Annotated in this window: 163 protein-coding genes, 4 tRNA genes, 1 other RNA gene and 1 pseudogene (1 of these 169 cut by a window edge); 79 read left to right on the top strand and 90 right to left on the bottom strand. The window is 70.4% G+C overall.

Annotation, left to right across the window (positions count from 1 at the left end; genetic code table 11):
• Nucleotides 1–784, bottom strand: a 784-nt coding sequence (locus AC1DZA_RS12995; RefSeq protein WP_476773028.1) for a hypothetical protein, incomplete at its 3' end; no start/stop codon positions are given.
• A gap of 79 nt (nucleotides 785–863) precedes the next feature.
• On the opposite strand from AC1DZA_RS12995, the gene AC1DZA_RS12990 reads away from it, so the two are divergent.
• Together AC1DZA_RS12990 and AC1DZA_RS12985 are read left to right on the top strand one after the other, a co-directional pair.
• Entirely contained in the window at nucleotides 864–2,063 is a 1,200-nt protein-coding gene (locus tag AC1DZA_RS12990) for a glycoside hydrolase family 3 N-terminal domain-containing protein (protein WP_476773027.1), read from the top strand.
• A gap of 71 nt (nucleotides 2,064–2,134) precedes the next feature.
• On the top strand, nucleotides 2,135–2,698 hold the full coding sequence (locus tag AC1DZA_RS12985; RefSeq protein ID WP_309978653.1) for a YceI family protein: 564 nt from the start codon (nucleotides 2,135–2,137) through the stop codon (nucleotides 2,696–2,698).
• 94 nt (nucleotides 2,699–2,792) lie between these two features.
• On the opposite strand, the gene AC1DZA_RS12980 is transcribed toward AC1DZA_RS12985, so the two are convergent.
• The gene (locus AC1DZA_RS12980) at nucleotides 2,793–3,893 is read right to left on the bottom strand and encodes a winged helix DNA-binding domain-containing protein (RefSeq protein WP_476773026.1); all 1,101 of its coding nucleotides are present in this window, start codon (nucleotides 3,891–3,893) and stop codon (nucleotides 2,793–2,795) included.
• A gap of 122 nt (nucleotides 3,894–4,015) precedes the next feature.
• On the opposite strand from AC1DZA_RS12980, the gene AC1DZA_RS12975 reads away from it, so the two are divergent.
• Nucleotides 4,016–5,614, top strand: coding sequence for an ABC-F family ATP-binding cassette domain-containing protein (locus AC1DZA_RS12975; protein ID WP_476762612.1), 1,599 nt, complete (start codon nucleotides 4,016–4,018; stop codon nucleotides 5,612–5,614).
• A gap of 25 nt (nucleotides 5,615–5,639) precedes the next feature.
• On the opposite strand, the gene AC1DZA_RS12970 is transcribed toward AC1DZA_RS12975, so the two are convergent.
• The 3 genes from AC1DZA_RS12970 to AC1DZA_RS12960 are packed head-to-tail and all read right to left on the bottom strand — an operon-like array spanning nucleotide 5,640 to nucleotide 7,074.
• A complete protein-coding gene (locus AC1DZA_RS12970; protein WP_476773025.1) occupies nucleotides 5,640–6,473 on the bottom strand; it encodes an SURF1 family cytochrome oxidase biogenesis protein in 834 nt (277 codons plus the stop codon).
• Nucleotides 6,470–6,715 carry a hypothetical protein gene (locus AC1DZA_RS12965; RefSeq protein ID WP_476762614.1) on the bottom strand — a complete coding sequence of 82 codons (246 nt, stop codon included), beginning with the start codon at nucleotides 6,713–6,715 and terminating at the stop codon, nucleotides 6,470–6,472. The genes AC1DZA_RS12970 and AC1DZA_RS12965 overlap by 4 nt, the downstream gene beginning before the upstream one ends.
• Nucleotides 6,712–7,074, bottom strand: coding sequence for a DUF3099 domain-containing protein (locus tag AC1DZA_RS12960; protein WP_476773024.1), 363 nt, complete (start codon nucleotides 7,072–7,074; stop codon nucleotides 6,712–6,714). Before AC1DZA_RS12960 ends, AC1DZA_RS12965 begins: the two co-directional genes overlap by 4 nt.
• A 145-nt stretch (nucleotides 7,075–7,219) precedes the next feature.
• On the opposite strand from AC1DZA_RS12960, the gene AC1DZA_RS12955 reads away from it, so the two are divergent.
• Nucleotides 7,220–7,930, top strand: a complete 711-nt coding sequence (locus AC1DZA_RS12955; RefSeq protein WP_476762616.1) for a beta-ketoacyl-ACP reductase — start codon at nucleotides 7,220–7,222, stop codon at nucleotides 7,928–7,930.
• A 20-nt stretch (nucleotides 7,931–7,950) separates the two neighbouring features.
• On the opposite strand, the gene AC1DZA_RS12950 is transcribed toward AC1DZA_RS12955, so the two are convergent.
• The 3 genes from AC1DZA_RS12950 to AC1DZA_RS12940 all read right to left on the bottom strand — a co-directional run bounded on the left by AC1DZA_RS12950 (nucleotide 7,951) and on the right by AC1DZA_RS12940 (nucleotide 10,882).
• On the bottom strand, nucleotides 7,951–8,892 hold the full coding sequence (locus AC1DZA_RS12950) for an SMP-30/gluconolactonase/LRE family protein (protein ID WP_476773023.1): 942 nt from the start codon (nucleotides 8,890–8,892) through the stop codon (nucleotides 7,951–7,953).
• 83 nt (nucleotides 8,893–8,975) lie between these two features.
• Nucleotides 8,976–9,638 carry a phosphoserine phosphatase SerB gene (gene serB, locus AC1DZA_RS12945; RefSeq protein ID WP_476773022.1) on the bottom strand — a complete coding sequence of 221 codons (663 nt, stop codon included), beginning with the start codon at nucleotides 9,636–9,638 and terminating at the stop codon, nucleotides 8,976–8,978.
• Entirely contained in the window at nucleotides 9,635–10,882 is a 1,248-nt protein-coding gene (locus AC1DZA_RS12940; RefSeq protein ID WP_309978630.1) for a glucose-1-phosphate adenylyltransferase, read from the bottom strand. Before AC1DZA_RS12940 ends, serB begins: the two co-directional genes overlap by 4 nt.
• Before the next feature lie 80 nt (nucleotides 10,883–10,962).
• Between AC1DZA_RS12940 and glgA the strand changes: the two genes are divergently transcribed.
• The 3 genes from glgA to AC1DZA_RS12925 all read left to right on the top strand — a co-directional run bounded on the left by glgA (nucleotide 10,963) and on the right by AC1DZA_RS12925 (nucleotide 13,376).
• A complete protein-coding gene (gene glgA, locus AC1DZA_RS12935) occupies nucleotides 10,963–12,150 on the top strand; it encodes a glycogen synthase (RefSeq protein ID WP_476773021.1) in 1,188 nt (395 codons plus the stop codon).
• Between the two features lie 82 nt (nucleotides 12,151–12,232).
• On the top strand, nucleotides 12,233–13,018 hold the full coding sequence (locus AC1DZA_RS12930; protein ID WP_309978626.1) for an ABC transporter ATP-binding protein: 786 nt from the start codon (nucleotides 12,233–12,235) through the stop codon (nucleotides 13,016–13,018).
• Nucleotides 13,019–13,127: 109 nt separating this feature from the next.
• Nucleotides 13,128–13,376, top strand: coding sequence for a type B 50S ribosomal protein L31 (locus AC1DZA_RS12925; RefSeq protein WP_122936417.1), 249 nt, complete (start codon nucleotides 13,128–13,130; stop codon nucleotides 13,374–13,376).
• 80 nt (nucleotides 13,377–13,456) lie between these two features.
• Here AC1DZA_RS12925 and AC1DZA_RS12920 read toward each other — a convergent pair whose 3' ends face one another.
• Nucleotides 13,457–14,266 carry an exonuclease domain-containing protein gene (locus AC1DZA_RS12920; RefSeq protein ID WP_476763214.1) on the bottom strand — a complete coding sequence of 270 codons (810 nt, stop codon included), beginning with the start codon at nucleotides 14,264–14,266 and terminating at the stop codon, nucleotides 13,457–13,459.
• 113 nt (nucleotides 14,267–14,379) lie between these two features.
• Here AC1DZA_RS12920 and AC1DZA_RS12915 point away from each other — a divergent pair, with 113 nt between their 5' ends.
• Together AC1DZA_RS12915 and AC1DZA_RS12910 are read left to right on the top strand one after the other, a co-directional pair.
• Nucleotides 14,380–15,273 (top strand): alpha/beta fold hydrolase, encoded by an 894-nt coding sequence (locus AC1DZA_RS12915; RefSeq protein ID WP_476763213.1) that lies wholly within the window; start codon nucleotides 14,380–14,382, stop codon nucleotides 15,271–15,273.
• The gene (locus AC1DZA_RS12910) at nucleotides 15,270–16,373 is read left to right on the top strand and encodes a glycosyltransferase family 4 protein (protein WP_476773020.1); all 1,104 of its coding nucleotides are present in this window, start codon (nucleotides 15,270–15,272) and stop codon (nucleotides 16,371–16,373) included. Before AC1DZA_RS12915 ends, AC1DZA_RS12910 begins: the two co-directional genes overlap by 4 nt.
• 32 nt (nucleotides 16,374–16,405) lie before the next feature.
• On the opposite strand, the gene AC1DZA_RS12905 is transcribed toward AC1DZA_RS12910, so the two are convergent.
• A complete protein-coding gene (locus AC1DZA_RS12905; RefSeq protein ID WP_476773019.1) occupies nucleotides 16,406–17,050 on the bottom strand; it encodes a histidine phosphatase family protein in 645 nt (214 codons plus the stop codon).
• 31 nt (nucleotides 17,051–17,081) lie between these two features.
• Complete coding sequence (locus AC1DZA_RS12900) at nucleotides 17,082–17,903, bottom strand: NAD-dependent protein deacetylase (protein WP_476762670.1); 822 nt, start codon at nucleotides 17,901–17,903, stop codon at nucleotides 17,082–17,084.
• A gap of 110 nt (nucleotides 17,904–18,013) precedes the next feature.
• On the opposite strand from AC1DZA_RS12900, the gene AC1DZA_RS12895 reads away from it, so the two are divergent.
• Nucleotides 18,014–18,847, top strand: coding sequence for a TrmH family RNA methyltransferase (locus AC1DZA_RS12895; protein ID WP_476773018.1), 834 nt, complete (start codon nucleotides 18,014–18,016; stop codon nucleotides 18,845–18,847).
• Nucleotides 18,844–20,169 (top strand): D-alanyl-D-alanine carboxypeptidase family protein, encoded by a 1,326-nt coding sequence (locus AC1DZA_RS12890; RefSeq protein ID WP_476773017.1) that lies wholly within the window; start codon nucleotides 18,844–18,846, stop codon nucleotides 20,167–20,169. Before AC1DZA_RS12895 ends, AC1DZA_RS12890 begins: the two co-directional genes overlap by 4 nt.
• On the opposite strand, the gene AC1DZA_RS12885 is transcribed toward AC1DZA_RS12890, so the two are convergent.
• Nucleotides 20,151–20,936, bottom strand: coding sequence for an SGNH/GDSL hydrolase family protein (locus AC1DZA_RS12885; protein ID WP_476762667.1), 786 nt, complete (start codon nucleotides 20,934–20,936; stop codon nucleotides 20,151–20,153). The two genes, AC1DZA_RS12890 and AC1DZA_RS12885, sit on opposite strands and share 19 nt — an antisense overlap.
• Nucleotides 20,937–20,999: 63 nt before the next feature.
• Between AC1DZA_RS12885 and AC1DZA_RS12880 the strand changes: the two genes are divergently transcribed.
• Nucleotides 21,000–22,805, top strand: a complete 1,806-nt coding sequence (locus AC1DZA_RS12880) for a DEAD/DEAH box helicase (protein WP_476773016.1) — start codon at nucleotides 21,000–21,002, stop codon at nucleotides 22,803–22,805.
• 97 nt (nucleotides 22,806–22,902) lie between these two features.
• Nucleotides 22,903–24,330 (top strand): MFS transporter, encoded by a 1,428-nt coding sequence (locus AC1DZA_RS12875; RefSeq protein WP_476773015.1) that lies wholly within the window; start codon nucleotides 22,903–22,905, stop codon nucleotides 24,328–24,330.
• A 39-nt stretch (nucleotides 24,331–24,369) separates the two neighbouring features.
• Here AC1DZA_RS12875 and AC1DZA_RS12870 read toward each other — a convergent pair whose 3' ends face one another.
• Nucleotides 24,370–25,596: a trans-sulfuration enzyme family protein gene (locus AC1DZA_RS12870; RefSeq protein ID WP_476773014.1), complete on the bottom strand. Its 1,227-nt coding sequence runs from the start codon at nucleotides 25,594–25,596 to the stop codon at nucleotides 24,370–24,372.
• Nucleotides 25,597–25,707: 111 nt separating this feature from the next.
• On the opposite strand from AC1DZA_RS12870, the gene AC1DZA_RS12865 reads away from it, so the two are divergent.
• Entirely contained in the window at nucleotides 25,708–26,184 is a 477-nt protein-coding gene (locus AC1DZA_RS12865) for an Lrp/AsnC family transcriptional regulator (protein WP_159606183.1), read from the top strand.
• A gap of 22 nt (nucleotides 26,185–26,206) precedes the next feature.
• Here the strand turns inward: AC1DZA_RS12865 and AC1DZA_RS12860 are convergent, their stop codons facing one another.
• The 6 genes from AC1DZA_RS12860 to AC1DZA_RS12835 all read right to left on the bottom strand — a co-directional run bounded on the left by AC1DZA_RS12860 (nucleotide 26,207) and on the right by AC1DZA_RS12835 (nucleotide 34,360).
• Nucleotides 26,207–27,301, bottom strand: a complete 1,095-nt coding sequence (locus tag AC1DZA_RS12860) for a VIT1/CCC1 transporter family protein (protein ID WP_476773013.1) — start codon at nucleotides 27,299–27,301, stop codon at nucleotides 26,207–26,209.
• Nucleotides 27,302–27,484: 183 nt separating this feature from the next.
• Nucleotides 27,485–28,357, bottom strand: a complete 873-nt coding sequence (locus AC1DZA_RS12855) for a DUF3097 domain-containing protein (protein ID WP_476773012.1) — start codon at nucleotides 28,355–28,357, stop codon at nucleotides 27,485–27,487.
• Nucleotides 28,358–28,366: 9 nt separating this feature from the next.
• Nucleotides 28,367–31,846 carry an error-prone DNA polymerase gene (locus AC1DZA_RS12850; protein WP_476773011.1) on the bottom strand — a complete coding sequence of 1,160 codons (3,480 nt, stop codon included), beginning with the start codon at nucleotides 31,844–31,846 and terminating at the stop codon, nucleotides 28,367–28,369.
• Between the two features lie 16 nt (nucleotides 31,847–31,862).
• Entirely contained in the window at nucleotides 31,863–33,410 is a 1,548-nt protein-coding gene (locus AC1DZA_RS12845) for a DNA polymerase Y family protein (RefSeq protein WP_476773010.1), read from the bottom strand.
• A complete protein-coding gene (locus AC1DZA_RS12840) occupies nucleotides 33,407–34,132 on the bottom strand; it encodes a hypothetical protein (RefSeq protein ID WP_476773009.1) in 726 nt (241 codons plus the stop codon). The genes AC1DZA_RS12845 and AC1DZA_RS12840 overlap by 4 nt, the downstream gene beginning before the upstream one ends.
• A gap of 144 nt (nucleotides 34,133–34,276) precedes the next feature.
• A tRNA-Leu gene (locus AC1DZA_RS12835) sits at nucleotides 34,277–34,360 on the bottom strand.
• A gap of 112 nt (nucleotides 34,361–34,472) precedes the next feature.
• On the opposite strand from AC1DZA_RS12835, the gene AC1DZA_RS12830 reads away from it, so the two are divergent.
• Nucleotides 34,473–35,798 (top strand): M20/M25/M40 family metallo-hydrolase, encoded by a 1,326-nt coding sequence (locus AC1DZA_RS12830; RefSeq protein ID WP_476773008.1) that lies wholly within the window; start codon nucleotides 34,473–34,475, stop codon nucleotides 35,796–35,798.
• A 55-nt stretch (nucleotides 35,799–35,853) separates the two neighbouring features.
• Nucleotides 35,854–36,672, top strand: a complete 819-nt coding sequence (locus AC1DZA_RS12825) for an undecaprenyl-diphosphate phosphatase (RefSeq protein WP_309978590.1) — start codon at nucleotides 35,854–35,856, stop codon at nucleotides 36,670–36,672.
• A 43-nt stretch (nucleotides 36,673–36,715) separates the two neighbouring features.
• Here AC1DZA_RS12825 and AC1DZA_RS12820 read toward each other — a convergent pair whose 3' ends face one another.
• Entirely contained in the window at nucleotides 36,716–37,663 is a 948-nt protein-coding gene (locus tag AC1DZA_RS12820; RefSeq protein WP_476773007.1) for a PAC2 family protein, read from the bottom strand.
• A gap of 75 nt (nucleotides 37,664–37,738) precedes the next feature.
• On the opposite strand from AC1DZA_RS12820, the gene AC1DZA_RS12815 reads away from it, so the two are divergent.
• From AC1DZA_RS12815 to lnt, 9 genes are all read left to right on the top strand, one after another.
• On the top strand, nucleotides 37,739–38,413 hold the full coding sequence (locus AC1DZA_RS12815) for an HAD family hydrolase (RefSeq protein WP_476773006.1): 675 nt from the start codon (nucleotides 37,739–37,741) through the stop codon (nucleotides 38,411–38,413).
• On the top strand, nucleotides 38,410–39,420 hold the full coding sequence (locus AC1DZA_RS12810) for a tRNA (adenine-N1)-methyltransferase (RefSeq protein ID WP_476761560.1): 1,011 nt from the start codon (nucleotides 38,410–38,412) through the stop codon (nucleotides 39,418–39,420). The genes AC1DZA_RS12815 and AC1DZA_RS12810 overlap by 4 nt, the downstream gene beginning before the upstream one ends.
• Nucleotides 39,421–39,464: 44 nt before the next feature.
• Complete coding sequence (locus AC1DZA_RS12805; protein ID WP_476761561.1) at nucleotides 39,465–40,439, top strand: FKBP-type peptidyl-prolyl cis-trans isomerase; 975 nt, start codon at nucleotides 39,465–39,467, stop codon at nucleotides 40,437–40,439.
• A 49-nt stretch (nucleotides 40,440–40,488) separates the two neighbouring features.
• Nucleotides 40,489–41,508, top strand: coding sequence for a helix-turn-helix transcriptional regulator (locus AC1DZA_RS12800; protein ID WP_476761562.1), 1,020 nt, complete (start codon nucleotides 40,489–40,491; stop codon nucleotides 41,506–41,508).
• Nucleotides 41,508–42,542, top strand: coding sequence for a helix-turn-helix transcriptional regulator (locus AC1DZA_RS12795; protein WP_476773005.1), 1,035 nt, complete (start codon nucleotides 41,508–41,510; stop codon nucleotides 42,540–42,542). The genes AC1DZA_RS12800 and AC1DZA_RS12795 overlap by 1 nt, the downstream gene beginning before the upstream one ends.
• Before the next feature lie 72 nt (nucleotides 42,543–42,614).
• Nucleotides 42,615–42,893 carry a Sec-independent protein translocase subunit TatA gene (gene tatA / locus AC1DZA_RS12790; protein ID WP_309978576.1) on the top strand — a complete coding sequence of 93 codons (279 nt, stop codon included), beginning with the start codon at nucleotides 42,615–42,617 and terminating at the stop codon, nucleotides 42,891–42,893.
• A gap of 4 nt (nucleotides 42,894–42,897) precedes the next feature.
• On the top strand, nucleotides 42,898–43,716 hold the full coding sequence (tatC, locus tag AC1DZA_RS12785) for a twin-arginine translocase subunit TatC (protein WP_476761564.1): 819 nt from the start codon (nucleotides 42,898–42,900) through the stop codon (nucleotides 43,714–43,716).
• Between the two features lie 12 nt (nucleotides 43,717–43,728).
• Nucleotides 43,729–46,158 carry a DEAD/DEAH box helicase gene (locus AC1DZA_RS12780; protein ID WP_476761565.1) on the top strand — a complete coding sequence of 810 codons (2,430 nt, stop codon included), beginning with the start codon at nucleotides 43,729–43,731 and terminating at the stop codon, nucleotides 46,156–46,158.
• A 33-nt stretch (nucleotides 46,159–46,191) separates the two neighbouring features.
• A complete protein-coding gene (lnt, locus tag AC1DZA_RS12775; protein ID WP_476773004.1) occupies nucleotides 46,192–47,787 on the top strand; it encodes an apolipoprotein N-acyltransferase in 1,596 nt (531 codons plus the stop codon).
• 23 nt (nucleotides 47,788–47,810) lie between these two features.
• Here lnt and AC1DZA_RS12770 read toward each other — a convergent pair whose 3' ends face one another.
• The 4 genes from AC1DZA_RS12770 to AC1DZA_RS12755 form a co-directional block, all read right to left on the bottom strand.
• Nucleotides 47,811–48,176 carry an RNA polymerase-binding protein RbpA gene (locus AC1DZA_RS12770; RefSeq protein WP_159604868.1) on the bottom strand — a complete coding sequence of 122 codons (366 nt, stop codon included), beginning with the start codon at nucleotides 48,174–48,176 and terminating at the stop codon, nucleotides 47,811–47,813.
• Nucleotides 48,177–48,262: 86 nt separating this feature from the next.
• Complete coding sequence (locus AC1DZA_RS12765) at nucleotides 48,263–49,015, bottom strand: glycerophosphodiester phosphodiesterase family protein (RefSeq protein WP_476773003.1); 753 nt, start codon at nucleotides 49,013–49,015, stop codon at nucleotides 48,263–48,265.
• Nucleotides 49,016–49,018: 3 nt separating this feature from the next.
• Nucleotides 49,019–49,990: an SPFH domain-containing protein gene (locus AC1DZA_RS12760; protein ID WP_476762903.1), complete on the bottom strand. Its 972-nt coding sequence runs from the start codon at nucleotides 49,988–49,990 to the stop codon at nucleotides 49,019–49,021.
• The gene (locus AC1DZA_RS12755) at nucleotides 49,987–50,460 is read right to left on the bottom strand and encodes an NfeD family protein (RefSeq protein WP_159605505.1); all 474 of its coding nucleotides are present in this window, start codon (nucleotides 50,458–50,460) and stop codon (nucleotides 49,987–49,989) included. Before AC1DZA_RS12755 ends, AC1DZA_RS12760 begins: the two co-directional genes overlap by 4 nt.
• A gap of 129 nt (nucleotides 50,461–50,589) precedes the next feature.
• Between AC1DZA_RS12755 and AC1DZA_RS12750 the strand changes: the two genes are divergently transcribed.
• Entirely contained in the window at nucleotides 50,590–51,357 is a 768-nt protein-coding gene (locus AC1DZA_RS12750) for an SDR family oxidoreductase (RefSeq protein WP_476773002.1), read from the top strand.
• 82 nt (nucleotides 51,358–51,439) lie between these two features.
• Here the strand turns inward: AC1DZA_RS12750 and AC1DZA_RS12745 are convergent, their stop codons facing one another.
• Nucleotides 51,440–52,048 carry an HdeD family acid-resistance protein gene (locus AC1DZA_RS12745; RefSeq protein WP_159605501.1) on the bottom strand — a complete coding sequence of 203 codons (609 nt, stop codon included), beginning with the start codon at nucleotides 52,046–52,048 and terminating at the stop codon, nucleotides 51,440–51,442.
• A 175-nt stretch (nucleotides 52,049–52,223) separates the two neighbouring features.
• On the opposite strand from AC1DZA_RS12745, the gene AC1DZA_RS12740 reads away from it, so the two are divergent.
• Nucleotides 52,224–53,897, top strand: a complete 1,674-nt coding sequence (locus AC1DZA_RS12740; RefSeq protein WP_476773001.1) for a RecQ family ATP-dependent DNA helicase — start codon at nucleotides 52,224–52,226, stop codon at nucleotides 53,895–53,897.
• A 54-nt stretch (nucleotides 53,898–53,951) separates the two neighbouring features.
• Nucleotides 53,952–54,329, top strand: a complete 378-nt coding sequence (locus AC1DZA_RS12735; protein ID WP_476762899.1) for an META domain-containing protein — start codon at nucleotides 53,952–53,954, stop codon at nucleotides 54,327–54,329.
• Between the two features lie 9 nt (nucleotides 54,330–54,338).
• Here AC1DZA_RS12735 and AC1DZA_RS12730 read toward each other — a convergent pair whose 3' ends face one another.
• Both AC1DZA_RS12730 and AC1DZA_RS12725 read right to left on the bottom strand, forming a co-directional pair.
• Nucleotides 54,339–54,572 (bottom strand): helix-turn-helix domain-containing protein, encoded by a 234-nt coding sequence (locus AC1DZA_RS12730; protein ID WP_476762898.1) that lies wholly within the window; start codon nucleotides 54,570–54,572, stop codon nucleotides 54,339–54,341.
• A complete protein-coding gene (locus tag AC1DZA_RS12725) occupies nucleotides 54,572–55,069 on the bottom strand; it encodes a DUF2975 domain-containing protein (RefSeq protein ID WP_476773000.1) in 498 nt (165 codons plus the stop codon). The genes AC1DZA_RS12730 and AC1DZA_RS12725 overlap by 1 nt, the downstream gene beginning before the upstream one ends.
• A 118-nt stretch (nucleotides 55,070–55,187) precedes the next feature.
• On the opposite strand from AC1DZA_RS12725, the gene AC1DZA_RS12720 reads away from it, so the two are divergent.
• The 4 genes from AC1DZA_RS12720 to AC1DZA_RS12705 all read left to right on the top strand — a co-directional run bounded on the left by AC1DZA_RS12720 (nucleotide 55,188) and on the right by AC1DZA_RS12705 (nucleotide 59,248).
• Nucleotides 55,188–55,598: a VOC family protein gene (locus AC1DZA_RS12720; protein ID WP_476772999.1), complete on the top strand. Its 411-nt coding sequence runs from the start codon at nucleotides 55,188–55,190 to the stop codon at nucleotides 55,596–55,598.
• Nucleotides 55,599–55,694: 96 nt separating this feature from the next.
• Nucleotides 55,695–58,085, top strand: coding sequence for an ATP-binding cassette domain-containing protein (locus tag AC1DZA_RS12715; RefSeq protein ID WP_476772998.1), 2,391 nt, complete (start codon nucleotides 55,695–55,697; stop codon nucleotides 58,083–58,085).
• A gap of 96 nt (nucleotides 58,086–58,181) precedes the next feature.
• Nucleotides 58,182–58,583, top strand: a complete 402-nt coding sequence (locus AC1DZA_RS12710; protein ID WP_476772997.1) for an ArsR/SmtB family transcription factor — start codon at nucleotides 58,182–58,184, stop codon at nucleotides 58,581–58,583.
• Complete coding sequence (locus AC1DZA_RS12705) at nucleotides 58,583–59,248, top strand: SRPBCC domain-containing protein (protein ID WP_476772996.1); 666 nt, start codon at nucleotides 58,583–58,585, stop codon at nucleotides 59,246–59,248. The genes AC1DZA_RS12710 and AC1DZA_RS12705 overlap by 1 nt, the downstream gene beginning before the upstream one ends.
• A 158-nt stretch (nucleotides 59,249–59,406) precedes the next feature.
• Here the strand turns inward: AC1DZA_RS12705 and AC1DZA_RS12700 are convergent, their stop codons facing one another.
• Nucleotides 59,407–59,844, bottom strand: coding sequence for a VOC family protein (locus AC1DZA_RS12700; RefSeq protein WP_476762399.1), 438 nt, complete (start codon nucleotides 59,842–59,844; stop codon nucleotides 59,407–59,409).
• A 266-nt stretch (nucleotides 59,845–60,110) separates the two neighbouring features.
• Here AC1DZA_RS12700 and helR point away from each other — a divergent pair, with 266 nt between their 5' ends.
• Entirely contained in the window at nucleotides 60,111–62,264 is a 2,154-nt protein-coding gene (helR, locus tag AC1DZA_RS12695) for an RNA polymerase recycling motor ATPase HelR (protein WP_476772995.1), read from the top strand.
• Nucleotides 62,265–62,272: 8 nt separating this feature from the next.
• Here helR and AC1DZA_RS12690 read toward each other — a convergent pair whose 3' ends face one another.
• Nucleotides 62,273–62,638, bottom strand: coding sequence for a hypothetical protein (locus AC1DZA_RS12690; RefSeq protein ID WP_476762401.1), 366 nt, complete (start codon nucleotides 62,636–62,638; stop codon nucleotides 62,273–62,275).
• Nucleotides 62,639–62,706: 68 nt separating this feature from the next.
• On the opposite strand from AC1DZA_RS12690, the gene AC1DZA_RS12685 reads away from it, so the two are divergent.
• Nucleotides 62,707–63,471, top strand: a complete 765-nt coding sequence (locus tag AC1DZA_RS12685; protein WP_476772994.1) for an SDR family NAD(P)-dependent oxidoreductase — start codon at nucleotides 62,707–62,709, stop codon at nucleotides 63,469–63,471.
• A gap of 24 nt (nucleotides 63,472–63,495) precedes the next feature.
• Here AC1DZA_RS12685 and dhaM read toward each other — a convergent pair whose 3' ends face one another.
• The 3 genes from dhaM to dhaK are packed head-to-tail and all read right to left on the bottom strand — an operon-like array spanning nucleotide 63,496 to nucleotide 65,861.
• Entirely contained in the window at nucleotides 63,496–64,200 is a 705-nt protein-coding gene (gene dhaM, locus AC1DZA_RS12680) for a dihydroxyacetone kinase phosphoryl donor subunit DhaM (protein ID WP_476772993.1), read from the bottom strand.
• 1 nt (nucleotide 64,201) lies between these two features.
• Nucleotides 64,202–64,849, bottom strand: a complete 648-nt coding sequence (gene dhaL / locus AC1DZA_RS12675) for a dihydroxyacetone kinase subunit DhaL (protein ID WP_476762067.1) — start codon at nucleotides 64,847–64,849, stop codon at nucleotides 64,202–64,204.
• A gap of 10 nt (nucleotides 64,850–64,859) precedes the next feature.
• Nucleotides 64,860–65,861, bottom strand: coding sequence for a dihydroxyacetone kinase subunit DhaK (gene dhaK / locus AC1DZA_RS12670; RefSeq protein ID WP_476773036.1), 1,002 nt, complete (start codon nucleotides 65,859–65,861; stop codon nucleotides 64,860–64,862).
• 265 nt (nucleotides 65,862–66,126) lie between these two features.
• Between dhaK and AC1DZA_RS12665 the strand changes: the two genes are divergently transcribed.
• Nucleotides 66,127–66,852 carry an MIP/aquaporin family protein gene (locus tag AC1DZA_RS12665; RefSeq protein ID WP_476762073.1) on the top strand — a complete coding sequence of 242 codons (726 nt, stop codon included), beginning with the start codon at nucleotides 66,127–66,129 and terminating at the stop codon, nucleotides 66,850–66,852.
• 107 nt (nucleotides 66,853–66,959) lie between these two features.
• Nucleotides 66,960–68,474, top strand: coding sequence for a glycerol kinase GlpK (gene glpK / locus AC1DZA_RS12660; RefSeq protein ID WP_476762069.1), 1,515 nt, complete (start codon nucleotides 66,960–66,962; stop codon nucleotides 68,472–68,474).
• Between the two features lie 113 nt (nucleotides 68,475–68,587).
• Here glpK and trpD read toward each other — a convergent pair whose 3' ends face one another.
• Complete coding sequence (gene trpD, locus AC1DZA_RS12655; RefSeq protein ID WP_476772992.1) at nucleotides 68,588–69,640, bottom strand: anthranilate phosphoribosyltransferase; 1,053 nt, start codon at nucleotides 69,638–69,640, stop codon at nucleotides 68,588–68,590.
• A 130-nt stretch (nucleotides 69,641–69,770) separates the two neighbouring features.
• Between trpD and ctaE the strand changes: the two genes are divergently transcribed.
• From ctaE to AC1DZA_RS12625, 6 genes and pseudogenes are all read left to right on the top strand, one after another.
• Entirely contained in the window at nucleotides 69,771–70,409 is a 639-nt protein-coding gene (ctaE, locus tag AC1DZA_RS12650) for an aa3-type cytochrome oxidase subunit III (protein WP_309978523.1), read from the top strand.
• Between the two features lie 49 nt (nucleotides 70,410–70,458).
• The gene (qcrC, locus tag AC1DZA_RS12645) at nucleotides 70,459–71,250 is read left to right on the top strand and encodes a cytochrome bc1 complex diheme cytochrome c subunit (protein WP_476772991.1); all 792 of its coding nucleotides are present in this window, start codon (nucleotides 70,459–70,461) and stop codon (nucleotides 71,248–71,250) included.
• A 33-nt stretch (nucleotides 71,251–71,283) separates the two neighbouring features.
• Nucleotides 71,284–72,360, top strand: a complete 1,077-nt coding sequence (gene qcrA / locus AC1DZA_RS12640) for a cytochrome bc1 complex Rieske iron-sulfur subunit (RefSeq protein ID WP_476762071.1) — start codon at nucleotides 71,284–71,286, stop codon at nucleotides 72,358–72,360.
• Complete coding sequence (gene qcrB, locus AC1DZA_RS12635; RefSeq protein WP_476762072.1) at nucleotides 72,357–73,964, top strand: cytochrome bc1 complex cytochrome b subunit; 1,608 nt, start codon at nucleotides 72,357–72,359, stop codon at nucleotides 73,962–73,964. Before qcrA ends, qcrB begins: the two co-directional genes overlap by 4 nt.
• Before the next feature lie 34 nt (nucleotides 73,965–73,998).
• Nucleotides 73,999–74,121 (top strand): annotated as a pseudogene (locus tag AC1DZA_RS12630) (putative RNA methyltransferase); the annotation flags it as partial.
• Between the two features lie 48 nt (nucleotides 74,122–74,169).
• Nucleotides 74,170–74,859: a methyltransferase domain-containing protein gene (locus tag AC1DZA_RS12625; RefSeq protein WP_476773037.1), complete on the top strand. Its 690-nt coding sequence runs from the start codon at nucleotides 74,170–74,172 to the stop codon at nucleotides 74,857–74,859.
• Between the two features lie 57 nt (nucleotides 74,860–74,916).
• Here the strand turns inward: AC1DZA_RS12625 and AC1DZA_RS12620 are convergent, their stop codons facing one another.
• The 5 genes from AC1DZA_RS12620 to AC1DZA_RS12600 form a co-directional block, all read right to left on the bottom strand.
• Nucleotides 74,917–75,339 carry a cytochrome c oxidase subunit 4 gene (locus AC1DZA_RS12620; RefSeq protein WP_476762627.1) on the bottom strand — a complete coding sequence of 141 codons (423 nt, stop codon included), beginning with the start codon at nucleotides 75,337–75,339 and terminating at the stop codon, nucleotides 74,917–74,919.
• Nucleotides 75,340–77,076, bottom strand: a complete 1,737-nt coding sequence (gene ctaD / locus AC1DZA_RS12615; RefSeq protein ID WP_476762628.1) for an aa3-type cytochrome oxidase subunit I — start codon at nucleotides 77,074–77,076, stop codon at nucleotides 75,340–75,342. It abuts the gene before it with no gap.
• On the bottom strand, nucleotides 77,073–77,975 hold the full coding sequence (ctaC, locus tag AC1DZA_RS12610) for an aa3-type cytochrome oxidase subunit II (RefSeq protein ID WP_309978510.1): 903 nt from the start codon (nucleotides 77,973–77,975) through the stop codon (nucleotides 77,073–77,075). The genes ctaD and ctaC overlap by 4 nt, the downstream gene beginning before the upstream one ends.
• Nucleotides 77,976–78,174: 199 nt before the next feature.
• Nucleotides 78,175–78,525 (bottom strand): iron-sulfur cluster insertion protein ErpA, encoded by a 351-nt coding sequence (gene erpA, locus AC1DZA_RS12605; RefSeq protein WP_309978508.1) that lies wholly within the window; start codon nucleotides 78,523–78,525, stop codon nucleotides 78,175–78,177.
• A gap of 79 nt (nucleotides 78,526–78,604) precedes the next feature.
• A complete protein-coding gene (locus AC1DZA_RS12600) occupies nucleotides 78,605–80,032 on the bottom strand; it encodes a M20/M25/M40 family metallo-hydrolase (RefSeq protein ID WP_476772990.1) in 1,428 nt (475 codons plus the stop codon).
• Nucleotides 80,033–80,069: 37 nt separating this feature from the next.
• Here AC1DZA_RS12600 and AC1DZA_RS12595 point away from each other — a divergent pair, with 37 nt between their 5' ends.
• Nucleotides 80,070–80,654, top strand: coding sequence for a DUF3043 domain-containing protein (locus AC1DZA_RS12595; protein ID WP_309978504.1), 585 nt, complete (start codon nucleotides 80,070–80,072; stop codon nucleotides 80,652–80,654).
• Between the two features lie 36 nt (nucleotides 80,655–80,690).
• Here the strand turns inward: AC1DZA_RS12595 and AC1DZA_RS12590 are convergent, their stop codons facing one another.
• A complete protein-coding gene (locus AC1DZA_RS12590; protein WP_476772989.1) occupies nucleotides 80,691–81,842 on the bottom strand; it encodes an alkaline phosphatase family protein in 1,152 nt (383 codons plus the stop codon).
• A gap of 78 nt (nucleotides 81,843–81,920) precedes the next feature.
• On the opposite strand from AC1DZA_RS12590, the gene AC1DZA_RS12585 reads away from it, so the two are divergent.
• On the top strand, nucleotides 81,921–84,395 hold the full coding sequence (locus tag AC1DZA_RS12585; protein WP_476772988.1) for a DNA gyrase/topoisomerase IV subunit A: 2,475 nt from the start codon (nucleotides 81,921–81,923) through the stop codon (nucleotides 84,393–84,395).
• Between the two features lie 49 nt (nucleotides 84,396–84,444).
• On the opposite strand, the gene AC1DZA_RS12580 is transcribed toward AC1DZA_RS12585, so the two are convergent.
• The gene (locus tag AC1DZA_RS12580; protein ID WP_476763200.1) at nucleotides 84,445–86,523 is read right to left on the bottom strand and encodes a DNA gyrase/topoisomerase IV subunit B; all 2,079 of its coding nucleotides are present in this window, start codon (nucleotides 86,521–86,523) and stop codon (nucleotides 84,445–84,447) included.
• 146 nt (nucleotides 86,524–86,669) lie between these two features.
• Between AC1DZA_RS12580 and AC1DZA_RS12575 the strand changes: the two genes are divergently transcribed.
• Entirely contained in the window at nucleotides 86,670–86,906 is a 237-nt protein-coding gene (locus tag AC1DZA_RS12575) for a DUF7455 domain-containing protein (RefSeq protein WP_159600801.1), read from the top strand.
• 83 nt (nucleotides 86,907–86,989) lie between these two features.
• Here the strand turns inward: AC1DZA_RS12575 and AC1DZA_RS12570 are convergent, their stop codons facing one another.
• From AC1DZA_RS12570 to AC1DZA_RS12555, 4 genes are all read right to left on the bottom strand, one after another.
• Nucleotides 86,990–87,736 carry a type 1 glutamine amidotransferase gene (locus tag AC1DZA_RS12570; RefSeq protein WP_476772987.1) on the bottom strand — a complete coding sequence of 249 codons (747 nt, stop codon included), beginning with the start codon at nucleotides 87,734–87,736 and terminating at the stop codon, nucleotides 86,990–86,992.
• Entirely contained in the window at nucleotides 87,733–88,989 is a 1,257-nt protein-coding gene (locus AC1DZA_RS12565) for a Mur ligase family protein (RefSeq protein WP_476772986.1), read from the bottom strand. The genes AC1DZA_RS12570 and AC1DZA_RS12565 overlap by 4 nt, the downstream gene beginning before the upstream one ends.
• A gap of 7 nt (nucleotides 88,990–88,996) precedes the next feature.
• On the bottom strand, nucleotides 88,997–90,466 hold the full coding sequence (locus tag AC1DZA_RS12560) for an RNA polymerase sigma factor (protein ID WP_476772985.1): 1,470 nt from the start codon (nucleotides 90,464–90,466) through the stop codon (nucleotides 88,997–88,999).
• Between the two features lie 221 nt (nucleotides 90,467–90,687).
• A complete protein-coding gene (locus AC1DZA_RS12555; RefSeq protein WP_476760884.1) occupies nucleotides 90,688–91,614 on the bottom strand; it encodes a proteasome assembly chaperone family protein in 927 nt (308 codons plus the stop codon).
• An 88-nt stretch (nucleotides 91,615–91,702) separates the two neighbouring features.
• Between AC1DZA_RS12555 and AC1DZA_RS12550 the strand changes: the two genes are divergently transcribed.
• The 3 genes from AC1DZA_RS12550 (at nucleotide 91,703) to sucB (ending at nucleotide 96,288) form a co-directional block, all read left to right on the top strand.
• Nucleotides 91,703–93,175, top strand: coding sequence for a leucyl aminopeptidase (locus AC1DZA_RS12550; RefSeq protein WP_476772984.1), 1,473 nt, complete (start codon nucleotides 91,703–91,705; stop codon nucleotides 93,173–93,175).
• Between the two features lie 98 nt (nucleotides 93,176–93,273).
• Complete coding sequence (lpdA, locus tag AC1DZA_RS12545; protein ID WP_476760886.1) at nucleotides 93,274–94,647, top strand: dihydrolipoyl dehydrogenase; 1,374 nt, start codon at nucleotides 93,274–93,276, stop codon at nucleotides 94,645–94,647.
• Nucleotides 94,648–94,713: 66 nt separating this feature from the next.
• Nucleotides 94,714–96,288 carry a 2-oxoglutarate dehydrogenase, E2 component, dihydrolipoamide succinyltransferase gene (gene sucB / locus AC1DZA_RS12540; protein ID WP_476772983.1) on the top strand — a complete coding sequence of 525 codons (1,575 nt, stop codon included), beginning with the start codon at nucleotides 94,714–94,716 and terminating at the stop codon, nucleotides 96,286–96,288.
• On the opposite strand, the gene AC1DZA_RS12535 is transcribed toward sucB, so the two are convergent.
• Nucleotides 96,285–97,886, bottom strand: a complete 1,602-nt coding sequence (locus tag AC1DZA_RS12535) for a hypothetical protein (RefSeq protein WP_476772982.1) — start codon at nucleotides 97,884–97,886, stop codon at nucleotides 96,285–96,287. The genes sucB and AC1DZA_RS12535 overlap by 4 nt on opposite strands.
• Nucleotides 97,887–98,029: 143 nt before the next feature.
• Between AC1DZA_RS12535 and lipB the strand changes: the two genes are divergently transcribed.
• The 3 genes from lipB to AC1DZA_RS12520 all read left to right on the top strand — a co-directional run bounded on the left by lipB (nucleotide 98,030) and on the right by AC1DZA_RS12520 (nucleotide 100,457).
• Nucleotides 98,030–98,671: a lipoyl(octanoyl) transferase LipB gene (lipB, locus tag AC1DZA_RS12530; protein WP_476772981.1), complete on the top strand. Its 642-nt coding sequence runs from the start codon at nucleotides 98,030–98,032 to the stop codon at nucleotides 98,669–98,671.
• Entirely contained in the window at nucleotides 98,668–99,657 is a 990-nt protein-coding gene (gene lipA, locus AC1DZA_RS12525) for a lipoyl synthase (RefSeq protein ID WP_476772980.1), read from the top strand. The genes lipB and lipA overlap by 4 nt, the downstream gene beginning before the upstream one ends.
• Nucleotides 99,658–99,743: 86 nt before the next feature.
• A complete protein-coding gene (locus AC1DZA_RS12520) occupies nucleotides 99,744–100,457 on the top strand; it encodes a DUF4191 domain-containing protein (protein ID WP_309978477.1) in 714 nt (237 codons plus the stop codon).
• 107 nt (nucleotides 100,458–100,564) lie between these two features.
• Here the strand turns inward: AC1DZA_RS12520 and AC1DZA_RS12515 are convergent, their stop codons facing one another.
• Nucleotides 100,565–100,999, bottom strand: coding sequence for an RDD family protein (locus AC1DZA_RS12515; protein ID WP_309978475.1), 435 nt, complete (start codon nucleotides 100,997–100,999; stop codon nucleotides 100,565–100,567).
• A 141-nt stretch (nucleotides 101,000–101,140) separates the two neighbouring features.
• Between AC1DZA_RS12515 and glnA the strand changes: the two genes are divergently transcribed.
• The gene (gene glnA / locus AC1DZA_RS12510) at nucleotides 101,141–102,565 is read left to right on the top strand and encodes a type I glutamate--ammonia ligase (protein WP_476761840.1); all 1,425 of its coding nucleotides are present in this window, start codon (nucleotides 101,141–101,143) and stop codon (nucleotides 102,563–102,565) included.
• 124 nt (nucleotides 102,566–102,689) lie between these two features.
• On the opposite strand, the gene AC1DZA_RS12505 is transcribed toward glnA, so the two are convergent.
• Both AC1DZA_RS12505 and AC1DZA_RS12500 read right to left on the bottom strand, forming a co-directional pair.
• A complete protein-coding gene (locus tag AC1DZA_RS12505) occupies nucleotides 102,690–105,707 on the bottom strand; it encodes a bifunctional [glutamine synthetase] adenylyltransferase/[glutamine synthetase]-adenylyl-L-tyrosine phosphorylase (protein WP_476772979.1) in 3,018 nt (1,005 codons plus the stop codon).
• An 11-nt stretch (nucleotides 105,708–105,718) separates the two neighbouring features.
• The gene (locus AC1DZA_RS12500; protein WP_309978469.1) at nucleotides 105,719–107,056 is read right to left on the bottom strand and encodes a glutamine synthetase family protein; all 1,338 of its coding nucleotides are present in this window, start codon (nucleotides 107,054–107,056) and stop codon (nucleotides 105,719–105,721) included.
• A gap of 87 nt (nucleotides 107,057–107,143) precedes the next feature.
• On the opposite strand from AC1DZA_RS12500, the gene panB reads away from it, so the two are divergent.
• Entirely contained in the window at nucleotides 107,144–108,031 is an 888-nt protein-coding gene (gene panB, locus AC1DZA_RS12495) for a 3-methyl-2-oxobutanoate hydroxymethyltransferase (RefSeq protein WP_476772978.1), read from the top strand.
• Between the two features lie 48 nt (nucleotides 108,032–108,079).
• On the opposite strand, the gene AC1DZA_RS12490 is transcribed toward panB, so the two are convergent.
• A complete protein-coding gene (locus tag AC1DZA_RS12490) occupies nucleotides 108,080–108,265 on the bottom strand; it encodes an SPOR domain-containing protein (RefSeq protein ID WP_309978465.1) in 186 nt (61 codons plus the stop codon).
• 11 nt (nucleotides 108,266–108,276) lie between these two features.
• Here AC1DZA_RS12490 and map point away from each other — a divergent pair, with 11 nt between their 5' ends.
• Entirely contained in the window at nucleotides 108,277–109,140 is an 864-nt protein-coding gene (gene map / locus AC1DZA_RS12485; protein ID WP_476772977.1) for a type I methionyl aminopeptidase, read from the top strand.
• Between the two features lie 34 nt (nucleotides 109,141–109,174).
• Nucleotides 109,175–109,927, top strand: a complete 753-nt coding sequence (gene ppgK, locus AC1DZA_RS12480) for a polyphosphate--glucose phosphotransferase (protein WP_309978461.1) — start codon at nucleotides 109,175–109,177, stop codon at nucleotides 109,925–109,927.
• Between the two features lie 3 nt (nucleotides 109,928–109,930).
• On the opposite strand, the gene rnpB is transcribed toward ppgK, so the two are convergent.
• The 4 genes from rnpB to AC1DZA_RS12460 form a co-directional block, all read right to left on the bottom strand.
• Nucleotides 109,931–110,308: RNase P RNA component class A (rnpB, locus tag AC1DZA_RS12475), an RNA gene on the bottom strand.
• A 34-nt stretch (nucleotides 110,309–110,342) separates the two neighbouring features.
• Complete coding sequence (locus AC1DZA_RS12470; RefSeq protein ID WP_476772976.1) at nucleotides 110,343–111,080, bottom strand: zinc ribbon domain-containing protein; 738 nt, start codon at nucleotides 111,078–111,080, stop codon at nucleotides 110,343–110,345.
• A 37-nt stretch (nucleotides 111,081–111,117) separates the two neighbouring features.
• Nucleotides 111,118–111,936 (bottom strand): Nif3-like dinuclear metal center hexameric protein, encoded by an 819-nt coding sequence (locus tag AC1DZA_RS12465; RefSeq protein ID WP_476772975.1) that lies wholly within the window; start codon nucleotides 111,934–111,936, stop codon nucleotides 111,118–111,120.
• 44 nt (nucleotides 111,937–111,980) lie between these two features.
• Nucleotides 111,981–112,056: transfer RNA gene (locus AC1DZA_RS12460), tRNA-Val, on the bottom strand.
• 75 nt (nucleotides 112,057–112,131) lie between these two features.
• Here AC1DZA_RS12460 and AC1DZA_RS12455 point away from each other — a divergent pair.
• The gene (locus tag AC1DZA_RS12455; protein ID WP_476763215.1) at nucleotides 112,132–112,839 is read left to right on the top strand and encodes a hypothetical protein; all 708 of its coding nucleotides are present in this window, start codon (nucleotides 112,132–112,134) and stop codon (nucleotides 112,837–112,839) included.
• 48 nt (nucleotides 112,840–112,887) lie between these two features.
• On the opposite strand, the gene AC1DZA_RS12450 is transcribed toward AC1DZA_RS12455, so the two are convergent.
• Nucleotides 112,888–113,343 carry a peroxiredoxin gene (locus AC1DZA_RS12450; protein ID WP_476763216.1) on the bottom strand — a complete coding sequence of 152 codons (456 nt, stop codon included), beginning with the start codon at nucleotides 113,341–113,343 and terminating at the stop codon, nucleotides 112,888–112,890.
• Nucleotides 113,344–113,514: 171 nt separating this feature from the next.
• Between AC1DZA_RS12450 and aceE the strand changes: the two genes are divergently transcribed.
• The 6 genes from aceE to AC1DZA_RS12420 all read left to right on the top strand — a co-directional run bounded on the left by aceE (nucleotide 113,515) and on the right by AC1DZA_RS12420 (nucleotide 121,161).
• A complete protein-coding gene (gene aceE, locus AC1DZA_RS12445; RefSeq protein ID WP_476772974.1) occupies nucleotides 113,515–116,241 on the top strand; it encodes a pyruvate dehydrogenase (acetyl-transferring), homodimeric type in 2,727 nt (908 codons plus the stop codon).
• Between the two features lie 11 nt (nucleotides 116,242–116,252).
• Entirely contained in the window at nucleotides 116,253–117,464 is a 1,212-nt protein-coding gene (locus AC1DZA_RS12440; protein WP_476772973.1) for a PucR family transcriptional regulator, read from the top strand.
• 111 nt (nucleotides 117,465–117,575) lie between these two features.
• Nucleotides 117,576–118,496, top strand: coding sequence for an ACP S-malonyltransferase (locus tag AC1DZA_RS12435; protein WP_476772972.1), 921 nt, complete (start codon nucleotides 117,576–117,578; stop codon nucleotides 118,494–118,496).
• A gap of 25 nt (nucleotides 118,497–118,521) precedes the next feature.
• Nucleotides 118,522–119,526: a beta-ketoacyl-ACP synthase III gene (locus tag AC1DZA_RS12430; protein WP_476763523.1), complete on the top strand. Its 1,005-nt coding sequence runs from the start codon at nucleotides 118,522–118,524 to the stop codon at nucleotides 119,524–119,526.
• Nucleotides 119,527–119,592: 66 nt separating this feature from the next.
• On the top strand, nucleotides 119,593–119,841 hold the full coding sequence (locus AC1DZA_RS12425; RefSeq protein WP_056731598.1) for an acyl carrier protein: 249 nt from the start codon (nucleotides 119,593–119,595) through the stop codon (nucleotides 119,839–119,841).
• Nucleotides 119,842–119,925: 84 nt separating this feature from the next.
• Nucleotides 119,926–121,161: a beta-ketoacyl-[acyl-carrier-protein] synthase family protein gene (locus AC1DZA_RS12420; protein WP_476772971.1), complete on the top strand. Its 1,236-nt coding sequence runs from the start codon at nucleotides 119,926–119,928 to the stop codon at nucleotides 121,159–121,161.
• Nucleotides 121,162–121,310: 149 nt separating this feature from the next.
• Here AC1DZA_RS12420 and AC1DZA_RS12415 read toward each other — a convergent pair whose 3' ends face one another.
• On the bottom strand, nucleotides 121,311–121,832 hold the full coding sequence (locus AC1DZA_RS12415; protein ID WP_309978435.1) for a DUF3145 domain-containing protein: 522 nt from the start codon (nucleotides 121,830–121,832) through the stop codon (nucleotides 121,311–121,313).
• Between the two features lie 213 nt (nucleotides 121,833–122,045).
• Between AC1DZA_RS12415 and AC1DZA_RS12410 the strand changes: the two genes are divergently transcribed.
• On the top strand, nucleotides 122,046–122,714 hold the full coding sequence (locus AC1DZA_RS12410) for a PadR family transcriptional regulator (RefSeq protein ID WP_476772970.1): 669 nt from the start codon (nucleotides 122,046–122,048) through the stop codon (nucleotides 122,712–122,714).
• Here AC1DZA_RS12410 and AC1DZA_RS12405 read toward each other — a convergent pair.
• Nucleotides 122,696–124,507 (bottom strand): bifunctional 3'-5' exonuclease/DNA polymerase, encoded by a 1,812-nt coding sequence (locus AC1DZA_RS12405; RefSeq protein ID WP_476772969.1) that lies wholly within the window; start codon nucleotides 124,505–124,507, stop codon nucleotides 122,696–122,698. The genes AC1DZA_RS12410 and AC1DZA_RS12405 overlap by 19 nt on opposite strands.
• Before the next feature lie 102 nt (nucleotides 124,508–124,609).
• Between AC1DZA_RS12405 and AC1DZA_RS12400 the strand changes: the two genes are divergently transcribed.
• Nucleotides 124,610–125,374, top strand: a complete 765-nt coding sequence (locus AC1DZA_RS12400; protein WP_476772968.1) for a hypothetical protein — start codon at nucleotides 124,610–124,612, stop codon at nucleotides 125,372–125,374.
• Nucleotides 125,375–125,389: 15 nt separating this feature from the next.
• Here AC1DZA_RS12400 and AC1DZA_RS12395 read toward each other — a convergent pair whose 3' ends face one another.
• Complete coding sequence (locus AC1DZA_RS12395; RefSeq protein WP_476772967.1) at nucleotides 125,390–126,181, bottom strand: SDR family oxidoreductase; 792 nt, start codon at nucleotides 126,179–126,181, stop codon at nucleotides 125,390–125,392.
• A 77-nt stretch (nucleotides 126,182–126,258) separates the two neighbouring features.
• Between AC1DZA_RS12395 and AC1DZA_RS12390 the strand changes: the two genes are divergently transcribed.
• Genes AC1DZA_RS12390 through AC1DZA_RS12375 form a run of 4 tightly spaced genes read left to right on the top strand, consistent with a single transcriptional unit; the run spans nucleotide 126,259 to nucleotide 128,838 of the window.
• Nucleotides 126,259–127,128: a sigma-70 family RNA polymerase sigma factor gene (locus AC1DZA_RS12390; protein ID WP_476772966.1), complete on the top strand. Its 870-nt coding sequence runs from the start codon at nucleotides 126,259–126,261 to the stop codon at nucleotides 127,126–127,128.
• 32 nt (nucleotides 127,129–127,160) lie between these two features.
• Complete coding sequence (locus tag AC1DZA_RS12385) at nucleotides 127,161–127,478, top strand: ArsR/SmtB family transcription factor (protein WP_476772965.1); 318 nt, start codon at nucleotides 127,161–127,163, stop codon at nucleotides 127,476–127,478.
• Nucleotides 127,475–127,978, top strand: coding sequence for an SRPBCC family protein (locus tag AC1DZA_RS12380; protein ID WP_476772964.1), 504 nt, complete (start codon nucleotides 127,475–127,477; stop codon nucleotides 127,976–127,978). Before AC1DZA_RS12385 ends, AC1DZA_RS12380 begins: the two co-directional genes overlap by 4 nt.
• Nucleotides 127,975–128,838 carry an alpha/beta fold hydrolase gene (locus tag AC1DZA_RS12375; RefSeq protein WP_476772963.1) on the top strand — a complete coding sequence of 288 codons (864 nt, stop codon included), beginning with the start codon at nucleotides 127,975–127,977 and terminating at the stop codon, nucleotides 128,836–128,838. Before AC1DZA_RS12380 ends, AC1DZA_RS12375 begins: the two co-directional genes overlap by 4 nt.
• Nucleotides 128,839–128,855: 17 nt before the next feature.
• Here the strand turns inward: AC1DZA_RS12375 and AC1DZA_RS12370 are convergent, their stop codons facing one another.
• Complete coding sequence (locus AC1DZA_RS12370) at nucleotides 128,856–129,878, bottom strand: zinc-dependent alcohol dehydrogenase family protein (RefSeq protein WP_476772962.1); 1,023 nt, start codon at nucleotides 129,876–129,878, stop codon at nucleotides 128,856–128,858.
• Nucleotides 129,879–129,943: 65 nt separating this feature from the next.
• Entirely contained in the window at nucleotides 129,944–131,191 is a 1,248-nt protein-coding gene (locus AC1DZA_RS12365) for a multidrug effflux MFS transporter (protein ID WP_476772961.1), read from the bottom strand.
• A gap of 101 nt (nucleotides 131,192–131,292) precedes the next feature.
• Between AC1DZA_RS12365 and AC1DZA_RS12360 the strand changes: the two genes are divergently transcribed.
• Both AC1DZA_RS12360 and AC1DZA_RS12355 read left to right on the top strand, forming a co-directional pair.
• Nucleotides 131,293–132,174 (top strand): helix-turn-helix transcriptional regulator, encoded by an 882-nt coding sequence (locus AC1DZA_RS12360; protein ID WP_476772960.1) that lies wholly within the window; start codon nucleotides 131,293–131,295, stop codon nucleotides 132,172–132,174.
• 88 nt (nucleotides 132,175–132,262) lie between these two features.
• Entirely contained in the window at nucleotides 132,263–132,469 is a 207-nt protein-coding gene (locus AC1DZA_RS12355; protein ID WP_476772959.1) for a hypothetical protein, read from the top strand.
• Here AC1DZA_RS12355 and AC1DZA_RS12350 read toward each other — a convergent pair.
• The 3 genes from AC1DZA_RS12350 to AC1DZA_RS12340 all read right to left on the bottom strand — a co-directional run bounded on the left by AC1DZA_RS12350 (nucleotide 132,436) and on the right by AC1DZA_RS12340 (nucleotide 134,158).
• On the bottom strand, nucleotides 132,436–133,134 hold the full coding sequence (locus tag AC1DZA_RS12350) for a hypothetical protein (protein WP_476772958.1): 699 nt from the start codon (nucleotides 133,132–133,134) through the stop codon (nucleotides 132,436–132,438). The two genes, AC1DZA_RS12355 and AC1DZA_RS12350, sit on opposite strands and share 34 nt — an antisense overlap.
• Nucleotides 133,135–133,204: 70 nt before the next feature.
• On the bottom strand, nucleotides 133,205–133,498 hold the full coding sequence (locus tag AC1DZA_RS12345) for a DUF2277 domain-containing protein (RefSeq protein ID WP_476772957.1): 294 nt from the start codon (nucleotides 133,496–133,498) through the stop codon (nucleotides 133,205–133,207).
• A gap of 51 nt (nucleotides 133,499–133,549) precedes the next feature.
• A complete protein-coding gene (locus AC1DZA_RS12340; RefSeq protein WP_476772956.1) occupies nucleotides 133,550–134,158 on the bottom strand; it encodes a GNAT family N-acetyltransferase in 609 nt (202 codons plus the stop codon).
• Between the two features lie 162 nt (nucleotides 134,159–134,320).
• Between AC1DZA_RS12340 and AC1DZA_RS12335 the strand changes: the two genes are divergently transcribed.
• The 3 genes from AC1DZA_RS12335 to dinB all read left to right on the top strand — a co-directional run bounded on the left by AC1DZA_RS12335 (nucleotide 134,321) and on the right by dinB (nucleotide 138,313).
• Nucleotides 134,321–134,917, top strand: a complete 597-nt coding sequence (locus tag AC1DZA_RS12335; RefSeq protein WP_476772955.1) for a DnaJ family domain-containing protein — start codon at nucleotides 134,321–134,323, stop codon at nucleotides 134,915–134,917.
• A gap of 98 nt (nucleotides 134,918–135,015) precedes the next feature.
• Nucleotides 135,016–136,995, top strand: a complete 1,980-nt coding sequence (locus AC1DZA_RS12330; protein ID WP_476772954.1) for an APC family permease — start codon at nucleotides 135,016–135,018, stop codon at nucleotides 136,993–136,995.
• A 121-nt stretch (nucleotides 136,996–137,116) separates the two neighbouring features.
• Nucleotides 137,117–138,313 carry a DNA polymerase IV gene (gene dinB / locus AC1DZA_RS12325; RefSeq protein WP_476772953.1) on the top strand — a complete coding sequence of 399 codons (1,197 nt, stop codon included), beginning with the start codon at nucleotides 137,117–137,119 and terminating at the stop codon, nucleotides 138,311–138,313.
• Between the two features lie 72 nt (nucleotides 138,314–138,385).
• Here dinB and AC1DZA_RS12320 read toward each other — a convergent pair whose 3' ends face one another.
• Genes AC1DZA_RS12320 through AC1DZA_RS12305 form a run of 4 tightly spaced genes read right to left on the bottom strand, consistent with a single transcriptional unit; the run spans nucleotide 138,386 to nucleotide 141,432 of the window.
• Nucleotides 138,386–139,255 carry an anti-sigma factor gene (locus tag AC1DZA_RS12320; RefSeq protein WP_476772952.1) on the bottom strand — a complete coding sequence of 290 codons (870 nt, stop codon included), beginning with the start codon at nucleotides 139,253–139,255 and terminating at the stop codon, nucleotides 138,386–138,388.
• Nucleotides 139,236–139,901 carry an RNA polymerase sigma factor gene (locus tag AC1DZA_RS12315; protein ID WP_476772951.1) on the bottom strand — a complete coding sequence of 222 codons (666 nt, stop codon included), beginning with the start codon at nucleotides 139,899–139,901 and terminating at the stop codon, nucleotides 139,236–139,238. Before AC1DZA_RS12315 ends, AC1DZA_RS12320 begins: the two co-directional genes overlap by 20 nt.
• Nucleotides 139,902–139,915: 14 nt before the next feature.
• Nucleotides 139,916–140,581, bottom strand: a complete 666-nt coding sequence (locus tag AC1DZA_RS12310; protein ID WP_476772950.1) for a class F sortase — start codon at nucleotides 140,579–140,581, stop codon at nucleotides 139,916–139,918.
• Nucleotides 140,582–140,598: 17 nt separating this feature from the next.
• Nucleotides 140,599–141,432, bottom strand: coding sequence for a DUF4397 domain-containing protein (locus tag AC1DZA_RS12305; RefSeq protein WP_476772949.1), 834 nt, complete (start codon nucleotides 141,430–141,432; stop codon nucleotides 140,599–140,601).
• A 192-nt stretch (nucleotides 141,433–141,624) separates the two neighbouring features.
• On the opposite strand from AC1DZA_RS12305, the gene AC1DZA_RS12300 reads away from it, so the two are divergent.
• Nucleotides 141,625–142,305, top strand: a complete 681-nt coding sequence (locus AC1DZA_RS12300) for a pyridoxamine 5'-phosphate oxidase family protein (protein WP_476772948.1) — start codon at nucleotides 141,625–141,627, stop codon at nucleotides 142,303–142,305.
• A gap of 98 nt (nucleotides 142,306–142,403) precedes the next feature.
• On the opposite strand, the gene AC1DZA_RS12295 is transcribed toward AC1DZA_RS12300, so the two are convergent.
• Nucleotides 142,404–144,770 (bottom strand): sulfatase-like hydrolase/transferase, encoded by a 2,367-nt coding sequence (locus AC1DZA_RS12295; protein ID WP_476772947.1) that lies wholly within the window; start codon nucleotides 144,768–144,770, stop codon nucleotides 142,404–142,406.
• A gap of 261 nt (nucleotides 144,771–145,031) precedes the next feature.
• Here AC1DZA_RS12295 and AC1DZA_RS12290 point away from each other — a divergent pair, with 261 nt between their 5' ends.
• A complete protein-coding gene (locus AC1DZA_RS12290; RefSeq protein WP_476762208.1) occupies nucleotides 145,032–145,850 on the top strand; it encodes an MIP/aquaporin family protein in 819 nt (272 codons plus the stop codon).
• Nucleotides 145,851–146,255: 405 nt separating this feature from the next.
• Here the strand turns inward: AC1DZA_RS12290 and AC1DZA_RS12285 are convergent, their stop codons facing one another.
• Genes AC1DZA_RS12285 through AC1DZA_RS12265 form a run of 5 tightly spaced genes read right to left on the bottom strand, consistent with a single transcriptional unit; the run spans nucleotide 146,256 to nucleotide 153,141 of the window.
• Nucleotides 146,256–146,798 (bottom strand): gluconokinase, encoded by a 543-nt coding sequence (locus AC1DZA_RS12285; protein ID WP_476762207.1) that lies wholly within the window; start codon nucleotides 146,796–146,798, stop codon nucleotides 146,256–146,258.
• Nucleotides 146,799–146,801: 3 nt separating this feature from the next.
• Nucleotides 146,802–148,040 carry a D-mannonate dehydratase ManD gene (gene manD / locus AC1DZA_RS12280; RefSeq protein WP_476773035.1) on the bottom strand — a complete coding sequence of 413 codons (1,239 nt, stop codon included), beginning with the start codon at nucleotides 148,038–148,040 and terminating at the stop codon, nucleotides 146,802–146,804.
• 45 nt (nucleotides 148,041–148,085) lie between these two features.
• Entirely contained in the window at nucleotides 148,086–149,501 is a 1,416-nt protein-coding gene (locus tag AC1DZA_RS12275; protein ID WP_476762206.1) for a mannitol dehydrogenase family protein, read from the bottom strand.
• Complete coding sequence (gene uxaC / locus AC1DZA_RS12270) at nucleotides 149,498–150,895, bottom strand: glucuronate isomerase (RefSeq protein ID WP_476762205.1); 1,398 nt, start codon at nucleotides 150,893–150,895, stop codon at nucleotides 149,498–149,500. The genes AC1DZA_RS12275 and uxaC overlap by 4 nt, the downstream gene beginning before the upstream one ends.
• Nucleotides 150,892–153,141 (bottom strand): glycoside hydrolase family 2 protein, encoded by a 2,250-nt coding sequence (locus AC1DZA_RS12265; RefSeq protein ID WP_476772946.1) that lies wholly within the window; start codon nucleotides 153,139–153,141, stop codon nucleotides 150,892–150,894. Before AC1DZA_RS12265 ends, uxaC begins: the two co-directional genes overlap by 4 nt.
• A 149-nt stretch (nucleotides 153,142–153,290) precedes the next feature.
• Here AC1DZA_RS12265 and AC1DZA_RS12260 point away from each other — a divergent pair, with 149 nt between their 5' ends.
• On the top strand, nucleotides 153,291–154,508 hold the full coding sequence (locus AC1DZA_RS12260; protein ID WP_476761538.1) for a helix-turn-helix transcriptional regulator: 1,218 nt from the start codon (nucleotides 153,291–153,293) through the stop codon (nucleotides 154,506–154,508).
• Between the two features lie 52 nt (nucleotides 154,509–154,560).
• Here the strand turns inward: AC1DZA_RS12260 and AC1DZA_RS12255 are convergent, their stop codons facing one another.
• The 6 genes from AC1DZA_RS12255 to AC1DZA_RS12230 all read right to left on the bottom strand — a co-directional run bounded on the left by AC1DZA_RS12255 (nucleotide 154,561) and on the right by AC1DZA_RS12230 (nucleotide 163,349).
• Nucleotides 154,561–156,063 (bottom strand): MFS transporter, encoded by a 1,503-nt coding sequence (locus AC1DZA_RS12255; RefSeq protein ID WP_476772945.1) that lies wholly within the window; start codon nucleotides 156,061–156,063, stop codon nucleotides 154,561–154,563.
• Nucleotides 156,064–156,247: 184 nt separating this feature from the next.
• Nucleotides 156,248–157,096 (bottom strand): sugar phosphate isomerase/epimerase family protein, encoded by an 849-nt coding sequence (locus tag AC1DZA_RS12250; protein WP_476772944.1) that lies wholly within the window; start codon nucleotides 157,094–157,096, stop codon nucleotides 156,248–156,250.
• Nucleotides 157,096–157,923 (bottom strand): SDR family NAD(P)-dependent oxidoreductase, encoded by an 828-nt coding sequence (locus AC1DZA_RS12245; RefSeq protein ID WP_476772943.1) that lies wholly within the window; start codon nucleotides 157,921–157,923, stop codon nucleotides 157,096–157,098. Before AC1DZA_RS12245 ends, AC1DZA_RS12250 begins: the two co-directional genes overlap by 1 nt.
• Complete coding sequence (locus AC1DZA_RS12240; protein ID WP_476772942.1) at nucleotides 157,920–159,158, bottom strand: glycoside hydrolase family 1 protein; 1,239 nt, start codon at nucleotides 159,156–159,158, stop codon at nucleotides 157,920–157,922. Before AC1DZA_RS12240 ends, AC1DZA_RS12245 begins: the two co-directional genes overlap by 4 nt.
• 72 nt (nucleotides 159,159–159,230) lie before the next feature.
• On the bottom strand, nucleotides 159,231–161,909 hold the full coding sequence (locus AC1DZA_RS12235) for a family 78 glycoside hydrolase catalytic domain (RefSeq protein WP_476772941.1): 2,679 nt from the start codon (nucleotides 161,907–161,909) through the stop codon (nucleotides 159,231–159,233).
• A 54-nt stretch (nucleotides 161,910–161,963) separates the two neighbouring features.
• Nucleotides 161,964–163,349, bottom strand: coding sequence for an MFS transporter (locus tag AC1DZA_RS12230; RefSeq protein WP_476772940.1), 1,386 nt, complete (start codon nucleotides 163,347–163,349; stop codon nucleotides 161,964–161,966).
• 163 nt (nucleotides 163,350–163,512) lie between these two features.
• Here AC1DZA_RS12230 and AC1DZA_RS12225 point away from each other — a divergent pair, with 163 nt between their 5' ends.
• Nucleotides 163,513–164,214, top strand: coding sequence for a TetR/AcrR family transcriptional regulator (locus tag AC1DZA_RS12225; RefSeq protein ID WP_476772939.1), 702 nt, complete (start codon nucleotides 163,513–163,515; stop codon nucleotides 164,212–164,214).
• A gap of 86 nt (nucleotides 164,215–164,300) precedes the next feature.
• Here AC1DZA_RS12225 and AC1DZA_RS12220 read toward each other — a convergent pair.
• The 3 genes from AC1DZA_RS12220 to AC1DZA_RS12210 form a co-directional block, all read right to left on the bottom strand.
• A tRNA-Ile gene (locus AC1DZA_RS12220) sits at nucleotides 164,301–164,374 on the bottom strand.
• Nucleotides 164,375–164,384: 10 nt separating this feature from the next.
• Nucleotides 164,385–165,641 (bottom strand): glycosyltransferase, encoded by a 1,257-nt coding sequence (locus tag AC1DZA_RS12215; protein WP_476772938.1) that lies wholly within the window; start codon nucleotides 165,639–165,641, stop codon nucleotides 164,385–164,387.
• Nucleotides 165,642–165,785: 144 nt separating this feature from the next.
• Nucleotides 165,786–166,703, bottom strand: coding sequence for a DMT family transporter (locus tag AC1DZA_RS12210; RefSeq protein WP_476772937.1), 918 nt, complete (start codon nucleotides 166,701–166,703; stop codon nucleotides 165,786–165,788).
• Between the two features lie 40 nt (nucleotides 166,704–166,743).
• Between AC1DZA_RS12210 and def the strand changes: the two genes are divergently transcribed.
• Complete coding sequence (gene def, locus AC1DZA_RS12205) at nucleotides 166,744–167,310, top strand: peptide deformylase (protein ID WP_309978320.1); 567 nt, start codon at nucleotides 166,744–166,746, stop codon at nucleotides 167,308–167,310.
• Nucleotides 167,311–167,320: 10 nt separating this feature from the next.
• On the opposite strand, the gene AC1DZA_RS12200 is transcribed toward def, so the two are convergent.
• From AC1DZA_RS12200 to AC1DZA_RS12160, 9 genes are all read right to left on the bottom strand, one after another.
• On the bottom strand, nucleotides 167,321–167,626 hold the full coding sequence (locus AC1DZA_RS12200; protein WP_309978319.1) for an AzlD domain-containing protein: 306 nt from the start codon (nucleotides 167,624–167,626) through the stop codon (nucleotides 167,321–167,323).
• The gene (locus tag AC1DZA_RS12195) at nucleotides 167,623–168,306 is read right to left on the bottom strand and encodes an AzlC family ABC transporter permease (RefSeq protein WP_476773034.1); all 684 of its coding nucleotides are present in this window, start codon (nucleotides 168,304–168,306) and stop codon (nucleotides 167,623–167,625) included. Before AC1DZA_RS12195 ends, AC1DZA_RS12200 begins: the two co-directional genes overlap by 4 nt.
• A gap of 100 nt (nucleotides 168,307–168,406) precedes the next feature.
• A tRNA-Asn gene (locus AC1DZA_RS12190) sits at nucleotides 168,407–168,479 on the bottom strand.
• An 81-nt stretch (nucleotides 168,480–168,560) separates the two neighbouring features.
• Nucleotides 168,561–169,571: a D-isomer specific 2-hydroxyacid dehydrogenase family protein gene (locus AC1DZA_RS12185; RefSeq protein WP_476772936.1), complete on the bottom strand. Its 1,011-nt coding sequence runs from the start codon at nucleotides 169,569–169,571 to the stop codon at nucleotides 168,561–168,563.
• Nucleotides 169,568–170,431, bottom strand: coding sequence for an ATP-binding cassette domain-containing protein (locus AC1DZA_RS12180; protein WP_309978315.1), 864 nt, complete (start codon nucleotides 170,429–170,431; stop codon nucleotides 169,568–169,570). Before AC1DZA_RS12180 ends, AC1DZA_RS12185 begins: the two co-directional genes overlap by 4 nt.
• Nucleotides 170,431–172,119 carry a dipeptide ABC transporter ATP-binding protein gene (locus tag AC1DZA_RS12175; protein WP_476772935.1) on the bottom strand — a complete coding sequence of 563 codons (1,689 nt, stop codon included), beginning with the start codon at nucleotides 172,117–172,119 and terminating at the stop codon, nucleotides 170,431–170,433. The genes AC1DZA_RS12180 and AC1DZA_RS12175 overlap by 1 nt, the downstream gene beginning before the upstream one ends.
• Nucleotides 172,116–173,189: an ABC transporter permease gene (locus AC1DZA_RS12170; protein ID WP_476772934.1), complete on the bottom strand. Its 1,074-nt coding sequence runs from the start codon at nucleotides 173,187–173,189 to the stop codon at nucleotides 172,116–172,118. Before AC1DZA_RS12170 ends, AC1DZA_RS12175 begins: the two co-directional genes overlap by 4 nt.
• A gap of 1 nt (nucleotide 173,190) precedes the next feature.
• Nucleotides 173,191–174,285 (bottom strand): ABC transporter permease, encoded by a 1,095-nt coding sequence (locus tag AC1DZA_RS12165; RefSeq protein ID WP_476772933.1) that lies wholly within the window; start codon nucleotides 174,283–174,285, stop codon nucleotides 173,191–173,193.
• Between the two features lie 85 nt (nucleotides 174,286–174,370).
• Nucleotides 174,371–176,005: an ABC transporter substrate-binding protein gene (locus tag AC1DZA_RS12160; RefSeq protein WP_476763176.1), complete on the bottom strand. Its 1,635-nt coding sequence runs from the start codon at nucleotides 176,003–176,005 to the stop codon at nucleotides 174,371–174,373.
• Between the two features lie 412 nt (nucleotides 176,006–176,417).
• Here AC1DZA_RS12160 and AC1DZA_RS12155 point away from each other — a divergent pair, with 412 nt between their 5' ends.
• On the top strand, nucleotides 176,418–178,394 hold the 5' portion of the coding sequence (locus AC1DZA_RS12155) for a metallopeptidase domain-containing protein (RefSeq protein WP_476772932.1). Its footprint extends 177 nt past the window's final position; the window shows 1,977 of its 2,154 coding nt (coding positions 1–1,977); the start codon lies at nucleotides 176,418–176,420; its stop codon lies beyond the right edge, outside the window.

Here is a 178,394-nt window from a genome sequence, read left to right as displayed (position 1 = left end):
CCGTCGCGGCGGCGGCTGCCGCCGCGGCCGCTTCGCGCGCGGCGCGCTCCTGAGCCGCCTGCTCGCCGATGCGGAACTGGCGTTCGAGGTCGACCGACCGGTCGCGGAGGCTCGCGAGCTGGGCGTAGAGCGTGTCGAGCACCGCCTGCTGCTCCGCCACCTGAGCCTCGGCCGCCTCGTGCGCGGTCTCTGCGGCCGCGGACGCTGCAGCCGCCTCCGCGGCGAGCCGGGTGCGCTCGGCTTCGGCGACCTGCGCCTGGGCGCTCAGCGCCGCGGCATCCGCTCGCGTCGCCTTCGCGCGCGCCGCCACCCCGCCGTAGACGTTCGTGAGCTGCGCCGCCCGCGACAGCCCCACGAGCAGGTCGGCCTGGTCCCCTCGGGCGAAGAAGAGCCGCAGGGTCAGGTCGGCGCCGCCCGACCGCGCGAGGACCGCGCCCACGCGGCCGAGGCGTGCGGCGGCGTCATCGGCCGCGGCCGTCGCCGCATCCGCCGCGGCACGAAGGGTGCTCGCCTGCGTCTCGGCAGCGGCGCGCGCGGCCTCGGCGACGGCGGATGCCGCGGCGGCGGCGACGGCGGCATCGCCCAGCCGTCCGGCTTCGGCCTCGAGCTCGTCGACGAACGCGGTGATGCGGCTCGCCTCCGCCTCACGCGACGCCACGTCGGCCTTCGCGGCCTGCACCTGATCCCACGTGGGATAGTCCTCGGCGAACGCCGTCGCGGGGGGCACGGCGAGGAGCGCGAGCAGTACGGCCGCTCCCGCCGTCGCCTTCCATCCGCGTCGCACAGGGCCCCCTCCGAGCCCCGCGAGTCTACCCACGGGTGCGCTCGGCGGTCGCTCGGACACGCAGCGTACACTCGTGCGGATGCGCGCCCTCCGACCCACGGCCACGACGTTGCTGCTGGCGGCGACGCTCGTCGGCGTCACGGCCTGCAGCCCGCTGGCCGCAGCGCACACGCCCGCAGCCACGCCGTCGGTGGAACCGACCACGCCGCCACCGGACCCCATCGCCGACTGGGTCGACGAGCGGATGTCGCAGCTCACGCTCGAGCAGAAGGCCGCCGCACTGCTCATGCTGCACGCGCCCGGCACCGATCCCGCCCCGCTCCGCGCCTACGTCGACGCCGGCGTCTCGGGACTCATCCTGATGGGCGACAACGTGCCGGCGACGCCGGTCGAACTGGCCGCCCTGACCACCGCCGTGCAGGGCGACCCCGAGGCGCCCGTGCTCATCGGCATCGACGAGGAGGGCGGCGAGGTGCAGCGGCTGCCGTGGGACGGCGCCGCGAGCGCCGGCACGTTGCGGGGCGCACCGCCGCAGGCGGCCGAGGAGGCCTTCGCCGCGCGGGCGACGACGCTGTCCGATGTCGGCGTCTCCGTGAACTTCGGCGTGGTCGCCGACGTCACGCCCGATCCGGCCTCGTTCATCTCGGGGCGCGTGCTCGGCACCGACGCGGCCGCCGCTGCCGACCGCGTCGCCTCGGCGGTGGCGGGGGAGCGCGGCACCGTCGCCAGCACGCTGAAGCACTTCCCGGGGCACGGCGCGGCGCCGGGCGACTCGCACTCGAGCATCCCGTCGGCGCCGCTCGACCTCGACGAGTGGCGCGCCGGTCCCTCCGTCCCGTTCGTCGCGGGCATCGACGCAGGCGCCGAGCTCGTGATGACCGGGCATCTCGCATACCCGGCGGTCGACCCCGCGCCGGCGTCGCTCTCTCCCGCCTGGCATCGGATCCTGCGTGACGAGCTGGGCTTCGACGGGGTGATCGTGACCGACGACATGCTCATGCTGCAGCACAACGGCCTTCCGGAGTACGCGGATCCCGGGGAGAACGCGGTTCGCGCCGTCGCCGCGGGATCCGACCTGCTGCTGTACGTGCTGCCGGCCGATCCCGGCACGGTGGGCGTCTCGGTCGGCGGCCTCGTCGCAGCGATCGTCGGCGCCGTGCAGGCGGGGCGGATCAGCGAGGAGCGGCTCGATGACGCCGCCGATCGGGTACTGACCCTGCGGCGGACGCTCGAGGAGTCCGGGACGAGGTCCGGAATGAATCCGGACGTCGGGGAATAGATCGGAACTCAATGCGTTTGCATGTGTGTGGCCGACCGGGCCGCACCGACATCGAACATGGAGAACCGCATATGACGAGCACCGCCACCACGATCGAGATCCCCGGATACCGCGCAGGCACTTGGAAGGTCGACACCGCGCACAGCGAGGTCGGCTTCAGTATCCGCCACATCATGATCAGCAAGGTCAAGGGCAAGTTCGAGCGCTTCGACGCCACCTTCGTGACCGCCGAGGATCCGCTGGACTCGAGCGTGACCGCGTCGGCGGAGGTCGCCTCGATCACCACGAACGAGCCGAACCGCGACGCGCACCTGCGCACCGGCGACTTCTTCGAGGCCGAGACCTACCCGACGATCGACTTCGCCTCGACGGGCGTTCGCGTGGTGGACGGCGACTTCAAGGTGGACGGCGACCTCACGATCCGCGGCATCACAAAGCCCGTCACGTTCGACTTCGAGTTCGGCGGCTTCGGCGGCGACCCCTACGGCAACTACAAGGGCGGCGCCACCGCGAAGACGGTCATCAACCGCGAGGACTTCGGACTCTCGTACAACGCCGCGCTCGAGACGGGCGGCGTCCTCCTCGGCGACAAGGTGACCATCACCCTCGAGCTGCAGGCGGCGCTCCAGCAGTAGCCGGATCCGGTCGGTACGGGCGGCACCCTTGCGGGTGCCGCCCGTGGTCGTCGGGGCCGAGCGTGCGCGGTTCCGCCGATCGCGCCGCCGGGGTTCAGTGCGCCGATTCGATCGACGCGAGCCGCTCGCCGTGGAAGCGGGCCCACCGGGTGAGCGCCGTGCGGTACCCGGATGCCTCGACGGCGCCCTCGAAGCCGTGCAGCGTCACGGATGCCGCACCCTTCGCCCGTGCGACCCGCCAGACGCCCTCGACGACGCCCCGCCCGTCGACCAGGATCGGCTGGAAGACGCCGTTCGAGCCCGGCACCACGCGCGCCGCGTGCCGCGGATCGCAGACCGCCCCACGCTCGGTGTAGCCCAGGAAGTATTCGTCGAACGCGGCGAGCGCGTGCCGCCGGCCCGTTCCGCGGCGCCGCGGTTCGGCCGCCACATCGAAGCCGTCGGCGGCCACGAGGTGCTCGTCATCGAACGCCTCGAGCGCGTCGCCGGCCGCGGCGCGTGCGAGCCGGGCATCGCCGAGGGTGAGCCCCGTCCACCAGGCGAAGTCGCGCACCGTCACCGGGCCGTGACCCGCCGCGTACGCGACGAGGAGCTCGGCGAGCGTCTGTTCCCGATCGGGCGGCGTGCCGACCGACGGCGCCCATTCGTCGAGCAGCACGAAGCGCTGGCCCCGCCCCTCGACGGGGCCGCAGCAGAGCACTGCCTCCTGCGCCAGCCGCCAGATGAGGTGGTATCCCCGCTGACCGGTCGTCGCGATGCCGGCCGCCTCCCACGCGGCGAGCAGCTCCTCCCGCGAGAGCGAGACGCCCGCGAGCGCGCGCTCGGCGACGGCCCGGGCCCTGGCGTGGGTGTCGGCGTCGAGCTCGAGCTGCCGATGCCGCGTGGTCGCGCGCTGCAGTTCGCGTGGCCCGGTGATCGCGAGGATCGGCCGCAGCGCCTCGGCCGGCACGAAGTGCAGCGTGCCCCGCATCGGCCAGGAGCGCACGATCTTGCGTGACGCGATCGCGGTGTGGACATCGGCCACGACGGAGCCTGGCACCCGTGCGCCGAGCACCCAGCGGGCCGCGCCGAAGTCCTGCGCCTGCACGGCCCCGAGTCGTTGCACGGCGGCGGTGATCGTGGGAAGGCCGTGTCGCAGCCCGTGCGCGTCCAGGCGCGCGGCTCGCACACGGGCCGGGCTCGCGGTCGTCGGCATGCTCCGAGTCTGGCGGATGCCGGTGACATCCTCTGGGCGAGTGATCGACGCGCCGCGCGATAGACTGGGGGGCTGTGCCACTCGGCACGCCGTCACCCCACCCACTTCCGCGGAGGATCCCCGTGCTCGCCGTCCATGATCTCGAGATCCGCGTCGGCGCACGCGTGCTCATGGAACACGTGGACTTCCGCGTGTCCCCGGGCGACAAGGTGGGGCTCGTGGGCCGCAACGGCGCGGGCAAGACCACGCTCACGAAGACCCTCGCCGGCGAGACGCTGCCCACCGGCGGCAGGATCGACCGCTCGGGCGAGATCGGCTACCTGCCCCAGGATCCCCGCTCCGGCGATCCCGACATGCTCGCGCGCACCCGCATCCTCGACGCCCGCGGGCTGGGCTCGCTCGTGCTCGGCATGCACGAGGCGTCCATGAACATGGGCAGCGACGACCCCGCGGTCGCCGAGCGCGCCATGAAGAAGTACGGCAACCTCACCGACCGCTTCACCGCGCTCGGCGGGTATGCAGCCGAGGCGGAGGCGGCGTCGATCGCGTCGAACCTCAACCTGCCCGACCGCATCCTCGACCAGCCCCTGAAGACGCTGTCGGGCGGCCAGCGCCGGCGCATCGAGCTCGCGCGCATCCTGTTCTCGGATGCCGAGACGATGATCCTCGACGAGCCCACCAACCACCTCGACGCCGACTCGGTCGTGTGGCTCCGCGAGTTCCTCAAGGGCTACAAGGGCGGCGTGATCGTGATCAGCCACGACGTGGAGCTCGTCGGCGAGGTCGTGAACCGTGTCTTCTACCTCGACGCGAACCGCTCGGTGATCGACATCTACAACATGGGCTGGAAGCACTACCAGCGCCAGCGCGCGGCCGACGAGGAGCGCCGTAAGAAGGAGCGCTCGAACGCCGAGAAGAAGGCGGGCGCCCTGCAGCTCCAGGCGGCCCGCTTCGGTGCCAAGGCGTCGAAGGCGGCGGCGGCGCACCAGATGGTCGCCCGCGCCGAGAAGCTCCTCGCCGGGCTCGAGGACGTGCGCGCGGTCGACCGGGTGGCGAAGCTCCGCTTCCCGACTCCGGCGCCGTGCGGCCGCACCCCGTTGACCGCCAACGACCTCTCGAAGAGCTACGGCTCGCTCGAGATCTTCACGGCCGTCGACCTCGCCATCGACCGCGGCTCGAAGGTCGTCATCATCGGCCTGAACGGCGCCGGCAAGACCACGCTGCTCCGCATCCTCGCCGGCGTCGACCGCCCCGACACGGGCGTCGTCGAGGCGGGGCACGGACTTCGCGTCGGCTACTACGCGCAGGAGCACGAGACGCTCGACGTGAAGCGCAGCGTGCTGCAGAACATGGTGAGCGCCTCACCCAACCTCACCGAGACCGAGGCCCGCAAGGTGCTCGGCTCGTTCCTCTTCACCGGCGACGACGTGCACAAGCCGGCGGGAGTGCTCTCGGGCGGCGAGAAGACCCGACTGGCGCTCGCGATGATCGTGGTCTCCGGCGCGAACGTGCTGCTGCTCGACGAGCCGACGAACAACCTCGATCCCGCGAGCCGCGCCGAGATCCTCGACGCGCTCGCGCACTACGAGGGCTCGGTCGTGCTCGTCTCGCACGACCCCGGCGCGGTCGAGGCGCTGAACCCCGAGCGGGTGCTCATCATGCCCGACGGCACGGAGGACCACTGGAGCCGCGAGTACCAGGAGCTCATCGAGCTCGCCTGAGACGGCGGCCGCTGACGGCGACCGGCTACCGGCGGTCGAGGATCTCGTCTTCGACGTCGGCGTCCCGGCGTTCGCGTGACGGCTTGCGTTCGCGCGGCGCCGTGGGCGCATCGCGCGAGCCGGATGCCTCGGCGAGGCCCCGCCGTTCCTGGTTCGCGGCCCAGCCGAGGCCGACGAACCCGAGGAGCGCGAACACGAACCACTGCAGCGCGTACGACAGGTGCGGACCCTCGTCGCGTACCGGACGGGCGGCGGCCAGCGGCGGCTCGTCGGCGTCGGCGCCGTCCTGCACGAGGATGCCGTAGGCGCCCGTGTAGCTCGGCTCGCCCACGCGCTCGGCGAGTTCGTCGAGGTCGATCGTGGCGAACTCGATGCCGGTCGAGGTGCGGCCGGCGATGCGACCCTCACCCGCCTTCAGTCGTGCTTCGAGGTCGACGTGTCCGGAGGGTGCGGGGTCGTATGCGCTCGGGCGCCCGTCGGAGTCCTGCGCGATCCAGCCGCGGTTCACCATGAACACGGTGCCGTCATCGAGCCGGAACGGCGTCACCACCTCGAACCCCGAGCTGCCCTCGAACGGGCGGTTCCGCACCACGACCTCCTCCTCGGCGAGGTATTCGCCCGAGAGCGCCACGACGCGCCACCGCTGGTCGATGTCGAAGCCGGCCGGGTCGGGCAGCGCCTCGGCCACGGGAATCGCCTCGGCGTCGTAGTTGGCGTCGATCCTGGCGACCTCGGCGAGCGCCTCGGCACGGCGGTTCAGCTGCCAGGTGCCGAGGGCGCAGCAGGCGATCGCGAACACGATCACCAGGGCGAGGTAGCCCGCCCACCGCGGAGAGCGGAGGAAGCGCCAGTCGTTCACGCATCCACTCCCGTCGCGGTCTCCGTCGCCGCGTCGAATGCCGCGACCCGCACGGGGAACGACCGCGCCTCGAGGAATCCGCGCAGGTACTCCACGTGCTCGTCACAGGCGAGCCAGGTCTTCCAGCGGTCACCCGTGTGGATGCGCGGGTTCTGCCAGTCGATGCGCCAGGTGGCGCTCGTGCGGCACGCGGCACGCGAGCAGACGTCGGGGGCGGCATCCGCCCCGATGCCGCCGATCACGCGGCACCACGCTCGTCGTCGGGTCGGTCGGATGCCGCGGGGTCGGGGTCGGCGGGTTCGGCAGGATCGGTCCCGTCATGCTCGGTGACGGGCTGCGGGGGAGTGACGGGAAGGAGCCCGCCGGGACGCAGCACCTCTGGAGAACGCGACGGGCCGCTCACGTTGGCGAGCACGACCGCGACATAGGGCAGGAAGATCGCGCCCGCCGCGAACACCGCCAACCACCAGCCCTTCGCGAAGAGCAGCGCGAAGATGCAGGCGACGCGGATCGTCATCGCGATCGTGTACTTGATCATGCGCGCGCGCCGCTCCGCGTCAGGCGAGGGCGGCAGCGAGGTGATCGACTGCTGCTGCTTCATGGTGGTCGCCGTGGGGTCGCGCGGCTCTCCTCACCCTCAAGCCTACGTCCGCTGGGCCCCCGCCGAGCCACGGATCGGGCAGCCTCTAAGCTGGGACGGGCCGATCGGCCGACACGCCCGCGCCATGCGAGAAACGGAGTCCCACATGACGACCAGCCGAACCGTGCTCGTGACCGGTGGAAACCGGGGCATCGGATACGCGATCGCCCGTGAGTTCGTCGCACAGGGACACCGGGTCGCCGTCACCGCCCGTTCGGGCGAGGGCCCCGAGGGGTCGCTCACGGTCCGGGCCGACGTGACGGATGCCGCATCCGTCGACCAGGCGTTCTCCGAGATCGAAGCCGCCCTCGGCCCGGTCGAGGTCGTCGTGGCGAATGCCGGCATCACGCGCGACACGCTCCTCATGCGCATGAGCGAGGACGAGTTCACGAGCGTGATCGACACCAACCTCACCGGCGCGTTCCGAGTCGTGAAGCGCGCGTCCAAGGGCATGCTGAAGGCCCGCTTCGGACGCATCGTGCTCATCTCGAGCGTCGTGGGCCTCTACGGCTCGGCCGGCCAGGTGAACTACTCGTCGTCGAAGGCGGGGCTGGTCGGCATGGCGCGCTCCCTCACCCGCGAGCTCGGCGCCCGCAACATCACGGCGAACGTCGTCGCTCCGGGCTTCATCGAGACGGACATGACCGACGAACTGCCCGAGGCGCAGCAGGCCGAGTACAAGAAGAGCATCCCGCTCGGCCGCTTCGCCTCGCCCGACGAGGTCGCCCGCGTCGTCGCGTGGCTCGCCGGCGACGACGCCGGGTACATCTCGGGCGCGGTCATCCCCGTCGACGGCGGCCTCGGGATGGGCCACTAGCCGTCAGGAGCCCGCCCGACTCAGCGGCCGATGCGCACCACGTCGTACTCGGTGTCGGGAGTCGGCGGCGTGCCGAAGCGCGCGTTCGGCAGGTAGAGGCCCGAGCCGAACCTGGCGATGGTCGTCGGCACGGCGAAGTCAGGATCGGTCAGGCGGTCGACCACTGTGCCGCTCGTGCCCTGCGGGTCGAGCCGGACGACGGCCACGGTGTTGAGCTGGTTCTGCACGACGTAGAGCGTGCGGCCGACCACGAGGAGGCCGTCGCCGTTCGGCAGGGCGGTGCCGCCGAGGTCGACCACGGTGGCCTCACCGGTGCTGGGATCGACCCGGTACAGCGTCGACGTCGATGACTGGATCACCAGCAGCGCCTGGTGGTCGGGCGTCTCGGCGATCCCGTTCGCGTTGAACCCGGGAGTCTGCATCCAATCGCCGGTGAGCGGGAGGACCTCGAACGAATCCGAGAGCTCGCCCGAGGGGGCCACGGGCACGAAGTACAGCTCGGCCGCCGAGCTGTTCGTGAACCAGGCGCCGTCGTGCGTGAGCACGACGTCATTGACGAACGCCGCCGGGTCGGTCGTGAACTGGTACGACTCGAGCACGGCGCCGGTGTCGGCGTCGACGACCCGGGCATCGCCCGCGGGCCCGCCGGCGATGAACAGTCGGCCTCGCTCGTCGACCTTGAGTCCGACGGATGGGGTGCCCGGGCCCTCGAGGCGGTCGAGTTGCTCGCCGGTGCGCACGTCGAACACGAAGACGTCGCCGTCGACGAGCGATCCGACGTAGCCGGTGCCGCCCGGTCCGATCGTGATGCCCTCGGGCTGGAACCCGTCGGGAAGTCCGATCACCTCTGGGAAGGGGCCACCCGATGGAGGAGTCGCCTGGGCGGTGCCCGCCGCCGCGACGGCGAGGAGCCCAGTGAGAGCGAAGGCGGCGAATGCACGTGCGACGATGCGACCGGACATGGCGACATGGTACGTCCGCGCTCGCGCGGCGGTACGGGTTCTGGGGAAGCTCCCAGTCGGGCGGTGCGAGGGCCGCGCGGCGCTCAGCCGCGAAGGCCGAGCAGCGGCAGCACGGCACTGAGGTCGGGTGCGTCGATCGCGACATCCGCCCGCTCGCGCACCACGGGCTTCGCGCAGAACGCGACGCCCAGCCGGGCCGTGCGAAGCATCTCCAGGTCGTTCGCGCCGTCGCCGACGGCGATGGTGCGGTCGAGCCGGATGCCGCTGGCCGCCGCCCACTCCTCGAGCGCCGCCGCCTTGCCGTGCGCGTCGACGATCGCCCCGTCGACCCGCCCCGTCAGGCGACCACCGTCGACCTCGAGCCGGTTCGCCCGGCAGAAGTCGAGTCCGAGCCGCTCGGCGAGCGGGTCGAGCAGCTCGTGGAAGCCTCCCGAGACCACGCCGACGCGACCGCCGGCCGCGTGCACCCCGTCGATGAGCTCCTGCACGCCGGGCGTGGGGGTCATCCGCGCCCGGGCCTCGGCGAACACCGAGAGGTCGAGCCCGGCGAGGGTGGCGACGCGTTCGCGCAGGCTGGCGGCGAAGTCGAGCTCGCCGCGCATCGCGCGCTCGGTGACCTCGGTGACGAGGGCGAGGCTCCCCGCGGCATCCGCCAGCAGTTCGATGGCCTCTTCGCGGATCAGCGTGGAATCGGCGTCGAGCACGACGAGGGGGCCGCTCGCGCGGCCGGCTGCCGTTGCGGTCACGCGGTGGCCCGCACCCGCGAACCCTTGCCGACCACGGTGATGCCGCTGTCGGTCACGATGAACCCGCGCGCCAGGTCGTTCGCGCGATCGACGCCGATGTGCGCGCCGGCCTCGACGACGACCTCCTTGTCGAGGATGGCCCGCTGCACCGTGGCCCCGGCCTCGATGCGCGCGCGGTCGAAGAGGATCGAGTCGGCGACGTGCGCGCCCGACCCCACGATCGCCCACGGCCCGAGCACGCTGCGCTCGACGTGTGCGCCCGAGATGACCGAGCCGAGCGAGACGATCGAGTCGATCACCGTGCCGAGCGAACCACGGGCATCACGGGTGAACTTCGCGGGCGGCGAGTTCAGCTGCTGGCTGAAGATGGGCCACTCGCGGTTGTAGAGGTTGAAGACCGGGAGCACCGAGATGAGGTCCTGGTGCGCCTCGAAGAAGGAGTCGATCGTTCCGACGTCGCGCCAGTAGTAGCGATCGCGATCGGTCGAACCGGGCACCTCGTTGCGCCGGAGGTCGTAGACGCCAGCGGCACCCTGGTCGACGAATGCGGGGATGATGTCGCCGCCCATGTCGTGACTCGAATCCGTGCGCTCCCCGTCGCGCAGCACGGCGTCGATCAGCGCGTCGGCGTTGAAGACGTAGTTGCCCATGGACGCCAGCACCTCGTGGGGCGCGTCGGGAAGGCCCACCGGGTCCTTCGGCTTCTCGAGGAACCGGCGGATGTGGTCGGGGCGCTTCTCGTCGACCTCGATGACGCCGAACTGGTCGGCGAGCGAGATCGGCTGGCGGATCGCGGCGACGGTCGCGGCCAGGCCCGACTCGATGTGCGCGTCGATCATCTGGCTGAAGTCCATGCGGTACACGTGGTCGGCGCCGACGACCACGATGATGTCGGGCTGCTCGTCGTAGATCAGGTTGAGACTCTGCAGGATCGCGTCGGCCGAACCCGAGAACCAGCGCTTGCCGAGACGCTGCTGGGCGGGCACGGAGGCCACGTAGGAGTTGAGCAGGCCGTTCATGCGCCAGGTCTGCGACACGTGACGGTCGAGGCTGTGCGACTTGTACTGCGTGAGCACGACGATCTGGCGCAAGCCGGAGTTGAGGAGGTTCGACAGCGCGAAGTCCACGAGACGGTACTGGCCGCCGAACGGCACCGCGGGCTTGGCCCGGTCCTCCGTGAGGGGCATGAGTCGCTTGCCCTCGCCCCCAGCGAGCACGATGCCGAATACCTTGCGCGTGGCCATGGACCCAGCGTAGTCAGGCGACGACGGTTTCCGGGCGACGGAGTCCGGCCATTGCGGAAGCGCTGCGATACCGTTAGGGCATGCGCGTCGACCTGCTCACCCGCGAATATCCACCCGAGGTCTATGGAGGAGCGGGGGTGCATGTCGCCGAGCTCGTCAGAGCGCTGCGTCGCGACCTCGAGGTCGTCGTCCGCAGCTTCGGCGCTCCCCGCGACGAGGCTGGCACCTTCGGCTACGCCACGCCGGCCGAGTTCGACGGGCGCAATCCGGCGCTCGGCACCATGGGGGTCGACCTGCTCATGGCGGGGGATGCCGCCGGAGCCGACCTCGTGCACTCGCACACCTGGTACGCGAACTTCGCGGGCTTCACCGCGAAGAAGCTGCACGGCATCCCGCACGTCGTGACGGCGCACAGCCTCGAGCCGCTGCGCCCCTGGAAGGCGGAACAGCTCGGCGGCGGCTACCGTCTCTCGTCATGGGTGGAGCGCACCGCCTTCGAGGATGCCGACGCGGTCATCGCCGTGAGCGACGGCATGCGGCGCGACATCCTCCGGTCGTACCCTGCCATCGACCCCGCGCGTGTCGAGGTCGTCTACAACGGCATCGACCTCGCCGACTGGAAGCCGAATGACGACGCCGACCTGGCGCGATCCCTGGGGCTCGACCCCGATCGCCCCTCGGTCATCTTCGTCGGCCGCATCACGCGCCAGAAGGGCCTGCCGTACCTGCTCAGGGCCGCCCGGATGCTGCCCGCCGACGTGCAGCTCGTGCTCTGCGCCGGCGCGCCCGACACCGAGGAGATCATGGCGGAGGTCACCGCCGTGGTCGACGAGCTGCGCGCCGAGCGCGGGGGCGTGGTGTGGATCGACCGGCACCTGCCGCGAAACGAGCTGACCGCGCTCCTCACCGCAGCGACCACGTTCGTCTGCCCGTCGGTCTACGAACCGCTCGGCATCGTCAACCTCGAGGCGATGGCGTGCGGCGCGCCCGTCGTCGGCACGGCGACCGGCGGCATCCCCGAGGTCGTGGACGACGGCGTGACCGGGGTGCTGGTGCCCATCGAGCAGGCCGACGACGGCACGGGCACGCCACTGGACCCCGACGCCTTCGTCGCCGACCTCGCCGCCGCACTCACGCGGGTCGTGAGCGACCCCGTCACGGCGCGCGCGATGGGGGAGGCCGGTCGGCGACGCGCCGAGGAGCACTTCGCCTGGGACGCGATCGCCGAGCGTACGCAGGAGCTCTACCGCCGCGTGCTCGCGCGCTGACGCCGATCAGGCGGCGCCCGCCGGTGCGTGCACGCCGGCTGCGGACGGAAGCGCTGTCCGCGTCCCGATAGCATTGGTGATTATGGCGAGTACGGTGCTGCAGTTCCGCGATGTGTCGGTGGTTCGAGACGGGAATCCGATCCTCGACTCGGTGACGTGGAGCGTCGACTCCGACGAACGCTGGGTCATCCTGGGCCCGAACGGCGCGGGCAAGACCACGCTCCTCCAGATCGCCGCCGCGGCCATGCACCCGACGAAGGGCACGGCCGACGTGCTGCAGGAGTCGTTGGGCAAGGTCGACGTGTTCGAGCTGCGCCCGATGATCGGCTTCGCGTCGACGGCGATGGCGCGCAAGATCCCGCGCAACGAGACGGTGCTCGACGTCGTGCTGACCGCCGCCTACTCGGTGACCGGCCGGTGGAACGAGGAGTACGAGGAGATCGACCTGCGTCGCGCGCAGCGCGTGCTCTCGGAGTGGGGCCTCGAGGGCTTCGCCGGGCGACGGTTCGGCAGCCTCTCCGACGGCGAGCAGAAGCGCGTGCAGATCGCGCGCTCGGTGATGACCGACCCCGAGCTGCTGCTGCTCGACGAGCCGGCCGCGAGCCTCGACCTCGGCGCCCGCGAGGAGCTCCTCGGGCTGCTCGGCGGCTACGCGTCGTCGCCGGCCTCGCCCGCGATCATCATGGTCACCCACCACGTGGAGGAGATCCCGCAGGGCTTCACCCACGCGATGCTGCTCTCGAAGGGGCGCATCGTCGCGGCGGGGCCGCTGGCCGAGGCCCTCACGTCGGCCACGCTGACCGAGACGTTCGGCATCGAGATCGGCCTGACCGAGGCCGACGGCCGATACACCGCGCGCGCGGCCTGACTTCCGACCGTTGCGATTCTGCTAGAATCGTTTGTTGGCCCATGGGCCGAGTGCTTTCCTGTCCGCGAGGCAGGTGCGAATCCACCATCCATTCAACAAGGAAGTCTCCATGAAGACCGACATCCACCCCGACTACAACGCCGTCGTCTTCCGCGACCTCGCTTCGGGCGCCACGTTCCTCACCCGCTCGACCGTGTCGAGCGACAAGACGATCGAGCTCGATGGCGTCACCTACCCGGTGATCGACGTCGAGATCTCGTCGGAGTCGCACCCGTTCTACACGGGCAAGCAGCGCATCATGGACTCGGCCGGCCGCGTCGAGAAGTTCAACCAGCGCTTCAAGAACTTCGGCAAGTAATCCTGCCGCACGAGGGCGGGCGACTCCGGTCGTCCGCCCTTCGTCGTGCCCGCGGCACGGCGCGCCGAACCCGGACGAGGTCAGAACAGCGCGTCGGGATCCGCCGTGGGCGGGAAGCCGTCGATGACGGCGACGGCCGAAGCTGGCGCGGCAGCGGCTGCGACGGACGCCTGAGCAGCGGCCGCGGTGCGGCGGACGGGCCAGGCGCCCGAGGTCGTGAAGTCGGGGTCGCCGTTGGCACGGCGGTACGCCTGGTAGCTCTCGGCCTGCTCGCGGCACCAGTCCACCTGCCGCGCGTGCAGGTCGCCCACGGCGATGGCGGCCAGCTCGGGGAACGCGCGGACGATCGCCTGGGCGACGCGGCCCGCGGCCACGGCATCGGCGCCGGCGTCATGGGCGTTCGGCAGCGCGACGCCGTAGTGCTCGGCCGTGGCCGTGAGGGTGCGCTTGCCGCGCCGATAGCGGTCGATCGCCTTGTCGATGACGAGCGGGTCGATCACCGGTCCGGGGCCGGGCAGGGGAGTGTGCCCGTACCGCTCGGCCTCGCGCTCGAGGAGGGTGAGGTCGTAGGCCGCGTTGTACGCCACGATCGGGAGGCCCCGGCCCGCGGCATCCGCGAGGGTGGCGATGATCTCGGCCACGGCCGACACCGGCGACTGTCCCTCGAGCCGGGCACGTTCGGTCGTGACGCCGTGGATGAGCGAGGCGGCCGTGGGGATCTCGATTCCGGGATCGACGAGCCACTCGTGACGCTCGAGCTCCTCGCCGTCGGCGCCGATCACGCCCACGTGGGCGGTCACGATGCGGCAGGTGTCGACGTCGATGCCGGTGGTCTCGAGGTCGAACACGGCGAGGGTGTCGGCCCAGCGGGCGCTGCTCGTGGCATCCATGGTTCGAAGGCTATGCGGGCCCACCGTCAGAGCCGCGGAGCGACCCGCGGGTGCGGAGATCGCCGGTGGACAGGCGGGACGACGCTCAGGCGGCCCGCCGTAGAATGTCGGGGATGATCGAGTCCCCGTACGCCGAGCAGCTCGCTCGCATCCCTGTCAGCGAGCACCGCACCGACGTCGACGGCACCGAGACCGCGTGGTGGGAGTACGGCGCAGCGGACGCGCCGGTGCTCGTGCTCGTGCACGGATTCCGGGGCGATCACCACGGCCTCGAACCCGTCGTCGCGCAGCTCCCCGGCTTCCGCATCATCTCTCCCGACCTGCCGGGCTTCGGATCCTCCTCGGTGTTCGCCGACCGCCCGCACGACATCGAGGCGTACGCCGACTGGCTCGGCGCGTTCATCAGGGCAGTTGGCATCGACGGGCCGTACACGCTCCTCGGCCACTCGTTCGGCTCGATCATCGCCGCGAACGCGGTGGCCCGAGGCCTCGCGCCCGAGCGGCTCGTGCTCGTGAACCCGATCGGTGCGCCCGCCCTCGAAGGGCCACGCGGCGTGATGACCCGGCTGGCGGTGGTGTACTACCGTGCGGCCGCGGCCCTGCCCGAGCGAGCCGGCTTCGCACTGCTGCGCAACGGCGCCATCGTGCGCGTCATGAGCGTCACCATGGCCAAGACCCGGTCGAAGCCGCTGCGACGCTGGATCCACGACCAGCACGACCGCTACTTCTCGGCGTTCGGCGATCGGGACGCCGTGCTCGAGGCGTTCCGCGCGTCGGTCGGCAACGACGTGAGCGAGGTCGCCGCCGACATCCATGTGCCGACCCTGCTCGTGGCGGCGGAGCGCGACGACGTCACTCCGCTCGACGCCCAGCGCCGCCTCGTCACGCTCTTCCCCGACGCGACGCTCGAGGTCATTCCCGAGGTCGGCCACCTCATCCACTACGAGACGCCGGGCGACGCGGCGGCGCGCATCCTCCGATTCCTCCGCTCGGGAGCGAACGCGTGAGGATCGTCGTCGACTGCCGCTACGTGCGCATCGGCCAGCACGACGGCATCAGCCGCTTCACCGCGGGCATCGTCACCGAGCTCGGCAAGCGGCATCCGCTCACCATGCTCGTGAGCGACCACCGCCAGCTCGACATGCTGCCCCCGCTGCCCTGGCAACTCGTGAGCTCGCCCACGAGCCCCCGTGAACCGCTCGTCGCCCTGCAGGTGCGCAAGCTCCGCCCCGACCTCGTCTTCAGTCCCATGCAGACCATGGGGTCGTGGGGGCGCAACTACCGGCTGCTGCTCACGCTGCACGACCTCATCTACTACGAGAACCGCACGCCGCCGCGCGACCTGCCCGCACCCGTGCGGCTGCTGTGGCGGCTCTACCACCTCGCCTGGTGGCCGCAACGGATGCTCCTCAATCGCGCCGACGCCGTGGTCACCGTCTCCGAGACCACCGCGGGGCTCATCCACGAGCACCACCTCACCGACCGTCCGGTCACGGTCATCCCGAACGCCGCCGACGACCTCGCCGTGCCCGACCTCCCGCGCGTCCGCCCCGCCGGGCACCGGCTCGTGTACATGGGCTCCTACATGCCCTACAAGAACGTCGACACCCTCGTGCGGGCGGTCGCCGCGCTGCCCGACCACGAGCTGCACCTGCTGAGCCGCATCAGCGCCGACGAGCGCGCGCGGCTCACACGGCTCGCTCCGCAGGCGCGCCTCGTCTTCCACGACGGCGTGACGGATGCCGAGTACGCCGAACTTCTCGCGGGCGCCACCGCCCTCGTGCACGCCTCACGAGCCGAGGGGTTCGGCATCCCGCTCGTCGAGGCGATGCGCCTCGGCACGCCCGTGGTGGTCAGCGACATCCCGATCTTCCGGGAGATCGGTGGCGATGCCGCCCTGTACTTCGACGCGGCCAATCCCGAGGCGCTCGTGGCGGCCCTGTGGTCGCTCGAACGCGACGGGGAGTGGGAGCGCCGCTCCGCGGCATCCGTCGCCGTCGCGGCCCGCTACACCTGGGCGTCGTCGGCCGAGCAGCTGCTCGAGCTCATGCGTCGCACCGTCGGCCCGGGGTCCCGTCGGCGGCGGCGGTCCGCCCGTCGCGCCTGAGGCGACGCAGCGTCGACGCAGCATTGATTCCGTCAGGCGCCGTCGGTTCCCGTGAGCGCTTCGGCGGCCACGAGCTCGAGCTGGGCGTCGACGACGCGCAGCAGGTGCACGGAGCCGTTGTCGATGACATAGCCGGGGGCCGGAAGGGTCCAGCCGCTCAGGTGCATGATCAGCGCGTGGATCACCCCGCCGTGGGTGACCACGATGACGTCGCCGCCCGGATGAGCCCGGGCGATGTCGAGGAGCGCCGCCGAGGCCCGCTCGATCACCGCGGATCGCGGCTCGAGCCCCTCGATGGTCGCGGCCTGCGCCTCCACGGCGGCGCGACCGGCATGGTCGAGGCCTTCGAGCACCCCGTGGCTGCGCTCCGCGAGGTCGGCCACGAGCACGGGCTCGGGAAGTCCGAGACGGTCGGCGATGATCGCCGCGGTCTCGGCGGCCCGGGACAGCGTGCTGGCGTAGATCGCGTCCCACCGGTCGCCCGCGAGCGCGGAGGCCGTGTGCGCGGCCTGCTCCCGGCCGGTGTCGTTCAGCGGGATGTCCGTGGAGCCCTGGATGCGGCGGGCGCGGTTCCAGTCGGTCTCGCCGTGGCGCACGATCGCGAGGGTCACCGGCGCGGCGTCGACCCGTCCGACGCGGTCACGGGGCTCGATCTCGTCGCGGGCGGCATCCGTCATGCCCACCATGCTGGCAGAACGACGGGCGTCGTCAGGACCGCAGGGCCTCGGCCATGGCGGCGAGCGTCTCGCTCGCGCCCGCGTCGATCTTCACCGCGGCCCGGCTGTCGCCCTTCGTGATGCCGCGGTTCACGACGATGATCGGCATGCGCCGTCGCCGCGCCAGCTCGATGAGCCGCATGCCCGAGTTCACGACGAGCGACGAGCCCGCCACGAGCAGGGTGTCGGCGGCCTGCACGAGCGACGCCGCGGCCTGGTACACGTCGACCGGCACGAACTCGCCGAAGAACACGACGTCGGGTTTCAGGATGCCCCCGCACACGGTGCACGCGGGGATCACCATCGTCTCGACGTCGTCCACGTCGACGTCGCCGTCGGGCCGGGCCCGGATGGCACGCTCCAGGTCGATCGACGGGTTCAACTCGGCGAGCCGGTCGGCGATGGCCTGCCGCGCGTAGTGCTGGCCGCAGGTGAGGCAGAGCACGCGATCCATGCCGCCGTGCAGCTCGACCACGTGCCGGCTGCCCGCCCGGCGGTGCAGGCCGTCGACGTTCTGGGTGACGACGCCGTCGACGATGCCGCGCGCCTCGAGGTCGGCGAGCGCGAGGTGGCCCCCGTTCGGCCGGGCGGCGCCGAAGCTGCGCCAGCCCAGGTGACTGCCCGCCCAGTACCGCTTGCGCGCGGTCTCGGAGGCGAGGAACGCCTGGAAGGTCATGGGCGTGCGCACCGGCGCGCCCTCGCCGCGGTAGTCGGGGATGCCCGAGTCCGTCGAGACCCCCGCGCCGGTCAGCACCGCCACGCGCGAACCGCGCATGAGGCCGATCGCCGTCTCGAGCTGTTCGTCGGCGATCATCGGAGCTTCGAGGCCAGGCACCACGGCGTCTCCCTTCGACGTGGTCCGATTCTAGACGTGTCCGTTTTCCGGAATGTTTCGCGCACTGGCAGGCTAGGGGGAGGAGATCCATGCACATCGAACGAGTCCGCGACGCGGCATCCGACGCCGTGGCCGACTACGCCCGGCTCACCGACGTGACCCTGCGCAGTGCCCACGAGCCCGCCGAGGGCCTGTACATCGCCGAGTCGGCCAAGGTCATCCGCCGCGCGATCGGCGCAGGGCACCGCCCACGCTCGGTGCTGATGGAGGAGAAGTGGCTGGCCGGCCTCGGGGCCGAGCTCGCGCAGTTCGACGTTCCGGTGCACCTGGCCGACCCCGACCAGCTCGAGGAGATCACCGGCTACCGCGTGCATCGAGGCGCCCTCGCCGCGTTCGAGCGGCCGGTGCTGCCAGACCCCGCCGACCTGCTCGCGAGCGCGCGTCGCGTGGTGGTGCTCGAGGACATCGTCGACCACACCAATGTCGGCGCGATCTTCCGTTCGGTCGCCGCGCTCGGCGCCGACGCGGTGCTCGTCAGCCCGCGCTGCGCCGACCCGCTCTACCGCCGCAGCGTACGGGTGAGCATGGGCACGGTGTTCCAGGTGCCGTGGACCCGGCTTCCCGAGTGGCCCGAGGCGCGGCGGATGCTGCACGCCCATGACTTCTCGATCGCGGCACTCGCCCTCGCCGACGACGCCGTGTCGCTCCGCGACCTCGCGGCCGACCCGCCCGAGCGGCTCGCGCTCGTCTTCGGCGCCGAGGGCGACGGACTCAGCAGGCACGCGCTCGAGGCATCCGACCGGGTCGTCACGATCCCCATGGCTCACGGCGTGGACTCGCTCAACGTCGCGGCCGCTGCCGCGGTCGTGCTGTACGCGCTGGCGGTCGAGCCCGCGGCATCCGATGCAGGAGACGCCCGATGAGCGCGACGCGCACGCAGGCGCACGGGTCGAGCACGCCCCCGACGCAGGGTGTCCCGCCGCGGCGGCCGAGCCCTCGCGTGTACCGGCGTCGGCGCATCGTCGTGTTCAGCGTGCTCGCGGTGGTGCTCGCCCTGCTCGTCAGCGGCGGCGTCTACACGGCCAACGCGCTCGGGGCACCCATCCCGTCGGCGGCGCCGCAGGTCACCGATCCCGCACCGGTCGCGGCGGCGCCGCAGCCCCTCGCTCTGCCCGGATTCGGCACCTACGCCGTGGGCGCGGTCGGATTCGACGGGCTGCTCGCGGCCGGCTCCGAGCAGCAGCCCATGCCGATGGCGAGCATCGCCAAGGTCATCACGGCCCTCGTCGTCCTCGACGCGCACCCGGTCGCGGCGGGGGAGGGCGGGCCCGACATCACCTACACCGAGGACGACGTCGACATCTACTGGGACCAGGTGGCGCAGAACTCGTCGGTCGCCCCGGTGGTCGCGGGATCGACGCTGTCACTCCGCGAGAGCCTCGAGGCGATGCTGCTGCCGTCGGGCGGCAACTACTCGATCTCGATCGCCAACTGGGCGTTCGGCTCCGTCGACGGCTACCTGACCGCCGCCCGCACGTGGCTCGACGCGCACGGGCTCGTGAACACGCGCCTCGTCGACACGAGCGGCCTGTCGCTCGATGACGTGAGCACGGCGGCCGAGATCGTCGAGCTCGGCAAGCTCGCCCTCGCCGACCCGACCGTCGCCGAGATCGTCGCGCTGCCCTCCGTGGAGGTGCCCGAGATCGGGAAGCTGAAGAACTCGAACAAGCTGCTCGGCACGCACGGGGTCGACGGCATCAAGACCGGCACGACGGATGACGCCGCGAACCTGCTCTTCTCCGCGGACTACCCCGTCGGCTCCACCACGGTCACCGTCGTGGGCGTGCTCCTCGGCGGCGAGACACACGCCGTGCTCAACGAGGCGATCGCCGCACTGCTCGACTCCGTCGCGCCCGGCTTCCACGAGGTGTCACCGCTCCAGGCGAACGAGGTGCTCGCCGAGTACGACACCCCGTGGGGCGACACGGCCCGCGCCCGTACGACCGACGGCGCCACCGTCGTCGTGTGGAACGACACGCCCGTCGACGTCGAGGTGCGTGCCGATCCGCTCACGCTCGCGAGTCGCGGCGACGAGGTCGGCACGGCCGTGGTGCACGCCGGCTCGCAGGAGATCACCGTGCCCCTGGTGCTCGACGCGTCCCTCGAGGACCCGGGCGCCTGGTGGCGGCTCGCCAACCCGGGAGCGCTCGACGCGCCGAAGCCGGCTCAGTCGGGCAGCGAGTAGGGACCGGCATCCGGCCGCTTCGCCGAGATGAGGTCGCCCGACGACTGATGCCGGATGCGGCGGAGCACCCACGGCACGAGGTACTCCCTGGCCCACGACAGGTCCTCGACCCGGGCCTGGCGCCACGTGCTCGCGGGCAGCGGTTCGGGCTTCATGGGCTCGAGTCCGTTCCCGACGTTGAGCGCCGCGAGCACCATGCGGGCGACCGTGTGGTGGCCGAGCGCGTTGAGGTGCAGGCGGTCGGGCGCCCACATGCGCTGGTCCTGGATCTCGGTCAGCGCCCACTGGTCGGCGACCACGCAGTCGTAGCGCTTGGCGATGGTGCGCAGGTTCTCGTTGTAGATCGCCACCTTGCCCCGGATGCCGCGGAAGACGGGTGAGAAGCCGACGTCGACGCCCGTGAAGATCACGATGGTGGCGTGGTCGCGGGAGAGGCGCTCGATGGCGTACTCGAACCGCGCGGCGATCTCGTCGGGGTCGGTGCGCGGCCGGATCACGTCGTTGCCGCCCGCGGAGATCGTGATGAGGTCGGGCCGCAGCGCGAGGGCCGGCTCGAGCTGCTCGTCGATGATCTGCTGGATGAGCTTGCCGCGCACCGCGAGGTTCGCGTAGGCGAAGTCGTCGACGCCCTGCGACAGGACCTCGGCGACGCGATCGGCCCAGCCGCGGTGCCCGCCGGGTACGCCGGGTTCGGGGTCGCCGATGCCCTCCGTGAAGGAGTCGCCGAGGGCGACGTAGCGCGACCAGGGATGCTGCTGCGTGACCATCCCCCCATTGTGCCAAGTCGCCGGGTTCGAGGATGTCGGGCGGCTCCGCTACCCTCGAATCCAGTGAGCACAGCGACCCCTTCCGGCCATCAGCCGGGCACCTCGGCCGCCGAGCATCTCCCGCCGTCGTTCCCCGAGCGGGCCGCCTGGGGCACCGCCAGCAAGCTCCGGGCGTGGCAGGCCGACGCCCTCGAGCAGTACCTGGCCGACCTGCCGCGCGACTTCCTCGCCGCCGCGACCCCGGGCGCGGGCAAGACGACGTTCGCGCTTCGGCTCGCCGCCGAGCTCCGATCACGGCGGCTCATCGATCGCATCACCGTCGTGGCGCCGACGGACCACCTGAAGCGCCAATGGGCGGATGCCGCGGCGCGCGCCGGCATCCGGCTCGACCCGGGGTTCCGCAACGCCCATGGCCAGACTGCCCGCCACTACCACGGCGTCGCGGTGACCTACGCGCAGGTCGCGATGCGCCCGGCGCTGCACCGCGAGCTCACCCTCTCGGGTCGCTCGCTCGTCATCCTCGACGAGGTGCACCACGGCGGCGACACGCTCTCGTGGGGCGATGCCATCCGGGAGGCGTTCGAGCCGGCGACGAAGCGGCTGTCGCTGACGGGTACGCCGTTCCGCTCCGACACGGCGCCGATCCCGTTCGTGGAGTACGTGCCCGACAACCATGGCGTGCGGCTCTCGAAGACCGACTACAACTACGGCTACGGGCGGGCCCTGGCCGACGGCGTCGTGCGGCCGGTGCTCTTCATGGTGTACGCGGGCCACATGCGATGGCGCACGAAGGCCGGCGACGAGATGGAGGCGCGGCTCGGCGAGGACAACACGAAGGACATCACGTCCTCGGCGTGGCGCACCGCGCTCGAGCCCACCGGCGAGTGGATCCCGGCGGTCCTGCAGGCGGCCGACCGCCGGCTCACCGAGGTGCGGCACGGCATCCCCGACGCCGGGGGCCTGGTGATCGCCACCGACCAGACCGTCGCCCGTGCGTATGCGCAGATCCTCGAGCAGATCTGCGGCGAACCCGTCACCGTGGTGCTCTCCGACGAGAAGGAGGCGAGCGCGCGCATCGAGGAGTTCTCAGGCAACACGCGGCGCTGGATGGTGGCGGTGCGGATGGTGTCCGAGGGCGTCGACGTGCCCCGCCTCGCCGTCGGGGTGTACGCGACGAGCGCGTCGACGCCGCTCTTCTTCGCCCAGGCGATCGGCCGATTCGTGCGCGCCCGGCGTCGCGGCGAGACGGCGTCGGTCTTCCTGCCCAACGTGCCGACCCTCATGGGCCTCGCCGCGCAGATGGAGCTCGAACGCGACCACGCGCTCGACCGGCGGTCGGGCGACCAGGACGATGACGGCCTCGACGACAGCCTCCTCGAGTCCGCGAACCGCGAGGAGCGCGCCTCCGAGGAGGCCGGCCTCGGCACGTGGGAGGCGATCGGGTCGGATGCCTCGTTCGACCGCGTGCTCTACGACGGCACGGAGTTCGGCACGCTCGCCGAACCGGGCAGCGACGAGGAGTACGACTTCATCGGCATCCCCGGCATCCTGGAGCCCGAGCAGGTCTCGGAGCTGCTGCGGCACCGGCAGGCGAGGCAGGCCCGGCGTGCGGGAGAGCGGCGCAAGCACACCGCCGAGGCGGAGGAGTCGGGCCGAGCCGAGCCGGTGGCGCTGTACCGCACCCTGAAGGAGCAGCGCGCACTCCTGAACAGCCTCGTCGGGCTCTGGGCCAGGCACACCGGCGAGCCGCACTCGCAGGTGCACGCCGAGCTGCGCCGCGTCTGCGGAGGGCCGGCGGTCGCGCAGGCCACGGTCACCCAGCTGCAGGCACGCATCGACTTCCTGCGCCGGCGACTCGGCAACCGCTGACGCCATCGGCGCACCGTGGTCGCCGCGGTGCGACCGGTCGGCGCCCGTGCGGTCATCGGACCGACCGCGCACCCGTCGACTGTGCCAGCATTGACGGATGGACCGTCGCACACGGGTGCTCGTCGTCGCCATCATCGTCTCGTTCATCGCGTTCCTCGACGGCGCGGTCATCAACGTGGCGCTCCCGTCGATCGCGGCCGAACTCGGCGGCGGCCTCGCGCTGCAGCAGTGGGCGGTCGACGCCTACCTGCTGACCCTCGGGTCGCTGATCCTGCTCGCCGGCTCGCTCTCCGACTCGTTCGGCCGGCTCCGCATCATCAGGATCGGGCTCTACGGCTTCGCGGCGACGTCGGTGCTCTGTGCGGTGGCGCCCACCGGACTCGTGTTCGTGATGGGCCGGGCGCTGCAGGGCGCCGCGGGCGCGCTGCTCGTGCCGAGCTCGCTCGCCCTGATCATCGCGACGTTCTCCAAGGCCGAGCAGGGCAAGGCCATCGGCCGCTGGACGGCCTGGACGACGAGCGCGTTCCTGATCGGACCGCTCTTCGGCGGCATCCTCGTCGACCTGGCGTCGTGGCGGGCGGTGTTCTGGATCAACCTCCTGCCGATCGCGGTCGTGCTCGTGCTCATGCACGCCCTCGGCCGGGACGCCCCGAACCCGAACCGCGAGCGCATCGACTGGGTGGGCGCCGTGCTCGGCGTCGTCGGCCTCGGCGGCACGGTGTTCGCGCTCATCGAACAGGAGCGCTTCGGCTGGGACTCGCCCGTGGTGTACGTGCCGCTCCTCGTCGGCCTCGCCTCGCTCGTCGCGTTCGTGCTCTGGGAACGGCGGGTGCCGCAGCCGATGCTGCCGCTCACGCTGTTCCGCGCCCGCAACTTCGCCGCCGGCAATCTCGCGACGGTGTTCGTCTACGCCTCGTTCTCGCTGGGTCCGTTCGTCATGACGATCTTCCTGCAGCAGACCGCGGGCTTCTCGGCGACGGTGGCGGGACTCGCGACCCTGCCTCCGACGATCATGCTCGTGCTGCTCGGGTCGTGGTTCGGCGGGCTCTCCACGCGCTTCGGCCCCCGGGTGTTCATGACGCTCGGGCCGATCATCGTGGCGGTCGGGTACCTGCTCACGCTGAGCGTCCAGCCCGAGCTGAACTACTGGCTGCAGTTCCTGCCCGGCATCCTCGTCATCGGCCTCGGCATGGCCATGACCGTGGCGCCACTCACGTCGGCGATCCTCGGCGCAGTGGATCCCGCCCGGGCCGGCATCGGGTCGGCCGTGAACAACGCGGTGGCCCGCATCGCCGGCCTCGTCGCGATCGCGAGCCTCGGCGTGATCGTGGGCACGCAGCTCGACGTCGACGGATACCACCGGGCGGCGACGGCCACCGCGGTGTTCCTCGTCATCGGCGGAATCGTCTCGTGGATCGGCATCCGGAATCCCGCGGCGAGTCCGGATGCCACGGGCGCGACACCGCCGCCGGCCGAGGCGCCCTCGACCGGCTCCACGCACATCCCGCCGCACACCGTCGAGTGAGCCGCGGGGCCTGACGCGGCCCGACGCGCCCCGGAGCGGTCAGGCGACGGTCGCGTGGTGTCGTGGCCGCGTGACGAGGCCGCCGACCTCGGCCGCCGCGTCGAGCGCCGCCATGAGGTCCGCCGTCAGGTCGTCGACGTGCTCGAGTCCGATCGAGAGGCGCACGACGGCGGCATCGGGCTTCGCGTCGCCAGCCACGGGGCGGTGCGTGAGCGACGCCGGGTGCTGCACGAGTGAATCGACGCCGCCGAGTGAGACGGCGTGGGTGACGAGCTCGCACGACTCCGTGAAGCGGGCCGCGGCGTCGTAGCCGCCGGCCAGCTCGAGGGCGATGATCGATCCCGGCCCCTCGAGTTGCGTGCCGACGAGGCCCGCCGGATCCTGCCCGGGCAGCCCCGGGTAGCGCACCCGAGCGACCGCCGGATGCTCGCCCAGGCGCTCGGCGAGCAGCTGCGCCGTGGCCTGCTGCGCCCGCACGCGCACGGGCAGCGTGCGAAGGCCGCGATGCAGCAGGTACGCCGCCATCGGGTGGAGGAGCCCGCCGGTGAGCGCGCGAACCCGCCTGAGCCGTTCGACCCAGTCGCGGTCGGCTGCGACCACCCCGCCCATGACATCGCCGTGCCCGCCGAGGTACTTCGTGGCGCTGTGCAGCACGAGCGCGGCGCCGAACCGTGCCGGGCGCTGCAGCACGGGCGTGGCGAAGGTGTTGTCGACGAGCACGGGCACGTCGCCGGCGGCATCCACGACGCGACGCAGGTCGACGAGTTCGAGCGTGGGGTTCGCCGGGGTCTCGACGACGACGAGGCCCGTGTCGGCTTCGACCGCGTCGGCGATGCCGGCGGCATCCGTCCAGGTCACCCTGGTGCCGAGCAGTCCGCTCTCGAGCACGTGGTCGGTGCCGCCGTAGAGCGGCCGAACTGCGACCACGTGCGGCGTGCCCGCGGATGCCGCGGCGATGAGCGTTGCCGCGAGCGCGGCCATGCCGCTGCCGAACGCGACCGCCCCATCCGTGCCCTCGAGGCCGGCGAGCGACTCCTCGAAGCGGGCGACGCCGGGCTGCCAGAGGCGCTGGTAGACCGCCGACCGGCCCTCGCCGAGGTCGTGGCCGGTCGCGAGCTCCTCGTAGGAGAGCCCGCCGGTCTCGACCGACGGCAGTGGGTTCGTGGTGGAGAAGTCGATGACGGGCACGTGGGATCCGCTCGCCCGGACGCCGCTCATGCCGCCGTGGACGGCGCGGGTCTCGAACTGCGACGACGATGTCTGCATGCCTTGAATGAAGCAGAAGCTGTGACGAACAGCAAGTCGTCATGCATGATCTAGTGCGCTACACTGAAAATCTCGAAGCATCTGCATAGCCGTGATCCGGGAGGTCCGACGATGGCGCAGAAACCCGAACTCGACCGTGTCGACCGAGCGTTGCTCCAGGCGCTCTCCACGAACGCCCGCGCGTCGGGCGCCGCCCTCGCCGCCGAGGTGGGCGTGGCCGAGTCCACGGTATCGCTTCGGCTGCGCCGGCTGCAGAGCCTCGGCACGGTGCGCGGCTACCGGGTCGACGTCGACCTGGCCTCGCTCGGCGTCTCGTTGCAGGCGCTCATCGCCATCCGGCTGGTGAAGCACGACCGCAGCGAGATCGACGCGTTCCGCGCGCAGGTGCCGCACCTGCCCGGCGTGCTCGGGGTCTTCCACATGGCCGGCGCCGAGGACTACCTGCTGCACGTCGCCGCCCGTGACGCCGAGGAGCTGCGCGAGTTCGTGCTCGCCCACCTCACGGGGCATCCGGCCGTCGCCCACACCGAGACCAACCTGATCTTCGAACACGTCGACGGCGACGGCTGGAACAAGCTCGTCGGGTGATCCGTCGCGCCACTGCCGGGCGTCAGCCGATCGACGTGCCGAATGCCAGGCCGAGCACGTAGGTGACCGCCGCGGCGCCGAGGCCGATGCCGAGCTGCCGCAGCGCCCGCTTCAGCGGTGACGCGCCCGAGAGCAGTCCGACCGTCGCACCCGTGGCCAGCAGGGCGATGCTCACGAGCACGGTCGCGGTGATGATCGCCGCCGTGCCGCTCAGGCCGAAGATCCAGGGGAGCACGGGGATGAGCGCCCCCGAGGCGAAGAACAGGAAGCTCGAGATCGCGGCGGCGAGCCCCGTGCCGACGGCCTCGTCGTCGTGTGCGACGACGGCCAGCGCATCGGTGGGCGTCGAGGACTGGCCCGCCGCCTGCACGCGCGCCATCACGAGCGCCGCGTGCTCCCGCGATTCGGCGTCGTCCATGCCCCGAGCGCGGTAGACGAGCGCGAGCTCGTTCGCGTCGATGTCGAGGTCCACGAGCGCCTCGCGCGCGGTCGGGTCGGGGGCGGATGCCTCGAGCAGCTCCCGCTGCGACCGCACCGACACGTACTCGCCGGCGCCCATCGAGAGCGCTCCGGCGAGGAGGCCCGCGATACCGGTGAACAGCACCACGGAGGCCGGAACGCCGGTCGCGCCGATGCCGAGCACGAGGGCGAGGTTCGAGACGAGCCCATCGTTCGCGCCGAACACGGCCGCGCGGAACGTGCCGGCGAGCCGTCGCCTGCCGCGAGCGGCGAGTCCGCGCACGACCTCGCCGTGGATCCGCTCGTCGGCGGCCATCGCCGGCGTCGCGTCGGGGTCGGTCGCGTACGGCGACCGGGCCTCGGCGCGCTGGGCGAGCGCAAGCACGAAGATCGAGCCGAATCGGCGGGCGAGGGCGCCGAGCATCCGGGTGCGCACGTCGGCGCGCGGCGTCTTCGAGTCGTCGCCGTCGAGCAGGGCCAGCCAGTGCGCCTCGTGGCGCCCCTCCGCGGCGGCCAGCGCCAGGAGGATCTCGCGCTCCTCGCCCTCGCGTCGTGCGGCGAGCTCGCGGTAGACCGCGGCCTCGGCGCGCTCATCGGCGAGGTAACGCCGCCACCTCGCGCGGTCGGCGTCGGTCGTCGTGCGCGGTACGTCGCTCATCTGCTCCACATCCTGCCCGGGAGCGGCCGACGGTGATCGGCTGCTCCCGCCCCATCACGTCACGGCCGCCTGCGCGGCCTCCGCCACGATATCGGCGGCGGGAGGGGCATCCGGCCGATTCGCCGGGATTGGCAGGATTTCGGACCACCGAACCGCCGGTCGGCGACGGAGCTCCGGCAGAGGTCAGTCCTGGCGCGGCGCGGTCACGAAATCGATGAGCTCTTCGACCCGGCCGAGCAGCGCGGGTTCGAGGTCGCCGTACCCGCGGACCCGGCCGAGGATGTGCTGCCACGCACGTGCGATGTCGGCCTGCTCCGCGTGGGGCCAGCCGAACGCCTCGCACACGCCGTGCTTCCACTCGGTGCCGCGGGGGATCACCGGCCAGGCGTCGCGCCCGAGGCGGGCCGGCTTCACGGCCTGCCAGACGTCGATGAACGGATGCCCCACGACGAGCACGTGGCGCCCGTGCCGCCCCCGAGCGACCGAATCGGCGATGCGCTGCTCCTTGGAGCCGGGCACGAGGTGGTCGACGAGGATGCCGGCGCGCCGCCCCGGCCCGGGCTGGAACTCGTCGAGCTGCTCGGCCAGCACGTCGACGCCCTCGAGGTACTCGACGACCACGCCCTCGACGCGCAGGTCGGCGCCCCACACCTTCTCGACGAGCTCGGCGTCGTGGCGGCCCTCGACGAAGATGCGGCTCGGCAGGGCGACGCGTGCCGGCGCCTGCTCGACGGCGAAGGAGCCCGACGCCGTGCGGATCCGACCGACCGGTGCCTTCGGGGCGGGGGCGGCGAGCTGCACCGCCTCGCCGTCGATGAGGAAGCCGTGCCCGAGCGGGAACATGCGCCGTCGTCCGAGGCGATCCTCGAGCGTGACCGTCCGCTTGTCGGCGGCGACCACGGCCCCGCAGAATCCGTCGGCGGCGAGCTCGACGACGAGGTCGCGTTCCACGGCCACGGTCGGGATGACGCGTCGACCCTGTGCCCGCCAGTCGCCGGCGAGCACGTCGGCGCCGTAGCGGTCGGGTCCGTTCTGGTCGTGGGTCGCAGTCGGCACCGGTCGAGGCTAACGGAAGTCGCGTGAGCGGGTGGGCGCCGACACGGTGAGGCGCTCGAACCGGTCGGCGACGAGGTTGGTGACCCCCTCGGGAGAGCGTTCGAGGATGCCCCGCACGATCAGCGCCGGCGCCTCGCGGGCCAGGCGGCGATACCTGGTCCAGACGCCCACGCCGGCGATGACGTTGAGCGTGCCGGACTCGTCCTCCAGGTTCATGAAGGTGATGCCGCTGGCGGTGGCGGGTCGCTGCCGATGGGTGACCACGCCGCCGACCTCGATGCGACGTCCGCTCTCGGCGTGGCTGAGGAGGTCGATGCGGATCGCCCCTCGCTCGTCGAGCTGCTCGCGGATGTGGCGGATCGGATGATCGTCGGGCGAGATGCCCGTCGCCCACAGGTCGTAGATCACCTGCTCGGCTGGGCTCAGCATCGGCAGGAGCGGCGGCTGCACGACGACAATCGATCCGGCGAGGTACTCCTCGCGGTCCTCGGCGGCCTCGCCCGCGAGCCAGAGCGCCTCGCGGCGCTGCAGGCCGAAGACGTCGAACGCGCCGGCCGCGGCGAGCGCCTCGAGCTGCTCGGCGTTGAGTCCGGCCCGGCGCGAGACGTCGGCCATGTCGCGGTAGGGTCCGTGCGCCTCGCGTTCGGCGACGATGCGCTCGGCGACGACCGTGCCGATCGAGGAGACGTCGGCGAGGCCCAGTCGCACGGCGAACGCGCCGTCGCGCCGATGCTCTGACGACCGGTCGGGGGCGGTGCGGTCGAACCGGCTGATGGGCGGCTGCACGGGGTCGATGCAGGCCGCCATGCCGGTCGCCTCGCGGCTGCCGCCGACACGGCGGCCGCCTCCGCCACCGCCGTCGGCGCGGCGGTCGCCGCCACCACCGTCCCCGGATGCCGCATCCGTGCCGGTCGTCTCGAGCCCCGCGTCGACGCCAGAGCGCAGGATGTCGGGGCGGAGCATCTCGACGCCGTGCCGTCGCGCGTCGGAGGTGAGCGTCGCCGGCGAGTAGAAGCCCATGGGCTGGGCGCGGAGGAGGGCCGCGAGGAATGCGGCGGGGTAGTGCAGCTTCAGCCACGAGCTCGCGTAGACCAGCAGGCCGAAGCTCAGGGCGTGGCTCTCGGCGAAGCCGAAGTTGGCGAACGCCTCGATCTTCGCGTAGATCGAGTCGGCCACGTCGGGCTCGATGCCGTTCTCGGCCATGCCCTCGTAGAGCTTCGAGCGGAGCCGCTCGATCTTCTCGACGCCGCGCTTGGAGCCCATCGCCCGCCGCAGCAGGTCGGCGTCGGCGGCGCTGCAGTTGCCCACGGCGACGGCCATCTGCATGAGCTGCTCCTGGAAGAGCGGCACGCCCAGCGTGCGGGCGAGCACGGGTTCGAGGTTGGGATGCAGGTAGGTGACGGGCTCCTCGCCGGTGCGCCGGCGGATGTAAGGATGCACGGCGCCGCCCTGCACGGGGCCGGGCCGGATGAGGGCGATCTCGACCACGAGGTCGTAGAAGCAGCGCGGCTGCAACCGGGGGAGCGTGCCCATCTGTGCGCGGCTCTCGACCTGGAAGACCCCGATCGAGTCGGCGCGGCAGAGCATGTCGTAGACGGCAGCCTCTTCTTTCGGGATGGTGGCCAGCTCCCACTGCTCACCGGTGTGCTCGCGGATGAGGTCGAACGTGTACTGCAGGGCGGCGAGCATGCCGAGCCCCAGCAGGTCGAACTTCACGAGGCCCATCCAGGCGCAGTCGTCCTTATCCCACTGCAGAACCGTGCGGTTCTCCTTGCGGGCGTGCTCGATGGGGCACACCTCGCCGACCGGGCGATCGGTGAGCACCATGCCCCCCGAGTGGATGCCGAGGTGGCGGGGGAACGTGAGCAGCTGCTCGGCGAGCTCGACGACGGGCGCGGGGATGTCGTGGTCGTCGGTGGAGACCACCGCGCCCCACCGCTCGACCTGTCGTGACCAGGCGTCCTGCTGCCCGGTGGAGTAGCCGAGCGCCTTCGCCATGTCGCGCACCGCGGCCTTGGGCCGGTAGCTGATCACGTTCGCCACCTGCGCGGCGTTGTTCCGTCCGTACTTGCCGTAGACGTACTGGATGATCTCCTCGCGGCGGTCGGAGTCGAAGTCCACGTCGATGTCGGGCTCCTCGTCGCGCAGCGCGGAGAGGAACCGCTCGAACGGCAGGTCGAAGAAGATCGAGTCGACCGCGGTGATGTCCAGCACGTAGCAGACCGCCGAATTCGCGGCCGAACCGCGCCCCTGGCACAGGATGCCGCGGCTGCGCGCCTCGCGCACCAGGTCGTACACGATGAGGAAGTAGCCGGGGAAGTCCTTCTGCTCGATGACGTCGAGCTCGCGGGCGAGTCGCTCGCGCACGTGGTGGGGGAGACCTGGGTAGCGCTTCTCCGCACCCGCCCACACGAGCTCGCGCAGCCAGCTCATGGGGGTGTGGCCGTCGGGCACCTCCTGGCGGGGAAGCCGCGGACGGGCGCTCCGCAGCCGGAACCCGAGCTCCTCGGCGAGCGTGACCGACCGCGAGACCGCGCCCGGGTAGCGCTCGAACCGGCGCATCATCTCGGCGCCCGAGCGCAGGTGCAGCCCGTCGGAGGCGGGCAGCCATCCGTCGAGCTCGTCGAGGCTGCGCCTGGCCCGCACCGCCGCGAGCGCGGAGGCGAGCCGGTGCTCACCCGGGGTGGCGTAGTGCACCGCGTTCGTGGCGAGCAGCGGCAGCCTCGCCCGTTCGGCGAGGCCGGCGAGGGCGTCGTTGGCGTCCTGGTCGAGCGGATGCCCGTGGTCGAAGAGCTCCACGACGACATGGTCACGGCCGAAGAGCGCGATGAGCCGGTCGAGCCCGCGCCACGCGGCATCCACCCCGCCCGCGGCGAGTGCGCGGCGAACCATTCCCTTACGGCATCCGGTGGGGATGATCCATTCATTGCCGGAATGCTCGGCGAGCTCTTCCAGCGAGTACGTGGGCCGGCCCTTCTCGCCCCCGGCGAGCTGGCCGGCGGTGATCGCGCTGGCGAGACGGTGGTAGCCGGCCTCCTGCCGGGCGAGCACGAGCAGGTGCTCACCCTCGGGGTCGGCGGCGCCCATCTGCGGCTCGGTGAGGCCGAGCGAGAGCTCGGCGCCGAACACGGTGGCGAGCTCGGGGAAGCTCTCGGCCGCCTCGGCGAAGCGCACGATGCCGTAGAAGCCGTCGTGGTCGGTCATCGCGAGCCCCGAGAGGCCGAGGCGGTGCGCCTCCTCGACCAGCTGCTCGGGCGTCGAGGCGCCGTCGAGGAAGCTGAACGTGGAGTGCGCATGCAGCTCGGCGTAGGGCACGATCGGCCCGGCCTGCACCTCGAGGCCCTCTGACGGGCGGTACGGATGCCGCTTGCGGCTCCATGCCGGACTGTCGCCGCCGTCGGCGATGAGCGGCGGGCCGCCCGGCCGCCGCTGGTCGGAGAGCTTGCGCTCGAGGTCCGACCACGGGATCGACGGATTGTTCCAGCCCACTGCTACACCCGGCCCATCAGTCGTACCTCGCCTCGGCCCACCAGCCCTCGCGGTCGCGGACGAGGAGCCACGCGCAGCCGTCGTCGTCGACGACCTGGAACCGGTGCACGCGCTTGGCGTGCTCGGCGTCCCACCAGCGTTCGACCACCGGCCACGGCCCCGCCCACGCCCGGACCGGCGTCGCCTCACGGCCGCCGACGGCGAACCGGTCGGGCGCCGCCGAGATCGCCCCGCGATCGTCGATGGCGACGATGCCGCCGCGCCCGTCGAGCAGGGCGATCGGCAGCCGTTCGCGGAAGACGCTCGCGGGCGCGAGCGTGGGCAGGCTGCCGGGCCACGGCGCGTCGCCGGCGTGCTCGGGCGGTCGGTCGCCCCAGGGCACGAGCACCTGCCGGTCGGCGAGCATGCGACCGCCGCCGATGGTCGCGGTCACCACCGCCTCGTGCCCGAGCATGCTCTGCACGCGGGTGAGCCCGTGGTGCACGCGCTCGTCGGGGCCGCCGCCCCACAGGCCCTCCTCGTGGTTGCCCGTGGAGTCGATGCGCTCGGGGATGACCCGCAGCCGCACGATCGGCGAGGCGAGCCCGCTGTCGGCGGTGCCGGCGCCCTGCAGCTGCCACCGCACGCGGTCGACGACGTCGGCCGGCGTGAACCACCGCGGATGCAGCCAGCTGCGGCTCGAGTGGCCGCCGCCCTCGTCGTCGAGCTCGATGCGCAGGCCCGTGCACACGAGCCGCACCGACCGCATGCGCTCGATGAACTCCTCGGCCCGCACCCGGAACGCGAACGCGAGCTGGTCGACGCGGTCGAGGGGCGGCTCGAAGTGCTGCTCCACCTCGAACTCGGGCGGCGGGGTGCGGGCGATCACCCTGGCCTGCTCGCGCCCGGCGGCGCGGTCGTGCGCGAACGCCCCTGCGGCCCCGAACCGGCGGCGCACGTCGTCGGCGGGAAGCGCCGCGAACTCGCCGAGGGTGCGCACGCCGAGCCGGTTGAGCAGTGTCGTGGTGCGGGGATCGACCACGAGCCCCACCGGCAGCGGGGCGATGAAGACGGCGGATGCCCCGTGCGGGACGATCTCGACGGACGCGGGCCCTCGCGCCGCCCGGGCGGCCTGCTCGGCGGCGAAGGGCCCGTTGGCGACGCCGACCCTGGCGCCGGGCACCCCGAGCTCGGCCACGGTCTCGAGGAGGGCCGCCGCCGCGGCCGCCTCGCCGCCGTAGTAGCGTGCGGGGCCTCGAGCCCGCATGGCGAGCGTGCCGGGGCGCACGAGCTGCACGCCTGGCACCGTGGCCTCGACCCGTCGCACGACGGGTTCGAAGGCGCGCACGTCGAGGGCGATGTCGTAGTCGAGCACCGTGAGCCCGGGGGAGCGGTACTGCGCCTCGCGGAGCTTCAGCCCGCGGGTCACGCCGTCGCGTCGCGCGGCGGGCGAGCAGGCGTAGACGAGGCCGGCCTCGACGAGGGCGAGGGGCGCGTCGGCTTCGAGGCCGTGCTCGCGGCACACCGCGAGGATGGGCCAGTCGGGGCACCAGAGCACGATGGTGCGGCCGAGGTCGGCGGTCATCCGGTGGCCCGTCGTTCGAGGTCGTCGAGGCGCACCGGCGGGGCGGCCTCGGGGACGCCGGCGGGATCGGCGGGCGCGAACTCGAGCGAGCGGCCGGGCAGGCGCAGCCGCGACCGGGCACGACGCACGAACTCGCCGCGGCCGGCGACGCTCACGACCACCTCGCGTTCGGCGAGGTGCCCGTGCCCATGCTCGAGCCCCTGCCATTCGCTCGCCTCGACCCCGAGGCGGGCGTCGCTGCCCGCCCATTCGCCCGCGACGAGCAGCGTGGTGCCGCGCTGTCGGAGCCTGGCCTGCAGGCGACTCGTCTCGGCGGGGGAGACCCGGCCCGCCGGCCGCACCGCGACCACCGGTATGACGTCGGCGAGCGCGGCGACGACCGTGAGCCACTGCCGCCCGGGGTCGGGCACGAGCACGAGCCGCTCGAGGTCGATGCCGAACCGTGCGGCGGCCTCGACCCCGAACTCGGGCATGCCGGCCACCGCCACCCACCGGCCGCTCGCGCTGGGGCCGGCGAGGAGGGCCATGAGCAGGGTGGTCGAGCCCTCGACCTGCACGACCGTGCCCTCGCGGAGCGTGCCGCCCGGCAGCACGGAGGCGAGCGCCGGATGCGTCGGCACGGCCTTGGAGTCGAGCCGGGTCGCCTGCATCCCGCGGATCCGGGCCTGCAGCTCCTCGACGCGCGCCGGACCGGGTGCCGGGGCGATGCGGGGAGCGGTCATGGTCATACCCCAGTTTCGAACATATGTTCGAAGGTGGCAAGTCCGGGGAGCCGACCGTCCCGGCATCCGGGACCCATTAGCGAGAAAGCGACGGCAAAACGAAAGAAGGCCGGATCATGATGATCCGGCCTTCTTCACAACGCGTGCGCGAGGGGGGACTTGAACCCCCACGCCCGTTAGGGCACTAGCACCTCAAGCTAGCGCGTCTGCCATTTCCGCCACCCGCGCGTTGTGTCAGGCCCTCGATCGCTCGGAGGCCCGAGAGAAGACATTAGCACGGATTCAGGGGCGCTTCGAACGCCGGTGGCCCGGCCCCGATGGCGGCGGCTACGGTGAACGCATGGCCGAGTCATCCGCAGTCCAGCGCCCGATCGACGACCTCGACGAGACGGCGGTGATCGCCAGGGACCTCATCCGGATCGACACGACGAACTACGGCGAAGGACGGGCCGAAGGCGAGCGCGAGGCCGCCGAGTACGTCGAGGCAAAGCTCGCCGCCATGGGCCTCGCGCCCGAGCTGTTCGAGCCCGAGCCCCGGCGCACCAGCGTCGTCGCGCGCGTGCCGGGACGGAACCCCGACAAGCCCGCGCTCGTGCTGCACGGCCACCTCGACGTCGTGCCGGCCGACCCGCGCAACTGGAGCGTCGACCCGTTCGCGGGCGAGGTGCGCGACGGCATGCTGTGGGGGCGGGGCGCCGTCGACATGAAGGACATGGACGCCATGATGCTGACCGCCCTCGGCGGCATCCTCGGCTCGGGCGAGCTTCCCGAACGGGAGATCGTGGTCGCCTACTTCGCCGACGAGGAGGCCGGCGGCGGCGTGGGGGCGAGCTGGCTCGTCGATCACCGGCCCGAGCTCTTCGACGGGGCGACCGAGGCGATCAGCGAGGTCGGCGGCTACTCGATCACCGTCGGCGGCGAACGGGCCTACCTCCTGCAGACGGGGGAGAAGTCGCTCATCTGGGTGCGGCTCGTCGCCCGAGGCGTCGCGGCGCACGGATCGCGCCTCATCCGTGACAACGCCGTGACCAAGCTCGCCGAGGCGATCGCCCGGCTCGGGCGCACCGAGTGGCCCCTGCACCTCACCGACACGACCCGCGAGCTGCTCTCCGCGATCGCCGACACCCTCGGCGTCGATCCCGAACAGGTCTCGCCCGACGAGCTCGCCCTGGCCACGGGCTCGGCCTCGGGGTTCATCACGGCGACGCTCCGCACCACCACGAACCCGACGAAGCTCGAGGCGGGCTACAAGCACAACGTCATCCCCGACCGGGCCGAGGCGCTCGTCGACATCCGCACGCTGCCCGGCCAGGAGGAGGCCGTGCTCGCCGAGGTCCGCGCCATCATCGGCGACGACATCGAGATCGAGTTCGTGCACAAGGACGTCGGGCTCGAGGCATCCACCCGCGGGCCGCTCGTCGACGCGGTCACCCGCTCGCTCGGCGCGCACGACCCGGGTGCCCGAGTGTTCCCGTACCTGCTCTCGGGCGGCACCGACAACAAGTCGCTCAGTCGCCTCGGCATCGCCGGATACGGCTTCGCGCCGCTGCGCCTGCCCGACGACCTCGATTTCCCCGCGATGTTCCACGGGGTTGATGAACGAGTGCCGCTCGACGCACTATCCTTCGGTAACAGGGTCCTGCGAGACCTGTTGCTCAGCTACTGACCAAAGACCGGTCTCGTTCCTCCGGCTTCCGCGGAGGCGGAAGGCGGATACCACTGTGCTCGAAGCGCTCATCCTCGGGTTCGTCCAGGGCCTCACCGAATTCCTCCCCGTCTCCTCGAGTGCGCACCTGCGCATCCTGGGGGAGTTCCTCCCCGGCGCCCAGGATCCGGGGGCGGCGTTCACCGCGATCACGCAGCTCGGCACCGAGACGGCGGTCGTGGTGTTCTTCTGGCGGGACATCGTGCGCATCGTCTCGCACTGGTTCGGCTCGTTCACCGGTCGCGTGCCGCGCAACGACCCCGATGCCCGCATGGGCTGGCTGATCATCGTCGGCTCGATCCCGATCGTCGTGCTCGGCATCCTGTTCCAGGACGAGATCGAGACCACGTTCCGCTCGCTCTGGATCGTCGCGACGATGCTCGTGGTGTTCGGCATCATCCTCGGCCTCGCCGACTGGGCCGGGGCGAAGCGGCGCAAGCTCGACGAGTTGACCGTGCCGCACGGCATCATCTTCGGATTCGCCCAGGCGCTCGCCCTGATCCCCGGCGTCTCGCGCTCGGGCGGCACGATCACCGCCGGCCTGTTCCTCGGCTACGAGCGGGGCGCCGCCGCACGCTACGCGTTCCTGCTCGCCATCCCCGCCGTCTTCGGCTCGGGGTTCTTCCAGCTGTTCAAGAGCATGGGGGAGCCCTCCGTCTACGGCCCCATCGAGACCGCCGCGGCCACGCTCGTCGCCTTCGTCGTCGCGATCCTGGTCATCGCCTTCTTCATGCAGTGGATCTCGCGGCACAGCTTCCTGCCGTTCGTGATCTACCGCATCCTGCTCGGCGGCACGATCTTCGCGCTGCTCGCCACGGGCGTCATCGACGCGTGACGGATGCCGCGGCATCCGCTTCGACGACGTGCGACGGATGCCGCTACGAGCCGTCCCGCGGGCGCCACGGCTCGTCGCGGGGCCCCTCGCGGCCGTCGCGACCGTCGGCCCGTCCGTCGGGACCCTCGCCTCGGCGCCGGAGGTACCGCTCGAACTCCTGGGCGATGGCCTCGCCGCTCGCCTCGGGGGCGTCGACCGCGTCGCGGGCCTGCTCGAGCTGGGTGATGTAGCCGGCCATGTCCTCGTCGTCGGCGGCGAGCGCGTCCACGCCGGCCTCCCACGCCTGCGCCTCGGTCTCGAGGGTGCCGCGGGGGATGGAGAGGCCGGTGAGCTCCTCGAGCTTGCCGAGGAGGGCGAGCACGGCCTTGGGGGAGGGCGCGTTGTGCACGTAGTGCGGCACCGAGGCCCAGAGCGACACGGTGGGGATGCCGGCGCGCTCGGCCTGGTCGGCGATGACGCTGAGGATGCCGACGGGGCCCTCGTAGCTCGAGCGTTCCACGCCGAGCGCGTCGCGCACCTCGCGGTTCTCGCTCGACGCGAAGACCGACAGGGGCCGGGTGTGCGGCGCGTCGGCGAGCATGGCGCCGAGGAGCACGACGCCCTCGATGTCGGCGGTGAGCGCGGCGTCGACGAGCTCGGCGGCGAAGCCCTTCCAACTGCGCGCGGGCTCGGCGCCGAGGAGCACGTGGAGGGTGTCGGCGCCCGGGCCGGTGACCTGTTCGTCGACCTCGTCGGTCGGCGCCCCGCCTGGGCCGAGGATCGCGGCGCCGGGCCATTCGAGCCGGCGCGAGCCGTCGTCGCCCATCACGACCGTGGGCCGGGTGAACTGGTAGTCGAAGTACAGCTCGGGGTCGACCGCGGCGATCTCGACGAGGCCGAGCCGCTCCGCGAGCAGCTTCGCCGCCCCGGTCGCCGCCTCGCCGGCGTCGTTCCATCCCTCGAAGGCGACGACGAGCAGCCTTCCGCCCTCGAAACCGGCCCGCTGATCCACTCCAGGTGCCCCGCTTCCCGCCCCTGACTCCCGGGGTCCTCTCCACAATAGGCCGTGCCCGTAGACTTGCGGGTTGTGACCACTCGCCTTCCCGCCGCCGTCCTCTGGGACATGGACGGAACCCTCGTCGACACCGAACGCTACTGGATGGCGGCCGAGGAGGAGCTCGTCGAGTCCTTCGGCGGCCGCTGGACCCACGAGGACGCGCTCGGCCTCGTCGGCAGCGGCCTCTGGGAGGCGGCGACGGTGTTCCAGGCGGCGGGCGTCGACCTCGACGCCGACACGATCGTGGCGCGGCTCACCTCGCGCGTGCAGGAGCAGCTCGCCGAGCACGGCGTCCCGTGGCGGCCGGGCGCGAGGGAACTGCTCGAGGCGCTGCGCGAGGCATCCGTGCCCACCGCACTCGTGACCATGTCGGTCAGGTCGATGGCCGACGACGTGGTGCGGGCGATCCCGTTCGAGGCCTTCGACGTCATCGTCACGGGCGACGCGGTCGAGCACGCGAAGCCGCACCCCGAGCCCTACCTCGCGGCGGCCGCGGCCCTCGGCGTTGACGTGCGCGACTGCATCGCGATCGAGGACTCGCCCGCCGGACTCACCTCGGCCTGGTCGGCCGGCGCGGTCACGGTGGGCGTGCCGAACATCCTCGACCTCGCCGAGGCACCGGCGCACGTGCTGTGGCAGACCCTCGCCGACAAGTCGGTGTCGGATGTCGCGGCGCTCCTTGAGGTCCGCGAGGCCCGCGCGTGAGCGAGAGCCGAGGCGAGCGCAGCGGACCGTTCCGGGCCGGCGACCGGGTGCAGCTGACCGGGCCCAAGGGCCGCATGCACACCATCACCCTCGAGCCGGGCAAGCTCTTCCACTCGCACAAGGGCCCCATCGCGCACGACGACCTCATCGGACTGCCCGACGGCTCGGTCGTCGCCAACCAGGTGGGCATCGAGTACCTCGCGCTGCGCCCGCTGCTCAGCGACTTCGTCATGTCGATGCCGCGCGGCGCGGCGATCGTGTACCCGAAGGACGCCGCGCAGATCCTCGCGCAGGCCGACATCTTCCCCGGCGCCACCGTCGTCGAGGCGGGCGTCGGCTCGGGCGCCCTGTCGCTCTGGCTGCTCCGCGGCATCGGCCCCTCGGGCCGGTTGCTGTCATTCGAGCGCCGCGAGGAGTTCGCCGAGGTCGCGCGCGGCAACGTCGCCACCTTCCACGGCTACGACCCCGAGAACTGGTCGATCACGCTCGGCGACCTGGCACTGGCGCTGCCCGAGGCGGCGCCCGCGGCATCCGTCGACCGCGTCGTGCTCGACATGCTCGCGCCCTGGGAGTGCATCGACGTCGTGTCCGATGCGCTGAAGCCCGGGGGCGTGCTGCTCTGCTACATCGCGACCGCCACCCAGCTGTCGCGGGTCGCCGAGGCGATCCGGGCGACGGGGGAGTACACCGAGCCGCAGTCGACCGAGACGATGGTGCGCGGATGGCACGTGCAGGGGCTCGCGGTCCGTCCCGACCACCGCATGATCGCCCACACCGGCTTCCTCCTGACCGCCCGCCGGCTCGCGCCCGACACGGTGCTGCCCGAGCTCAAGCGGCGCCCGTCGAAGACGGAGTTCAGCGACGAGGACGTCGAGGCGTGGACGCCCGGTGCGCTCGGCGAACGCGCCGTGAGCGCGAAGGCGCTCCGCAAGCGGGTGCGGGCAGCGGATGCCGCGGCCGAGCGCTCGCGGGCGGCCGACACCGATCCCGCAGGCGAAGCCTTGTAGGCTACCAACGCCCCTCCGCGACCCACCCCATGAATCGAGGATCAGTGCGCTCGTCACTCGCGCTCATCGCCACCGCCGGCCTCGTCGCCGTGGCCCTCTCCGGCTGCACGCCGGCGCCGGCAGCTCCCGAGGCGACCTCGGGGCAGTCCTCCGACGCCGTCGTGGTGAAGGGCGACTTCGGCGACGCGCCGAAGGTGGAGTTCCCGGCGCCGCTCGCGCCCGACGAGACGCAGTGCACCGAGGTCATCGCGGGTGACGGCGCGAAGCTGCAAGACGGCCAGCAGGCCCTCATCGGCCTCGCCGTCTACAACGGCACCACGGGCGAGACCGTGCAGGAGCCGACGGGCTTCGGCGACGAGGACCCGATCGCGCTCACCGTGTCCGACGCCACGCTTCCGGGGCTGCGCAAGGCGCTCACCTGCGGCAGCGAGGGCTCGCGGGTCGCGGTCGTCGTGCCAGCTGAAGACGCCTTCGGCGACCAGGGCAACGAGTCGATCGGCATCGGCGCCGACGACAGCCTCGTGTTCGTCATCGACGTGAAGCGCGCGCTCCCGTCCCGGGCCGACGGCGCACCCCAGCTCTCCCGTGACGGGTTCCCCGCCGTGGTGCTCGCACCCGACGGCCGCCCCGGCATCACCGTGCCGAAGTCCGACCCGCCTGTGAAGGACGAGATCGCGGTCGAGGTGCTGAAGAAGGGCTCCGGCGAGGTCGTCGAAGACGGCGACTCCGTGGTCGTGCAGTACACGGGCGTGCTGTGGGACGACAACTCCGTGTTCGACTCCACGTGGACGACCGCGGACGAGGGCAACCAGCAGCCGGGTCCCAAGACCTTCGTGGTGAGCACGGGCGACGACGCGCAGGTCATCCCCGGGTTCTCGAACGCGATCATCGGCCAGACCGTGGGCTCGCAGATCGGGGTCATCGTGCCGTCGTCGCAGGGCTACGGCGACCAGGGCAACGACAAGGTGCCCGCCGGTTCCACGCTCTTCTTCGTCATCGACATCCTGGGTGTCGTCTGACCCGGCGATCGCGGCCGAGGGCCGCCCGCGGTTCAGTATGATCGCTCCTGTGTCGGGTGCATCGCGCAAGGGTGAGCCGAGGATCCCGGTCGAAGATCGGCTCTTCAGCCTGGTGCTCGCGCTGCTCGCCACCGAGACGGGCCTGCTGAAGTCCGAGATCCTGTCGTCGGTGCGCGGCTACGCCGAGCGCTACGACGAGTCCGGGCAGAACGCCAACCTCGAGCGCCAGTTCGAGCGCGACAAGGACGACATCCGAGAGCTCGGCATCCCGCTCGAGACGGTCGAGTCTCCCGACCGGCCGGGCGACAACCAGGCGCTGCGCTATCGCATCCCGAAGGGCCGGTACGACCTTCCCGAAGAGGTGCGGTTCACCCCCGACGAGCTGGCACTGCTCGGCCTCGCGGCCGAGGTGTGGCGCGAGGCGTCACTCTCCGCCGACTCGCAGCGGGCGCTCACCAAGCTGCGGTCGCTCGGCATCGAGCCCCGCGAGCCCGTCATCGGCTACGCCCCGCGACTCCGCGTGCGCGACGCGGCGTTCGAGCCGCTTCGGCAGGCGCTCGACCGGCGGCAGACGGTGCGGTTCCGCTACTTCAAGCCCGGCGAGGGCGCTCCGAGCGAGCGCACGGTCGACCCCCTGGCCGTGGTGCTCCACGAGGGGCGCTGGCACCTGCACGCCTACGACCACGATGCCCGGGCACCCCGCACCTTCCTGCTCTCGCGCATCGTCGGCGGCGTCGAGCCGCTGCCCGGGCGAACCTTCGACGCACCGCCGCCCGACATCCAGGACCGCATCCTGGCCGAGCTCGACGAGGTGCGGCTCGGCAACGCCGCAGACCTCGCCGTCACGGCGGGCAGTGACGCGGAGGTCCGGCTGGGCAAGCGGGCCGTGCTGCGCGACGAGGACGCCGGCGTGATCCGGTTGCACTACACGGATGCCGCGGTGTTCGCCGATGAGCTGGCGGCCTACGGCCCCGAGGTCCGGGTGATCGCCCCGGCCTCACTGCGCGACGAGGTGCGCGATCGCCTCGCCGCCGTCGCCGCCGCCCACCGCGACGGAGGAGCGTCATGATGGCTGCGCGCAGCAAGCCGCTGAAGGCACCCGACAAGCTCGTGTTCCTGCTCTCGTTCGTGCCCTACCTGCTCGAGCGGCGCGTCGTCGACGTCGCCGAGGCCGCGACGCACTTCGGCATGACCGAGGCGGAGATCCGCGACGCCGTGCGCCTCATCGCCACGTCGGGCCTTCCCGGCTCCACGGGCACCTACCAGCCGAACGACCTCTTCGACATCGACTGGGACTCCTTCGAGGACGACGACGTGATCGTGATCGTGCATCACGTGGCGATCGACGACGCACCGCGGCTCTCAGCGCGCGAGGCTGCGGCGCTCATGGCCGGCCTCCAGTACCTCTCCGCGGCGCCGGAGGGGGCGGGCAGCGCCTCGCTGGCCTCCCTCCGCGCGAAGCTCGCCGCCGGAGCCTCCGCAGCCCCCAGCCGGCTCGCGGTCGCCGAGACCGAGGCCGACGCGTCGCTGGCGCTCATCCGCGAGGCGGTGGCCGAGGGACGGCAGCTCGAGTTCGACTACCTGAACGCGCGTGGCGAGCGCGGCCGCCGTCGCGCGGATCCGCTGCGCATCATCTCGCAGGACGCGGACTGGTACCTGCAGGCGTACTGCCATACGCGGGAGGACGTGCGCAACTTCCGCGTCGACCGCATGAGCGACCTGCTGCTGACCGACGAGCCGATCGGCGACCACTCCGACCGCGCGGTCCCCGACACGCTCTTCCAGGGTTCCGACTCCGACCTCGACGTCGTGGTCGACGTGTCGCCGGCCACGCTGCCGCTGCTCGCCGACTACCTCGCCGACGCGAGCGCCCGCGAGGTCGACGGCAGGTTGCGGGTCACCCTGCGGCTGGCCCATGTGCACGGGCTCAAGCGCCTCGTCGCGGGGCTGCCGGGGCTCGTCACGGTCGTCGCGCCGGCCGAGGCGCGTGCGGCCGTGGCCGAGTGGGCGGCGGCGGGCCTCGCTGGCTATCCGACGCCGGACTCCGAGCAGAGCGTGGATCCGGCAGAGCGGCCAGGGGCGCCCGACTCCGACGGCTCCTGACCGACTTCAGGCGGCGTTCCCCGGCGGCAGGTAGACTGTCGTCACGATCCTCCCGAGAACGGACGAACACCCATGTGGCAAGGCTTCACCGGTTGGCACGCGCTGATCATCCTCGTGGTCATCCTGCTGCTCTTCGGCGCCCCCAAGCTCCCGGCACTCGCCCGCAGCCTCGGACAGTCGATGAAGATCCTCAAGAGCGAGGTGCGCTCCGACAAGGACGAGCCCGCCGCGGCCGACTCGGCTGCGAGCACGCCCGCGGCTCCCGCAGCGCCGGCAGCGAACACCGCTGCGCCTGACGCCACCGTCGTGACGCGCAAGCCCGACGAGGCCGATTCCGGCTCGAGTCGCTGACTTCATGTCCGCGGTGAAGGATCGCGGGGAGAAGGACCGCGAGGAGAAGAACCGCGAGAAGCGGATGTCGCTCGGCGCGCACCTCATCGAGCTGCGCAAGCGACTGTTCATCTCCGCCCTCGCGATCGTGGTCGGCGCCGCGATCGGGTGGTGGCTCACCGACGCGTTCGTGTGGAACGCCCTCCAGGAGCCGGTCCTCCGCCTCGCAGACGCGCAGGGCAACACGAGCGAGATGGCGATCATCTTCCCGACGATCTCGAGCTCGTTCGACCTGATGCTCCAGATCTCGTTCACGCTGGGCATCGTCATCTCGAGCCCGGTGTGGCTCTACCAGATCTTCGCGTTCCTCGTGCCGGGGCTGAACACCCGCGAGCGCCGGTTCACGTTCGGGTTCTTCGCCACGGCGATCCCGCTGTTCTTCGCCGGCTGCGCCGCCGGATGGTTCGTGCTGCCGAACATCGTGAAGATCATGACGAGCTTCGTCCCCGAGGGCGGTGAGACGCTGCTCACGGCGAAGGAGTACATCGACTTCGTGCTGAAGCTCGTCGTCGCGATCGGCATCGCGTTCGTGGTGCCGGTGTTCATCGTGCTCCTGAACTTCGCCGGGGTCATCAGCGCGGCATCCATCATCAAGTCGTGGCGGGTGGCGATCCTCGTCATCGTGCTCTTCACTGCGATCGCCACGCCCTCGGCGGACATCGTCTCGATGTTCCTGCTCGCGATCCCGATGGTGGCGCTCTACTTCGCGGCCTGGTTCATCGCGCACCTGCACGATCGCCGTGTCGAGCGCCGCAACCGCCTCGAGTTCGGAGCGGCTGTCTAGGCTGGAGGGGTGATGAGCCTCTCCCCGGCCGAACGGTATGCGATCTCCCGCGACCAGCGCCGGAAACCACGACTCGCCGAGTTCGCCGCCAGGCTCCGATTCGACCTCGACCCGTTCCAGCGCGCATCGTGCGGTGCGCTCGATGAAGGGCGCAGCGTGCTCGTCGCGGCGCCGACCGGTGCGGGCAAGACGGTCGTCGCCGAGTTCGCCGTGTTCCTGGCCATGCAGGAGCCCGGTGCGAAGGTGTTCTACACCACGCCCATCAAGGCGCTGAGCAACCAGAAGTTCCAGGAGCTGAGCGACGAGTGGGGCGCCGACCAGGTGGGCCTGCTGACGGGCGACACGAACGTCAATTCGGGCGCGCGCATCGTGGTGATGACGACCGAGGTGCTGCGCAACATGCTGTACGCCGACTCGCCGCTGCTCGACCACCTCGCCTACGTCGTCATGGATGAGGTGCACTACCTGGCCGACCGGTTCCGCGGCGCCGTGTGGGAGGAGGTCATCATCCACCTCCCCGAGGCGGTGCGGCTCGTGTCCCTGTCGGCGACCGTGTCCAACGCCGAGGAGTTCGGCGACTGGCTGCAGGCCGTCCGGGGCGACACCGACGTGATCGTCTCCGAGGATCGGCCGGTGCCGCTCGAGCAGCACGTGCTCGTGAAGGCGAAGCTCCTCGACCTCTTCGACTCCTCGGGTCAGGCCGCCACGAATCGCGTGAACCCCGAGCTCCAGCGCCTCGCGCGCAGCGGCGGCCGGTCGATCTCGACGCGCTCCGCTCGCGGACGGCGGGGTGGCGATCGCGGTCGGTACCACCAGCCGGCTGCGGGCAGCGGCCGAGCCGACCGCCCCGAGGTGATCGAGCTGCTGCACGGCAAGCACCTGCTTCCCGCCATCGTGTTCATCTTCTCCCGGGTCGGCTGCGACCAGGCGGTGCGCCAGGTGCTCCGCTCCGGCATCCGGCTCACCGATTCCGCCGAACGCGACGAGATCCGCTCGATCGTCGAGGAGCGGGCGCGGATGCTCCGCGACGAGGACCTCGCGGTGCTCGGCTACTGGGAATGGCTCGAGGGGCTCCAGCGCGGCGTCGCCGCCCACCACGCCGGCATGCTGCCGGCGTTCAAGGAGATCGTCGAGGAGCTGTTCCAGCTCAAGCTGCTCAAGGTGGTCTTCGCCACCGAGACCCTCGCACTCGGGGTGAACATGCCCGCGCGTTCGGTGGTGCTCGAGAAGCTGGAGAAGTTCAACGGCGAGGCCCGGGTGCCGATCACGCCGGGGGAGTACACGCAGCTCACCGGCCGGGCCGGGCGCCGCGGCATCGACGTCGAGGGGCACTCGGTGATCCAGTGGGTCGACGGACTCGACCCCGAGGCCGTCGCCTCGCTGGCGTCGCGTCGAAGCTACCCGCTGAACTCGAGCTTCAAGCCCACCTACAACATGGCCGTGAACCTCGTCGACCAGTTCGGGCGCGAGCGAACCCGCCAGATCCTCGAACTGTCGTTCGCACAGTTCCAGGCCGACCGCGCGGTGGTCGACCTGGCCCGCACCCTCCGCAAGCAGGAGGAGTCGATGGCCGGCTTCGAGGAGGCCATGCGCTGCCACCTCGGCGACTTCGGCGAGTACGCGGCCATCCGCCGACGCATCGGCGAGCTCGAGCGGCAGACGTCGAAGGGCAACCCGACGCACGCCCAGCGCGAGCGGATGCAGCGCGAGCTCGGCGACGCGCGCAAGGCCATGCGCGCGCATCCGTGCCACGGTTGCGCCGAACGGGAGCAGCATGCCCGGTGGGCCGAGCGCTGGTGGCGGCTCAAGCAGGAGCACGACCAGCTCTCCCGCCAGATCCGCACGCGCACGGGCCAGGTCGCCAAGCGATTCGACCGCGTCGCCGAGGTGCTCGAGCAACTCGGATACCTCGAGCGCGACCCGAACGGATCGCTGGTCTCGACGTCGGCGGGCCGCATCCTGAAGCGGATCTACGGCGAACGCGACCTGCTGGTCGCCGAATGCCTGCGTCAGGGGCTGTGGGACGGCCTCGACGTGCCCTCGCTCGCGGCGATGGCGGCGTCGCTCGTGTACGAACCGCGGCGGGATGACCGCGGCGAGCAGTTCCGCCTGCCGCGGGGCCGCTTCCGGGACGCGTTCGACCGCACCACCGATGTGTGGAGCGAGCTCGACGACCTCGAGCGCGACCACCGCCTGTCGGGCAGCGAGGTTCCCTCGCCCGCCTTGGCGACGGCGATGCACGCCTGGGCCAGCGGCGCCGACCTCGGGTTCGTGCTGGCCGACACCGACCTGGCCGCGGGCGACTTCGTCCGCCTGACGAAGCAGGTGGTCGACCTGCTCGACCAGGTGTCGATCGTGGCGGACGCCGAGCTCGGGGCGACCGCGCGCGCGGCGATCGATGCGGTGCGCCGGGGCGTCGTCGCCTACGGCTCGGTGGCGTGAGTCCCCGTCGTTCACGTCGCCTAGGCTGATCTGGTGCCCGAGACCGACGCCCGCCCGCTGCTGCCGCCGTGGGTCGCGGTGCTCGCCTCCATCGCCGGCGGACTCGTCTACGACCTGGGCTTCCCCGGGGCGAGCATCTGGCCGCTCGCGTTCGTCGGCATCGGGCTCGCGCTGGTCAGCCTGATCGGCCGGAGCGCCTGGTCGGCGGCCCTCGTGGGGCTCGCGTTCGGACTCGCCTTCTACCTGCAGCAGGTGTCGTGGACGGCCCTGTACCTCGGTCCGGTCCCATGGCTGGCGCTGTCGATCCTCGAATCGCTGTTCGTGGCCGGTGGCGGCGTGCTCATCGCCCTGGCCTACCGCTGGGTGCCCAGAGCAAGCTCGTCGCGCTGGGCGCGTCTCGTGTGGCTGCCGCTGCTCGTCGCCGGGCTCTGGTGCGTGCGCGAGGCGGCCACCGGCACCATCCCGTACGGCGGCTTCCCGTGGGGCCGTGCGGCGCTCAGCCAGTCGCAGAGCCCGTTCGCCGAGGTCGTCTCGTGGGTCGGTTCGACCGGTCTCGGATTCGTGATGGTGGCGATCGTCGCCGGCGTCATCGAGTGGGTGCGCCTGCGGGGATGGCAGGACGTCCGCACGGCCATCCCGGTCGCCGCGGTGCTGCTGGTGGCCATGGTGCTGCCTGCCTGGACGACCACCGGGGCGGGCGAACTGCGTGTCGCGAGCGTGCAGGGCAACGGCCCGGCCGGCTACTTCGACGAGCGCGCCCCCGGCGACGTCCTCCGGGCTCAGCTGGAAGCGACCGAGCCGATCCTCGACGAGCCCGACATCGACGTGCTGCTCTGGCCCGAGGGCGGCTCCGACATCGACCCGCTCCGCAGTGCCGAGACCGCCGCGGTCTTCGACGACCTCAGCGAGCAGCTCGACGCCCCGCTCGTGCTCAACACCGTCACGACGCGCGACGATGAGTACTTCAACACGTCGCTGCTCTGGCGAGTCGGCGAGGGTGCTGTCGACAGCTACGACAAGCGGCATCCCGTGCCGTTCGGCGAGTACATCCCCGATCGCGCCTTCTGGGAGCCCTTCGCCCCCGACCTCATCGGGCTCATCCAGCGCGGCTACACCCCGGGCACCAACCCGCCGGTCTTCGACCTCGGCGACGCGGTCACCGGCCTGGCCATCTGCTTCGACGTGATCTACGACGACGTCATCTGGGAGGGCGCGCGAGATGGCGCCGAGCTCTACATGTTCCAGACGAACAATGCCGACTTCCGTGGCACCGACGAGAACGAGCAGCAGCTCGCGATCGCGCGGCTGCGGGCGATCGAGACGGGTCGCTCCGTCGTCAACATCTCCACGGTCGGCACCAGCCAGGTCATCGACCCGAGCGGGCGCACGATCGACGCCCTCCCCGCCTACGAGCCGGGTGCGATGGTGACGGATGTCGCGCTGCGAACGGGCCTGACGCCGTCGGTGATGCTCGGAGCCGCCGTTCCGGCGGTCATCGTCTTCGGGTCCCTGGCCGGACTGGTCGCGGCGGGGATCATGGCGCGACGCCGATCACCTGGCGACCGTCGGTCGTCCGAGAACGGCGACGCGACCCGAACGCACGATGCTCGGGTCGCAGACGCTCGCTGAAGCGTGGAGACGCGTCAGCCGGTTCAGGCGCCGATCTTCTGCTGGCCGCGACGGGCGCGCAGGAAGGCGAGTCGCTCCTCGAGGAGCTCCTCGAGCTCGGCACGGGTACGACGCTCGAGGAGCATGTCCCAGTGGGTACGCGCGACCTTCTCGCCGGAGCGGTCGATCTCGACCGGCTTGGAGTCGACGAGCAGGGTCGCCCCAGCGCCGCAGTACTTGCACTCCCACGTCTCGGGAAGCTCTGCCTCGGTGGAGAACGTCATGACCGTCTCGCGGCCGCACGTCTCGCAACGGTAGGTGTAATCGGCGCGGTCGGCGAAGATCACGCCGTCCTCGCTCTGCAGGCTCTGCGCGCCGATTCGCATGCCCCGAAGGCTCCGGTCCGCCATGGCGTAACTCCTCTCGATCGTCTACAGGTATAAACGATCAAGCTGGGCATTCCCCTTCCAGCGGCTGGGTGATTGCCGGGGAATTCTCAGATTCGTGCGGCGACGAGCGGAACGGCGAGGTCGGCGCGATCGGTGACGAGTCCGTCCACGCCGAGGTCGAGGAGACGCGTCATCCGTTCCGGTTCGTTGACCGTCCAGACGTGCACCTCGACGCCGGCCGCATGCGCACGATCGACGAAGCGGGGCGTGACGATCCGCACTCCACCGAGCCCTTCGGGCACCTGCAGGGCGATCGCTCCGCGCAGGGCACGGCGGAAGGCGACCGCCGTCGAGTACGAGGCCCGGAGCGCGCGGACGACCCCCTCCCGTCCGGCCGAGGTGACCGCCTCGGGCACCAGCGCACCGAGTCTGCGTCGGCGCGCATCGGAGAAGCTCGTGAGCAGGACGCGCCGTGCGGCCGTCGTGCGGCGCACGGCGGCGACCGTGGCGGGCACCGCACCCTCCGCCTTGACGTCGATGTTGAACCGCACGTCGCGGAAGGCGTCGAGCGCCTCTTCGAGCGAGCAGAAGCCCTGCCCGTGTCCGAGGTCGATCCGGCGCAACTCGCCCATGGTCAGCTTCGCGACCGGCACGTCCCGTCCGGCGACGCGCTTCAACGTGGGGTCGTGTGCGATCACCGCCACGCCGTCGAACGACACGTGCACGTCGGTCTCGACATAGGCGGCGCCGGCCTCGGCGGCCTTGCCGAAGGCGAGGAGTGAGTTCTCGGGCACATCGATCGCGAGTCCCCGGTGCGCGAGCACGCGCGGCCCAGGCGGGTCGAAGTAGGTCGAGGCCACGGGTCAGGGACGGGCGGCGGGCGGTTCGCCGGTCGACGGTGCGCCGTCGACCGGCGTCGCGCTCGTGGCATCCGTCGAGGGAGCGGCCGGGGGAGTGAAGGCCTTGCCGATGCCCTTCAACGCCTCGGTGAGCTCGCTCGGGACGATCCAGAGCTTGTTGGCCGGCCCCTCGGCCAGTTGCGGCAGCATCTGCAGGTACTGGTAGCCCAACAGCTTGGGGTCGGGGTCGCCCTTGTGGATGGCGTCGAAGACGGTGAGGATCGCCTCCGCCTCGCCCTGCGCACGGAGGACGGCGGCCTTGGCATCGCCCTCGGCCTGCAGGATCGCGGCCTGGCGCGCGCCCTCCGCGGTGAGGATCTGCGACTGCTTCGTGCCCTCCGCGGTGAGGATGAGCGCACGACGATCGCGCTCGGCGCGCATCTGCTTCTCCATCGAGTCCTGGATGGAATGGGGCGGGTCGATCGCCTTCAACTCGACGCGGGAGACGCGGATGCCCCACTTGCCGGTCGCCTCGTCGAGCACGACCCTGAGCTGTCCGTTGATGTTGTCTCGGCTGGTGAGCGCCTCCTCGAGGTTGAGGCCGCCGACGACGTTGCGGAGGGTGGTGGTGGTGAGCTGCTCGACCGCCCCGAGGTAGTTCGCGATCTCGTAGGTCGCCGCCCTGGCATCCGTGACCTGGAAGTACACGACGGTGTCGATCGAAACGACGAGGTTGTCCTCGGTGATCACGGGCTGCGGAGGGAAGGACACGACCGTCTCGCGCATGTCGACGAGCGGCCGGAGCCGGTCGATGAAGGGGATCAGGATGTTCAGGCCCGGCATGAGCGTCTTGTGGTAGCGACCGAGCCGTTCGACGACGCCCGAATACGCCTGCGGGATGATGCGGATCGACCGGGCGAGCACCACGATGACGAAGATGGTGATGGCGGCGACGATCACCACGCCGATGATCGAGCTCACCTCGATTCCGTTCACTGCGGGGTGCTCCTCTCAACGGGCACGACGACGGCCGTCGCGCCATCGATACCGGTGACGAGCACGCGCTCGCCGACCGCCACGTCGGCCTGCTCGGTGATGGGGGAGAGCCGCGCCGTCCAGGTCTCCCCGTTCTGCAACCGCACCTGTCCGCCCGCGGGGCCCAGGGTGCGCACGACGCTGCCCTCGGCGCCGATGAGGGCGTCGATGTTGCTCCGGGCCGGGTCGCCGCCCCGACGCAGCATGCGCAGGAGCGGTGGCCGCAGGGTCAGGATGAGCGCCACCGCCACGACGGCGGCGATGATGAACTGCGCCCACCACGGGATGCCGAAGAGGCCGGACAGCAGGCCCGCGACGCTGCCGAGCGCGAGCATGAGGAACGTCATCTCGAGCGTGAAGACCTCGATCGTCGCGAAGACGAGGATGAGCACCAGCCAGACGATCCACGCGTACTGGGTCAGCACATCCATTCGGTCTCCTTCGCACGCGCCCCCTTCGAAACTATCAGGGCGGATGCCGCCGCGGGGGAGTTGATAGTCTCGGTTCGGCGCATCGCCAGGACCTGAGAGTCCGTTCCAAGAGCCACGAGGAGTTCCGCCGTGACCAACCCACTCGCCCCCGGATCACTCGACGGTCGCGTCGCCCTCGTCACGGGGTCCTCGCGCGGCATCGGGGCCGACACCGCCCGCTATCTCGCGGGCGCGGGCGCGGCCGTGGTCGTGAACTACCGCAGCAAGGCGCCGCGTGCCGAGAAGCTCGTCGCCGAGATCACGGATGCCGGTGGTCGGGCGATCGCGGTCGGCGCCGACCTCACCGACCCCGCCTCGGTGGCGGCGATGTTCGAGCGCACCGTCACCGAGCTCGGCCCGATCGACATCCTGGTGCTGAATGCCTCCGGCGGCATGGAGACGGGCATGGGTGAGGACTACGCCATGCGCCTGAACCGCGACGCACAGGTCAACGTCGTCGAGGGCGCGCGGTCCCACCTCGCCGAGGGGGCCCGTGTGGTCTTCGTCACGAGCCACCAGGCCCACTTCATCCGCACGACCCCCACCATGCCCGAGTACGAGCCCGTCGCCCTCTCGAAGCGCGCAGGCGAGGACGCCCTGCGGGCGAAGCTGCCCGAGTTCGAGGCATCCGGCGTGGAGTTCGTGGTCGTGTCGGGCGACATGATCGAGGGCACGATCACGGCGACGCTGCTCGAGCGGGCGAACCCCGGCGCCATCGCGGCGCGCAAGGAGGACGCCGGTCGCCTGTACAACGTGTCCGAGTTCGCCGCCGAGGTGGCCGCGGCCGCCGTCGATCCGATCCCCGCGGAGCACACCCGGTACGTCGGCGACACGTCGGGCTTCGTCCGCGAAGACTGAGTCGCCCCTGCACACGCGAAGGCCGGTCGCGAAGCGCTGAACGCTTCGGACCGGCCTTCGTCGTCGGCAGGTGCGCCGGATGCTACGCGGCAGCCGTGGCGCCGCGGCCGAACGTGAACGCGCGCACGATCTGCACGATGCCGAGCACGATCAGGCTGATGCCCGCGATGATGAAGAGCACGATCGCGCCCCACAGCGGCGAGAAGAGCAGCACGATGCCGGCGACCACGCTGAGGATGCCGAAGAAGATCGCCCAGCCGCGCGACGGGGCATCGCCCGACTGCACGAGGGTGACGATGCCCTCGACGATCCACAGGATTCCGATGAGGATGCCGAAGAACACGGCGAGCACCTCGGCCGTGGCCTGCACGTTGGCGAGCGCGATGACGCCGCCGATGACGAAGAGCACGCCGAGGATGATGTCGAGCGCTCTCGCGCCCCCGGAGATCCCCTTCGAGAAGATGCCGAGGCCCGCGTAGGCGATGCCGGCGATGATGAAGTAGATGCCGAGGATCACCGTGATCACGAGCAGCGAGTTCTTCGGCCAGAACGTGATCAGGATGCCGACGATGAGGGCGACGGCGCCGCTGACGCCGAGCGCCGTGCGCACCGTGTTGATCGCGGACTTCGACAGCTCGGCTGAATCCAGCGAGAACGCGGCGAAGACCGTATTGGACTGTGGCGAAGACATGAACTGTCCTTTCTGAGGGCGACGTCGAGGTGCGTTGCTGGGGTCAGGCTATTCCTCGACGCCCGCTGTGCGTCGGATGTGAACGCGCGCGTCGTCGCGCGTCGCAGTGCGTCCCGGTGTCAAGGGGTGTGGATGGATGCCGCGGGCGCGCGCCGCATGTGGTGCGATGAGTCCGATGAACGGGATCGACGTCGACATGGTGGAACTCCGGCAGCGGATGGACGCGGTCGCGTCCACGGTCTACGGATGGAGCGGGCTGAAGCCGGGTCAGGCCGAGGCCATCGAGGCGGTCGTCGCTGGGCGCGACGTGCTGGCCGTGATGCCGACCGGCTATGGCAAGTCGGCCATCTACCAGGTGGCGGCGCACCTGCTCGACGGGCCGACGCTCATCGTGTCGCCGCTCATCGCGCTGCAGGTCGACCAGGTCCGCCAGATCACCGAAGCCGAGGGCGAGGGCGAGGCCGTCGCGGTGAACTCCAGCCGGGCCGCGGGCGCGAACGCCGACGCGTGGGAGGCGGTGCGCAACGGCGAGGCCGAGTTCCTCTTCCTCGCTCCCGAGCAGCTGGCGAAGCCCGAGGTCGTCGCCTCGCTCGCCGATGCGGGCGTGTCGCTCGTGGTGATCGACGAGGCGCACTGCGTCTCGTCATGGGGACACGACTTCAGGCCCGACTACCTCGGCCTCGGCGCGGTGATCCGGGCGCTCGGCCACCCCCGCGTGCTGGGGCTGACGGCGACCGGCTCCGCGCCGGTCCGCGAGGAGATCGTCGAGCGGCTGGGCATGCGCGAGCCGCGCATCCTGGTCGGCGGCTTCGATCGCCCCGGCATCCACCTCGCGGTGGAGCGCCACGAGCAGGCGCGCGAGAAGGAGGAGGCCGTCCTGCGGTCCGTGGTCACGGCCGAGAAGCCCGGCCTGCTCTACGTCGCCACGCGCAAGGACACCGAGCGGCTGGCCGACCGCCTCCGCGAGGAGGGGCTGCGCACGGCGGCGTACCACGGCGGGATGGCCGCGCGGGCGCGACAGGAGGTGCACGAGGCGTTCCTCGCCGACGGCCCGTCGGGCTTCGACGTCGTGGTCGCGACGAGCGCGTTCGGGATGGGCGTCGACAAGCCGAACGTGCGGTTCGTGGTGCACGCGGCCATCACCGAGTCGCTGGACGCCTACTACCAGGAGGTCGGTCGCTCCGGGCGCGACGGGCGACCGGCATCCGCCGTGCTGCACTACCGGCCGGAGGATCTCGGCCTGCGGGCGTACTTCGCGTCGGGCAGGCCGAGGGCGGAACGCGTGGCATCCGTCGCCGCAGCCCTCGCGGCAGCGCCCCGGCCCGTCGAGGTACGCGCGCTGGCCGATGAGCTCCGACTGCCCCTGCGCGCCGTCACCACGATCGTGAACATGCTGGTCGAGGGCGGCGCGGCCCGATCCGGTCGCGGTGGCGTGGCCGCGCGCGGTTCGCTCACCCCGGAACGGGCGCGGGAGATCGTCGACGACCTCGTCGAGCGACGGAGCCGGATCGACGAGTCGCGGCGCGCCATGGTCCGTGCCTACGCCGAGACGACCCGCTGCCGCCGCGCCGTCATCCTCGAGTACTTCGGCGCGGAGGCGGTCGCACCGTGCGGGAACTGCGACACGTGCGACCGCGGCACCGCGTATGAGGAGCAGGCCGACGCCGACGACGCCACCGATGCCACTGCGTCGTTCGCGCTGGACCAGCAGGTGCGTCACACGTCATGGGGCGAGGGCCGGGTGATGAGCATCGAACCCGACCGCATCACCGTGTTCTTCGAGGAGGAGGGATATCGCGTGCTCTCGCGGTCGGCGATCGAAGCAGACGGCCTGCTCCGGCCGGCGTGACTTCCGCCCGCGGGCATCTGCCGCCACGCGAGGGCTGCGGGCTATGCTGCGAGCATGTCTGGGAAACGAGCGACTCTCGCCGCATTCATGGTGTTGTCCGCCCTCGCGCTCACGGGGTGCGCGGCCTCGGGTGACGACTCCGTCGATGCCGTCGGCACGTGGTCCGAATCAAGCGGTGCGGATGCCCCGTCGCTGACCCTCGATGAGGGTGGGAAGCTGACCGGCACGGACGGCTGCAACCAGCTCTCGGGCGAATGGAAGGTCGAAGACGACGACATCGTGTACTTCGGCTCGGTGGCCTCGACGCAGAAGGCCTGCGAGGACGTCGACACGTGGCTCGCCGGACTCAGCCAGGCCACCATCTCGGGTTCGACCATGACCGTCGAAGGTGCTGACGGCGCGGAGATCGGTCAGCTCGAACGCGCCGACTGACCCCGAGGCTCACGCCTGGACCGCGGGTGCTTCGGGTGGTTCGTCGACCCATTCGAGCAGGTCGCCCGGCTGGCATTCGAGCACCCGGCACATCGCGTCGAGCGTGCTGAACCGCACGGCCTTCGCGCGGCCGTTCTTGAGCACGGCGATGTTCGCCGGGGTGAGCCCCACGCGCTCGGCGAACTCGCCGACGCTCATCTTGTGCTTGGCCAGTTGCACGTCGATGCGCACGACGATCGCCATCAGATCACGTCCTCCAGGTCGGACCTGAGCACGCTCGCCTGCCGCAGGAGGGCGCGCAGCACGACGACGGTGAGCACCACGACGCCCCCGATGAGCACCATGCCGGTGAGGAGCACCGGGATGCCCGGGTCCCGCAGCTCGGGCGTGAAGTAGATGACGCCGACGAGGTAGGCCGAGACCGACGCGAGCATGAGCCAGGCGGCGGCGAGCGCCCACACGATCGCGTCGACCCATCCGAAGGCCTGCTCGCTGAAGATCCGGTCGGACCTGACGAGCGTGAGCAGTCGCCAGGTGCACACGATCACGACCTGGAAGCAGATGACCTCGAGGATCCCGAGGGCCAGCAGCAGCCACGGGATGCCGCCGAGCTCGGGATTCTCGGCGGCCATGTGCGTGAACTGCCCTGGGATGCTCAGGAACTGCGCCATCACGAGACCGGCGAAGACGATGACGAGCAGCACACGAAGGGGGAGTACGACACGATCGAGGTTGCGCATGCATCGACTTTCGCTCAGTATCTATCGTTTGTCAATCGCTCAAGACAACGCTCCGTACAGTTCGATCGGTCAGGAACGGAGAAGCAGCCGGCTCCACCCGACCCGTAGCGTGGCAGCCATGAGCCTCATCATCCACGCGAGCTTCCTCTCGCACGACGACCCCGCACGGGCGCTGGCGTTCTACCGCGACCTGCTCGGATTCGAGGTGCGCGGTGACGTCGGCTACGACGGGAAGCGCTGGATCACCGTCGGACCGATCGAGCAGCCCGACACGTCCATCGTGCTGGAGCCGGCCGCCGCCGCACCGGGCCTGACCGAGGAGGAGCGCGAGACGATCGCCGCCATGATGGCCAAGGGCACGTACGGCGGCCTGCTCCTGGCATCCGCCGATCTCGATGCGACCTTCGAGCGCCTGAGGCAAGCCGGCGTCGAGATCGCGCAGGGACCGACCGACCAGCCCTACGGACAGCGCGACTGCGCCGTGCGCGACCCTGCAGGCAACCTGATCAGGATCCAGGAGCTGCGATGACCGTGGACCACGCCTCGCGTCGGTCGGAACTGGTTGAATCGTGGAAGGCCACGCCGGGCATCCGGGCGCATCGCCGCGCCCAGTGGAGGGAGACAGATGAGCACGACCACGACCGCGACGCACCTCACGAATGGCGAGGGCCGCGTCGCCGACAGCCATGACCTGATTCGCGTGCAGGGTGCTCGGGTGAACAACCTGAAGGACGTGAGCGTCGAGATCCCGAAGCGTCGCCTGACCGTGTTCACCGGGGTGTCGGGCTCAGGCAAGAGCTCACTCGTGTTCGGCACGATCGCCGCCGAGTCCCAGCGCATGATCAACGAGACCTACAGCGCGTTCGTGCAGGGTTTCATGCCGACGCTCTCGCGCCCCGACGTCGACGTGCTGGAGGGGCTCACCACGGCCATCATCGTCGACCAGGAGCGCATGGGTGCGAATGCGCGCTCCACGGTGGGCACCGTCACCGACGCCAACGCGATGCTGCGCATCCTCTTCAGCCGGCTCGGCCAGCCGCACATCGGGTCGCCGCAGGCGTTCTCGTTCAACATCCCCAGCGTGCAGGGGAGTGGCGCGATCACCATCGACCGCGGCGAGAGCACGACGATCTCACGCGACTTCAGCCAGATCGGCGGCATGTGCCCGAGGTGCGAGGGCATGGGCACGGTCTCCGACATCGACCTCACGCAGATCTACGACGAGACCAAGTCGCTCGCCGGGGGAGCGATCACCGTTCCCGGCTACACGGCCGACGGCTGGTCGGTGCGCATCTTCTCGGAGTCCGGCTTCTTCGACCCCGACAAGCCGATCCGCGACTACACCGAGTCCGAGCTGCACGACTTCCTCTACCGCGAGCCGGGCAAGGTGAAGGTCAACGGCATCAACCTCACCTACGAGGGGCTCGTGTCGAAGCTGCAGAAGTCGATGCTGTCGAAGGACGTCGACGCGATGCAGCCGCACATCCGCGCGTTCGTGCAGCGGGCCGTGACCTTCACCGCCTGTCCCGAGTGCGGCGGCACCCGGCTCAGCGAGGGTGCGCGCACGTCGAAGATCGACGGCATCAGCATCGCGGATGCCTGTGCGATGCAGATCAGCGACCTCGCCGCGTGGGTGCGCGGCCTCGACGAGCCGTCGGTGGCGCCCCTGCTCGCCGGACTGCAGCAGAACCTCGACTCGTTCGTGGACATCGGCCTCGGCTACCTCTCGCTCGACCGGCCCTCGGGCACGCTGTCGGGCGGCGAGGCGCAGCGCACGAAGATGATCCGCCATCTCGGGTCGTCGCTGACGGATGTCACCTACGTCTTCGACGAGCCCACGATCGGCCTGCACCCGCACGACATCCAGCGGATGAACCGACTCCTGCAGCAGCTTCGCGACAAGGGCAACACCGTGCTGGTCGTGGAGCACAAGCCCGAGGCGATCGCGATCGCCGATCACGTCGTCGACCTCGGTCCGCGCGCCGGGTCCGCCGGAGGAGAGATCGTCTTCGAGGGCACGGTGGACGACCTGCGGGCGAGCGACACACTCACGGGGCGGCACCTGGACGATCGGGCGTCGCTCAAGGGGGAGGTGCGAACGCCGAACGGCGCATTGGAGATTCGGGGCGCGTCGGAGAACAACCTCCACGAGGTCGACGTGGATGTCCCGTTGGGCGTGCTCGTCGTCGTGACGGGGGTGGCAGGATCGGGCAAGAGCTCGCTCATCCACGGATCGGTGGCTCGACGCGACGGCGTCGTCTCCATCGACCAGGCCGCGATCCGCGGGTCTCGTCGCAGCAACCCGGCCACGTACACCGGCCTGCTCGAGCCGATCCGCAAGGCGTTCGCGAAGGCCAACGGCGTCAAGCCGGCGCTGTTCAGCGCGAACTCCGAGGGCGCCTGCCCGAACTGCAACGGGGCCGGGGTCATCTACACGGACCTCGGCATGATGGCCACGGTCGAATCACCGTGCGAGGTCTGCGAGGGACGGCGCTTCGACACCTCGGTGCTCGAGTACAAGCTCGGCGGTCGCGACATCAGCGAGGTCCTCGGCATGTCCGTCGCCGACGCCGAGTCGTTCTTCAGTGCGGGGGAGTCGCGCCTGCCGGCGGCGCACGCGATCCTGAAACGGCTCGTCGACGTCGGGCTCGGCTACCTCACCATCGGCCAGCCGCTCACGACCCTGTCGGGTGGTGAGCGCCAACGGCTCAAGCTGGCGACGCACATGGCGGAGCAGGGCGGCGTCTACGTGCTCGACGAGCCGACCACCGGTCTGCACCTCGCCGACGTCGAGCAACTGCTCGGACTCCTCGACCGGCTCGTCGATGCGGGCAAATCTGTGATTGTCATCGAGCATCACCAGGCCGTGATGGCCCACGCCGATTGGATCATCGACCTGGGACCCGGAGCCGGCCACGACGGCGGTCGCGTCGTGTTCGAGGGCACTCCGGCCGAGCTCGTCGCGGCGCGCTCGACGCTCACGGGCCAGCACCTGGCAACGTACGTCGGCTCCTGACGAGCGGGCGGTCGCTCGCGCGGATGGCTCGGCTCGCTGACGTCGTCTACCAACTTCACGCGTGACTTATATAAGCACAGACGCAAGAATCGATGCATGCACGCGCTCGATGTCCTGGGGGATCCAGTGCGCCGCCGCATCCTCGAGCTGCTCGCCGACGGCGAGGCCCCGGCCGGCCGCATCGGCGCGATGATCGGCGAGGAGTTCGGCATCAGCCAGCCGGCGGTGTCGCAGCACCTTCGGGTGCTGCGCGAACAGGGCTTCGCCACCGTCCGGGCGGAGGGCACCCGACGGCTCTACGCCGTCGACGCAGACGGGCTCCAGCAGGTGAACGCATGGCTGACTCCGTTCGAGCGCTACTGGCGCGGGCCGTTGGCGGCCCTCGGAACGGAACTCGCCCGCGGCCGACGCGAGCAACGCCTGGGCGGCGGAGACCCCGGGCCGGGTGAAGCCGGGGATCCAAGCGATCCAGCACCACCACGAGATGAGGAGCAATGATGGTTGACGTTCGTTCGCAGGTCGAGGCCGTGACCCGCACCCTGCGCACCGACACGGTCGACGGTGCGGCATCGCGGATCCAGACGATCGCCCAGGACTATCCCGCCGGCATCGATGACGTCTGGGAGGCGACCACGACACCCGATCGGATCGCACGCTGGTTCCTGCCCGTCTCGGGCGACCTTCAGCTCGGTGGTCGGTACCAGCTCACGGGCAACGCGAGCGGTGAGGTGCTCGAATGCACCCCGCCCTCCGACGGAAGTGCGAGCTATCGCGTCACGTGGGAGTTCGCCGGAGCCGTCTCCTGGGTGACCGTCCGGCTCACGTCGCTGGGACCGGACCGAACCCGGTTCGAGCTCGATCATGTCGCACGAGCCGCCGACCTGCCGGCCGGCATGTGGGAGACGTACGGGCCGGGTGCCACCGGCGTCGGCTGGGATCAGGCGCTGCTCGGGCTGGCGCTGCACCTCGGCGCGCAGGACGGCCGGATCTCACCGGAGGAGGGAGAGCAGTGGGCGCTGTCGGCCGAGGGCAGCGCGTTCAGCCGAGCCGCAGCGGACCGCTGGGCCGACGCGCACGTCGCCGACGGCGCAGATCCCGACGACGCCGCTCGCGCGGCTGACGCGACGTTCGCGTTCTACACCGGGCAGACGCCTGGTGCCTGACGGGACCCAAGCAGTCGCACCGAGCCCGGCCATTGCGTCCGGCTCGTCACCCCTCCCACCAAGTATCGCCGTGCGCCGATAATGCACATTATGTCGGTTTGAGTTTCGGGAACCATGCGTGGCCCCCCTGCAGCATCCGCATCCGGGGCTCGGCGGTGTCAGTGCTTCTGCAGTTCCTCGGCGAGCATCACGAGAATGCCGCTCGGACCGCGCAGGTACGTGAGCTTGTAGACGTCCTGATACGTGGCCACGCCGCGCAGCGGGTGGCAACCGTGTCGCGCGGCGATCGCGAGGGCCTCGTCGAGGTCATCGACGGAGAAGGCGACGCGATGCATGCCGATCTCGTTCGGACGTGTCGGCTCCGTCTCGATCGCCTCGGGATGGAGGTACTCGAAGAGCTCGAGCTGGCCATGACCGTCGGGCGTGTTGAGCACGGCGATCTTGGCGTGATTGCCATCGAGCCCCACGGCGGTGTCGGTCCATTCCCCGCTCACCGTGTCGCGGCCGACCACCGTCAGGCCCAGGTCGGTGAAGAAGGCGATGGTCGCCTCGAGGTCGCGCACGGCGATCCCGACATTCTCGAGCTTGATGGGCATGCCTGCATGCTATCGACCCGCACCGACACGCGACTCGAGCCGGCCGGAGGCGACTTTCCTGAGAGTTTGCTGAAGACGATGGGGCGCTGCTCCCCCGGGCCAGCGCGGGCGCCGGACATACGAAGCCGAGCACACGAAAGGGAGGCCGTCTCGACCTCCCGCTTTCAGGATATCGGAGCGAGGGGGCCTTGCCGCAAGGGCCCCCTGATGGCGCACAATGGACGGCCGTCCCGACACCCACTCGAGGAGCCGTCCTGACCACCAGCGTGTTCGACCTTCCGCCCCGACTCGCCGACAAGGCGCAGCCCACCTTGATCGCCGCCGACGAACAGCACTTCGCGGCCATCGCGACGACCCTGGAACGCTCCATCGTCGACGTCTCGACCAGGCTTGCCCGCGTCCGCCAGTCACCGGGCGGTCGCGGACAGGCTGCGATGGACCGCGACCTCGAGATCCACCACCTCACCGCGCGCTTGCGCACCCTGCGCCGCTATGGACTGGACCTCTGCCTCGGCCGCATGGATCCCGACGGCGAAGACGCGCTCTACATCGGTCGCCTGGGCCTCGTCGACGAGGACGGGCGCCGCCTGCTCCTCGACTGGCGCTCCCCCGCCGCCGAGCCCTTCTTCGGCGCCACGCACGGAGATGCGATGGGGCTCTCGAGCCGGCGACGCTACCGCTGGACCCGGGGCCGGATCACCGACTACTGGGACGAGGTGTTCACGACGGAAGGGTTCGAGGGCCACCGCGCTGCGCTCGACGACCAATCCGCGTTCATCGCCACCCTCGGCGGAACGCGCTCCGACCGCATGCGCGACGTGCTGGCGACCATCCAGGCCGACCAGGACGCCATCATCCGAGCCGGTTCCCGTGGCGCGCTCGTCGTCGATGGCGGACCGGGCACCGGGAAGACGGTCGTCGCGCTGCACCGAACGGCGTACCTGCTCTACTCCGACCCGCGGCTCGGACACCGCCGCGGTGGTGTGCTGTTCGTCGGGCCGCACCAGCCCTACCTCGACTACGTCGCCGATGTGCTGCCGAGCCTCGGTGAGGAGGGCGTGCAGACCTGCACGCTGCGCGATCTCGTTCCCGAGGGCCCCGGAGCAGGCCGCGAGTCGGACCCGGCTGTCGCACGCCTCAAGGCGTCGGCACGGCTGGTGGAGGCCGTCACGGCCGCCGTCGCGCACTACGAGCGGCCGCCGGCGGGAGGGATGACGGTCGAGACGCCCTGGGCGGATGTCTGGCTCGACCCCGACGACTGGGCCCAGGCGTTCGACGCCCGGGAGCCCGCGACCCCGCACAACGAGGCGCGCGACGAGGTCTGGGAGGCGCTCATCGCAATCCTCATGGACAACCACGACGAGGACATGGCAGATACCCGTCTGCGCAGCGCACTCGAACAGAACACGGAGCTGCGCGCGGCGTTCACTCGCGCGTGGCCGCTGCTCGACCCCGCCGGGGTCATCGGCGACCTGTGGTCGGTTTCCGCCTATCTGGCGGCCTGCGCACCGTGGCTCTCCCCCGCCGAGATCCGGATGCTCCGACGCGACGACGCTCGCGCCTGGACCGTCTCCGACCTGCCGCTCCTGGATGCCGCGCGGCAGCGGATCGGGGACCCCGAGGCATCACGGCGGAGACGTCGTGACGAGGCGGCCCTCGCGTCGCATCGGGAGGTCATGGATCGCGTCGTCGACGACCTCATCGCATCCGACGACTCGGCATTGGGCGTCATGAAGATGCTCCGCGGGCAGGACGCGCGGGTCACGCTGGTCGACGAGGCCGTGCAGGTGACACGCGATCACGACCTGCTCGCCGGGCCGTTCGCGCACATCGTGATCGACGAGGCACAGGAGCTGACGGATGCCGAGTGGCAGATGCTGCTCTCGCGCTGCCCGTCTCGCAGCTTCACCATCGTCGGCGATCGCGCCCAGGCCAGGCACGGCTTCAGCGAGGGCTGGCGACAACGGCTCGAGCGGGTGGGCTTCCAACGGATCGACCTCGCGAGCCTCACGATCAACTACCGCACGCCCGAGGAGGTGATGGCCGAGGCCGAGCCGGTCATCCGCGCCGCCCTTCGCGACGCGAACGTGCCGAGGTCGATCCGCAGCAGCGGGCTCCCGGTGCTGCACGGCGCGGTCACCGAGCTCGACTCCATCCTCGCGACGTGGCTCGCGACCCACGACGACGGCGTCGTGTGCGTGATCGCCGCGAGCGACGCGCCTCTCGATGTGACCGGCATCACACCGGAGTCCGCCACCCAGGTTCGTCGGCTCACACCCGAACTGTCGAAGGGGCTGGAGTTCGACCTCGTGCTCCTGCTCGATCCCGATGGGTTCGGCGACGGCATCGAAGGGGCCGTCGACCGGTATGTCGCCATGACGAGGGCGACGCAGCAGCTCGTGGTGCTCTCCCCCGGCTGAGCGGTTCCTCAGAGCTGCTCGGCGCGCTCCTCGCGGAGGTCGCGTTCCTGCGCCTCGCGTTCCTCGTACTTCTCCAGTCGCCGCCCGGTGGCCGGCATGCCGAGTTCGTTGAGCGGCCCCTCCACCTCGTGCTCGGGCAGGCGTTCATCCGTCGGGCAGAGCAGCACGGTGTTCGCGGTCGAGTGGTCGATGACATGCTCGAACATCGGGCGCCCGCAGAGCGGGCAGGGCTTCTGGTCCTCTGGCATCGCGGATGTCTCCTCGTCGGCGGGCATGAGCGGCGAGACGAACGCGGGCCCGAGGACCCGGTCGACGCGGTCGAAGAACCTGGTGAACGAATTGCCCTGTGGCGGGCTCGCCTCCTCGCGTGCCATGCGCCCGATGGTACGCCCGCTGGTCGCGCGTGCACCAGACCCGCTTCCGCGCGTCATAGTCTGATCGGATGGAGATGGATGCCACTCGTCGCCCCGTCACGATCGTCACGGGCGCCAGCCGCGGCATCGGAGCGGCGATCGCCGAGCGACTCGCGCAGGACGGCCACGATCTCGTGCTGACGTACCGTGACCGCGAGGAGGATGCCCGCCAGGTCATGCGCGCGTGCGAGGCATCCGGCTCCCGGGTGCTGCTGCTGCAGGTGGACCTGGCCGTCCTCGACGCCGCGGCGACGGTGGTGCCGTCAGCCGTGGAGCGATTCGGCACCGTGACCGGCCTCGTGAACAATGCCGGGATCACGGGACTGATCGGCGGGTTCCTCGACGCGGCGATCGAGGAATCCGAGCTGGTGTTCCGGGTCAACGTACTGGCGCCCATCGTGCTCACGCGCGCCGCGATCGCCCACATGGCGACGGACCGCGGTGGTGCGGGCGGCTGCATCGTGAACATCTCCTCGGGCGCGGCGACCACCGGATCGCCGAACACCTACATCCCCTACGCGATGAGCAAGGCGGCGCTCAACGTGCTGACGGTGGGAGCATCGAAGGAGTTCGGGCCGGTCGGGGTCCGCGTCAACACCGTGTCGCCCGGCACGACACGCACCGAGATCCACGCTGCGGCCGGCCGCCCGAACGCCCCCGACGAGCGCGCCCCCGGCATCCCCATGCGGCGACCCGGCGAGGCGCATGAGGTCGCCGGGGCTGTGGCCTACCTGTTCGCGCCGGACGCCACGTACACGTCGGGCGCCGACATCCGCGTCGCCGGCGGCAACTGACCACTCGTCGTCAGCGACGCCCGGTCACGCCTCGCCGAAGCCTGACTCCGCCAGGGCGGCGATCGCGTCGACGGCCTGCTGACCGGCAGGGTCGTCGCTCGCGATCTCGACGCTCGCGCCCTTCGTCAGGCCGAGCGACATGATGCCGAGGAGGCTCTTCGCGTCGGTTCCGTTCACGGTGACCCGCTGCGGGAACGTGCTCGCCAGTTTCACGAGCTCCGCGGCGGGGCGCGCATGCAGGCCGTCGGCGTTCACCAGCGTCACCATGCGCTGCACCCCGGATGCCTCACCGCCGCCGTCAGCGGCCGCCGCCGTGTCGCCGCCGTGCCCTGAAGGGCCGCCCCGCGCGGACTCCGCCGCCGAGACCACCTGGTCGAGAGGGTCGCCGGCTTCGGCGGCGACCGCGGCCGCCACCCCGCCCTCGACGAGCGGGGCGTCGACGATCCGCACCCGGGCGCGCGCGTCGTCGTCGAGGAAGTCGAGCGCGGTCTCCGCCGTGAGGATCGCCGATCCGAGGTCGCACAGGACGACGACGCCGTCACCGGCGTCCGCTTCGCCGATGGCGGCGCTGACGAGGTCGAAGCTCGTGCCGATGCGTCCGTCATCGGTGCCGCCTGCGGCGACGAGGGCCGCGCTCGGGGCCATCTGGCGAGCGAGTTCGACGAGGCCGTCGGCGATGCGCGCGGAATGCGAGACGAAGACGACGCCGACCTTGCCGGGTGTCCCCACCTCAGGCTCCCGCGGCCGTCGACGCGGTGTCGGCGGCGGCCCTGAGCAGCAGCGCCGTGGACTGCGCCCCGGGGTCGCGGTGACCGGCGGACCGCTCCCCCAGGTAGCTGGCACGCCCCTTGCGGGCGACGAGCGGCTCCGTCGCGACGGCACCGGCCTCAGCGGCCTCGGCCGCGGCGGCGAGCACTGCCGCGGCATCGGCGCCGTTGCCCGCAGCCGACTCCGCGGCGTCGACCGCAGGCGTCCAGGCGTCGATCATGGTCTTGTCGCCCGGCTCCGCCTTGCCGCGCAGTACGATCCCGTCGCGCGCCGCCGCGAGCACGGCGGCGACGGCGGCACCGTCGAGCGTCGCGTCGGAGCCCGCCGCGACGGCCCCCTTCAGGTAGGCGGTGCCGTAGAGCGGACCAGCCGCCCCGCCGACCGTCGAGATGAGCGTCGTCGCGACGAGCTTCAGGACGTCACCCGGGGTGGAGCCGGCGGGCAGGTCGTCGAGTTTGGGCAGGACGGCCTGGAAGCCGCGATCCATGTTCTCCCCGTGGTCGCCGTCGCCGATCTCGCGGTCGAGCGTGAGCAGTTCGACGCGATGCTCGGAGATGACCTCGGCGCTTCGCCTGACCCACGCCACCGCCCAGGTGCTGTCCAGACCCACGGATGCCTCCCTATCGTCCCCAGCGGAGCGCCGCGGTCTGCACCGGGTCGTCCCACAGCCTGATCATCTCGTCGTCGAGCTTGAGGAGCGTGAGCGACATGCCCTGCATCTCGAGGGACGTGATGTAGTTGCCCACGAGCGATCGAGCGATCTCGATGCCGCGTTCCTCGAGCACCTCGGCGGCCCGGCGGTAGGCGAGGTAGAGCTCGACGAGCGGCGTGCCGCCCATGCCGTTCACGAAGAGCAGCACCCGGTCGCCCGAGGCGTACGGAAGGTCTTCGAGGATCGGCTCGAGGAGGCGGTCCACCAGCTGGTCGGCAGGCTCGAGCTTGATCCGCTCTCGACCCGGTTCGCCGTGGATGCCGATGCCGATCTCGATCTCGTCCTCCGCGAGCTGGAAGCTGGGCTCACCGGCGTGGGGAACGATGCACGGGGTGAGCGCCAGCCCCATCGAACGCGCGTTCGCGTTCACGCGCTCGGCGATCTCGGCGACCTCGTCGAGGGAGTCACCGCGTTCGGCGGCCGCGCCGGCGATCTTCTCGACGAGCACGGTGCCGGCGACGCCCCGACGCCCGGCGGTGTACAGCGAGTCCTTCACTGCGACGTCGTCGTTGGTCACCACCGCGCGAACTGTGATGCCGTCGGCCGCCGCCAGGTCGGCCGCGGTCTCGAAGTTCAACACGTCGCCGGTGTAGTTCTTGACGATGTGCAGCACGCCGGCGCCACCGTCGACGGCCTTCGTCGCGGCGAGGATCGGGTCGGGCGTGGGCGACGTGAACACGGCCCCGGGCACCGCGGCATCCAGCATGCCGAAGCCCACGTAGCCGGCGTGCAGGGGCTCGTGCCCGCTGCCGCCGCCGCTCACGATGCCGACCTTGCCGTCGATGGGCGCGTCGGCGCGCACCACGTGGATCGGGTCCATCTCCACGCGCACGAGATCTGCGTGCGCCAGTCCGAAACCGGCGACGGACTCGTCGACGACACGCTTCGGATCGTTGATGATCTTCTTCACGAGCATCCCTTCACCATGGCTGTCGCACGCCACGCGACCGTGCATCGGCGCCGACGCAGCACTCGCGACTCAACCTACGCCCGTCGGGGTCGCCGTGGTAGGAGCATCCGCAAATACAGCGCGCCCATTCCGCGCGGTGCATGGCCTGAGTATGGTGGGCAGTGTTCCGCCCCTGGGCGAAGCCCTCGGGGCCAAGCGAAAAGGATGGAAGGTCGACGTGGACAATCTCGGAATATTGTTCCTCTCGGAACTCGTGGGCACCGCGATGCTGGTGCTCCTCGGCTGCGGTGTCGTGGCCAACGTCGCCCTCGCGAAGACGAAGGGCTTCAACGGCGGGTTCCTCATGGTGACGTTCGGCTGGGGCTTCGCGGTCTTCGCCGGCGTGATCGTCGCCTACGCCTCCGGCGCGCACATCAACCCGGCAGTGACGCTGGGCCTCGTCGCGAACGGTGCGACCGAGTTCGGCAACGCCGCGCTCGACCTCACGGTTCCGGTCAACTTCGTCTCCGTCATCGCCTACATCGGTGCCCAGCTGATCGGCGCCATCATCGGTGCCGTCATCGTCTGGCTCGCCTACAAGCAGCACTTCGATGAGGAGCCCGACCCGGCGCCCAAGCTCGGCACCTTCTCGACGGGTCCCGGCATCCGCAACTACGCATGGAACCTGGTGACCGAGATCATCGGCACGTTCGTCCTGGTCTTCGTCGTGATCGGCTTCGGCCGACAGGGCGATCCCTCCGGACTCGCCTCGCTCGGTGCGCTGCCGGTCGCCCTCCTCGTGGTCGGCATCGGCGTCTCGCTCGGTGGCCCGACCGGATACGCGATCAACCCGGCCCGTGACCTCGGGCCCCGTCTCGCCCACGCGTTCCTCCCCATCAGGGGCAAGGGCGCATCCGACTGGTCCTACTCGTGGGTTCCGGTCGTGGGCCCGATCATCGGCGGCGTCCTGGCCGGCTGGGCGGCGCTCTGGCTGCTGCCGATCATCACCTGACCATCCGGCGGGGCCGGTCCGAACGGGCCGGCCCCGCCGTCTTTCGCACGCAACAGGCCCCCTCGGCATGCGTGCCCACGGGGCATCCGCACAATTGAGAGGAAGTCATGGCCGACTACATCCTGGCGATCGACCAGGGAACGACGAGCACCCGCACGATCATCTTCGACAAGAAGGGGTCGATCGTCGCCACCGGACAGCTCGAGCACGAGCAGATCTTCCCCAGGGCAGGCTGGGTCGAGCACGACCCGCTGGAGATCTGGCGCAACACGCGCGAGGTGATCGGCCAGGCCCTCGGCAAGGCGGACCTCACCCGCCATGACATCGCCGCCGTGGGCATCACCAACCAGCGCGAGACGGCCGTGGTCTGGGACAAGAACACCGGCCAGCCGGTCTACAACGCCATCGTCTGGCAGGACACCCGCACCCAGCCCATCGTCGACCGGCTCGCCGCCGACGGCGGGGTCGAGCGGTTCAAGCAGGATGTCGGCCTGCCGCTCGCCACCTATTTCTCGGGCACGAAGATCGTCTGGATCCTCGAGAACGTCGACGGCGCGCGCGAGAAGGCCGAGGCCGGCGACCTGCTCTTCGGCACCACCGACAGCTGGGTGCTCTGGAACCTCACCGGCGGCGTCGACGGCGGCGTGCACGCCACGGATGTCACGAACGCCAGTCGCACGATGTTCATGGACCTCGAGACGCTCAGCTGGCGCGACGACATCCTCGCCGCGTTCGGCGTGCCGAAGTCCATGATGCCGGCGATCAAGTCGTCGTCCGAGGTCTACGGCACCGTCGAGCCGTCGAGCCTCCTCCGCGAGGTCCCCGTCGCCGGCATCCTGGGCGACCAGCAGGCCGCCACGTTCGGTCAGGCCGCGTTCGACGCCGGCGAGTCGAAGAACACCTACGGCACCGGCAACTTCCTCATCTTCAACACCGACACCGAGGTCGTCCACTCCAAGAACGGACTGCTCACGACGCTGGGCTACAAGCTCGGCGACGCACCGGCGCACTACGCGCTCGAGGGATCGATCGCCGTCACCGGGTCCCTGATCCAGTGGCTGCGAGACAACCTGGGCATGATCTCGAGTGCGGCAGAGGTGGAGGACCTCGCCAAGACGGTGGAGGACAACGGCGGCGCGTATTTCGTGCCCGCGTTCTCCGGACTCTTCGCGCCGTACTGGCGCTCGGACGCCCGCGGGGCGCTCGTCGGCCTCACCCGGTACGTGAACAAGGGCCACATCGCCCGGGCCGCGCTCGAGGCGACGGCGTTCCAGACCCGCGAGGTGCTCGAGGCCGTCAACGCCGACTCCGGGGTGGACCTGACCGAGCTGAAGGTCGACGGCGGCATGATCGCGAACAACACGCTCATGCAGTTCCAGGCCGACATCCTGGGAGTTCCGGTCGTGCGTCCGGTCGTCGCCGAGACGACCGCCCTCGGCGCCGCGTACGCCGCGGGACTGGCCGTGGGATTCTGGTCCGACCTCGACGAGCTCCGCGCGAACTGGCAGGAGGACTCCCGGTGGGAGCCCAAGATGGAGGCCGAGGAGCGCGACCGCCAGATCCGGCTCTGGAAGAAGGCCGTCACGAAGACCTTCGACTGGGTCGACGACGACGTGCGCTGATCACCTGACGACGGGCCCCGCGACATCCGCGGGGCCTGTCGCATGCCCGGCCGCTGTCGCATACGCGCTGTCGCACGCCGGGCTCGCGACAACGTGGCCTGAGTTCAGCGGAGTCAGCGCCTCGTGGCGGCGATCCACTCCTCGAGCTTGCGCGCCGCCGCGCCGCTGTCGATCGCCTCCTCGGCCACCGCCATCTTGTCGCGGAAGCGATCCAGGATCGCCCGCTGGAACTCGGTCGGGTCCTTCGCGAGCGCGAACGACACCAAACCCGCTGCGGCGTTCAGCACGACGATGTCACGTACGGGCCCGCGCTCCCCCGCGAGGACCCGATGCACGATCTCGGCATTGTGCGCGGCATCGCCGCCGACGAGCTGGTCGATGCGCGCGCGCTGGATGCCGAGGTCGCGCGGGTCGAGGTCGTGCTCCTTCACGGTGCCGAGCGAGACCTCCCACATGTGCGAGTGGCCGGTCGTCGTCAGCTCGTCGAGCCCGTCGTCGCCTCGGAAGACGAGCGCGGTCGCGCCGCGGGTCTGGAACACGCCCACGATGAGCGGCACCCGATCGAGATGGGCGACTCCGACGGCGGATGCCTCGGGGCGCGCGGGATTGCACAGCGGGCCGAGGAAGTTGAACACCGTGGGCACGCCGAGTTCGGCCCGTACGGGCCCCGCGTGCTTGAAGCCCGGGTGGAACGCGCCGGCGAAGGCGAACGTGATGCCCGCCTCCCCGAGCACCTCGGCGACGCGCTCGGCCGGGAGGGCGAGGTCGAGGCCCAGCGCCGCCAGCACGTCGGACGAGCCCGACGAGGAGCTCGCCGCACGGTTGCCGTGCTTGATCACGGGCACTCCGGATGCCGCGGCGACGACGGATGCCATCGTCGAGACGTTGACCGTGCCGAACCGGTCGCCGCCCGTGCCGACGATGTCGAGCGCCATGGGGTCGACCGGCAGTGGCACGGCGTGCTCGAGCACGGCATCGCGGAAGCCGACGATCTCGTCGACGGTCTCCCCCTTCACCCGCAGCGCGATGAGGAATCCCGCGAGCTGGGCCGGGGTGACGGTGCCCGTCATGACCTGCTCCATGCACCACGCGGCATCCGACACGCTGAGGTCCTCGCCGTCGAGGAGCGCGGAGATGATGGACGGCCAGGTCTGTTCGGCGGGCATGGCTCGATCCTAGCGAGGGGGTTCAGGGCGGATTCACGGCATGAACCCATCGGAACTTAGGCTTCCCTTACCGTTCGACGTCGAAACGAACGCCGAGGTTGACGAAAACTCAGGCTTGATTTCAGCCATAATGGGGAGCGTGACGAGCACCTCAATCACTTATCAGGCGAGCGCGCCCGTGATCAAGCGACCGAACACCGTTGCGGTGGGCACGATCGTCTGGCTCGGCAGCGAGGTCATGTTCTTCGCGGGGCTCTTCGCGATCTACTTCACGCTGCGGTCGACGTCGCCCGACCTGTGGAACTTCGAGGCCGATCGCCTCAACTTCCCGTTCGCGCTGACGAACACGATCATCCTCGTGCTCTCCTCCTTCACGTGCCAATTCGGCGTCTTCGCCGCTGAGCGCCTGCAGCCCTACGCGACCGGCTGGAAGCCGACGCAGTGGGGCATGGTCGAGTGGTTCTTCCTCACCTACGCCATGGGCGCCACCTTCGTCGCCGGCCAGATCTGGGAGTACGCCACGCTCGTCTCCGAGGGCATCGCGCTCGACTCGAACTCCTACGGGTCTGCCTTCTACCTCACCACCGGCTTCCACGGCCTGCACGTCACGGGTGGTCTGATCGCGTTCCTCCTCGTCATCGGCCGCGTCTTCGCCGTGAAGAACTTCGGCCACAAGGAGGCGACCAGCGCGATCGTCGTCTCCTACTACTGGCACTTCGTCGATGTCGTCTGGATCGGCCTGTTCCTCGTCATCTACGTCCTCAAATAGAGACAGCAGGAGCTTCACGAACAGCATGCCCGCGAACAGGAAGAAACTGATGAACCGCTCGAAGCGACGCACCGGACGCCGGCACCCGCTCGCCACCGTCGCCCTGCTGGCGCTCGGACTCGTCTTCACCGGCGGGGCGTACGCGGCGCTGAGCACGGGCACCGCCCAGGCCGAGGCCGAGCCGACGTCGCAGACAACGATCGAAGAGGGCAAGAAGCTCTTCCAGGCCAACTGCGCCACCTGCCACGGCCTCGAGGCACAGGGCACCAACACCGGGCCGAGCCTCATCGGCGTCGGTGCTGCAGCGGTCGACTTCCAGGTCGGCACCGGCCGCATGCCGATGCAGATGCAGGGTCCGCAGGCGCAGCAGAAGCCGCCGCAGTTCGAGGACGAGCAGGTCAAGCAGCTCGCCTACTACGTCGCGTCGCTCGGCCCCGGCCCCGACATCCCCGCCGATCACCTCGTCAACGGCGGCGGCGACGCAGCCAACGGCGCCGAGCTGTTCCGCATCAACTGCGCGATGTGCCACAACGTCGCCGGCGCCGGCGGCGCGCTCACCGAGGGCAAGTTCGCTCCTCCGCTCACCGACGTGTCGGGCGTGCACATCTACGAGGCCATGGTCACCGGCCCCCAGAACATGCCCGTCTTCAACGACCTGAACATCTCGCCGGAAGACAAGCGCGACGTCATCACCTACCTCAAGTACGTGCAGGACAACCGCTCCCCCGGCGGCTTCGAGCTCGGCTCGCTCGGCCCGGTCGCCGAGGGTCTGTTCATCTGGATCTTCGGTCTCGGCGCGATCGTCGCGATCACCGTGTGGATCACGGCGAAATCCAACTAGCGCCCGGCACCGAATACCTCAAGAAGGAGAACCATGGCACAGGACGACCACAGCGGCGCTGATCTCGCCGTTGCCGACTCGTCGCACGCCGCGCACGAACCAGCCGTTTCGCCGGGCACCGCGATCGTCACCACCGACGGGTTCCAGAACCCCGGCTTCCCGCCGCACCGTCCGCGCGTCACCGACGAGGACCCAGGGCGAGAGAAGCGTGCGAGCCGCACGGTCTACACGCTCTTCTACCTGTCGATCGTCGGCAGCGTCTGGGCCGTGGCGGCCTACATGCTGTTCCCCATCGAGTCCAACGACGTCGGCGCGGTTCGCCTGAACAACATGTTCATCGGCCTCGGCGCCACGCTCGCGCTGCTGGGACTCGGCTTCGGCATCGTGCACTGGGGCAAGTCGATCATGGCCGATGTCGAGCTCGCCGACGAGCGGCATCCGGTCGGTGGCTCCCCCGAGACGCAGGCGGCCGCGGTCAAGGTCTTCACCGACGCAGACCGCGAGTCCGGCTTCACCCGTCGATCGGTGATCCGCAACAGCCTCATCGGCGCGCTCATCGCGTTCCCGCTTCCCGCGGTCGTGCTCTTCCGCGGATTCGCACCCCAAGACCAGCTTCCCGTCGAACTGCTCAGCCACACCATGTGGGCCAAGGGCACGCGTCTCACGCTCGACCCGTCGGGCGTGCCGATCAAGGCCGCCGACATCACGATCGGCAGCGCGTTCCACGTCATCCCCGAGGGCCTGGCAGAGCTGGAGCACGGAAAGCTGGAGGAGAAGGCCAAGGCGGCCGTCCTCCTCATGCGCCTCGAGCCGAGTGAGCTCAACCAGGCGCCGGATCGGGAGTCATGGTCGTACGACGGCATCGTCGCCTACTCCAAGATCTGCACGCACGTCGGATGCCCCGTGGCCCTGTACGAGCAGCACACGCATCACCTGCTGTGCCCGTGCCACCAGTCGCAGTTCGACGTGGCCAACCACTGCGAGGTCATCTTCGGCCCCGCCAAGCGCCCGCTGCCGCAGCTTCCGATCGCCGTCGACGATGAGGGCTACCTCATCGCCCAGAGCGACTTCAACGAACCCGTCGGCCCGAGTTTCTGGGAGCGCAGTTGAGTACCATCACCTCTCGCGACGACACGCAGAAGCGGTCGTTCACGGCTGCGGCATCGACCTACGTCAACGACCGCACCAGCCTCGCCGGCTTCGTCAAGGAGCTCGGTCGCAAGGCCTTCCCCGACCACTGGTCGTTCCTCCTCGGCGAGGTCGCGCTCTTCAGCTTCGTCGTCATCCTCATCACCGGCACCTTCCTGACCTTCTTCTTCCAGGCGTCGATGGCCGAGGTCCACTACGACGGCTCGTACGTGCCGCTCAAGGGCGTCGAGATGTCGGTGGCGATGGCATCGACCCTCGACATCTCGTTCGACATCCGCGGCGGCCTGTTCGTGCGCCAGATGCACCACTGGGGGGCGCTCCTCTTCGTGGCCTCGATCGGCCTGCACATGCTGCGCATCTTCTTCACGGGTGCCTTCCGCAAACCGCGCGAGCTCAACTGGGTGATCGGCTTCACCATGTTCATCCTCGCGATGGGCGAGGGCTTCACCGGGTACTCCCTCCCCGACGACCTGCTCTCGGGCAACGGCTTGCGCATCATCGACGGCCTGATCAAGGGCATCCCGGTGATCGGAACGTGGACCTCGTTCCTGCTCTTCGGCGGCGAGTTCCCCGGCACCGCGATCGTCGGACGCCTGTACACGCTGCACATCCTGCTGCTGCCGGCGATCCTCGTCGCGCTCATCGCCATCCACCTCGTCTTCGTCGTCGTGCACAAGCACACCCAGTACGCCGCACCCGGCAAGACGCAGCAGAACGCGGTCGGCCCGCCCATCCTGCCGATCTACGCGGCGAAGGCCGGCGGCTTCTTCTTCATCATCTTCGGCGTGCTCGCGCTCATCGCATCGATGTTCACGATCAACCCGATCTGGAGCTACGGGCCGTACGATCCCTCGCCGGTATCGGCGGGCACCCAGCCCGACTGGTACATCGGCTTCGCCGACGGCGCACTGCGTCTCATCCCGCCGGGCTGGGAGTTCGTGTGGCTCGACCGCACCTGGTCGTTCAACATCCTCGTCCCGCTCATCGCGATCGGCATCTTCATCGTCCTCGTGCTGGCCTATCCCTTCATCGAGGCCTGGGTCACCGGAGACAAGCGCGAGCACCACATCGCGGACCGTCCCCGCAATGCCCCGACTCGCACCGCGATCGGCGCTGCCGGCGTCACCTTCTACGCCGGCCTGTGGGCCGCGGCGAGCTCGGACATCCTCGCGACGCACTTCGCGCTGACGATGGAGGGGGTCATCCACGCCCTCCAGGCCGTCGTGGTCATCGGCCCGTTCGTCGCGTACTTCATCACCAAGCGCGTCTGCATCGCGTTGCAGAAGAAGGATCGCGAGATCGTCCTCCACGGGTACGAATCGGGCCGCATCGTGAAGCTGCCCGGTGGCGAGTTCATCGAGGTCCACCAGCCGCTCGACGAGTACGACCGCTGGCGCCTCGTGAGCTACGACGCGTACCAGCCGCTCATGCTGCGGCCGAACGCGCGTGGCAAGATCACGGTCGGCCAGAAGCTCCGTGCGGGCATGTCGCGTTGGTTCTTCGAGGACCGCATCGCACCGGTCACCCGGGGCGAGCTCGAGGCATCGCACTCGACGCATCACTGAGTCACGGCTTCAGACGGAATCGGGCACCGGGCCCATGTCGATCGATTCGACATGGCTCCGGTGCCCGAACTGTTTCCGTGATCTCGCCGCCGTCGACGAACGGGTCTACGGGTGCACTGCCGGCCACCGTTTCGACCGAGCCAAGCACGGCTACCTGACGCTCCTGCCTCCACGTGCGCCGCGAACGCTCGGTGATGATCGCCAGATGCTCGCGGCGCGGGCCTCGTTGCTCGACGGCGGTGCCTACTCCCCCATCTCCGACGCGATGATCGAGGCCAGCCGGGTCGATTCCACCGTCTCGAGTGACGGTTCGATGCGCATCGCCGACCTCGCGTGCGGCACCGGCTACTACTCGGGTGCCCTCGCGCGTTCGGTTCCGGATGCACGCCTGCTCCTGGCCGACCGCTCCCCCGACGCCGTGCGCATGAGCCTGCGGTCGATCCCCGACGCAACCGGCGTCGTCCTCGACCTGTGGAGTCCGCTGCCGATCCGGGACAGCGTGGTCGACGTCGCGCTCAACGTGTTCGGTCCGCGCAATCCGCCCGAGTTCGCTCGCATCCTCGCGCCCGGTGGGCGACTCATGGTGGTGGTGCCACGCGACCGCCACCTCGCCGAACTGCGCCGGGACGGCGCGATGCTCGACGTGCCGGCCGGAAAGTCCGATCAGGTGACGAGGCAGTTCGCCGCGGTGGGGCTGGAGGTGGCGACGATGGTGACCGTCGAGTACGCCCTGCCGGCTGATGCGCGCCTGCGCCGACTCCTGGTGGGCATGGGCCCTTCAGCGCACCACACGACCAGCCTGACGAGCACGGACAGCCCGAGCACTGACGGAGCGGAGGACCTCCTGCTCGACGTCACCGTCTCCATCGACCTCATCGTGTTCGCACGGAGGTGAGATGCGGGAAGCCCAGGCGCCGAGGCGCCGGGGCTTCCCGCGAATGCGCGGCTCGGTTCAGCGTGCGAAGTTGCCGCGGTAGTACTCGAAGACCCATCCGACCAGGGCGATCACGACGATCGGCACGGCGATGAACGCGATCCAGAAGCCGATGGCGAGACCGAGGAACGCGAGCGCCGCACCGGCGGCGAGCACCATCGGCCACCAGCTCCACGGGCTGAAGAACCCGAGCTCGGGGTCGCCGTCGTCGATGTTGGCGTCCAGCCGGTCCTCGGGAAGCTCAGCGCCCTGCGCCTTGTGCACTCGTCCGAGGTAGAAGGCGATGAATGCGGCCAGGACGGTCGTGAGCGAGAGCGCGACGGTTCCCGCCCACTCCACGCCGGGGTCGTTCCCGTCGATGCTGGTCCAGACGCTGTAGAGGATCGCCGAGAAGGCGAAGAAGCCCGCCAGGATCCAGAACAGAATGGCGTTCGCGCGCATTTACTTGACTTCCTTCGTCGCTGCGTCGTAGACCGGTGCTTCGGGTGCGTCCTTGGCCGGACCGATGCCCACGGGGATGCCGGCTTCGGGGTGGTTCAGGTCGAACGCGGGAGCCTCGGACCGGATGCGCGGGATGGACGTGAAGTTGTGGCGCGGCGGCGGGCAGCTCGTGGCCCACTCGAGCGAGCGGCCGTAGCCCCACGGGTCGTTCACCGTGACCTTCGGCGCGCGGCGCGCCGTGATGTACACGTTGAGGAAGAACGGGATCATCGAGACGGCGAGGATGCCGGCACCGATCGTGGAGAGCTGGTTCATCCAGGTGATGTTGTCCTCGGGCAGGTACGAGTAGTACCGGCGCGGCATCGCCACGACGCCCAGCCAGTGCTGGATGAGGAACGTCGTGTGGAAGCCGATGAACAGCAGCCAGAAGTGCCACTTGCCCAGCGTCTCGTTGAGCATCTTGCCGGTCCACTTCGGCCACCAGAAGTAGAACCCGGCGAACATCGCGAACACGACGGTGCCGAACACGACGTAGTGGAAGTGGGCGACGACGAAGTAGGTGTCGGAGACGGCGAAGTCGAGCGGCGGCGATGCGAGGATGACGCCGGTCAGGCCGCCGAACACGAAGGTGATGAGGAAGCCGATCGACCACACGAGCGGCGTCTCGAAGGTGATCGAACCGCGCCACATGGTGCCGATCCAGTTGAAGATCTTCACGCCGGTGGGAACCGCGATGAGCATGGTCATCAGTGCGAAGAACGGCAGCAGCACGGAGCCGGTGACGTACATGTGGTGGGCCCAGACCGTGACCGACAGCGCGGCGATCGCGATCGTCGCGTAGATGAGGGTCTTGTAGCCGAAGATCGGCTTGCGGCTGAACACCGGGAAGATCTCCGACACGATGCCGAAGAAGGGCAGCGCGATGATGTACACCTCTGGGTGCCCGAAGAACCAGAACAGGTGCTGCCACAGGATGACGCCGCCGTTGGCCGGATCGTAGATGTGGGCGTCGAAGACCCGGTCGGCGCCGGCCGCCAGGATCGCGGCGGCGAGCACCGGGAAGGCCATCAGCACGAGGATCGAGGTGACGAGCGTGTTCCACGTGAAGATCGGCATGCGGAACATGGTCATGCCGGGCGCGCGCATGGTGATGATCGTGGTGATGAAGTTCACGGCGCCGAGGATGGTGCCGAAGCCCGAGAGGCCGAGACCCAGCATCCACAGGTTGCCGCCGATGCCTGGTGAGAACGTCGTCGACGCGAGCGGCTGGTAGGCGAACCACCCGAACGAGGCGGCGCCCTGCGGCGTGAAGAAGCCAGCGACCGCCATGAGCGAGCCGAAGTTGAACAGCCAGTACGCGAAGGCGTTGAGGCGCGGGAACGCGACGTCGGGCGCGCCGATCTGCAGCGGCATGAGCACGTTCGCGAATCCGGCGAAGAGCGGCGTCGCGAACATGAGCAGCATGATCGTGCCGTGCATCGTGAACAGCTGGTTGTACTGCTCGCGGGTCTGGACGATCTCGAGCCCGGGCTCGAAGAGCTGCGCGCGGATGATGAGGGCCATCACGCCGCCGATGCAGAAGTAGATGAACGCGGTGATCAGGTACAGGTACCCGATGACCTTGTGGTCGGTGGAGGTGATCCACCGAACGAGGATGTTGCCCTTGCGTTCGACCTTGGAAGCGCCGAACGGCAGGCTGCTCGACTGAGGGCGAGCCGGTGCGGTCGTGGTGCTCATTCGGACTGGGTCTCCTCTTGCAGCTTGGGCGTGCCCGTGCCGGGCAGGTTCTGGTTGCGGTCGTACTCGTCGGAGAGCTGACCCTCCTGGCCGAGGTCGCGCAGCGACTCGATGTACTGCTCGTACTCGGACTCGGAGACGACCTCGACGTTGAAGAGCATGAGGGAGTGGTACTCGCCGCAGAGCTCGGCGCACTTGCCCTCGTACGTGCCCTCGCGCTCGGGGACGAACGACATGTAGTTCGTCTTGCCCGGGAACATGTCCTTCTTGTACAGGAAGTCCACGACCCAGAACGAGTGGATCACGTCGCGCGACTGGAGCTCGATCTCGACGTTCTTGCCGACGGGCAGGTAGAGCGTGGGCAGCTCGGACTGGACGAGCGAGCCCTTCGCACCCTCGTCGGAGAGCTGGCCCTGGATGCCGGGCGAGTACACGTCTTCATTGACGTAGTTGAAGTCCCACGCCCACTGCTTGGCGATGACCTCGACCTTGACGTCGATGTCGTCCTCCGCGAAGCGCTGCTCGATGATCGCCTGGTCGCGTGCCGTGAAGGCGAAGAAGCCGAGCACGAGGATCAGCGGCACGATCGTGTAGAAGACCTCGATCGGCATGTTGTAGCGCAGCTGCACCGGGAGCCCGGTCTGGCCCTTGCGACGGCGATAGGCGATGACCGCCCAGATGGTGAGGCCCCACGTGATGACGCCGACCACGAGCAGCACGATCCATGAGGTGACCCAGAGGCCCGACACGAGCTCGGTGTGGTTCGTGACCGGCGGCTGACCGGCTTCGAATCCGGGGAGGAATCCGTTCAGCTGCGCCTCGGTGCATCCTGCGAGGACGAGGCTGAGCGACGCTGCGATCGGGATTGCAGCCCATCGGAGACGGCGATTGTGGCGCACCGGTGACCTTTCGGGAGACTCGAAGGCGCTTCTCAGCGAAGCGCGGTGATCGAGACCTAGCCTACTCCGAACCTGCTGCCCGGGTGTGCACGCGGGGCTCCGATCGAGCACGTCGCGACGCGGATTTCCATCTCGATCGGCGGAAACAACGAAGGGAGGCCGCCTCGGCGACCTCCCTTCGGAGCGTGATGGGCTGCGCTCAGTGGAACGAGTCCCCGCACGCGCAGCTGCCCTGGGCGTTGGGGTTGTCGATCGTGAAGCCCTGCTTCTGGATGGTGTCCTCGAAGTCGATGGAGGCGCCGTCGAGGTAGGGGACGCTCATCTTGTCGACCACGACCTCGACACCCGAGTAGTCGACCACCGCGTCGCCGTCGAGGAGACGCTCGTCGAAGTACAGCTGGTAGATGAGGCCGGAGCAACCGCCCGGCTGCACCGCGACGCGGAGGCGCAGGTCGTCGCGTCCCTCCTGCTCGAGGAGGCTGCGCACCTTGTCGGCGGCGGGGTCGCTCAGCTTCACGCCGTGCGCGGTCTCGGTGATCGTGTCGCTCATGTCTCTCCTCGGTGCGTCGGAAACGCGGGAACCTTCCTCAATGGTAACCGCGGAACCGGAGTGCGCGTCCGGTCTTTGCTCAGGAAGTCGTGGTCCTGGCCTCGAGGCGCGCCAGGAACAGCGCCTCGCTGAGCAGGGCGCGCTTGAACACCCCGAGGTGCAGCGACTCGTTGGGGCTGTGGGCGCGGGAGTCGGGATCCTCGACGCCGGTCACGAGGATCTGCGCTCCGGGGAACTCCTCGACGAGCTCGGCGATGAACGGGATCGAGCCCCCGACGCCGATCTCGACCGGCTCGCGACCCCAGCCCGCCGCCATCGCCGCCCGCGTCTCGGCGACCGCCCAGCCGCTCGTGTCGACGAGGAACGGTTGCCCCGTGTCGACGTCCTCGAAGGTGAGGCGCGCGCCGAACGGGGCATTCGCCTCGAGGTGCGTCCGAATCGCCTCGTACGCCTCGTCGGCGTCCTGACCGGGAGCGATGCGCGCGCTGACCCGCACGCGCACCCCCGGCACCAGCGTGTTGGAGGCGTTCGCGACATCCGGGGCATCGATGCCCGTGATCGTGACCGCCGGCTGCGCCCAGATGCGGGACAGGATCGTGCCGTTGCCGATCGGCGAGACGCCGTCGAGCAGTCCGGTCTCGCGGCGCAGTTGGTCCTCGTCGTACGCGGGCGTCTCGAGGTCGGCGCTGCGGAGGCCCGCCACAGCCACCGAGCCGTCGGGCGCCCAGAGGGTGTCGAGGGTGCGGATGGCCGCGAGCATGGCGTCGGGCACCGCTCCCCCGTACATGCCGGAGTGCGACGCGTGGTCGAGGGTGTCGAAGCGCACGTTGAATGCGACGGCGCCCCTGAGCGCGACCGTGATCGCGGGCGTCTCGAGGTCCCAGTTGCCGGAGTCCGCGACGATGATGGCATCGGCGGTGAGGAGATCGCGGTTCTCGCGGAGGAAGTTCGCGAACGACCGCGACGCCCACTCCTCCTCGCCCTCGACGAAGACGGCGATGCCGAGATCGAAGTCGCCGGATGCCTCGGCGAACGCGCGGATGGCGCCGACATGGGCCATCACGCCCGCCTTGTCGTCGGCCGCGCCGCGTCCGTGCAGGCGATCGCCCCGCTGCGTGGGCTCGAACGGAGGGGTCTCCCAGTCCTCGTCCTTGCCGGGAGGTTGCACGTCGTGGTGGGCGTAGAGGAGCACGGTGGGCCGGCCGTTGCGCGCCGGGCGGCTGGCGACGACCGCCGGCTGGCCGAGCTCGGATCCGTCCTCGACCGCCGCCCGGCGCACCTCGACCAGGTCGAAGACGCCGGTGCCGCGCAGGAGTGCTGCGACCGCCTCGGCACTCTCGGCCACGTGGGCCGCGTCGAACGCCGGCCACGACACGGATGGGATGCGGACGAGGCCGGCGAGGTCGGCGACGGTGGCCGGGAATCCGGCGTCCACGGCTGCGTGGATGGCGTCGGAGGTCTCGGGTGCGGGAACGACGTCGGATTCGGTGAGTCGGGGGTCGGTCATGCCGGTAATCTTAAGGGCAACCGAACCGAGGACTCCCGTGGCAAAGCAACCGAACAGCAGCGACCAGCCGAGCGTCGAGACGCTCGAAGAGACCCAGGCCCGGGTGAAGGCCGGCAAGGGTGCGCCCACGCCGAGCCGCGCCGAGCAGGAGGCCGCACGCAAGCGACCGCTCGTCCCCAACGACCGCAAGGAAGCGGCGAAGCAGGCCCGCGCCCAGCAGTCCGAGGCGCGCGAGCGCGCCCGGGTCGGCATGGCCCTCGGCGACGACCGCTACCTGCCCGCACGCGACCGCGGACCGCAGAAGAAGTTCGTGCGCGACTACGTCGACGCCCGGTTCAGCATCGGCGAGGTGCTCATCCCGGTGATGTTCCTCGTGATCCTCCTGACGCTGATCCCGAGCGCCCAGGTGCAGACCATCGGCATCCTCGCGCTCTGGGCGTTCTTCCTCATCGCCGTCGTCGACGTCGTGATCCTCGGATACGTCGTCACGCGCAAGGTGCAGGCCAAGTTCGGCGCGGACAAGGCGGAGCGCGTGCGCTGGTACGCGGCGATGCGTGCGCTGCAGCTTCGTCCGCTGCGGCTTCCGAAGCCGCAGGTCAAGCGCGGGCAGTACCCGTCCTGACGCGGATGCGCACGCGCTCGCGAACGGCCACGCGGCTCAGTCCGCTCGCGCGTACGCTCCGGCCCTGATCAGCGGCACCCGGGTCTCCTCGTCGCTGAGCGAGCCGTGCTGCCCGATCATCGACTCCGCCTGCCGATTCGATTCCCGCCGGTCGTAGTACGCGATGCCCGCCCGGGCGATCACGAGCAGGTCGCCGATGCGGGGCCGCACCTCGTCGGCGACATCGCCGTACATGCCCGCGGCGATCGCCTCCTCGCGCGTGACGACCCACGCGCGATGCTCCTCGGCGGCACGCCACCGATCGACGAGCTCCGCGCGAGCCGCAGCGTCGAGGTCGGGCTCGAGATGGAGCGAGAGGAACCGGGGTTCACCCCCGACGTGCCGCACGCCGTCGAGGAGTCCGGGCTTCGCGTCGATGAACACGTGCCGGTGGGCGGGCACGTCGATCACGCCGTGGTCGGCGGTGACGAGCAGGCCCGTGCCACGCGGCATCCGTCGTTCGAAGGCGGACAGCTCGGCGTCGAGCTGCTCGAGGATGCCGAGCCAGCGGTCTGACTCCCAGCCGTGCGCATGGGCCGACTGGTCGAGTTCGGGAACGTAGAGGTAGACGAGCGCACCCGCATCCCCCTCGAGCAGCGTGCGCGCCTCGGCGAACCGGTCCGCGATGGTCGCGGCCGCGCGGTACTCCGCTCCGCGCAGCACGGCCCGGGTGAAGCCCGAGTCGGCGTAGCGGGCCGCCCCGACGGCGAAGCTCCGGATGCCGCGCCCTGCGGCCTCCTCGAAGCGGGTCGCCGAGCGCTGCCAGGTCTCGGGGACCATGCCGGCGTCCCAGCCACTCAGCTGGTTGACGAGGCGATCGTGGGCAACGTCGAGCACCCGGTAGCCCACGAGCCCGTGCTCCCCCGGCATCCGGCCGGTGGTGAAGCTCGCGATCGCCGCGGCGGTGGTCGACGGCACCACCGTGCGGATGACGTCGCGCCGCGACATCCGCCCCGCCAGGAAACGGGCGTGCCCGGCCCTGGCCTGGATGTTGGCCGCGCCGAGCCCGTCGACGAGCACCACGACGGCTCCGGATGCCGCGGGGAGCGCGAATTCGTTCGCCTCCCCCGTGAGGCTCGCGATCGAACTCGCGAGCACCCCGGCAAGCCGCGGAGCTGTGACGGCGGGCACCGGTAGCATGGCAGGCATCGCGCCCAGTCTGGCACAGGCCAGCGCGCGCTCCTCGTTCGCCGCGTGCCCCCAGCACGCCTGCCGCAGAGACCACGGATGACCCGAGCCAAGAACCCGCCCGCAGACGAACCGATCGTCGAACGCATCCAAGACGTCGACGTCGCCACCGAGATGCAGGGCTCGTTCCTCGAGTACGCCTATTCGGTCATCTACTCGCGGGCCCTGCCCGACGCACGCGACGGGTTGAAGCCCGTGCAGCGACGCATCCTCTACCAGATGGTCGAGATGGGGCTGCGGCCCGATCGAGGGCACGTGAAGTCGGCGCGGGTCGTCGGCGAGGTCATGGGCAAGCTGCATCCGCACGGCGACACGGCCATCTACGACGCGCTCGTCCGCATGGCGCAGGCGTTCACGCTCCGCGTGCCGCTCATCGACGGCCACGGCAACTTCGGCTCACTCGACGACGGTCCTGCGGCGCCACGATACACCGAGGCACGACTCGACGCCCCCGCCCTGGCGATGACCGAGGGCCTCGACGAGGACGTCGTGGACTTCGTGCCGAACTACGACAACCAGCTCACGCAGCCAGAGGTGCTGCCGGCGGCCTACCCGAACCTGCTCGTCAACGGAGCCAGCGGCATCGCCGTGGGCATGGCCACCAACATGGCCCCGCACAACCTCATCGAGGTGGTCGGGGCGGCCCGGCACCTCATCGCGCACCCGAATGCCACGCTCGACGAGCTCATGGAATTCGTGCCGGGCCCCGACCTCCCCACTGGCGGCATGATCGTCGGCCTCGCCGGCATCAAGGACGCCTACGCCACCGGCCGCGGCGCGTTCAAGACCCGGGCCAAGGTGCGGGTCGAGAACATCACCGCGCGCAAGACCGGGCTCGTCGTCACCGAGCTGCCTTACCTCGTCGGTCCCGAGAAGGTCATCGAGAAGATCAAGGACGGCGTCAACGCCAAGAAGATCAGCGGCATCTCGGACGTCACCGACCTCACCGACCGCACCAACGGCCTCCGGCTCGTCATCGGCATCAAGACCGGCTTCAGTCCCGACGCGGTGCTCGAGCAGCTCTACCGGCTCACCCCGCTGGAAGACTCCTTCAACATCAACAACGTCGCCCTCGTCGACGGCGGACCGCAGACCCTCGGGCTTCGCGAGCTGCTGCAGGTGTACGTGGCGCATCGCATCTCGGTCGTCACGCGCCGGTCGCAGTACCGCCTCGCCCGCCGGCGCGAACGCCTGCACCTGGTCGACGGCCTGCTCATCGCGATCCTCGACATCGACGAGGTCATCCAGGTCATCAGGTCGAGCGACGACACCGCCGCGGCACGCGCCCGCCTGATGGAGGTCTTCGACCTCAGCCACGTGCAGGCCGAGTACATCCTCGAGCTGCAGCTGCGCCGGCTCACCAAGTTCTCCCGCATCGAGCTCGAAGCCGAGCGCGACAAGCTGCGCGCCGAGATCGCCGAGCTCGAGGAGCTGCTGGCGAGCCGTCATCGCATCGAAGCCCTCGTGTCCGACGAGCTCGCCGAGGTCGCGGAGCGCTACGGCACGCCGCGGCGCACCCTGCTCACCGACGCCCGTCCGAGCATCGCCGGGGCGGCCGCCAAGCGACAGGCCGCCGTGCTCGAGGTGGCGGACGTGCCGTGCCGCGTGTTCCTCAGCGCCACCGGGCGCATCGCGCGGGTCGACCTGCCCGACGGTCCCGACGGGCCGCCGACCATCACCCCGCCCGCCCGCCGCAGCAAGCACGACGCGATCCGATCGACCATCGACACCACCAGCCGTGCCGAGATCGGGGCCGTGACCAGCCTCGGCCGCCTCATCCGCTTCACGCCCGTCGACCTGCCGATGCTGCCGCCGACCTCCGTGCAGCTCGGCGCCGGTGTCCGGGTCGGCGACTACCTCGCGCTGCCGAACCGCGACGAGAAGGTGCTCGCACTCGTCTCGCTCGACGGCGATCGCTCGATCGCCCTCGGCACCAAGCAGGGGGTCGTGAAGCGCGTCTCCACGGGCGCGTACCCCAACAAGCCCGAGTTCGAGGTCATCGGCCTGAAGGCTGGCGACGAGGTCGTCGGCGCGGTCCAGGGCGACGAGTCCGACGAGCTCGTGTTCGTGGCATCCGACGCGCAGCTGCTGCGGTTCCCCGCGTCAAGCGTGCGTCCGCAGGGCTGCCCCGCCGGCGGCATGGCGGGCATCAACCTCGCCGCGGGCTCCCACGTCGTCCACTTCACGAGCCTTCCCGCCGACGCGGCCGACGATGCGGTCGTGGTGACGGTGGCCGCGAGCAACGAGACGCTGCTCGGCACCGACCCCGGGTCGGCGAAGGTGAGTTCGTTCGCGGAGTTCCCGCCCAAGGGGCGTGCCACCGGCGGCGTGCGCGCCCAGCGGTTCCTGAAGGGCGAGGATGCGTTGCACCTGGCGTGGGTGGGCCGCTTCCCCGCGCTGGCGGTCGGCGCCGACGGATCGGCACGGCAGCTGCCCGACGGCGGGGCGAAGCGCGACGCGTCGGGTCAGCCGCTCGAAGCCGTCGTCGCCGCGATCGGCGTCCGCATCGGCTGAGCCCGGCGGTCGGGCATCCGGCCGAGCGGCGGCCGATGCCGACCGGTGCTCACGCGTCGATGCGGTCGCGCTCGAGGGCGTCGGAGCTGTCGATGATGAACTCCTTGCGCGGCGCGACGTCGTTGCCCATCAGCAGCTCGAAGACCCGCCCGGCGTTCTCAGCGTCGCCGAGGCCGACGCGCCGGAGCGTGCGATGGCGCTTGTCCATCGTGGTCGTCGCCAGCTGGTCGGCATCCATCTCGCCGAGTCCCTTGTAGCGCTGGATCGGGTCCTGGTATCGACGCCCCTGCTTCTTCAGCGTGGCGAGCACCCCCTGCAGCTCGGCCTCCGAGTAGGTGTAGACGATCTCGTTCGGCTTGGAGCCCGGGTTCATGACGACCACCCGGTGCAGCGGCGGCACAGCGGCGAAGACGCGGCCCTCCTCGATCATCGGGCGCATGTACCGGAAGAACAGGGTGAGCAGCAGCGTGCGGATGTGGGCGCCGTCGACGTCGGCGTCGCTCATGATGATGACCTTGCCGTACCTCGCCGTCGAGAGGTCGAAGCTGCGACCCGAACCGGCGCCGATGACCTGGATGATCGACGCGCACTCGGCGTTGCCGAGCATGTCGGACACGCTGGCCTTCTGCACGTTGAGGATCTTGCCTCGGATCGGCAGGAGCGCCTGGTGCTCGCTGTCGCGCGCGAGCTTCGCCGTGCCGAGCGCCGAGTCGCCCTCGACGATGAACAGCTCGCTGTGCGCCACGTCACTCGATCGGCAGTCGACGAGCTTCGCCGGCAGCGACGAGCTCTCGAGCGCATTCTTGCGACGCTGCGTCTCCTTGTGCGCGCGGGCCGAGATGCGCGACTTCATCTCCGCGACGACCTTGTCGAGCAGGAGCGCGGACTGCGCCTTGTCGTCGCGCTTCGACGAGGCGAATCGCGCTCCGAGCTCCTTGGCGAGCACGTTGGCGACGATGGCGCGGACGGCCGGCGTGCCCAGCACCTCCTTGGTCTGGCCCTCGAACTGCGGCTCGGGCAGGCGCACCGTGATCACCGCGGTGAGGCCGGCGAGCACGTCGTCCTTCTCGAGCTTGTCGTTGCCCGCCTTCAAGCGGCGGGCGTTCAGCTCCACCTGCTGGCGAAGGAACTTCAGGAGCCCCTGGTCGAAGCCGGTCTGATGCGTGCCGCCCTTGGGCGTGGCGATGATGTTGACGAACGACTTCACGACGGTGTCGTACCCGGTGCCCCAGCGCAGGGCGATGTCGACCTGGCATTCGCGGTGCAGCTCCGTCGGCACCATCGCCCCGGCGTCGGTCAGCACCGGCACCGTCTCCGTGAACGGACCGACGCCGGTGATGCGCCAGATGTCGGTGAGCGCCGCGTCGGTGGCGAGGTGCTCGGCGAACTCCGAGATGCCGCCCTCGAACTGGAATGACGTGGTGTGCGGCTCGGCGCCGCGCTCGTCGGTCACGTCGATGGCGAGGCCGGGCACGAGGTACGCCGTCTGGCGAGCACGCGAGAGCAGTTCCTCGGTCTGGAACTCCGCGCCCTTGGTGAAGATCTGTCGGTCGGCCCAGTAGCGGATGCGCGTGCCGGTGACGCCCTTGGCGACCTTGCCGACGACGCGGAGCTCACTGCGCTCCTCGAACGGGGTGAACGGCGCGTCGGGGCTGGGCGTGCCGGCATCGGCGAAGATGCCCGGCTCGCCGCGGTGGAACGACATCGCCCACGTCTTGCCGTCGCGGTCGACCTCGACGTCGAGTCGCTCGGAGAGCGCGTTGACCACGGATGCCCCGACACCGTGCAGTCCGCCGGAGGCCGCGTAGGAGCCGGAGCCGAACTTGCCGCCGGCGTGCAGCTTGGTGAAGACGACCTCGACGCCCGAGAGGCCGGTCTTGGGCTCGATGTCCACGGGGATGCCGCGGGCGCGGTCGCGCACCTCGACGCTGCCGTCGGGGTGGAGGACGACGCCGATCTCGCCACCGTGGCCGCCCAGGGCCTCGTCGACGGAGTTGTCGATGATCTCCCACAGGCAGTGCATGAGCCCGCGCGAGTCGGTGGAACCGATGTACATGCCCGGTCGTTTGCGCACCGCCTCGAGTCCCTCGAGGACGGAGAGATGGCGGGCGGAATAGTCGGAGCTCACGTCGCACAAGCCTACTGACGGTCGACGACACCGCGTGCGAGGCGCTACGCGCTGAGCGAAATGCCCGGCTCAACGGGCGGTGGACCGCCGTGGGCGTGCTTTCATTGAGGAACGGAAGCATCGAGCGTGAGCCAGGAGGAGGAGCCATGACGAACTACACCGACACCACCGGTGCGGTCGACGAACTCGACACCCCATATGAGCTCACCGCGCTCGACCGCTGTGACGCGTGCGGCGCCCAGGCCTACATCCGGGTCGTCGTCGCGAGCGGCGAGCTGCTGTTCTGCGCCCACCACGGCCGCAAGCACCAGGAGAAGCTGTCGCAGATCGCGCACAGCTGGCACGACGAGTCGAGCAAGCTCCTCGTCGACGGCCGCGACTGAGCCCACCGATCAGACACGAACGCCCCGGCCTCGGCCGGGGCGTTCGTGCGTTCCGGGTCAGTGGTCGGTCACGGGTCGCCGGGTCAGGCCTCGGTGACGGATGCCGCGGCGCCGACGGCCGCGAGCTGCGTCTCGCGCGCAGCAGTCGCGTACGCGTCGGCGACGGCTGCCGCAGGTCCGGCCGCGTACTCGAGCCCGGCCCGCTCCGCCATCGACACGAGGAGGTGATCGGCGAACTCCGGATTCTTCGCCAGCACGGGACCGTGCAGGTGCGTGCCGATGACCGCGCCCATCACGACGCCCTCCTGGCCCGAGCCGCGGCCGTTGCCGGTGCCCGAGCGGAGCCGCCCGAGCGGCGAGCCCTCGGCGCCGACGTAGTCTCGGGCATGGTTCTCGAACCCGACGAGCAGCCCGAACCGCGGCGACGCGACGACGACATCGCCGGTGACCCGGCCGTCGCGGGGCACGGCACGCCCGGGGAGGATGCCGAGGCCCTCGACGGTCGAGCCGTCGCGGCGCTCGATCCCCCAGCTGAGCAGCTCCCATCCGGTGCCGACCGAGAGGATCGGGACTCCGTCGGTGCCCCACGTGCGCAACTCGTCGTGGATCGTGAGCAGCTTCGACCGGACCGCCTCGAGCGAGGCGTCGCTTCCGGAGCCGATCACGACCGCGTCCACCCGACCCGGCAGGTCGGCGGGCGAGTCGACGGGGATGACGCGAGCCTCGAGGCCGGCCCATTCCGCGCGCCGCTGGAGCACGGTCGCATTCTCGGCATCGCCGTTCGTGTTCATCAGCGAAGGCAGGAGCGACACGATGTTCAGGGTGGTCATTCCGCTCCCGTGAGTCCGAGGTGGGCGCGTGTCCGGCGCATGGCGTCGGCGGAGAACACGATGGTCTTCACGCCGGAGCCGGGCCGCGGTGCGGCGAGGAAGTCGTCCAGGGCTCGTCCGAGGTCGGGCTCGACCCGTTCGATGGCGACGCCGTCGTAGGCGAGCATCAGCGCCGCCTCGGCGGCCTTCGAGCCGCTGACGATCGAGACGCGGCCGAGCGACGAGGCATCCGTCGGCCAGAAATAGGACGGGTCACGCACGTCGGACCCGATCGCGAAGAGGATCTGCTCGGTGCCCGGTTCGATGCTGTCCACGTTCAGCTGGTAGCTCGCCGGGTTCTGCACCAGCACGAACTCGACCTCGTGCCCGCGCACGGTCACCCGCTCGCCGCGGCCGAACACCGCGGGAATGGCGCTCAGGGCGTCGGCTGCCGTGGACGCGGTGAACCGCTCCCCCAGCACCGCCTGTGCCGTGGCGTAGGCCGCGGCCGCGTCGACCGCGTAGTGAGTGCCCCTCGCCGGCAGCGTGATCTCGACGGATGCCTCGCCGTCGCGCAGCACCGCAGCCGCCCCGTCGACCGAGGCCACGACCACTCCGGCGTCCGAACCGAGGCGCCCGTCCGTGGTCTCGGTGTACCCGAGGCCGCGAGGCGACCGCGCGAGCACGTCGGCGGACACCCCGAACCGCCGCACCGCCACGCCGGGCCCGGCCTTCGCCGCGAGCCGCTCGAGGTAGGCGTCATCCGCGTTCACCACGATCGCCTCGTGCGCTCGCGCGGCGATGCGCTCGAGCATCCCGGCCACCATCTCGGAATCGTGGAAGCGGTCGATCTGGTCGACCATCACGTTGGTGAGCGCGACCACCCGGGCATCGACGCCCTGCATGACGAGGGCGCCGTGGCCCTCGTCCATCTCGAGCACGGCGACCTCGCCCGGCACTCGGCCCTGCCAGTCCGCCCGTTCGAGCACCGCGGAGGTGAGCCCCTGGCTGATGTTCGCCGTGGACGGGTTCGTGAACACGTCCATGCCGTGGGCGCGGAGGATCGCCACGAGCATCTTCGTGGTGGTCGACTTGCCGCTCGAGCCGGAGACCACGACGAGCCCCTGCGGGAAGCCGGACAGCGTGCGGGTCAGGTACCCGGGTGCGATGCGGTTGACGACGAGTCCCGGAACAGCCGAACCGCCGCCCGGCTTGCGCAGCCGGGCGGCGAATCGGGTGAGCCTGCCGACGAGGATCGCCGGCGCGTAGCGCACCTGGGTCCTACTCGAGGTAGTCGCGGAGCGACTGCGAGCGCGACGGGTGGCGCAGCTTGGCCATCGTCTTCGACTCGATCTGGCGGATCCGCTCACGGGTCACGCCGAAGGTGTCGCCGATCTGGTCGAGGGTCTTCGGCATGCCGTCGCCGAGCCCGAAGCGCATGCGGATCACGCCCGCCTCACGCTCGCTCAGCGAGTCGAGCAGCGACTCGAGCTGCTTCTGCAGCATCGTGAAGCCGACCGCGTCGGCCGGCACGACCGCTTCGGTGTCCTCGATGAGGTCGCCGAACTCGCTGTCGCCGTCTTCACCGAGGGGCGTGTGCAGCGAGATGGGCTCGCGGCCGTACTTCTGCACCTCGATGACCTTCTCGGGGGTCATGTCGAGCTCGCGGCTGAGCTCCTCGGGGGTGGGCTCGCGACCGAGGTCCTGCAGCATCTGGCGCTGGACGCGGGCGAGCTTGTTGATGACCTCGACCATGTGCACCGGGATGCGGATGGTGCGCGCCTGGTCCGCCATGGCGCGGGTGATCGCCTGGCGGATCCACCACGTCGCGTACGTCGAGAACTTGAAGCCCTTCGTGTAGTCGAACTTCTCGACCGCACGGATGAGGCCCAGGTTGCCCTCCTGGATCAGGTCCAGGAACTGCATGCCACGGCCCGTGTAGCGCTTCGCCAGCGAGACGACGAGACGCAGGTTGGCGCCGAGCAGGTGGCTTTTCGCACGCTGGCCGTCCTTGGCGACCCACTGCAGCTCGCGACCGAGCTGCGAGCGCTTCTCGGAATCGGTCATGTGCGAGAGCTTCTCCTCGGCGAAGAGACCGGCCTCGATGCGCATGGCCAGCTCGACCTCTTCGGCCGCGTTCAGGAGCGCGACCTTGCCGATCTGCTTCAGGTAGTCCTTGACCGGGTCGGCCGTCGCACCGGTGATGGCGCTCGAGTAGACCGGGACCTCGTCCTCGTCGTCGACCGCACGGAGCACCAGCGCACCCGTCGGGTGCGGCTCGACGGCGACGGGCTTCGTCTCCTCGTCGTCGGTGTCGGTGTCGGCATCCGTCTCGGTGGCCTCGACGACCGCCGCCGTGTCGACCTCGACCTCGGCGTCGACCTCGACCTCTTCGAGCTCGCCGGGCTCGACCTCGTCCTCATCGTCGCCCGTCGCGCCGGCCTTGGCCTTGGTGCGCGGCTTGGCGGCGGTCTTCGCCGTGCTGGTGCGCGGCGTCTTCGTCGCTGGGGTGGCCGCCTTCGTGCCGGCCTTCGCCGCGGGGGCCTTGGTGGCCGTCGCGGCGGTCTTCGCGGCGGTCGACTTCGCAGCCGTCGTGCGCGCAGCGGGCTTGTCCGCCTCGCTCTTCGCCGACGTCGCAGCCTTCGTCGTTGCCATTGGTTGAACCTCTCCTACCGTTGCCCGGCGCGTGCCCTCTCGGGCGCTCGGCTCGTGCTGTCGGCCCGGTCGTTTTCGGACACTATGAGGACCCATGTCAAGTCTGCTTCGTCGGCGCACGTGAACTGCGCCAGCAGACCAGAACGGGTCCTGACTCCATTATACAGACTCGGGGTCGGTCGGACGTCGCTCCGCCCGCTCCTCGCCCACATTGTGCAACGTGCGGGAGGCATCGGGAATTCCCGGTTGGCCGGGCGCTTCGACCGCTCATGAACGCCGGACGACGGCCCCGGCAGGCCCTCCCCGATCGGTCGACGTCACCCGCCGAGGGGCGTGTCGTCGTCCCGGGTGCGGCGGTAGGCGAGGAACTTCTCCAGTTCGGCCGCCAGCTCGTCGGCCGAGGGCAGCTCGCCGTCCTCGTCGGTGAGCGGCGAACGGAGCGAGGTCCCCTCCATGTAGGAGTCGTGGCGCTGCTCCAGCGTGCCGACGAGCTTGGCGAGCTCGCCGTTCTCGGCCACCTGCTCGTCGATGCGGGCGATGAAGTCGCGCCCCTGCTCGCGCAGCGCATCAGTCGGGAAGATCCGACCGGTCGAGGCGCTGATCGCCTCGAGTGCCGCGACGGCGGCCGTCGGGTACTCCGCGTCGCTCAGGTAGTGCGGCACCAGGAGCACGAAACCGGTGGTCGGATGCCCCTGCTCCTGCAGCCGGTACTCGACGAGGTGCAGCGCATTCGAGGGAACCTCGGTGGTCGGCCGCCAGATCGACATGGCCTCGATGAGGTCGGCGCGGTTGCCGCTGACCGTCATGCCGATGGGCCGGGTGTGCGGCACGGGCATGGGAATGGAGTTGATCCAGGTCGTCGAGGAGACCTGCAGGTCGTCGATGAGGCCGAGCAGCGCCGCACCGAAGCGCTCCCACTGGAAGTCGGGCTCGTAGCCCGTGAGCATCAGGAACTCCTGGCCGATCTCGTCGCGCGCGAGGTCGAGGCTGAGACGGGGCGGCCGGTAGTCGGCGAGGTGGTCGCCTTGGAACAGGATGATCGGCCGGCGCGCACGGTAGTCGAGCAGCTCGTCGGCCTCGAAGGTCGCCACGACGGTGGTGTCGAGCGTCGACAGCAGGTAGTCGCTGGTCTGCGCGACCGCGGAGCCGGCGTCGGCGAATCCGGTGAGGCCCGCCACGAGTGGCAGCCCGGGTGGGACCTGGACGTCCGGATTCAGCTCGTAGAGTGACCGGGGATCGCGCATGCTTCCAGCCTACTGACGCCGTTCCGGGCCCCCTCCCGTTCGCGGACCGGTGGAATGATGCCGAGAGCGAACACGTACGATCGCCTGCATGACCGTTCCCTCGCTCTCCGTCTCCGCCTCCCCCGCCGTCGGTTCCGACGCCGACGTCGTGATCCTCGCAGCGACGAGCGGCAGCGACGGCGCCGAGCTCATGGCGGTCCCGGGCTACGAGTGGGTGCCCGCGGCGCTCGCCGCCCTCGGCGCGAAGGGCACCGCCGAGGAGTTCACACGGCTTCCGGGCAACGGCGACGGCCCCCGCATGGTGGTCGTGGCGGGCACGGGCGGTGCAGCGGATGCCGCGGCGTACCGCCTCGCGATCGGCAGCGCCGTACGGCAGCTCTCCGGTGTCACGTCCATCGCCATCGCGATCCCGACGGAGGATCCCGTACTCGCCGCAGCAGCCCTCGAGGGCGCGGCACTCGGCGCCTACGCCTATTCCGAGTACAAGTCGGCCGTGAAGGCGCCGGTCGAGCGCATCATCCTGCACTCCGAGCTCGACGAGGCGGTCATCGGCCTGGATCGCGTGCGAGCCGTCGCGGCCGGTGTCGCCCGCACGAAGGATCTCGTCAACGCATCGCCGGCCGACCTGTTCCCGGCGCGGCTCGCCGAGCTGGCGGTGGAAGCCGCGAGCGGTGCCGGCGTCGCCGCGAAGGTCTGGGACGAGGAGGCGCTCGCCGAGGGCGGCTTCGGCGGCATCCTCGGCGTGGGACTCGGCTCGAGCCGTGGGCCGAGGCTCGTACGGCTCGATTACGCGCCCGACGGGGCATCCGTGCACCTGGCCCTGGTCGGCAAGGGCATCACCTTCGACTCCGGTGGCCTGTCGCTGAAGCCGATGGCCTCGATGGTCGGCATGAAGACCGACATGGCCGGAGCGGCCGCCGTCCTGTCGGCCGTCGTCGCCCTCGCCGAGCTGCAGGTGCCCATCCGCGTCACGGGGTGGCTCTGCCTCGCGGAGAACCTGCCGTCCGGAACAGCGGTGCGCCCCAACGACGTCCTCCGCATGCACGGCGGCACCACGGTCGAGGTGCTGAACACCGACGCGGAGGGGCGGCTGGTCCTCGCCGACGGGCTCGTCGCCGCGAGCGCGGAGCAGCCCGACGCCATCATCGACGTCGCGACGCTCACCGGAGCGCAGGTCGTCGCGCTGGGCCATCGCATCACCGGGCTGATGGGCGACGACGGCCTCGTGGCCGACGTGCGGGCCGCAGCCGACGCCGTGGGCGAGGCGACCTGGCCGATGCCGCTCCCGGCCGACCTGCTCCCGTTGCTCAAGTCGGATGTCGCCGACCTCGCGAACACGAAGCTCGGGGTCACGGTGCCGGGCATGCTGCTGGCCGGTGTCTTCCTGCGGGAGTTCGTGGGCACGCGCGACGGATCCGAGGACCGGATCCCGTGGGCGCACCTCGACATCGCCGGCCCCTCGAACAACTCCGGAGGTGCGTGGGGATACACCGGATCGGGGGCCACCGGGGTGGCCGTCCGCACCCTCGTCCGGCTGGGCGAGGACCTCGCCGCCGGGTAGTAAGGTCATATGGGCGAGAACGTCGCCCGAGCACCCTGCCCCCGATCATCAACGGCGGCAGTCCGTGTCGCAGATCAATTGCGCAAGGGAGATTGCGGTTGTCCGAGCAGAACTTTGACATTGTCATCCTCGGTGGCGGCAGCGGAGGGTACGCGGCGGCGCTGCGTGCCGTCGAGCTGGGCTTCACCGTCGGCTTGATCGAGAAGGACAAGCTGGGTGGCACATGCCTGCACCGCGGGTGCATCCCGACCAAGGCGCTGCTGCACGCGGCCGAGGTCGCGGACAGCTCGCGGGAGTCGGCGAGGTTCGGCGTCCGCTCCACCTTCGAGGGCATCGACGTGCCCGCGGTCACCCAGTACCGCGAGAGCATCGTCGCCAGCAAGTTCAAGGGCCTGCAGGGGCTCGTCAAGGCGCGCGGCATCACGGTGATCGAGGGCGAGGGTCGCCTCGTCGCTCCCAACGCGGTGCAGGTCGGCGACGACCGCATCGTCGGCAAGAACATCGTCCTCGCGACGGGCTCGTACTCGCGCTCGCTTCCCGGCCTCGAGATCGGCGGCCGCGTCATCACGAGCGAGCAGGCACTCGAGCTCGACTTCGTGCCCCGCAAGGTGGCCGTGCTCGGTGGCGGCGTCATCGGCGTGGAGTTCGCCAGCGTCTGGAAGTCCTTCGGCGCCGACGTCACGATCATCGAGGCGCTCCCGCACCTCGTGCCCAACGAGGAGGAGTCGGTCTCGAAGCAGCTCGAGCGCGCCTTCCGCAAGCGCGGCATCGAGTACAAGCTGGGCGTCCGCTTCCAGGGCGTGACGCAGCACGACGACGGCGTCGTCGTCACGCTCGAGAACGGCGACACCGTCGAGGCGGAGCTGCTGCTCGTCGCGGTCGGGCGCGGACCGGTCACCCAGGGCCTCGGCTACGACGAGGTCGGCGTCACGATGGATCGCGGATTCGTCATCACCGACGAGCGCCTCGCCACCAACCTCCCCGGCGTGTACGCCGTGGGCGACATCGTTCCCGGCCTGCAGCTCGCGCACCGCGGATTCCAGCAGGGCATCTTCGTGGCCGAGGAGATCGCGGGCCTGAACCCGATCGTCGTCGAAGACGTGAACATCCCCAAGGTCACGTACTGCGAGCCCGAGGTGGCGTCCATCGGCTACACCGAGGCGCGCGCCGCGGAGAAGTTCGGGGCCGACCAGGTCTCGGCCTACGAATACAACCTCGCCGGCAACGGCAAGAGCCACATCCTCGAGACCAGCGGCTCCATCAAGGTGGTCCGCGTGAACGACGGCCCCGTGGTCGGCGTGCACATGATCGGCGCGCGCGTCGGCGAACTGATCGGCGAGGCGCAGCTCGCGGTGAACTGGGAGGCGTACCCCGAGGACATCGCCCCGTTCATCCACGCGCACCCGACGCAGAACGAGGCACTCGGCGAGGCGTTCCTGAAGCTCGCCGGCAAGCCGCTGCACGCGCTCTGAGCCCGACCCCGGAAACACGACTGCAATAAGCTAGATAGCGTCACACGCTGTGAAGGAGACAAGCGCATGAGCGAATCCGTCAGCCTCCCGGCACTCGGTGAGAGTGTCACGGAGGGCACGGTCACCCGCTGGCTGAAGAACGTCGGCGACCGTGTGGAGGTCGACGAGCCGCTGCTCGAAGTGTCGACCGACAAGGTCGACACCGAGATCCCATCGCCGGTCGCCGGCGTGATCGAGGCGATCCTCGTCCAGGAGGACGAGACGGTCGAGGTCGGCACGGCCCTCGTGACCATCGGCGACGGTTCCGCAGCTGCGGCCCCCGCCGAAGCCGCGCCGGCACCTGAGGCTGCGCCGGCTCCGGAGGCAGCGCCCGCTGCACCCGCGCCTGAGGCCGCACCGGCACCTGAGGCCGCACCTGCCGCACCGGCGCCCGAGGCCGCACCGGCACCTCAGGCTGCCCCGGCACCGGCGGCGCCTCAGGCTCCCCCGGCAGCCCCGGCCCCCGCGCCGCAGGCCGCCCCCGCACCGGAGGCCACGCCTGCCCCGCAGGCGGCTCCGGCGCCCCAGGCCGCACCCGCTGCACCGGCGGCCGCACCTGCCGCGCCGGCAGCTCAGCAGGCACCTGCCCCGCAGGCTGCTCCCGCTGCGCCGGCTCCCGAGGCCGCACCGGCACCTCAGGCGGCTCCCGCCCCGGCAGCCGAGGCACCGGCGGCTCCCGCCGCCACCGGCGGAGCGCACGCGGGCCCGAGCGGCTACGTGACCCCCATCGTGCGCAAGCTCGCGAACGAGCAGGGCGTGGACCTCTCGAGCGTGACCGGCACGGGTGTGGGCGGACGCATCCGCAAGCAGGACGTCATCTCGGCCCAGGCGCCCGCGACTGCTCCCGCCGCGGCGGCGCCTGCCCGTACGCCGCTCGAGACGTCGCCCCTCCGCGGGACGACGGTGCCGATGACGCGCCTCCGCAAGGTCGTGGCAGAGCGGGCCGTGGTCTCGATGACGTCCACGGCGCAGCTCACCACCGTCGTCGAGGTCGACGTGACGCGCGTCGCACGCCTTCGCGACCGCGTGAAGGGCGACTTCCTCGCGAAGACGGGCAACAAGCTCTCGTTCCTGCCGTTCTTCGCGCTGGCAGCTGCCGAGGCGCTCCGTGCCTACCCGATCGTGAACTCGACGGTCGATGGCGACAGCATCGTCTACCCGCCGACCGAGAACATGAGCATCGCGGTCGACACCGAGCGCGGGCTGCTGACGCCGGTCATCCGCAACGCGGGCGATCTCGACATCGCCGCGCTGGCTGCGCAGATCGCCGACCTGGCCGACCGCACGCGCAACAACCAGCTCAAGCCCGACGAGCTCTCGGGCGGCACCTTCACGCTGACCAACACGGGATCCCGCGGCGCCCTGTTCGACACGCCGGTCGTGTTCCTGCCGCAGTCCGCGATCCTCGGCACGGGCATCGTCGTGAAGCGCCCGGTCGTCGTGAAGCAGGACGGCGAGGACGCGATCGCCATCCGCTCGATGGTGTACCTGGCGCTCTCGTACGACCACCGCATCATCGACGGCGCCGACGCAGCCCGCTTCCTGACGGCGGTCAAGGAGCGACTGGAGGAGGGGGCCTTCGAGGCCGACCTCGGGATCTAGTCGAAGACGTCGCGCAAGCGCCATCCGGCCTCGCCCCTCACCATGAGGAGCGAGGCCGGTTCGCGTTCCGCGACGGTCTCCGCGTGCACGAGGACCGCTCCGCCTAGCTCTGCGGTGAGGACGATCGACGTGGGGTCGAAGCGCGGGGCAGGCTGGCCCGCTCCGTCTCGGCCGAGCGCGATGGCGTCACGGTCGGACGCCCCGATGGCAGACCCCGGCTGGTCGACGGCGTCGAGGCATCCGAGGTCGAGCATCTCGAAGCAGGACGCCCGCCGATCGAGCAGCCAGCGCGCCGCCGCGACGGGATCCGCATTCGCGTCGGTCTCGGGCTCTGCGGCGTCGCTCGGGGCGCCCGACGGCGTGGGTTCGCCGGGACCCGCTCCGGTCGCTTCCACAACTGCGGTGGCGTCCGGCTCCGCTGCCGCCGCCTGATCGTGCCCATCAGGTGGTGCCTGAGGCACCATCGTGAGCAACAGCACGAGGGCTCCCCCTCCGACCAGGCCGCCGACGACGAGCGCGCCGCGCCGACGGCCGATCGCACTGGTGATCCGCGCGCGAAGCTGACCGGCCGGCCGGAGGTCCGCCGCCTCCGCGAGCTGCTCGACGAGGTCGTCGGGGCCGTGCACCAGCGCGAGCACGCGTCTGAGGCCCAACCCGAAGCGCGGCTTCCCACCTTGCGGGTCCGGTGATGGCGTGGGTACCGCATCGGCGGGAACCGGTGGGATCGCCCGAGCGGGCGCCGCTCGCGGAGTGGCACGCGGTGTGAACCCTCGTACCGGTTCGGGCGCGGCCGACGTGAAGAGGCGCCGCTCGACCTCGCCGTCGCAGGGCTCGAAGGGACGAACGGCCAGCCGACCGCGGAGGTACCGGGACACCTCCTCGAGCGCATCGCGCGGTGACACGACCGACCCGACCTCGTCGATCAGGTCGGCGAGTGCCTCGTGGCCGGCACGCAGCAGGGCGGAACGCGCCTCGCCGGGACTCGGAAGGCGTCGTAAGGCACCGAGCCCGAGCAGCCGTGGTCTCCCGTCGTCGTCGAGGACGACATCGGTCGTGGAAAGGCGGCCGTGCACGAATCCGGCGCGTGCCAGCTCGCCGACGGCCACGACGAGCGGCGCGAGGATCGTGACCGCCTCGCCCGGACTGAGCCGTCGCTCGGCGAGCACCCGTGCTAACGTGCGGCCGCCCAGCCGCTCGACCACGAGGCAGCACCGGCCGTCCTCGAGGGTCGCCACGTCGATGAGTGAGGGCAGGGTGCCCGTGGCATCCGCCGACATCGCCTCGATCTCCGCGGCGATCGAGTCGTCGGCCGTTCCGGCCTCGTAGACCCGCAGCGCGACGAGCACCGGCGCCGGTCGCCCCGCCTCGACGGGGTCGTGCGCAGCAGGAGCAGAGCCGGTCGCCGATCCCGCCGTTCCGGCCGGTGCGGAGTCGTGGAGCGCAGCCGACTCGGCCGCGGCGAGGTAGACGTCGGCACGCGCTCCGGATGCGATGCGCCGCACGATCCGGTGGCCGACCAGGCGACCCTCGAGCGGGCCGGAGGCCTGCGCCGGCTGGGGCTCGGTCGGCACGGGGGCGGATCGGCGCGCGCGGCTCATACGGGCATCGTGTCGCTTCCGGCGGGAGCGTGGCGGCCTCCGGCCCGGCTTGGGAGTCACCGATCCCGATCAGAGTCTGGTGAGGACGAGTCGATCCGCGGTCGAGGGCCGCCCGCGGCATTCGCCCACCTAGACTGGACGGCATGCTCGACTTCGTCGTCGCGGGGCTAAGCGCCAACTCCGTGCCGTACATCGAGGGTCTCGACCTTCAGCGCGCCGTCCATCGCGCGGTCGTCAGGGGCGAACGCCCCGACACCGTCATCCTCCTGGAGCACCCCTCCGTATACACCGCCGGGAAGCGCACCGCTCCCGAGGAACGACCGACCGACGGAACCCCCGTCATCGACGTCGACCGCGGCGGCAAGATCACGTGGCATGGCCCCGGCCAGCTGGTGGGGTATCCGATCCTCCACCTGGCCGAGCCGATCGACGTGGTCGGCTACGTCCGCCGTCTCGAGGGCATCCTCATCGACGTGCTGGCCGACCTCGGCGTCGACGGACGTCGCGTCGAGGGACGGTCGGGAGTCTGGGTCGGCGAACCCGGCCGCGAGAACAAGATCGCCGCCATCGGCATCCGTGTCGCCGACGGCGTGACGATGCACGGGTTCGCACTGAACTGCTCGAACTCGCTGGAGCCCTACGAGAAGATCGTGGCCTGCGGCATCCGGGACGCCGGAGTGACGACCATCACCCACGAGCTCGGACGCCGGGTCGTGCCCGAGGACCTCGTCGAACCGATCACGCAGCGGTTCCTCGCCGAGGCCGAGGCGGCGGTCGCCGCATGAGCACCGCCCCCGATGGGCGCCGGATGCTGCGCCTCGAGGTCCGCAACGCCCAGACGCCGATCGAGCGCAAGCCCGAGTGGATCAAGACCCGCGCCAAGATGGGCCCCGAGTACCGGCAGTTGCAGAGCCTGGTGAAGAGCGAGGAGCTGCACACGGTCTGCCAGGAGGCCGGCTGCCCCAACATCTACGAGTGCTGGGAGGACCGCGAGGCCACCTTCCTCATCGGCGGCTCGCAATGCACCCGGCGATGCGACTTCTGCCAGATCGACACCGGCAAGCCCGCCGACTACGACGTGGACGAGCCGCGACGCGTCGCCGAGTCGGTGGTGCGGATGCAGCTGCGCTACTCCACGGTGACGGGCGTCGCTCGCGACGACCTGCCCGACGAGGGCGCCTGGCTCTACGCGGAGACGATCCGGGAGATCCACCGGCAGTCCCCGGGCACCGGCGTGGAGATCCTCGTGCCCGACTTCTCCGGCAACCCCGTGCACCTCGCCGAGGTGTTCTCCGCCCGGCCCGAGGTGTTCGCCCACAACGTCGAGACGGTCCCGCGCATCTTCAAGCGGATCCGACCCGCGTTCCGCTACGAGCGCTCGCTCGACGTGATCACCCAGGGCCGGGACGCCGGCCTCATCACGAAGTCGAACCTGATCCTCGGCATGGGCGAGGAGCGGGCCGAGGTGTCGCAGGCCCTCCACGACCTGCACGACGCCGGCACCGACATCATCACCATCACGCAGTACTTGCGGCCGAGCCCTCGCCACCTTCCCGTCGATCGTTGGGTGCGCCCCGAGGAATTCGTGGAGCTCAAGGAGGAGGCCGAGGAGATCGGCTTCCTCGGCGTGCTCGCCGGTCCCCTCGTGCGCTCGTCGTACCGCGCCGGGCGCCTCTGGGCGCAGTCGATGCACGCGAAGGGCCGCGCCCTGCCGGGCGGGCTCGCGCACCTCGCGGACGCCTCGCTCGGCTTCGCCCAGGCGGTCGGCTAGACCGGCACGAGCCCGGCGCCGGACGTCGCCTCCGCCCATCGAGAACACGGTCGGGGGCGGCGTCCGCCGCCGGTATCCTTGTGACCATGGCACGCACCAAGGACAAGGGCTCCGCTCCGAAGGAGCCGGGTCGCATGAAGCAGATGTGGCAGGTCTTCCAGATGACCCGCCGCTACGACTCGAGCGCGCAATGGCTCATGCTGCTCGGATTCCTCGTCCCCGTGCTCATCGGCCTCGGACTCGCGCTCTGGCTCGGCGAGGGCAACGGGTTCACGATCGCCCTCTGGATCGTCGCCGGTGTGCTGGCCGGCCTCCTCCTCGCCCTCGTCATCCTCGGCCGTCGAGCCGAGCGCGCGGCCTACGCGCAGATCGACGGCCAGCCCGGCGCCGTCGGCGCGGTGCTCCGCAGTGGCCTCCGCGGCGGATGGGTCGGCAACGAGATGCCGATCGCCGTGAACGGCAAGACGCAGGACGCGGTGTACCGCGCGGTCGGCCGCGGCGGCGTCGCACTCATCAGCGAGGGCCCCGTCACGCGCACCAAGCGCATGCTCGACGAGGAGCAGCGCAAGGTCACCCGCATCCTGCCGAACGTGCCGGTCACGCTCATCTCGGTCGGCCACGACGACGGTTCCATCGAGCTCTACCGCCTGCCCGCGACCCTGCGCAAGGCGAAGCGCACGCTCACCAAGCCCGAGGTGCTCGCGGTGTCGAACCGCCTGAACTCGCTGCAGACGGCGCTTCCCATTCCGAAGGGCATCGACCCGATGAAGGCGCGGCCGCAGCGCGGCAAGATGCGCTGACCCGGGTCGGCAGCACGCGGCATCCGTCGATCGGCGGATGCCGTTCGCCGTCCCATGGGCGAACGGCCGTCACCGCTGCTCGACTCCGCCACGGCCGATCGACGTCGTCACACCCGGATCAACACCGTGCCGGCGACCTTGTCGTGGAAGCCGCGCTGGTCGGAGTCCCAGACGAGCGCGGGCACGACGAGCACCAGCAGGAGCGTGCGTACGATCGGCCGACGGACGCCGACCCAGCCACCGGTGAGCGGCACCACCCGCATGCCCGTGAGACGGTGGCCGATGCTGCCGCCGATGGTCGGGATGAACACGACCTGCATGATCGCGAAGATGACGAGGGTCACCCACGAGTGGGTGAGCGAGCTGTACGGGGCGAAGAGCAACGCGATCAGCAGCGCCAGGCCCCAGTCGATGGCGATCGCGCCGAGGCGACGACCGACGCGGCCGACCGAGCCGCGGCCCGTGTCGGGAAGGCCGAGCCGCTCCCCCGGCCACCTGCTGGGCTCGAGCTCGCCGAAGGTGCGGGGGCTGGGGTCAGGCATCCCCCGAGTCTACCGACCGGCCATGCGCGTAACATGGCGGAAACATTGGCGTCATGGCAGGGAAACCGCGACTCGATAGCGTCGCTAGCGGCTGTGCACGTCCGTCCGGTCCCACCCCGCCCCTCTTGGAGATTCCGTCACATGTTCAGTGATTCGTCTGAAGTGCTCACGTTCATCAAGGAGACGGATGTCAAGTTCCTCGACATCCGCTTCACCGACCTCCCGGGCGTGCAGCAGCACTTCAACATCCCGGCGTCGACCGTCGACGAGGAGTTCTTCACGGTCGGCCAGCTCTTCGACGGCTCCTCGATCCGCGGCTTCGCGTCGATCCACGAGTCGGACATGCAGCTGATCCCGGACGTCTCCACGGCCTATGTCGACCCGTTCCGCGCCGAGCGCACGCTCGTCATGGTCTTCGACATCTACAACCCCCGCAACGGCGAGATCTACGCGAAGGACCCGCGCCAGGTCGCCAAGAAGGCCGAGAAGTACCTCGCGTCGACCGGCATCGCCGACACCGCGTACTTCGCACCCGAGGCGGAGTTCTACATCTTCGACGACGTGCGCTACGAGGTGAAGCAGAACGGGAGCTTCTACTCGGTCGACTCCGAGGAGGGCGCGTGGAACTCGGGCCGTGTCGAGGAGGGCGGCAACCTCGGCAACAAGACCCCCTACAAGGGCGGCTACTTCCCCGTCTCGCCGGTCGACAAGCAGGCCGACCTTCGTGACGACATCTCGCTGAAGCTCATCGAGGCGGGCCTGATCCTGGAGCGCGCCCACCACGAGGTCGGCACCGGCGGCCAGGCCGAGATCAACTACCGCTTCGACACGATGGTGCACGCGGCCGACGACATCCTGAAGTTCAAGTACATCGTGAAGAACACGGCGAACGAGTGGGGCAAGACGGCCACCTTCATGCCGAAGCCGCTCTTCGGCGACAACGGCTCGGGCATGCACACCCACCAGTCGCTGTGGAACGACGGCAAGCCGCTGTTCTACGACGAGGCCGGCTACGGCGGCCTCTCCGACCTCGCACGCTGGTACATCGGCGGCATCCTCCGCCACGCGCCCGCGCTGCTCGCCTTCACGAACCCGACGGTGAACTCGTACCACCGCCTGGTGCCCGGCTTCGAGGCACCGGTGAATCTGGTCTACTCGGCGGGCAACCGCTCGGCGGCCATCCGCATCCCGATCACCGGCACGAACCCCAAGGCCAAGCGCATCGAGTTCCGCGCTCCGGATGCCTCGGGCAACCCCTACCTCGCGTTCGCCGCCCAGCTCATGGCCGGCCTCGACGGCATCAAGAACCGCATCGAGCCGCACGAGCCGGTCGACAAGGACCTCTACGAGCTGCCGCCCGAGGAGGCCAAGACGATCCCCCAGGTGCCGGGCTCGCTCGACGCCGTGCTCGACGCGCTCGAGGCCGACCACGACTTCCTCCTCGAGGGCGGCGTGTTCACCAAGGAGCTCATCGAGACCTGGATCGACTACAAGCGCGAGAAGGAGCTGAAGCCCCTGGCTCAGCGTCCGCACCCGTTCGAGTTCGAGCTGTACTACGGCGTCTGATCCGCACCTGCAGTCCTACGAAGGGCCCGCATCGCTTCGGCGACGCGGGCCCTTCGGCCGTTCGAGCGACGGCGGCGATGGCGAGCGACGGGCGGCGGTGGCCGGCCGCCGTTCGACGGCCGGATCAGCCGGTGCTCGGCTCGCGCCGGGTCTCCACGCCGTAGAACCCGCGCTCGAACACCGCGCGGGCGCGGCGGGTGACCTGCAAGTAGTCGTCCTCGAGCCGCGTGGCTGAGCCGGGCGGATAGCCCATGATGCGGGCGACGCCCTCGAGCTGCGATCGTTCGACCGGCAGCACATCGGTGGTGCGGTCGAGCCAGAGTGTCAGCGAGGACCGCGCGCGCGATGCGAAGACCCATGCCGCGCGCAGCGTGCGGGCGTCGGCGGCCGTGATGTGTCCGTGCTCCACGGCGGCGGCCAGCGCGTCGAGCGTCGACGGCGTGCGAAGCGAGGGCTCCGCCGCGCCGTGCTCGAGCTGCACGAGCTGCACGAACCACTCCACGTCCGACAGCGATCCCCGTCCGAGCTTGAGGTGGCGTCGCGGGTCGGCGCCCTGGGGCAGCCGCTCGTTCTCGACCCGGGCCTTGATGCGTTTCACCTCACGCACGTCCTGCTCGGTGAGGTGCTCGGGGTAGCGCACCGTGTCCGCGAGCTCCATGAAGTCGTGAAGCAGCGCCTCGTCGCCGGCCACGGGACGCGCACGCAACAGCGCCTGCGCCTCCCAGGTGAGCGACCACCGGGCGTAGTACGCGCGGTACGCATCGAGGGAACGTGCGACGACGCCATTGCGTCCCTCGGGGCGCAGGTCGGCGTCGAGCTCGAACGGCAGCCTCGCGTCCTCCGTCAGTCGCACGAGGTCGGCGACGATGCGCAGCGCCCGCGCCTGCGCGGCCTCGGGCGCGGCATCCGTCGGCCGGAAGACGTACACGATGTCGGCGTCGGACCCGATGCCGAGCTCGCGCCCGCCGAATCGGCCCATACCGACCACGGCGAACTCGATGCCGTCGGGCTCGAGACCGCGGATGGCCGTGACCATGGCCGAGATGTGGCTCTCCGTGACATCCGACAGCCCGTGGCCGAGCTCCTCGACGGTGCAGACGTCGAGGATCGCCGAGAGGGCCAGCCGGAGCACCTCGCGGCGGCGGATGGCGCGGAACACCTTCCCGGCGGCCGCGGCGTCGACATGCCGGCCGAGCACCGCGCGCTTCTCGTCGTCGAGGGCGGCCAGCGAGCGGGGCCGCAGCTCGTCGACGTCCTCCAGCCACGCGACCGCCTCGGGCGTGCGTTCCAGGAGCTCGCCGGCGAAGCGCGACCCCGACAGCACGCGCGTGAGGCGGAGCGCGGCATCGGACGAGTCGCGGAGCAGCCGCAGGTACCAGTGCGTGGTGCCGAGCGTCTCGCTCAGCCGGCGGAAGGCGAGCAGGCCGTAGTCGGGATCCGCGCCCTCCGCGAACCACGAGATCAGCACCGGCACCAGGTGGCGCTGGATCGTGGCGCGACGCGAGACGCCTGCGGTGAGCGCGCCGATGTGCGCCAGCGCACCACGCGGATCGCGGAACCCGATCGCCGCGAGTCGGGCCGCGGCCTGCTCGCTGGTCAGCTCCAGCCCGCTCGCCGGCAATGCCGCGACGGCCGAGAGCAGCGGCCGGTAGAACAGGCGTTCGTGGAGGCCCCGCACGCGCTGCCGGGTGGACTGCCAGAGCGCCGACAGGTCGTGGTCGTCGCGGCCGAGGCCCGACGACCGCGCGAGGGCGCGGAGCTCTGCGGCGCCTCGCGGCATGAGGTGCGTGCGCCGCAGGCGCTGCAGCTGCAGGCGGTGTTCGAGGACCCGGAGGATGCGGTAGTCGCGCGAGAACTCCGCCGCCTCCTCACGACCGACGTAGCCCCCGTCGGCCAGCGCCGCGAGCGCCGGCAGGGTTCCGGCCTGATGGATCTCGGCATCGGTCGCCCCGTGCACGAGCTGGAGGAGCTGCACGGTGAACTCGATATCGCGCAGCCCGCCCGGCCCGAGCTTCAGCTGCACGTCGACCTCGCCGGCTGGGATGTGCTCGGTGACGCGTTCGCGCATGCGCTGCACCGACTCGACGAACCCCTCCCGGCCCGAGCTCGACCACACCTTCGGCGCCACGCCGGCGGCGTACCGGGCACCGAGCTCGGCGTCGCCGGCCAGCGGTCGCGCCTTCAGGAGGGCCTGGAACTCCCAGCTCTTCGCCCAGCGGTCGTAGTACTGCAGGTGCGAGTCGAGCGTGCGCACGAGCGCGCCGTCCTTGCCCTCGGGCCGCAGGTTCGGGTCCACCTCCCACAGCGGCGGTTCGATGCCGGGCTCGGCGATGACCCGCATCGCGATCATGGCGATGCGCGTGGCGATGTCGAGCGCGCGCGGCGTCGACACGACCTCCTCGTCGGCGGAGTCGGCCACGTAGATCACGTCCACGTCGCTCACGTAGTTGAGCTCGCGCGCGCCGGCCTTGCCCATGCCGATGACGGCGAGCCGGGTGGCGTCGACCTCCGCGGCCGGGTACGTGCCGGGCGCAGCCGGGGCGCCGTCGGCGCGGGCGATCGCACGCCGGGCGGCCACGATCGCCGCGTCGAGGGTCGCGCCCGCCAGGTCCGCGAGGCCGGATGCCACGACATCGACGGCCTCGACCGCGTCGGCCCGGCTGAGATCCCACACGGCGATGCCCGCGAGCAGCCGTCGGTAGCGCACGCGCAGGGCGGATGCCGCGGCGTCGAGGTATCCCGCCGGCGGAGCATCGACGTCGTCGAGCGCCGCGAGGAGCGACTCGCGCGCATCCGCAGTCGCCGGTGGCGGCAGGGGCACCTGCTGCAGCAGTCCCGTCTCTCCCGGATGGCGCATCAGGAAGTCGGCGAACCCCCGCGATGCGCCGAGCAGTCGGGCCAGGCGCTCGGCCGAGGCGTCCTGTTCGAGCACGACGGCCACCTCATGCGGAGCGCGCTCCCGCAGCCGCGCGACCGCGACCAGCGCCTCGTCGGGGTCACCAGCGTGGGCGAACGCGGCGAGCAGGCGCTCCTCGTCGACGCCCGTCGCGGTGGCGAGGGCCTCGAGGCCGGCCGCCGCCGAGTCGAGGTCGTCGAAGCCCGCCCGCGCGAGTCGACCGAGGGTCGGGGCCTGGCGTGACATCCGGTCGCGGGTCAGAGGATCTCGAGGTTGCGCTGCAGCTCGAAGGTCGTCACCTGCGAGCGGTAGTCGCGCCACTCCGAGCGCTTGTTCGCGAGCACGTAGTTGAACACCTGCTCGCCGAGCGTCTCGGCGACGAGCTCGGACTCCTCCATGTACTCGATGGCGTGGTCGAGGCTCGCCGGCAGCGGGTGGTACCCGAGGGCACGGCGCTCGCTGTCGGTCAGGGCCCAGACGTCGTCCTCCGCCTCGGGCGGGAGGTCGTAGCCCTCCTCGATGCCCTTCATGCCCGCGGCGAGCAGCAGCGAGAACGCGAGGTAGGGGTTCGCCGCCGAGTCGATCGCCCGGTACTCGACGCGCGCGCTCTGCCCCTTGTTGGGCTTGTACAGCGGCACCCGCACGAGCGCGGAGCGGTTGTTGTGGCCCCAGCAGATGAAGCTCGGCGCCTCGTCGCCGCCCCACAGTCGCTTGTACGAGTTGACGAACTGGTTGGTGACGGCGGAGATCTCGTTCGCGTGGCGGAGGAGGCCCGCGATGAACTGGCGGCCGATCTTGGAGAGCTGGTACTGCGACCCGGCCTCGTAGAAGGCGTTGGCGTCGCCCTCGAAGAGGGAGAGGTGCGTGTGCATGCCGCTGCCGGGATACTGCGAGAACGGTTTCGGCATGAAGGTCGCGTACACGCCCTGCTCGATCGCCACCTCCTTGATCACGGTGCGGAACGTCATGATGTTGTCGGCGGTGGTGAGCGCGTCGGCATACCGGAGGTCGATCTCGTTCTGCCCCGGGCCGGCCTCGTGGTGGCTGAACTCCACCGAGATGCCCAGGTCCTCGAGCATCCGCACGCTGCGCCGCCGGAAGTCGTGTGCGGTACCACCGGGCACGTTGTCGAAGTATCCGGCGGAGTCCACGGGGACGGGCCCCTCCTCGCCGTACTTCGACGAGCGGAGCAGGTAGAACTCGATCTCGGGGTGGGTGTAGAACGTGAACCCGCGATCGGCCGCGCGGGCCAACGTGCGCTTGAGCACGTTGCGCGGGTCGGCGACGGCCGGCTCGCCGTCGGGCGTCGTGATGTCGCAGAACATGCGCCCCGTGGGGTCGATGTCGCCGCGCCACGGGAGCGTCTGGAACGTCGTCGGGTCGGGGTAGGCGAGCAGGTCGGACTCGAACGTGCGGCTCAGCCCCTCGATCGCGGACCCGTCGAACCCGATGCCCTCGGTGAACGCCCCCTCGACCTCGGCCGGGGCGATCGCCACCGACTTCAGGGTTCCGACCACGTCGGTGAACCAGAGCCTGACGAACTTGACTCCTCGTTCCTCGATGGTCCGGAGAACGAAGTCGCGCTGCTTATCCATCCACACCCTCTCTCGCACCTCTCAGGGTAGCGGCAGAACGGCCGGCAGAGCGCCGGGCGCGGATGCCGCGTGTGCCAGACTGGCGACATGTCAGAGCAGCCCGTCAACGACACTCCTTCCGACAGCACGGCGAACGTGGAGACGAACCCGTACGGCGGCGGCGCGGCATCCGGAGGCCCCAAGCGGGTTCGCACCCGCCACTTTCAGAACGCGAAGCGCGACGGCATCAAGATCACCGGCCTGACCAGCTACGACATGCTCACCGCGCGCATCTTCGACGAGGCGGGCATCGACTTCCTCCTGGTCGGCGACTCGGCCGGCAACAACGTCTTCGGCTACGAGACCACGCTGCCGGTCAAGGTCGACGACCTCATCCCCCTCACCCGCGCCGTCGCCGGCGCGGTGCGGCGCGCGTTCGTCGTCGCCGACATGCCGTTCGGCTCCTACGAGAACGGACCCGAGGAGGCGTTGCACACCGCGGTGCGGTTCATGAAGGAGACGGGCGCCCACGCCGTGAAGCTCGAGGGCGGCGAACGCAGCCACAAGCAGATCCGGCGCATCGTCGGCGCCGGCATCCCCGTCATGGCGCACATCGGCTACACGCCGCAGAGCGAGCACGGCCTCGGCGGGCACGTGATCCAGGGCCGCGGCGAGGGCGTGAAGCAGTTGCTCGCCGATGCCAGGGCCGTGCAGGACGCCGGGGCGTTCGCGGTCGTGCTCGAGATGGTGCCGGCCGATGCGGCACGTCAGGTCACCGAGCTGCTCGACATCCCCACGATCAGCGTGGGCGCCGGCCCGCACACGGACGGCCAGCTCCTCGTCTGGACCGACTGGGCTGGGCTCACGATCGGGCGGGTGCCGAAGTTCGTGAAGCAGTACGCCGACCTGTCGGGCATCCTGAGCGGTGCCGCGAAGGCGTGGCGGGCGGACGTGGAGTCGGGAAGCTACCCCAACGCCGAGCACAGCTACGAGTAGCGGCTGCGCTCTCGCCGCCTGCCGGCCGATGCTTCGGCGCGAAGAGGATCAGCGGTCCTCAGCCTCTTCCTCGGCCCACTTCGCGCTGTTCGCACGCAGGATCTCGAGCGCCCGCTCGGCCTCGGCGCGGGTCTCGAACGGCCCCACGCGATCGACCGCCGGCGACTGGAAGCCCTGCTCGACCTCGCCCGTGTGCATGTTGTACCAGAACTGGTGCTCGACATCCTCGGCCATAGGCTGATCCTATGCCCAAGGACGCCTCCGGCCACCTGATCCCCGGCCGCCCTTCGCCGATCCGAGCCGTGCCCCAGTCGATCGTCCGTCCCGAGTACGTCGGGCGTCGGGCACCCGCTCCGAACGCCGGCGGCGACTGGTACACGCCCGGGGAGGTCGAGCGGATCCGCGCGGCCGGCCGCATCGCCGCCGGGGCGATCGAGGCGGCGGCGGCGGTCATCCGGCCCGGGGTGACGACCGACGAGCTCGACCGCATCGCGCACGACTACGTCGTCGCCCACGGCGCCTACCCGTCGACGCTCGGCTACCGCGGCTATCCCAAGTCGTCGTGCACGTCGGTGAACGAGGTGATCTGCCACGGCATCCCCGACGACACCGTGCTCGACGACGGCGACCTCGTGAACCTCGACGTCACCGCCTACCTCGACGGCTACCACGGCGACCTCAACCACACGTTCCTCGTCGGGCATGCGTCCGAAGTGGCGACGCTGCTCGTCGAGCGCACGCGCGAAGCGCTCGCCCGCGGCATCCGCGCCGTCGCCCCCGGCCGCCAGGTGAACGTGATCGGCCGAGCGATCGAGGCGTACGCCAAGCGATTCGGCTACGGCGTCGTGCGCGACTACACGGGCCACGGCGTCGGGCGCGCGTTCCACACCGGGCTCATCATCCCCCACTACGACGCGCCCGAGTTCGACACGGTGATGGAGCCGGGCATGGTCTTCACGATCGAGCCGATGCTCACGCTCGGCACGACCGACTGGGACCTCTGGGACGACGACTGGACCGTGGTCACCCGCGATCGCGCCCTCACGGCCCAGTTCGAGCACACGCTCGTGGTCACCGACCGCGGCGCCGACATCCTGACACTCCCCTGAACGTCGGCCGTGGGCCGCGCGATAGTCTGGCCGCATGGCGACGGACCACGCGATCGGGATCGACATCGGCGGCACGGGCATCAAGGGGGCGGTCATCGACCTCGGCACCGGAGAGCTCGTCACGGATCGCGTGAAGGTGCGAACGCCCGAGGGCGGCCGGCCGGCCGACATCCTCGCCGCGACCGAGGAGCTCGTCACGGGGATCGACCAGCGCACCGGCACGAAGCTGCCGCTCGGCGTCTGCTTCCCCGCGGTCGTCAAGGGCGGGCGCACCCTCTCGGCGGCGAACATCTCCCGCGAGTGGATCGGGCTGCCGGCCGAGGAGATGTTCGAGAAGGCGCTCGGCCGCGACATCCACTTCATCAACGACGCGGATGCCGCCGGCTACGCCGAATCCCGCTACGGCGCCGCGGTCGGCGTCGAGGGGCTCGTCATCCTCACGACCCTCGGCACCGGCATCGGATCGGCGCTCATCAACGACGGCGTGCTCGTGCCCAACTCGGAGCTCGGACACCTCGAGCTCGACGGGCACGATGCCGAGAGCCGAGCGGCGTACTCCGCGATGGAGCGCGAGTCGCTCAGCTGGGAGAAGTGGGCGAAGCGCCTCCAACGCTACTACTCGCACCTCGAGTTCATCTTCTCGCCCGACCTCTTCGTGGTCGGCGGCGGCGTGTCGAAGCACCACGAGCACTTCCTGCCGCTGCTGAAGCTCACCGCGCCGATCGTGCCCGCCGTGCACCGCAACAACGCGGGCATCCTGGGCGCTGCTGCGCTCGCGATCCGGTAGGTGCGAGCGGGCCGGCTGATACGCCGGGTTCTGTTCACCGGGCGCTTGCGCGACACCGGCTGGACGGCCATCTCTCTCGGAGCTGCGTTGCCGCAGCCCTCCAGCGGCCTACCCGGGAACGGGACGGGCAGCCCCATCGTTCCCTGTCTGGCCTTGCTCCGGACGAGGTTTACCGAGCCGGCCGCGTCACCGCGGCCGCTGGTGGGCTCTTACCCCACCGTTTCACCCTTACCCCGGGCCGAAGCCCGGGGCGGTCTGCTTTCTGTGGCACTGTCTCGCGGGTTGCCCCGGGTGGGTGTTACCCACCGTCCTGCCCTGCGGAGCCCGGACGTTCCTCGGCACCCGGTTCGCACCGGATGACGCGGCCGTCTTGCCGACCCGCTCGCCCCTTCAGGCTACAGGCCGCGGCCGACGATCAGAGACCGGACTCGTCGGTGCGGACCAGGATGCGGTCGCACTCGGGGCACTGCACGACGTCGTCGGGAGCCGAGCGGCGGACCTTCTCCAGATCGGAGCCCGTGAGGGTGATCGTGCAGCCGTTGCAGGTGCGCTGGCTGAGCAGCGCGGCGCCCACGCCGCCTCCGCGGGTGCGCCGCTGCTCGTAGAAGGCGAGCAGGTCGGCGGGGATGCTCCCGGCGACGACGGCGCGGTCGCGCTCGGTGGCGTCGCGTTCGGTGGCGAAGCCTGCTGCGGCCTCATCGCGCTGTCCCTCGAGCACCGCCGCCTCGGCCGCGATCGATGCGCGCTCCTCGTCGATGCCGGCGACCACGGCCTCGGCGGTCTCCACCTTCTCCATGACGACGAGCTCCTGGTCCTCGAGGTCGGAGAGGCGCTTGGCGAGCGAGTCGAGCTCGGACTCGAGCGCCGCGACATCCTTCGTCGAGGACGTGTGCTGCAGCCGGTCGCCGTCGCGGGCGATGCGCGCCTCGACGACCTGCACGTCCGACTCGAGCCGCTTCAGCTCGGCACGCGCGTCCTCGAGCCCGCCGACGGCCTCGGCGCGCGTGCCGCGGACGGCGGTGTCGCGCTTGGCGAGCTCGGCGAGCGGCGCGGCCTGGGGCAGCGACCCCAGCCGGTGGGCGAGCTGCTGGAGGCGGGTGTCGAGGGACTGGAGTCGCAGCAGTTCCTGCTGGTCGGCTGGGCTGGCCTTCACGTGGTGCTCCTCGTGGGGGACGGAGTGGAAGTGGTCATCATTGCACGACCTGGAAGTCCCAGGGGTCGGTGCGGAGTTCGCTCACGCGCACGTCGAGCTGCGGGTGCGCCTCGCGCAGCTGGGCGGCCGCCGCGTCGAGCCAGAGCCATTCGCTGGCCCAGTGCGAGACGTCGAGGAGCGCGGGGCCGCCGGCGAGCAGCGCCTGCTCACGGGCCTCGGAGGCCGGGTGGTGGCGCAGGTCGGCGGTGATGTAGACGTCGACACCACGCACGATGGGGTCGCCGAGCAGCGAGTCGCCGGCGCCGCCGCAGAGCGCCACGGTCTCGACGCGGTCGTCGAAGCCCCCGGCGGCGCGGACCCCCGTGGCCGTCGGCGGCAGCAGCTCGGCGAGGAGCCTGGCGAGCCGGCCCAGCGTCGTCGGCTCGGGAAGCCGTCCGATGCGGCCGAGGCCGGTCGACGGGTCGGCGGCCGGCACGATGGGGCGCACGTCCACGAGACCGAGTCGTGCCGCGAGCACCCCGGAGGTGCCCTGCTCGACGACGTCCGCGTTCGTGTGCGCCGCGACCAGCGCGCAGTCGGCGCGGATGAGGCGTGCGAGGAGCGCGCCCTTGTAGCGGTCCTCGGCGATGCTCGTGACCCCGCGGAGGAGCAGCGGGTGGTGGGCGATGAGGAGGTCGGCCTCGGCGTCGACGGCCTCGTCGATCGTGGCGGCGACGGCGTCGACGGCGAGCAGGATGCGGTCGACCGGTGCGTCGGGGTCACCCGTGACGAGCCCCGGCGCGTCCCACGGCTCGGCGCCGCCGAGCGGCCAGAGTCGATCGATCGTCGTCAGGACCTCGGCGAGAACGGCTGGCACGCGCCCCAGCCTATCCCCCGCACTGGAGGCGGGCGCCGAGTCGGTGGTGGGCCCTGCCGGGCTCGAACCGACGACATCCACGGTGTAAACGTGGCGCTCTACCAACTGAGCTAAAGGCCCGCACGCGCAGCGGCCTGGCGGCACACGCCGCGCGGCGCATGCCCATGGTAGCGGAGCGTCCCTAGACTCACGCCCATGGAGCCCGGGACGCAGCATCCGAGCCGCACGGCACCGCCCGAGCATCGGTGGCCGGCGGTGGGAGGCCTGCTCGCCGCCCTGGCGCTGTACGCCTTCCTCCCGAACGAGCTCATCGGGCCGCTGCGCTTCGTCGTGGTCGGCGCCGGCCTGGCGCTCCTCGTGCCGCTCATCATCGTGAATCCGCACCGGCTGACGCGCGAGACCGGCTGGACCCGGGCGGTGTCGGTGTCGCTCGCGCTGCTGCTGGTGCTCGCCAACCAGGTGGCGCTCGTGCTGCTCGTCTTCAAGCTCATCAGCGGCCGGCACGATGCGCCCGGCCTCCTCCTCGCGGCGCTCCAGGTCTGGGTGGCGAACGTGATCGGGTTCGCGCTGCTGTACTGGGAGGTCGACCGCGGCGGACCCGTGGTGCGCACGACGTGGGCGCGCACGGAGCTGCCCGCCGCCGACTTCCGCTTCTCGCAGGACGAGGACCACGACGCGATCGCCGAGGTGGCCGCCGGATCCGCCGCGGTGCTCGACTGGACGCCGAGGTTCGTCGACTACTTCTACACGTCGCTGTCGAACTCGATGGCGTTCAGCGCGAGCGACGCCATGCCGCTCTCGCAACGCGTCAAGCTGCTCATGGGACTGCAGGCCTTCGGCGGCTTCGTGATCCTCGCGCTCGTCATCGCCCGCTCGGTGGGAATCCTCGACACCGGCGCGTGAGCGGATGCCGCGGCATCCGCTCACTGTCGTGTCGCGGGCCCCGTCGCGTCAGGCCTCGAGCGCCGCGCGATACTGCTCGAGCGACCGAGGCTCCCCCGGTCCGGTGGCGAAGCTCGCACGGATGACGCCGTCGACGCCGATCACGAACGTCGCTCGCGCGGCGTAGCCGGGTTCGTCGAGGAACGCACCGTACGACCGTGCCACCTCGCCGTGCGGCCAGAAGTCCGAGAGGAGCGGGAAGTCGTAGGACTGCTCCTCGGCCCAGGCGCGAAGCGCGTGCTTCGAGTCGACGGAGATGCCCAGCAGCTCCGTGCGGGCGGTGCGGAACAGCTCGGGGTGGTCGCGGAGCTCGCAGAGTTCGCCCTGGCACGTGCGTGAGAACGCGAGCGGGAAGAACACGAGCGTCACCGGCGTGACACCCCGGAACGCCGAGAGGGACACCGCTTGCCCGAACTGGTTGCGGAGCGAGAAGTCGGGGGCGACCGTGCCGGGCTGGAGGATCATCGTCGTCTGGCTCCCGGGGTTCGTGCGGCTTCGACGGCGCCCAGCCTAGCCCCGACGCACGGGGCATAGAATCACTAGGATGGCGTGGTGCCACGCGACCGTGATCCGGTCCCTCCGTCGTGCGCACGCCCCCACACCGCAGGCATGATCTGCTGAAGAGAGAGGTCGAGTGTGACTGTCAACGACCAGGACCCCTACTCGGTCGAGGCGATGGACTCCGATCCCGAGGAGACCTTCGAATGGGCTGAATCCCTCGACGCACTCGTCGCGGAGAAGGGGCACCAGCGGGCGCGCGAGATCATGCTCAGCCTGCTGAAGCGCTCGAAGGAGCTGCACCTCGGCGTGCCGATGGTCCCCACGACCGACTACCTCAACACGATCGCGCCCGAGAACGAGCCCGAGTTCCCGGGCGACGAGGAGGTCGAGCGCCGCTACCGCGCGTGGATCCGCTGGAACGCCGCCATGCTCGTGCACCGCGCGCAGCGGCCCGGCATCGCCGTCGGTGGCCACATCTCGACGTACGCGTCGTCCGCCGCGCTCTACGAGGTGGGCTTCAACCACTTCTTCCGCGGCCAGGACCACCCCGGTGGCGGCGACCAGATCTTCATCCAGGGGCACGCCTCCCCCGGCACGTACGCCCGCGCGTTCCTCGAGGGCCGGCTCAGTGCCGACCAGCTCGACGGGTTCCGGCAGGAGAAGTCGCATGCGCCCAACGGCCTCTCGTCGTACCCGCACCCACGCCTCATGCCCGACTTCTGGCAGTTCCCGACCGTGTCGATGGGCCTCGGCCCCATCAACGCGATCTACCAGGCGCAGCTCAACAAGTACCTCACCAACCGCGGCATCAAGGACGCCTCCGACCAGCACGTCTGGGCGTTCCTCGGCGACGGCGAGATGGACGAGGTCGAGAGCCGCGGGCAGCTGCAGGTCGCCGCGAACGAGGGCCTCGACAACCTGACCTTCGTCATCAACTGCAACCTCCAGCGGCTCGACGGCCCGGTGCGCGGCAACGGCAAGATCATCCAGGAGCTCGAGAGCTTCTTCCGCGGCGCCGGCTGGAACGTCATCAAGGTGGTCTGGGGCCGCGAGTGGGACGACCTGCTCGCGCGCGACCACGACGGCGCCCTCCGCAACCTCATGAACGTCACGCCCGACGGCGACTACCAGACGTACAAGGCCGAGTCCGGCGCCTACGTGCGCGAGAACTTCTTCGGGCGCGACCCGCGTGCGCTCGAGCTCGTGAAGGACCTCTCCGACGAGCAGATCTGGAACCTGAAGCGCGGCGGCCACGACTACCGCAAGGTCTACGCCGCGTTCAAGGCCGCGACCGAGCACAAGGGCCAGCCCACCGTCATCCTCGCCAAGACCATCAAGGGCTACGGCCTCGGTCCGAGCTTCGAGGGCCGCAACGCGACCCACCAGATGAAGAAGATGACGCTCGACAACCTCAAGACCTTCCGCGACGCGATGCGCATCCCCATCAGCGACGCGCAGCTCGAGGAGAACCCCTACCTGCCGCCGTACTACCACCCGGGTGAGCAGGACGAGGCGATCCAGTACCTCCACGAGCGCCGTCGCGAACTGGGCGGCTACCTGCCCGAGCGGCGCACGAACCACACCGCGATCACGCTGCCCGACGACTCGGCCTACGCGATCGCGAAGAAGGGCTCGGGCACGCAGGAGATCGCCACGACCATGGCGTTCGTCCGGCTCCTGAAGGACCTCATGCGGGCGAAGGACTTCGGCAACCGCATCGTGCCGATCATCCCCGACGAGGCCCGCACGTTCGGCATGGACGCGTTCTTCCCGAACGCGAAGATCTACAACCCGAACGGCCAGCACTACACCTCGGTCGACCGCGAACTGCTGCTCGCCTACAAGGAGAGCCCGCAGGGCCAGATCGTGCACGTCGGCATCAACGAGGCGGGCGCACTCGCCGCGTTCACCAACGTCGGCACGTCGTACTCGACGCAGGGCGAGCCGCTGATCCCGATCTACGTCTTCTACTCGATGTTCGGGTTCCAGCGCACCGGTGACGCCATCTGGGCGGCCGGCGACCAGATGGCGCGCGGCTTCATGATCGGCGCAACGGCGGGTCGCACCACGCTCACCGGCGAGGGCCTCCAGCACGCCGACGGGCACTCGCTGCTCCTCGCCTCCACGAACCCTGCGGTCGTCTCGTACGACCCGGCCTACGGCTACGAGATCGGCCACATCGTGCGGGCGGGGCTCGACCGGATGTACGGCGGCACCCACCCCGACCCCAACGTCATGTACTACCTCACGGTCTACAACGAGCCGATCGTGCAGCCCGCCGAGCCCGAAGGCACCGACGTCGAGGGCATCGTCCGCGGCATCCACCGCCTCTCCGAGTCGCCGGTGCAGGGCCCCAAGGCGCAGCTGCTCGCCTCGGGCGTGGCCGTGCCGTGGATCGTCGAGGCGCAGGAGCTGCTCGCGAACGACTGGGGCGTGTCGGCCGACGTGTGGTCGGTCACCAGCTGGACGGAGCTCCGTCGCGACGGCCTGGCCGCCGACGAGCACAACTTCCTGAACCCCGATGCCGAGCGCCGCTCGGCCTACCTGACGCAGAAGCTCTCGGGCGTGCGGGGCCCGTTCGTCGCGGTGTCCGACTACATGCACGCGGTGCCCGATCAGATCCGCGCGTACGTGCCCGGTGACTACGCCACGCTCGGCGCCGATGGGTTCGGCTTCTCGGACACCCGCCCCGCGGCGCGACGCTTCTTCACGATCGACGGCCCGTCGGTGGTGGTGCGCACGCTCGAACTGCTCGCGGATCGCGGTGAGGTCGACCGCTCGCTCCCGGCGCAGGCCATCGCGAAGTACCGGCTCCACGACGTGAACGCCGGCACCACCGGATCGGCCGGCGGCGAGAGCTAGCGGGCGACGAGGTGGCGACGAAGCCCAAGACGAAGGCGGAGACGCTCGCGTGGTTGCGGACCATCGCGGGCGAGCTCGCCACCCAGACGCTCAAGCGCCTCGAGGACACGCTGCCGTGGTACGGCGACATGCCCCCGAGCCGCCGGTCGGCCGTGGGCCTCGTCGCCCAGGCGGGCATCTCCTCGTTCATCTCGTGGTTCGACGACCCTCGCTCGACCCCGTGGATCGCCGCCGACGTCTTCGGCGCTGCTCCCCGTGAGCTGCTCCGCTCGGTGAGCCTCCAGCAGACGTTGCAGCTCATCCGGGTGACCGTCGAGGTCGTCGAGGATCGCGTGAAGGACGGCAGCGAGCCGCTCCGCGAGGCGATCCTCCTGTATTCGCGCGAGATCGCCTTCGCCGCCGCCGACGTCTACGCCCGGGCGGCCGAGGCGCGCGGGCTGTGGGATGCGCGTCTCGAGGCGCTCGTCGTCGACTCGATCCTCTCGGGCGAGTACGACGACGAGCTGCCGAGCCGCATCGCGGCGCTCGGCTGGCACGGGCACGGCGAAGTCGCGGTGCTCGTGGGCACGGCGCCGAAGCAGCTTGACGTCGACCACGTGCGCCGCGCCGCCCGGCACATGCACGCCGACGTGCTCATCGGCGTGCAGGGCAACCGGCTCGTGCTCGTGATCGGGCGCTCCGACCCGCTCGGATCCGAGCCGGAGGAGACCATCGGCACGTCGGCCGCACTCACGTTCATGGAGATGGCGACCCAACTGGAGCCGCACTTCGGGCCGGGGCACCTCGTCCTCGGGCATGAGGTGCCCAACCTGGTCGACGCCTCGAAGAGCGCGAAGGCGGCGCTCGCGGGCTTCGCCGTGGCGAGGTCGTGGCGGCACGCGCCGCGGCCGGTGCACGCCGACGACCTGCTGCCCGAGCGTGCGCTCGCCGGCGACCCGCTCGCCCGCGCGACGTTGGTGCACCGCATCTACCGCCCGTTGCAGGCCCACTCGACCGAGCTCCTCACCACGCTCTGGAGCTACCTCGACAACGGCCGGTCGCTCGAGGCCACGGCCCGTGAGCTGTTCGTGCACCCCAACACCGTGCGGTACCGCCTGAAGCGCGTGTCCGACGTGATCGGGTGGGACGCGACCGGAGCGCGCGAAGCGCTGATCCTGCAATCGGCCCTCATCATCGGCTCCATGAGCGACCACGAGCACCAGCCTCGACGCCGTCCAAGCTGACCCGCCACGCGTCGCCAGCCGTGACGCATGTCGGCCACGCACAAGGCTTTCGACGAGAGCTTGTGGCATCGTCACACACGCGCCCCACGCGACCTTGACAGACTAGAGAGCGTGATCGTCGTCGTCTGCCCTGGACAGGGCTCGCAGACCCCCGGTTTCCTCGCGCCCTGGCTGGCCGACTCCGCTTCCGCGGAACGCCTCGCCGGATACTCGGAGGCGGCCGGCGTCGACCTGGCGACCCACGGCACGCAGAGCGACGCCGACACCATCCGTGACACGGCCATCGCGCAGCCCCTCATCGTCGCCGCCGGCCTCCTGACACTGGAGCGCCTGCTCGCCGACGGGCGCCGCGACCGCATCGGCGGCATCGCCGGCCACTCGGTCGGCGAGATCACGGCCGCGGCGGGCGCCGGAGTGCTCGCCGACGCCGATGCCATGCACTTCGTCGCCGAGCGCGGCCGGGCGATGGCGGATGCCGCAGCCCTGGCGCCGACCGGCATGAGCGCCGTCCTGGGTGGCGACGAGTCGGCACTGATCGCGCGGCTCGACGAGCTCGGTCTCGAACCGGCGAACTACAACGGCGGCGGCCAGATCGTCGTCGCGGGGGCGCTCGACGCCCTCGAGCAGCTCAAGGCCGAGCCGCCCGCCGGGGCGCGGGTCATCCCCCTGCAGGTCGCCGGAGCCTTCCACACCCGCTACATGCGTCCGGCCGTCGAGCGCCTCACCGCGGTCGCCGCCGACCACGACGTTTCCGACCCCGGGATCACCCTCTGGACCAACCGCGACGGCAGCTTCGTCACCTCGGGCTCGGCGTTCGTCGACCTCCTGGTGGGCCAGGTCTCGTCGCCGGTGCGCTGGGACCTCTGCATGGAGTCGTTCGCCGCAGCCGGCATCACCGGCCTCATCGAGGTCGCCCCCGCCGGCGCACTCGTCGGCCTCGCCAAGCGCGGGCTCAAGGGGGTTCCGACGGTCGCCGTGAAGACGCCCGACGACCTCCCGGCCGCGATCGAGCTCATCGAGCAGGCCGCCTGAACCGGGCGCGAAGAGAAAGCCGAGCATGACGAAACCCACGCTGCAGCAGTCGCACGGACCCGCCTACACCCGCATCTATGCCGTCGGCGCCGCACGCGGCGAGAACGCCGTGCCCAACGACGACCTGGTCGGGCCGATCAACTCCTCCGACGAGTGGATCCAGCAGCGCACCGGCATCATCACGCGCACGCGCGCCGGCGCCGACGTGGAGGCGCTCGACCTCGCGACGGATGCCTCACGTGAGGCGATCGAGAAATCGGGTGTCGCGCCTGAACTCATCGACCTGGTCGTCGTCGCGACGGTCTCCAACGTGCAGCAGACGCCCTCGATCGCAGCCGTGCTGGCCGACCGAGTGGGCGCGAACCCCGCCGCGGCGTACGACACGAATGCCGCCTGCGCCGGGTACGCCTATGCCATCGCCCAGGCCGACGCGCTCATCCGCACCGGCGGAGCGCACTATGCCCTCGTCGTAGGCGCCGAGAAGCTCTCGAACGTCGTCGACCCGACCGATCGCTCCATCTCGTTCCTCCTCGGCGACGGGGCGGGCGCGGTGGTCATCGGCCCGAGCGACTTCCCCGGCATCGCCCGCACGATCTGGGGCTCCGACGGCTCCAAGGCCGGCGCCGTGGGCATGAACGGCACCCTCACCCAGTTCCGCGATGGCACGGCCGAGTGGCCGACCCTCCGCCAGGAGGGCCAGACCGTCTTCCGCTGGGCCGTATGGGACATGGCCAAGGTCGCCAAGCAGGCACTGGATGCCGCGGGCGTGACCAGCGCCGACCTCGCCGCCTTCATCCCGCACCAGGCGAACATGCGCATCATCGACGAGTTCGCGAAGCAGCTGAAGCTGCCCGACTCCGTCGTGATCGCTCGCGACATCGCGACGACCGGCAACACCTCGGCGGCGTCGATCCCGCTCGCGACCCACCGGCTGCTCGCGGAGCATCCGGAACTCTCGGGGGGCCTCGCCCTCCAGATCGGCTTCGGCGCCGGCCTCGTGTTCGGCGCCCAAGTGGTGGTTCTCCCCTGAACCACCGACCACTGTCCATCTAGACTGTCTCTCGGTCAAACGAGACACCCTCAAGGAGAAGAACCAATGGCATTGTCCACCGAAGAAGTGCTTGCCGGCCTGGCCGAGCTCATCAACGACGAGACCGGCATTGCGACCGACACGGTTGAGCTGGACAAGTCGTTCACGGATGACCTCGACATCGACTCGATCTCGATGATGACGATCGTCGTCAACGCCGAGGAGAAGTTCGACGTCAAGATCCCCGACGAAGAGGTGAAGAACCTGAAGACCGTCGGCGACGCCGTCGACTTCATCGTCAAGGCCCAGGCCTAGTCGCTGCTCGGGCGGGCGCCACGCACCCGTGCCGCCCGCCCGATCACGCAGCCTGTTTCCTCCAATCCACGGAGTGCTTTCGTTATGACCAAGAAGATCGTGATCACCGGCATCGGCGCGACCTCGCCGCTCGGCGGCACCGCGCGCGACAGCTGGAACGCCCTGCTCGCGGGCGAGTCCGGTGCGCGCACCCTCGAGCAGGAATGGGTCGCCGAGCTCGAACTGCCAGTGACCTTCGCGGCGACCGCCAAGGTCCCGTCGTCCGACGTGCTCGAGCGCCACGAGCTCAAGCGCCTCGACCCCTCGAGCCAGTTCGCCCTCATCGCCGGCCGTGAGGCCTGGGCGGACGCGGGCGCGCCCGAGGTCGCCCCCGAGCGACTCGCCGTCGACTGGTCGACGGGCATCGGCGGAGTCTGGACCCTGCTCGACGCCTGGGACACGCTGCGCGAGCGCGGCCCGCGTCGCGTGCTGCCCATGACGGTGCCGATGCTCATGCCGAACGGCCCGGGCGCCGCGATCGGCATGGACCTGCACGCCCGCGCCGGCATCCGCACGGTCGTCTCGGCGTGCGCGTCGAGCACCGAGGCCCTCGTGAACGCCTACGACCACCTGCAGGCGGGGCTCGCCGACGTCGTGATCGCCGGCGGCTCGGAGGCCGCGATCCACCCGCTGCCCATCGCCGCCTTCGCGTCGATGCAGGCGCTGTCGCGCCGCAACGACGAGCCGGCCATCGCCTCGCGCCCCTACGATCTCGGCCGCGACGGCTTCGTGCTCGGGGAAGGCGCCGCGGCGCTCGTCGTCGAGACCGAGGAGCACGCCAAGGCCCGCGGCGCGCGCATCTACGCCGAGCTGCTCGGCGGCGCGGTCACGAGCGACGCGTACCACATCACCGCCCCCGACCCCGAGGGTTCGGCGGCGGCGCGCGCGATGAAGGCGGCCATCGAGGGTGCCGGGGCGTCCCTCGCCGACGTGCAGCACATCAACGCGCACGCCACGAGCACGCCCGTGGGCGACATCGCCGAGTACAACGCGCTCCGTCGCGTCTTCGGCGACGCGCTCGACGGCATCGCCGTCACCGCGACGAAGGCGTCCACCGGGCACCTGCTCGGCGGTGCCGGCGCGATCGAGGCGCTCTTCACGGTGCTCGCACTGCACGAGCGCACCGCGCCGCCCACGATCAACCTGACCGAGCAGGACCCTGAGATCCCGCTCGACGTCGTCACGTCGCCGCGTGCGCTGGGCGACGGCGAGGTCGTCGCGATCTCGAACTCGTTCGGCTTCGGCGGCCACAACGCCGTCGCAGCCTTCCGCACCGCCTGAGCGGATGCCGCGGGCGCGAGCCTCATAAGAAGACCCCGGTCGCCGTTCAGCGCCGGGGTCTTCTCGTCATGGTCCGCGGGTTTCGCTCCACTCGACGCCGGGAATGGGACATCCGACCTCGCGTCACGCCGCCCGCGGACCGCGCCGCCTCAGCCCACCTGGTGCAACCAGACGACCGGGGCGAAGTCACTCGCGTGGCGGAAGGGTTCGAGCTCGTCGTCCCAGGCCTGGCCGAGCGCCAGCCTGAGCTCGCGGTGGAGCTCGACGGTGTCGTGCCCGGCCACCTCCATCGCGTAGCGGATGCGATCCTCGGGGATGACGGTGTTGCCCGCGGTGTCGGTCTGCGCGAAGTACACGCCGAGCTCGGGCGTGTGCATCCAGCGGGCACCGTCGGAGCCGGGTGTCGGATCCTCGCTCACCTCGAAGCGCAGCTGCTCCCAGCCGCGCAGCGCCGAGGCGAGCTTGGCGCCGCTTCCGGCCTCGCCCTCCCAGTAGAACTCGGCGCGCATGAGCCCGCGATAGACCGGCTGCTCCGACCAGTCGAAGTTCACCGCCGTGCCGAGCGCACGGCCTGCAGCCCACTCCACATGCGGGCAGAGCGCCCGCGGCGAGGAGTGCACGAACAGCACGCCTCGCGCGGCGCGCTGGGCCCGCGTGACCTTCTCCGCCATCTCCGTCTCCGTTCTCGAGGTGCGTCTTCCCCTACGACCTCGGAACCGCCGGATGGCGAGTGTTCGATTGTGGACGGCGAGCCGTCATGGGCGATTATGCCGTGGAATCCCGCGCAGGACAAGGCTCCGCGCCGTCCGGAGCGCCGCCGGCGGGGTCGCTGCCCGGAACACTATGCTCGGTGAAGCGTTTCTCATCCCTCAGGGAGGCACTCCATGGCCGTGCGCGATGCACTGCTCGCACTGCTCACCGCCGGACCGGCGTACGGCTTCCAGCTGCACGGCGGGCTCACGGTCCGCACCGGCGGCCGCCGGGTGGTGAACGTCGGCCAGACGTACGCGACGCTCGAACGGCTCACCAGGCAGGGGCTCATCGAGTCGGCCGGATCGACGAGCGACGGCCTGCCGCTGCATCGGCTCACCGCAGCTGGCGAGGGTGCGGCGACGGCCTGGCTCGGTGGGGCGGATGCCGCGGGCGGGGACCCGTGGGACGAGACCGTCGACCGGGTGCTCGTGGCGTGGTCGCTTCCAGGGTGCGATGCCGCGGCCGTCGTGTCGGCCGAGCGCGAGCGGTGGGCGCAACGCCGGGTCGAGGCATCCGAGGCGGCTGCGGCCACGGCCGACGGCTCGGACGTCGACCGCGAGGCGAGCGGCGAGGACGGGTCGGCTGCCCGGCGTGCCGAGGCTGCACTCGGCCGGCTCGCGGCATCCGCTGAACTGCACCGAACTGAGGCGGCACTCGACTGGCTCGACTCGCTCGCCGGCACGGCGCGGCTGCCCTTCGCCCCGAGCACCGATCGACCGAAGCGCGGCCGGCGACCCGGGGGGCCGGCCGAGGGGGTGCCCGAGCCCCGTGGCTCCGAGCCTCAGCCGGCCGACGCGTAGCTGTCGACGATCGCGAGGTCGAGGGGGAACTCCACCGGGAAGTCGCCGAACAGCAACCGGCCGGCACCCTTCGCGGCCGTCTCCACCGCTGCGGCGACCTCGTCGGCCAGCTCGCGAGGCGTGTGCACGATGATCTCGTCGTGCAGGAAGTACACGAGGTGCGGCGCCCGCTCGAACACGGGGCCGGAGGCGGTGGCCCGCGTCACGGATGCCGGCGGCCCCGCGCCGATCTCGGCCAGGCGCCCCCGCAACGCCGCCATCCAGCACAGCGACCACTCGGCGGCGCTCCCCTGCACCACGAAGTTGCGCGTGAAGCGCCCCCAGTCCCTGGCCGAGGATCGGGCACGGCGTTCGTCGGCAGCGGTCGCGTCGGGCTGGCTCGCACGAGACTGCACCGCCCGCCAGTCGGCGGACGGCAGCGGTGAGGATCGACCGAGCAGGGTGCTGACGGAGCGACCGCGTTCACCGTCGCGAGCCGCACGGTCGACGAGCTGCATGGCGCGTGGGAACGCGCGCGCGAGTCGTGGAACCAGGCGACCGCTGTCGCCCGTGGTCGCGCCGTACATGGCACCGAGGATCGCGATCTTCGCCTCGTCGCGCGTGGCCACCACGCCCGAGTCGACGAGGCCGCGATAGAGGTCGCGACCCCGGCCGGCCGTCGCCATCGATTCGTCGCGCGCCATTCCGGCGAGCACCCTCGGCTCGAGCTGCGCGGCGTCGGCGACCACCAGGGTCCATCCAGGGTCGGCGACGACCGCGGCGCGCACGTTCTTGGGCAGCTGCAGCGCTCCCCCGCCAGAGGTCGCCCACCGTCCGGTCGCGGTGCCGCCCGGCACGTACTCGGGTCGGAACCGACCGTCGGCGATCCACTCGTCGAGCCAGGACCAGCCGTTCGCGCTCAACAGGCGGGCGAGCTTCTTGTACGCGATGAGCGGTTCGATCGCCGGATGGTCGTGCTCACGGAGCTCCCAGCGAGACGTGGAATCGACCTGGATGCCGGCTCCCCTGATGGCACGGAGGAGGTCGACCTGCGAGTCGAGGTTCAGGCCAGGTGCCCCCAGGTCGAGCCGCACCCGCGCGGCGAGCTGGTCCATGCGCGCCGGCTTCCGTCCCTGGGACGGCCGCGGGCCGAGTTCGGCCTCGAGGACGCCCTCGTGCACCGTGCGGTTCCACGGCAGCCCGGCCGCGCGCATCTCGAGGGCGATCAGCGCCCCGGCGGACTCGGCCGCGAGCAGCAGGCGCAGGGCGCTCGGATCGTCGCTCGCCTCGACGAGGGCGAGCTGGCGCGCGAGCTCGTCGAAGACGGCCCCCGCCGCGGGCCGGCCGGTCGGCGCGACGCGAGGCGCCGTCGTCGGGGCGGCGACCGCCTCGGCGGGTGCGTCGAGCCCGCTCAGTGCGTCGAGGTCGAAGAGCGCGCTGTGAGCGGCGCCCGCGGGCGAGGGGCGTGGTTGGCCGCCGACGTCGGACCCGGCCTCCGCGGGGCCGGCCGGCATCCAGTCGGGACGGGGATATCGCCCGCTCGACCTCGCCTGTTCGGTGGCCACCGCATGGTCGAGGATCGCCGCGCACAGCCGAAGGTCGTGGCAGCGCTCGACCCGCACTCCGGCATCGAGCAGCACCGGATAGGAGGCACGCGCGTCGACCCACACCCAGCGCGGACGATGCTCGGCCTCGAGCCGGCGCATCACCTCGGGCAGGTTCTCGTCGCCGCCGACCGCGATCGGCTCCGACCGACGGTCGGGGTCGATGAGGACGACGCGACCCGACTCCCCCGCTGCGACGACCACCTGCACCTCCCCATTCTCGTGGGCGCCGGTGACATGACCGACTCACGCGCACGCCGATGTCGGCGGCGACCGTCACGATGGAGCCATGGAACGGCGAGACGGGCGAGCATGGTCGCGGTGAGCTTCCGGTGCGGGCACGGTGCCGGCGTCGACGATCCGGGCGCGGTGCGGCTCGGCCGCGTGTGCCCGCTCTGCATGCTCATCGACGAGACGCATCGCAGCCGCGGCGAGCTGCTCGGCCGGGTCGCTCCGGCGCAACGACGCGCGCTCGCCCACGAGACGCGCGTGGGCGCCGCATACGACTGGCGGTGCGCTCGCGGCCACGATCGCTACACGGCCTCGGTGCGCGAGGTGCTCACCGGACCCGGATGTCCGAAGTGCGGCACCAACGCGGCCGGCCCGAGCTCCGTTCGGGAGGCCGGGTTGGCCTACATGAATCCGGGACTGCGCACGCGCACGTCGCAGACCGAGCAGCGGCTCCGGATGCTGCTGGCCGAACGCATCCGGCTCCACCACGGCGTCAACGCGGTGCGCATCGCGCGCACGTTCTACGGACGCCAGGAGGTCTGGCCCGACATCCTCGTGCCGCAGCTGCGCATCGCGATCGAGTACGACGACCCGGGGCGCTCCCGACGGGCCCACAGCGGCCTGAAGCAGGGCTCCGACGTGGAGAAGGACGAGGCGCTCGCCGAGGTGGGCTGGGAGGTCATCCGCATCCGCGCCGGCGGGCTCGAGGCCATCAACGCGAACAGCATCGTGTGCCGCGCACTCGGCCCGACCGTGATCGACGCGGTGGTCGCACGCATGCGGGAGCTCCGCGGCGACGAGGCCGTCGATGCGCTCGTCGTCGCACCGGCGCACCGGGCGGAATGACGACCGCCGCCGGGCTCACCGCGAGGTCGTCGCTGCGCGGGGCGTCGAGCCCTGCGCGGCGAGGAACTCGCGCCACGTGACGCTGCCACGCTGCGCGTCGTCGCCCGCGAGGTTGGCGCCGTCACGATAGGCACGACCGACGGCTCCCGGCATCCGGATCGGAAGGCGGCGGCGCATCCGTCCGCCCTTCGCGTCCACGAGTGCGGCGGCGAGCTGCGGGATGTCCAGGACCTCGGGTCCGGCCAGGTCCGCAACGCGCCCGGCGGGGCGGCCGAGAGCGATCCCTGCGAGGCGCGCGGCGACGTCGCCGACGTCGACAGGCTCGAACCGGAGGCCGCCGGGCACGGGAAGGAGGGGCAGCTTGGCCATGCCACCCACCACCGGGAGGACGAAGTCGTGGAGCTGTGCGGCGCGGAGCACCGACCACGGCACGCCGGATCCGGCGATCGCCCGCTCCGCCTCCGCCTTGGCGCGGAAGTAGCCGATCGGCATCCTGTCGGCGCCGATCACCGAGATCAGGATGAGGTGACGCACGCCGGCATCGCGAGCCGCAGCGGCGAGGTTCCGCGCCGCGACGTCGTCGCCCTTCGCACCGCCGGCCAGGGGGAGGACGACCTCCACGCCGTCGAGTGCTGCGGCGAGTCCGCGTCCGGCGACGGTATCGCCTTCGACATGATGGATGCCGGGCGCCGCCTCACGCGGGTGGCGGGTGAGGATGCGGAGGTCGCGGCCCGCCTCGCGAAGCAGTGGGACGACGCGGCGGCCGATGGTGCCGGTCCCGCCCGTCACGAGCAGAGGTGCGTTCATGATGGTGTTCCTCCCGTGTCACAACCGAGGGCGTTCCCTCGTCGACATCACGACGAACGACCTCGAGGAGATGTGACATGACCGACCGAAGGATGTTGGCCCGCCGGTTCGAGACCGAGCGGCCCCGGCTGCACGCCATCGCGACACGGCTGCTCGGCTCCCCCGCCGACGCCGATGATGCCGTGCAGGAGACCTGGCTCCGACTCGAGCGCGTGGACGTCGACGGCATCGAGAATCTCGAGGCCTGGCTGACGACCGTGGTCTCGCGCGTGAGCCTCGACCTGCTCCGCGCCCCGCGCCGGAAGCGCGAGCACTCGTGGCAGGTCGAGCCGTGGCGGGACGAGCCCGTGGCGCTCGAAGCCGATCCGGCGGAGCTCGTGGCACGAAGCGACCAGGTGAGCGTGGCGCTGCTCGTGCTGCTCGAGACCCTCAGCCCTGCCGAACGCATCGCGCTCGTGCTCCACGACGTGTTCGGCCGCTCCTTCGACGAAGTGGCCGACGTGCTCGACCGCTCCCCCGAGGCGGCGCGCCAGCTCGCGTCTCGAGCGCGTCGCCGGGTGCGCGGCGCCGAGAGCCCGGCCCGTCCGGATCGCGACCGAGGCCGGCGCATCGTGGATGCCTGGCTCGTCGCCGCGCGTGACGGCGACGTGCGGGCCCTGCTGGAACTCCTCGACGACGGCGCCGTGTTGCGTGCCGACTACGGCAGCACCGTGCAACTGGTCGAGGGCGCCCAGGCCATCGCCGGACAGGCGGTGCTCGCCGGGCGGTTGGCTGCGCACTCGACGCCCGTCCTCATCGACGGCCGACCCGGCGTCGCGGCCATCATGCACGGCCGGGTCGTCTCGATCATGGCGTTCGAGCTCGACGGCGACCGGATCGTCGGGCTCGACGTGCTCGCGGACCCTGCCCGTTTGGAGGGCCTCGATGTCTCACTCTATATCTCTTGACAGTAATATTACTGCTGAGTGATACTAGGGCTATGATCGCCTCACTGAGCGCCCTGGCCGAGCCGAACCGGCTCGCCATCGTCGAGCTGCTCCGCGACCACGGGCCGCACTCGGTCGGCGAGATCGCCGGCACACTCGACCTGCGCCAGCCGCTGGTCTCCAAGCACCTCCGGGTCCTCAGCGACGCCGGCATGGTCGCCGCACGCATCGACGCCCAGCGTCGCATCTACGACCTCCAGGAGGCACCGTTCCGCGAGATCGACGGATGGCTCGACTCCTTCGCCGCGGTCTGGGCAGGCCGCCTCGACCGTCTCGACGCCCACCTGCGTCGCAGCGAGGACCCCTCATGACCGCCCTCCGCATGGTCAAGGACCTCGAGCGGCGCGAGATCACCCTCGAACGCGAGCTCGGCGCCGACCCCGAGCGCGTGTGGCGTTCATGGACCATCGCCGAGGAGCTCGAAGCGTGGTGGGGGCCGGAAGGCTGGTCGACCACCGTCCGCGCGCTCGACGTGCGTCCGGGCGGGCTGTGGCACTTCGGCATGGGGCCGGTCGCGAGCACGGAGCCCGAAGTGTGGATCCGCTCGATCTACAGCGAGGTCATCGAGCATGCGATGCTCGCGTACGTCGAGGGCTTCTCGGATGCCACGGGCGCCGACCTCGACCCCGAGTCGCAGGCCGTCACCGTGGAGTTCTTCGGGCTCGACCCCGGCCGCACCCGGCTCGTCCTGCACACTCGGTTCCCCTCCGTCGCCCGCCTCGAACGCGTCGCCGCCATGGGGATGCTCGACGGATGGAGAACGGGATTCGACCGCCTCGACCAGCACCTCGCGAAGGGAACACCGTCATGAGCAACAACACGCATGCCCGCGGTGGGAACGCCATCGCCGCCCCCGCGACCTCGACCGTCGTCTCGGCCGACGGAACCCGCCTGACCACGCAGGCCGTCGGCACCGGCCCTCTCCTCGTGCTCATCGACCCCGCCATGGCGACCCGGCGCGACTCCGCCAAGCTCACGACCGCGCTCGCGCCGCACTTCACGATCGTCGGCTACGACCGCCGCGGTCGCGGCGACAGCGGGGACGCCGATCCGTCGGGAACGGATGTCGCCAACGAGGTCGCCGACGTCGCGGCGGTCATCGCGGCCCACGGCGGCCGGGCCATCCTCTTCGGCAGCTCGTCGGGAGCGGTGCTCGCGCTCGAGGCTGCTGCGCGGCTCGGTGACGCCGTCACGGGCCTCGTGCTCTACGAGCCCCCGTTCATCGTCGACGACAGCAGGGCCCCGGTACCGCACGACCTGCCCGGTCGGATCGCCGCGGACGTCGCGGCCGGCCGGACCGGCGCGGCATCCGCATCGTTCTTCACGGAGGCCGTCGGTGTGCCGCCCGCCTTCGTGGCGATGATGCGCCTCACGCCGATGTGGCGGCGGGCGAAGCGCATCGTGCCGACCGTCCGCTACGACTTCGCCGCGCTCGAGGGCCTGCAGGACGGCCGGCCGCTCCCGGCCGATCGCTGGAAGGGCCTCGCGGCGCCGGGCGTCGTCGTCGTCGGGTCGCGCAGCGAGCCGTTCTTCCACGCCGGTGCGCGATCGCTCGCCGACGTGGCGCCCTCCATCGAGTTCGAGGTGCTCGACGGCGGCCATCACGGCACGCCCATGATGTCGCCCGCTCCCCTCGTCGAACGGATGATCGCCCGCTTCGCGAACCGCTGACCCGATGCGCGTCCCGGTCAGTCGGTGGTGAGCAGCACCTTGACGGCTCGCCGTTCGTCCATCGCCCGGTAGCCCTCCGCAGCCTCTTCGAGGGGCAGCGACAGGTCGAAGACCTTGCCGGGGTCGATCCTGCGGTCCCAGATCAGCTGGATCAGCTCGGGGAGGAACCGGCGCACCGGGGCCGGTCCCCCGTGCAGGTGCACGCCCGAGAAGAAGAGCTCCTGCCCGTCGAGCGCGACGTCGTGGGCGACGCCGACATAGCCGACGTGCCCGCCGGCGCGCGTGGCGCGGATCGCCTGCATCATCGACTCCTGCGTGCCCACCGCCTCGATGACGCTGTGCGCCCCGAGCCCGTCGGTGAGTTCCCTGATCTTCGCGACACCGGCATCCCCGCGCTGCTCGACGACGTCGGTGGCCCCGAACTCGCGGGCGAGCGCCTGCCGGTCGGCGTGGCGGCTCATCGCGATGATCCGTTCCGCGCCCAGCTCCCTGGCCGCGAGGATGCCGAGCAGGCCGACCGCGCCGTCGCCGACGACCGCCACGGTCTTGCCGGGGCCCGCCTGCGCGGCGACGGCGGCGAACCACCCGGTTCCGAGCACGTCCGATGCGGCGAGGAGCGACGGGACCAGGTCGGGGTCGGGCTGGGCGGGAGTGGCCACCAGGGTGCCGTCCGCGAGGGGAATGCGGGCGTACTCCGACTGTGCGCCGGTCGGCGCGCCCGGCTGCCGGTGGACGCAATGGGACTGGTAGCCGGCGCGGCAGATCTCGCAGGTGTTGTCCGACGCGAAGAACGACCCGACGACGAAGTCGCCGACCTTGACCTGCGTGACCTGGTCGCCGATCTCGGTGACCACGCCGACGTACTCGTGGCCCATCGGCGTGCGGTCCACCGGCTCGGCGCCGCGATACGGCCAGAGGTCCGATCCGCAGATGCAGGACGCGCTGAGGCGGATGACGGCATCGGTGGGCTCGACGATCGACGGATGCTCGCGGTCTTCGACGCGGACGTCGCCTGGTGCGTACATGATCACTCCACGCATGGGGTGCTCCTTCGTGTTGAGGGTGAGGGTGAAGGTGAGGGGTGTTCGTTGCAGGAGCCCGCAGCTCAGTGGAGGGCCGGCTCGGCCGTGGGCGTCGACGGCGCGGCCACCGTCGACCGCGGCCTGCCGAGGGCGGCGAAGGCGACACCGGCAAGCGCGACCGCGGTCACGGCGACCACGCCGAGGGGCAGGATGTTCGTGGCCCCGGCGATGCCGACGAGCGGCGCGGCGACCCCGCCGAAGCCGAAGCGCACCATGCCGAGCAGTGACGATGCCGTGCCGGCGACCTGCGGGTACCCGACCAGGGCGATCGTCGTCGCCGGCGGGGAGGTGATCGCCACGCCGCCCACCAGCGCGAACAGCGACGCGAGCACGACCCACAGCGGCACGGCGCTCAGGCCGGCGGCGAGCAGGCCCGCCGCGCCGAGCCCGGCGGCGGCGATCCCGATCGTGAGGGTGCCACGGACGCTCCAGCGTTCGGAGGCGCGGCCGGCGAGGTATCCGAAGACCATGAAGCCGGCCGAGTTCAGCCCGAATGCGAGCGCATACTCCTGCGGCGTGAGTCCGTAGACGTCCTGCAGCACGAAGGTGGCTCCGGCCAGGTAGGCGAACAGCGCGGCGTAGAGGAAGCCCTGGTTCAACACCGCGCCGACGAAGACGCGGTCGGCGAGCAGCATCCGGAAGTCCCGGATGGTGTGTGCGAAGCCCCCGGCGGTGCGACGTTCGAGGGGCAGGGTCTCGCGGAACACGACGAGCGTGACGACGAGGATCGCGACGCCGATCAGGGAGAGGAGCACGAAGAGTCCCCGCCAGTCGGTCATCGTGTTCAGCAGCCCGCCGAGGAGCGGCCCGACGACCGCGGCGAAACCGCCGATCACCGTCAGCCGGCCGTAGAACCTGATGAGCGCCCCGCCCGAGTAGACGTCACGGCCCGCGGCCTGCGCGATGACGATCCCGACTCCGCCGGCGAGCCCCTGCACCAGGCGCGCGGCGATCAGCAGCTCGATCGTCGGGCTGATCGCGCACAGGGCGGACGTGACGATGTAGGCGAGGATGCCGATCAGCAGGATGCCGCGGCGGCCGAACCGGTCGGACAGCGGGCCCGCGATGAGCTGGCCCGCGGCCAGTCCGACGAGGCACGCGGTGATGGTGAGCTGCGCCACGGAGGTCGCGGCGCCGAGCTGCGCCGTGAGCGCGGGCAGCGCGGGCAGGTACAGGTCCATCGAGATCGGCCCGAACACCGTGAGGAGCATGAGCAGTGTCGGCAGCCACCGGCTGTGCGAAGGCCGCGGGGCGAGAGCGTCGGGAAGCATGTGCACCAGCCTGCTCGCGGGTCATCGCGCTCGGGAGTCCCGGACGGAACGTGTACTGGGAGGGCACCCCTCGCGGAAGCCGCGCGACGTACGCTGGCGGAATGGACAACCGATCCGAGGTTCGCGAATTCCTGATGTCGCGCCGCGCCCGGCTCGCGCCGGAATCCGCGGGCGTGATCACCGGCGGCAATCGACGGGTTCCCGGCCTGCGGCGGAGCGAGGTCGCCTCGCTCGCCGGCGTCAGCGTCGAGTACTACGCCAAGCTCGAGCGCGGCGCGATCGCCGGGGCATCCGCCGCGGTGCTCGACGCGGTCTCCCGGGCTCTGCAGCTCGACGACACCGAGCGCGCCCACCTGCTCGACCTGGCGCGCGCCGCTGACGGCATCCCGTCATCCGGCCGGATGCGCCGCCGTGCCACGCGCGCCTCGATGCCGCGGCCGAGCCTGGACTGGGCGCTCTCGGCCATCACCGAGGGGGTCGCGTTCGTCCGCGACCAGCGACAGGACCTCATCGCGACCAATGCGCTCGGTGCGGCCTTCTACTCCCCCGTCATCGGCACGAACGGCCGCACGCCCAATCTCGCCCGATTCCAGTTCCTCGACCCGGCAGCCCGCGACTTCTACCCCGACTGGGACCGGTTCGCCGAGATGTGCGTCGCGATCATGCGCGCCGAAGCCGGACGCGACCCGCACGACAAGGGACTGCAGGACCTCGTCGGCGAGCTGTCCACGCACAGCGAGACGTTCCGTACCCTCTGGGCGGCGCACAACGTGCGCACCCACGGGACGGGGACCAAGCGGTTCAACCATCCGCTCGTCGGCGAGCTCACCCTGGCGTACGAGGAGCTCGCCATCACGGCGGAGCCCGGCCACGTCCTCCTCATCTATACCGCGGAACCCGGCTCCCCGTCGGCGGATCGGCTCAGGCTCCTCGCATCATGGAGCATGGAACACCCGATGTCGACGTCGAGGCAGTCGTCCTGACCTCAGCCCTGTCGCAGGCCGTTCTTCTCGAGGTCACACGTCCGTCATGTGCTGCGGCTACGTTGCCGGAAACGATCGGAGGTGCGGCATGCACGCGATTCACGGGTTCGACGTCATCGAAGCGGGCGAAGGAAGGTGGGACATCCAGCTCCGCGAGAGCTTCTCGGTCGCGGGCCACGTCTGGCACACGGCATCCGCCTTCGTGGTCTGGGACTGGGCCGACCGCCAGGTCGGCGTGTTCGACTCCCTGCCCCGAGCGCTTCAGGCCCTGGCGACGCTGGAAACGGCGAGGTAGGCGGCCGGAGCCTGCGCGGTCGGCCGTCGGCCCGACCTGCCCACGAATCGCGCGGTATCGGACACCGCCGCCGTCAGGAGGGTGACGAGCCGATCGTCGCGATCCCCGACGCACGCCCGCGCGATCCCGTCGACCGCGCCGGTCACGATCTCCCGGCACTGCTGGGCGCTCATGCCGCGGCGTCCTGGACCGACGTTCTCGATGAACCGGATGGCCCAGGCATCGGCTGCCGGTGCGGTGCGAAGGGCGGCCTCCGCGAGCTCGCACGTCTCCGTGGTGAGCTCGTCGTCGCGGTCCGCGAGGCCTCGGAGCGCCATGCGCAGCCCCACCGCCTGCGAACGCTGGCGCTCCTCCGCGGCGACGGGCAGGGCGGCCGCGGCGGCTCGGGCAGCGAGGAGGACGTCGAGCAGCGGGTCGTCGCTCGTCAGCCCGATGACGGTCGGGATGAACGGCGTGAGCCGGGCACGGCCGGCGTCGCTCACGGAGTCGTTCACCAATCGCGCGAGGTGCGCCAGGGTGCCGTTCGTGCACGCGGGATGGTCGCTCCAACGCTCCCCCGCGAGGTACGACGCGAATTCCATGAAGCAGGCGCCGCGCCGTGGTGAGCGGTGCCGACCCGGGGAGAGCATCGGCAGGACATCGGGTTGGGCGATCGCGTCGCGCATGGAACCTCCCTGGACCCCTCCACTCTGCGCCTGTCAGTGCCGTGATTCAAGTGCCTCGATCGGATGCCGCTCAGGCTGAGGTTCGGATGCGGACCTCGCGCTCCATCCGCTTCTCGTGGCGCTCCCGTCCCTTGACCGCCTCGACGTCGCGGTTCTTCGGCGGCGCGTTCGTCACGAGACCGTCGAGCAGTCGTCGGGTGGCCTGCGCGATCTCGTCGATCGCCCGGTCGAACGCTTCGGAGTTCGCCCGCGAGGGGTGCGTCGATCCGCTGACCTTTCGCACGAATTGCAGCGCGGCCTCACGCACCTCGTCATCGGTCGTCGGCGGCTCGAAGTTGTGGAGCACTCGGATGTTTCGGCACATGCGAGCGACGATACCCGGAGGGCGGTCCGCCTTGAAGCCCCCCGGCCCGCGTCAGCCGAGTGCCGGTGGGATCGTCTTGCGCATCACCGTCTTGCTCTTGCCGATGTGGCGCTCGAACGTGAAACCGGCCTTCTCGAACATTGCCCTCGTGCCGTTGTGGAGGAATGAGGACGACGTCTTCTTGCCCGGGACCAGCTCGTTGGGGAACGAGACCACCTCGCCTCCGCCGGCCTGCGCGATCAGGTCGAGCGCGCCGTCCAGCGCCTCCCGGGCCACCCCCGACCGTCGGTGGTCGCGGTCGACGAAGAAGCAGGTGATGCGCCAGGGTGCCGGTGCGGTCTCGCCCGCGTCGTACTGCTTGCGGTGGTAGATGTTCGGCAGTTCGACCGGACTGCCGTACCCGCACCACGCGATCGCATCGTCGCCGTCGAAGACGAGCGCGGCATGCGCGACGCCCTCCGCCACGAGTCGCTGCTTGAACGTCGGCCGATCGACCTCGTCCTTGGCGGTGTGCTCGGTGTCGTCGTGGAAGTACGTGCAGTAGCAGCCTCCCCAGACCCCGTTGTGCTTCTGCGCGAGCGCCAGCCACGCCGGGAAGGTCTCGGGGGTGAGCGGCTTGATCACGTGGGCCGTCGCCGGCACCTCGTCGTCGTCGGCCATGGCAGACTCCTCGCCTCTGTGCTGCCAGTCTGCCGATCGGCACCGACGTTCGACAAGGCCGGCACGGTCACCTGCCGCCCGCTGCCGTGCATTCGGGGTGAGGCGGTCGCCGGCGTCGTATCGTGGAAGACGGGAGTTCCGACGCCGCGAGGGAGGTCGAGGATGAGCGACGATCCCCAGCGCGCCGCGTGGCAGTATCGGCTCGATCGCACCGCCCGTGACGAGGCGATCGCCCGTGGCGAAGCACCCGATGTCGCCGATGCGGCGGCGGAACAGGCTCGACCGTTCACGCAGGCGGAGCGGTCGGCGTACGTGGAGAACGCGATCCAGCAGGCGATCCGTCGAGGCGAGTTCGACCACCTTCCCGGCGCCGGAAAGCCCCTCGAAGGACTGAACGGGCAGCACGATCCCGACTGGTGGATTCGCCGCAAGATCGAGCGCGAGCAACTGACCGGATTGGGTCCACCGGCGCTCACCCTGCGGGTCGAGAACGGCCAACTCGAGGCCCGCCTGGATGCGATGCACCGTGAATCCGAGATCCGCGAGGCCGTCGAGGACTTCAACCGGCGCGTGATCGAGGCGCGACGCCAGCTGCTCGGCGGCCCACCGGTGATCACCCCGACGCGGGATGCCGATGCGGAGGTCCGTGCGTGGCGCGAGCGGCGCGAAGTCCGACAGCGCCAGGCGATCGAGGAACGCGCACGCCTCGAGCGTGACCAGAAGACGCCACGCACTCCGTGGTGGCGCCGTCGCGGCTGACGATCCGGTCGCCCCTCGCTCTGGAGTCGCCCTATTGGATCGGCCGAAGGGGTGGGATGATCGATCGTCCGTCGCCGAACGGCGACTCGAGGAGTGTCATGCGCGACTGGTCCCAGTTCGAATTCCCGGCGCGGGTGCCGGGACCGGATGCCCACCGCCCCGAGAACCGGTTCACTCGGTGGTTCCTCGAGCACACCGTGCAGCCGGCGGGGCCGGAGGTCCAGGAGTCGAGCGTCGAGCAGCATTCCTGGTGGAAGGTGATGTGCCTGACCGGTGTCGACTACTTCTCCACGCTGTCCTACCTTCCCGCCATCGCGATCGTGGCAGCCGGCGCCGTGTCGCCGATCGCCACGCTCCTGATCGTGGCCCTCACGCTGCTCGGGATGCTCCCGATGTACCGCCAGGTCGCGAAGGAGAGCCCGCACGGCCAGGGTTCGGTGGCCATGCTCGAACGGCTGCTTCCGTTCTGGCGCGGCAAGATCGTCGTGCTCGTGCTCCTCGGCTTCGTCGCGACCTCGTGGATCATCACCATCACCCTCTCCTCGGCGGATGCGACGGTGCACCTCATCGAGAATCCACTCGTGCCCGAAGCACTCAGCGGTCAGGCCGTCGCCATCACGATCGTCTTCCTGCTCGTGCTCGGCGGTGTCTTCCTCCTCGGGTTCACGGAAGCCGTCAACGTCGCGATCCCGCTCGTCGCCGTGTTCCTCGGCCTCAATGCCGTCGTGATCGCGACCGGCCTGGTCGAGATCATCGACCACCCGGCCACCATCACCGACTGGTGGGCCGCCCTCACCAGAGGCGGCGGGGGCTTCACCGACATCATCGTCCCGGCCATCCTGGCCTTCCCGCTGCTCGTGCTCGGCCTCTCCGGCTTCGAGACCGGCGTGAGCATGATGCCGCTCGTCGCCTCCCGGGGAACGACCCCCGAAGAGCGGCTCGCCTCGAGGATCCGGAACACGAAGAAGCTGCTCACGGCGGCGGCCGTGATCATGAGCGTGTTCCTGATCACCAGCAGCCTCGTCACCACCCTGCTGATCCCGGCGGACCAGTTCGAACCGGGCGGTCAGGCGAACGGCCGTGCACTCGCCTACCTCGCCCACGAGTTCTTCGGCGATGCCTTCGGCACCGCGTACGACATCAGCAGCATCCTCATCCTGTGGTTCGCCGGCGCGTCCGCGATGGCCGGCCTGATCAACATCGTGCCCCGGTACCTCCCCACGTACGGCATGGCTCCCGACTGGAGTCGCGCGGTCCGCCCCGTCGTGCTCGTGTACACCGGAATCAGCATCGCGATCACGGTGGCCTTCCAGGCAGACGTCGACGCCCAGGCCGGCGCCTACGCCACGGGCATCCTGGCCATGATGGTCTCGGCGTCCGTGGCGGTGCTCATCTCCGCCCTCCGTCGCCGACGGGGCCCGGCGATCCTCGGATTCGCGGTGCTGACCGTGGTGCTGGGATACGCGCTCGTCGACAACATCATCGAGAAGCCCGACGGACTCGCGATCTCAGCCATGTTCATCCTCGGCATCGTCGTGGTGTCCATCGTGTCGCGGGTCTCTCGCACCACCGAGATCAGGGCCGACCGGATCGAGTTCGACGAGACGGCCCGGCGCTTCATCCGGGATTCCCTGATCCATGACGGGCGGCTCAGTCTCATCGCGAACCGTCCCGGCGTCGGAGACGCCGCCGAGTACGAGCAGAAGGAACGCGCACAGCGCCGGCTCAACCCGGTGCCGGGTCGGGCGGACGTCATGTTCCTCGAGATCCACGTCGTGGACCCGTCCGAGTTCCGCGAGGTGCTCCACGTCCGGGGCGTCGACGTCGACGGCCATCGCGTGCTCCGTGCCGACAGCCCCGCCGCTCCCAACGCGATCGCCGCGATCCTCGTCGCGATGCGGGATGCCTCGGGCGTCCTCCCCCACGCGTATTTCGAGTGGTCCGAGGGGAACCCGCTCGTGCACATGGTGCGCTACATCCTGCTCGGGCGAGGCGACACGGCCCCTGTGGTCCGCGAGATCCTGCGAGAGGTCGAGAAGGATCCGGCCGAGCGGCCGACCATCCACGTCGGCGGTTGAACGCGGGTCGCTGACGTGCACTCGAGCTGCCTGAGCAGATTCGGCCTCGCAGGGACGGAGCGTCCCCGTGTCGCCGGTGCGTGCGACCATCGGCAGGACGGACGATCGGTGGGAGGGCAGGATGCGCGGCGCAGCGACCGTGTTGCACGCGGATCTCGACGCGTTCTACGCCTCGGTCGAGCAGCGTGACGCGCCCGAGCTGCGCGGCAGGCCGGTCATCGTCGGCGGCGGTGTCGTGCTGGCGGCGAGTTACGAGGCGAAAGCCCGTGGAGTGCGCACCGCGATGGGCGGTCGGCAGGCGCGCGACCTGTGCCCCGATGCGGTGGTCGTTCCGCCACGGATGGACGCGTATTCCGCCGCCAGTCGAGCCGTGTTCGCGATCTTCCGGGACACGACGCCGCTCGTCGAGGGTCTTTCCATCGACGAGGCGTTCCTGGAAGTCGGGGGGCTCCGACGCATCTCGGGCACGCCCGAGCAGATCGCGGTGCGATTGCGCGAGCGGGTCCGCGCGGAGGCCGGGTTGGCCATCTCGGTGGGGATCGCACGGACGAAGTTCCTCGCGAAGGTGGCGAGCGCGGTCAGCAAGCCCGATGGGCTCCTGGTCGTCGAGCCTGAGCGGGAGCAGGAGTTCCTGCTCCCGCTGCCGGTGGAACGCTTGTGGGGGGTCGGTGCAGTCACCGCGGAGAAGCTGCATCGGCTCGGCATCCGCACCGTCGGGGAACTGGCAGAACTCGAAGCGGCGACCGCTGAGAAGCTGCTCGGCAAGGCGACGGGAGCGCATCTGCACGCGCTGGCCCGGCTGCGGGACCCGCGCCCGGTCGACACCACGCGGCGCCGGGGCTCCATCGGTTCTCAGCGCGCGCTCGGCAGCCGCCCGCGCTCGCCCGACGAACTGGACGTCATCCTCACCCAGATCGTCGATCGGCTCGCCCGTCGCCTCCGCGATGGGGACCGGGTGTGTCGCACGGTCGTGCTGCGCCTTCGCTACGGGGACTTCGCGAAGGCCACGCGGTCGCGCACCCTCGGCTCCGCGTCCGACCGCACCGCCGTGCTGCTCCCCATCGCGCGAGGGCTGCTCGCCGGGGCGCAGCCCGAGATCGTTGAGCGCGGCGTCACACTGATCGGGGTCTCACTGTCGCAGCTGGCGCGCGCCGACAGCCTCCAGCCGGAGCTGCCCATCGACTGGGACGACGGGGTCCGCCTCGACACGGTGCTGGACGCCGTACGCGATCGATTCGGCACGGCGTCGGTCGCGCGAGCTGCGCAACTCGGTCTCGACCCGGGCTGGTCATCGCCGCGGTTGCCCGAACACGAGTGACAACGTTCGACGACGCGGCGTCGCCCCCCGGCCGGATCCAGCGCGCCGCTCGGGTCATCCGCCGGGTGGGGCTCAGATTCGCCGCAGCTCACCGCGCACGATTGAATCGCCCGAGTGCGCCGGGTCGCCGTCGACGGGTTCGGCCGAGACGTCGACCAGGGTGAACTCGTCGAGGTCGATGCCGTCGGGCACCACGAAGCGGCCCGTCGCCCCTTCGAGCAGTCCGAGGCTCACGAGCCCCGAGGCGTCGGACCGGATCAGCCAGACCTCGCGCACGTCGGTCGACGGAACCTCGGCGTCGAGGTCGACGACGATCGACCTGGCGCCGTCATCGTCCTCCTCCAACGTCGCCGAGCCGGTGGCCGACCAGCCGGGAAAGGCGTCGAGCGCGGCGATGGCGACGACCGTCTGGGGGGCTGGCCGGGTTCCGAACCCGCCGCTCAGGCCGGCGCCGATGGCGATCCCCGCCACGATGCCCACCGCGGCCGCCGCCGCGGCGACGGGCCACCAGCGCTGCGCCCGGCTTCGGCGGAGCGGCGTGACCGTTGCGGTCGGCGGCTCCTCCGCGGGTCGAGTCGCGTCGGTCGGCGGCGCCGCGATCGGCTCCGCGGGCGTGGGCGCGAGGGCGTTGGGCGCGAGGGCGTCCGCAGCGAGTGCGTCGACAGCGAGCGCGTCGACAGCGAGCGGATCCGCAGCGAGCGGGTCGGCCGCGAGCTCGGGTGCCAGCGACAGCTCCTCGTGGATCGCCGCCCACACCGACGATGGAGGCGCTTCGAGGCCACGTCGCGGCGCACCGGTCCGGCCGAGCTCGACCGTGCGCGCCAGCGCCTCGTACTCCGCGCGGCACGCGTCGCAGGTGTCGAGGTGCGCGCGGGTGTCGCCCTCGGGGCGTACGCCGTCGAGCGCGAGGGTCGCGAGGTCGTCAGGCTCGATGTGGGCCATCGTCCACCTCCCATCGCGTCCTCAACCTGGTGAGGCTCCGTCGCACATGACTCTTCACCGTACCGACCGGCAGTCCCAGCGTCTCGGCGATCTGCGAGTGGCTGAGCTGGTCGTAGAAGGCGAGTTGCATGACGCGTCGAGGGACCGGCTCGAGCCGGTCGAGCTCCTCGGCGACCATCACCCGGTCGGCCACGTCGTCGACGGCCTCGGGCCGAGCGGATGCCTCGGCCACGAGCGCCTCCTCGAGTCGCCGCGTGCGCGAGCGTGCCTCGTGGGCGTCCGCGATGCGGTGGCGCGTGATCCCGACGATCCAGGCGCTGAGCGCCGAGCGGGAGTCGTCGAAGCCCGAGCGCGTGCGCCAGGCGGAGATGAACACCTGCTGCGTCACGTCCTCGGCGTCGGTGCGGTCGCCGAGTGACCGCAGGGCCAGCCGGAACACGAGCGGCGACCAGCGGCCGTACGCCTCGCGAAGCGCCCATTCGTCGCCCGCGGCGAAGGCGGCCGCGAGGGCGTGATCGTCGACCGATCCGGGAGCCACTGCCTCGCCCAGGTGACGCTCACCTCTTCGCGATCGTCGGGGCCGCACCTCGGGGGTTGTCGCACGCACCGGGGTGGCGACCATGCCCTGCCGTGCTTCGACCAGCATATCGATCCTCCACGTCACTCCGCCGGGGTGGCGGTCAGCACGAGATTGCTGAGGTAGTGGCGGTTCTCGTAGTCGAACTCCCCGCCGCACGTCACGAGCGTGAGTCGCGGTGGACCGGTGCGGTCGAAGGCGGCGTTCCAGTCGACGTCGGCCTTCTCGACGACCTGCACGGACTGCACGGCGTACGGATGACGCGTGCCGGCGGCATCCGTCACGAAGATCTGCGTGCCGGCCAGCGCGTCCTTCAGGCGCGCGAACGGGAGCAGGTCGTACTCGAGGGAGTCGACGTGGGCCGCGATCACCGTCGAGCCGGCGGGGCTGGCCGGAGCCGGCCCCCACCGGTACCACGCGGCGATCGAAGGATCGTCGAACAGCCCCATGCGGCCCTGGTCGTCGAGCCCGACTGGTCGCACCGCGACGTCGATGCCGAGGTCGGCGATCTCGATCCGGTTCGGCGCCGGCGGCGCGATGGTCCGATTGTCCTCGAGCGCTGCCGACCTGCGCGGCACCGCCGGCACCGCCGGCTGCGGGAGCGGCGAGCGAACGGTGAGGTCGGGAGCGGTGGTCGCGGGTGGCGGCGCCGACGTCGGTACCGCGCCCGACCCTCCGACGCAGGCGCACAGTGCGGAGAGCACGGTGGTGGCCGCGACCAGGGAGACACCCGCCCTGGCCGCAGCCATGATCCGCTTCGGCGGGGTCAGCGCCGGTCCTCCGCGGCACGGCGCCCACGAGGCGCGGCGAGACCGAGGACGGCCGCCGCGAGGACTGTCGCTGCCGTGACCAGCCATCCGACGGCTCCCGAACCCGGCGCGTTGGTGGCCGCGAGCCCCGCTACGCCGGCGGGCACGCCGTCGGGCGTCGAGTGAAGCCCGCCGATGGGCTGCACCGCGAGGGCCAGGTTGGCGTCGTCCAGGCTGCCCCACGCGTAGACGATCGTGTTCGTCCCTTCGGCGACGTCGACGTCGGCCGGGCCGATGACAGGGGTGGTCGTGCCTGCAGCCGCGACGGACGCCGAGACGACACCCGAGGGCAGGGTGAGGATCTGCTCGTTCGGGTTCGTCAGGTTCGTGATGACGGGGGCTCCGCCGGCGAGCACGTCGACCGCGGGTGCTGCCGCGACGTGGCGCACGGTCAGCCGGCCCTCGCCGGACGCGATCTGCGAGATGTCGTTCGTGAAGAGCGTCGCGGTCGGCTCCCCCGCCACGGTGAGGTGGGCGACGGCGGTGTAGTTCTTGCCCGACTCCAGCGGGAGGTCGACCGGTCCGATCGCGGGAGACGATGCGTCCGCGGCATCCGACGCGGTGATGGCGACCGTGTAGGTGCCGGCGGGCAGCTCGAGCGGACCGCCGAGGTCGCCGGGCTCGAAGTCGTCGAGCTTGAGTTCGTTGTTGACGTACACGTCGACCGTGAGGCCGGGCACCCCGTGCAGCACGGAGAGCGTGGCCGGCGCGTCGGCGGCGTTGGCGGGCGCGACGGCACCGAGCACGATGAGCGCTCCGGCGCCGATGGCGGCAGTGAGGATCTTCTTCATGGTTCCCTCCAGGTCAGCCCGTAGGCGGGGCAGCGAGTTGCCTTCACCACCTACTTCGGCCGCCCGGCCCGAATCGGATGCACTCGTATGGAGTTCGAAAATGGGTGTGAGGAGCTGCATCCAAAGCCGCGAAAGAAAGCGAAGTACATAGTGTCGGGTGATCCCGCACCCGCCGACAGAAGGGAAAGTCCAATGAAGCGCATTCTCGCCACCGGATTCATCGTCGCGCTCGCCACGTTCGGCGTCGCCGGCACCGCCCACGCTGCGCCCGCCGACGCTGCCTGTTTCGGCCAGGTGCACAAGACCATCAACACCGAGGGCGCCCTCGGGTTCACGACCCCGCCCTCCCCCCCCCCCGACTCGTCTTGCGCCAGTCCAGGATGCGAACGCAATGCTGGCTCAAGTCGTCATCTCGCGGCGCCTACCATCGATCGTATGGACGACGCCGCACCGGATGGCCCCCTGATCGCTTCCCGCTCACTCACCCAGCGGGGCCTGCAGTTGGTGACCGAACGGCACCTCGCGACGCTCTCGACGATCGGACCCCGGGGTGAGCTGCACGTGGTCGCCGTCGGCTTCACCTACGTCGACGGTGTCGTCCGCATCATCACCAGCGGTGGCAGCCAGAAGGTCCGCAATGTCGAGCGCGACCACCGTGCCACCGTCGCGCAGGTGTCGGGGCCCGAATGGCTCAGCATCGCCGGCCGCGCCGTCGTCGAGCGCGATCCTCAGTCGATCGACCTCGCGGTTCGCCTCTACGCCGCGCGCTACCGGCAGCCCCGCGAGAATCCGAGCCGGGTCGTCATCCGCATCCACCCCGAGCGAGTTCTCGGCTCCCCCGGCATGTGGTCGGCGACGCCCGCCAGGACTTGATGTGCGTAGATCAGGTGAACTCGTCCGCGCGCTCATGGCCAGAGCAACCCGACGGATGCCGCTGGCTGCGTGAGCCCGCGGCATCCGGCAATCGAGCGCTACTGTCGGGCCATTGCGACACGCAGCCGCTCGGCGGGATCGATGAAGTGGTCGTTGTCCTCGGTGCCGGCGTCGATCTGGACCCAGCTGATCTTGCCCGTGAACCGGCTCGACCGCGACGTGTAGTCAGGGCTGACCATTGTGCCCGACTGGTAGCCGACGTCGGTGGTCTCGTCGGCCGAGAAGATCAGCGGCTGGGTGGCCCCGACGCGCCCCGTGCCGACCGCCTCGCCGTCGTGGTACAGGGTGACGCCGCCGCCCTTCGCGAGACCGCCGCCGTCGTACGCGAATTCCATGCGCACCTGATGGGTCCCAGCCGGGACCGCCCGATCGGCGGCGATCGTGAATTGCCGGATGCCGAGCACGTTGTAGGCGAACGTCACCATGCCGGTGTTCAGGTAGAGGCTCCAACCGCCGAACCGGCCGCCTTGCGCGATGATGACCCCGTTCGCGCCGCCGTCGGGCACCTGGAGTTCGGCGGTGACGGAGAACGACTTGTTCTTGATGCTCACGACACTCGACTCGGAGAGACGGCCCATGCCGGCGAAGAACAACTGGCTGTTCCCGCGAATGAGGGTCGGCCGCCCGGCGCTGACGGGATCGAGACGTTCTGCGGTGCGGTCGTCGATCGGCAGCACGTTGTACTTGACGGCCTCGATCAGCCAGAGCCGTTGCAGTTCGTGGAGGCGCTCAGGTTGCGCTGCGGCGAGGTCCCGGGCCTGGCTGTAGTCGGCGTTGCCGTCATAGAGCTCCCATACGTCGTCGTCGAAGGCCGGCACGACGCCGCCGACCATCTCCCACGGCGTGCGGTGCTTGGTGACGGCGCTCCACCCCGTGAAGTACACGCCGCGGTTCCCGAACATCTCGAAGTACTGCAGGTCGTGGCGCTCCGCGGCATCCGCTTCTCGGAAGCTGTAGAGCATCGAGGTTCCCTCCATCGGCGACTGCTGCACGCCGTTGACCATGGTCGGCTCGGGCAGGCCGGCAGCCTCGAGGATCGTCGGCGCCACGTCGATGCAGTGCGTGAACTGCGTGCGCAGCCCGCCTCGGTCGTCGATTCCGTTCGGCCAATGCACGATCGTGCCGTTGCGGGTGCCGCCCCAGTGGGACGCGACCTGCTTCGTCCACTGGAACGGCGTGTCCATCGCCCAGGCCCAGCCGACCGCGTAGTGGTTGTACGAGCTCGGTGACCCGAGCTCCTCGAGCTTGGATGCCAGGAACTCCGGCGTCTCGAGCGCGGCCATGCCGTTGAAGTTCGCCATCTCGTTGAACGCGCCGTTCAGCGTGCCCTCGGCGGAGGCTCCGTTGTCGCCGATGATGTAGTAGATCAGGGTGTCCTCGAGCACGCCGAGATCCTCGATCGCATCGAGGACCCGGCCGACATGATGGTCGGCGTGCTCGAGGAACCCGGCGTAGACCTCCATCTCCCGCTCGAGCACGGGCTTCAGCTCATCGGGCATTTCGTCCCAGGCCGGGATCTCGGCGTGCCGCGGGGTGAGCTCGGCATCGGCCGGGATGACGCCGAGTTCCTTCTGCTTGGCGAAGGTGGCCTCGCGCTGCGCGTCCCAGCCGGCGGCGAACTTCCCGGCGTACTTGTCGGCCCACTCCTTCGGCACGTGGTGCGGCGCGTGCGTGGCGCCGGGAGCGAAGTAGACGAAGAACGGTCGGTCGGGCATCAGTGCCTTCTGCGACCGGATCCAGCCGATCGCGTGATCGGCGAGGTCCTCCGTGAGGTGATACCCCTCCTCGGGCGTCGTCGGTGGTTCGACCGGGGTCGTGCCGTCGTACAGAGCAGGCTCCCACTGGTTGTCCTCGCCGCCGATGAACCCGTAGAACGTCTCGAACCCTCCACCGCCCGACGGCCACGAGTCGAACGGCCCCATCGGTGAGGACTGCCACACCGGGACCTCGTGGCACTTGCCGAACTGTGCAGTGGAGTATCCGTTGAGTTTCAGCGTCATCGCCAGCGGCGCCTTGGTGTTCGGTCGCAGCGAGCTGTTGCCCGGCGCCGAGGTCGCGGTCTCCGTGATGCTGCCCATGCCCACGGAGTGGTGGTTCCGCCCGCTGAGCAGCGCCGCGCGAGTCGGCGCGCAGAGTGCGGTGGTGTGGAACCGGTTGTATCGCAGTCCGCCCTCGGCGAGACGTTCGGCATTGGGTGTCTGACACGGGCCGCCGAACGCGCTCGACGCGCCGAAGCCGACGTCGTCGAGCAGGATGACGACCACGTTCGGGGCGCCCTCCGGCGGCAGCAGCGGCTGGATCGGCGGAAACGACGTATCGGGATCCTTCGCGTCGTAGGTCGTCAAGCGCGGTGCGGGCCGATCCGGAATCGGAAGCATCGAGCGTGCCTGTCGATCTGAACTCATGAGATCCCCTCGCCATCATGGGTTGATGTCGTCAAGCTAGCGACGCGGTGGCGAGTCCGCCTCATCTCATCTGGGTGATGCTGCACGGGGCCGACCGGGAAACGGCGCCCTCCATTCGATCCCGCCGGAGCCCACCCATCGCGTGTGGAGGCCTGGCGCAGCGTGACGCTCCGGGTCTATGCTCCCCAGCGTGGGGCGGTTGGGCGCCGAATGGCGGGCGGTCCGACGGCTCGAGCGGCAACTGCAAGCCTGGGGGCGATCGTGGCAGAGAACGGTGCGGTGGTTCGGGGGCGGTTCGAGCGGTGGTTCGAGCTCGAGGTGGTCGACCCGATGGCGGACTTCCAGAATCCGAAGCAGGAGTGGCGGCGCCTGTTCTCCGAGTTCTACGGCACCTTCTTCCTCGTGCTGGTCGCGGCCGGTGGCGGGATGATGAGCCAGGCGTTCCCCGACACGATCAGCCGCGCGGCAGCTGTGGTGGCCCCGGGACTCATGGTCATGGGGATCATCCTGTTCATGGGCAAGATCTCGGGCGCCCACCTCAACCCGGCCGTGACGCTCGCGTTCTCGTTGCGGGGTGACTTCCCATGGCGGCGGGTACCCGGTTACATCGTTGTGCAGCTGCTGGGGGCGGCCTGCGCAGCGTGGATCCTGCAGCCGATCATCGGCGTGTCCGCCTCATTCGGGTCGAACTATCCCGCCGACGGGTACTCGTCGTTCCAGGCGTTCCTCATGGAGGCGCTGCTGACCCTCGGCCTCGTGAGCGTCATCCTCGGAACCGCGTCGGGAGCTCAGAACGTGGGCGTGATCGGCGCGATCGGCGTCGGCGCCTACATCGCCCTCGCGGGGCTGTGGGGCAGCCCGATCTCGGGCACGTCGATGAACCCCGCACGCACCTTCGGTCCCGACCTCGCGAGCCTCGACTTCTCCGACTACTGGGTCTACGTCGCCGGCCCGATCGCCGGGGCCGTGGTCGCGGTGCTGCTGGCGTTCGTCCTACGCGGGTACGGCGGCGGCCGCACCGGCTCGGAAGCGGCGCAGGGCGTCATCGCCACCGACATCGCGCGTCCTGACCAGACCTGAACCGCGGCGAACGAACTGCGGCCCCGGGAACGGCCGCCGCGGGGTCGGTAGGGCGCTCGAGATGCGGCGGTAGCGCGGCGCGGGCGAAGCTCTTGCGTCGACGTTAGGGGGAGCTGGACGTCGAACTGGCTGAACCTTCCAGACACTGATCGAGACCGCGCCGCGTCCCCGAACAGATGGCGTGGCGGCTGGTGAGCAGGGCCGACCAACTCGGCGTGCTCTGCGCCTCGACGTTGAAGTTCAGCAACGTCAGGCCCTCCCGGGTCGTCGGCTGCTTCGCCGCGGCACCGTTCGCCCTGACGCGGTTCGCGGCGAATCGAAATCGTGGACGTGCACCCCCCCGTTCAGGAGGGCCCGCCAGACCACTTCTCGACCAAAAGTGCTGGATCTCGTCCGATCCTCGCTCTATTCCGTCGTCTGGCGACATCGGAGAAGACCCACTGCGAGGTCGGCCGCCTCACGGGCCGGCAACTCGATCGATACGACGTGGCCGCGCTCGTCAGCGCCGAGCGGCTCGAGGGTCGCGAGCTGAGAGGCCAGCATCGTGGCGGGCATGAAGTGGCCTGTTCGCTGCCCGATCCGTTCGGCGAGACGAGCCTCGCTGCCGTCGAGGTGGACGAAGTCGACGTCGGCCCCACTGTCCCGGCTCAGCGCCTCCCGGTAGGAACGTCGCAGCGCCGAGCACGCGACGACGACCGCGTGTCCCGCCGCATGCTCCTCTCGGATGCGGGCCGCGACCCGGGCGAGCCACGGCCAGCGGTCGTCATCTGTGAGCGGGACCCCGGCGGCCATCCGCGTCTTGGCGTCCGCCGAGTGCAGGCTGTCGGCTTCGACGAAGACGGCCCCGAGGCGCTCGGCGATGGCGGCGGCGAGCGTCGATTTCCCCGAGCCCGCCACCCCCATCACCACGACGGGAGGCTGCGGGCCCGACGAGGTTGCGCCGGTCATCGGTCACCAGTCATGAACGGTGCCGTCGAGGAGACGGTTGTACGGCAGGTAGGCCTGCTCGTACGGGTACTTCCCCGCTTCGTCGATGTTGAGTTCGACACCGAGACCGGGCTTGTCACCTGGGTGCAGGTAGCCGTCGGTCCAGGTGAAGGACTGCTCGAACACGTGGTCGGTCTTCGCGCCGTGGCGCATGTACTCCTGGATACCGAAGTTGTGGATCGACAGCCCGAGGTGCATGGCGGCTGCCATGCCGACCGGGGAGATGTCGGTCGGGCCGTGCATGCCGGACTTGATCTGGTACATCGCGGCGTAATCGAGCGTCTTCTTCAGCGGCGAGATGCCGCCCATGTGGGTGACCGCGCCACGCACGTAGTCGATGAGCTGGTCGCGGATGATGTCCTTGAAGTCCCACACCGTGTTGAAGATCTCGCCGATCGCGAGAGGTGTCGTGGTGTGCTGGCGTACGAGGCGCAGGGCCTCCTGGTTCTCGGCCGGGGTGCAGTCCTCGAGCCAGAACAGGTCGTACGGCTCGAGGTCCTTTCCGAGGCGCGCGGCCTGGATCGGTGTCATGCGGTGGTGCCCGTCGTGCAGCAGCGGGACGTCCGGACCGAACTCGTTGCGGACGGCTTCGAAGACCCCGGGCAAGTGGTTCAGATAGGCGCGCGTATCCCAGTCTTCCTCGACCGGCTTGGCTCCGCGGCGTGCCGGCTCATGGTCGTATCGCACGGATGCGTCGCCGACGTCGGCGCCTTGCGCAGCGATGCCATAGATCGCCTTCAGCGTCGGCACGCCCGTCTGCACGCGGATGGCGCGATACCCCTGCTCCTGATGGGAACGGATGGAGTCGAACAGTTCGGGGAGTTCCTTGCCGGACGCGTGCCCGTACGCCATCAGCCCGTTCCTCGAGGCGCCACCGAGCAACTGGTACACCGGCATTCCCGCGGCCTTGCCCTTGATGTCCCACAGCGCCATGTCCACCGCGGCGATCGCCGCCATGGTGACCGGACCGCGCCGCCAGTACGCCGAACGGTAGAGGAACTGCCACGTGTCCTCGATCTTCGCGGCATCCGCCCCGATGAGCAGGGGCACGACGTGTTCGGTCAGGTACGCGACGACCGCGAGCTCGCGCCCGTTCAGCGTCGCGTCGCCGAGGCCGGTCAGGCCGTCGTCTGTCGTCAGCTTCAGCGTGACGAAGTTGCGGTCGGGGCTGGTGACGATGACCTCAGCCTTGTCGATGATCATGCTCATGGTGTTGCTCCGTGGATCGTGGTGAGCGGGTTTTCGGGGTCAGGATGTCTCGAGCGCGGTGACCGCGTCGGCGACGTGTGCGGCGAAGCCGGCGTCATCCGCGAGGCGTGCATTCAATGCGGCGAGCAGGGTGTGCCGGGCGGATGCATCGAGGTCGGCGATCGCGGGCTGGTCGATGCCGTCCGGGACTGGTGCACAGCCGGCGCGCACGCCGAGCATCCACGCGGCGATCGCGGCGGCGCAACCGGGCGCCTCCTGCCCCGACGCGAGTTGGCCGAGCGCGACCGGCACGATGCGCAACCGCATCTTGGTGGTCGAGTCCTGCGCGATCTGCGCGAGACGGTGCTCGATGCGGGGGTTGCGGAAGCGTTCGAGGAGCGCGGCCCGGTAGTCGGCGAGGTCGAACCCGGGCAGCTGCCGGGCGTCGTCGTCCCAGAGCGCTTCGACGAGGTCGCTGCAGGCCGGGTCCTCGATCGCGGCCGAGACGACGGTGTGGCCGCGGGTCTGGCCGAAGGTCGCGAGAACGGTGTGGGCGCCGTTCAGCATCCAGAGCTTGCGGTTCTCCCACGGGGCGATCTCCTCGACGAACCTGGCGCCCGCGGATTCCCAGTCCGGGCGGCCGGCGGGGAAGTCGCCCGCGAGCACCCAGTCGGAGAACGGCTCGGTCACGACCGGCGCTGCGTCGAGCCATCCGGTGGCCCCGAGGACGGCGGGCGACTCGGCTACGGCGTCGATCGCCGGCGTGATGCGGTCGATCGAGGTCGAGACGACCGAGACCGACGCCCCCAACCACGCGGCGAGGTCGGGCGATGTCCGCCCGGCGAGGTCGGCCAGCGCGCGTCCCAGGAGCCCGCCGTTGTCGGGCAGGTTGTCGCAGGGCACGAGCGCGATCGGGCCCGCGTCGGCGCGGCGCCTGGCGTCGAGGCCCAGCAGGACCCGGCCGAGCGCGGTCGCGGGCCGGACGGCGTCTGTCGTGTCGCCGGGGGCGTCGCGCGTGAACGCGTTCCGAAGCCGTTCGACATCGGATGCGACGGCCTCATCCTCGAGGTCCGGAGTACCGTCGGCGGCGAGCCGGTAGCCGGCCTCGGTGATCGTGAGCGTGAGGATCGCGACCTGAGGGTCGGCGACGGCCATGACGAACCGGGGCACGTCGTCGCCGGCTTCGACGCGCACGATCGATGGAATCAGCTCGAACCGGTCGCCGTCCGCGGCGCGCTCCACGAGTGTGTACAGGCCGTCCTGCGGGCCGAGCCGGTCGACGAGGTCGCGGCTGCGACCGGTGAACGCGGCGATCCCCCACTCGTCGGCATCGGCCGCGTGCGCCGTATACCAGGCCTGGTGCGCGCGATGGAACGCGCCGAGACCCAAGTGCACGATCCGCTCCGGCGGAGTCGGGACCCCTGCCGCGGCACGTGACAGGCGCACGTCGGCGAGAGCTGTCGTGGCGGCGGTCACAGCTTGAAGACCTCTCGGGGAATGGCGTCGACCAGGTCGTCGATGATGCGCTCCGCGGCATCCATGCGCACCCGGCCCTCGACGACCAGACGCGCGAGGAACCCGGCGTCGACCCGGCGTGCCGTGTCGTGACGTGCCGGGATCGACAGGAATGCCCGCGTGTCGTCGATGAACCCGCTCGAGCGGTAGAAGCCCGCGGTCTCGGTCACGGCGGCGCGGTGTCGGGCGATCGCGTCGGGCGCGTCGAGGAACCACCACGGTGCACCCAGGTACACGCTCCGGTAGAACCCTGCGAGCGGCGCGAGATCACGGGAGTAGGTGGTCTCGTCGACCGCGAACAGCACGAGATGGAAGTGAGGCTCCAGGCCGTAACGCTCCAGCAGCGGTCGGATGCCGCGCGTGAACTCGGTCGCGACCGGGATGTCGTGACCGGTGTCCGGTCCGAACCGGGCGTGCGTGGCGCTCGAGTGGTTGCGGAGCACACCCGGGTGGATCGTCATCACGAGTCCGTCAGCGACGCTCATGCGCGCCATCTGCACGAGCATGTGCCCGCGGAACGCGCGCCGCTCCCCCGCACTCGCGTTCCCGGCGACCGCAGCCTGGAAGAGCCGCTCACCCTCTGCAGGGTCGAGGTCGACCGTGAACAACTCCTCGACCCCGTGATCCGTCGAGACCGCCCCGTGCCGGATGAAGTGCGCGCGCCGGTCTTCGAGCCCGCCGAGGTACCCGGCGAAGTCACCGGGTTGTCCGGTCGCGGCGAGCAGCCTCTCGACGTTGCCCGCGAACGCGACCGCGTCGGGATCGAGATACCGGTCCGGTCGGAACGTCGGAACCACTCGCCCGGGGAGGCCGGATGCCGCGAGTGCGGCATGCTCGGACAGGTCGTCGAGCGGGTCGTCGGTGGTCGCGAGGAACTCGATGCCGAATCGCTCGAACAGTGCGCGCGGTCGGAACTCCGGACGCACCAGCGTCGCGGTGATCTCGTCGAAGATCGCATCCGCCGTGTCGGGGCCGAGCGGCGTCGTGATACCGAAGACCCCGTCGAGCTCCTCCTCGATCCAGTACCCCGACGCCGTGCCCGCGAACCGGTGCCAGTGCGCCGCGAGCCTGCGCCACACCGTGCGAGCATCGCGCCCGGCAGCCTCGTCCACGACCAGGTCGGCGAGGTCGACCCCTGCGGCGTGCAGGAGGCGGGTCACGTAGTGGTCACCGGTGACCAGCAACGCCACCGGATCCGCATACGGCTCGTTGTCGAGCAGCAGCGACGGCGGCACATGCCCGTGCGGCGAGATGATCGGGCTCCCCGCCACACGCTCGTACAGATCGAGCGCGACCGCACGCGTCGTCGGGTCGACCGGCAGCAGCCTGGCGGGATTTCGGGACGGCGAGGTCATTTGGCGATGAGGTTGAGCTGTGCGTTCAACGCGGCGACGTGCTCGCTGGACACGCCACCGGCCTGCTTGATGAGCTTCTCCACGCTCATCCGGTCGACGATGGCCTGCATGGCCGGCGGAATCTCGACGCCATGACCGACCTCACCCCGGCTCGTCGACACGGCTTCGAGGACCGAGGCGATCACGCGGGCACCGTCCTCGGACTGCTTGATGTCGCCGAGCGAGTCGCGAACGGAGAAGTACCCGACCGGGCTCGGCAGCTCGGCCTCGTCGAACCAGTTCGCGATGGACGTCGTGGGCATCACGCTCGCCGCAGGAACCTCGTCCACCCGGCGGAGCACGATGGTGTCGGCAAGATCGCCGGAGCGGGCGGTGATCTCGTGCTCGCCGGTCAGGGGGACCCGGAAGCGGAAGCTCCGACGCCCCTCGACCGCGCCGACCTCGACGCCGTCGACCGACAGCACGACCCGCTCCTGGTTCGAATACACGATCACCTCGGTGACATCCTCCGCCCGTTCGGCGCGACGACGACCCGCGACATGCACGAACGGCTCGCTCGACCACGCCGCCTTGTACACGTAGAAGGCGTCCTTCTTCAGCGATCGGTTGAACGAGACGAGCCCCTTCTGGTTGCGGCCGGCAGCGCCGCCCTCGTCACGACCGGCGGACCCGAAGTCCGCGAGGTTCCACACGTGTGTGGCCCACAGCCACGGCCGCGCCTCGATCATGCCGACCATGTGCTCGTGGTACAACGCCTGGTAGCCCTCGGTGTAGTCGCCCTTCTCGGGAGCGGCCGACTGGAACTGCGCGTTCGCATCCGCCCCGTACTCTGCGAGCCCGATCGCGATCTCGGGGTATGCCGCGTGGAAGTCGTCGAGCCAGGTGTCGTTGTCAGCGACCTCGCCGACGTACCAACCGAAGTAGAGGTTGTACGACATGACGTCGGGCAGACCGACCAATGGATGGTCGGTCTCGAGGAGGAACAGGTTCGCCATGGCGGTGAGGCGGGTCGGATCGAGCGCGTGAGCGAGATCGTTCAACTCGCGGTGGGCGGCGAGCACATCCTCGCCCGATCCGGCGAGGGTGATCTCGTTCGACAAGCCCCACGAGATGATGCTCGCGTGGTGGCGGTTCTGCACGATCAGCTCGGTGAGCTGGTCGCGAGCGTTGGCGGTCGCTCCGTGGAGGAAGACGGTGATCTGCGGGATCTCCGCCCACACGACCAGACCCGCCTCGTCGCAGAGGTCGTAGAAGCGCTGGTCGTGCTGGTAGTGCGCGAGCCGCACGGTCGTTGCACCGAGCTCCAGGACCAACGCGAGATCCTGCTGCTTGACCTCTTCCGTGATCGCGTTGCCGATGCCCTCGAAGTCCTGATGACGCGACACTCCGCGAAGCGGGTACTCCTCGCCGTTCAGCAGGAAGCCGCGCTGCGGGTCGACCTCGAACTCGCGGCAGCCGAACCGCAGCTCGACCTCGTCGAGCACCACGTCGCCGGCAAGGAGTTCGGCTCGGGCCGTGTAGAGGTGCGGGTCGCGCAGGCCGTGCCAGCGGTGCACGTGCTCGATCGAGAGCGTCGCGTTCGCCTCACCGTCGACGAGAGGCACGGTCACGGTCGCTTCGCCGTCGATGGTGAAGCGCACGCCGGTCGCAGATCCGCCGGAGGTCGTGGCCACCGCCGCGCTGACCGCGACCTCGGCGCGGTCGCCGTCGAGGTCGGCGGTGACGATCAGGCCGGGGCCGCCATTGCCGGCGAGGTCGAAGTGTTCCCGCCCGACGGTGATCTGGCGCACCTCGCGGTAGATGCCGCCGTAGAAGGTGAAGTCGGCCTGCTGCGGGTACACCCGCTCGTTCTTCGCGTTGTCCACGATCACGACGAGCGTTCCCGATCCGTCCGCGAGCCCATCCGTCAGGTTCACGCGGAAGGTCGAGTAGCCGCCATCGTGAGTCGTGAGGAGGCGTCCGTCCAGGTACACCTCGGCCGACGAGTTCACGCCCGCGAACTCGACCCAGGTCTCGACATCCGACCGGTCGGCCTCGATGACGCGTGCATACGTCGAGCGACCGCGACGGTACTCGCCGCCGGCCTGTCCGTCGATCGCGTTCCAGGTGTGCGGCAGCACGACCTGCTCACCCGCAGCCGCGATCTCGTCCCAACTCGACCCCACGGGCAGTTCGACGGGCGAGTACGCCCACCCGTCATGGATCGCCCTGGCCCGGCGGGCGTCGGTGGCAGCGGGCTGCGTCATGGGAGTCTCCTTCGACGAGAGTTCGCCGGCGCGCGCCGGCTGGGCTCCACCACGATACGAACCACGGATGGGCGCATGATAGAACTGATCACGCGCGATCAGAACTGATTCGGCACACTCTTGCAGGTCACACGAACCGAGGCACATCGATGACGATGACGTCGCATGCACCTCCGCAGGACGCACTCGAGCCCATCGCGGCCGCGGTGGCCGAGGTCCTGAGCTGCCCGATCGAACTCACGACCGACATCGCACCGGCACTCGACGCGTTCGAGTCGGCGCACTGCCTCGACCCGCGCATCCAACCTGCCTTCACTGCGTCGGTGCTCCGAGGGTTCGTGCGCGACATGGACCGGCAGGTCGTGCATGAGATCCGTGAGCCGCTCGGGATGGCGATCGCACTCGTCCGCTGGGACGACCGCCTGCTCGTCATCGGCCCGTACACGCACGAGCCCATGCATCCGGGTGTCGCCGAAGAGGCCATGAGCCGGTTGGGCATTCCCAGTGCCCACCTCCCGATCTACAAGCACTACCGCACCAGGTACGCGATCGTCGATGCCGAGTACGTGTACCGCGGAGCTGCCAGTCTGCTTCGCGCAGGTGGCGGCGAGGACGCGCTCGGCAGCCTTCGCGAGGTCGAGGCCGAAGGCGGGACGATCGCCCCCGGGGTCGGGGAGGCTCTGCAATCTGCCGCATTCACCGTGATCGAAGAGCGGTACCGACTCGAACGGGAGTTCATGGACGCGGTCGAGGAGGGCTCATCCGAACGAGCGCTCTCCGCCTTGCAACGCATGGGACGGATGCCGCAGACGATCAGCTACCTGAACACGCCGTTCCTCGGCACGACCATCTTGCGGATCATGGCCAGAGTCGCGGCGCAGCGCGGCGGGCTGCCGCCGGTGACCGTCGATGCGATCTCACAGGAGTATGCGCAACGGCTGCACCGCATCGGCCATTCTTCTGACCAGAAACGTTCCGCCTCGTTCACCGCGCAGATGGTCACGGAGTTCTGCCGGTACGTCCGACGTCACAACCAGCGCGAGTATCCGCCGCTGGTGCGTCGCGTCGCCGACGAGATCGACCTCCACCTCAGCCGCCACGTCTCGACGACCGAGCTCGCGGACCGGCTCGGAGTATCCGCCTCCACGCTCGCGCGCCACTTCAAGTCGGCGACCGGCATGACCATCGTCGCGTACACAGCCCAGCAGCGGGCCGAGCGCGCGGCCCGACTGCTCGCCACGACGACGCAGAGCGTGCGCGATATCGCGCTGTTCGTCGGCTACGACGACGCGAACTACTTCGTGAAGGTGTTCCGAGAGGCGCACGGCATGACGCCGACCGCCTATCGCGAGGCTCACACGACTTGACGCGTCCGAGGGCCGCGGATCTGCGATCCGCGGCCCTCGAGATCGCCGCTCGTCAGGCGAGCACGCCCTCGGTTTCAATGTGCGCTGCCTGCAGCGCTTCCTTCTTCTCGGCGACGCGCTTCTGCACCTCGATCATCTCGGTTCGGTCGAGCTTGTAGCCGCGCATGGCGATCAGCGAGATCGCCCAGCCGAGGATCGGCAGGCCGAAGAACAACGCGAGGCTCATCAGCAGGATCGCGGTTGACGGGCTGTCAGTGGGCTGGGGCATCACCGTCGTGAACCCGATCAGCGCGACGGCGCCGAGGGCGAGCGCCGCCCCGAGCGACGAGATGATCTGGTCGACGATGTTGTACGTCGCCGTGACCGTGGCCGGCAGGAACTTTCCTGAGCGGTCGAGCTCGTAGTCGATGACGTCGGCCCGCATGGCGCCCTGCGCGACGGTGACCACCATCGAGGTGCCGTTCAGCAGCAGGTAGACGAGGAAGAACCCGATCGTGAGCCCCAGGTTGCCGAGGATGGAGCCCATGTCGACCACCAGGCAGAACACGGTCAGCATCACGGCGAGGATCAGGCAGAGCCAGGTCCACGTGATGGTGGCGGCCTTCGAGCCGTGCTTGCCGGTGTAGCGCGAACCGAAGATCGCGAACACGATTCCCGGGAGGATCGCGACGAGGCCGAGCACCGATCCGAGCTGCATGTTGCCGAGCAGGATGCCCCACATGAGCGTCCCGATGACGGCCTGCGACTTCACCACCTGGGCCAGCTTGTCGGAGGCGCCGCTGATCAGGAAGCGCTGGAACGGCCCGTTCTTGGTCAGCAGGTTCCACATGTCGCGCATCGAGACGTCGGCCTTGGCGCGGTCGACCGAGACGTGGGCGAAGTTCTCGGGCTTGTCGATGCGGGAGACGCCGACGCAGGCGAGGATCTGGAACACCAGCGAGCAGGCCACGTAGGTGAGCGCGGTCTCGCTCAGCATCTCGACCGTGAACTGGTTGCCGTGGCGCGGCAGGAAGACCACCGTCGAGAGGATCGAGAAGATCGCGGGCACGAAGTACGCGTAGACGGTGGCCCACACCTGCACGGACGGCCGCTGCCGAGGGTCGTTGGTGAGCACCGGTCCGGTCATCTGCCCGGCGATGTCGTTCATCGAGGATCCGATGATGTAGACGACGTAGATCGCGATGAAGAACACGGCGCCGAACCCACTGTCGGGGGCCCAGACGAAGAGCAGCAGGATCGCAAGGGATCGGATCGCCCAACCACCGAGCATGAAGAAGCGCAGCTTGCCGAACCGGAAGTCGACCTTCTCGATGATCAGCGCGAGCAGCGGGTCGATCAGTCCGTCGAAGACGCGAGTGAGTGTGAGGATGAGCCCCGCCGCGGCGACCGCGATGCCGTAGCCGGCGTTCTGCAGGTAGCTCATGAGGCCGACGAGGACGTAGAAGATCATCGCCGAGCCGTTGTTCATCTGGGAGAGGGCGATCTCCCACGTCTTGGCGCGACGGTAGGTGACGCCGTCCGCCTCGCTGGCCGTCTGCTTCGGGTTACGCGCCATTGCGTGTTCGCTCCTTCGAGAATCCGCTCGGTCGACCGACGGCTCGTTCCGTCGGCGTCCTGATGAGCCGAAGGCAAGAGTAGGAAGACGAGCAGCCCGCCCGATAGAAGTCGCAGGGCGGACATAGAAGAGAACCGGCGGAACCTGCGGGCGCGAGACAGCGGATTGCAGGCGATGCGCGAGGTCACGCGCTCGTCCGAGCCGCAGCCGTCCCGTGCGGTGCGGTCGCTTTCAGGTGCTCGATCGACGCGGTGATGGCTTCGAAGACGTCGCCCTCGACGTGGTCGAACTCGACGACCGGGATGCACGCGTCCGGTGCGGCCGCGAGGGCCGCGTCGTTCGCGAGGCTGCCCGAACCGAGTGCGCACTGCGTGAGGGACGCAGGGTCGTCGTCGCCACCGGCGGCGAAGACGTCGACCGCAACCGCGGCGTCCTTGAGGTGCAGCGCTTTCACGCGCGAGCCGAGCCGCTCGACGAGCGCCAGCACGTCCTGCCCCGCCGCCGCGGCCCAGTAGACGTCGAGCTCGAGCGCGACGCGCGCGTCGAGCAGCGAGACGAAGTGCTCGTACGCGGTCAGGTCATCGACGAGGTGATGGAATTCTAACGAGTGGTTGTGATAGCCGACGACGAGCCCCTCTGCGTCGGCCATCTCGACGATCGAGTTCATCCGGTCGGCGGTCCGGGCGATGTCGTCGGCGGTTCGCCAGCGGTCGGCGGAGACCATCGGGTCGATCAGGATGCCGGCGCCGAGCGCCCGCGCCGCCGCGAACGCGGCGGCCACGGGTGGAATCGGCACGTCTCGGCCGGCGAACGGCAAGGTGTCCAAGAGCAGCGGCGCGTGCGCGGTCAGGATATCGAGGCCGTTCGCCGCGGCAGCGGCTGCCAGCTCGGCGGGCCGGTCGTAGACGGAGAAGGGTTCGATCGCCTGCGCCCCGGCCTCTGCCAGCCGACGGAATGTCGCGTCGACGTCTCCGAGATCGTGGCGGAGCGAGTAGAGCTGGACCGCGATCGGCGCCGCGGTCGCCCTCGTCATCAGATGGTCTCGCCGGCGTCGGCGAGCAGGGTGCTGCCGGTCATGATGGTGGCGAGGTCGCTCGCGGCGAAGAGGACCACGCGGGCGATGTCGTCGGGGGTGCCGACGCGCCCGATCAGGCTCTGCGACATGGCGGAGGGCAAGTTCGAGGCGTCGATGCCGGCGTCGCCCATCGCGGCGAGGGCGGCTGCAGCAGCGGCCATGTTGCCCTCGGTGGGCACGAACGTGGGCGCCACGCCGAGCACGCGGATGCCCCCGGGCGCGAGCTCGAGCGCCATCTGCTTCGTCATGCCGCGGACGGCGTGCTTCGAGCCGACGTATGCCGCGAGCCCGGGTGCGGTGCCGCGGAACCCGGCCGTGGAGATGACGTTCACGATGACGCCGCCCTCGACCATGCGGCGGGCCGCTTCACGGGCGCCGTTGCGGACGCCGCGGGTGTTCACGGCGAACACGTGGTCCCACTGCTCGTCGCTCATGTCGAGCACCGATGCGCTCGGGAAGACGCCGGCGTTGTTCACCCAGATGTCGATGCCGCCGAACGCATCCACGACCTTCGTCGCCGCGGCCTCGACCGATGCCGAGTCGGCGACGTCCATCCGCACGCCGATGACGTCGGCGCCGCGCGCCTCGGCGATGCCGGTTGCGGCGGACTCCGCGGCCTCGAGGCCGAGATCGGCGATCGCGACCTGAGCGCCCGCCTCCGCGAGGCGGCCGGCGATGGCACGGCCGAGGCCCTGCGCACCGCCCGTGACGACCGCCCGGCGTCCGTGGAGTGAGAGGAGATCCGCGATCGCGACCGCGGAGACGTCGGCGAATGCCCCGGTCATGCCGCCACCTCCGCCGACTCGAGCGCGTTGCGTCGTGCGACCTCGCCGAGCCAGGCGAGGCTCGGCTTCGGCGAGCGGACGAAGGTGTCGCGGTCGACCGCGATCAGCCCGAACGTCGGCTCCCAGTGGCCCCACTCGAAGTTGTCGAGCAGCGACCAGTGCAGGTAGCCGCGCACGTCGATCCCGTCGGCGATGGTGCCGAGCAGCCCCTGCAGGGCTTCAGCGGTGTAGCGGATGCGCTGCGCGTCGTCGGCGGTCGCGATGCCGTTCTCGGTGATCAGGATCGGGGTGTGCTCGCTGACCTCCCACGCGTGGCGCACGGCCATCGCCAGCGAGTCCGGCCGGAACGAAGTCCCGACGAGCGTGTTGTCGGGTGCGGGCGGGTGCGGCACGAGGCCGTTCGCGTCGACCTGCTGGCTCGAATAGGCCTGCACGCCCACGAAGTCGTCCCCGCGGCTGCCCTCCCAGTACACGTCCTCCTTGCCGGAGCGGATCTGCAGGAGCTTCTCCTCGCCCCCCGGCGCCGCGGTGAGTGCGCCGGCGGCGATCGTCCAGCCGACCTTGGCGCCGGTGCGTGCGCGGACGATCGCTCGCGCTGCGTGGTGGACACGGGTGAACATGCGACCGATCTCGGGGTCGGCGTACGTGAGGAACTCGCTGTGGGTCTGCTTCTTCTCGTGGTCGCCATCGGCCTCGACCGTGGGACTGGTCCACTCACCGCCGGATGCCGCGAGGTGGCGCATCGCGGTCATGATCGCGGCCTGCATGTTCGGCTCGTTCATGGTCGCGACCCACTCGACGCCGTCGAGGATCGTGCAGGCCTGCTCGACATAGGCGCAGAACAGGTCCTGGGCTTCGGGGCCGTCCCAGCCGCCGAGCGCGGCGAACCACTGCGGAGTGGTGAAGTGCTGCAGCGTCACGACCGGCGTCACGCCGAGCTCGAGACAGAACTCGATCATCCGGCGGTAGTGCGCGAGCTCCGCTTTCGAGAAGTACCCGCGGACCGGTTCGATCCGCGACCACTCCAGGCTGAACCGATACGACGTGAGCCCGGCGTCGGCGAGCAGCCGGATGTCCTCGCGGTAGCGATGGTAGCTGTCGACGGCGTCGCCGGAGAGCTCCATTCCGGGCATCATCTGTTCGCGCGCCCACCAGTCGCTGTTGACGTTGTTGCCCTCGATCTGGTGGCCGGCGGTCGCGGCGCCCCAGAGGAATCCGTCGGGGAAGGTGGTCATGAGGTGGTCCTCTCGTTCGTGGTGTGGTTCACGTGCTGGAGTCGGATGCCGCGGCGGATGTCGCGGCTCTGTTCACGCCGGTGCCGGTACCGCGGTGGGAACGGCCGCGGATGCCTCGAACCGCCCGGCGCCGATCCGGTACTCGGTGCCGTCGGGCATGATCACGCGGGACGTGGTGCCCGAGGGAATCTCGGCGGTCAGGTGCATTCGTTCGCCATCGATGCGCCAGTCGACGGTGATCGATCCTTGGGGGCCCTCGTGCGTACCGCGAGCCCAGGTGACGCCGCCCCCGGGAACGGGCGCGATGACGACCCGCTCCCACGCGATCGAGTCGTCCTCCTGGCGGAGCCCGAGCGTGTGGGTGTGCAGGAAGCGCATGGCCGCGCCCTTGCTGTAGTGGTTCAGGGATTCGTGGGCGTCCCCGTGCTCGTCGATGCCCTCCCAGTCCTCCCAGATCGTGGTGGCGCCGCGGTCGAGCATGTATCGCCACGACGGCGCGGTGCGCTGCTGCAGGAGCTCGTACGCGACATCCGCCCGGCCGCCGTCGGCGAGCACCGGGAGCAGGTCGCCGGTCGCGAGGAAGCCGGTGCCGACGTGGGTGCCGGCATCACGGATCAGTTCGACGAGGCGGTCGATCGACCGTTCGCGGAGGTCTTCCGGGATGAGCCCGAATGCGAGGGCGCGGACGTAGGAGGCCTGGGTGTCGATCGAGGTGGTGCCGTCGGCGCGCAGGTAGGCCTGGCGCCAGGCGTCGGCGACCCGGTCCGCGATTGCCGCGTATCTGCGGGCCTCACTCGCGCGGCCGAGGATCTCGGCGATTCGCGCGAGGGTCGCGGTCGACCGGTGCAGGTAGGCGGTGCCGACCTCGCCCTTGTCGGCCATGAACCAGGCCATCGGGTCGTGCTTGATCGGGTCGATGCGGGTGCCGTCGGCGTCGCGCTGCTTGGGCTCCGTCCATTCACCCCAGTGGAACGTACCGTCCCAGAGGTATTGCTCGAATGGCTCCGGTTCGAGCGTGGCCTGCACGCGGGCGTGGTGGCGAGTCGTGCGCGCCTGCTCGAGCGCCCACTCGACCCAACGGACCATCGCGTCGACGTTCTCGGCGAGCACCTGCTCGTCCCCGTAGGCGACGTACAGCTCCCAGGGGACGGCGACGATCGCGTCACCCCATCCGGAGGAACCGGTCATCATCGCGAACTGGTCGTCGAGGTGACGCTTGATGCGTCGACCGTCGGGCGAGAAGTTCGCGATGCGACCGTCGTCGAGTTGGTCGTCGCGCACCGAGCGCAGCCACTTGCGGCTGAAGCCGTGCACGTCGTAGAGGCGCGTCGCGGTGGGAGCGAAGACCTGGTAGTCGCCGGTCCAGGCCAGCCGCTCGCGGGTCGGGCAGTCGGTTGGGACGTCGACGGCGTTGCTGCGGAAGCTCCAGTCGGCGAGGTCGTGCAGGCGGTTGAGCTCGTCGTCGCTGCACGTGAACGTGCCGGTGCGCGCGAGGTCGGTGTGGACGTTCCGCATCTCGACCGAACCGGCATCGACGGGCTCGCAGTCGGTGCGGGTGATCCGGGCGTATCGGAACCCGTGCACGGTGTGCCGTGGCTCGAAGACGCTGCCGGCCTCCCCCGCGATGACCTCGTCGCGCTGGACGAAGACGATTGGCGCCTCGCCAGGTCGTTCCGAATCCAGGTGGGAGGTGCTGACGTCTCCGTCACGATCGAGGGCCTCGCCGTACTCGATGACGGTGCGGGCTCCCGGCAGGCCGAGGTCACGCAGTCGGATCCATCCGGAGGCGTTCTGGCCGAAGTCCGCGATCCACGCCCCGCCCGGGAGCCGCCGAAGCTCCTGCGGGGTCCGGGTCTCGATGACGCGGACCGGCGGTGCGGGCGACCAGTCGATGGCGGGCGCGTCCACGACGTCGACCAGCACCGGCACGGCGTCGGCCGCGGGCGCGGAGAGGTCGAGCGTCTGCCCGTCCATCAGGTCGGCCCTGGTGATCGCCGAGCGGGCGCTCGTCCAGCTCGCATCGCTCCGAACGACCTGCCGGGTGCCGTCGGCGAACTCGAGGTGCAGTTCCACCCGGGCGCCGAGGGTCGTCCCCCATCCGGCGGGCAACCGGAACGCGCCGACCTGCCCGCGATACCAACCGTCGGAGAGGATGATCTCGATCCGGTTCTTCCCCGTGCGCAGCGACTCCGTCACGTCGGCGGCCTGCGCGTAGAGCGTCCGGTCGTACGACGTCGAACCTGGCGCGAGCTCGCTCGTGCCGGCACGTTCGCCGTTCACGCTCGCCGTGTAGACGCCGAGTGCGGTGCTGTACAGCCGCGCACTGACGACGTCGCCGTCGACGTCGAAGGTTCCGGCGAGCACGTGCGCCGGCCGCTTCCCGTATCCGGCATCATCATCCGAGCCGAGTGCCGGCTCGACCGGCGAGATCCACGACGCCGACCAGTCGGCGTCCAGCAGGCCCGATTCGAAGGCCGTCCACTCCGACCAGTGCGCGTCGGGCCCGGCAGCGCGCACGCGCCACCGCACCCGTTGCCCGCTGCCGAGCGCACCGAACGGCCACCGCACCAGGCGCCGCCCGGTCGCCACTGCGAGGATCGGCTCACCACCGTCGATCTCCGCCTCGACGAGATAGGCAGAGCGGATGTCCCGATCCACCGGGTCCTTCCAGGAGAGCCGCGGCGCAGGGCCGGTGACGGAGAGTCCGTCGCCGCCGCTGTCCACGCCGAGGTCGTAGGGTGCAGTGCGCATGGTCGTTCGATTCCCGTTCGAAGCTGCAGGTCGTGCGTCGGGCGAGTCGATCCGCTACCGGATCGACTTCACCTTCAGCAGGATGATGAGGCCACCGACGAGGGCGAACACGCCCCCCGCGAGATACAGCAGGGTGTAGTTCTTCTCGCCGCCGACCGCACCGAGGGTGATCACCACGCCGGCGACCATCGGAGCGATCGCGCTCGGGATCTTCTGGGCGAACTGGATGACGGCCATGTAGCGGCCCGCCTCGTTGCGCTCCGGGATGATCGCGTACACGATCGCCTGGTCGACGGTCGCGAAGACGGCGATCGACAACTGCATGACGACCGCACCGGCGATGATCTGCGGGAGCGTCCACGCCGTGGCCTCGAGGACCGCGCCGGCCACGAAGAGCACCGCGGCGATCATCACGAACAGGCGCCGGCGCTGCAGCTTGTCGGAGAGGAACCCGCCGACCAGCGCGCCGATCGTCGCAGCGAGTACGCCGACCAAGCCGACGGTGGCGACCACGCCGGCGACTTCGCGAACCGGCATGTCGAGGCGCTGTGCGTAGAAGAAGGTGCCGAACGTGGTGTTGAAGTACAGGCCGATGAAGAAGATGAAACGGCCGAGCCAGTTCCACGCGAAATCCGGGTACTTGCGGATGCTGAAGCCGTAGCTCTTGAACACCGACGTGGCGGTGACCTGCGTCGACGGCGCCAGGTCCTTCGAGCTGCCCTCGGGCTTCACGAGGGGGAAGAGGACGATCAGCACGGCGCCGATCACACCCGGGACGACGAACACGAGGAAGGTGCTCGACGAGACGGCATAGGCGACGCCGATGCCGAGCACGGGCGCGATCTGGGTCATCAGGCCGGTCAGCGCCGAGACACGACCACGCTGCTGCTCGGGCAGCTTGTCGGCCTGCAGCGTCTGCAGCGCCGCTCCAGCGATCGACCAGCCCACCATGCCGAAGACCCAGCCGGCGCCGACGATGAGGAGGTTCGGTGCGAGACCGATGATGACGAGACCGACCAGGCCGATGCCGGTGCCGAGGAAGAGGAACGGCGCCCGTCGACCGAATCGCGACCTGGTTCGGTCGCTCCAGATGCCGACGAGCGGGCTGATCACCAGGTAGGCGACCTGGGCGATGCCCGTGATGTACCCGAGGACCTCTTCATGGCCCGGCGCGAGCTCCGTGATCCGAACCGCGATGCCATACGACAACGGCACCATCATCGCCATCGACGCGCCGAAGCTCGCCAGCATGAGCCAGAAGATGTATCCCTTGCTCATCGGCTGCGTCGGTTCGGCGTCAGAGCCGACTGCGCCACCCGCGCCACCCGCGCTCTCGCGCAACGGGGCATCCAGGTCGGACTGGGGGGCGATGCCGACCGGCACGTTCGTTGCGATGCCGGCGGCGCTGAGCTGCTCCGCGTTCGGCTGGTCCTTCGTCACCGTTGACTCCTTATCGGGGTGAATCCGATCACGCGATCGTACGCGCAATCGAGCTGGGCAACCACCCAAAAGTAACCACCGTGGTTACATGACCGCAACTGTAACCATATCGGTTACTATTGGCAAGTCCGGAGGCATCCGAGGCACCTGCCAGACTGGGTTGGTGGATCATCGAACAGGGGACGAGATGAATGGAACGACGGCCGTCGCGCCGACGGATCGCTCATCGGTTGCCGTCCCCGATACCGAAACGCCGGCGGCATCGCGCTCACCGCGGCCCTCGCGTCGCGGCCCGTACTCCAAGACGCCTGCCAGACGCGCCGAAATCGTCCGCGCCGCGCTCGCGAGCTTTGCGGAACATGGCTACGAACGAGCGTCCCTCCGCGACATCGCCGCGCGGGCCGACGTCACGCATGCAGCGTTGCTCCGCCACTTCGCCAGCAAGGACGACCTCCTGCTCGCCGCACTCGCCCAACGCGATCTCGACGACGAAGAATTGGCGCACCGCATCATGCAGTCGCGGGTTCCCGCCGAGCGTGTACTGTCCAGCGTGCTCGCAGACGAGTTCGCCCATCCTGAACGCCAGCGGAACTGGCTCGCGATCACCGTCGCGGCGACGAACCCGGACCATCCCGCGCACGAATTCTTCATCGCCAGACGCGAACGGATGCGCTCGCATCTCTCAAGCGGACGCCTGCCGACGGCGAAGGACGGCGAGGAGATCACGGCCGACGAGAAGGTCACCATGATGATGGCCATGATGGATGGCCTTCGAATCCAGGCGCTCCTCGACCCGACCCGCCCAACGCTTCCACTCCTCGAAACCTTCATGCGACTGCTCGTCACCGACGACGACCAGGAGTGAACTTCGGCAAGCCGACTCGAGCGCCCTAGATCGTTCGAAACGACATGCAGTGTTTCGATCTAGATCCCTGATCAGAAGGCTTTTTGTAGGGCGGACGGGACTTGAACCCGTGACCGATGGATTATGAGTCCACTGCTCTGACCGGCTGAGCTACCGCCCCTCGCGGCGCCTCACTCGGGGAGTGCTGCGGGCGCGACATCCGTGACCGGATCGGTCACCGGCTTTCCACGATACAGGCTCTCGAACGTCGAGATCGTGCGCTGGATGTCGTGCGCCGCGATCAGCCGGAGGGAGCCCTCCTTGAGGGTGCGGTACTCCTCGGGCGACGCCTCGAGCACCGTGCGGAGCTTGGCCGCGAGGTCCTCGGGGTTGCTCGGCTCGAACAGGTAGCCGTTCTCGCCGTCGTGCACGAGGTGCGGCAGCGCCATGGCGTTGGCGGCGACGACGGGCAGCGCCGAGGCCATGGCCTCCATCGTCACGATGCTCTGCAGCTCGGCGATCGACGGCATGGCCAGCACGGATGCGCGGTGGTACGCCTCGCGAAGTTCGTCGTCGGTGACGTAGCCCGTGAAGGTGACGCGGTCGGCGATGCCCAGTTCGGCGGCCATGTGCTGCAGGTTGCGCATCTGGTCTCCGCCGCCGACGATCTCGACCTTCGCGTCGACCTCGGCCGGGAGCAGCGTGACCGCGCGGAGCAGCACGTCGATCTGCTTCTCACCGGTGACGCGGCCGACGAACAGGATGCGGTTCTCGGTGCGCGGAGACCAGTCGGGCGAGTACTTGTGGGCGTCGATGCCGCACGAGATCGCGTGCACGCCGCGCAGGCCGGTGTGCTTCTCGAGGAACTGCGAGGCCCGGCGCGTCGGCGTCGTGACCGCCTCGGCGCGGCCGAACGTGCGGCCCGCCGCCTTCCACGCGAGACCGACGGCCCACTCCTGCCACGCCTTGGGCAGCAGGGTGAACTCCAGCATGTTCTCGGGCATGAAGTGGTTGGTGCCGATGATGCGGATGCCGCGCTTCTGCGCCTCGAGCGACAGGCCGCGGCCCACGATGATGTGGGACTGGAAGTGCACGACGTCGGGCTTCACCGCGTCGATGACGCGCGAACTGTTCTGCTTGATGCGCCACGGGAGCGCGAACCGCAGCCAGTCATGCGGGTACCAGCGCCAGCTGTAAAGCCGGTGCGCGGTGATCTCCTGACCCTCGTGCACCTCCTTCCACGTGCCGTGCTTGCGATTCGCGGCGGGGGCCATCACGTGCACGTCGTGCCCGCGCTCGACCAGTCCGGCGGCGAGGCGCTCGGCGAAGCGGGCGGCGCCGTTCACGTCGGGCGCGAAGGTGTCGGCGCCGATCAGGATCGTGAGCGGACGTTCCGTCTCCGCGCCGTCGGTGCCGGCGGGGGCAATCGCACCGGGTGTGTCAGACACGTGGCGTGGTTCCTCACAGTTCTGGGATGGAGGCGATCGGCCTCGATGAGTGGTCGTCCTGGGGGTCACCCTCGCGGACTGAATCCGAACATAGTCTACGCATCGACGTCTGCGCGTCGGCGGCCGCGCATGTCGCGACGGCGGTCAGAGCCGGGTCTGCGGGTGGTTGCGGGCGAGCATGAACACGCCCCACACGGCGATCACGCCCGCGAGGAGGAACACCAGGTTCGCCCAGAGCGGGGCCTGCGACGCCTCGCCGAGCACGACGATGCCGATCACGACGGCCACCATCGGGTCGACCACCGTCAGTCCGGCGATCACGAGGTCGGGAGGCCCGGTCGCATAGGCGTTCTGCACGAAGTACGCGCCGAGCGCCGTGGCGAGGAGCAGGCCGAGCAGGCAGGTCCAGGTGAGCCATTCGACCTCGCCCTGCTCGATGCGGCCGAGCACGACCTTGGCGAGCGTCGCCACGAAGCCGTAGAGCACGCCCGCCATGATCACGTAGAAGATGGCACGGATGCGGCGGCGGAGCAGCCCGAACGCGACGCCGGCCAGGGCGAGCACGACGGCGAGGATGATGAGGATCGTGACGAGCTGCCGATCGGTCACGGGGTTGTCGACGGCTGTGAAGGCGGCGACGCCCACGAAGAGGAACACGCCGCCGACGCACATGACGATCGCGGTGATCGACTTGCTGTTCAGCTTCACGTGGTTCAGCCGCGAATTCAGGATCGACGTGATCACCAGCGCGATCGCCCCGAGCGGCTGCACCACGATGATGGGGGCGAAGTAGAGGCTGCCGAGCTGGAACATGATGGCCAGCCCGAGCATGAGCGTGCCCACCACCCACGACGGGCGCGCGAGCAGCAACGCGAGCTGCTTGCCGTTCAGCCCCTTGCCGAGCGAGTCGACCGTGCGCGCCTCGACCTTGACCACGCCCCGGTGCTGGAACTGGGCACCGAGCGAGAGGAACACCGCGCCGACGAGGGCCAACGGGATTCCGATGAACGACGTGGGGTCGAGCGCGATCTGCTCGGAGAGGTCGCTCAGGTCCGGATCCACGCATCGACCCTACCGGGTCGGCCGCCGATATCCTTGGCGAATGGCCGTCCTCCCCATACGCATCTCCGGCGACCCCGTGCTGCACTCCCCCGCCCTTCCCGTCGAGACCATCGACGACGACCTCCGCTCCCTCGTGCGCGACCTCTTCGAGACGATGGATGCCGCGCCCGGCGTCGGCCTCGCCGCCCCGCAAGTTGGCGTGCCGCTGCGGCTCTTCACGTACGGCTGGACCGACGAGGCCGGCACGAAGTGGCGTGGCGTCGCGATCAATCCCGAGCTGTGGATCTCGCCGCCGCCCGCGGGCGAGCCCGATGAGGACGAGGAGTCCGAGGGGTGCCTGTCGTTCCCCGGGGAGCGGTTCGGGCTGCGCCGCGCCGAGCGCGCGATCCTGCGCGCCACCGACCTCGACGGCGAGCGGTTCGAGATCGAGGCCGAGGGCTGGCTGGCACGCATCTTCCAGCACGAGTACGACCACCTCGACGGCACCCTCTACGTCGACCGGCTCGGCGAACGCGATCAGCGCATCGCCGCGAAGATCGCGCGCAAGCTGGGCTGGGGCAAGCCCGGGGTGTCGTGGATGCCGGGCGTCGACCACCTCGAGGACTGAGCCGCGACGCTCACGTGAAGGCGCGGATGCCCGCCGCGACGAGCGCGGCCACGATCACCACCACGAGGAACGGCACGCGCATCGCGAAGAGCGCCGCCGCGACGATGATCGCCGGCACCCGGGCGTCGACGACGATCGCCTGACCGGCGCCGAGGGTCTGCACGGCGATGAGCGCCGCGAGCAGCGCGACGGTGAGCAGGTCGGCGATGCGGGCCGGACGCTCGCGTTCGAGGAGCCCCGCCGGCACCAGGTAGCCGCCGAGCTTCAGCGCCAGTGTGGCCGCCGACGCGATGAGGAGGACGTGCCAGGTGGTCATGCGCGGCTCCGCCTCGAGAACAGGTCGAACCAGCCCACGAGCACGGCCACCAGCGCCGCGACGAGTACCGGCAACCCGGGCGTGAGCACTGGGGTCGCCAGCGTCGCGACGACCGCCGCAGCCACCGCGACCGCGCCCGCCTGGAACCGCTTGAGCCGGGGCCACAGCAGGCCGAGGAAGGCGGCCGCCGCCGCGGCATCCAGGCCCCACGCCCTCGTGTCACCGAGGGCGTCGCCGATGAGGGCGCCCGCGAGCGTCGTCAGGTTCCATCCGACGAAGATGACGAGCCCGGTCGCCCAGAAGCCGAGCCTGGCCGCCCGATCGCTCGTCTGGGCGAGCGCGACCGCCGTGGACTCGTCGATCGTGATCCACGCCGCGGCGATGCGCTGCGCCAGGCTCCCGCGATCGACGATCGGCTTCATGCGCATGCCGTAGACGACGTTCCGGATGCCGAGGAGCGCCGCCGCGGCGATGGCCGAGCCGCCCGCGGCCACCCCGCCCGACGCGAGCACGCCGACGAGCGCGAACTGCGAGCCGCCGGTGAACATCACCAGGCTGAGGAAGCAGGTCTGCCACACGTCGAGCCCGGATGCCACCGCGAGCGCCCCGAACGAGATGCCGTACGCGGCCGTCGCGAGCCCGACGCCGACCCCGTCGCGCACCGGCGTGACCCGGCGCACGGGCTCGTCGTGCGAGCCATCGGCGACCGCCTCGTACTCCGGCACGAACCCCTCCCGAGTCGACGAAGGGCCGCCCGGATCGACCGGACGGCCCTTGTTGCTCCCCCACTTGGACTCGAACCAAGAACCTATCGGTTAACAGCCGATTGCTCTGCCAATTGAGCTATGGAGGATCGCTTGTTCAGCAGAGACACTCTAGCAAAGGGAGCCCCGGTCTCCCAATTCGAGGCCCCCTCGACAACGCCCGGGGACCGTCAGTAGCCCGCGGCAGGATCGATGCGACCCTCGAGCGGTCGCCCGGCCAGGAACGCGGCGACGTTGCGACGGACCCGCTCGGCGAAGAGCGGCACGACCATCGCCTCGGTGTCGGCGACGTGCGGGGTGATGATCGTGTTGGGCGCGGTCCACAGCGGATGCCCCGTGGGCAGCGGCTCGGGGTCGCTGACGTCCAGCCCGGCGCCGCCGAGGGCGCCCGACGCGAGGGCGGCAACCAGGGCGTCGGTGTCGACCACGGCGCCGCGCGCCACGTTCACGAGCACGGCGCCGTGCGGCATCCGTTCGAGCTCGCGCGCCCCGATGAGCCCGCGCGTCTCGCCCGTGAGCGCCGCCGCCACGAAGACGACCTCGGCGTGCTCGAGCGCCGGGCCCAGGTCGGCGACCCCGACCGTGCGCCACGCACCCTCGACCGGCTCGTCGCGACGGCGGACGACGGTGACGCGCACGCCGAACGGCGCCAGGAGCCGGAGGAGCTCGGTCGCGATGCCGCCGGCCCCGACGATGACCACGTCGGCGCCGAACAGGGTGCGGCCGCGCTCGTCGACGTCCCACTGCTCGGCGCGCACACGCATCGGCACCTCGCGCAGCACGGCGAGGGCCAGCATGAGGGCGTGCTCGGCGACGGGCTGCGCGTACGCGCCCTTCGCGCTCGTCCACGTGCGACCGTCGTCGCGGAAGCGGGCGAGCAGCGGCGCGAACGCATCGACTCCCGCCCACGGGAGCTGCACCCAGGCGACGCGCGGGTGCGCGTCGAGCGCGTGCTGCAGCGACTCCGCTCCGGATGCCGCGGTCCAGACGATCCCGCGGGTGTCAGGTCCGAGCGCCGCGACCGTGCCGCCTGCGGCGCGCACGGCCGCGGACACCACGGGGTCGCCATCGGGCAGCACGGCGATCGGGCCGGGCGACGCCGGACGCCAGGCGGGGCTCGTCGGCGGCTGGGAGCCCGAGACCACACGATGCGGACGACGCGGCGACGCGGCATCCGTCATGCCGTCGGACCGTCCTCCAGCTCGTCGATCACCGCATGGCCCGCGTCGAGGGCACCGGCGAGGGCCATCACGTAGGGATGGGCGGGATCGTGGAACACCTCGTCGATGGTGCCGAGTGCCGCGAGCTCCCCCTTGTCGAGCACCGCGATGCGATCGGCGGTGCGTCGCAGCACCGGCAGGTCATGGCTGATGATGAGCGCGGAGAACGAGTGGTGCTCGCGGTCGCGCAGCTCGCTGATGAGCTGCGCAACGGCGTCGCGCACGGTCAGGTCGATGCCCGCGGTCGGTTCGTCGGCGATCAGCAGCGACGGGCCGAGCACGAGCGCCTGGGCCAGGGCGACGCGCTGGCGCTGCCCCCCGCTCAGCTCGTAGGGGAACTTGTCGAGCATGCCGAGCGGGAGCCGCACGGCGTCGATCATGGTCGCCACCCGGGTCTGCAGGGCCTTGCGGTTGTACCGCCGGTCACGCTCGAGGATCGGCTCGGCCACGATCTCGGACACCGTGCGGTCGCGGGGCAGCATGGCGGCCGCATCCTGCGGGAGGTAGCCCACGTGGAACTGCAGCTCGGGCACCTTCCGTCGCGGCAGCGAACGGAGGCGATGTCCGAGCACCGTGGCCTCTCCCCCGGTGATGACGGGCCGCACCTCGGCCGACTGGGGATCGAACGCCACGCCCGAGAGCACCTTGGCGAGGGTGCTCTTGCCGCTGCCGGCGCTGCCGAGGAGCCCGAGCACCTCCCCCGGGTGGATGGTCAGCGTCAACCCGTGCAGGGCGACGTGCGCAGGGCTCGGCCCGTGCGACGGGTACTCGAGTGACAGGTCGCTCAGCACCACCGGGAAGCCGTGCGCCGCACCCCGCATCAGTCGGCCTCCCGGAGGCGCCGGAGCTCCTCACGCCGCTCAGCCTGCGCGGCCGGATCGGGCACGGGAAGCGAGGCGAGCAGGCGCTGCGTGTACGGGTCGACGGGCGAGCCGAGCACCTCGAGGCCGGTGCCCTCCTCGACGAGGCGGCCGTGGTACAGCACCGCGATGCGGTCGGCGACGAGGTCGACCACCGCGAGGTCGTGGCTGATGAAGAGCGACGCGAAGCCGAACTCGCGCTGCAGCTCGGCGAACAGCTCCAGCACGCGGGCCTGCACCGACACGTCGAGGGCCGAGGTCGGCTCGTCGGCGATCAGCAGCTCGGGCTCGAGCGCCAGCGACCGTGCGAGGCTCGCACGCTGGCGCTGGCCGCCGGACAGCTCGTGCGGGTAGCGGTCGCCGTAGGCCTTCGGCAGCTGCACGGCCTCGAGGAGCTCGTCGACCCGCGCGCGCGCCGCCCGAGGGTTCTTCGCACGGCCGTGGATCACGAGCGGCTCGGCGACGCACTCGGCGATCGTGAGGAGCGGGTTGAAGCTCGACGCCGGGTCCTGGAACACGAACCCGATGCGGCTGCGGAGCGGACGGAAGTCGCGCTCGCGGATGCCGTTCATCTCCGCGTCGAGCACCTTCAGCGATCCGCCTGTGACCTTCGTGAGGCCGGCGATCGCGCGGCCGATGGTGGTCTTGCCCGAGCCGGACTCGCCGACCAGGCCCAGCACCTCGCCGGGCCGGATGACGAGGTCGACGCCGCCCACGGCCTGGAACCCCGGACGGCCGAACCGTCCCGGGTAGGTGATCTCGAGGCCCTTCGCCTCGACCACCGCCGGCTGCTCCAGCCAGTTCGTCGGCCGCGCCGCGGCGCGCTCGGCGGCCTTCACGGTGCCGTGGCCCACGTACGGCACCGCCGCGAGGAGCTTCTTCGTGTAGTCGGCCTGCGGCGACGCGAAGAGCGTGTGCACGTCGGCCTCCTCGACCACCACGCCCTGGTACATCACGGCCACCCGGTCGGCGAGGTCGGCGACGACGCCCATGTTGTGGGTGATCAGCACGATCGCCGAGCCGAACTCGTCGCGGCAGCGGCGCAGCAGGTCGAGGATCTCGGCCTGCACCGTCACGTCGAGCGCCGTGGTGGGCTCGTCGGCGACGATGAGCCCGGGGTTGAGCACGAGCGCCATCGCGATGACGATGCGCTGCTTCTGGCCGCCGGAGAACTGGTGCGGGTAGTGGTCGATGCGCTCCTCGGGGTCGGGGATCCCGACGCGACCGAGGATGTCGATCGCCTTCGCGCGCGCCTCCTGCTTGGTGACGTCGCCGTGCGCGCGGAGTCCCTCCATGATCTGCCAGCCGATCGTGTAGACCGGGTTCAGGGCGGTCGACGGCTCCTGGAAGACCATTGCCACGTCGGTGCCGCGCACCTCGCGGAGCCGCTGCTTCGACACCGTGATGATGTCGCTCTCGCGTGTGCCCTCGCGGTTGGTGAGGATGACCGCGCCGCGCGTCGTCGCCGTCTCGGGCAGGAGGCCGAGGATCGTCTTCGCGGTCACGGTCTTGCCGCTGCCCGACTCGCCGACGATCGCGAGCACCTCGCCGCTCTGCACGGACAGCGAGACGTCGTCGACCGCCTTCACCGCGCCGGCGTCGGTCGCGAACGAGACGCCGAGGTTCCTGATGTCGACCACCGTGCTCATCGCTTGACCTCGATCCCGTGCTCGTCGAACGTCTCTCCGTCTTCGAGGCCGGCGAGTCCGCCGGGCCCCGCGTACAGTACGCCTCCGGGCACGACGGAGGTCTGCGCGACCTCGCCGGCCGCCTGCGCCACCCGGCGACGCCCGCGCAGGCGCGGGTCGGCCAGGTCGTTGAGGCTCTCGCCCACGAGCGTGATGGCCAGCACGGTGAACACGATGGCCAGGCCGGGGAACAGTGCCGTCCACCAGATGCCGCTCGTGACATCCGACTGCGCCTTGTTGAGGTCGTAGCCCCACTCGGCGGCCGCCGTCGGCTCGATGCCGAAGCCCAGGAAGCCCAGCGCCGCCATCGTGAGGATCGCCTCGGACGAGTTCAGCGTGATGATGAGCGGCAGCGTGCGCGTGGCGTTGCGGAAGACGTGCTTGAACACGACCCGCGAGTTCGAGGCGCCGAGCACCTTCGCGGACTCCACGAACGCCTCCGCCTTGATGCGCACCGTCTCGGCGCGGATCACGCGGAAGTACTGCGGGATGTAGACCACGGTGATCGCGCCCGCCGCGGCGAGCACGCCCGCCCACAGGTTGGACTGCCCGCCCGAGATCACGATCGACAGCACGATCGCGAGCAGCAGCGACGGGAAGGCGTAGATCGCGTCGAAGACCACGACGAGCACCCGGTCGACCCAACCGCCGAAGTAGCCCGCGTAGAGTCCCAGCGCCACGCCGATGAAGATCGACAGCAGCACCGCGATGATGATCACGAGGATCGCCGTCTGGGTGCCCCAGATCACGCGGGAGAGCACGTCGTAACCGCCGACCGTGGTGCCGAACGGGTGCTCGAGCGACGGCGGCTGCTGCGTGCCGAACGCACCCGCGTCGTTCTTGCGCTGCGCGAAGCCGTACGGCGCCAGCAGTGGCGCGAAGATCGCGCAGAGGATGAAGACGGCCAGCATGACGAGGCCGGCGACGAGCATGCCCCGCTGCAGGCCGACACTCTGGCGCAGCTGGTGCACGATCGGAAGCCGATCGCGGAGTCGTCGCTTCGGGACGACGGTGACGGATGCCGCGGTCATCTCAGTACCTCACCCTCGGGTCGATGTACGCCGCGATGATGTCGACGATGAAGTTGGTGATGGTGACGATCACGGCGAGGAGCACCACGATGCCCTGCACGGCCATGAAGTCACGCGACTCGATGAACTCGGCCAGGATGAAGCCGAGTCCCTTCCACTCGAAGGTCGTCTCGGTGAGCACCGCTCCCGACAGCAGCAGCGCGATCTGCAGGCCGATGACCGTGATGATCGGGATGAGCGCCGGACGATACGCGTGCTTGCGGAGGAGCCGCGACTCGGCGACGCCGCGCGAGCGAGCCGCGTCGACGTAGTCGGTCGTGAGGGTGCCGATCACGTTGGTGCGCACGAGGCGGAGGAAGATGCCGGCGGTCGCGAGGCCCAGGGCGATCGACGGGAGCACGGCGTGCATGAGCACGTCGCCGAGCACCGCGGGGTCGCCGGTCATCAGCGCGTCGATCGTGTAGAAGCCGGTCTTGTTCGGCAGGGTCTGCATCTGCAGCTCCGCGCTCACGCTGGCGCGGCCGGCGACCGGGAACCACTTCAGCCACACCGAGAAGATGAGCTTGAGCAGCAGGCCGGCGAAGAAGATCGGGATCGCGTACCAGAAGATCGCGAGCACCCGGTAGATCGCGTCCTGCGTCTTGTCGCGGTGGTAGGCGGCGAGCAGGCCGAGCGGGATGCCGACCGCGAACGCCACGATCAGGGAGTAGAAGACGAGCTCGAAGGTCGCGGGTCCATAGGTGGTGAGCACCTCGAGGACCGGCCGGTTCGTGGTCATCGTCGACCCGAAGTTGCCGGTCAGGATCTGGCCGAGGTACTCGAAGTACTGGATGAACAGCGGCCGGTCGTAGCCGGCCGCGGCTCGGAGTTCGGCGAGGGCCTCGGGCCCGAGCCGGCCGCCCTGCGCCGCGGTGATGGGATCACCGGTGGTGCGGGCGAGGAAGAAGACGAGCGTGACGAGGATGAAGATCGTCGGGAACATGAGGAGGAACCGAACGAGGACGTATCGTCCGAAGCCGCCTCCTTGCGATTTCGGCTTCGGACGCCCGGAAGCCGGGACGTCCTCCGTCGTTGGAACGGTGTCAAAAGTGCTCATGGGTTCCTCAGGGGTACAGGGGAACGGGGGCGACCCGCGGTAGCAGGTCGCCCCCGTCGTCGAGCTTCAACGACTCTAGTGCGGATCAGCCCTTGGAGAGCGCGCCGTAGCGGAACTTGAACGACGCGTCGAGCGTGTCCTCCGTGCCCTCGACGTCGCTGCCCACGACCGCGACCTGCGCGCCCTGCATGTACGGGATCGTCGACAGGTCGGCTGCGACCTTGTCCTGGATCTCGCCGATGAGCGCCGCGCGAGCCTCGGGGTCCGACGTGACGGCCTGCTCGAGGATCAGGTCGTTCACCTCGGGGTTGTCGTAGTGGTTCGACAGGAAGTTCTCCGTCAGGAAGAACGGCGTGAGGTAGTTGTCGGCGTCCGAGTAGTCGGGGAACCAGCCGAGCTGGTAGGCCGGGTACAGGTCGGCGACGCGGTCCTCGGAGTACTGGACCCACTCGGTCGACTGCAGGTTCACGGTGAACAGGCCGCTCGACTCGAGGTTGTCCTTGATGATCGCGTACTCGTCGCTCGACGACGGTCCGTAGCGCTCGGCCACGTACTGGATCGAGATGTCGAGCGGCGTGGTGATGCCGGCCGCCTCGAGCGTGGCCGCCGCCTTGTCGGCGTCGGGCGCGCCGTTGCCGTCGCCGTAGAGGTCCTTCAGGGCCTCGTTGGCGCCGGTCAGGCCCTCGGGAACGTACGAGTACAGCGGCGTGAAGGTGCCCTTGTAGACGTCCTCCGAGATCGCGTCGCGGTCGATGAGGTCGGCGATGGCCTGGCGGACGGCGAGCGCCTTCGCCGGGTCCGCCTCGGCGGTGGTGGCGCCGAACGGCATCGTGTTGAAGTTGAAGACCAGGTAGCGGATCTCGCCGCCGGGGCCGTCGACGACCTTCACGTTGTCGTTGCCGCGCAGGTCTTCGATGTCGGTCGCGCTCAGCGTGCGGTGCGCGACGTCGATGTTCCCCTCCTGCACGTCGAGCTTCAGGTTCGAGGCATCCGTGTAGTACTTCACGTTGACCGTGTCGGTCTTCGCCTCGCCGAGGATGCCCTGGTAGTCGGGGTTCGCCTTGTACGAGATCAGGTTGTTGAAGTCGTAGCTGTCGATGACGTACTGGCCGGCGAACGCGTTGCCCGCGACGATGTCGTCGTCGGAGGTCAGCGAGTCTGCCGAGAAGACGTCCTCGTCGACGATCGGGCCGACCGGGCTCGACAGGATCTGCGGGAAGATCTGGTCGTTCTCCGACTTCAGCGTGAAGACGACGGTGGTGTCGTCGACCGCCTCGACCGAGTCGAGGTTGTAGAGCAGCGACGACGGGCCGTTCTCGTCGGCGATCGCGAGCTGCCGGTCGAACGTGAACTTCACGTCGGACGAGGTGAGGTCGTTGCCGTTGGCGAACTTGAGGTCGGGCTTCAGCGTCACCGTGTACTCGGTGGGGCTGGTGAACTCGGCGGACTCCGCGATGTCGGGCTCGACGTCGGGGCTGCCGTAGGGGGTGTTGAGCAGGAACGGGTACACCTGGTTCATCACGGCGAACGAACCGTTGTCGTACGAGCCGGCCGGGTCGAGCGCGGTGACCTGCTCGGTGGTGCCGATGGTCAGCGTGCCACCGGATGCCTCGCTGCTGCCGCCGCCGCCGGCGGTGCAGCCGGCGAGTGCGAGGGCGGCCACGGAGGCACCGGCCACCGCGATGAGGGCGCGGTTCCGGTTCGTGGATGCGGATGTCATATCCGTCTACCTCTTCCTATGGGAGTTCGGCTCGACCTTCGGAAGGCGGATGCCGAGTTGGTGGGACCGGCGCGTTCGGGGTCCGCATGCGGGCGTGGAACGGGTCGCTCGTCGTCCGCCCTCGAGACGAGGACGGGCCACCCCGCCGCTCTGCTGCGAGCGGGAGGACCCTTCAAGAGGTAGCACGGCGGACTGGAGCGGGAACTCAACGTTATCGGACCGTAATGCTCGGAAATCCTGACGGGTAACCGTCGGAATTCGCCACGCGTCGATTCGGCGCGGCGGCCTGTCGCTCCCGCCCGCGCCGATGGAAGGATCCATGGACATCGCTTTCCCAGCGGATGCAATGCCGCATCACAGGAAACGGTGCACGCGGGCGCATCGCCCCGCGGGAGACGACATGGAGGTTGCAGTGGCACGACGAGATCACCGACCCAGAACCGCGACGAGGCGAGCCTCGCTCGCCGTCGCCGCCGCCGCGGGCGTCATCACGCTCGCGACGGTGTCGAGCGGCACCGCGATGGCGGCACCTCCCGACTCCTTCGACCCCTCCGTGCTCGGCCCGGTCGACCCGCAGTCCTGGGAGAACATGGACGACATGACCTGGGACGACTACGTCGCCGTTCCCGGCACCGACTGGGCCAACGACATCGAGGGCTCGGAGCGGCAGTTCAACGGCGCGATCGTGCTCGTCGACTTCGAGAACCAGCCCTTCCTCGTCACCCAGCCCGAGGGCGCGCACGCGTTCGGCGACCCGTCGGGTCTCGCGAACGGCCTCGCTCGCGAGGACGTGCCGCAGTTCTACCTCGACCTGCTCAACAAGCCCAGCGAGCTCAACCACGGTCGCACCATCAACGAGTACTGGATGGAGCAGTCGGGCGGCCGCCTCAGCGTGCAGATGCAGGCGTTCGGGCCGTACCAGCTTCCCGGCAACATCGAGGAGTACGGCCTGAACGACTCGTTCAACAAGCCGAACGCCGCGTTCTGCCCGCAGGGCGAGTCGTGCGACAAGAACATCCGCACCGACGCGCTGGCGCTCTGGGGCGCCGACATCGGCAGCGCCGACCCGCTCACCCAGTTCGACCAGGTGTTCTACGTCACTGCCGGCCACGACGAGTCATCGACGTGGGAGGAGTTCGGGCAGATGCTGTTCGAGCACCCCGAGGACGTGACCGACGACTTCGGGCCGCCGCGAGATGAGAACGGCGTCGCGCTCGACCAGAACGGCGCTCCCATGGCGAACTGGGCGAAGACCCGCTACGTCCCGTGGACCTCGTGGGCCGCCGCGGTCAACCACTGGCCGAACGCGAACTCCCCCAGGAACGGCCGCGCCGGCAACTCCACGCAGGCGGAGTCGTCGGGCATGGGCACCTACGCCCACGAGTTCTCGCACATCCTGGGCATCGCCGACAACTACGGGAACCCGTACGGCACGGAAGCCGCCGACGGCGGACCCCTGCGTGACACGAGCGGTCCATTCGACATCCTGGCACGAGGCACGTTCAACGGGCCCGGTGGCACCCATGAGCGCTGGAGCGTCCCGTCGGTCGCCGGCGGATCGCAGCCCTCGGGCGTCGGCCTCCGCAACCGCATCAACCTCGGGATCATCGACGAGGCGAACTACCTGAACCTTCAGGAGAGCGATCTCGACGCGCTCGGCTCGGTCGTCACCAGGGTGGTCTCCCGCGCGGTCATGCGCCCGGGCGAGCTGACGGGCATCAACCTCGTCTTCGACAAGCCCACGGCAGCGGCGGCGGATGACTCGACGGGCACCTGCACGCGCCAGGCGAAGTACGACTGCGACGGCGGGTCGTTCGACAACTACACCGTGGAGGTCATCGACCGGATGGGCACGGACTCGTTCCAGCCCGACCACGGCGTGATGATCGCCAAGACGAAGAACCAGGACCGCAACCCGTTCATCTGGACGATCGACGCGAATCCGCAGGACATCGCGACGGTCGACTACGTGCGGCCCGACGGCACCCCGATCATGATCACGCGGGGCGACCAGCGCCAGCTGAACGATGCGCTGTTCCACGCCGGCAACGACTCGGGTTCCGAGTACGAGTACGTGGACGCCGCGAACGGACTGCACTTCTACGTCCTGAACGTGGAGCGCGACGCCGAGGGCATCCTCGCCTACGACGTGGCCGTGCGCTCCACGGTGAGCGCCGGACCGCAGGCCCGCGGGATCGACCTCGGCACCGCGACGGTGAAGGGCAACCTCGCCGCCATGCACGGCCAGGCCCAGGCGAACGGCACCGCGATCGCACAGTGCCTCGTGCCGCTCACGAACACGGGCACGGCCGTCGAGGACCCGAAGGCGAACAGCGACATCTACCGTCTGGCGACCTCCGTCGAGGGACGCGGATGGTCGGTGACGACG

Source organism: Agromyces sp. P2_B3 (genome assembly GCF_056404815.1).
Note: the sequence above shows the minus strand (reverse complement) of the source record. Positions and strands in the feature narration are given on the sequence as shown.

Coding starts and splice junctions, on each gene's coding strand:
- AC1DZA_RS12990 (WP_476773027.1), top strand. CDS start 864: ATGCGCGCCCTCCGACCCACGGCCACGACGTTGCTGCTGGCGGCGACG.
- AC1DZA_RS12985 (WP_309978653.1), top strand. CDS start 2,135: ATGACGAGCACCGCCACCACGATCGAGATCCCCGGATACCGCGCAGGC.
- AC1DZA_RS12980 (WP_476773026.1), bottom strand. CDS start 3,893: ATGCCGACGACCGCGAGCCCGGCCCGTGTGCGAGCCGCGCGCCTGGAC.
- AC1DZA_RS12960 (WP_476773024.1), bottom strand. CDS start 7,074: ATGAAGCAGCAGCAGTCGATCACCTCGCTGCCGCCCTCGCCTGACGCG.
- AC1DZA_RS12955 (WP_476762616.1), top strand. CDS start 7,220: ATGACGACCAGCCGAACCGTGCTCGTGACCGGTGGAAACCGGGGCATC.
- AC1DZA_RS12950 (WP_476773023.1), bottom strand. CDS start 8,892: ATGTCCGGTCGCATCGTCGCACGTGCATTCGCCGCCTTCGCTCTCACT.
- AC1DZA_RS12940 (WP_309978630.1), bottom strand. CDS start 10,882: ATGGCCACGCGCAAGGTATTCGGCATCGTGCTCGCTGGGGGCGAGGGC.
- glgA (WP_476773021.1), top strand. CDS start 10,963: ATGCGCGTCGACCTGCTCACCCGCGAATATCCACCCGAGGTCTATGGA.
- AC1DZA_RS12930 (WP_309978626.1), top strand. CDS start 12,233: ATGGCGAGTACGGTGCTGCAGTTCCGCGATGTGTCGGTGGTTCGAGAC.
- AC1DZA_RS12925 (WP_122936417.1), top strand. CDS start 13,128: ATGAAGACCGACATCCACCCCGACTACAACGCCGTCGTCTTCCGCGAC.
- AC1DZA_RS12920 (WP_476763214.1), bottom strand. CDS start 14,266: ATGGATGCCACGAGCAGCGCCCGCTGGGCCGACACCCTCGCCGTGTTC.
- AC1DZA_RS12915 (WP_476763213.1), top strand. CDS start 14,380: ATGATCGAGTCCCCGTACGCCGAGCAGCTCGCTCGCATCCCTGTCAGC.
- AC1DZA_RS12905 (WP_476773019.1), bottom strand. CDS start 17,050: ATGACGGATGCCGCCCGCGACGAGATCGAGCCCCGTGACCGCGTCGGA.
- AC1DZA_RS12900 (WP_476762670.1), bottom strand. CDS start 17,903: ATGATCGCCGACGAACAGCTCGAGACGGCGATCGGCCTCATGCGCGGT.
- AC1DZA_RS12895 (WP_476773018.1), top strand. CDS start 18,014: ATGCACATCGAACGAGTCCGCGACGCGGCATCCGACGCCGTGGCCGAC.
- AC1DZA_RS12890 (WP_476773017.1), top strand. CDS start 18,844: ATGAGCGCGACGCGCACGCAGGCGCACGGGTCGAGCACGCCCCCGACG.
- AC1DZA_RS12885 (WP_476762667.1), bottom strand. CDS start 20,936: ATGGTCACGCAGCAGCATCCCTGGTCGCGCTACGTCGCCCTCGGCGAC.
- AC1DZA_RS12875 (WP_476773015.1), top strand. CDS start 22,903: ATGGACCGTCGCACACGGGTGCTCGTCGTCGCCATCATCGTCTCGTTC.
- AC1DZA_RS12870 (WP_476773014.1), bottom strand. CDS start 25,596: ATGCAGACATCGTCGTCGCAGTTCGAGACCCGCGCCGTCCACGGCGGC.
- AC1DZA_RS12865 (WP_159606183.1), top strand. CDS start 25,708: ATGGCGCAGAAACCCGAACTCGACCGTGTCGACCGAGCGTTGCTCCAG.
- AC1DZA_RS12860 (WP_476773013.1), bottom strand. CDS start 27,301: ATGAGCGACGTACCGCGCACGACGACCGACGCCGACCGCGCGAGGTGG.
- AC1DZA_RS12845 (WP_476773010.1), bottom strand. CDS start 33,410: ATGACCGCCGACCTCGGCCGCACCATCGTGCTCTGGTGCCCCGACTGG.
- AC1DZA_RS12840 (WP_476773009.1), bottom strand. CDS start 34,132: ATGACCGCTCCCCGCATCGCCCCGGCACCCGGTCCGGCGCGCGTCGAG.
- AC1DZA_RS12830 (WP_476773008.1), top strand. CDS start 34,473: ATGGCCGAGTCATCCGCAGTCCAGCGCCCGATCGACGACCTCGACGAG.
- AC1DZA_RS12795 (WP_476773005.1), top strand. CDS start 41,508: ATGGCTGCGCGCAGCAAGCCGCTGAAGGCACCCGACAAGCTCGTGTTC.
- tatA (WP_309978576.1), top strand. CDS start 42,615: ATGTGGCAAGGCTTCACCGGTTGGCACGCGCTGATCATCCTCGTGGTC.
- tatC (WP_476761564.1), top strand. CDS start 42,898: ATGTCCGCGGTGAAGGATCGCGGGGAGAAGGACCGCGAGGAGAAGAAC.
- AC1DZA_RS12780 (WP_476761565.1), top strand. CDS start 43,729: ATGAGCCTCTCCCCGGCCGAACGGTATGCGATCTCCCGCGACCAGCGC.
- AC1DZA_RS12770 (WP_159604868.1), bottom strand. CDS start 48,176: ATGGCGGACCGGAGCCTTCGGGGCATGCGAATCGGCGCGCAGAGCCTG.
- AC1DZA_RS12755 (WP_159605505.1), bottom strand. CDS start 50,460: ATGGATGTGCTGACCCAGTACGCGTGGATCGTCTGGCTGGTGCTCATC.
- AC1DZA_RS12745 (WP_159605501.1), bottom strand. CDS start 52,048: ATGTCTTCGCCACAGTCCAATACGGTCTTCGCCGCGTTCTCGCTGGAT.
- AC1DZA_RS12740 (WP_476773001.1), top strand. CDS start 52,224: ATGAACGGGATCGACGTCGACATGGTGGAACTCCGGCAGCGGATGGAC.
- AC1DZA_RS12735 (WP_476762899.1), top strand. CDS start 53,952: ATGTCTGGGAAACGAGCGACTCTCGCCGCATTCATGGTGTTGTCCGCC.
- AC1DZA_RS12730 (WP_476762898.1), bottom strand. CDS start 54,572: ATGGCGATCGTCGTGCGCATCGACGTGCAACTGGCCAAGCACAAGATG.
- AC1DZA_RS12725 (WP_476773000.1), bottom strand. CDS start 55,069: ATGCGCAACCTCGATCGTGTCGTACTCCCCCTTCGTGTGCTGCTCGTC.
- AC1DZA_RS12720 (WP_476772999.1), top strand. CDS start 55,188: ATGAGCCTCATCATCCACGCGAGCTTCCTCTCGCACGACGACCCCGCA.
- AC1DZA_RS12715 (WP_476772998.1), top strand. CDS start 55,695: ATGAGCACGACCACGACCGCGACGCACCTCACGAATGGCGAGGGCCGC.
- AC1DZA_RS12710 (WP_476772997.1), top strand. CDS start 58,182: ATGCACGCGCTCGATGTCCTGGGGGATCCAGTGCGCCGCCGCATCCTC.
- AC1DZA_RS12705 (WP_476772996.1), top strand. CDS start 58,583: ATGGTTGACGTTCGTTCGCAGGTCGAGGCCGTGACCCGCACCCTGCGC.
- AC1DZA_RS12700 (WP_476762399.1), bottom strand. CDS start 59,844: ATGCCCATCAAGCTCGAGAATGTCGGGATCGCCGTGCGCGACCTCGAG.
- AC1DZA_RS12690 (WP_476762401.1), bottom strand. CDS start 62,638: ATGGCACGCGAGGAGGCGAGCCCGCCACAGGGCAATTCGTTCACCAGG.
- AC1DZA_RS12685 (WP_476772994.1), top strand. CDS start 62,707: ATGGAGATGGATGCCACTCGTCGCCCCGTCACGATCGTCACGGGCGCC.
- AC1DZA_RS12665 (WP_476762073.1), top strand. CDS start 66,127: ATGCTGGTGCTCCTCGGCTGCGGTGTCGTGGCCAACGTCGCCCTCGCG.
- glpK (WP_476762069.1), top strand. CDS start 66,960: ATGGCCGACTACATCCTGGCGATCGACCAGGGAACGACGAGCACCCGC.
- trpD (WP_476772992.1), bottom strand. CDS start 69,640: ATGCCCGCCGAACAGACCTGGCCGTCCATCATCTCCGCGCTCCTCGAC.
- ctaE (WP_309978523.1), top strand. CDS start 69,771: ATGGGGAGCGTGACGAGCACCTCAATCACTTATCAGGCGAGCGCGCCC.
- qcrC (WP_476772991.1), top strand. CDS start 70,459: ATGAACCGCTCGAAGCGACGCACCGGACGCCGGCACCCGCTCGCCACC.
- qcrA (WP_476762071.1), top strand. CDS start 71,284: ATGGCACAGGACGACCACAGCGGCGCTGATCTCGCCGTTGCCGACTCG.
- AC1DZA_RS12625 (WP_476773037.1), top strand. CDS start 74,170: ATGCTCGCGGCGCGGGCCTCGTTGCTCGACGGCGGTGCCTACTCCCCC.
- AC1DZA_RS12620 (WP_476762627.1), bottom strand. CDS start 75,339: ATGCGCGCGAACGCCATTCTGTTCTGGATCCTGGCGGGCTTCTTCGCC.
- ctaD (WP_476762628.1), bottom strand. CDS start 77,076: ATGAGCACCACGACCGCACCGGCTCGCCCTCAGTCGAGCAGCCTGCCG.
- erpA (WP_309978508.1), bottom strand. CDS start 78,525: ATGAGCGACACGATCACCGAGACCGCGCACGGCGTGAAGCTGAGCGAC.
- AC1DZA_RS12600 (WP_476772990.1), bottom strand. CDS start 80,032: ATGACCGACCCCCGACTCACCGAATCCGACGTCGTTCCCGCACCCGAG.
- AC1DZA_RS12590 (WP_476772989.1), bottom strand. CDS start 81,842: ATGCCTGCCATGCTACCGGTGCCCGCCGTCACAGCTCCGCGGCTTGCC.
- AC1DZA_RS12585 (WP_476772988.1), top strand. CDS start 81,921: ATGACCCGAGCCAAGAACCCGCCCGCAGACGAACCGATCGTCGAACGC.
- AC1DZA_RS12575 (WP_159600801.1), top strand. CDS start 86,670: ATGACGAACTACACCGACACCACCGGTGCGGTCGACGAACTCGACACC.
- AC1DZA_RS12570 (WP_476772987.1), bottom strand. CDS start 87,736: ATGACCACCCTGAACATCGTGTCGCTCCTGCCTTCGCTGATGAACACG.
- AC1DZA_RS12560 (WP_476772985.1), bottom strand. CDS start 90,466: ATGGGTCCTCATAGTGTCCGAAAACGACCGGGCCGACAGCACGAGCCG.
- AC1DZA_RS12555 (WP_476760884.1), bottom strand. CDS start 91,614: ATGCGCGATCCCCGGTCACTCTACGAGCTGAATCCGGACGTCCAGGTC.
- AC1DZA_RS12550 (WP_476772984.1), top strand. CDS start 91,703: ATGACCGTTCCCTCGCTCTCCGTCTCCGCCTCCCCCGCCGTCGGTTCC.
- sucB (WP_476772983.1), top strand. CDS start 94,714: ATGAGCGAATCCGTCAGCCTCCCGGCACTCGGTGAGAGTGTCACGGAG.
- AC1DZA_RS12535 (WP_476772982.1), bottom strand. CDS start 97,886: ATGAGCCGCGCGCGCCGATCCGCCCCCGTGCCGACCGAGCCCCAGCCG.
- lipB (WP_476772981.1), top strand. CDS start 98,030: ATGCTCGACTTCGTCGTCGCGGGGCTAAGCGCCAACTCCGTGCCGTAC.
- lipA (WP_476772980.1), top strand. CDS start 98,668: ATGAGCACCGCCCCCGATGGGCGCCGGATGCTGCGCCTCGAGGTCCGC.
- AC1DZA_RS12520 (WP_309978477.1), top strand. CDS start 99,744: ATGGCACGCACCAAGGACAAGGGCTCCGCTCCGAAGGAGCCGGGTCGC.
- AC1DZA_RS12515 (WP_309978475.1), bottom strand. CDS start 100,999: ATGCCTGACCCCAGCCCCCGCACCTTCGGCGAGCTCGAGCCCAGCAGG.
- glnA (WP_476761840.1), top strand. CDS start 101,141: ATGTTCAGTGATTCGTCTGAAGTGCTCACGTTCATCAAGGAGACGGAT.
- AC1DZA_RS12505 (WP_476772979.1), bottom strand. CDS start 105,707: ATGTCACGCCAGGCCCCGACCCTCGGTCGACTCGCGCGGGCGGGCTTC.
- AC1DZA_RS12500 (WP_309978469.1), bottom strand. CDS start 107,056: ATGGATAAGCAGCGCGACTTCGTTCTCCGGACCATCGAGGAACGAGGA.
- panB (WP_476772978.1), top strand. CDS start 107,144: ATGTCAGAGCAGCCCGTCAACGACACTCCTTCCGACAGCACGGCGAAC.
- AC1DZA_RS12490 (WP_309978465.1), bottom strand. CDS start 108,265: ATGGCCGAGGATGTCGAGCACCAGTTCTGGTACAACATGCACACGGGC.
- map (WP_476772977.1), top strand. CDS start 108,277: ATGCCCAAGGACGCCTCCGGCCACCTGATCCCCGGCCGCCCTTCGCCG.
- ppgK (WP_309978461.1), top strand. CDS start 109,175: ATGGCGACGGACCACGCGATCGGGATCGACATCGGCGGCACGGGCATC.
- AC1DZA_RS12455 (WP_476763215.1), top strand. CDS start 112,132: ATGGAGCCCGGGACGCAGCATCCGAGCCGCACGGCACCGCCCGAGCAT.
- AC1DZA_RS12450 (WP_476763216.1), bottom strand. CDS start 113,343: ATGATCCTCCAGCCCGGCACGGTCGCCCCCGACTTCTCGCTCCGCAAC.
- AC1DZA_RS12430 (WP_476763523.1), top strand. CDS start 118,522: ATGACGAAACCCACGCTGCAGCAGTCGCACGGACCCGCCTACACCCGC.
- AC1DZA_RS12425 (WP_056731598.1), top strand. CDS start 119,593: ATGGCATTGTCCACCGAAGAAGTGCTTGCCGGCCTGGCCGAGCTCATC.
- AC1DZA_RS12420 (WP_476772971.1), top strand. CDS start 119,926: ATGACCAAGAAGATCGTGATCACCGGCATCGGCGCGACCTCGCCGCTC.
- AC1DZA_RS12415 (WP_309978435.1), bottom strand. CDS start 121,832: ATGGCGGAGAAGGTCACGCGGGCCCAGCGCGCCGCGCGAGGCGTGCTG.
- AC1DZA_RS12410 (WP_476772970.1), top strand. CDS start 122,046: ATGGCCGTGCGCGATGCACTGCTCGCACTGCTCACCGCCGGACCGGCG.
- AC1DZA_RS12400 (WP_476772968.1), top strand. CDS start 124,610: ATGGTCGCGGTGAGCTTCCGGTGCGGGCACGGTGCCGGCGTCGACGAT.
- AC1DZA_RS12395 (WP_476772967.1), bottom strand. CDS start 126,181: ATGAACGCACCTCTGCTCGTGACGGGCGGGACCGGCACCATCGGCCGC.
- AC1DZA_RS12390 (WP_476772966.1), top strand. CDS start 126,259: ATGACCGACCGAAGGATGTTGGCCCGCCGGTTCGAGACCGAGCGGCCC.
- AC1DZA_RS12385 (WP_476772965.1), top strand. CDS start 127,161: ATGATCGCCTCACTGAGCGCCCTGGCCGAGCCGAACCGGCTCGCCATC.
- AC1DZA_RS12380 (WP_476772964.1), top strand. CDS start 127,475: ATGACCGCCCTCCGCATGGTCAAGGACCTCGAGCGGCGCGAGATCACC.
- AC1DZA_RS12375 (WP_476772963.1), top strand. CDS start 127,975: ATGAGCAACAACACGCATGCCCGCGGTGGGAACGCCATCGCCGCCCCC.
- AC1DZA_RS12370 (WP_476772962.1), bottom strand. CDS start 129,878: ATGCGTGGAGTGATCATGTACGCACCAGGCGACGTCCGCGTCGAAGAC.
- AC1DZA_RS12365 (WP_476772961.1), bottom strand. CDS start 131,191: ATGCTTCCCGACGCTCTCGCCCCGCGGCCTTCGCACAGCCGGTGGCTG.
- AC1DZA_RS12360 (WP_476772960.1), top strand. CDS start 131,293: ATGGACAACCGATCCGAGGTTCGCGAATTCCTGATGTCGCGCCGCGCC.
- AC1DZA_RS12355 (WP_476772959.1), top strand. CDS start 132,263: ATGCACGCGATTCACGGGTTCGACGTCATCGAAGCGGGCGAAGGAAGG.
- AC1DZA_RS12350 (WP_476772958.1), bottom strand. CDS start 133,134: ATGCGCGACGCGATCGCCCAACCCGATGTCCTGCCGATGCTCTCCCCG.
- AC1DZA_RS12345 (WP_476772957.1), bottom strand. CDS start 133,498: ATGTGCCGAAACATCCGAGTGCTCCACAACTTCGAGCCGCCGACGACC.
- AC1DZA_RS12340 (WP_476772956.1), bottom strand. CDS start 134,158: ATGGCCGACGACGACGAGGTGCCGGCGACGGCCCACGTGATCAAGCCG.
- AC1DZA_RS12335 (WP_476772955.1), top strand. CDS start 134,321: ATGAGCGACGATCCCCAGCGCGCCGCGTGGCAGTATCGGCTCGATCGC.
- AC1DZA_RS12330 (WP_476772954.1), top strand. CDS start 135,016: ATGCGCGACTGGTCCCAGTTCGAATTCCCGGCGCGGGTGCCGGGACCG.
- dinB (WP_476772953.1), top strand. CDS start 137,117: ATGCGCGGCGCAGCGACCGTGTTGCACGCGGATCTCGACGCGTTCTAC.
- AC1DZA_RS12320 (WP_476772952.1), bottom strand. CDS start 139,255: ATGGCCCACATCGAGCCTGACGACCTCGCGACCCTCGCGCTCGACGGC.
- AC1DZA_RS12315 (WP_476772951.1), bottom strand. CDS start 139,901: ATGCTGGTCGAAGCACGGCAGGGCATGGTCGCCACCCCGGTGCGTGCG.
- AC1DZA_RS12310 (WP_476772950.1), bottom strand. CDS start 140,581: ATGGCTGCGGCCAGGGCGGGTGTCTCCCTGGTCGCGGCCACCACCGTG.
- AC1DZA_RS12305 (WP_476772949.1), bottom strand. CDS start 141,432: ATGAAGAAGATCCTCACTGCCGCCATCGGCGCCGGAGCGCTCATCGTG.
- AC1DZA_RS12300 (WP_476772948.1), top strand. CDS start 141,625: ATGAAGCGCATTCTCGCCACCGGATTCATCGTCGCGCTCGCCACGTTC.
- AC1DZA_RS12295 (WP_476772947.1), bottom strand. CDS start 144,770: ATGAGTTCAGATCGACAGGCACGCTCGATGCTTCCGATTCCGGATCGG.
- AC1DZA_RS12285 (WP_476762207.1), bottom strand. CDS start 146,798: ATGACCGGCGCAACCTCGTCGGGCCCGCAGCCTCCCGTCGTGGTGATG.
- manD (WP_476773035.1), bottom strand. CDS start 148,040: ATGATCATCGACAAGGCTGAGGTCATCGTCACCAGCCCCGACCGCAAC.
- uxaC (WP_476762205.1), bottom strand. CDS start 150,895: ATGACCTCGCCGTCCCGAAATCCCGCCAGGCTGCTGCCGGTCGACCCG.
- AC1DZA_RS12265 (WP_476772946.1), bottom strand. CDS start 153,141: ATGACGCAGCCCGCTGCCACCGACGCCCGCCGGGCCAGGGCGATCCAT.
- AC1DZA_RS12260 (WP_476761538.1), top strand. CDS start 153,291: ATGACGATGACGTCGCATGCACCTCCGCAGGACGCACTCGAGCCCATC.
- AC1DZA_RS12255 (WP_476772945.1), bottom strand. CDS start 156,063: ATGGCGCGTAACCCGAAGCAGACGGCCAGCGAGGCGGACGGCGTCACC.
- AC1DZA_RS12250 (WP_476772944.1), bottom strand. CDS start 157,096: ATGACGAGGGCGACCGCGGCGCCGATCGCGGTCCAGCTCTACTCGCTC.
- AC1DZA_RS12245 (WP_476772943.1), bottom strand. CDS start 157,923: ATGACCGGGGCATTCGCCGACGTCTCCGCGGTCGCGATCGCGGATCTC.
- AC1DZA_RS12240 (WP_476772942.1), bottom strand. CDS start 159,158: ATGACCACCTTCCCCGACGGATTCCTCTGGGGCGCCGCGACCGCCGGC.
- AC1DZA_RS12235 (WP_476772941.1), bottom strand. CDS start 161,909: ATGCGCACTGCACCCTACGACCTCGGCGTGGACAGCGGCGGCGACGGA.
- def (WP_309978320.1), top strand. CDS start 166,744: ATGGCCGTCCTCCCCATACGCATCTCCGGCGACCCCGTGCTGCACTCC.
- AC1DZA_RS12200 (WP_309978319.1), bottom strand. CDS start 167,626: ATGACCACCTGGCACGTCCTCCTCATCGCGTCGGCGGCCACACTGGCG.
- AC1DZA_RS12185 (WP_476772936.1), bottom strand. CDS start 169,571: ATGACGGATGCCGCGTCGCCGCGTCGTCCGCATCGTGTGGTCTCGGGC.
- AC1DZA_RS12180 (WP_309978315.1), bottom strand. CDS start 170,431: ATGCGGGGTGCGGCGCACGGCTTCCCGGTGGTGCTGAGCGACCTGTCA.
- AC1DZA_RS12175 (WP_476772935.1), bottom strand. CDS start 172,119: ATGAGCACGGTGGTCGACATCAGGAACCTCGGCGTCTCGTTCGCGACC.
- AC1DZA_RS12170 (WP_476772934.1), bottom strand. CDS start 173,189: ATGACCGCGGCATCCGTCACCGTCGTCCCGAAGCGACGACTCCGCGAT.
- AC1DZA_RS12165 (WP_476772933.1), bottom strand. CDS start 174,285: ATGAGCACTTTTGACACCGTTCCAACGACGGAGGACGTCCCGGCTTCC.
- AC1DZA_RS12160 (WP_476763176.1), bottom strand. CDS start 176,005: ATGACATCCGCATCCACGAACCGGAACCGCGCCCTCATCGCGGTGGCC.